Origin of the sequence: Spirosoma sp. (assembly GCF_026391055.1) — a bacterium.
GTDB lineage: Bacteria > Bacteroidota > Bacteroidia > Cytophagales > Spirosomataceae > Spirosoma.
This window is the reverse complement of the sequence record NZ_JAPLET010000025.1, coordinates 115,168-345,853: the sequence shown is the minus strand read 5'-3', so window position 1 is coordinate 345,853 and position 230,686 is coordinate 115,168. Positions and strand designations below refer to the sequence as shown.

At 50.5% G+C, this 230,686-nt stretch carries 179 protein-coding genes (2 of these 179 running past the window's edge); 94 read left to right on the top strand and 85 right to left on the bottom strand.

The annotated features are described in order from the left end of the window. The 15 genes from NT073_RS23250 to NT073_RS23180 form a co-directional block, all read right to left on the bottom strand. Nucleotides 1-2,061 carry the 5' portion of an alpha-galactosidase gene (locus tag NT073_RS23250; protein ID WP_297378364.1) on the bottom strand. Its footprint begins 21 nt before the window's first position, so only the first 2,061 of its 2,082 coding nucleotides appear in the window; its start codon is at nucleotides 2,059-2,061; its stop codon lies off the left edge, out of view. A 118-nt stretch (nucleotides 2,062-2,179) separates the two neighbouring features. After that, entirely contained in the window at nucleotides 2,180-3,631 is a 1,452-nt protein-coding gene (locus NT073_RS23245) for a RagB/SusD family nutrient uptake outer membrane protein (RefSeq protein WP_297378362.1), read from the bottom strand. Between the two features lie 19 nt (nucleotides 3,632-3,650). Beyond that, a complete protein-coding gene (locus NT073_RS23240; protein ID WP_297378359.1) occupies nucleotides 3,651-7,109 on the bottom strand; it encodes a TonB-dependent receptor in 3,459 nt (1,152 codons plus the stop codon). Nucleotides 7,110-7,191: 82 nt separating this feature from the next. Next, complete coding sequence (locus tag NT073_RS23235; RefSeq protein WP_297378356.1) at nucleotides 7,192-8,292, bottom strand: FecR family protein; 1,101 nt, start codon at nucleotides 8,290-8,292, stop codon at nucleotides 7,192-7,194. Nucleotides 8,293-8,410: 118 nt separating this feature from the next. Further along, nucleotides 8,411-9,010, bottom strand: a complete 600-nt coding sequence (locus NT073_RS23230; protein WP_297378353.1) for a sigma-70 family RNA polymerase sigma factor — start codon at nucleotides 9,008-9,010, stop codon at nucleotides 8,411-8,413. A gap of 870 nt (nucleotides 9,011-9,880) precedes the next feature. Beyond that, nucleotides 9,881-11,497 carry an ATP-binding protein gene (locus NT073_RS23225; protein ID WP_297378350.1) on the bottom strand — a complete coding sequence of 539 codons (1,617 nt, stop codon included), beginning with the start codon at nucleotides 11,495-11,497 and terminating at the stop codon, nucleotides 9,881-9,883. Between the two features lie 90 nt (nucleotides 11,498-11,587). Then, nucleotides 11,588-12,001, bottom strand: a complete 414-nt coding sequence (locus tag NT073_RS23220) for a response regulator (protein ID WP_297378348.1) — start codon at nucleotides 11,999-12,001, stop codon at nucleotides 11,588-11,590. A gap of 13 nt (nucleotides 12,002-12,014) precedes the next feature. After that, complete coding sequence (locus NT073_RS23215) at nucleotides 12,015-13,997, bottom strand: ATP-binding protein (RefSeq protein WP_297378345.1); 1,983 nt, start codon at nucleotides 13,995-13,997, stop codon at nucleotides 12,015-12,017. A gap of 939 nt (nucleotides 13,998-14,936) precedes the next feature. Further along, nucleotides 14,937-16,226 (bottom strand): HAMP domain-containing sensor histidine kinase, encoded by a 1,290-nt coding sequence (locus NT073_RS23210; protein ID WP_297378343.1) that lies wholly within the window; start codon nucleotides 16,224-16,226, stop codon nucleotides 14,937-14,939. Nucleotides 16,227-16,795: 569 nt separating this feature from the next. Then, the gene (locus tag NT073_RS23205; RefSeq protein ID WP_297378340.1) at nucleotides 16,796-19,453 is read right to left on the bottom strand and encodes an excinuclease ABC subunit UvrA; all 2,658 of its coding nucleotides are present in this window, start codon (nucleotides 19,451-19,453) and stop codon (nucleotides 16,796-16,798) included. 298 nt (nucleotides 19,454-19,751) lie between these two features. Further along, nucleotides 19,752-20,918: a zinc-dependent alcohol dehydrogenase gene (locus NT073_RS23200; protein WP_297378336.1), complete on the bottom strand. Its 1,167-nt coding sequence runs from the start codon at nucleotides 20,916-20,918 to the stop codon at nucleotides 19,752-19,754. Then, complete coding sequence (locus NT073_RS23195) at nucleotides 20,899-21,753, bottom strand: SRPBCC family protein (protein ID WP_297378334.1); 855 nt, start codon at nucleotides 21,751-21,753, stop codon at nucleotides 20,899-20,901. The genes NT073_RS23200 and NT073_RS23195 overlap by 20 nt, the downstream gene beginning before the upstream one ends. A gap of 93 nt (nucleotides 21,754-21,846) precedes the next feature. After that, nucleotides 21,847-22,878 carry an L-dopachrome tautomerase-related protein gene (locus NT073_RS23190; RefSeq protein ID WP_297378331.1) on the bottom strand — a complete coding sequence of 344 codons (1,032 nt, stop codon included), beginning with the start codon at nucleotides 22,876-22,878 and terminating at the stop codon, nucleotides 21,847-21,849. 138 nt (nucleotides 22,879-23,016) lie between these two features. Beyond that, the gene (locus NT073_RS23185) at nucleotides 23,017-23,562 is read right to left on the bottom strand and encodes a hypothetical protein (protein WP_297378328.1); all 546 of its coding nucleotides are present in this window, start codon (nucleotides 23,560-23,562) and stop codon (nucleotides 23,017-23,019) included. A gap of 11 nt (nucleotides 23,563-23,573) precedes the next feature. Then, a complete protein-coding gene (locus tag NT073_RS23180; protein ID WP_297378325.1) occupies nucleotides 23,574-24,734 on the bottom strand; it encodes a zinc-dependent alcohol dehydrogenase in 1,161 nt (386 codons plus the stop codon). Between the two features lie 1,250 nt (nucleotides 24,735-25,984). Here NT073_RS23180 and NT073_RS23175 point away from each other — a divergent pair. Further along, the gene (locus tag NT073_RS23175; RefSeq protein ID WP_297378322.1) at nucleotides 25,985-26,299 is read left to right on the top strand and encodes a hypothetical protein; all 315 of its coding nucleotides are present in this window, start codon (nucleotides 25,985-25,987) and stop codon (nucleotides 26,297-26,299) included. Between the two features lie 226 nt (nucleotides 26,300-26,525). Next, entirely contained in the window at nucleotides 26,526-27,320 is a 795-nt protein-coding gene (locus NT073_RS23170; protein WP_297378319.1) for an SDR family oxidoreductase, read from the top strand. Nucleotides 27,321-27,718: 398 nt separating this feature from the next. Here NT073_RS23170 and NT073_RS23165 read toward each other — a convergent pair whose 3' ends face one another. Next, nucleotides 27,719-28,831: a mannonate dehydratase gene (locus tag NT073_RS23165; protein ID WP_297378316.1), complete on the bottom strand. Its 1,113-nt coding sequence runs from the start codon at nucleotides 28,829-28,831 to the stop codon at nucleotides 27,719-27,721. A gap of 274 nt (nucleotides 28,832-29,105) precedes the next feature. Between NT073_RS23165 and NT073_RS23160 the strand changes: the two genes are divergently transcribed. The 18 genes from NT073_RS23160 to hypE all read left to right on the top strand — a co-directional run bounded on the left by NT073_RS23160 (nucleotide 29,106) and on the right by hypE (nucleotide 50,294). Beyond that, on the top strand, nucleotides 29,106-31,172 hold the full coding sequence (locus NT073_RS23160; protein WP_297378313.1) for an alpha-L-fucosidase: 2,067 nt from the start codon (nucleotides 29,106-29,108) through the stop codon (nucleotides 31,170-31,172). A 23-nt stretch (nucleotides 31,173-31,195) separates the two neighbouring features. Next, nucleotides 31,196-33,478, top strand: a complete 2,283-nt coding sequence (locus NT073_RS23155; protein WP_297378310.1) for a family 20 glycosylhydrolase — start codon at nucleotides 31,196-31,198, stop codon at nucleotides 33,476-33,478. A gap of 101 nt (nucleotides 33,479-33,579) precedes the next feature. After that, the gene (locus NT073_RS23150; protein ID WP_297378307.1) at nucleotides 33,580-35,859 is read left to right on the top strand and encodes a GH92 family glycosyl hydrolase; all 2,280 of its coding nucleotides are present in this window, start codon (nucleotides 33,580-33,582) and stop codon (nucleotides 35,857-35,859) included. A 125-nt stretch (nucleotides 35,860-35,984) separates the two neighbouring features. Continuing rightward, nucleotides 35,985-36,866 (top strand): zeta toxin family protein, encoded by an 882-nt coding sequence (locus NT073_RS23145; RefSeq protein ID WP_297378304.1) that lies wholly within the window; start codon nucleotides 35,985-35,987, stop codon nucleotides 36,864-36,866. 94 nt (nucleotides 36,867-36,960) lie between these two features. Continuing rightward, a complete protein-coding gene (locus NT073_RS23140) occupies nucleotides 36,961-37,983 on the top strand; it encodes an LLM class flavin-dependent oxidoreductase (RefSeq protein ID WP_297378301.1) in 1,023 nt (340 codons plus the stop codon). 85 nt (nucleotides 37,984-38,068) lie between these two features. Continuing rightward, on the top strand, nucleotides 38,069-38,428 hold the full coding sequence (locus NT073_RS23135) for a hypothetical protein (protein ID WP_297378298.1): 360 nt from the start codon (nucleotides 38,069-38,071) through the stop codon (nucleotides 38,426-38,428). Nucleotides 38,429-38,434: 6 nt separating this feature from the next. Then, nucleotides 38,435-39,055: a TetR/AcrR family transcriptional regulator gene (locus tag NT073_RS23130; protein WP_297378295.1), complete on the top strand. Its 621-nt coding sequence runs from the start codon at nucleotides 38,435-38,437 to the stop codon at nucleotides 39,053-39,055. A 211-nt stretch (nucleotides 39,056-39,266) separates the two neighbouring features. Further along, nucleotides 39,267-40,247: a hydrogenase gene (locus NT073_RS23125; protein WP_297378292.1), complete on the top strand. Its 981-nt coding sequence runs from the start codon at nucleotides 39,267-39,269 to the stop codon at nucleotides 40,245-40,247. Nucleotides 40,248-40,373: 126 nt separating this feature from the next. Beyond that, nucleotides 40,374-41,969, top strand: a complete 1,596-nt coding sequence (locus NT073_RS23120; protein WP_297378289.1) for a nickel-dependent hydrogenase large subunit — start codon at nucleotides 40,374-40,376, stop codon at nucleotides 41,967-41,969. 75 nt (nucleotides 41,970-42,044) lie between these two features. Continuing rightward, nucleotides 42,045-42,521 (top strand): hydrogenase maturation protease, encoded by a 477-nt coding sequence (locus NT073_RS23115; RefSeq protein ID WP_297378287.1) that lies wholly within the window; start codon nucleotides 42,045-42,047, stop codon nucleotides 42,519-42,521. Then, a complete protein-coding gene (locus NT073_RS23110; protein ID WP_297378285.1) occupies nucleotides 42,518-42,829 on the top strand; it encodes a hypothetical protein in 312 nt (103 codons plus the stop codon). The genes NT073_RS23115 and NT073_RS23110 overlap by 4 nt, the downstream gene beginning before the upstream one ends. A 9-nt stretch (nucleotides 42,830-42,838) precedes the next feature. Then, nucleotides 42,839-44,335, top strand: coding sequence for a hypothetical protein (locus NT073_RS23105; RefSeq protein WP_297378281.1), 1,497 nt, complete (start codon nucleotides 42,839-42,841; stop codon nucleotides 44,333-44,335). A gap of 34 nt (nucleotides 44,336-44,369) precedes the next feature. Further along, nucleotides 44,370-44,711 (top strand): hydrogenase maturation nickel metallochaperone HypA, encoded by a 342-nt coding sequence (locus NT073_RS23100; RefSeq protein ID WP_297378279.1) that lies wholly within the window; start codon nucleotides 44,370-44,372, stop codon nucleotides 44,709-44,711. Nucleotides 44,712-44,732: 21 nt separating this feature from the next. Next, on the top strand, nucleotides 44,733-45,443 hold the full coding sequence (gene hypB, locus NT073_RS23095; protein WP_297378277.1) for a hydrogenase nickel incorporation protein HypB: 711 nt from the start codon (nucleotides 44,733-44,735) through the stop codon (nucleotides 45,441-45,443). 8 nt (nucleotides 45,444-45,451) lie between these two features. After that, nucleotides 45,452-47,806: a carbamoyltransferase HypF gene (gene hypF / locus NT073_RS23090; protein ID WP_297378275.1), complete on the top strand. Its 2,355-nt coding sequence runs from the start codon at nucleotides 45,452-45,454 to the stop codon at nucleotides 47,804-47,806. Further along, nucleotides 47,784-48,059, top strand: coding sequence for a HypC/HybG/HupF family hydrogenase formation chaperone (locus NT073_RS23085; protein WP_297378272.1), 276 nt, complete (start codon nucleotides 47,784-47,786; stop codon nucleotides 48,057-48,059). The genes hypF and NT073_RS23085 overlap by 23 nt, the downstream gene beginning before the upstream one ends. Next, nucleotides 48,056-49,156, top strand: a complete 1,101-nt coding sequence (hypD, locus tag NT073_RS23080) for a hydrogenase formation protein HypD (RefSeq protein WP_297378269.1) — start codon at nucleotides 48,056-48,058, stop codon at nucleotides 49,154-49,156. The genes NT073_RS23085 and hypD overlap by 4 nt, the downstream gene beginning before the upstream one ends. A 103-nt stretch (nucleotides 49,157-49,259) precedes the next feature. Continuing rightward, complete coding sequence (gene hypE / locus NT073_RS23075; RefSeq protein WP_297378266.1) at nucleotides 49,260-50,294, top strand: hydrogenase expression/formation protein HypE; 1,035 nt, start codon at nucleotides 49,260-49,262, stop codon at nucleotides 50,292-50,294. Between the two features lie 59 nt (nucleotides 50,295-50,353). Here hypE and NT073_RS23070 read toward each other — a convergent pair whose 3' ends face one another. Continuing rightward, the gene (locus NT073_RS23070; protein ID WP_297378263.1) at nucleotides 50,354-50,857 is read right to left on the bottom strand and encodes a hypothetical protein; all 504 of its coding nucleotides are present in this window, start codon (nucleotides 50,855-50,857) and stop codon (nucleotides 50,354-50,356) included. Nucleotides 50,858-51,025: 168 nt separating this feature from the next. Between NT073_RS23070 and NT073_RS23065 the strand changes: the two genes are divergently transcribed. The 5 genes from NT073_RS23065 (at nucleotide 51,026) to NT073_RS23045 (ending at nucleotide 54,743) form a co-directional block, all read left to right on the top strand. Continuing rightward, nucleotides 51,026-52,114: a hypothetical protein gene (locus NT073_RS23065; protein ID WP_297378261.1), complete on the top strand. Its 1,089-nt coding sequence runs from the start codon at nucleotides 51,026-51,028 to the stop codon at nucleotides 52,112-52,114. Between the two features lie 7 nt (nucleotides 52,115-52,121). After that, nucleotides 52,122-52,748, top strand: a complete 627-nt coding sequence (locus tag NT073_RS23060) for an urease accessory protein (RefSeq protein ID WP_297378259.1) — start codon at nucleotides 52,122-52,124, stop codon at nucleotides 52,746-52,748. A 90-nt stretch (nucleotides 52,749-52,838) separates the two neighbouring features. Further along, nucleotides 52,839-53,072, top strand: coding sequence for a hypothetical protein (locus tag NT073_RS23055; RefSeq protein ID WP_297378257.1), 234 nt, complete (start codon nucleotides 52,839-52,841; stop codon nucleotides 53,070-53,072). Next, nucleotides 53,047-53,616 (top strand): bifunctional nuclease domain-containing protein, encoded by a 570-nt coding sequence (locus NT073_RS23050; protein WP_297378254.1) that lies wholly within the window; start codon nucleotides 53,047-53,049, stop codon nucleotides 53,614-53,616. The genes NT073_RS23055 and NT073_RS23050 overlap by 26 nt, the downstream gene beginning before the upstream one ends. A 221-nt stretch (nucleotides 53,617-53,837) precedes the next feature. Beyond that, the gene (locus tag NT073_RS23045) at nucleotides 53,838-54,743 is read left to right on the top strand and encodes an alpha/beta hydrolase (protein WP_297378251.1); all 906 of its coding nucleotides are present in this window, start codon (nucleotides 53,838-53,840) and stop codon (nucleotides 54,741-54,743) included. A 152-nt stretch (nucleotides 54,744-54,895) separates the two neighbouring features. Here NT073_RS23045 and NT073_RS23040 read toward each other — a convergent pair whose 3' ends face one another. Then, nucleotides 54,896-55,162 (bottom strand): hypothetical protein, encoded by a 267-nt coding sequence (locus NT073_RS23040; protein WP_297378247.1) that lies wholly within the window; start codon nucleotides 55,160-55,162, stop codon nucleotides 54,896-54,898. Between the two features lie 856 nt (nucleotides 55,163-56,018). Between NT073_RS23040 and NT073_RS23035 the strand changes: the two genes are divergently transcribed. From NT073_RS23035 to cas5b, 3 genes are all read left to right on the top strand, one after another. Then, on the top strand, nucleotides 56,019-57,908 hold the full coding sequence (locus NT073_RS23035) for a hypothetical protein (RefSeq protein ID WP_297378245.1): 1,890 nt from the start codon (nucleotides 56,019-56,021) through the stop codon (nucleotides 57,906-57,908). A 63-nt stretch (nucleotides 57,909-57,971) separates the two neighbouring features. Then, entirely contained in the window at nucleotides 57,972-58,895 is a 924-nt protein-coding gene (locus NT073_RS23030; RefSeq protein ID WP_297378242.1) for a type I CRISPR-associated protein Cas7, read from the top strand. A gap of 2 nt (nucleotides 58,896-58,897) precedes the next feature. Further along, nucleotides 58,898-59,731, top strand: coding sequence for a type I-B CRISPR-associated protein Cas5b (gene cas5b, locus NT073_RS23025; protein ID WP_297378239.1), 834 nt, complete (start codon nucleotides 58,898-58,900; stop codon nucleotides 59,729-59,731). Between the two features lie 212 nt (nucleotides 59,732-59,943). Here cas5b and NT073_RS23020 read toward each other — a convergent pair whose 3' ends face one another. The 18 genes from NT073_RS23020 to NT073_RS22935 all read right to left on the bottom strand — a co-directional run bounded on the left by NT073_RS23020 (nucleotide 59,944) and on the right by NT073_RS22935 (nucleotide 83,809). Next, nucleotides 59,944-61,548, bottom strand: a complete 1,605-nt coding sequence (locus tag NT073_RS23020) for a right-handed parallel beta-helix repeat-containing protein (protein WP_297378236.1) — start codon at nucleotides 61,546-61,548, stop codon at nucleotides 59,944-59,946. Nucleotides 61,549-61,957: 409 nt separating this feature from the next. Then, nucleotides 61,958-64,426, bottom strand: a complete 2,469-nt coding sequence (locus NT073_RS23015; protein WP_297378233.1) for a gliding motility-associated C-terminal domain-containing protein — start codon at nucleotides 64,424-64,426, stop codon at nucleotides 61,958-61,960. 108 nt (nucleotides 64,427-64,534) lie between these two features. Next, nucleotides 64,535-65,410: a hypothetical protein gene (locus tag NT073_RS23010; protein ID WP_297378229.1), complete on the bottom strand. Its 876-nt coding sequence runs from the start codon at nucleotides 65,408-65,410 to the stop codon at nucleotides 64,535-64,537. 52 nt (nucleotides 65,411-65,462) lie between these two features. Next, nucleotides 65,463-66,890 (bottom strand): MBOAT family O-acyltransferase, encoded by a 1,428-nt coding sequence (locus NT073_RS23005; RefSeq protein ID WP_297378226.1) that lies wholly within the window; start codon nucleotides 66,888-66,890, stop codon nucleotides 65,463-65,465. Nucleotides 66,891-66,927: 37 nt separating this feature from the next. Then, nucleotides 66,928-68,139, bottom strand: coding sequence for a glycosyltransferase family 2 protein (locus NT073_RS23000; RefSeq protein ID WP_297378223.1), 1,212 nt, complete (start codon nucleotides 68,137-68,139; stop codon nucleotides 66,928-66,930). Nucleotides 68,140-68,461: 322 nt separating this feature from the next. Further along, nucleotides 68,462-69,655 (bottom strand): glycosyltransferase, encoded by a 1,194-nt coding sequence (locus tag NT073_RS22995; protein ID WP_297378221.1) that lies wholly within the window; start codon nucleotides 69,653-69,655, stop codon nucleotides 68,462-68,464. Nucleotides 69,656-69,787: 132 nt separating this feature from the next. Beyond that, entirely contained in the window at nucleotides 69,788-71,272 is a 1,485-nt protein-coding gene (locus tag NT073_RS22990) for an O-antigen ligase family protein (protein WP_297378219.1), read from the bottom strand. Next, nucleotides 71,235-72,620, bottom strand: coding sequence for a lipopolysaccharide biosynthesis protein (locus NT073_RS22985; RefSeq protein WP_297378217.1), 1,386 nt, complete (start codon nucleotides 72,618-72,620; stop codon nucleotides 71,235-71,237). Before NT073_RS22985 ends, NT073_RS22990 begins: the two co-directional genes overlap by 38 nt. 3 nt (nucleotides 72,621-72,623) lie before the next feature. Next, nucleotides 72,624-74,831 (bottom strand): hypothetical protein, encoded by a 2,208-nt coding sequence (locus NT073_RS22980; RefSeq protein WP_297378214.1) that lies wholly within the window; start codon nucleotides 74,829-74,831, stop codon nucleotides 72,624-72,626. A gap of 69 nt (nucleotides 74,832-74,900) precedes the next feature. Next, the gene (locus tag NT073_RS22975; RefSeq protein WP_297378212.1) at nucleotides 74,901-75,680 is read right to left on the bottom strand and encodes a TolC family protein; all 780 of its coding nucleotides are present in this window, start codon (nucleotides 75,678-75,680) and stop codon (nucleotides 74,901-74,903) included. A gap of 48 nt (nucleotides 75,681-75,728) precedes the next feature. After that, nucleotides 75,729-76,283 (bottom strand): PKD domain-containing protein, encoded by a 555-nt coding sequence (locus NT073_RS22970; RefSeq protein ID WP_297378209.1) that lies wholly within the window; start codon nucleotides 76,281-76,283, stop codon nucleotides 75,729-75,731. 35 nt (nucleotides 76,284-76,318) lie between these two features. After that, the gene (locus NT073_RS22965) at nucleotides 76,319-76,957 is read right to left on the bottom strand and encodes an acyltransferase (RefSeq protein ID WP_297378206.1); all 639 of its coding nucleotides are present in this window, start codon (nucleotides 76,955-76,957) and stop codon (nucleotides 76,319-76,321) included. 36 nt (nucleotides 76,958-76,993) lie between these two features. Beyond that, on the bottom strand, nucleotides 76,994-78,217 hold the full coding sequence (locus NT073_RS22960; protein WP_297378204.1) for a glycosyltransferase: 1,224 nt from the start codon (nucleotides 78,215-78,217) through the stop codon (nucleotides 76,994-76,996). Nucleotides 78,218-78,257: 40 nt separating this feature from the next. Further along, nucleotides 78,258-79,448: a glycosyltransferase family 2 protein gene (locus tag NT073_RS22955; RefSeq protein ID WP_297378199.1), complete on the bottom strand. Its 1,191-nt coding sequence runs from the start codon at nucleotides 79,446-79,448 to the stop codon at nucleotides 78,258-78,260. After that, nucleotides 79,445-80,335 (bottom strand): glycosyltransferase family 2 protein, encoded by an 891-nt coding sequence (locus tag NT073_RS22950; protein WP_297378196.1) that lies wholly within the window; start codon nucleotides 80,333-80,335, stop codon nucleotides 79,445-79,447. The genes NT073_RS22955 and NT073_RS22950 overlap by 4 nt, the downstream gene beginning before the upstream one ends. 83 nt (nucleotides 80,336-80,418) lie before the next feature. Further along, nucleotides 80,419-81,606: a sugar transferase gene (locus tag NT073_RS22945; RefSeq protein WP_297378193.1), complete on the bottom strand. Its 1,188-nt coding sequence runs from the start codon at nucleotides 81,604-81,606 to the stop codon at nucleotides 80,419-80,421. A 47-nt stretch (nucleotides 81,607-81,653) separates the two neighbouring features. After that, the gene (locus NT073_RS22940; protein WP_297378190.1) at nucleotides 81,654-82,130 is read right to left on the bottom strand and encodes a response regulator transcription factor; all 477 of its coding nucleotides are present in this window, start codon (nucleotides 82,128-82,130) and stop codon (nucleotides 81,654-81,656) included. Between the two features lie 98 nt (nucleotides 82,131-82,228). Further along, entirely contained in the window at nucleotides 82,229-83,809 is a 1,581-nt protein-coding gene (locus tag NT073_RS22935; RefSeq protein WP_297378186.1) for a T9SS type A sorting domain-containing protein, read from the bottom strand. A 764-nt stretch (nucleotides 83,810-84,573) separates the two neighbouring features. Between NT073_RS22935 and NT073_RS22930 the strand changes: the two genes are divergently transcribed. Next, nucleotides 84,574-84,750, top strand: a complete 177-nt coding sequence (locus NT073_RS22930; RefSeq protein WP_297378183.1) for a hypothetical protein — start codon at nucleotides 84,574-84,576, stop codon at nucleotides 84,748-84,750. On the opposite strand, the gene NT073_RS33420 is transcribed toward NT073_RS22930, so the two are convergent. Further along, nucleotides 84,670-84,909 carry a LytTR family DNA-binding domain-containing protein gene (locus tag NT073_RS33420; protein ID WP_366107719.1) on the bottom strand — a complete coding sequence of 80 codons (240 nt, stop codon included), beginning with the start codon at nucleotides 84,907-84,909 and terminating at the stop codon, nucleotides 84,670-84,672. The two genes, NT073_RS22930 and NT073_RS33420, sit on opposite strands and share 81 nt — an antisense overlap. 1,168 nt (nucleotides 84,910-86,077) lie before the next feature. Here NT073_RS33420 and NT073_RS22925 point away from each other — a divergent pair. Beyond that, nucleotides 86,078-86,926 (top strand): CRISPR-associated endoribonuclease Cas6, encoded by an 849-nt coding sequence (locus tag NT073_RS22925; RefSeq protein ID WP_366107701.1) that lies wholly within the window; start codon nucleotides 86,078-86,080, stop codon nucleotides 86,924-86,926. Nucleotides 86,927-87,023: 97 nt separating this feature from the next. On the opposite strand, the gene NT073_RS22920 is transcribed toward NT073_RS22925, so the two are convergent. Next, nucleotides 87,024-88,646, bottom strand: a complete 1,623-nt coding sequence (locus NT073_RS22920) for an amidase (protein ID WP_297378176.1) — start codon at nucleotides 88,644-88,646, stop codon at nucleotides 87,024-87,026. Between the two features lie 33 nt (nucleotides 88,647-88,679). Continuing rightward, entirely contained in the window at nucleotides 88,680-89,507 is an 828-nt protein-coding gene (locus tag NT073_RS22915) for an SGNH/GDSL hydrolase family protein (RefSeq protein WP_297378174.1), read from the bottom strand. Nucleotides 89,508-90,217: 710 nt separating this feature from the next. On the opposite strand from NT073_RS22915, the gene NT073_RS22910 reads away from it, so the two are divergent. The 6 genes from NT073_RS22910 to NT073_RS22885 all read left to right on the top strand — a co-directional run bounded on the left by NT073_RS22910 (nucleotide 90,218) and on the right by NT073_RS22885 (nucleotide 101,367). Beyond that, nucleotides 90,218-93,346: a TonB-dependent receptor gene (locus NT073_RS22910; RefSeq protein ID WP_297378171.1), complete on the top strand. Its 3,129-nt coding sequence runs from the start codon at nucleotides 90,218-90,220 to the stop codon at nucleotides 93,344-93,346. Nucleotides 93,347-93,378: 32 nt separating this feature from the next. Next, a complete protein-coding gene (locus tag NT073_RS22905) occupies nucleotides 93,379-94,917 on the top strand; it encodes a RagB/SusD family nutrient uptake outer membrane protein (protein ID WP_297378168.1) in 1,539 nt (512 codons plus the stop codon). A gap of 92 nt (nucleotides 94,918-95,009) precedes the next feature. Further along, the gene (locus NT073_RS22900) at nucleotides 95,010-98,396 is read left to right on the top strand and encodes an FG-GAP-like repeat-containing protein (protein ID WP_297378165.1); all 3,387 of its coding nucleotides are present in this window, start codon (nucleotides 95,010-95,012) and stop codon (nucleotides 98,394-98,396) included. A gap of 660 nt (nucleotides 98,397-99,056) precedes the next feature. Continuing rightward, nucleotides 99,057-99,473: a response regulator gene (locus tag NT073_RS22895; RefSeq protein ID WP_297378162.1), complete on the top strand. Its 417-nt coding sequence runs from the start codon at nucleotides 99,057-99,059 to the stop codon at nucleotides 99,471-99,473. 534 nt (nucleotides 99,474-100,007) lie between these two features. After that, nucleotides 100,008-100,376: a hypothetical protein gene (locus NT073_RS22890; RefSeq protein ID WP_297378159.1), complete on the top strand. Its 369-nt coding sequence runs from the start codon at nucleotides 100,008-100,010 to the stop codon at nucleotides 100,374-100,376. Between the two features lie 283 nt (nucleotides 100,377-100,659). Then, the gene (locus NT073_RS22885; RefSeq protein WP_297378156.1) at nucleotides 100,660-101,367 is read left to right on the top strand and encodes a hypothetical protein; all 708 of its coding nucleotides are present in this window, start codon (nucleotides 100,660-100,662) and stop codon (nucleotides 101,365-101,367) included. A 235-nt stretch (nucleotides 101,368-101,602) separates the two neighbouring features. Here NT073_RS22885 and NT073_RS22880 read toward each other — a convergent pair whose 3' ends face one another. The 5 genes from NT073_RS22880 to NT073_RS22860 form a co-directional block, all read right to left on the bottom strand. Further along, a complete protein-coding gene (locus tag NT073_RS22880) occupies nucleotides 101,603-102,838 on the bottom strand; it encodes an MFS transporter (protein WP_297378153.1) in 1,236 nt (411 codons plus the stop codon). A gap of 113 nt (nucleotides 102,839-102,951) precedes the next feature. Next, nucleotides 102,952-104,649, bottom strand: a complete 1,698-nt coding sequence (locus tag NT073_RS22875) for a sodium/solute symporter (RefSeq protein ID WP_297378150.1) — start codon at nucleotides 104,647-104,649, stop codon at nucleotides 102,952-102,954. A gap of 182 nt (nucleotides 104,650-104,831) precedes the next feature. After that, nucleotides 104,832-105,245 (bottom strand): hypothetical protein, encoded by a 414-nt coding sequence (locus NT073_RS22870; protein WP_297378147.1) that lies wholly within the window; start codon nucleotides 105,243-105,245, stop codon nucleotides 104,832-104,834. A 109-nt stretch (nucleotides 105,246-105,354) separates the two neighbouring features. Continuing rightward, entirely contained in the window at nucleotides 105,355-106,602 is a 1,248-nt protein-coding gene (locus NT073_RS22865; protein WP_297378145.1) for an MFS transporter, read from the bottom strand. Nucleotides 106,603-106,710: 108 nt separating this feature from the next. Continuing rightward, nucleotides 106,711-107,979, bottom strand: coding sequence for an MFS transporter (locus tag NT073_RS22860; protein WP_297378142.1), 1,269 nt, complete (start codon nucleotides 107,977-107,979; stop codon nucleotides 106,711-106,713). 263 nt (nucleotides 107,980-108,242) lie between these two features. On the opposite strand from NT073_RS22860, the gene NT073_RS22855 reads away from it, so the two are divergent. Further along, nucleotides 108,243-109,724 (top strand): hypothetical protein, encoded by a 1,482-nt coding sequence (locus tag NT073_RS22855; RefSeq protein ID WP_297378139.1) that lies wholly within the window; start codon nucleotides 108,243-108,245, stop codon nucleotides 109,722-109,724. Here NT073_RS22855 and NT073_RS22850 read toward each other — a convergent pair. The 6 genes from NT073_RS22850 to NT073_RS22825 all read right to left on the bottom strand — a co-directional run bounded on the left by NT073_RS22850 (nucleotide 109,616) and on the right by NT073_RS22825 (nucleotide 114,879). Further along, entirely contained in the window at nucleotides 109,616-110,560 is a 945-nt protein-coding gene (locus tag NT073_RS22850) for a hypothetical protein (RefSeq protein WP_297378136.1), read from the bottom strand. The genes NT073_RS22855 and NT073_RS22850 overlap by 109 nt on opposite strands. 89 nt (nucleotides 110,561-110,649) lie before the next feature. Continuing rightward, nucleotides 110,650-111,144, bottom strand: coding sequence for an NADH-quinone oxidoreductase subunit B (locus tag NT073_RS22845; protein ID WP_041616319.1), 495 nt, complete (start codon nucleotides 111,142-111,144; stop codon nucleotides 110,650-110,652). 78 nt (nucleotides 111,145-111,222) lie between these two features. Next, nucleotides 111,223-111,696, bottom strand: coding sequence for an NADH-quinone oxidoreductase subunit A (locus NT073_RS22840; protein WP_297378130.1), 474 nt, complete (start codon nucleotides 111,694-111,696; stop codon nucleotides 111,223-111,225). 15 nt (nucleotides 111,697-111,711) lie between these two features. After that, nucleotides 111,712-112,320: an outer membrane beta-barrel protein gene (locus NT073_RS22835; protein ID WP_297378128.1), complete on the bottom strand. Its 609-nt coding sequence runs from the start codon at nucleotides 112,318-112,320 to the stop codon at nucleotides 111,712-111,714. A 114-nt stretch (nucleotides 112,321-112,434) separates the two neighbouring features. Continuing rightward, nucleotides 112,435-112,995 (bottom strand): YqgE/AlgH family protein, encoded by a 561-nt coding sequence (locus NT073_RS22830; protein ID WP_012928152.1) that lies wholly within the window; start codon nucleotides 112,993-112,995, stop codon nucleotides 112,435-112,437. 180 nt (nucleotides 112,996-113,175) lie between these two features. Continuing rightward, nucleotides 113,176-114,879: an alpha-glucosidase gene (locus NT073_RS22825; protein WP_297378123.1), complete on the bottom strand. Its 1,704-nt coding sequence runs from the start codon at nucleotides 114,877-114,879 to the stop codon at nucleotides 113,176-113,178. Between the two features lie 101 nt (nucleotides 114,880-114,980). On the opposite strand from NT073_RS22825, the gene NT073_RS22820 reads away from it, so the two are divergent. The 4 genes from NT073_RS22820 (at nucleotide 114,981) to NT073_RS22805 (ending at nucleotide 119,751) form a co-directional block, all read left to right on the top strand. Beyond that, a complete protein-coding gene (locus tag NT073_RS22820; RefSeq protein ID WP_297378119.1) occupies nucleotides 114,981-116,216 on the top strand; it encodes a sulfite oxidase in 1,236 nt (411 codons plus the stop codon). A 68-nt stretch (nucleotides 116,217-116,284) separates the two neighbouring features. Continuing rightward, entirely contained in the window at nucleotides 116,285-116,692 is a 408-nt protein-coding gene (locus NT073_RS22815) for a hypothetical protein (protein ID WP_297378116.1), read from the top strand. A gap of 76 nt (nucleotides 116,693-116,768) precedes the next feature. Next, complete coding sequence (locus tag NT073_RS22810; protein WP_297378113.1) at nucleotides 116,769-117,941, top strand: LLM class flavin-dependent oxidoreductase; 1,173 nt, start codon at nucleotides 116,769-116,771, stop codon at nucleotides 117,939-117,941. A gap of 19 nt (nucleotides 117,942-117,960) precedes the next feature. Beyond that, nucleotides 117,961-119,751, top strand: a complete 1,791-nt coding sequence (locus NT073_RS22805; RefSeq protein WP_297378111.1) for a sodium/solute symporter — start codon at nucleotides 117,961-117,963, stop codon at nucleotides 119,749-119,751. Here the strand turns inward: NT073_RS22805 and NT073_RS22800 are convergent. Together NT073_RS22800 and hemA are read right to left on the bottom strand one after the other, a co-directional pair. Further along, a complete protein-coding gene (locus NT073_RS22800; protein ID WP_297378108.1) occupies nucleotides 119,739-120,341 on the bottom strand; it encodes a DUF4230 domain-containing protein in 603 nt (200 codons plus the stop codon). The genes NT073_RS22805 and NT073_RS22800 overlap by 13 nt on opposite strands. Nucleotides 120,342-120,442: 101 nt before the next feature. After that, the gene (gene hemA, locus NT073_RS22795; RefSeq protein ID WP_297378105.1) at nucleotides 120,443-121,741 is read right to left on the bottom strand and encodes a glutamyl-tRNA reductase; all 1,299 of its coding nucleotides are present in this window, start codon (nucleotides 121,739-121,741) and stop codon (nucleotides 120,443-120,445) included. 345 nt (nucleotides 121,742-122,086) lie between these two features. Between hemA and NT073_RS22790 the strand changes: the two genes are divergently transcribed. Then, nucleotides 122,087-123,280: a HAMP domain-containing sensor histidine kinase gene (locus tag NT073_RS22790; protein WP_297378102.1), complete on the top strand. Its 1,194-nt coding sequence runs from the start codon at nucleotides 122,087-122,089 to the stop codon at nucleotides 123,278-123,280. A 23-nt stretch (nucleotides 123,281-123,303) separates the two neighbouring features. On the opposite strand, the gene NT073_RS22785 is transcribed toward NT073_RS22790, so the two are convergent. Next, on the bottom strand, nucleotides 123,304-123,846 hold the full coding sequence (locus tag NT073_RS22785) for a hypothetical protein (RefSeq protein WP_297378099.1): 543 nt from the start codon (nucleotides 123,844-123,846) through the stop codon (nucleotides 123,304-123,306). 38 nt (nucleotides 123,847-123,884) lie between these two features. Here NT073_RS22785 and NT073_RS22780 point away from each other — a divergent pair, with 38 nt between their 5' ends. Next, nucleotides 123,885-125,012, top strand: a complete 1,128-nt coding sequence (locus NT073_RS22780) for an acyl transferase (RefSeq protein WP_297378096.1) — start codon at nucleotides 123,885-123,887, stop codon at nucleotides 125,010-125,012. 42 nt (nucleotides 125,013-125,054) lie between these two features. On the opposite strand, the gene NT073_RS22775 is transcribed toward NT073_RS22780, so the two are convergent. Continuing rightward, nucleotides 125,055-126,206: a sigma-54 dependent transcriptional regulator gene (locus NT073_RS22775; protein ID WP_297378094.1), complete on the bottom strand. Its 1,152-nt coding sequence runs from the start codon at nucleotides 126,204-126,206 to the stop codon at nucleotides 125,055-125,057. A 245-nt stretch (nucleotides 126,207-126,451) separates the two neighbouring features. On the opposite strand from NT073_RS22775, the gene NT073_RS22770 reads away from it, so the two are divergent. Further along, nucleotides 126,452-127,399 carry an alpha/beta hydrolase-fold protein gene (locus NT073_RS22770; protein ID WP_297378091.1) on the top strand — a complete coding sequence of 316 codons (948 nt, stop codon included), beginning with the start codon at nucleotides 126,452-126,454 and terminating at the stop codon, nucleotides 127,397-127,399. A 27-nt stretch (nucleotides 127,400-127,426) separates the two neighbouring features. Here the strand turns inward: NT073_RS22770 and NT073_RS22765 are convergent, their stop codons facing one another. From NT073_RS22765 to NT073_RS22740, 6 genes are all read right to left on the bottom strand, one after another. Beyond that, nucleotides 127,427-127,954 (bottom strand): DUF2911 domain-containing protein, encoded by a 528-nt coding sequence (locus NT073_RS22765; protein ID WP_297378089.1) that lies wholly within the window; start codon nucleotides 127,952-127,954, stop codon nucleotides 127,427-127,429. Nucleotides 127,955-128,137: 183 nt separating this feature from the next. After that, nucleotides 128,138-130,159 carry an excinuclease ABC subunit UvrB gene (uvrB, locus tag NT073_RS22760; protein WP_012928138.1) on the bottom strand — a complete coding sequence of 674 codons (2,022 nt, stop codon included), beginning with the start codon at nucleotides 130,157-130,159 and terminating at the stop codon, nucleotides 128,138-128,140. 172 nt (nucleotides 130,160-130,331) lie between these two features. After that, nucleotides 130,332-131,156, bottom strand: coding sequence for a peptidoglycan-binding domain-containing protein (locus tag NT073_RS22755; RefSeq protein ID WP_297378087.1), 825 nt, complete (start codon nucleotides 131,154-131,156; stop codon nucleotides 130,332-130,334). A gap of 81 nt (nucleotides 131,157-131,237) precedes the next feature. Next, nucleotides 131,238-131,438 carry a DUF4177 domain-containing protein gene (locus NT073_RS22750; protein ID WP_297378085.1) on the bottom strand — a complete coding sequence of 67 codons (201 nt, stop codon included), beginning with the start codon at nucleotides 131,436-131,438 and terminating at the stop codon, nucleotides 131,238-131,240. A gap of 72 nt (nucleotides 131,439-131,510) precedes the next feature. Next, the gene (sufB, locus tag NT073_RS22745; protein WP_297378082.1) at nucleotides 131,511-133,004 is read right to left on the bottom strand and encodes a Fe-S cluster assembly protein SufB; all 1,494 of its coding nucleotides are present in this window, start codon (nucleotides 133,002-133,004) and stop codon (nucleotides 131,511-131,513) included. Between the two features lie 465 nt (nucleotides 133,005-133,469). Further along, nucleotides 133,470-133,712 carry an ATP-binding protein gene (locus NT073_RS22740; RefSeq protein ID WP_297378079.1) on the bottom strand — a complete coding sequence of 81 codons (243 nt, stop codon included), beginning with the start codon at nucleotides 133,710-133,712 and terminating at the stop codon, nucleotides 133,470-133,472. A gap of 514 nt (nucleotides 133,713-134,226) precedes the next feature. On the opposite strand from NT073_RS22740, the gene NT073_RS22735 reads away from it, so the two are divergent. Together NT073_RS22735 and NT073_RS22730 are read left to right on the top strand one after the other, a co-directional pair. Beyond that, on the top strand, nucleotides 134,227-134,754 hold the full coding sequence (locus NT073_RS22735; protein ID WP_297378076.1) for a tail fiber protein: 528 nt from the start codon (nucleotides 134,227-134,229) through the stop codon (nucleotides 134,752-134,754). A gap of 210 nt (nucleotides 134,755-134,964) precedes the next feature. Then, nucleotides 134,965-136,404, top strand: coding sequence for a T9SS type A sorting domain-containing protein (locus NT073_RS22730; protein ID WP_297378071.1), 1,440 nt, complete (start codon nucleotides 134,965-134,967; stop codon nucleotides 136,402-136,404). Between the two features lie 284 nt (nucleotides 136,405-136,688). On the opposite strand, the gene NT073_RS22725 is transcribed toward NT073_RS22730, so the two are convergent. From NT073_RS22725 to NT073_RS22710, 4 genes are all read right to left on the bottom strand, one after another. Beyond that, nucleotides 136,689-137,381 (bottom strand): hypothetical protein, encoded by a 693-nt coding sequence (locus NT073_RS22725; RefSeq protein ID WP_297378068.1) that lies wholly within the window; start codon nucleotides 137,379-137,381, stop codon nucleotides 136,689-136,691. Between the two features lie 91 nt (nucleotides 137,382-137,472). Further along, nucleotides 137,473-137,862, bottom strand: coding sequence for a DoxX family membrane protein (locus NT073_RS22720; RefSeq protein ID WP_297378065.1), 390 nt, complete (start codon nucleotides 137,860-137,862; stop codon nucleotides 137,473-137,475). Continuing rightward, nucleotides 137,852-138,100, bottom strand: coding sequence for a hypothetical protein (locus NT073_RS22715; RefSeq protein WP_297378062.1), 249 nt, complete (start codon nucleotides 138,098-138,100; stop codon nucleotides 137,852-137,854). Before NT073_RS22715 ends, NT073_RS22720 begins: the two co-directional genes overlap by 11 nt. A gap of 60 nt (nucleotides 138,101-138,160) precedes the next feature. Continuing rightward, complete coding sequence (locus tag NT073_RS22710; protein WP_297378060.1) at nucleotides 138,161-138,406, bottom strand: hypothetical protein; 246 nt, start codon at nucleotides 138,404-138,406, stop codon at nucleotides 138,161-138,163. Between the two features lie 100 nt (nucleotides 138,407-138,506). Here NT073_RS22710 and NT073_RS22705 point away from each other — a divergent pair, with 100 nt between their 5' ends. Further along, nucleotides 138,507-139,301 (top strand): alpha/beta hydrolase, encoded by a 795-nt coding sequence (locus NT073_RS22705; RefSeq protein ID WP_297378057.1) that lies wholly within the window; start codon nucleotides 138,507-138,509, stop codon nucleotides 139,299-139,301. Between the two features lie 8 nt (nucleotides 139,302-139,309). Here NT073_RS22705 and NT073_RS22700 read toward each other — a convergent pair whose 3' ends face one another. The 3 genes from NT073_RS22700 to NT073_RS22690 all read right to left on the bottom strand — a co-directional run bounded on the left by NT073_RS22700 (nucleotide 139,310) and on the right by NT073_RS22690 (nucleotide 141,448). Next, nucleotides 139,310-140,074: a hypothetical protein gene (locus NT073_RS22700; RefSeq protein WP_297378054.1), complete on the bottom strand. Its 765-nt coding sequence runs from the start codon at nucleotides 140,072-140,074 to the stop codon at nucleotides 139,310-139,312. 53 nt (nucleotides 140,075-140,127) lie between these two features. Next, nucleotides 140,128-140,628, bottom strand: a complete 501-nt coding sequence (locus tag NT073_RS22695; RefSeq protein ID WP_297378051.1) for a MarR family transcriptional regulator — start codon at nucleotides 140,626-140,628, stop codon at nucleotides 140,128-140,130. A gap of 154 nt (nucleotides 140,629-140,782) precedes the next feature. Further along, nucleotides 140,783-141,448, bottom strand: coding sequence for a peptidoglycan DD-metalloendopeptidase family protein (locus NT073_RS22690; RefSeq protein WP_297378048.1), 666 nt, complete (start codon nucleotides 141,446-141,448; stop codon nucleotides 140,783-140,785). Nucleotides 141,449-141,714: 266 nt separating this feature from the next. On the opposite strand from NT073_RS22690, the gene NT073_RS22685 reads away from it, so the two are divergent. Further along, nucleotides 141,715-143,220, top strand: coding sequence for a peptide MFS transporter (locus tag NT073_RS22685; RefSeq protein WP_297378046.1), 1,506 nt, complete (start codon nucleotides 141,715-141,717; stop codon nucleotides 143,218-143,220). On the opposite strand, the gene NT073_RS22680 is transcribed toward NT073_RS22685, so the two are convergent. The 5 genes from NT073_RS22680 to NT073_RS22660 all read right to left on the bottom strand — a co-directional run bounded on the left by NT073_RS22680 (nucleotide 143,217) and on the right by NT073_RS22660 (nucleotide 148,907). Next, on the bottom strand, nucleotides 143,217-143,555 hold the full coding sequence (locus NT073_RS22680; RefSeq protein WP_297378043.1) for a translation initiation factor: 339 nt from the start codon (nucleotides 143,553-143,555) through the stop codon (nucleotides 143,217-143,219). The two genes, NT073_RS22685 and NT073_RS22680, sit on opposite strands and share 4 nt — an antisense overlap. A 40-nt stretch (nucleotides 143,556-143,595) precedes the next feature. Further along, nucleotides 143,596-144,378, bottom strand: coding sequence for a LytTR family transcriptional regulator DNA-binding domain-containing protein (locus tag NT073_RS22675; protein WP_297378040.1), 783 nt, complete (start codon nucleotides 144,376-144,378; stop codon nucleotides 143,596-143,598). Between the two features lie 12 nt (nucleotides 144,379-144,390). Then, nucleotides 144,391-145,866 carry a histidine kinase gene (locus NT073_RS22670; RefSeq protein WP_297378035.1) on the bottom strand — a complete coding sequence of 492 codons (1,476 nt, stop codon included), beginning with the start codon at nucleotides 145,864-145,866 and terminating at the stop codon, nucleotides 144,391-144,393. Nucleotides 145,867-145,986: 120 nt separating this feature from the next. Continuing rightward, entirely contained in the window at nucleotides 145,987-146,637 is a 651-nt protein-coding gene (locus NT073_RS22665) for a hypothetical protein (protein WP_297378032.1), read from the bottom strand. Between the two features lie 77 nt (nucleotides 146,638-146,714). Further along, entirely contained in the window at nucleotides 146,715-148,907 is a 2,193-nt protein-coding gene (locus tag NT073_RS22660; protein ID WP_297378029.1) for a TonB-dependent receptor, read from the bottom strand. A gap of 180 nt (nucleotides 148,908-149,087) precedes the next feature. Here NT073_RS22660 and NT073_RS22655 point away from each other — a divergent pair, with 180 nt between their 5' ends. The 12 genes from NT073_RS22655 (at nucleotide 149,088) to NT073_RS22600 (ending at nucleotide 177,337) form a co-directional block, all read left to right on the top strand. Continuing rightward, nucleotides 149,088-149,645, top strand: coding sequence for a GNAT family N-acetyltransferase (locus tag NT073_RS22655; RefSeq protein WP_297378382.1), 558 nt, complete (start codon nucleotides 149,088-149,090; stop codon nucleotides 149,643-149,645). 135 nt (nucleotides 149,646-149,780) lie between these two features. Next, entirely contained in the window at nucleotides 149,781-150,482 is a 702-nt protein-coding gene (gene cmk / locus NT073_RS22650) for a (d)CMP kinase (protein ID WP_297378379.1), read from the top strand. A gap of 134 nt (nucleotides 150,483-150,616) precedes the next feature. Continuing rightward, on the top strand, nucleotides 150,617-151,681 hold the full coding sequence (locus tag NT073_RS22645; RefSeq protein WP_297378027.1) for an FAD-dependent oxidoreductase: 1,065 nt from the start codon (nucleotides 150,617-150,619) through the stop codon (nucleotides 151,679-151,681). 112 nt (nucleotides 151,682-151,793) lie between these two features. Beyond that, entirely contained in the window at nucleotides 151,794-155,057 is a 3,264-nt protein-coding gene (locus NT073_RS22640) for a hypothetical protein (RefSeq protein ID WP_297378024.1), read from the top strand. Nucleotides 155,058-155,663: 606 nt separating this feature from the next. Beyond that, a complete protein-coding gene (locus NT073_RS22635) occupies nucleotides 155,664-165,638 on the top strand; it encodes an SdrD B-like domain-containing protein (protein ID WP_297378022.1) in 9,975 nt (3,324 codons plus the stop codon). Nucleotides 165,639-165,643: 5 nt separating this feature from the next. Next, the gene (locus NT073_RS22630; protein ID WP_297378019.1) at nucleotides 165,644-166,618 is read left to right on the top strand and encodes a type IX secretion system membrane protein PorP/SprF; all 975 of its coding nucleotides are present in this window, start codon (nucleotides 165,644-165,646) and stop codon (nucleotides 166,616-166,618) included. Nucleotides 166,619-166,867: 249 nt separating this feature from the next. Then, a complete protein-coding gene (locus tag NT073_RS22625; RefSeq protein ID WP_297378017.1) occupies nucleotides 166,868-169,240 on the top strand; it encodes an OmpA family protein in 2,373 nt (790 codons plus the stop codon). A gap of 122 nt (nucleotides 169,241-169,362) precedes the next feature. Next, nucleotides 169,363-170,280, top strand: coding sequence for a PorP/SprF family type IX secretion system membrane protein (locus NT073_RS22620; protein WP_297378014.1), 918 nt, complete (start codon nucleotides 169,363-169,365; stop codon nucleotides 170,278-170,280). Nucleotides 170,281-170,360: 80 nt separating this feature from the next. Beyond that, the gene (locus tag NT073_RS22615; RefSeq protein WP_297378011.1) at nucleotides 170,361-171,476 is read left to right on the top strand and encodes an AAA family ATPase; all 1,116 of its coding nucleotides are present in this window, start codon (nucleotides 170,361-170,363) and stop codon (nucleotides 171,474-171,476) included. 40 nt (nucleotides 171,477-171,516) lie between these two features. Further along, nucleotides 171,517-173,736 (top strand): ATP-binding protein, encoded by a 2,220-nt coding sequence (locus tag NT073_RS22610; protein WP_297378008.1) that lies wholly within the window; start codon nucleotides 171,517-171,519, stop codon nucleotides 173,734-173,736. Between the two features lie 71 nt (nucleotides 173,737-173,807). Further along, nucleotides 173,808-176,564, top strand: coding sequence for an alpha-L-rhamnosidase (locus NT073_RS22605; protein WP_297378005.1), 2,757 nt, complete (start codon nucleotides 173,808-173,810; stop codon nucleotides 176,562-176,564). A 182-nt stretch (nucleotides 176,565-176,746) separates the two neighbouring features. Continuing rightward, a complete protein-coding gene (locus NT073_RS22600) occupies nucleotides 176,747-177,337 on the top strand; it encodes a hypothetical protein (protein WP_297378002.1) in 591 nt (196 codons plus the stop codon). Nucleotides 177,338-177,347: 10 nt separating this feature from the next. Here the strand turns inward: NT073_RS22600 and NT073_RS22595 are convergent, their stop codons facing one another. Beyond that, the gene (locus tag NT073_RS22595; RefSeq protein ID WP_297377999.1) at nucleotides 177,348-179,030 is read right to left on the bottom strand and encodes a M1 family aminopeptidase; all 1,683 of its coding nucleotides are present in this window, start codon (nucleotides 179,028-179,030) and stop codon (nucleotides 177,348-177,350) included. A gap of 283 nt (nucleotides 179,031-179,313) precedes the next feature. On the opposite strand from NT073_RS22595, the gene NT073_RS22590 reads away from it, so the two are divergent. Both NT073_RS22590 and NT073_RS22585 read left to right on the top strand, forming a co-directional pair. After that, nucleotides 179,314-180,135: a universal stress protein gene (locus tag NT073_RS22590; protein ID WP_297377996.1), complete on the top strand. Its 822-nt coding sequence runs from the start codon at nucleotides 179,314-179,316 to the stop codon at nucleotides 180,133-180,135. A 65-nt stretch (nucleotides 180,136-180,200) separates the two neighbouring features. Next, nucleotides 180,201-180,665: a hypothetical protein gene (locus tag NT073_RS22585; RefSeq protein WP_297377993.1), complete on the top strand. Its 465-nt coding sequence runs from the start codon at nucleotides 180,201-180,203 to the stop codon at nucleotides 180,663-180,665. A gap of 11 nt (nucleotides 180,666-180,676) precedes the next feature. Here NT073_RS22585 and NT073_RS22580 read toward each other — a convergent pair whose 3' ends face one another. The 3 genes from NT073_RS22580 to NT073_RS22570 form a co-directional block, all read right to left on the bottom strand. Then, nucleotides 180,677-181,204, bottom strand: a complete 528-nt coding sequence (locus tag NT073_RS22580; protein WP_297377990.1) for a CopD family protein — start codon at nucleotides 181,202-181,204, stop codon at nucleotides 180,677-180,679. A gap of 16 nt (nucleotides 181,205-181,220) precedes the next feature. Beyond that, complete coding sequence (hemN, locus tag NT073_RS22575; RefSeq protein WP_297377988.1) at nucleotides 181,221-182,603, bottom strand: oxygen-independent coproporphyrinogen III oxidase; 1,383 nt, start codon at nucleotides 182,601-182,603, stop codon at nucleotides 181,221-181,223. A 151-nt stretch (nucleotides 182,604-182,754) separates the two neighbouring features. Beyond that, the gene (locus NT073_RS22570) at nucleotides 182,755-183,570 is read right to left on the bottom strand and encodes a universal stress protein (RefSeq protein ID WP_297377985.1); all 816 of its coding nucleotides are present in this window, start codon (nucleotides 183,568-183,570) and stop codon (nucleotides 182,755-182,757) included. A 192-nt stretch (nucleotides 183,571-183,762) separates the two neighbouring features. On the opposite strand from NT073_RS22570, the gene NT073_RS22565 reads away from it, so the two are divergent. The 6 genes from NT073_RS22565 to NT073_RS22540 all read left to right on the top strand — a co-directional run bounded on the left by NT073_RS22565 (nucleotide 183,763) and on the right by NT073_RS22540 (nucleotide 194,130). Then, nucleotides 183,763-186,189 carry a heavy metal translocating P-type ATPase metal-binding domain-containing protein gene (locus NT073_RS22565; protein WP_297377982.1) on the top strand — a complete coding sequence of 809 codons (2,427 nt, stop codon included), beginning with the start codon at nucleotides 183,763-183,765 and terminating at the stop codon, nucleotides 186,187-186,189. A 100-nt stretch (nucleotides 186,190-186,289) separates the two neighbouring features. Beyond that, nucleotides 186,290-186,868 carry a DUF4082 domain-containing protein gene (locus NT073_RS22560; protein ID WP_297377979.1) on the top strand — a complete coding sequence of 193 codons (579 nt, stop codon included), beginning with the start codon at nucleotides 186,290-186,292 and terminating at the stop codon, nucleotides 186,866-186,868. Nucleotides 186,869-187,084: 216 nt separating this feature from the next. Continuing rightward, complete coding sequence (locus tag NT073_RS22555; protein WP_297377976.1) at nucleotides 187,085-189,217, top strand: TIM-barrel domain-containing protein; 2,133 nt, start codon at nucleotides 187,085-187,087, stop codon at nucleotides 189,215-189,217. Between the two features lie 132 nt (nucleotides 189,218-189,349). Next, the gene (locus NT073_RS22550) at nucleotides 189,350-190,729 is read left to right on the top strand and encodes a DUF418 domain-containing protein (RefSeq protein WP_297377973.1); all 1,380 of its coding nucleotides are present in this window, start codon (nucleotides 189,350-189,352) and stop codon (nucleotides 190,727-190,729) included. A 23-nt stretch (nucleotides 190,730-190,752) separates the two neighbouring features. Continuing rightward, the gene (locus NT073_RS22545; RefSeq protein ID WP_297377970.1) at nucleotides 190,753-192,162 is read left to right on the top strand and encodes a DUF418 domain-containing protein; all 1,410 of its coding nucleotides are present in this window, start codon (nucleotides 190,753-190,755) and stop codon (nucleotides 192,160-192,162) included. Nucleotides 192,163-192,411: 249 nt separating this feature from the next. After that, complete coding sequence (locus NT073_RS22540) at nucleotides 192,412-194,130, top strand: hypothetical protein (protein ID WP_297377967.1); 1,719 nt, start codon at nucleotides 192,412-192,414, stop codon at nucleotides 194,128-194,130. A 404-nt stretch (nucleotides 194,131-194,534) separates the two neighbouring features. Here the strand turns inward: NT073_RS22540 and NT073_RS22535 are convergent, their stop codons facing one another. Continuing rightward, on the bottom strand, nucleotides 194,535-195,284 hold the full coding sequence (locus tag NT073_RS22535; RefSeq protein WP_297377964.1) for an acyl-CoA desaturase: 750 nt from the start codon (nucleotides 195,282-195,284) through the stop codon (nucleotides 194,535-194,537). 352 nt (nucleotides 195,285-195,636) lie between these two features. Between NT073_RS22535 and ccoS the strand changes: the two genes are divergently transcribed. The 7 genes from ccoS (at nucleotide 195,637) to NT073_RS22500 (ending at nucleotide 201,883) form a co-directional block, all read left to right on the top strand. Then, nucleotides 195,637-195,843 (top strand): cbb3-type cytochrome oxidase assembly protein CcoS, encoded by a 207-nt coding sequence (gene ccoS / locus NT073_RS22530; protein WP_297377961.1) that lies wholly within the window; start codon nucleotides 195,637-195,639, stop codon nucleotides 195,841-195,843. Nucleotides 195,844-195,861: 18 nt separating this feature from the next. Continuing rightward, the gene (gene ccoN, locus NT073_RS22525; RefSeq protein ID WP_297377958.1) at nucleotides 195,862-198,072 is read left to right on the top strand and encodes a cytochrome-c oxidase, cbb3-type subunit I; all 2,211 of its coding nucleotides are present in this window, start codon (nucleotides 195,862-195,864) and stop codon (nucleotides 198,070-198,072) included. Between the two features lie 106 nt (nucleotides 198,073-198,178). After that, a complete protein-coding gene (locus tag NT073_RS22520; RefSeq protein WP_012928089.1) occupies nucleotides 198,179-198,349 on the top strand; it encodes a hypothetical protein in 171 nt (56 codons plus the stop codon). 15 nt (nucleotides 198,350-198,364) lie between these two features. Then, nucleotides 198,365-199,180, top strand: coding sequence for a cbb3-type cytochrome c oxidase N-terminal domain-containing protein (locus tag NT073_RS22515; RefSeq protein ID WP_297377954.1), 816 nt, complete (start codon nucleotides 198,365-198,367; stop codon nucleotides 199,178-199,180). 6 nt (nucleotides 199,181-199,186) lie between these two features. Further along, the gene (gene ccoG / locus NT073_RS22510) at nucleotides 199,187-200,671 is read left to right on the top strand and encodes a cytochrome c oxidase accessory protein CcoG (RefSeq protein ID WP_297377951.1); all 1,485 of its coding nucleotides are present in this window, start codon (nucleotides 199,187-199,189) and stop codon (nucleotides 200,669-200,671) included. 85 nt (nucleotides 200,672-200,756) lie between these two features. Then, nucleotides 200,757-201,188 carry a FixH family protein gene (locus NT073_RS22505; protein WP_297377949.1) on the top strand — a complete coding sequence of 144 codons (432 nt, stop codon included), beginning with the start codon at nucleotides 200,757-200,759 and terminating at the stop codon, nucleotides 201,186-201,188. Further along, on the top strand, nucleotides 201,185-201,883 hold the full coding sequence (locus NT073_RS22500) for a sulfite exporter TauE/SafE family protein (protein ID WP_297377946.1): 699 nt from the start codon (nucleotides 201,185-201,187) through the stop codon (nucleotides 201,881-201,883). Before NT073_RS22505 ends, NT073_RS22500 begins: the two co-directional genes overlap by 4 nt. Here NT073_RS22500 and NT073_RS22495 read toward each other — a convergent pair. Continuing rightward, on the bottom strand, nucleotides 201,875-202,099 hold the full coding sequence (locus NT073_RS22495; protein ID WP_297377944.1) for a DUF2892 domain-containing protein: 225 nt from the start codon (nucleotides 202,097-202,099) through the stop codon (nucleotides 201,875-201,877). The genes NT073_RS22500 and NT073_RS22495 overlap by 9 nt on opposite strands. 179 nt (nucleotides 202,100-202,278) lie before the next feature. Here NT073_RS22495 and NT073_RS22490 point away from each other — a divergent pair, with 179 nt between their 5' ends. After that, nucleotides 202,279-204,777: a cation-translocating P-type ATPase gene (locus NT073_RS22490; protein ID WP_297377941.1), complete on the top strand. Its 2,499-nt coding sequence runs from the start codon at nucleotides 202,279-202,281 to the stop codon at nucleotides 204,775-204,777. Nucleotides 204,778-204,828: 51 nt separating this feature from the next. On the opposite strand, the gene NT073_RS22485 is transcribed toward NT073_RS22490, so the two are convergent. Then, nucleotides 204,829-205,152 carry a thioredoxin family protein gene (locus NT073_RS22485; protein WP_297377938.1) on the bottom strand — a complete coding sequence of 108 codons (324 nt, stop codon included), beginning with the start codon at nucleotides 205,150-205,152 and terminating at the stop codon, nucleotides 204,829-204,831. A 186-nt stretch (nucleotides 205,153-205,338) separates the two neighbouring features. Here NT073_RS22485 and NT073_RS22480 point away from each other — a divergent pair, with 186 nt between their 5' ends. The 3 genes from NT073_RS22480 (at nucleotide 205,339) to NT073_RS22470 (ending at nucleotide 208,581) form a co-directional block, all read left to right on the top strand. Next, nucleotides 205,339-206,964, top strand: coding sequence for a PAS domain-containing sensor histidine kinase (locus NT073_RS22480; RefSeq protein ID WP_297377935.1), 1,626 nt, complete (start codon nucleotides 205,339-205,341; stop codon nucleotides 206,962-206,964). Then, a complete protein-coding gene (locus NT073_RS22475; protein ID WP_297377931.1) occupies nucleotides 206,933-207,979 on the top strand; it encodes a response regulator in 1,047 nt (348 codons plus the stop codon). The genes NT073_RS22480 and NT073_RS22475 overlap by 32 nt, the downstream gene beginning before the upstream one ends. Before the next feature lie 179 nt (nucleotides 207,980-208,158). Beyond that, nucleotides 208,159-208,581 (top strand): hypothetical protein, encoded by a 423-nt coding sequence (locus tag NT073_RS22470; RefSeq protein ID WP_297377929.1) that lies wholly within the window; start codon nucleotides 208,159-208,161, stop codon nucleotides 208,579-208,581. On the opposite strand, the gene glgP is transcribed toward NT073_RS22470, so the two are convergent. After that, nucleotides 208,550-210,253: an alpha-glucan family phosphorylase gene (gene glgP / locus NT073_RS22465; protein WP_297377926.1), complete on the bottom strand. Its 1,704-nt coding sequence runs from the start codon at nucleotides 210,251-210,253 to the stop codon at nucleotides 208,550-208,552. The two genes, NT073_RS22470 and glgP, sit on opposite strands and share 32 nt — an antisense overlap. 270 nt (nucleotides 210,254-210,523) lie before the next feature. Between glgP and NT073_RS22460 the strand changes: the two genes are divergently transcribed. Continuing rightward, on the top strand, nucleotides 210,524-211,513 hold the full coding sequence (locus tag NT073_RS22460; RefSeq protein ID WP_297377923.1) for a 2-hydroxyacid dehydrogenase: 990 nt from the start codon (nucleotides 210,524-210,526) through the stop codon (nucleotides 211,511-211,513). Between the two features lie 32 nt (nucleotides 211,514-211,545). Here NT073_RS22460 and NT073_RS22455 read toward each other — a convergent pair whose 3' ends face one another. Then, complete coding sequence (locus tag NT073_RS22455) at nucleotides 211,546-212,382, bottom strand: universal stress protein (RefSeq protein WP_297377920.1); 837 nt, start codon at nucleotides 212,380-212,382, stop codon at nucleotides 211,546-211,548. 183 nt (nucleotides 212,383-212,565) lie between these two features. Between NT073_RS22455 and NT073_RS22450 the strand changes: the two genes are divergently transcribed. The 3 genes from NT073_RS22450 to NT073_RS22440 all read left to right on the top strand — a co-directional run bounded on the left by NT073_RS22450 (nucleotide 212,566) and on the right by NT073_RS22440 (nucleotide 215,005). Next, nucleotides 212,566-213,000: a pyridoxamine 5'-phosphate oxidase family protein gene (locus NT073_RS22450; protein WP_297377918.1), complete on the top strand. Its 435-nt coding sequence runs from the start codon at nucleotides 212,566-212,568 to the stop codon at nucleotides 212,998-213,000. A gap of 79 nt (nucleotides 213,001-213,079) precedes the next feature. Then, nucleotides 213,080-213,517 (top strand): hypothetical protein, encoded by a 438-nt coding sequence (locus NT073_RS22445; RefSeq protein WP_297377916.1) that lies wholly within the window; start codon nucleotides 213,080-213,082, stop codon nucleotides 213,515-213,517. 369 nt (nucleotides 213,518-213,886) lie between these two features. Beyond that, nucleotides 213,887-215,005, top strand: a complete 1,119-nt coding sequence (locus NT073_RS22440; protein ID WP_297377913.1) for a Gfo/Idh/MocA family oxidoreductase — start codon at nucleotides 213,887-213,889, stop codon at nucleotides 215,003-215,005. A gap of 27 nt (nucleotides 215,006-215,032) precedes the next feature. Here NT073_RS22440 and NT073_RS22435 read toward each other — a convergent pair whose 3' ends face one another. After that, complete coding sequence (locus tag NT073_RS22435) at nucleotides 215,033-216,169, bottom strand: L,D-transpeptidase family protein (protein WP_297377910.1); 1,137 nt, start codon at nucleotides 216,167-216,169, stop codon at nucleotides 215,033-215,035. A gap of 181 nt (nucleotides 216,170-216,350) precedes the next feature. Between NT073_RS22435 and NT073_RS22430 the strand changes: the two genes are divergently transcribed. From NT073_RS22430 to NT073_RS22415, 4 genes are all read left to right on the top strand, one after another. Next, the gene (locus NT073_RS22430; protein WP_297377907.1) at nucleotides 216,351-216,593 is read left to right on the top strand and encodes a hypothetical protein; all 243 of its coding nucleotides are present in this window, start codon (nucleotides 216,351-216,353) and stop codon (nucleotides 216,591-216,593) included. Nucleotides 216,594-216,694: 101 nt separating this feature from the next. Then, a complete protein-coding gene (locus NT073_RS22425) occupies nucleotides 216,695-217,555 on the top strand; it encodes a universal stress protein (RefSeq protein WP_297377904.1) in 861 nt (286 codons plus the stop codon). After that, on the top strand, nucleotides 217,534-218,415 hold the full coding sequence (locus NT073_RS22420; RefSeq protein ID WP_297377901.1) for a universal stress protein: 882 nt from the start codon (nucleotides 217,534-217,536) through the stop codon (nucleotides 218,413-218,415). Before NT073_RS22425 ends, NT073_RS22420 begins: the two co-directional genes overlap by 22 nt. 12 nt (nucleotides 218,416-218,427) lie before the next feature. Beyond that, nucleotides 218,428-218,823 (top strand): hypothetical protein, encoded by a 396-nt coding sequence (locus tag NT073_RS22415; RefSeq protein ID WP_297377898.1) that lies wholly within the window; start codon nucleotides 218,428-218,430, stop codon nucleotides 218,821-218,823. 209 nt (nucleotides 218,824-219,032) lie between these two features. On the opposite strand, the gene NT073_RS22410 is transcribed toward NT073_RS22415, so the two are convergent. Further along, nucleotides 219,033-219,974: a 1-phosphofructokinase family hexose kinase gene (locus tag NT073_RS22410; protein ID WP_297378376.1), complete on the bottom strand. Its 942-nt coding sequence runs from the start codon at nucleotides 219,972-219,974 to the stop codon at nucleotides 219,033-219,035. 192 nt (nucleotides 219,975-220,166) lie between these two features. Here NT073_RS22410 and adhP point away from each other — a divergent pair, with 192 nt between their 5' ends. From adhP to NT073_RS22385, 5 genes are all read left to right on the top strand, one after another. Next, complete coding sequence (gene adhP, locus NT073_RS22405) at nucleotides 220,167-221,195, top strand: alcohol dehydrogenase AdhP (protein WP_297377895.1); 1,029 nt, start codon at nucleotides 220,167-220,169, stop codon at nucleotides 221,193-221,195. Nucleotides 221,196-221,317: 122 nt separating this feature from the next. After that, nucleotides 221,318-221,710, top strand: a complete 393-nt coding sequence (locus NT073_RS22400) for a hypothetical protein (RefSeq protein WP_297377893.1) — start codon at nucleotides 221,318-221,320, stop codon at nucleotides 221,708-221,710. Nucleotides 221,711-221,802: 92 nt separating this feature from the next. Then, a complete protein-coding gene (locus tag NT073_RS22395; RefSeq protein WP_297377890.1) occupies nucleotides 221,803-224,916 on the top strand; it encodes a CusA/CzcA family heavy metal efflux RND transporter in 3,114 nt (1,037 codons plus the stop codon). After that, a complete protein-coding gene (locus NT073_RS22390; RefSeq protein ID WP_297377887.1) occupies nucleotides 224,906-226,081 on the top strand; it encodes an efflux RND transporter periplasmic adaptor subunit in 1,176 nt (391 codons plus the stop codon). Before NT073_RS22395 ends, NT073_RS22390 begins: the two co-directional genes overlap by 11 nt. A 112-nt stretch (nucleotides 226,082-226,193) precedes the next feature. After that, nucleotides 226,194-227,078, top strand: a complete 885-nt coding sequence (locus NT073_RS22385) for a cation diffusion facilitator family transporter (protein ID WP_297377884.1) — start codon at nucleotides 226,194-226,196, stop codon at nucleotides 227,076-227,078. Between the two features lie 39 nt (nucleotides 227,079-227,117). Here the strand turns inward: NT073_RS22385 and accC are convergent, their stop codons facing one another. Continuing rightward, nucleotides 227,118-228,617, bottom strand: coding sequence for an acetyl-CoA carboxylase biotin carboxylase subunit (gene accC / locus NT073_RS22380; protein ID WP_297377881.1), 1,500 nt, complete (start codon nucleotides 228,615-228,617; stop codon nucleotides 227,118-227,120). 243 nt (nucleotides 228,618-228,860) lie between these two features. Here accC and NT073_RS22375 point away from each other — a divergent pair, with 243 nt between their 5' ends. Beyond that, entirely contained in the window at nucleotides 228,861-230,165 is a 1,305-nt protein-coding gene (locus NT073_RS22375; protein WP_297377879.1) for a pyridoxal phosphate-dependent aminotransferase family protein, read from the top strand. 145 nt (nucleotides 230,166-230,310) lie between these two features. Next, the gene (locus NT073_RS22370) at nucleotides 230,311-230,490 is read left to right on the top strand and encodes a histone H1 (RefSeq protein WP_097128479.1); all 180 of its coding nucleotides are present in this window, start codon (nucleotides 230,311-230,313) and stop codon (nucleotides 230,488-230,490) included. 70 nt (nucleotides 230,491-230,560) lie between these two features. On the opposite strand, the gene NT073_RS22365 is transcribed toward NT073_RS22370, so the two are convergent. After that, nucleotides 230,561-230,686: the end of a MaoC family dehydratase gene (locus NT073_RS22365; protein WP_297377874.1), read on the bottom strand. 291 nt of this gene lie beyond the right edge of the window; the window shows 126 of its 417 coding nt (coding positions 292-417); its start codon lies off the right edge, out of view; the stop codon is at nucleotides 230,561-230,563.

Below are 230,686 nucleotides of genomic sequence, written 5' to 3'. Positions count from 1 at the left end.
GTAAAAGCCATACGTTAAGGGTTTCGGTAAAGTAAACAGTACCTCTTGATCGATACTAATCTTCTGCCGAAAACGTTTACCCTGTCCTGTTAGGTGGGTGAACTCATACGTTCCCGGCAACAAATTAGCGAGTTTTATCCGGGCTGTATCATACTCGTTTTTTTCTCGAAATATCAACACATAACCTGCTGTTTGCTGAGCCATACTGGAATGAAATCCGGTCCAGCTTGTTCCTGACGGCTCATTACCAATTGGGAAGATCTGTCCGTCGTGCCAGGCCTGCCAGTGCTTCTTATAGGTTTTTATCAGATTGGCGGTAACGAATGCGTCAGCAGGCAGGTTTCGGGCTTCCATCCAGGCCAGCGGCTGAGCGGGCATGGTAACCGCAAAAAGATAGTCGAAGTCGTAATGGGCCGGACTAAACTCATCGATCTGTACATACCGATCCTGGTTTCGCCATTTATTTAAAAATTCAATCTGCAATCGCTGAGGGGGTAGGTACCGAGCAAGCATCCACAAATTGCGTAGGGTAAAATGCGGATAATAATTCGCCCAATCGGTGTAGCGGTTCTCCAGAAACAGATTTCCGTATTCGTAAAAGTAATGATAGCCAAATCGCCGACCAGCCGTCACATCCAGGTTGAATACGGCTTCGCCCCTCGTACTGGCCATCACGGTGTCAAGCATTTTTCGAAAATTGATTTCAGCCTGTTTGTCGGCAATTTGTACACCATCAATTTTCCACATTCGAATACCGTATTGCCTGTATTGATTGATCATGACCTGGGCATCTTTAGACCAGTATTTGAAACTACTATCGACACTCGGGTTAAACCATGTTGACAACGTAATACCTCGCTTTTTTCCTGCTTCGACGATTCGATTAAACCCCCCCGGGAATTTTTTCGGGTCAGGCAGCCAATAGTCAGGTTGGCGCCAGATGTCTTTGAAACTACCGCCCTGAAAAGCGGAGTTAGCGCTTTTCCCCTGTTGCCAACCATCGTCGAGCTGAAAATGGGTGATGCCTAGTTTTTCGCCTAACTCCAGTTCATGAAGCACAAACGATTCGTTGATATTTTTATCCTGCCCCCTATCGCCCCAGGTATTGAGCAAAATCATTTCATCTCGATTTGCTTTACGTATCCGTACTTGCTGCTGATACGTGCGTAATGCGCTCAATTGGCCCTCTTCTCCGCCCGAGCTAACACCCAGAACGAGGCTATATCCCCGAACCCATTCATTTATTTGTAAATCGCTTGGGGCCAAACCTGTTCCCGTAGCAAGCGCTTCACCGATTTTTAACGAGAAATCGAACCCTGGGTACGCTAGTTGCACGCTCGAAACGGGGGCTTCCTTGAGCCAGAAAAGACCCGCATCAGTTCCCACTTCATCCAGAAATAACAAATTGCCCCGCATCCGTACCGCTTGTCGGTAAGCCAGCCGCTCATACTCCTCAACAAGCGTATTGTTCTGGTCGGTGGCATCGAAAAACTCGACAGACTTCCCTTTCCAATGCGGACCGGGCAACGCCAGCCTGTCCATAACCACCGTGTTTGCTTGGCCTTCCTTTTGAGCGGCCTGCGATTCAATGTTACGCAGATCATAGGCCTGCTGAGCCTGTTGTTGCCAGTTGGGAGCACTGCCTTTCAGGTAATAATCGCAGGCGATAACCGGACAATTTGGATAAATCCGAAAAATGCGCTTCACCCACAATGTTCCTAAGGCAACCACCACTTCGGCTTCCAGGTGGGCAGGAGAAAGGGCCGTTTCTGCGAGGGCCTTTACAGTCAAACCACCACTGACAGGATCGCCAGTTTTAACGGGTAGGGCAAAATCCGGGTCTTTGCTGTTCATCAGCCATTTTTTGCCCGTTCGTCTATCGGTGATGGACAAAGAGGTAAGATTCCCGTTCTGAAACAAATAGGTTCGCTGAATAAGCGAATTACTCAGCATCAAGGTATCTCCTTTCCGGATGGCCTGACAGGACGCAAGCTCAGGCTGGCCCCAGCTTTTTTCAAAAAGGCAGAACAACAGGCAACCGATTATAAGCAGAGGTTTCATAGATAAGTCATTGTGAAACAATCGTATTCTTCGTAAACCCAATTGCAATACAGGGTAAAAGGGAACAGACAGCCGTTGTTCTCTTTTACCCTGTATTGCAATTGGAACACCTGATTAATTAATACCCCGGATTTTGCTGAATTTTTGCTTTGTTTATATCAATCTGGCTTTGTGGAATTGGATCGACCAGATTATTTTCCGTGAGTGTATTCACCAACCGAATCTGATCCTTTTTGCCGTTCAGCACAGGAATTGCACGATCAGTACGAACCAAGTCGTACCAGCGTTGGCCTTCAAACGCAAATTCGACCCGGCGTTCCTGTTCCATAGCTAGGCGAAAGGCTTGCTGCGTAGGGATATCGGTTGCCGTTTTGCTTGCCAGACCAGCGCGGGTACGAACCCTGTTCAGGTAAGTAAACGCATCGCCGGTAGCCTGATACCCGACTTCGTTCAGGCTTTCCGCATACATCAATACAATGTCGGCATAGCGAATGACTGGAATGTTGTTACCATTGTCGCCATTGGTAACAGGTGTATCGTAGTATTTCTTTACAAAGTTGTAGGGAATAGTCTGTCCGCTGGCGTTAACATAGGACGTAGCGAGCGAAACATCTTTGCGCTTATCGCCCGTTTCGTAGGCATTGATTAAGTCAACGGTTGGCTGATTATTTCCTCCGCCCCCGAAGGCAATGACCGCATTTCCCGAATTTTCCGGGGCAAAGGAATTAGGCCATGAATTGCCTTCACCCGCCCCACCTGACTTGTACTGTACATCAAACACCGACTCTTTGTTATTCTTATTGCCGACTCTGAAGACGTCAGCGTAGTTCGGCAGAATGTCATAAACGCCCAAATCAATCACTTCCTTGAGTTTAGTAGCTGCCTGAGCATATTTCTTCTCGGTCAGGTACACTTTACCTAATAGCGCCTTGGCCGCTCCCTTCGTTGCTTTGCCAATCTCGGCGGTTGAGTAAGAAACGGGCAATGCCGCTTCGGCTTCCGCTAAATCTTTTTCAATCTGCGCGTACACATCCGCTTTGGGTGATCGTCCAAAGGTGTAGCCTTCGTCAGGATTCGAGATCGATTTCAGGACGAGCGGCACGTCGCCAAAAGTGCGAACCAGGTTGAAATACACCAGTGCCCGCAGGAATTTTGTCTCCGCGATGGAGCGATTTTTTAGGGCCTCATCCATAGTCACCCCGCCAATTTTATCCAAAATCGCATTAAAGCGAGCAATGGCAGTATAGCTGTCATTCCAGCGTCCGGAGATAAAGGGGTTCGTTGTTCGGATATAAAACCGATCAAACTCATCCTGATCGGTTACGGAGCCGGATGCGGGTGGTACCGTGTTATCGGAAGCTACGTCACCAAAGACGTAACTGTTGCCAAAGACACCGCCCGATTGTAACGACGCATAGGCCCCATTGACGGCATTTTTGATATCGTCAGCGGTTCGGTAAAAATTGTCGGCGGTGGCCGATGAAATCGGTTTCAAGTCTAGAAACTCGTTGCTACACGCGCTGAGAACCAGACTTAATGCCAACGATATGTATAGTTTAGATGCGTTCATTTTTTTTCGTCATTTCGGTTTAAAAACCCAGATTGATACCTATGGTGAACGTTTTTGCCAGTGGATAATACCCGTAATCGACACCACCGGTTAGCGGGCCTTCGTAGTTGCTCACTTCCGGATTGTAGTTAAGGTATTTCGTCCAGGTGTGCAGATTTTGAGCTGATAAGTAGAGCCGTGCCTGCTGGATTTTGGCTTTGTTCAGCAAGGCTTTAGGTAGTTGATAGCCTAGGCTAAGATTCTGGATGCGCAGGTACGAACCATCTTCAACCCAACGGGAGGAGACCGCGTTGTTGTTTCCTGTTGTACGGGCGTTCGCACGGGGTGTAACGCCATCGCCGGAGTTACTCTCCGACCGCCAGCGTGTCAAAACTGTCGTGATCTGGTTCGCATTCCCTTCCAGATTCTCGAAGAAGCGACGGCTCAGGTTAAGTATTTGTCCACCCTGGGTGCCCTGAAGGGCAATGCTCAGATCAAATCCTTTGTAGCTAAAGCTATTGGTCATGCTGTAAATGAATTTGGGCTGGTTGTTACCAATGATGGTTCGGTCATCTGCCGTGATTTTCCCATCGCCATTCACATCTTCGAATTTTACATCACCCGGTCTAGCCGTTGCATCATGCGGATAGCTATCCAGATCGGCCTGATTTCGGAAGATACCAAGCTGTTTGTAGCCGTAAAAGCTTCCGATCGGCGATCCGATCTGGGTAATGTTCGTTTGATCAACCCCGCTGTTGCTTCGTATTGGATCACCCGTGGGTCCGAGTGCTACTACTTTGTTGCGGTTGAATGACAGGTTGGCGCTAGTATTCCACACAAAAGCGCCGGTCATGTTGCGCGTGTTAATAGCGAATTCCCACCCTTTGTTTTCCATCTTGCCGATGTTTTTAACGGCCGACGTAAAGCCCGTCAGCGAAGGCACGTTAACCGATAGCAGCAGGTCTTTCGTAATCCGCTGATAGTAATCGACAATCAGATAGATGCGGTTGTTGAACAAACCGATATCAATACCGGCATCAAGTTGCTGGCTCTTTTCCCAGCCTAGCAGGGGATTTCCTAGCGAGCTCGGCGCTAATCCATTCGCTAATGTATTGTTATAGCTATAATTATCGGATCGGAGCGTAGCTGTATATGGATAAAAATCAGTACCGAAAGCGTTGTTACCAGAGAAGCCATAACTAACCCGGAGTTTAGCTTCCGACAACGCGCTGATGCCCTTCATAAAGCTTTCTTCGCTAATACGCCAGCCTAATGAGCCTGCGGGAAAGGTACCCCAGCGGTTTTCGGGTCCGAAGATAGACGAGCCGTCCCGACGTACGGAGAAATTAGCCAGGTACCGACTTTTATAATTGTAGTTGATCCGGGCGAAATACGATGCCGATGCGTTTTCCCGACGGGTAGAGGTTATGGTAGACGTTGTGCCACTCGCACTCGCATTCAGCGTTTCTACCACGTCGTTGGCATAGGAGCTACCGGTCCCCAAACTGTATTGGTATTGATACCGAGTCGACTCCATGCCGACCAGCACCTCCAGGTTGTGGACATCGTTCAAAGTCTTGGTGAAAGTCAGGGTCTGGTTAAATAACCAGCCGAGTCCCTGCTCTGACTCGGCTCTCCCCGTGGCTACATTGGGCGGCAGCAACTGGTTGAGCGGAATACGGGAGGTTCGGTATCCATTCCGCCGGTATTCCGTAAAATTGATATTGCCCGACGCCCGATACCTGAACGATTTTAGGAAATTATATTCAACGTAGGCGTTGCTCAACAAATTAGCTTGCTGGTATTGGCTATGGTTCTCGGTAATGTTGGCAATTGGATTCGTAATACCCGGATAATTATACGGTGCGGCCAGTTCGGTCTGTGAGGAATAGGTTGTGCCATCGGCTGCGTAAATCGGTGCCATGGGCATAGCTGACAATGCAGCATTTATGATTCCGTTATTGGCCCAGTGCCCTTCGGCCGTAACTTCCTGCTGTTGCTTGAATGACGGGTTCAGGTTCAGACCCACCCGCAACTGGGGTGTAATATTGACATCGACATTGGCCCGCAAGGTATAGCGATCGAGGGTTGAGCCTTTAATAATTCCATCCTGCTTGAGGTAGCCCCCGCTAAGCAGGTAACGCGCTTTGTCGGTACCGCCCGAAACGCCAAGCTGATAGTTACTAATCTTGGCCGTTCTGAAAATCATATCCTGATAGTCGTGATACGGCAGATTGGCTACTCTTGTCGGATCATCGAAGTTAAACCAGTCATACACTTCTCCTCGGGGATAGCGGTAACGCAGGTAGGTGGTTGGTCGAACACTGTTGGGATCATTGATGTTGGCACCCGGCACATTGTCGATGTAGGCGTTGTTCGAGGCTTCCTTGCCAAACTCAGCAAATTGCTGCGAGTTTAGTAGATCAATCTTTTTGGTCACCTGCTGAAAACCCGTATACACGTCCAGATTGACGTTGGTTTTGCCACTTTTACCCCGTTTGGTCGTCACCAGAATAACACCGTTAGAACCTTTGGACCCATAGATAGCCGCTGAGGAGGCATCTTTCAGGACATCGATGCTCTCAATATCGTTACTGTTAAGCAAGCCAAATACGCTGGCATCCACGATGTTTCCATCCACCACGATCAGCGGTGAATTCCCCGCACTGATTGAGCCAAACCCCCGCACCTTGATGGCGGGTGTACTACCCGGTGTTCCGTTATTCTGCTGGATAACCACCCCGGCAATTTTCCCCTGCAAAGCCGTTGCCGCATTGGATACGGGCATGTCGCGTATTTCAGCCATAGGCACCGAAGCAATAGCCGCCGTAACATCTTCCCGCTTTTGGGTACCGTATCCCACGACGACAACTTCATTGAGCGTTTTATCATCGTTCAGCAGCTTGACCGACAGCTGACTACTGTTTTCAAGCGCCACTTCCTGGGTTTGGTAACCAACGAAGCTGAACACCAAAATGGGCGACCCGCCATCTGGTACGCTTAGTCGATAGCTACCCTGCGCGTCGGTAGTCGTACCACGCTGGCTGCCTTTCACGATGACGCTGACACCTGGAAGCCCCTCTCCGGTATCGTCTGTAACCGAGCCGGTGATGATCCGGTCGGCGGTTACAGACGATACCGGATTTTGACTGGCCTTAATTAGTAGCGGCAAATTTGGGCTGATCGAGTTCAGCAGAATGCGTTTGCCCGATACCTGATAGCCCAGTTGCAGCGGACGCAGAAATTTGTCGAGTACAACGGAGAGTCGTTCGTTGGCAACCGTAAGCGACACTTTCCGATTGGACTGAATAATTTTGTCGCTGTACATGAATTCAACATCCGCTTCACGCTCAATCGTCTTCAGAAGATTTTTTACCGTTATGTCTTCTAGTTGCAGGCTAATCTGGCGGTCCAGTGGCGATTGAGCATCAACGGTGGTCGCATACGTCATACCCGCAAACAGCAGGAACAGGCAGCCTTGAACGAGGGACGTTTTCAAAAGACCCTGAGCAAAAGTTCGTAGAGGTCTATTTTTTTTCATACGCTTTAATTGTGTGTAAAAGGATTAGAAAATAGGGTCACTAGCATCCTTGGGCACTAATAACGATTTGAGCATCAACGATTTGGTAAGAAGCGTTTGTTATTTGGCAAATGAGATTAAGTTTCTCCAGAAGCGGTTCGTCATGAAACCTTGCCGTCAGGGTGCAGTGCTTTAACAGCTGTTCGTCGAAGACGATGTCGACCCCATAAGCGTCTTCCAACTGGGTGAAAATTTTGGTAACCGGGGTTTCATCATATACGAAAACATCGTTGGCAAACCGGTGATTAATGATGACTGGATTGGGTATAATCGTTCGGTGAAAGTGGCCTTCCTGACGGTTGAAAACCACTTTTTGGTTCGGCGTCAGGACAACACCGGGCACATCGCTGTTTACTTCTTTTTGGGCTCGCTGCCAGTCATTTCTAGCAAAAACAGACACCTGGCCCGTTCGCACGGCAACCTGCACATTCGCTTGATTATCGTAGGCCTCAACCGTGAAACTGGTTCCTAAAACTTTGGTCACCACCTCATTGGCGTGCACGTAAAAAGGTTTCCGAGGGTTTTTTCGTACATTAAAAAAAGCTTCTCCCATCAAGTAAACTTCCCGTTTGTCACCCTTAAACTGCTTGCTGAAGCTGATGCGGCTGTTGGGTTGAAGCGTAACCTGGCTGCCATCCGGTAAGTGTAAGGATAGAGGGACTCTCGTTGTGTTGGCCTTCTCGATGAGGGCAACTGGAGCGTTCTGGATCAATTGAACATAAACGGATTCATTCGACGCATTTCGATTTACCCATATCGACATTCCGATGACAGAAACGAGTAGTACAATGGCTGCGGTTCTCGCCCACCACCCGAATTGTTTGGGGATTGATACACCGATCGAGCGCCGTTGATTCGTGTGTAAGCGGATCTGGTCTACTTGATTGAATAACTCCTGCTCCGTGATTTCCCGATATGGTTTTACCCGTAAACCGGTTATGAGCAACCTAGCCTGCTCAACAACCTCTCTTTTATCAGGATATTGGCTAAGCCAATTCTGCCAAAAGGCTCCCTCTTCCGGTGAGCTTTCCCGGCGAGCCCATCGATTGAATGACTCATCGAGCAAAAAATCAGTCAACTGATAATCTTGGTAGTTTTTCATGAAGGAATAAGCTAAAACCTAGCTCTCTATTACCAACATGCAGTCGCTCTACCGATCCTACTGGGTATAGTAAAATAAAAATAAAAAAATTTTAGTGTAGGGATTATTAGCACCTGAGCTAGGCGCAGTCAACAAACAGATCAAGTATGACCATGAAGAAAGCCATATCGCCCTGCCAAGTGTTACGCAGGCGTAGAAGTGCTTCATGTAGAATATTGTACACCGACTGCCGGTTTAGAGACATTACTTCGGCAATCTGCTCGTGAGTCAGGTTCTGGTAGAATTTAAGAAAGATGACTTCTTTTTGCCGTTTGGACAGTTGGTTCAGCAACGCTTCTAGTTGCCGGATCTGATCGTGAGTACTTTGCTGATTGATAAGCTGGGACTCAATGGAAAACTCGACTTCAAAACGATAATCTTCCTGTATCGACTCCCAACCCGATCCCCATTTGGCTCTTCCCCGAAATATGCGACGACGCAGGGATTTGAGGAGATAAAATTTAACAAACTCCGTTTCGTTAACGGTATTCCGACGCTGCCATAGTTCAACGAATACATCCTGTATACAATCCTTTACGTATTCATCATCGGTATCCAGGCGGACTCCATAGCGATAAAGTTGTTGAAAATAACGGTGAACCAGCTGATCAAAGGCAACAGCATCGCCCGTTCGGAAACGTTGCCAAAGTGAGGTATCATCCAATAGATCAGCTTTCATGAGTAGGTTAGCTCCTCTATTGGAAGTAAAATACGCTTTAATCTACTCGTAAGAACAAGCTAGGCCTGAATCATTTAACCCATTAACTAACACGTGTATACAGACCTCTGGGTTAGGCGTCTGATTGGCATTAATCGGTATTTTGAGGCATTCTGCCCAACTTGTTTTCACTTAAACGCCCTATTGCAATAAGGATAAGACAAACATGAAATCGTTCATTTAAAGGCCATTGAGTAGTGGTAAATGAACAGTGTAAATGATTGTGAATTAATACATTGTACATGTTTTTATATCTTTTTCAAATCGTTCACGAAAACTCTTCGCCGAATGAACGCTTATCCTGACATATGGGAATAATCTAAACCTTGTCTTGGAAGCCTGAAAGCGTTCACGAAAAGGTTGCCTTTCTTGGACGGTCACTATGAAAAGTAATAAATAATGCAATTAATATACGCAGCAAAGTTCCTAAACAAAGTATTGGTAAAATACAAATTTTGACTCCTGTCAAATAAGTCAATACCTCGCAAATCTGTGCTAACAGCTTCCCTATTTATACACTTCTGCAACGGAGCTTGGATAGGTCCGTTCGGGCGATCTCGACTTTTTCCTTGACCTGGGGAATGTCCAGAATGACCTCAAAAAGCAATGTTTCTTTTTCCTCGGCCACAGTGTTCCTGGGTGGATGCACAAAAGTAGAGGTCATCAAAAGAGCCAACCGGATGGCTGGCTCTTTTCATCTAGTCAAATTAATTCCTGCGACGCATACGTTTGCTCCGACCTCTACCGCAATAGCGACAGCCTGGTTAGGGTATCAAGTCACAGCTGTACTAGGCTGATGCTTGTTTAACTTGGATGGCCAGCGGTATAGTCTTACCCCATTGAGCCATTGAGAAGAACGATTGTAAAGGTACTTCCCAGTCCCTCCTTACTATCAACGGTTAGGGTGCCCCCCTGAAGCTCTATAAACTGCCGAGCGATGACCAGCCCTAAGCCTGTGCCTTGAATAGACTTGGCATTACTCGCCCGGAAAAACGGTTGGAATAAGCTTGACAGGTCTTTGGCTGGAATGCCAATACCCGTATCAATCACCTGGACAGTTATGGTTTCAGCGTTGAAGTGGAGCAGTAGTCGAGGGTTAGTTTGGGCGTATTTGAACGCATTGGTTAACAGGTTAGCCAGTACGTGACTCATCAATTTTTCATCCAAAAACGCGTTATACGGCACCCCTTCCCAAGAAAAATTCACGTTCCTGCCGTCAGGCTGATTACTAAAATGTTTATCAATGACTTGTTGGCAAAGTGCCCTGACATCAGCCCAGCTTGGCTGTAATGCCACTTTCCCGGCTTCAATGGTTCCCATCGTCAGCAGGTCAGTCATCAACTCGTTCATCTGCTTAATCTGTTTGCCAATAACGCCCAGGTGTTTTTGGATGGCCAGCTTCGCCACCTCCTGTGATGTAGTCAGGTACGCGTTGATCAGATCCGTACTCGACTGGATGGTGGCCAGAGGGGTGCGAAACTCGTGGGAGACGATGGAGACAAAGCGGGATTTGAGTTGATTGAGCTCCTGTTCCCGCAATAGCGATTGGTTGAGAATGAGCTCCCTTTCTTTCTGGGCCGTAACCTCGGTAACCATAATCATCACCCCGATGATCCTTTCGGATTCATTACGAAGGGGCATGTAAGCAAAATTAAAATAAGCGTCCTGTAGCCCTCCATTTCGCTCTACCTGAGCCAATTCACCCGTGCCAAAGTAAGGCTCCCCGGTGTCATAAACTGCTTCCAGCAAGTGGATAAAACGCTGTCCCTTCAAAGTGGGCTGTGCTTCGAGCAAAGTCATTCCGATCACGGTGGCGTCATTGCCCCAGATCTGATGCAATGATTTGTTGGCGATTTTAATCCGCAACTCCCGACCACTCAACAACGCAATTCCCATGGGTGCCTGTTCAACTAGGGTCCGGAAGCGCAGCTCACTTTGGTGCAGTTTCTGTTGCGCTAATAGTAGCTGCGTAGTTTCCTGGCAGACCACCATCACGCCGTTAATATGCCCCGAGTCCATTCGAAGGGTGCAGCAACTAAATGTCCAATAGACATCTTCCAACTGGCCATTCCGGTAAAGAGGCAAAAGTTGATTCTCCTCCCAGGTGGCCTCTTCCCCCGCCATCACCTGATCGAGCAGGGGCTTGATCGTCGGCCACATCTCGGGCCAGCAGTCCTGGCCCCGCTGCCCTAATGCACCTGGATGCTTGCCGTGATTGCCTAAACTAGTGCGAAAAGCGTCGTTGTAAAATAGGCGCAGATCTTTGCCCCAATACAGAAGCATGGGAAATTTGGATGACAGCATGGTGGATACTGAAGTCAGTAAACTCAAAGGCCACCCATCGGGGTGGCCCAATGGCGTATCTTCCCACTTAAACGCCCTGATTAAGCCCGCCATTTCGCCCTCACCACTCAGAAAAGGGGTCGATCGTGTTTGATGGTTTGCCATTAAAAGTTGATCAATGACTACAATACATGATAAAATAGATATAAGATCAAATATATAAATACGATAACTAGGCTACCTTTGAAAAAAGGCTTAAGTTGCCCCCGCTTTTTTCTGAGCGATCAGCTCTTTGAGCAAGGTGGTGAGTCGGGTCAAATCGACTGGTTTGATCAAATGCCAATCGAAGCCTGCTTCTTGCGACCGACTACGGTCTTGTTCCCCCCCGTAGCCTGTTAAGGCAATGATCACTACCCCCTGGCCTCCGGGCTGCTCACGCAATTGTCGGCAGGTTTCATACCCATCCATGCCCGGCATGCTGATGTCGAGTAAAATAGCCTGCGGCTGCCAGGATGGGGTTTGCTCTAGGGCCGCTTGACCACTAGCCCTGCGCTCTACAGCGAACCCTTCTAGTTGCAACGACATACTTAGGATCAGGCTGGCATCCACGTTGTCATCGACTAACAAGATACGCGGGGCTGAAGGGGCTGGGGCAGGCGCATTCATCATCTTCAGTCTGGGATTAAGCTAGTAGGATCGGTAAAGAAACGGCAAACTCACTGCCTTGTTTCAGCCCCGGACTGTGGGCCTCGACCCGCCCCCCGTGCAGCTGTACCAGTTGCTGAACCAGCGAAAGACCTACGCCCAGCCCACCATGCGAGCGGGCCAGGGATTTATCTACCTGAACGAACAACTCGAAAATGACTTCCAACTGATCAGCGGCCAGGCCTATGCCGTTATCCCGCACCCGCAGGAGCGCGTGCGCCCCCAGCCGCTCCAGGCTAAGCCAGACTTGCCCTTCCTGCTGGGTATAGCGCAGGCCGTTGGTCAACAGGTTGGTTACTACCTGGTTTAACCGCGTCGCGTCGCCATCCACATAAAGGGAGTGGTCAGGCAACTGCGCATGCAGTTGCCGACCCGAGACCGTAAACAGAGGCTGCATGGCGTCAACGGTTTGAGCGACTAAGTGAACCAGATCCATCCGCTGCTTGCGCAGCTCAATCCGGCCCCGGCTGATGCGGCTCACATCCAGCAAATCATCCACCAGCCGCAGTAAGTGATCCATCTGCCGGTTCATACTGGGCAGTAGGGCTCCCAGCATGGGCTCATCCCCGTGGGTCTGAGTTACTAACTGGAGGCCATTGCGAACCGGCGCCAGGGGGTTTCGCAACTCGTGGGCTAGCATAGCCAGAAACTCATCCTTGCGACGACTGGCTTGCTGAAGGTCTTCCTGGGCTCGTTTAGCGTCGTCCGTGTCAATGCTTAGCCCATACCAGCCCTCAATCTGCCCCGTTGCCGAGCGACGGGGCAGCGCACGGAAGATGTGCCAGCGATATACCCCGTCATGGCGTCGGTACCGAACCTCGCCTTCGTAAGCTTCGCCCGTCATTTGGCAACGTTGCCAGTAGGGCAGAATCCGGAATGCATCGTCGGGATGCATCGTCACCGCCCACCCCACTCCACGGGCCTGCTCAACCGTCTGCCCGGTGTAGTCATACCAACGCTGGTTGAAATAGCTGTTTTCGCCTAAAGCTGAACAGATCCAGACTAAAGCAGGAGCGGCTTCGGCAATGGTCCGAAACTCCGCTTCGCTTTTGAGTAAAGCTTCCTCGGCGCGAGCCCGCTCGACGGCTGCCCATATTCGTTCGGCGGTTTCCTCGATTAACTCTATTTCCAAAGCGGAAAAGGGGTGAGCCAACTGGAAGTGAACAAAGAGAATGGCCACCAAACGTCCCTGTTTGACTAGCGGTACATTCACCGTCGCTCCCAGTTGTAGCTGGACGTGGGCTTGTTTCACGGCATCGGTAAGCAAGGGATCATTGGCCACATCAGCCCGCACGACGGTTTGCCCGAGCAGCATCTGTTCCAGTAAATCAGGGCCATAATCCCGGTATCGGTAGACGCCCTCGATGCCGGCAACGCCCCGGGTAAAATGACGTGTCACGGCCACCAGTTGCTCATCATCCTGCGTTTCAGCATACCCCACCCGGCTTGCCTGCAAGAAGTCCCCCAGTACACGAGCGGCCTGATACTGAATAGGCACAGCATCCGACAAGGGGCGTAGCTCATCACTTAACCGCAGTAAAAACGATTTACGTTGCTCGAGCGCCAATAAGGATTCTTCCTGGCGCTTACGCTGGGTAATATCACTGTAAATAATGGCCACCAGCGACCGGTTGGGCCATTCCACCGAACAGGCATCGACTTCATACCATCGTTGATTGGCTTCAGACCAGTCTTCAAAATGAGCCGCTTCGCCCGTTAGGGCCACCTGAGCATACCGCTCGATCCATTTTGGCTCTAGGTCGGGCAACCACTCACGCACCCCTTGACCAAGTATGGCCTGTACCCCGTCAATCCGGCTCTGGGCCGGATTGACATCCCGGATAATGATATCATAAGCCTGGCCTTGCTCATCAAACTGGACATCTACCAAACTAAAGCCCAAACTCATCGCCAAAAGGGCGTTCCGGTAAATCTGATCAGGTAGCTGGTCATTGTCCATGGCAAGAGCAAGAGGCAGTTAAGAAATTTTCAAGTATACTCGGTTTATTTAAAGAAGTCTAAGCTTGCTGGTGCCTGGAGCCCTTTTCACCTCACGCCCCATTAACGGATAGGTAATCACATCAGGTCCCAGGTGGGAGCGTTCATCGTCTAGCTCTTCTTTTTCGGCCGTCATCGTCTTAGCCAACAGTTCGGGTACATTCGACTCATTGACGGGCTTCAACCCATGCGCCCCAAAACCCGCTGCTCCGCTCCGCAGCTTGTCTGCTTCTGGACCCTAGCCTGTCAGGGCGATGATCGGCTACTGTTTGCCCAGGCCTGAGGGCAGATAGGCTCTCAGATGCCTGGTCGTTTTACGGATTTAGGCTGATCCGGATAGGCCCTCCTTCCTGGGTATACTTAGCCACATTGCCCAACTTCTACCAGTTGATGGTTGCATGTACTCCTGATCGGTAAGTTTAAATGTGTGCCTACCCCTGCTTTCTCTTACTCACGTTTTGCCTTTTTCTCACTGGCCCGTGGCAAGGCAAAATAGAGGTATAACCGGCGATTTCAGGGCCATTGACCAGTTGATTTCGCAGCAAACTGACCGCGCCACGGTGGCCATCAACCCTGTACCAGCGCGGTCAGCTTAAAGCAAGATTACCCGCCATTTAACATAGCAAATTTAAGGTGTTATCACCCGTCAGCTGAATCCAAAATCAGCCGCTGCGGCAGGTACGCCGGAGCGGGGTCGCTGATCAACCCTGCCGAAATTACCAATCAGCCGCCGATTCCCAGCTTGGTCTCAACCTTTGATGAGGCTCATGGACATCAGGCTTAACCGCCGGGAGCTCCTTTTGACATCGGTAAGCCCCAGACCATTACCCGTTAGTTAAGGTGGCCTGAAAGCCTGCGTCAGGGAGGGTGCACTATGGCGGAGCAAAGGACTAAACCGCCCTTAACAGAAAGGCGGAGGTGGCCCTGACATCGGCCTCTGAATGGACAGCCGTATCCGAAACAGGGTGCCTTTGCCTGGCCTGCTGTTGATCTCCAAACTAGCCCGTAATAGTTCACACAAGCCCTTGACGATCGATAAGCCGACACCTTCCCCCTGGTGGGCAAACCCGGAGCGGGACGAAAGGGCGATAGCCCCTGGCTGAACATCGGCGATATCAACGGCCGTGGTAGTTTCGGTAGAGAGGAATTCCTGGTGAGGGCGTGAACCCGCCCGAGTTGCCGTGGGCAAGCCCGGCCCCGTGTCTTGCACGCTGACAGTCCAGTAGCAGTCGTTCTCTCGACTCCAGCTAACCGACACCCAGCCCGTAGGGGTATGCTTAAGTGCGTTGAGCACCAGGTTCTGAATAATGCGCTGAAGCTGAACCGGATCACACTCGACCGGCAAGCTGGCCGGACCGTCCGCTTTGAGTAAAAGCCCCCGCTCAGCGGCCAGGGGCTGGTAGCTATCCACTAGATTGGTCAACAACTGACCCGCATCCAGGGGCTGAATGCGCAGGGCTTCCTGGCCGGCCTCTAAGCGGGCCAAGTCCATCAACTGGGTAACTAGCGAGCGACAAGTAGTCAGGTTCCGCAGCAACATGTCCAGCATCTGTTTACGCTCCTGTTGGGAGTCGATCACCAGTTCCAGTAGAGAAGCAGCTCCCTGAATGGTCCCGAAACTCCCTCTAAGGTCATGGGAGGAATGGCGCAGGATCTCACTGCGTTGCTGGCTGAGCGCCTGGAGTTCCGCCAGGGCTTTTTCCAGTACATTGACCCGGCTGGCAGCCGCCGTGCGTTGTAAGGCGGTAAACTGGCTTACACTGCCGGTGTTGATCTGATTGGCAAACGCAAAGAAGTGCTGATAGGTCCGGGTAATCATGGGGCAATCGGTTGAGGGGTAAAGTTGCCAGAAGGCCTCCAGTTCGGCCAGTATGCTCTGGCCTAAGTAGTGCATCTCGGCCAACAATTCGGACAGGACATAGCCCTTATGCCAGCGAAGCAGGCCATGGTCAGCGGCTAAGCGGTCTACCTGGGCTTCTTCATGCTGCTGCTGCAACTGCTGCTGGAGCACATTGAGCATGAAGGGAACTTTGTTAGCAAACTCGTCAGAGCTTAAGCGGTTGACGCTTCTCAGGCCCGGATCGGTCTCACAAGCGGTTCGCCAGTTGGCCAGCAGGGCCTCGCGTCGGGCGGCCAGAAAGGAAGCGAGTTGGCCTAGCGGAGCCGATTCTGAATGGGTAGGGGCTATCATGGTTGAGCAGGAAAGATATCTACAACCGGCAGGAGCGGTTCGTCCGGAGGATGTGATCCCAACTGGGCAACCAGGCGGAAGGAACGCATACGTAAAGCCGTTATTCGTTCGACGTAACACTTGTTTAAACTAGTTGTTCAAAAAAAATACATTTTATTTTCGTACGGTCCCTGTTGTATCAGGCAATAAACAATCTGCCAGGCCTCCCGACGAATCCCCTTTCCCCACATTCGGCATGGCCTCGTTCCTAAAGAGCCCTTTATCGGCTTTAGCTGGACTAAACCAAATGATTTACATCTCCGCTCACGGTACATTCAGGGTCCGATTGACGTGAGGATTCGATGGTTGCGAGAAGCTTTAACTTCCTAATTTCTCTACCGTTCTTGAAGCTTAATTAATAGAGTCCGATTTGCCGACGGTCATGGGTCTTACCGGCACAACGGCGGGGCCACCCATGGTCAGCCGTTGCGCCGGGCCGCCGTTGCGGCGCAGGCTATCCAGCCGGATCGCGAAGTAGCCGGACCAAGATGAAACTAACTTGGTAGCGCATTGACTTGTAATGACGTTGATTAGGCGGGACTTAGCTCGGGCTTCAGGATGTTCGAAAGAAAAGGAGCCGTGCGGCTTGCCTCACACGCGGCAATTTGGGCGGGAGTGCCTGCCGCGACGATCGTACCGCCGTGATTCCCCGCTCCGGGTCCCACGTCGATAACCCAATCACACTGGGCGACCGTACGCATATCATGCTCAACGACAATAACGGTATTGCCCGCATCAACCAGACGGTTCAGCTGAACCAGAAGACGGTCAACATCTCGCGGATGCAGCCCGGTAGTCGGCTCGTCCAACACGTAGAGGGTGGTGCCCCGTTGCGTGCGTTGCAGTTCGGTGGAGAGCTTGATGCGCTGGGCCTCCCCGCCGGAAAGCTCGGTCGCGCTTTGCCCAAGTTTGAGATAACCCAGGCCAATATCCCTCAGCGTGTCCAGGGACCGTAACACCAACGCTTCCTGGGCAAAAAACAGGCAGGCTTCGTCAACCGTCATGCCCAGCACATCCGCAATGGATTTGCCGTTCCAGTTAATCTCCAGCGTCTTTTCGTTATAGCGTGTGCCATGACAGGTCGGACAGGGGGCATACACGCTCGGCATGAACAGCAGCTCGATGCTGACCTGGCCTTCTCCCTCACAGGTTGGGCACCGCCCTTTGGCGACGTTGAAGGAAAAACGGCCGGCATCGAAGTGTCTGCTACGGGCCTCCGGCGTGGCGGCAAAGAGTTTTCGGACCTGATCAAAAAGCCCGGTATAGGTGGCCAGGTTGGAGCGTGGGGTTCGTCCGATTGGTTTTTGATCCACCTCAATCAGGCGCTGGATGGCCTCGACATCGCCCCCCAATCGACCGATGGTTCTTTCGGCGGGGGCCTGCTCCAGCGCATCTTCATCGACCTCTTCCCGTCTCATGCCCAGGTGCGCTGCTACCAGATCCAGCAGAGACTGGCTCACCAGGCTGGATTTGCCAGACCCCGAGACACCGGTCACGGCGGTAAAGCAACCCAGCGGAAACGAAACAGTCACCCCCTGGAGATTATTTCGTCGGACTCCTTCCAGACGTAGCCAGCCTGTAGGGGAACGGTTGGGGGATGAGAGCCGGGCTGTTTCCTCAAACAGGTAGGGCCGGGTGCGGGACTCGCTAACCTGCCTAAGGCCTTGTGGTTCTCCACTGTAGAGTATGCGTCCGCCCGCGCTGCCTGCCTCAGGGCCAACGTCAACCAGCCAATCGGCACGGCGCATCAGCTCAACGTCGTGTTCGACCACGAAGAGCGAGTTGCCCGACGCTTTGAGCCTGTCCAGTGCGTCGAAGAGCGCGTGGCCATCGGCCGGGTGCAGCCCGGCCGTCGGCTCGTCCAGCACATAGATGACCCCAAAGAGCTGGGAGGAGAGCTGAGTGGCCAGCCGCAGCCGCTGCAACTCACCGGATGAGCAGGTGGGCGTGCTGCGGTCAAGCGACAGGTAACCCAGGCCCAGCTCGATGAGCGTTGTCAGGCGATCCAGCAGATCACCGCACAAACGCTCGGCAGCGATGCGCTTTTCAGGCGAGAGATCATCCGTACGGCGCACATCCGGGGCGCCCTTGTGCGCCGAGCCACCTGCCTGCACGCGCCGATCCAGCGCAGCTTTTGCCGCCTGGCGACTCACAAGCGACGTTGACGGATTCATCTCGGTGGCAAACTCGCCATTCGCGGCCGGCTTGATGACTTCTACCAGTTGCGTCAGGGAGAGATGCGAGAGATCGGCGATATCGTAGTCGGCGAAGGTTACCGAAAGTGCCTCGGGCTTTAAGCGCTTGCCCTGGCATACGGGGCAAGGACTACTGATCATAAACTGCAACACGCGTTTGCGCATGGCTGCACTGTCCGTATGGGCCAGCGTGTGTTCCAGGTTTCGTTTGGCGCTGCTGAAGGTTCCCTGATAGCTCGGTTCCATCTTTAGTCGCTGCGCCTGACGCGTTTCGGTTGGGGTGAGGCCCGCATAGACGGGAACCGTCGGCTGCTCATCCGTAAAGAGAATCCACTGTCGATCGGTTTTGGGCAGGTCTTTCCAGGGGATGTCAATGTCATAGCCCAGAGAGACTAAAATGTCGCGCAGGTTCTGACCGCCCCAGGCCGTGGGCCAGGCGGCAATGGCCCGCTGGCGGATGGTCAGTGACGGATCGGGAACCATCGACTGCTCGGTCATGGTATGCACGCGGCCCATGCCCTGGCAGCGGGGACAAGCCCCCTGAGGGGTATTGAACGAAAAATCTTCGGCATAGAGCATCGTCTGTCGGGCGGGGTAAGTACCCACGCGTGAGTAGAGCATACGCACCAGGCTCGAAAGGGTCGTCAGACTACCTACCGTTGAGCGGGCATTGGGCGTGCCGCGTTGCTGCTGGAGGGCGACGGCGGGCGGCAGGCCGTCAATGGCATCGACATCCGGCACGCCGACCTGATCGATGAGCCGTCTGGCATAAGGGGAAACCGATTCCAGATACCGTCGCTGTGCTTCGGCATAGAGGGTGCCGAAGGCCAGGGACGACTTACCCGAGCCGGAGACACCGCTGAAAACCACCAGCTGATTGCGTGGTATTAAGACGTCGATATTTTTGAGGTTGTGCTCACGAGCGCCCCGCACGCGGACAAATCCGGATGCTGCTTTGTCGTCCTGGTCGTTGGCGTTTGTTCGTCGAGCCATAAAGGGATACCGAATGTGATTGGTTTTTTTTGGCAGACTGCCTTAAAAAGGCCTAACGGACCCCAGTTTGTTTTCAATTGACGTTAGGAATGTGTGCTGAACACAACGTTAACAAACTCGCTTACACAAGATGAAAAGAGGACCATTTAACTGACAAATTCATGGACATTCCTTCGTCTTACTAAAAACGGTAAACAGCTTCATGTGTTTAGATGCGACGGCTGGTCAGGCGGATAGAAACTCGCCATCTTGCCGCACCATCGCGGGCTTCCTCCCGCCTGACCAGCCGTCTAATCCCTTATTGTGGCGCAAAAACAACCCGCATCGTTTCTTTTTTATTGAACAGATCGTAGCCTTTCATGCCCTCATCGAGCGACATTTTGTGGGTGAGCATAAACCGTGAATTAAGCTCTCCTTTTTGCAGATGCTCCAGCAAGCGGGGAATGTAGCGCTGCCCGTGTTGCTGGCCCATTCGGAACGTCAGGGCTTTGTTCATAGCCGCCCCCATCGGGATGCTGTCGACTAAGCCGCCATACACCCCAATAATCGAAACCGTGCCGCCTTTCCGACAAGCCATAATAGCTTCCCGCAGCACAATCGGCCGATCGGATTCCAGCCGGACAAACTGCTTGGTTTTGTCGTAGTAATAATCCAGCCCTTCGCTGACCGCTTCCATACCCACGCAGTCGATGCAGCGGTCGGGGCCACGTCCGCCGGTCATCTCCCGTAACGCTTCCTGAACATCAACTTTCGAGAAATCAAGCACCTCCGCGCCACTGATGTCTTTGGCCATTCGCAGCCGGTCGGCTTCCCGGTCGATGGCAATCACGCGGGACGCGCCCAGCAGAAAAGCACTTTGAATGGCCATTTGCCCTACTCCTCCGCATCCCCAGATCGCTACCACGTTGCCCGGCTGGATGTCGGCCAGATCCGCGGCCATGAATCCCGTTGGCATTGCGTCCGAGGCAAACACGGCCGCTTCGTCAGGTAACCCGTCGGGAATGACAAAGCAGCCCCGGTCGGCATAGGGTACGCGAATGTAATCGGCATGGGAGCCGGCATAGCCGCCAAAGGCGTGCGAGTACCCGAAAATGCCGGCCGGCGAATCTCCGTATGCTTTTTCCGGTATCCAGGCGTGGGGATTGGAGTTGTCGCAGAGCGACCACTGGGTATCCTGGCAATATTGGCACTCGCCACAACCCAGAATCGAACACACCACCACCCGGTCACCTTTCTTGATCTTCTTCACCTCGGAGCCGGTTTCGATCACTTCGCCCATAAACTCATGGCCAATGATGTCGCCTTCCCGCATGGTTGGTACGTAGCCGTTGAGCAGGTGCAGGTCGGAGCCACAAACCGAGGAGAGAATAACCCGCAGAATCGCGTCTTTGGGGTTGAGAATGGTCGGGTCGGGAACCCGCTCCGTACGCAGGTCGCCCACCCCGTTATAACATAGCGCTTTCATGTTTTTTGTCCGCTTCCGCGTAATTAGATGAGGGTTTCTTACCGGATTGTTGCTCACTTTTCCGACCGGACGGCTGCCCTTCGATGGTCGTGATTTCGCCGGTTTCCAGCAATTGCTTGAACCGGCGCAGGTCCTGCTTGATCATTTCCTCAAAAGCCGGGTTGAACAGCTTCAGGATCGCACCGCCCAATTGCCCGGCCGGCGGACGATAGGCAATAACGGCGTGAACTTCCGTACCCTGGCCATTGGGTGCATCGACAAACCGGACTTCACCTGCGTTGTCAATCCGGGCATCGGCAACTGATTTCCAGACTAATCGCTCGTTTTCTACTTCTTCCTGAATTTCAGCATCCCACTCCACTGTTCCCAGCGTCTTAGCGAGGAGCCCATCCGATAGTTTCGCTACCCAGTGCGACCGGTTGTTGTCGAATTGTCGAACCTCGCTCAAGTGAAACATAAACCGGGGTAGGTTCTCCAATTGCCGCCAGTAGGCATATACGGCCTCACGCGGCTTATTGATGGTCAGGCTTTTAGTAATTTCAATCGAATCCACTACCTGATTTGGGGTCGTTGGCTCGGCCGTATTTCGCCCCAGCGCCTGGTTCATGGGGCAATAGCCCGACGCTCCCCGGTAGACCATAAATCCGCCCAGCGAAGCCAGTAAGAGTCCGCCAAAAGAACCCTGTCGCAGGCCATAGGTGGCCAGCAGCGCTCCACCAGCTACCGACCCGATTCGCTCGGTAGTGCCCACATTGATTCGACTGGACCCGCTGACGTCCGGTTCAATGGGTTCCATGCCCAGTACACGCGACACGGGCTGCTTTTTGTTTGCCATAGTTTCTGAAAGATATAAGGTTTGTTTACTCGCTTAACCGCCTAGTCTGCTCTTTAGCCCCATACAATTCAAGGGTTGGGCAGAAGACATCAGTTAGGCATCAGGCAATTTCAGCCGGTAAATGGCATATGGTGTGGTTCGTTTGTTTTCGCCTTCATTGTAATCGGGTTGCTTGTTGATCTGGGAGCAACTGATGTATAGATAATCATCCGTCGAAATGGAATAACTATCGGGCCAGATCAGCCTTTCATCGGATACGACATCTTCCAGCTTATGGGCAGCCGTTAGTCGTACCAGTTTATAGTGCTGGTAATCGCCCAGGAACAGGTTGCCGTTTTTGTCAACTATCATCCCGTCCGTCACTGCAAACCGTCCCAAATCTTCCACCGCAGCCTCCCGTTGAGCTTCCGGCAAGGCTTCGTTTCGCAAAAATTCCGTGCGAATGCAGTAGAGTTTATTGTCAGTGAGCGGTTTATAATACAGCCATTCGCCATCCGGTGTTAAGGCAATGCCATCCGATTGGAGGTGTACCGGCTGCCCTTGCTTTTTGAATTCCTTCCCGTCCACGATCAGGGTAAAAGAAGGGTCGTGTTTCACCGAAGGATGATGGCGCAATACCTCCCGGATGGTTCCCGTTTCCAGATTAATGACCACAATTCCTCCTTCATTGGAGTTGGTTAAATACGCTACCTTTCTTTGGGTATCGACCCGCACATCGTTGATATAACTTTTGTGGCTCAGGACGCCCTCAAACCGGTAGACTTCTTCGATGCTGTCGGTAGCCAGATTGAACTTCACCAGTTTGAAACTAGCGTCATAAACCTGTTCCATGTTCGGGCAGGCCGGGTCCACCACCCACAGGTTGTTCTCGGCGTCAACATAGACGGCCTGCACACAAACCCATTTATCCTTTCCATTATCCCCTTCCTGCCAACTGTTCCACCGTTCGTCCGGATAAGGTTTCACCCCGTTATCGGGTAAAATTTCGACCACACTGTACTGGTGTGGGCCGGGCCATAACGGATAACAGCTAAACAAACGACCGTCTTTCGCGATCGCCACACCGGTTAACTGGTAGGTATCGTCGGAAAACACTTCTTCTAATTGATGACTGCTCGTAGGCATAATTGGGTCGGTTTAAATGATAGGGCACCCGTAAACAGGTACTTGGTAACTAGCGGGGACAAAACGGATCAACCCAAAAGTTTTCAGCTGGTGGCCTCTTCTGGGTTGATACCAATAATCATGTCCGCTTACTAAACCCTACGTACGCTTGTTTTTCCGGTTTAGTAGCATGAAACCAGCCGTGATTAGCAAGGCCGTAGTCGCCGTCTTTTGGATAAAAGCAGGGCGGTTATACTTCCATTCCGCTCGCCAGCCCCTTTCGATCCAGGGGTTGGGAAGAATGCCGTGGGTTAAGTCACTCAGCTTTCCCTCAATGGCGTTGATCCGGTCGGCCAAGATCAGCGTCATCCAGTGCGTAGCGGTCGCTTCACTAAACTGATAAGCATAGCGACGGACAGCCCCACTGAGGCCCGAAGGCGGTGACGATGTGCCAAAGACACGAGTAATGCCCGGCCGCTCCACCGAATGCAGGACCTCGATGTCGAGGGGCTGCTGGGGTGCTTTTTCATAACTGAGCCGCTCGTGGTCCGCCCCGTTCCAATGCTTCATGGGGTAGGTGGGATCATTTTCCGGATCGGCATCCATGCCCCAGCCAGGTATGTCTTTGGTACGGTTTCTCTGGTTTCGATTCGCAATCTTGCGGTCCTGAAATTCACCTATTCTATCTTCTAGTACGGTTTGCATACGTTTAGTGTTTAAGCCGCATGGGCACGTGGCGGAATTAACAAGGGTTTGACGATGTGGTCCAGCTTACTGGAAAACATGCGGTACGCATCCGGCACTTCTTCCAGCGGTAGCCGGTGGGTAATGATTTCCTTGGGATTGATTCGGCCGCTCATGATGTGATCAATCAGCTTGGGCAGCAGCCGTTTCACCGAGGCCTGATTGGCCCGCACGGTAATCCCTTTGTTCATCAGACTGCCAATGGGTGCCAGGTTCCAGGGAGGACCGTATACGCCGATGATGGAAACAATGCCCCCTTTTTTTACCGAGTTAATCGCCCAGTGCAGGGCCGTGGCATCACCGGCTTGCAGGAGTAGTCCTTTACCGGTGATGGATTGCAAAGCATTGCCGGTGCCATCGCAGCCTACCGCATCAATACAGACGTCGGCGCCAAAGTAATCGGTGGCTTTTTTTAAGAACACCACCGGGTCTTTCATCTCCCGGAAGTTGTAAGCCTCAGCAAAGGCAAACTTGCGGGCAAACTCCAGGCGGTAATCGACATGGTCAATCACAATGACCCGGGTAGCCCCGAAAAACCAGGCAAAACGGGCCGCCATCAGACCGACCGGGCCAGCGCCAAACACCACCACGGTATCGCCTTTTTGGATGCCGCCCTGCTCGGCCGCCTGATAGCCCGTGGGCACCACGTCGGTCAGCAGAACGGCGTTTTCCAGGTCCATTCCTTCGGGGATTTTGGTGGGGCTCACATCGGCGTAGGGTACCCGAACGTATTCGGCCTGTCCGCCATCATAGCCCCCGCCGGTGTGGGCATAGCCAAAAAAGCCGCCAACAGCGGTGGCTTCCGGATTGGACTCATTGCAGTTGCCGTAGAGTTCCTGCTTACAGTGCGGGCAGGTGCCACAGGCTACGTTAAACGGCACCAGCACATGGTCGCCTACTTTCAGCTTTTGCACGCCCGAGCCTACCGCTTCGACTACGCCGGTAAACTCATGGCCAAAGGTCATGCCCACCCGGGTATCGGGCACCCGACCGTGATAGAGGTGGAGGTCGGAGCCGCAAATTAGGGATCGGGTGACCCGGACAATAGCATCATAGGGATGCTTGATTTCCGGCTCGGGCTTGTTCCGGTCTAGCCTGATTTGACGGGGACCGCGAAAATTCATTGCTAACATAGCTACCTGTCGTTACATGTGATTAAGCTGGTTTACTTGAGCACAATAAGCTATCAGGCTACATGGAGGAAGTTACCTTTAGCGCTATCGCCAGCGCTTCAACAGGTCTATCAGCCGCCATTCCCTGCTGGCTACCTACCGGAGAGGTCGGTCAAAGAGGAGCAAAATCAACGGAATGGGTTTCTACTACAAGCACCCTCACTCCTGAAGCGATTGGGTCATCAGTAGAGCGTGATGGCGTCTGGGGCCAGCCCCTCAACACGATTCGTATTCGATCTCCCTGCTGATCAAGAAATTACTGCCCATCGTGTACCTGATTCACAGGTACTTCCTGTCTCGTAAAACAAGCTCATTCGCTTGGTGGCCCCGCAGCCGACGAGTGGGTTTCGGTCGACTGCGCATCATGGCTCTGATAGCGGCCGCTATCAGCATCGTCTGGACGTTTATGGCGACTCCTGTTAACCATTTGATTCGCGTGAGATCTACCCACTTCTATCAAGTCGCCGACTTGTCTGGGTACTACTTTTGTTTAATGAGAAAGTTGAAACTGAACTAAAAAAGTGAGGATACGGGCGCATCTAAAAAAAAAGGCCCTGCCCCTGTACGCCCGTCTTATCCGTGGACATTTCAGGAGGGTTGACCAGAGGCCCCCATCGGTGTAAGCCAATTGTTTAGAAAAAGCGGCTTTCTTATCGTAAGGCATTTGTCTAGATCAGGCGATAGGCGGCCAGCCATGCGGCCTGGCGAATCAGCTTTCTCCAGTGCTGATATAGCCACGCCAATTGAAGGCCTTTATAGGCTTCAGCTTAACCAAACCGGACAATTTGCTCGTCTGCTCACGGATAAATTCAGAGTCTGGTTAATCAGGATGTTTCATTCAGTGTTCGCCTACATACAGCCAGTCCAGGAAGTTGTACATACTTAAAATTAGACAGATGTACTTGGCCCATTACTGGCGGAATCGACTGCTCTGGAGTTGACGGAATCGGCGGGGTAGCCCGGGCGGTGGTCAGTTTGATCGTAATATTCAATTGGTGCACTATACTCGACAGCCCAACCCCGGCACGCTATTCCTCGCCCTTCACAGGTGGTTTTCGTCGTCACAAACGCCTACTGCTGTTGCCCGAACAACCCGGCTTATTTTAAAACGTTACTCACCAAAAACCAATCGTCTTTTGGCCTGAATAAGGGGGCAATACAAAGTCTATAAACAGTGAGCGTGTCGCCTGGGTTGTTATAGAAAAAACAACATGCAAACGCCCTACGAGTATCTACAAGCCCAATTGGCATCCCAGCAACCCCTGATGGAAACGGAAGAAGGGGGGTATTTAGTCTCGGAGGTGACGGTCATTGATGAGACGACGAATGCCTTTACATTTAGCCTGGTTGGTTATGGCCTGATGGCTGGCAACACGTTGGCCGGAAGCGTAGAGGATTCCCAGGATGGCAACTATCCAGGCACCTACAATTTTGTGGCTGGCGACGCGGATGCCAACAAGCCCGTGCACCAAAACTACAGCCATGACAACGTCCTGTTGTTCTTTACGCAGGGAATCACCCTATAGCTTTTCGGCTAATCACATCCGTAGCTCGACCGTCACCAGAAACCGGTAGGCGGCTGGTGACGGTCTGGCAATAGAGTACCACCTTAATCTGATGGCCACCTATACTCCTGTGATAGAACGGGTAGCCGTGTGGGTTGAGCCAATGGCATTGTGCATAGTGTACCAATTCTGACCAGTGGGCACCAGGCCTACTTGACTAAAGTATCAAAGCTTAAACACGAATAAAATGGATTTGCAGCTACGCGGAAAAACCGCTTTGGTAACCGGATCAACGGCGGGCATTGGGTTGGCGATTGCTAAAACATTGGCTCAGGAAGGGGTCGAAGTCATACTCAATGGCCGAAATCAGGGCCGAGTCGATGCCCTGGTCCATCAACTGATGGCTGAATTGCCCGGTACCCGGTTTCAAGGCATTGCCGCTGACTTCAGTCAGGTCGAGGAAATAAACGCCTTGTTAGCCCAACTACCTCAGGTGGACATACTGATCAATAACGTGGGCATATTTGAGCCTAGGGAATTTACGCAGATATCTGATGAAGACTGGTTCAGGTTTTTTGAGGTCAATGTGATGAGTGGAGTTCGGCTCTCCCGCCATTATTTCCCCAACATGTTGGCCAACGGATGGGGGCGAATCATTTTTGTCTCCAGTGAATCGGCGCTGCAAATCCCGACGGAGATGATTCACTACGGCACGACGAAGACGGCTCAGCTGGCCATCTCGCGCGGGTTAGCCGAACTGACCACCGGCACCGACGTGACCGTCAATACGGTGCTGCCTGGCCCGACCTTATCCGAAGGGGTTGGTGACTTTATCGGCAGTATGGCCGCCAGCCGTCAGGTGTCGGTCGAGGAAATGGAAAAGGACTTCTTCAAACAGGCCCGCCCGACCTCCATTATCAAACGGTTTGCCACAACCCAGGAAATAGCCAATCTGGTGGCTTATCTGTCAAGTTCCCTAGCCTCTGCCACCAACGGAGCGGCCGTCCGGGTAGATGGGGGTGTTACCAAGACCATTGTCTAATCGAGTCCCATTCATCGAAGCGTAGACAGGCTATCTCTGACTAGATATGACGGTAAACAAACCTGGCGCTGGGTTCAGGGAAAGGTGAAGTTTCTACGTTTTAGTAGACAAAGAAATTCTGTCTACGTTAGTAGTAGCCTGTAAAGGTAGCCAGGCAACCGGCGCTAAACTATATGCACCGGTTGCTATTCCTAATACGTTGATTGACGCAACCTTAAGATTTACTGACCACCAAGAGTTTTATTCTAAATGTACCATTTTTAATTCTTCAAGTCTGGAAAACAAATTATTGGCTATTTCTCGAATTAATACAATTTATAGTTTTAACGCTTTCGTTCACGAAAACGCTCATTTGCCCGACCAGCAGTAATGTCTTAGTCAGGCAAACGAAGGGCTTGCTACCGGTGCTGTCTGGCAATGGCTTCTAGTAAGCCGCGCATGTACCCAATAGCAAAGAGCACACCTATGTTGCTGTAGCCAGGGTGTTCGTTGCTGTCGCCAGCCATGGTCGGTACGTGGTCGGGGCGCATAGGCCCCCGGAAACCAATGTCGTAGTAGGTTTTCATGGCTTCGTACATATTGGTTTTGCCGTCGTCGTGGAAGGTTTCCTCAAAGTGATTGCGGCTACCCCGCACATCACGGAAATGCACGAAATGGATTTTGCCGCGTTTGCCAAAGTAGTTAATGACCGATGGGATATCTTCGCCCATGGTCGCAAACGTACCCTGACAGAGCGTAATGCCATTGCTGGGGCTGGGTACCAGTTCGATCATTCGCTTGAAAGCATCGGCTGAGATCATAATACGTGGAATTCCCCGGATGGCATCCACCGGCGGGTCGTCGGGGTGGAGGGCTAGTTTGATGCCTTTCTTTTCGGCTTCCGGCACTACGGCTTTCAGGAAGTATTCCAGGTTTTTCCACATGACTTCCTTGGTAAAGGTGCCGAAGGTCGTTAGGCTATTGTCTTTTATGTTATCAATATCAAATGCACTCACCAGAGCCCCGCCCCGGCTGGGTAGGTCCAGACTGGTACGCGCCCAACTGATAACGGGCATCCAGTTGTAGCAGATGGTGTCGATGCCCGCTTTGGCCAGGTTTCGGATAAACAGAATGAAGTTGTCGATCTCTTCATCCCGACCGGGTAGCCCCAGCTTGGTTTTTTCATAGAGGGCGGGTGGTCCTTCAACGACCTTAAACGTCAGTCCCTCTTTGGCCCAGGCCTCTTTAACCGCCATGATGGCTTTGTACTCCCACGGCTGAGCGTCGGTAATGCCCAGCGGCCGGGCGTTAATACCCCCTACCGCGTTCAGCACCTGAAGTTGCTTCGACAGTTCGATGCGCCGTTTATCCATGCCATAAAAGTGAGCCAGACAAAGCTGCATACCGCCGTCCTTGACGTAGGCGAGGGGAGAGGAAGTCGGTTGGCTGAGTGCACCGGCGTGCGGGCCCGCCAGCGATAGGGCGGCTGCGGAAGCACTGTTTTTCAGGAAATGACGACGCGAGTTTTTCACGATTTCTTAGAGGGTCTTCTGAATGGGTCAATCCGGTTTGGCCGCTACGCTGCTGTGATGGCGCCTAGCTGTAAAGCCGGATATTGGCAAGGGCTTACTTATGCCGACGGCCAGTCAAAAAAGATTCCTTGCGAAATACTATCAGGAAACGGGGTATTTTTGCGGTAAGCCGCTGAAATCCCATCTACTCTAGCAATAATATAAATTAATGTATTCAAAATTGTCTGTTTTTCGAGTACAGGCAGTAGTAGCCCCAGCTTCCAGTTCTCAATCTATGCGTCGACTCACACTTCTTGCCGCTTTTGTCAGTTTTTCTCTTTTATCGGTAGCTCAGACTCCAGCCCCGTACGGTGCCGTTCCATCGGCCCGCCAGCTTGCCTGGCATAAGCTTAAGTACTATGCCTTTGTCCATTTCAATATGAACACCTTCACTAATGAAGAGTGGGGGCACGGCACCGAAACGCCCGATCAGTTCAATCCAACGCAGCTCGATTGCCGGCAGTGGGCCAAGGTGGCGAAAGAAGCGGGTATGGAAGGGATCGTCATTACGGCCAAACACCATGACGGCTTCTGCCTGTGGCCGTCGAAATACGCCGAGCACTCGGTCAAAAACAGCAAATGGCGAAACGGAAAGGGCGATGTACTGAAGGATTTATCGGAGGCTTGTAAGGAATACGGACTGAAGTTCGGTGTGTACCTGTCGCCCTGGGACCGCAACCACCCGGCCTACGGGACGCCGGAATACAACGAGGTGTTCAAGAAAACCCTTCAGGAAGTGCTAACCCAGTACGGCGATGTGTTTGAGGTCTGGTTCGACGGGGCAAATGGCGAAGGACCGAACGGCAAGAAACAGGTCTACGACTGGCCAGGATTCATAGAAACCGTCCGTAAATACCAGCCCAACGCCGTTATCTTCAGCGATGCCGGTCCCGATATCCGATGGGTGGGCAACGAAGATGGGTATGCGGGCGAAACCAACTGGAGCACACTCAACCGCGATAAAGTTTACCCTGCTTACCCAAACTATTGGGAGCTGACGCTGGGTCACGAAGACGGTACGCATTGGGTACCTACGGAAGTAAACTGCTCCATCCGGCCGGGCTGGTATTACCACGCCAGTGAAGATACCAAAGTGAAGTCGCTGGAACACCTGGTCGATATTTATTACAGCTCCATAGGCCGAAACGGCAACTGGCTCCTGAACCTGCCCGTCGATCGGCGGGGGCTGGTGCATGAAAACGACGTAAAACAGCTGATGGCGCTGAAAGCCTATACCGACAAGGCCACGCATAACCTGGCCGGTGGGAAGAAAATAACCAGCAATAGCGTGTTCAGCAAGGCTTCGACCTTTGCCGCCGGTAATGTGCTCGATGCCAGCCGGGATACGTACTGGGCCGCTGCCGAAGGCGCCAAGCAAGCGACACTGGAGATTGACCTGGGTAAGCCTACAACCCTCAACCGGCTGCTGATTGAAGAGTACATTGCGCTGGGCCAGCGGGTGAAAAAATTCTCGGTAGCAGCCTGGCAGAAAGACGGCTATCAGACCATTGCCAGCGGAACGACCATCGGCAACCGGCGTATTCTGCGATTTCCGACCGTTACGACCAGCAAAATTCGGGTGAGCATCGACGAGTCGAAAGCCAGTCCGCTGATTCGGCACATTGAAATGTATAACGCACCCGAGTTGATCGTGACGCCCGTTATCAGCCGCAATAAAGAGGGTATGGTTACGATTGCCTGTCCCAAAACGACCGACCCGGTCATTACCTATACCACAGATGGTTCGGAACCTACCGCCCGGAGTCAGCGCTTTACGCAGGCCGTTGCCTTACCGCAGGGTGGCGTAGTGAAAGCTCGTGCCTTCGTTGATAACATGAAAAAGGCGAGCAGCCCCGTAACGGCTGAGTTCGACATTAGTCCGGCAAAATGGACCGTCGTATCAGCCGGTGAGACAGCACCGAAAAAAGAAGTTGTCCGATTAATCGACGGCAACGCGGACACTTTCTGGCAGCAACGCAAGCAACCCGAAAACCCAACATCGGTGGTGCTGGATTTGGGCGAGCAACTGCCGCTGAAAGGTTTTACATACGTGCCCCGTCAGGATGGGAAAAAGACGGGCATTGTGTACCGATATGCCGTTTCGGTCAGCCAGGACGGGAAAACATGGTCGGCACCGGTAAGTCAGGGGGCGTTCAACAACATTAACAACAACCCCGTTGAGCAGGTGATTCGCTTCGACAAGCCCCAAACGGCCCGGTTCCTGAAGTTCGACGCCCTCGAAACAACCGAGGCCAGCGATGCTACTGTATCCATTGCTGAACTGGGTGTACTGACCCGCTGATTTTTTGAGTTAAGTAGCGACAAATGCAAATCAAACCAATCATTTTCATCGTCGGGCTCAGTCTGCTGATTGCCGGGATAGGTCAATCGCAAACGCCCGATCCATACCCCATTATCCCGTACCCGACTTCGCTGGTGCCGGGTCGTGGGCAGTTTATTATCACCCAAAACACTGCGCTGGTTGTCCAGGATAGCCGCTTCCAAAACGAGGCTGGTCAGTTACAGCAATTGCTGAAACCGGTTTTGGGTAAGCCATTGCCTGCCCGTGGAGGCAACGCGCAGATCGTGCTTAACTATGACCCATCCATCACGGCATCGGAGGGCTACCAGCTCACCATCACCCCCCAGCGCATAACCCTGGCGGCCAGAGAGCCGGTGGGTATGTTTCGGGCCATTCAGACCATCCGGCAACTGCTGCCCGTGAGCCTTGAACAGAAAAAAGCAGCCGGCTCACTAACCCTCCCGGCGGTGCAAATCCGCGACCAGCCCGCCTATGCCTGGCGGGGCATGCACCTCGACGTATCGCGGCACTTTTTCTCGATGGATTACCTGCATACATTCGTCGACCTGCTGGCCCTCTACAAATTCAATAAATTTCACCTGCACCTGACCGACGACCAGGGCTGGCGGCTGGAGATAAAGGCGTACCCCAAACTGACCAGCGAAGGAGCCTGGCGGACGTTTAACAACCAGGATTCTGTCGTGCTGAAACGGGCCGCTACCAATCCCGACTTCGACCTGCCGAAGCAATACCTGCGGCAGAAAGACGGGAAAACGCAGTACGGCGGGTCTTACACCCAGAACCAGATGCGCGAACTCATCGCATACGCAGCCGCCCGCCATATCGAGATCATTCCGGAAATCGACATGCCCGGTCACCTGACAGCGGCCATTAAGGCATATCCGTTTCTGAGCTGTACGGGGCAGGAAGGCTGGGGCAAAACGTTTTCGGTGCCCATCTGCCCCTGCAACGAACCTACCTACACGTTCACCGAAGCGGTACTGAGCGAAGTAGCCGCGCTGTTTCCGAGTCAGTACATCCACATCGGAGCCGACGAAGTAGAAAAATCGACCTGGGCGCAGTCGACGGCCTGTCAGGCGTTGATGAAGCGGGAGGGAATCAAAAGCGTGGAGGAACTGCAAAGCTATTTCGTCCATCGGACTGAGAAATTTCTGCTGTCGAAAGGGAAAAAACTCATGGTCTGGGACGATGCGCTGGAGGGCGGACTGGCACCCTCGGCAACGGTCATGTACTGGCGAAGTTGGGTAACCGATGCCCCCGTGAAAGCGGTTCGGAACGGTAATCCGGTGGTGATGACGCCCGTGAATACGCTCTATTTTGACGTGTTGCCCGATAAAAATTCGCTCGCTAATGTTTACCGGTTCAACCCCGTTCCGGCCGGGTTGACCCCCGCCGAAGCGACGTCTATTTTAGGGGCGCAGGCCAACACCTGGACGGAGTATATCCCGTCCGAAAATCGGGTCGATTACATGGTCATGCCTCGCATGACGGCGCTGGCCGAACGGCTCTGGACCAACCAGAATCAGTATGAGACCTATCAGCAACGACTGACCCGGCATTACCCGCGGCTGGATGCGCTGGGCGTTCACTACCGCGTGCCCGACTTAAGCGGCTTTGCCGAAGAGAATGTCTTTACGGATCAAACGGCCCTGCGCATCCACAAACCGACGGATAACCTGGTTGTTCGCTACACCACCGATGGGAGCTTGCCGAAGGCGACTTCGGCGATACTCCCCGAGTCGTTACCGATCAGCCAGCCAACGACGGTGAAGCTGGCGGCTTTTACAAATAGCGGCTTGCAGGGGGATGTGTATACGCTTAGGTATCAACAGCAATCGCTTGCTGAACCCCGGCCAGTATCGTCCGTCAGGGCCGGATTGATGAGTAGCTATGTAAAGGGGCAGTATAAAAACGTAGCCGCCATGCTAAAAGCAGCGGCATCCGATTCGGTTGTAGTGAACCAAGTAAAAGTACCGGAAATGACAACTGCGGGTAGTTTTGGCGTTCGGTTTCGGGGCTACATTACCGTTCCCGCCACGGGTATTTACAGCTTCTTCCTGGTTGCCGATGATGGCGGTGTGCTGCGTATTGCCAACCGGACGGTCATTGACAACGACGGTAATCACGGCCCTATCGAAAAAAGCGGGCAGGTGGCCCTAATGCAGGGTACGCATCCTTTCGCCCTCGACTTTATCGAAGCGGGCGGAGGCTACACGCTGAAACTACTCTACAGTCGCGACGGTGGTGATCTCCAACCCGTACCGGCCGACTGGCTCGGGCATTGACCGGGTACGATGATACCCTTATCGTGGTGTCAGGTTTGAGAACCCGACACCACCGGAACGTGACAATATTGACCGGCGACAATACCAATTTTTGCTACTTTATGCGTTTATCCTTCAACTACATCTCTGTGCTCAGTATTGTCGCAGGCTTGTTACTGCCGTTATCCGGTAAAAGTCAGTCGACCGCCGTTTCCAAAGCGCCCACGGGCCTTACCCGTTACGTCGACCCGTTTATTGGGACGGGTTTTCACGGACACGTGTTCATGGGGGCCAATGTGCCGTTCGGGGCCGTTCAGCTTGGGCCTACCCAGATGTCGCAGGGATGGGACTGGTGTTCAGGCTACCATTATTCCGATTCGTTGATTGTCGGGTTTGCGCATACGCACCTCAACGGAACGGGAATCGGTGATCTGGGCGATGTTCAGATCATGCCCACAACCGGTCCGGTGAAACTCAGCCGGGGCACCAGTAAAGACAGCCGGAGCGGCTACGCGTCCCGTTTTTCGCATACGCAGGAAACCGTCAGACCAGGCTACTATGCGGTGAAGTTAGAGCGGTACAACATCAATGTGGCGTTGACCGCTACCGAGCGGGTGGGGCTGCATCAGTACACCTTTCCCAAAACCAGCGACGCGCACATCGTAGTTGATCTGGGAGAAGGCGTGGGCGATAGACCGACAGAAACCTATCTTGAAAAACTCAACGATTCAACCCTTGTGGGCTATCGTTTTTCGAAAGGTTGGGCGCCCGACCAGCGGCTCTATTTCGCGATTGTCTTTGCCAAACCCATTCAGCAACTGGCACTGTACACCGACCAGACACCGGCAGCGGGCTCATCGGTAAAAAGCCGCCGGGTAAAAGGCGTGCTGAGTTTTGCTACGCAGGCTAACGAAAAAGTGCTGATAAAAGTCGGCATCTCGCCAGTTAGCTCGACGAATGCGCTGGACAACATTCGGGCTGAGCTGCCGCACTGGGATTTTGCCCGCGTGGCCCTGGATGCCGACGCTGCCTGGAACAGAGAACTGAGCAAAATTTCGGTGAAAACGAAGGATCAAAATCGGCTGAAAATCTTTTACACCGCCCTGTTTCATACGCAGGTAGCCCCGTCGCTGTTCAACGACCACAACAGCGATTATCGGGGAACGGATAAGCAGGTCTACCCAAAGGCTGCGTTCAACAACATGACAACGTTTTCGCTTTGGGATACCTACCGGAGTGCGCACCCGCTGTTCACCCTGACGCAACCCCGGCGCGTGGCCGACATGATCAACTCCATGCTCGCCATCTTCGATCAGCAGGGAAAGCTGCCCGTCTGGCATCTGGTGGGGAACGAAACGAATACCATGCCTGGCAACAGCGCTATGCCCGTCATTGCCGATGCCTGTCTGAAAGGTATTGCCGGTATCAACGTCAACCATGCCTTCGACGCCATGAAGGCAAGTGCCATGCTGGACGAGCGGGGTCTGAAATTCGTAAAATCGAAAGGCTATATACCTGCCGATACGCTGGTGGAAAGTGTAGCCCGCGGACTCGAATATGCCATCGACGACTGGGCAATTGCTCAGGTAGCCAAAAAGCTTGGGAAAGACGCCGACTATACCTATTTCAGCAAGCGGGCCAAGGCCTACAAGCAATACTTCGACCCGCAGATCAAATTCATGCGCGGCCGGGTGTCGGATAATGAACGCCGGACGCCCTTTAGCCCGCTGGTATCGCGGCACATGAAAGATGATTTTGCTGAAGGTAACAGCTGGCAATACACCTGGCTGGTGCCCCACGATGTGGAAGGGTTGATTTCATTGTTCTCGGGCGAGAAAGCGTTTATCCGGAAGTTGGATTCCCTGTTCGTGGTTCACGGCGATATGGGCAGCGAAGCCTCCAACGACATAACGGGGTTGATCGGGCAATACGCGCACGGCAACGAGCCAAGCCACCACATTACCTACCTGTATGGGTACGTAGGCCAGCCCTGGAAAACGGCGGATAAGGTGCGCTACATCCTTGATAGCCTGTATACGACCCGGCCCGACGGGCTGATTGGAAATGAAGATGTGGGGCAAATGTCGGCCTGGTATGTGCTGTCGGCTATGGGTTTTTACCCGGTCAACCCGGCCAATGGGGCCTACGTATTTGGCAGCCCGGTTTTTGACGAGGTAACGCTCAATCTGGAAAATGGGAAGTCGTTTCAGATCAAAACGGTCAACAACAGCGTCACGAACCGGTACATAAATCGCATCCTGCTCAACGGGAAGCCGTATACTAAAGCTTATTTACTCCACCAGACCATCCTGAACGGCGGAACGCTGACTATCGAGATGAGCAATAAACCGAGCGCTAACTGGGGCATCCGACCCGAAGACCGTGCCCGATCAATTTACTGAAGTTAGTTTAAAAAAGACACGCCATAGAACGAAGCCGATAAACAGGTATTAAATCAATTAGCGGGTCTTTGCTTGTCTTTCAAGGGCTACGTCTAACAACTTATAATTAAACGCTTAACAATCTTATGTTAAAAGTAATGTTTCTGTTTTTCCTGGTCAGCCTTGGGGTTTCGTCGGCGAGCGCGGAGGTCATTAGTGACTCAATACTGATCGAGGGCCACTATCGGTCGTTCCATTATAACAATGTCCCCGCAGCATCGGTCAATCGTCCGGGGCTGATTTTTGTCCTGCATGGGTCGGGAGGAAACGGGAAAGGGATGATGAAATCCGCTGTGAAGATGGAGCAACAAGCTACTGCCGAGAATATGCTGGTCGTTTACCCGGATGGCTACAAACGGTACTGGAATGAATGTCGGAAAGCCTCTCCGGCGGAGGCCAACGTCGAAAATGTGAATGAGCAGGCTTTCTTCGAGGGTATGGTTCAGTATTTCGAGAAACGCTATAAGATTGATCGGAATCATGTATTTGCCGTGGGTACCTCGGGCGGGGGGCACATGACCTACAAGCTGGCCTTAACCATGCCGCGTACGTTCCGGGCCATCACGGCTATTATTGCCAATCTGCCGGATACAACCAACCTGGACTGTACGCCATCTGGCAAAGCGGTGCCGGTCATGATCGTTAATGGTACACTGGATAAGACAAATCCGTACGAGGGTGGCGTTGTCGTGCTGGGCAAAAACATGACCATGGGGGCAGTGCGCTCCACCGACCGCACCCTGGCCTACTGGGCTGACCTGGCTCGGTACAAAGGCAAACCAACCCAGGAGAATCTGCCCGATACAGACCCGGCCGACGGGAAAACCATTGAACGCTATACCTATAAAGAGAAAGGAAAGCCCGAAATTGTGCTCCTCAAGGTCATTGGCGGAAAACACGACTACCCCAACGACATTGACGTTCACGTAGAAGCCCTGCGCTTTTTCATGCGGCAGATCGGGAAGTGATTGACTAGTTTGATGGTGCCGTACCAGTAATCTGGTCGGTATAAAGACGACGGTATGAATCCGGCCAGAATGGTCGATACAACAATTCAGTATAATGCAGATTGGGATAGATAGTTTTGCGGCCAAAGGCCAACAGGAGGGGAGCCAGTCCGGCAATAGTGATGCGGCCTCATTGAATCAACTGCTCGATCGTATTGAGCGGGCCGATCAGGTGGGTCTTGATGTTTTTGGGATTGGCGAGCACCACCGCCCGGAGTTTCTCGACTCGGCTCCCACGCTGATTCTGGCTGCTGCGGCTGCCCGTACCCGGCAAATTCGCCTGACCAGCGCGGTTACGGTGTTGAGCGCTGCCGATCCTGTTCGTGTATTTCAGCAGTTCGCTACCCTCGATCTTATTTCCAACGGGCGGGCCGAACTCGTGGTTGGACGGGGTTCATTTACCGAAGCCTTTCCGCTATTTGGCCTGAAGCTGAAGGACTACGACGCCCTTTTCTCGGAAAAGCTCGACTTGCTGCTTGCTATTCGGGATAACGAGTTCGTTGAATGGTCGGGGCAGTTTCGTCCGGCACTCAACGGCGAAGGAATTTATCCAAGACCGCTGCAAGATCCTTTTCCGATCTGGTTGGGCGTTGGCGGCACTCCGCAGTCATTTGTCCGGGCCGGAATGCTGGGGCTGCCGCTCATGGTAGCCGTAATTGGGGGCGAAACCCACCGTTTTCGGCCGCTGGTTGATCTGTATCGGGAAGCGGGTCGGCGGTCGGGGTACTCGCCGGAGCGGTTGCAGGTGGGGCTTCACTCGCTGGGCTATGTAGCCAATACGACAGCGGAGGCTATTCAGGATTACTATCCGGGCTATGCCGAAACGTTTACCCGAATTGGTCGTGAGCGGGGTTGGCCACCCGTTACCAAAGCCCATTTCGATGCCTTGATTGGAAAACAAGGCGCTCTGCTGGTGGGTAACCCCGACGAGGTAGCCGAAAAGATTTTACGGCATAGCGAGGCATTGGGCGGCATTTCCAGGGTTACGTTTCAGATGGACAGCGCGGGGTTATCGCACGAAAAGTTCATGTCGTCGATCGAATTGCTCGGGACCCGGGTAAAACCCCTGCTACGATAGTTTTTTGCGGAAAAAGTGGCTTTAACGCGCTAATCATTATACATTCGTTCTAACGAATTCAGGATCAACTCTCATCGAAAACGTTATGAATCCGCTCTTTACGATGGATAAGTCGGCTTATGCCAACTTGCTTGCCGGGCTGAACAGTCTTCACTTTACGGAGCGGAAGGGAAATTTAACCGACTTTCGGCTGTATTACGATGATTTGTGGCTGTCGGATACGGCGGTCATTGAGAACCTGCGGCTATATCGGGGCGAATGGGAAGTGGAGTTGATTTTTGCGCATACGGCCAACCCGCTTAAATTCATTAAACGGCGAATTACCTCGCATTCCTGCCCAAAACGGGCCGCGCAGCAGGCTCATTTTATGCGCCGGTTAGCTGCCAAAGACCAGCGGGGTACGCTCACCGTTTCGGCCGATCAGCTGAAGACCTGTTTGAATTAATCTGCTATGCCGCTCTCGACCAAGGAACGCATTCTGAACGCATCGGTCCGACTCTTCAATGAGCACGGAGTCGATGCTGTACGGCTTCAGCAGATAGCCGAGGAAATTGGTATCAGCGTCGGGAATCTAGCGTACCATTTCAAGACGAAGGACGCCATCATCGAATCAGTCTATGAACAGGTTCTCGATGAGTTTGCCCATATTTTCCGTCAGTACCTACAGGCACCCGAACTGGCCGCGTTCGATCAGCAAATAAGCCTGTACTACCAATTCTTCCGGAGTTATCAGTTCTACCTGGCCGAGTTTTTTAAAACGAATACCGAGCAGACAGCGCAACAGATTCAATGGCAGCGGGCGGTCAATAAAATGCTCATGCAACTGCGCAGCTGGCTCGATTTTCATGTGCAGCGGCATATCATCCGCCCCGAAACCAGCCGGGGGCAATATGACCAATTAGCTCAGTCGCTTTGGATGACGTTGGTATTCCTACCTGTATCCGCAGCCATGCGTGGTAATGCCGTGGATGAACGACTCTACAAGCAATCCGTCTGGGAACACCTGAAACCCTATCTTACCGAAGAAGGCGTCGATGAATTCGAAACGCTGGTGCTGCCAACCCTGGCCTGATGCCGTCGGATACCCTCCATTATGGCTATTTTTTTCCTCTATTGTTAAAAATCAGCTGCTAAGCTGATGACGCTCATTCCTTTTTACGGATAGGAAATAAACCTTGCTTACTGCTTAGAAAAGAATTAGAAAAAATTTTCTAATTCAGAATTATAATTATATTTGTACTTCCTATAGTTCAAAATTCCGAACCTTTATACCCCCGTTTCGCATGGCTAATGTATTATGGCTTCAGGGAGGAGCGTGCAGTGGCAACACCATGTCGTTCCTTAATGCTGAGGAGCCCACGGTTGTCGATTTAGTAACCGATTTTGGTGTCAACATCCTCTGGCACCCCTCTATTGGCCTTGAAATCGGCGATCAGGTAACGCACCTGCTCAATGATATTGTCAGTGGCCGTACACAGTGCGACATTCTCGTTTATGAAGGTAGTATCATTCAGGGACCGCATGGGACCGGAACTATGAACTACTTTGCGGATCGCCCCATGCAGGACTGGGTTCGGGATTTATCCAAAGTAGTTGGCTATGTAGTCGCTATTGGCGACTGTGCTACCTGGGGAGGTATCCCGGCCGTGGCACCCAACCCCAGCGAATCAACGGGGATGCAGTTTTTGAAGAAGGCCAAAGGCGGTTTCCTGGGTTCTGATTACGTATCGAAGGGCGGTTTGCCCGTTATCAATATTCCTGGTTGCCCGGCTCACCCCGACTGGATTACGCAAATTCTGGTGGCTATTGCTACCGGGCGTATCGGCGATGTGCTCATCGACGAGTACCACCGTCCCAAAACGTTCTTTACGGACTTCGTACAAACGGGTTGCACCAACGTGATCAGCTTCGCCCAGAAAGTTGACGGCGGATTTGGGAAGCGGGGCGGGTGTTTGTTTTATGAAGTGGGTTGCCGTGGCCCCATGACCCGCGCCAGTTGCAACCGGATTCTCTGGAACCGGCAATCGAGTAAAACCCGCGCCAACCACCCCTGTCTGGGTTGTACGGAGCCGGGCTTCCCTCACCATGATCTCGAGAAGGGAAGTGTCTTCAAAACGATGCATTACCTGGGCTTCCTCCCCAAAGAAACGCCCACCGGTACATCGAAACTAGGCTACTATTTACGGGCCGGTTTCGAGAAAGTCGTCTCGGGCAGTGAGCGTCTGGTTGGTGTCGATCAACCGCAGTTTTCCTCATCCAAATAATATAATGAGCGAAAGAATGAAATCGGACCACCAAAGCGGAGCGAAACGCTGCGACGGAGCCGTGATCTTCACGAAGTATAAGGCTCATTCGGTCATTCACTCTTTCGCTCTTTGATTAATCTAAACATGGCAACGCAGAAAGAACTAAATATTTCGCCGGTTGGGCGGGTCGAGGGCGATCTCGATGTGAAGGTATATATGGAAGACGGTGTCGTAACGCGGGCGCATACACAGGCGGCCATGTTCCGGGGCTTCGAGAAAATTATGGAGGGCAAAGACCCGCAGGCGGGGTTGATCGTAACCCCTCGTATCTGCGGTATCTGCGGTGGTTCTCACCTCTACTGTGCGTCGTCGGCGCTGGATACGGCCTGGAAAACAACCCTGCCGCCCAACGCGCTGCTGCTGCGGGCTATCGGGCAGGCTACCGAAACCATCCAGAGTATTCCCCGCTGGTTCTATGCCATTTTCGCTACGGACATGGCCAACAAGAAATTTGCCAACAAACCCCTCTACGATGAGGTAGTGAAGCGGTTTGCGGCTTATGTCGGGACGTCGTTTCAACGGGGGGTTACCGCCAGCGGGCGTCCCGTAGAAGTGTACGCTCTTTTTGGCGGGCAGTGGCCGCATTCGAGCTACATGGTGCCTGGTGGCGTTATGTGTGCGCCTACGCTCAAAGACATTACCCGTGCCCACGCCATCATGAACCAGTTCCGGAAAGACTGGCTCGAAACGCTCTGGCTGGGCTGCTCCATCGAGCGGTACATGCAAATCAAAACCTGGGACGACCTGATGGCCTGGGTGGAAGAAAACGACTCGCAGCGTAATTCGGATCTTGGTCTGTTCATTCGGGCCAGTCTGGAGTTTGGCCTGCATAAGTTCGGGCAGGGGGTAGGTAAGTTCGTTGCGTATGGAACGTATCTGCACAAAGACCATTACCAGACACCAACTGTTGAGGGCCGCAATGCCGCGCTGATCAGCCGGAGCGGCTTCTTCGATGGCAGCAAGTACCACGTTTTCGATCACCTGAGCATCAAGGAACATGTGGGCCATGCCTGGTATGCGGATGTTCCGGCGGCTCATCCCTGGGACGAGCCCATGCCAACGCCCCTGCAGTCGCACACGCTGCACGACTCGAATTTTAATGAAAAATACAGCTGGTCTAAAGCGCCACGCTACATGGATATGGCGGCCGAAGCGGGACCCCTGGCGCGTGTGATCATGAACGCCAATCCGGATAATCTGCTGCCGCATCAGGTTTATGACCCGCTTTTTGGCGATGTGCTGGATAAAATGGGTGCCAACGTATTTACCCGAACGTTAGCCCGCGTTCACGAAGCCGCCCGGCTTTACACTCAAATTGACGAGTGGCTCCGGCAGATCGACCTCAACAGCGAATTCTACATCAAACCGGAAGAGCGCGACGGGAAAGGGTTCGGCGCGACCGAAGCCGCCCGTGGGGCACTGGCACACTGGATCGAAATCGAGAACGGCGTTATCAAAAACTACCAGGTTATGGCCCCCACGACCTGGAACGTTGGCCCCAATGACGACCGGGGCAATCCCGGCCCAATCGAAGCGGCTCTCGAAGGTACCGAAATCGAGGACCCGCACGACCCCGTCGAAGTGGGTATGGTTGCCCGTTCATTCGACTCCTGCCTGGTCTGTACCGTCCACGCCCACGATGGCAAATCGGGTAAGCAACTGGCGAAGTTTAAATTATGAATGAGTGAATGTAGAATGAGTGAATAGGTATGGAAACCATTCACTCATTCTACATTCACTCATTCACTCATTCTCATGAAAAAAACTGCCATAATGGGTTTCGGCAATCCTGTTCGTTCTGACGACGGTGTGGGTTGTTACGTGATCGATCAACTCCGGGAATCGCTTGGTGAGCAGCCCGATGTTGGCTTGTTTGATATGGGGACATCGGCTTTCGAGGTTCTATTTCAGTTGCGGGGGCATGAGCGGATTCTGATTGTCGATGCGGTGGTCAATACGGGCGAAGAGCCCGGTACGCTTTACAAACTACCCGCCCACGAAGTTGAAGCTGGCATAGAGGACGATCCGATGGTATTTCTGCATAGTCTGAAGTGGAATCAGGCGCTTTCTTACGCCCGCAAGATTCTGCTTAACGACTACCCCGACGATGTACAGGTCTACCTCATTGCGGTCGACAATACGAAGCTGGAAGTCAGCCTGTCCAAGGCCGTCAAAGCCGCCGGTGACCGTGTCGTAGCTTTACTGCGCGACGATCTCCTGCAAGCTGTATGAGTGCCGTTTGCCTGAAAAATAGCTATTTACTCATCGGGGCATCAGTGGCCAAAGAGGCTTTTGGCGATGATCCGCAGGTAAGTGTCGTGTATTATCCCGACCGGCAAACGCTGCTGGTTGCGGGAAAGTCGAAAGCGTTTTTCGAGAAAATGCACAAAACCAGCTGGCTACTTTTGAAAGACCGGAATCTGCTGGGCGATAAGTCGGTGAACATCCGCGAGCTGTTGATCGACAACGACCTCGACGACTCGGATCGCGACTTACCCTACGACTTGAAAACGACCGGAATTTTGAGCGTTACGCTTTAATCCTTCCTTATGCTTTATCTAACTATTCGAACCGACACTATACGTTCTGTTACCCAAGTAATCGAATCCGAATTCAGACTCGATGAACTGGTGCAGGTTACACCGATCACCGATACGGCGGCCGATCCTGGTGCGATAATCGTTGCTGAAGAAACCATTCAACTGCCGCTCGACTGGAGTGAGTCGCTTCCGCCCGTTCTGTTGCCCCGCCCGTTGGTCTTCTCGCCCGAAAACCTACTGGCAGTGCTGTTTATGCACTTAGGTAATTGGGAGAAAGCGTATGAACACGGGCGGTACGATCGTTCACTGGCCGACGCTGTCGATCTGACCAACCGTTTACAAGCGGGTGTATTAGTGAGTGTACCGGCGCGGCCGGTTAATGGAGTTGGCACGTTCGAAACCTATCGACGCTGGCATAACCGGGCGGTCGCGCTCCATTACGGTAACGTCGAAACAGATACCGACGATGATGTATCGGAAGCGTATCAAACAGCCCTGAGACACGTCCCCGATGCGGAATACCGGGCCTATACAACAAAACACTACGCTACCCTACTGCTCGACACCGGGCAACTGACAGCCGCCAATGAGGTGTTGGCGCAGGCTGCTGTTCCTGAGCTAAGCGATGCCGCCAGACATGAACTGCTGGCGATTCAGTACGCCGTTTGGTTGCAGCAACTAGTCGTTCCCTACGATGCCGCCCTGCTCGAACAAACCAAAACAGCCCTCTGGCAGGTATTGCAGTACTATGAAACTCAGCAGCGCACCATTCAGGTGGGGTTGTTGCTGGTCGATGCGGCTCAGGTGGCCAACTTCACGAATAGCTTTGCCGAAGCACTTGGCTATATCAGTCGGGCGGTAACCATCTTCCGGAGTGAAGAGGTGACCGAACTGCTGGCCAATGCCTTGTACCGCAAAGGCGTCTTGCTGTACACCTGGGCGCAGAGCGGTAATCCGCAGTTTTACCGCCCGGCTATGGAAGCCTATCAGGAAGCGCTTAAGGTGTTTACCCAGCAAAATGCCCCTGCCGTTTTCGCCGAGATTCAGCATCACCTTGGGGTGATTTTTGCCGAGATTCCGGACGAGGTCAAGAAGAAAAGTATTTGGGCGGCTGTGTCGTCGAGTTCGTTTCAACAGGCGCTGGCTTATTTTACGCGGGAGGAGTTTCCGTACGAATACGCCACCATCTGCAACCATTACGCCAACGCCCTTACAAAATACCCGCAGGCCGCCAAGTCCGACAATTATGCCAAAGCCATTGGTTATTACCGCGACGCCCTGCGGGTTCGCACCGCCGAGGCCTATCCCTACGAACGGGCATTAACCATCCTCAACTACCTGGAAGCGGGCTGGTATGTGGGTGAGGATGATCCCGAAAACCAGCGCGCGCTCTACAACGACATGGTTAAAAAGGCGAGTGAAGTGCCATTTCTGGTTACCGACGAAGCCCTCATCAACGACGCCGAACAGCACCTGCTGCGACTGGACGAGTTGGTGATTAGTTAGCTCTTGTACCATAACCAATAACTCAATCACCAGCATGCACGAGATTTCACTGGTCCGCAACATTTTCAGGACGCTGGAAGATGAGTTTCCGGCCGATATGAGTCGGATACGGGGAATTTATCTGAAGGCCGGGCTACTCTCGAACGTGCAACCCATATTAATGCAGAATGCGTTTGCGGCCGTTTTGGAAGATGAGCCCCGTTATCAGCAAACGAGTCTGCACGTCGAAGTATTGCCGATTCTGATTCATTGCGATGTGTGTGACAAGACGACCGAAGTACAGCAATATAAGTTTGTGTGCTCCTGCGGTAAACCTAGCCGAAACGTCGTCCAGGGTGAGGAGCTGTTAATCAGCAAAGTAGAGTTCGATGATTGAGCGTGACAATAACTACAACCTATGACAACTGCCAGACCGAAATCCAATCAGGCTTCTGTGGGAGCCGTACAATGCGAAAATACAACGTTGAATCTGCTCAAAGTCAATGACTTTGTTGCAAAAGCCATCCGCGACCGTCTGCCCGATGTACTGGTGATCAACGTTTGCTCATCGCCGGGAAGTGGCAAGACCACGCTCATGCAGGAAACCGGCAAGCGACTCCGGGGGCGATTGAATATGGCCGTTCTGGTGGGTGATCCCGAAACTGAACGCGACGCTATCCGGATGCGCGATGTAGGCATCAACGCCCTGCAAATCGTAACGGGTGGCATGTGCCACATCGAAGCGCAGATGATTTATCAGGCGCTCGACCATATCGACCTCACGGGGGTTGATCTGCTGTTTATCGAAAACGTAGGTAACCTCGTTTGTCCGGCGGCTTTCGATCTGGGCGAAGACCTTCGCGTCACGCTGCTGGCCTCGACCGAAGGCGACGACAAGCCCAAAAAGTACCCGCGTATGTTCCTGACCAGCGAACTAATGGTCGTCTCGAAAGCCGATCTACTGCCTTACGTACCCTTCAAGGTCGAAAACGTAATTCAGGATGCCCGCGATGTGAACCCCGACATCGAGGTACTAACCATTTCGAGCACCACCGGCGAAGGCCTCGACGACTGGTGCAACTGGCTGCTGGCCAAAGTTGAGCAGAAAAAAGGTGTTAGTGTTATGTAAAAAATCTTATGACATTCCATCTTCATCTTACCGGGCAAGTGCAGGGCGTGGGCTTTCGGCCATTCGTCTGGCAATTGGCGCGGTCGATGAATTTGAAAGGCACTGTAAGCAATGGGGCTGATGGAGTGCATATTTATATCAATACGGATTTAGAAACGGCGCCGGTATTTACCCGTCGCGTTCGGGCCGAAGCGCCCGCACTGGCCCGGATTCAATCGGTAGAAATAACCGAAGTTAAGCCAATTGACTTCGATGATTTTGCCATCGTAGAAAGTCAGGCTGCGGGTCCGGCATCGCTGTTGTTAACGCCTGATCTGGCACTTTGCGATGCCTGCCGGGCGGAGATGAACGACCCGGCCAATCGGCGTTTGGGGTATGTATTCACGACCTGTACGCACTGTGGCCCGCGTTACTCGATTCTTCGCCAACTCCCCTACGACCGACCCGCGACGACGATGGCACCGTTCGGTATGTGCGCCGACTGCGAACGGGAATACCACGATCCATCCAACCGCCGTTTCTACGCGCAGACGAACTCCTGCCCCAAATGCCCGGTTGAGATCTGCGTTTATGATGCATCAGGTCGTCAGCTGAAAGCGAGCCAGGCTGCACTGCTCTGCACACTGACTTCCAGTCTGCGGGGAGGTTGTATTGTGGCTGTAAAAGGAATCGGCGGCTTTCTGCTGCTATGCGATGCGACCAATGCCGACGCCATCCATCAACTCCGCGAACGCAAGCACCGGCCAACAAAACCGCTGGCCGTCTTATTTCCAAACGTAAACCAGCTACGGCAGGATTGCGAGTTGGCTGACGACGAGCTGGCTTTACTGATGAGTCCGACAGCGCCCATCGTACTTCTCAATAAACGAGCTACTACACTCTCGGGGCTGGCAGTTGACCAACTAGCCCCCGGCTTAGACCAGCTAGGCGTCATGTTGCCGTATGCACCGTTGCTGGCGTTGCTGGCCAATGCGTTCGGTAAACCGCTTGTTGCCACGAGCGGGAATAGCAGCGGTTCGCCCATTTGCTACACTAACGAACAGGCTTTGGATCAACTGCCAGCTGTGGCCGACCTGATCCTAACGCACAACCGCGACATCGTGGTGCCGCAGGACGATTCGGTGGTGCGCTTATCGTTAGTCTTTCGTCAACCCATTGTGCTGCGCCGGTCGCGCGGGTTGGCACCAACGGTCATGCCTGTTGGCTTCACGCATCCGAATGCCAACGTGCTTGCCCTCGGGGCATCAATCAAAAGTACATTTGCCTGGCAGTTGCGGGGAAACACGTATGTTAGTCAGTATCTGGGCGATCTGGAGAGTTACGATACGCAGACAAATTTTCGGGCCACACTCGATCATTTTCTGTCGCTTTTCGACGCCACACCCGACGCCGTTCTGGCCGACCAGCACGAAGGCTATTTTTCTACCCAGTTAGCCCACGAACTAGCCACAGTCTGGGGCGTTCCGTTCGTAGCCATTCAACACCACGAAGCGCATCTGGCAGCCGTGCTCGCCGAAAACAAACTGATGGAGCAGGCAGAGCCGGTATTGGGCTTCATCTGGGACGGAACCGGCTATGGGACAGATGGGCAGATCTGGGGTGGAGAGTTTATTATATTCGAAAACGGTGAGTTTGACCGGGTAGGGCACTTCGATTATTTCGACGCACTTCTGGGCGACAAAATGCCTCGCGAACCCCGGCTTTCGGCGCTGTCGCTGGCCGTTTACGTACCTGGTGCCGATGAGCTGTTACGGCCAAAATTCACCGAAAAAGAGTGGAATCTGTATTCGAAATTACCTGAATTGGCACAGACCGCAGGTAAGAACCGACTAAAGACCAGTAGCGCTGGGCGGCTCTTCGATGCGGTGGCCGCGCTGCTAGGCCTTGCCGATAAAGTCAGTTACGAAGGTGAAGCCGCCTTACTACTAGAAAACTGTGCTGCTCGATATGTTCGGACAAATGGCTTCACAATCGCGCAAAGTTACCTGCCCGAAACTCTATTGACGACCCGGATTCCAACGCAGATTATTGTAGAGGGCGTAGTAAACGATCTTCAGGCGGGTCTGCCCGTCGATCAGATTGCCGCTACCTTTCATTATACACTGGTGCAGGCCGTAGCGGCCGTAGCCCAACAAACGGGTAGTCGGCAACTGGCCTTCAGTGGGGGCGTTTTTCAAAATGGGTTGCTGGTCGACTGGTTGCGGCACGAACTCGAACCAGCACATCAACTCTATTTTCATCAACAACTTTCGCCCAACGACGAGTGCATCTCGTTCGGGCAGATCGCTCATTATTCATTGACCACAACAAACACAGTACACGTCAAAACCGCAACTGCTCATGTGCTTAGCCATTCCCGGTAAAATAAAATCCATTGAGTACCAGTACGACGGCCTCGTTCGTATGGCCCGCGTGGCCTTTGGTGGTATCGTAAAAGAAGCCAGTCTGGATATGGTTCCGCTGGCCAAAGAAGGCGATTACGTGCTGGTTCACGTGGGGGTCGCCATCAGTATCGTAGATGAAGAAGAGGCCGAAAAAACGTTTGCCTACCTCCGCGAGATCGGTGAACTGGATGAATTAACAGAAAGCAGCCAAATTGATCGTCACGCCCTATGAAACACCTCACCGAATACCGCGACCCCGAACTGGTAGAGCAGTATATTCAGGAACTGCACCGAACGGCCACCCGTCCCTGGACGATCATGGAAGTGTGTGGCGGGCAAACACATGGCCTGGTCAAAAACGGCATCCTGAACCTGCTGCCTGAGTTTGTTACGATGGTACATGGGCCGGGTTGTCCGGTCTGCGTGACACCCGTCAACCTGATCGACAAAGCGGTCTATCTGGCCGAGGATAAAGCCGTTATTCTGTGCTCATTTGGCGATATGATTCGGGTGCCGGGCTCTACGAAGAGCCTGCTCGACGCGAAAGCGGGCGGGGCCGATGTTCGGATTCTGTACTCACCGTTGGAGGCCGTTCGGCTGGCGCGCGAAAATCCCGACCGAGAAGTGGTCTTTTTTGCGGTAGGTTTCGAAACAACGGCTCCGGCCAATGCCCTGGCGGTAGTACAGGCGCAGAAACTGGGGCTGACAAACTTTTCGATTCTGGCGTCGCATGTACTGGTGCCCCCGGCAATGGAAGCTGTCATTCAGGACGATGATACCCATATTCAGGGGTTTCTGGCTGCGGGCCACGTATGTGCCATTATGGGCATTGACGCCTACGGCCCACTCGTGGAGCGGTATAAAATGCCGATGGTTGTAACCGGCTTCGAGCCGGTCGATCTGTTGCAGGGAATTCTGATGGTAGTGCGGCAACTGGAGCGGGGCGAATACCGACTCGAAAACCAGTACGCCCGGGTGGTACGTCCCGAAGGAAACCCCGAAGCCCGGCGCATCATCGAACAGGTGTTCGAGACGGTCGACCGTGAGTGGCGGGGTATCGGAACTATTCCTGGAAGCGGCTGGGCGGTACGTCTCGAACTGGCCGCTTTCGACGCCGATCGTAAGTTTTCGGTCTCCATCGCCAAAGCGCCCGAATGTCCCGATTGCATCGCCGGTCTGGTGCTGAAAGGCATCAAAAAACCGAATGAGTGCAGTCAGTTCGGACGCGCCTGCACCCCCGAGCGTCCGCTAGGCGCGCCGATGGTATCGTCGGAGGGCGCTTGCGCAGCTTATTATCACTTTTCAATGAGTGAATTAGTAAATGACTGAATGACGGGGCTGCTGTTTTAACGAATGGTAGATGCATTAGAAATTCACTCATTCAGTCATTCGCTCATGTAATTATTAAATCTCTATGCAACTTCACTGTCCAATGCCGAAACTGGACTTCGACATCATTACGCTCGGGCACGGTAGCGGGGGCATTCTGACCAATAAATTGCTCGAAGCGGGTGTTTTCGATCTGCTCAGCAACCCATTGCTCGATACACACCACGACGGTGCTTTGCTGAACCTGACAGGGCGCGTGGCTTTCACGACTGACAGCTATGTCATATCGCCCGTATTTTTCCCCGGTGGCAACATTGGCGAACTGGCCGTTAACGGTACCGTCAACGATCTGGCTATGTGCGGGGCTGTTCCCAAATACCTGTCACTCGGATTTATTCTGGAAGAAGGCCTGCCAATGGCCGAGTTCTGGGATATCCTGGTCAGTATAAAAGGAGCGTCTGAACGGGCCGGTGTTCAAATCGTAACGGGCGATACCAAAGTGGTCGAACGCGGGAAAGGCGACAAGATTTTTATTAACACCTCCGGTATTGGCGAACTGCACCCGAAGGCTGATATCAGCATAAAAAATGTCAGGGCGGGGGATAAAGTAGTTGTCAGTGGCCACATCGCTACCCACGGCATGGCCATTATGTCGGTGCGGGAAGGACTTGAGTTCGAAACCACCCTGACCAGCGATACCGCCCCGCTGAATCATGCCGTGCTGGCCCTGCTGGACGAGTTCGGCCCCGCTGTGCATCTCCTGCGCGACCCTACCCGTGGGGGAGTGGCTACCGTTCTGAACGAAATTGCCCGTGACCGGAACGTGGGTACAACCCGCCTGGGAATCGACCTGAAGCAGGCCGCCATTCCGGTGCTTGATGAAGTAGCCGGAGCCTGCGAACTGCTGGGCCTTGACCCACTTTATGTAGCCAACGAAGGCGTTTTTCTGGCGATTGTGGACCCCGAAGTAGCGGATGCCTTTGTCCGGAAATTACGAACATTGGATTACGGGCAGTCGGCTGCCATCATTGGTGAAGTCGTGGCTGATCATCCCGGCCAGGTCGTGTTAACGAGCCGCATCGGCGGTCGCCGGGTGGTGAATATGCTGGTGGGCGAGCAGTTGCCGAGGATTTGTTAATTCTATATTGAGTGGTTGACCCTAATATGGGGATCGACTAACTCAATACAGAATCGGCACTATGGGCAAAATTTAGCCGCTTCGGCCCGTTTAGTACGCACAAGGATTAGTAGATCAGTGATTTCTTTTACGTCGGAGCCTGTTCCAAACTGGATTGTATGACTTTCTGTACCTCGCTTGATTTCGATCCATTCATAGCCAATATCACCCAATGCCGGACAGCCAGTACAATAATTGGTGGGTATTTTTTTGAACGCTTCAAAGTCGACGGAGGCTAAAATCTTAAGCCAATCGGTTGAGCTTTCAGGATTTACGCATCGTTTTACGAGTTGTTTATCTCTATCCAGAACTTGGTAGGTCAATGTGTCCTTTTTGATTGCAAGCTCATGCCGAAATTCAGTGGCATTAATGTTGCCCAATACAGTGCCGCTACCAATCGACATAATCAGCGAATCGACAGCATGGGTAGCCGTCTTGTCTGTAACCAGCAATGAGTCTTTTTTATCGCAGGAGCCGAATAGAAGCAGAGCAACAAGAACGAAATAAGCCGTATAGGTTTTCATGAGATTGATAAGGTTTGACTAATTCGCAACGGTTCTAAATGTGTTGTACTGTATTGATTCCAATTCGGTACAAAGCGTTGTACTAAGTAATTATTGTTAACCATTGTTTTTAATTATTTGTAGTTTATACTAATAAAAATGATGATAAATACTCTTAATGCGTCACGTATGCTAACGAACTACGCTGTTTTTAGAGGCAGTGCGGGCCATCCGTTTTTAGCTCCGCGTGGCGTATGGACAGTGGGCGGGCGGTTGATGGTGTCCGATACGGGGCAGAACCGTGTTTTTATCTGGAACCGGATGCCCACTACGGAATACGCTGAACCGGATGTGATACTGGGGCAGGTAGACGCGGTTGAAACCGGCCGAAATGCGGGGGGCAGCGTTGGTGGCGATACGTTGCAGTACCCATCGGGACTGTGGTCGGATGGAGAGCGACTCATCGTGGCCGATGCTTGGAATCACCGCGTGTTAATCTGGAATCACTTTCCAGCACAGCATGGGCAATGCGCCGATGTCGTGCTGGGTCAGGCCGATTTCAGCAGCAATCAGCCCAACGCTAAAGGCATCGGTGCTGCGCCCACCGAACGTACGTTAAACTGGCCGTATGGCGTAACCTCCGACGGAGAGCGACTCTGGATTGCCGACACCGGAAATCGTCGGGTGCTGTTTTACGATTCTATTCCGTCCGAGTCGTTTGCCCCGGCTACGGCTGTAATCGGTCAATCTGGTTTCACGGAGCGGGATTATGATTCGGCTAATCCGATCTGGCCGTATTCCGTTAAACTTGGGCCAAAAGGGCAGATGGCCGTGGCCGACACGCAATATTACCGTACGCTGCTCTGGCAAGACTGGCGAACAGCCCCTGAGCAACCAGCCGACGTTCTCATCGGGCAGGGTGATTTTGAGAGTAACGGGCAGAATCAATACGGTCTTTTTCCAGCCCGGCAAACACTGAGCTGGACCTACGACGCGCATTTTTATGGCGACAGCTTACTAATTGCCGATACGGGCAACAGCCGGATTCTGTGGTTCGGTACGGTACCGACGCAACACAACCAACCGGCGGATAATCTGATTGGTCATGCCAGTTTTGCAACAGGCAGTGAGAATGCCAACACACGCTTCGGCACGGATAAGCAGTTATACTGGCCATTTTCGATCAGCACCGATAGCAACCAGCTCGTCATTGCCGACACCGGTAACCATCGGATTATTATTGGCAAGCTGCCGGTCTCCTCAATTGACCTTATATAAAACTGACATGCAAACGTTGTTCCCCCTTTTTCTGGCTCTAAGCGTTGGTTTTGCCCACGCGTTTGAAGCCGATCATCTAGTCGCTGTCAGTACCATTGTCACCCGGCGAAACAACATCTGGCTGGCCTTGAAAGACGGCGTCTTCTGGGGGTTGGGCCATACGTCCACCATTCTGCTGATCGGCAGTGTTTTTATGCTGGGAAAATTTGCCCTTCGTGAAGGCGACTTTCGCTATCTCGAAGCAGGGGTTGGCGTGATGCTCGTTACGCTGGGTAGTCTGCGGCTCTACAAATTGAGGGTATTCCAGGGTGTAGCGGATACACATAGCCATGTACATGAAGGACACGCGCACCGGTTAGCTTACGGAGTTGGCCTGATACATGGGCTGGCGGGTAGTGGCGCTTTGATTCTCTCGGTGCTGACACAAATTAAGGGAACAGGTGCAGGCATGATCTACCTCGGGCTGTTTGGCATTGGCTCTATCGCGGGCATGATGGTAGCAGCCGGGGCGTTCAGCATACCGTTTTCTGTTCGAATGGCAACCAACCCATTGGTTCGCACTGCGCTGGTTGTGGTATCGTCGATGATTTGTATTGGCCTGGGCATGACAGTTATTTACGAAAACGCAATGTAATTGGCTGTTGGTTATTGAGTTAGTGGTTAATCGGCTGCTGGCTAGTCATAATTTACCTAATAACCAGCAGCTGAGTAACCACTAATCAACTTGGAGAGCTACGACGAAACGGATTTTGTGATTTATGCACTGGCCGAAATGAAGATTCCGGTGCAGTACCATACGGGTAAGCATATCACCCTGGCCAATGGGTATCAGATCGAGGTTGAAAAGCGGGATTTATACCGACTAAGTGTGAATGATTTTGTGATTTCACCTTTCGATGATATAGGTGAGCTTTGCCAGTTTATTCAACGGAATGGAGTACCTGAACAACATGATTGATTTGTCGATTATTGCCCTCTCGGAAAGTATCTCGAAGCCGGGAAATTATGCATTGATCCTAGAGGATGTCGTTGGAAAACGACGGATTCCGCTGATCATCGGAGCCTCCGAAGCCCAAGCTATTGCCGTCGCCATGGAAAAGATGCAGCCCTTACGACCTTTTACGCATGATCTGTTCTATCAGGCGTTGACGCAAACGGGAGTTATCATGAAAGAGGCCGTTATTACAAAGGTTAAGGATGAAATTTTTTATGCTACCATTAGTCTCCTGACAAATTCGGGAGAACGTCTCGTCCTGGACGCCCGTCCTTCCGACGCCATTGCGCTGGCCGTTCGCTTCAATTGCCCACTGCGTGCTACGACTGAAGTTGTGGACATGTCGGGCTATTTCGTCGATGATAAAACCCGCGATAAAAAAGGATCTTACGCCGAGTATACGCTGGCTGAACTGGAAGAATTGTTGGCGAAAATCATAAAAAAAGAAGATTACGAAAGTGCCGCCCGCGTCCGGGATGCCATTGACCGGCGTAAGGGCTTAAGGTAATACAGGACATAATTCTATTTACCGTTGATACTTATCAGTTAGCTGCTACATGGGTAGTTAATGTGAATTTTTGTGTTTATCGATCATGCTGAGAGAATATACTAAATATGTAGTCAAAGATGTTTAGTAATTAATAGGATATTATTAGACCTTTTTAGTCCATAAATAGTAGTATAAATTGGCATGGATAATTAATCAGCTATCCACTTTGCCACTGATGTATGAGTTCAGCTAATTACTCGCGCTATAAAAATCCTCAGCAAGCCACCGAGTTTAATAACATGTGGGCGCGTCATGTTCAGGAATCAAACGGGCTTTTTTTTGAATCAGTTACAGTACTGACAACTTGGGGAAAAACCGTGGTATGGGTTCATACACCAAGACGGCGGGTGTACGAAACCCTGGTATTCTTCCCTGGGTTTAATTCAAGCGCCCTAACCTGGGTTATCAATCGGAGTCTGGCCGATTTAAGCAAGAACTATCGACTTTGTCTGATCGAGATCAACGGGCAGCCAGGTTTTAGTGACGGTTTAAGTCCGAGTACCAATACAGATGAATACGGAATTTGGGCTCAGCAGGTACTGGAGCAACTCGGTGTTGCCCGTGTTACCTTAATCGCTCATTCGCTGGGAGCACTGATTGGCCTGAAAGTATGCCGGATTGCTCCCCAGCTAATAAAGAAAGCTATCTTGATAAATCCGGCGGGTATCCAGTCACTTACGCTTTCTTTTCATTTGCTGAGGTACTATTGGCTGGCTTATCGCGCGCCATCACATGAATCTGTGCAGTCCTTTTTGCGGGAGGTCGTTTTTAGTCCGACGTATACCGACATACCATCTGATCAGGAAAAGTTGTTGATTAATTTTCAGGTAAATGCTGTCGCTAATTTCCAGCTTACTTCCTGGTGGCATCTGGCCTTGCCTAAAGAAGAGCTACTGGCAATTCAGACTCCGCTGTATATGCTGCTGGGCGCTCAGGACAAGTTGTATCCGTACCAGGCTACACAAGAGCGTTCTATTCAATACTTGCCTTCTTTGGTAAGTATGACTGTTTTACCAACTTTAGGACATGGCGTTCAGACTTGCCCTTCGGTTCCGCCAGCGTTGAAAGCGCTTTTAACCCATTAACATGAGTCATCCCGAATTTTATCTCTTCACGGCTCCGCATGAGTCGCGTGTGTGAGCCACCAGACAGTTGACACCTATGGGGGCACCAAAAAGGTCAACCTTATGGGTAAGAAAATTCGGGATAACACATGTTGTAACTAATTAGCTACCAGTTACAGGGGCTTGAAGTCGGCTAACTTGTCCAGGTTAACTTGTTCCAAATAAGGCTCCAGGCGCTGAGGTCTGGTAAATGTACAGACGCATGTCAGGCTTCCATCATTCTTGTCGTAGCAAAGCTCCGCAAAGAAATCATTGAAACTGTATAACTGGCGATCCCGACAAACGTCAGCCCGATGAGCTAGTGGTACGCCCCAAAGACGTAAAGCTCCTTCCCGAATGAATAAGGGTTGGCGATCGAAACAAGCACGAGAAATAGTCATAAGCGTTGAGGTTATAAAATAAGTGGTTCATAAATGAGATTCAAGCACAAATGCATTGCGAATACCCTGTAAGTCTGTAAGATACCTCTTCAGAGTTAGTTGCAAAAAGATTATCGGTTAACATAATTGAAGGTATATCGGCTAAGAATTAGTAACAGTTTGTTAATTTGTTACCTACTTTAAGAAGGTGTTTTCAGAGAACTACCCTGTTAAAAGTATGGAGAATGATTAACTGTTATATATATATGCACATATTATAGTATACCTTCCGGTAAGTGATGTTAATATCACTTACCATATAATTGGCTCATCTGGTTACAAGTGAAGCACAAATGACAACTTACCTTGATAAACAGATAAAAGTTACAAAATATTATAAGTTTACCTTTGGTTGAAAAAAGAAACTATACGATAAATAAGTCAACGAATAATTGTTGTGAAATGCATCAGGGTTTAATATTGAACCTAAATTAGTTTTTAGGTAATGAACTATATCTTATTTAAGGATAAATAAAGTTTTATTACATCAACTCCTTTTATAAACGTTAAAATCATTGCTATATATAACGGTCTATTAAGCTGTCGTAAGAAGAAGAAAAAGACTATTTTTCGAACGGGTAGCTGTCGTTATTTATGGTTTTGATTGCTGGTAGATCTATAAAGCGAATTGAAAAATTTGGTATTTATTGCCAATTATTATTTAACCGGATATCACCTGTTTATTGGCTACGATACTAGGATGTGCCGGGGTTTATAAAAGAATGTGATCAATAGCTGACCGTCGAATTAATTCTATTAAGGAGGGTGTGTCCTGTTGAATAGTCATTCTTTATCCTGGCTGAATATGTAATTAATTATGCTTAAAGAACTTTCCAGTTTTGCTCAGGTTCTTGATCCAGAGTTTAAACGAATTGGTATACAACCTAAAGAAGGACTGAATATACTAGTAAAGGTTGATTTTGCTGATGGTGCATCCGGTGCGCGTTTATCCGGCATTGATTATGAAATATACACCCGCCGGAAACAAGCCGATAATCTTTCTGATTTTTTGATTCGGTGTGCAGAAATTCAGGAAGTAAGCTGGACGCTCGATTTTGAAAAAAAACCATTCTACCAAAAGTGCTTCGACCTGCCGCAAAAAGGGATATTAACGGTTTCACCGTTTTGCTTTGCCACCAAAAAAAAGTCATTGACCGGCGGGTCGAAATATATTGAAAAGGATAAAGTAAAGATCAATGAGCGAGTGCCGCGTTATTTTAAAAAGGCCAAGACATTGATCGACTATGAGTTTTATAAATATGCCGATTGGCTTCAGAATTATTTATACTCCTGGACTACGTTTGAACGGTTTCTTACTACCATTGATGGATTTGACAAACTTAGTGAAGACGCGCACATAATACTACATCTTGATCTGCCATTGGCAATTTATAAAAAGGCGTATTCTGCCTACCTTAAAGCGTATTTATTTAACCGTAAGCTGCCATCTGTACGTGGAGAATCTCTTGGAGTTAGCAATTTTAAAAACGGATTCAATGAAGAGAAGCCTTTCCTGAAGCACCAGACGGCTACCTTTCTATTTAATGGTTCTGTAACGCACGAATTTGCTGAAACAATATTTGAAACTCAGAAAATACTCGACCGTAATATCTTGCCGAGGCCATTACCCATCTTCACGTTTTCCGATGAAGAGTCGGGCGCAGCGCTACGCAGAACAGTCTTGAGCCTTTTTAAAGAAGAAGCACGCAAGGCACCTGCACAGCGTAAGTCGTACGAGCAGCTTATAACGGAGCTTTATACGAGCTCTACAACTGGGCTTTCTAATTATTACCTTTTATACTACCAACAGGGGCAAATAAAGGATTTTGATTTCGTCAGTAGGTTTGATTATTATATATGGGATGAATATAATAAGCGAAACTGGCTGGAAATTAAAAATGTAACGGGTGTATTGACAACATCTAAGAAACGAAAGAAATATCCTCGCCTGACTAACGTGTTTCAACTGTTAGATATCGTTTTTATGCCCTTGATCAGTCATAAGAATGTACAGTCGGATAATATTCTTGGTGATTTAAAAACAGAAGATTTTATAGTTTCTACTACGTCTAACTCTCACCATCTTACCTATACGTATCTTAGCGCATTGACATACAGGAAATCTATTTATGATTTTGTGTTTAAGTCGAAGCGTGATGCCATTAAGGGGCCTGCTTTCTGGCATATGCTTGTCTCTACACTTCAAGATGATTTGAAATGCAGGAGAGATAAACAACTAAAAGAAAAACTCAATATTCTTTTTAGCATCAATCATTTTTTTGATGTCAATAATGAGAATTTTAACGGATTATATATGCCAGATAAACTTGATTCATTAACGGAAAGGACGCTGCTAATTGCGGATAGTTTTAAACGTATTCCGCTCGAGGATGAATATGAGTTTGCGTTTGTTTCGGGGCAGATAATTGATTATTTGATGAGTTTGAGTAACTCTTCCGACGATTCACACGCTGCTCTGGAAGCCTTTGTTCAGAAAACAGATGTTGAACTTTTCAAGCAGGAGATAGGGCGCTTATTTCTTAAGCATAAGCATGAAGTAGAACGCCCGGCTAATCTGAAAAGGAACAGAGTTGCTAATCTGATGCGTGAGTTGATGGCTTTTGATAAACGGGTCGATTTGAAAAAGCTATATGTGTTTATCCTTGCAGGGTACTTCAGTCCGACGTTCTTTTCGCGCGAGAATTGAAGCAGCTATCAGTTTTTATAGGTCAGCTTCACCAGTTAATAGTCTCTTACTATAAACCCTGTTATGGGAAACTTTTTTTCAAATCGTGTTTTCGGGTGTGTCGTTATAAAGTCTGTTAACTCTAATTACAATGCCGATTTCACTCATCAGCCGCGTACTTTGCCGGACGGGACTATTTATGCTACGGATAAAGCCTTGAAATATACCATACGGAATTACTTTAAAAAGGCATACCCCGGTGAGAAAATTTTTTATCTGAAAACGCTCAATTCGGAATTGCAGCCCAGAACGCTGGACGAAAGTTACGAACATTATTTTGGGACGTATCCTAAGGAAAAAGATGCTCAGTTGCGCCGAACGGTAGCCCGAAATCTATTCGAATGCCTGGATGTTCGCCTGTTTGGTGGGACGTATGCCGGCAAAACTAGTTTGTCAATTCACGGGCCTTTGCAGGTAACCCATGGTGTTAATCGGTTTGTTGAAGGTGTTATCTACTTTGAACAGATCATGACGCCTTTCCGGAATCCTAATGTGAGCAGTGCCGAGTCTACGATGAGTTCACTGGGTACGCAGTCGAAGTTGAAAGAGGGCCACTATGTACATAGTTTTTCGTTAAACCCGCACAACAGCAGCGATCTTGTCGAATTATGTGGCGGCAAAGCGATCAGTGAAGAGGATATTGCCAGAGTCAAAAAAGCCCTGACGCAGGGGGCTACTCTCTACGATTCGGCAGCTAAAGTGGGAACAGAAAACGAATTGATGTTATGGGTGCAACTCAAGGCAGGCTCCATGCTGGTTTTGCCCTCTTTTGTTGACCTGATTCGGATAGGTGAAGATCGAAAAATTGATCTGTCCAGGGTCACAGAAATACTGGAACGGTCTTCGGTGGCTAAACAGATCGAAACCATTGAGCTTTATTACGACCCTACTGTATCGGAGGTGATCGGTGCGCCCAGTAGTTCCGTCCTCCTGGAGTTGAACCCATGAGTATGAAAACCATGATTGAATTGCCGGAAAAACAATTGTCTTCTAGGACGTTACAAAAGAAGCGCAGGGAAGAATTACTGTCTTTTGATTTGCAGGCCGACTTTGGTTTTTTCCGTAAACCGGATGTTAACGAAGGGATTCAGTATTCGTATAACATGCTTCATAAGCCTGCTCTGTTGGGTATTATGGGTGCTATAGCCGGTCTGAAAGGCCATCAGCAGAAAGGCCAATGGCCTCAGTATTATACACTGTTGAAGTCGGTTTTAGTTGGTATTGCGCCACTTAATCATGAGCGCGGAAGCTTCACGAAAGTGGCAATCACCTATACGAATACCGTTGGTTATGCTAATGCCGATGGAACTCTTATCGTGCATGAAAACACTCTGAGATGTCCTGCATACCGGGTTTTTGTACTTCTCGATCCGGCCGACGACCTGCAGTCTCGATTAGCTGCTCGTATAAGACAGCATGAAGCCGAGTTTATGCCTTATCTAGGGAAAAATGAGTTTACGGCCTGGTGGGATAATGTAAATGAATACGAGGTTGACAGAACAAGGCCAACCCAGTCTTTTGAACTGGTAACACTATTTGACAAGCGTCTGAAGACTGACCGAAAGTCAATGGCAAGTGAAAGCGACCAACTTGATTTAATTGATATGTCGCATCAGAAAGGTAGTTATATCTATTTTGAACGATTACCGGCCGGTTTCAATGAAGAGTTGTTTCAGTATGATCTGGTGAACTTCGCGTTCACGGACTATCCAATTAAAGCGCCCACTCAATTGGCAAATTTATACCGGCTCAATCAAACGAATTCGTATGTACAGCTTATGTGATCTATTATATTGAATTTATACGGGTTTTTTCGGTAAGTTTGGAATTACCCATTAATCGTACCAGACAGGAATTGAAATTTTGGAAAGGATGCTCAGTAGCTATCTTTTATTAATCGTACCATACAGGAATAAAAAGTCTCAGGGGTTTAGGAAACGTATACGTTTCTTAAACCCCTGAGACTTTATTTATTGTGTGTCTTGCTGGTGTTGGCTTACTGTTTCACAAACCGGCCCTGTAATACCTTAAGATCTGAAGTGACCACTTGATAAACATAGACACCCGTTGCCAGAGACTCCGTTTCTAACCGGACTTCATCGCTTAGAGTAGCAGGGGCCACGCTCATAACCGGCTTGCCATCTATGGTGTAAATAGTCACTTTAGAAATGGTCAGTTCATAACCAGTCAGCTTAAGAAACACTTCGTTGATACAGGGCGAAGGAAATGATAACACCTCCCGAACGCCCGCTTCTACACCGTCAGCGCCCAGTCGGCCACCATCACCTGATTCAAATTCATAAGCGCCAATATCAATACTCTTTCCTTTTGGGCGGCCTTTGCCATCGAGATCCTGCTTAATACCCCAGTAGCCGTTATTGATACCTTTGTCAATTAGCGGAGATCCAGATACCGGCTTATAATTATCATCGAATAGTCTGTTCGATTTGGCTGAACTTAATGTCGCTTCGTAATAATTGGCCGTCTGCGTTACCTGAACTCCGGATAGCGTATTCAATAATTTACCCGACCCCGTCTGAATTACCGCATTGTTGGCCAGTGTGCTTTTGTCCAGCTTGTTATACAGCGCAAATCCTTCCTGTCTGCAGTTAACCAGTGTATTATTCGCGAATATGATGCTGTTACCAGCCGGAGTTCCGGGCCGATTGTCACAAAAGACACCTATCCCTCCAATATTTGTGACCAGGTTATTATAAACAATATTCGTCCCTGTATGGCCAAGAATTATAATACCGTTGCCACTTACATTCTGTACGACGTTATTGTATAGGCGGCCAGACACGCCCCCCGATGCCTGGATGCCATTGTTCTGGTAGGTTGCAAATGGAGAGATACCGGTGTTTCTAACTACATTGTTATATACCCGATACTCTGGTGCACAGCCATACTGTATGCCTTCGGCACCGGTGCGCTCGACCAGGTTGTTGTAAATGGCCAGGCCATAAATGTTGTGCGGATAAACTACTTTGCTCACGCCATCGCAGGTCTTGGTGATGCCGCTATTCCAGAACGAATTGCCAATGTACATCCCCTCACCGTAGGTATCGTGTACGTAGTTGTCGTGTATCTTGATGTTGTACATCGAAAAATTGCCCCGCCAGGTGGCCGGATCGCAGGTCGGGTCCATCTTGATCATGATGCCGGCAAATCCGGTGCCCGATACCTCAACCTGTTCAATTTCGAAGTCGGAGCTAAAGCTTGTTACGTTAATGCCCGATGCTCCGCTGGGAGTCTTGGTGAGCTTGAAGCCATACTTAAATCGACTGTCGCCCGAGCCGGTAAGCTTGACGTACTTGCTGTCATAAAACTGGATACCGTTGGTGCCGGTCGATGCGCCGACAGTAACGAGCCCACCGCAGTTAATGATCGTAATGGGTTTGTTGCTTTTTCCTACTATGTTTTTAAAGTAGAGATAAGGGTAGTTACCAGCTTTAATACAAATGGTCTGGCCAGGTTTATAGTCCAGTGCATCGCCATCATACATGGCTGCTTTTGAGATGGTAATGTCACAATCGCAATTCTGGGCAACTGTGTAGGTGAGAGAAATTACAAATAAAATCGACGTTAGTACAAACTTCATATTTGTTACGTTTTACACTAATTATGGATTTAAACTGGATTAAGAATGTGGACTAATGGAGTATATTATTAATTACTTTATTCTGTAATTTATAATATAATAAGTTAATAGTTTGGTGATTTTTGTAGCTATAGGATAGATATAAAGCAAATGTATAGGGTTTTTTTGTAATCAAACTAGGGTTATATGTATATAATTTATATAATAAATATAATTATTCTGTGAGTTTTTGTATTAAATAAATTATAATTAAACTAATGTATACTAAATCTGCTAATAATGCCCTTAAGTTGATGCTATCAAAAAAAATTTATTTGAAGGTCATTAACGCTATAAATTACTTATTTCATTTACAAAGAGTAACCAAGTGGTCGCATTATGACATCTCGGATGTCATCTGTAAGTGAGGCTAGCGCAGGATTAATACATTCCCTTTTAAGGGGGGAGAAGAAGACGAAGGGCGCAGAATGTAAGTATAAGTCCCAGTTGGAAGTAACGTACCTGTATACGTTCCGTCGAAAACTTGACTATATCCGTTTTCTGTATGGTAAACGATGTTTCCCCAGCGGTTAAAAACTGTAAGTTGTGCCTTAGGGTAATCGTCGATACCTATCAATTGCCAGGTATCATTCAGGCCATCACCATTCGGGCTGAACGCATCCGGTATCCAGATAGGCTTGATCAGCTTTACCTGCACAGTGCCTGAGCCCTGGCAACCTGTACTGTCGGTTGCTGTCAGGGTATATTGAATTTCTTCCTGTGGCGCAAGCGCCTGCACATAAGGTTGATCAGTAGCGGATAAATATGTGCCCGGTTCCCAGGAGAAGCGTACGGGTTGGCCCGTTAAAATGGGTTCTAAATCAACATTGCCGCCTTTGTAGACGGTTATTTCGGTTGGTAAGCCAACGGTGGGCGGTGAAATTACATCGACCTGCCGCTGAATGAGACCCGTGGCGCAGGAACTGGCCGAATTTTGAACGGTGTACGTTAACTCATGTTTGCCGATGCCAGCCGTTTTGGGGCTAAACTGATTGCCAGTTACCCCTTTGCCCGAAAATAGCCCGCCTGCCGGACTGGCTTTGAGGGCGATAAGTGGACCATCGGTACCACAAACTGGAGGAATGGAGTCGAACGTGATGACCGGTTTGGTCGATTGCCCGATCAGGAGCGGAGGGGAGGTGGCTTCGCAGCCTGCTGTATCTTTTCCGGTAACGGTGATTTCGCCAGGGCCCCTGACATAAAACGATGCCTTATTGGTTGAGGCAATCGCCTGGCCATCCACCTGCCACTGATAACTGCTTGCTCCACTGGCCAGCAGCAACAGGGAGTCGCCCGGACAGATGAGGGTTGTGGACGAGGCCGACGTTAGCGTAATCACAGGGTCGGGTCGCTGGTTTACGGTTATCGTGTCGGTGCCGATAATACATCCCTGGTCAGCGTCGTACAGTTGTGCACTGTATTGTCCGGTTTGGGTTGCTGTCAGGGTTTCTCCTGTCTCGTTGCCTAGTTCGGTCCCATTTCGCAGCCAACGGTATGTATAGCCAGCCGGGGCCGTTAGCGGAACAGTACCTCCGCTTTTGCAAATAGCCGCAGGGCCTGTGCGCGTGAGTGCCGCTACTACCGATGCATCGTTCAGAATCACTTTTTCTGAACTTACCCGTTGGCTGCATCCGGAAGCCAGTGAAATAGTAACAGTATAGTCTCCTGGTTCGGAGGCCATTAGCCGGGCGGTGTTAGCGCCAGTGATGGGTACGCTGTTCCTGCTCCACTGGTACGTCCAGGCGGGATTATCGGTTGTTTCCAGTTGAATTGTTTTGCCCGTGCACAAATTGGCTACTGTCGTGTTGATGGGACGGTTTTGAATGCGTATGGCTGGGGTTGGTAAAGACGCCGTCGGACAGTCCAGAACCAGCAACTGAAGGTCACGGCGAATTTCTCCTATTTTTATCCCCTTCCGAAACTCTTCGACCCGAATGGAAAACACATAAAGACCTGTTTGGCTGGCTTTGACTGACAGAATACCGGTTCGTGCATCGATCGATAGCGGTGGGTTGCCGGGTATGGCCTGCTGCGGCCCGAAGCCGGTGCGCCAGCTCACTTCAGGATAGGGAGCCGGTTTAACAACCGCCGTGCTTGTACTGGTAATAAACGTTCCGGCCAACGGAGAAACCAGCGAATAACGAAGCTCATCGCCATCTGCATCTGTGGCAACAGTAGAGAACGTGAACGGACTACCCACACATATATAATCACCAACGAGTGGCTGGAAAACGGGCGACGAGTTGATAAATGCCTGACCAGACCGCTGGAGGGCCGGAAACTCCAGATAAAAGAGGAAAGGTGTTGTTTGCGGACTGTTAATGTTGGCAATGTTGGCGTTACGGCAACAATTTTGCTGGATCATGTAGTAGCCCAGCGGGTCACTGTACGTATTTACGTCGAGCTGAATGTCGGCCTGGTAGATTACCTGACTGATACGGAGGTTGTTGCTTAACGCACAGCTTGGATTGATGAATGCAACGGCAGGGCGGTTGGTCGTGGTGCTGTTTAAGAGGGTAAACTCCGCCATTTTCTGCCCATCCGATTTCCTGAAAATGGCGACGTCGCTGCTGGCTTGCGGCAGGTTAGCCGTTTGGGCTTCGTTATAGTAGTAGGTCATCTTCAGTCGAAAATGACCTACTGTACTGTTGATCGCTACCATCTCAAGCTGCCCGCCAACAATGTGGGTCGCAAACGTAAACGCGGGTAGCAACAGAATTATAGCCGCAGTCAGGTAATTTTTCCGTGATCGCGAAATGCAAGCACATAGTAAAGCCAGCGATGCCGGCCACCAATGGATGAAAGCCTTATCTTCGGTAGAGAAATTAACAAATTTCATTAATGTCTTGACTTAAGATGACGGTCGATATTCACTGGCTTAGGCGACTCTGGTCACAGCACCCGGTTGATCCGTTCGGATGAACGAGTAAAGACGTTTTGAATTCGCCTACTCAAAAACAGCATCTTTCTTTAAAAGAGAGAGGTATTTGAGGCTGCCGTTTAAGTTAAGGTGCTGGTAGTCGGTAAAGAACTCATTACCCTGAATAGCGCTTGAGTAATCGGCTACTGGCAGACCGGTAGCGGCTGTTATTTTGTCTTTCCAGGGCTGAAGCTGTTTGATCTTATCCTTAGCGAAAGCGGGCAGATAAGGATTAAGAACTAATTTCACTTCAATCCCCTTTTGCTGAGCCAGCTTTACCGTTTTTACCAGATTCAGTAAAATGTCTTCTGAGGCAAAAGCAAACCGATACGGTTTCTGTAACGCTAATCCCTCAATCATACCCGGCGAAATAGTGCGGTTAGCCAGCCAGTTATCATCAGAACGATTTAAGTAATAGAGCGTGCGCTGAAATACTTCGCCGTTATAGCGAATAAGGTTAATCAACTGGCCTGCGATACCAATCTTTGCATCATGCGCCGTAATAAGATCTGATAAACTCTTGGAAAAAGGGGCGTAGCAACCAAATATGAGAATAAGCTCTTTGTTTGGCAGGCCACACATGGATACCTCAATGATCAGTTTTTTTGGAGCGGGGTTCCGTTCCAGATAATCCCGAAAGAGGGTATATCCTAAATCCATGGGCATGGCGTTGTAACTCAGGTTGAAGCTTGTGCGGCCGGTAATCTGTTGAACATAAGGTTCACAGAACGACAACCCACGTGAGTTGCCCAAAAAGGCAATCTGCGCTTTTGCTTCGCCTTTGTACAGACGCGAATAGCGAAACTGACTGTTATTGACAAATCGATTAAGTAAAGATCCGCCTAATCGGTCGCCGAGTAACGTAAAAACGACGAGTGTAATAAGCCAGAGTGCGTGTTTCATGAAAAGAGAAATTTTAAATGATACAATGAGTTTTACGTTTACATAACGCTGGTCAGAACTGGAAGTAAATGAACGAGTTCGCGCCGAAAGTGCCCATCAGGGCAATAATCCAGAAGATACACGCGTAGGCAACGAGCCTCAGTACCGGACGACGGATTAGCAGCTGGGCATAGTGCAGCCGAAAGTTCGTAATCTCCACGGTCAGTAAAATGGCAATCAGCAGTATCCCTTTTATGGCAACAAACTTGTTGATCACACTGGCCCAGTTGAAGTTTTCGAAGGAAAGCACAGTATGGATTACCTGATCGGCAATGGCGAATGTTGGACTGCGGAAGTAGATCCAGGCAAAACAGGTCAGGCTATAAACAAGCAGTATATCCAGGCCCTGTCGAACCACTACGGGCAAGTGCAACACCTGATAAAGCCGACGGCCAAAGGGCTGGATCAGACGTTGGATGACCTGGTAGGAGCCATGCAGGAATCCCCAGAAAAGGAAGGTCCAGTTGGCGCCATGCCAGAGCCCGCCGATCAGCATGGTGAGCATCATGTTTCGGTACGTTTTGAGTTTACCGCCCCGGTTGCCACCCAACGGAATGTACAGATAATCACGCAGCCAGGATGACAGGGAGATGTGCCATCGTGTCCAGAACTCGGTAAAGCTCCGGGAGAAATAAGGCGTTCGGAAGTTTTCGATGAACGTAAACCCAAGAATGCGGGCCAGACCAATGGCAATGTCGGAGTAGCCCGAAAAATCGCAGTAGATCTGGAATGAATAGAAAATGATGCCCAGCAGAACGTGTGAAGACGATAACGTGGCTGGTAATGAGAAACACTGCTCAACAAACGGAGCCAGCGAGTCGGCAATGGCTACCTTTTTAAAAAAACCCCACAACACCCGCGTGAGTCCCGACATAAACCGATCCCAATCCCAGCGCTTATCGGATTTGAACTGGGGCAGAAAGTCCTTTGCCCGCACAATAGGCCCGGCCACCAGTTGCGGAAACAGAGAAACGAAAGCGGCAAAGCGAACCAGGTCGCGTTCGGGTTCAATTTCACGGCGGTAAATGTCGACCGTGTAACTCATGGACTGGAACGTGTAAAATGAAATGCCAATCGGCAAGAGAATTGTCAGTGTCGTATCGCTGGGGTGAAACCCAAACGCCTGTATCAATTGGCGTAATGAGTCGGCGAAAAAGTTGAAATACTTGAAAAACCCAAGAAAGAGGAGATTGGCCGTCACACTGAAATAAATCAGCCGTTTTCGAAAACGCTCGTTGTCTGAGCTTGCCATCAGAATCCCCAGGGTGTAATCCATAAGGGTAGTAAAGCCAATGAGCCCCAGAAAACGCCAGTCCCACCAGCCATAGAACAAATAGCTGCCTAGTAAGCAAACCCACAGCCGGCCCCTGCCTTCCAGTGAGAAATAAACCAGCAGGAAAAACGTAATAAATACCAGAAACGTTAAGCTATTAAAAACCATTGTAGTACGATTGAGTGTGAAGGGTCACGGAGTGCTACTAGGCCGCTCGGCGGACTTTCTCCCAGATGCCGTTGTCGTTGCCGCGTCGGTAGCGAACATAGCCTAACAGGGCACAACCGTTCATGAAGGAGAAGTAATAAGGGACAAATAGCATCTTGACTCGTATCTGCCGGTCTTCCAGATAGTATCCCAGAAGTGCGGCTGAGTAAAACCCAAACTGAGCCACGAATAAGCCCTGATAGACCGTGTCGGTGAACAGCCCATTACCCGGCAGGGCGAGCAGCAAACCATTGAGAACAATAATAAGCGGCAGGCAAAACGGGGCTATCGCCCAGCGCATAACCCGGTGGGATGTGTACTGGAAAGACAGCCAGCCGTAGCGGAATATATTCAGCAGAGGCTGCAGACGGGAGATAGCCTGAAAGCCACCAGCCGCAATACGTACTTTCCTCTTTTTCTCGTCGCCGACTGAAAAAGAAGGCCGTTCCAGCGCATAGGCATCCGGCTCATAAACCACCCGATAACCTCGTTCGGCAATTCGCAGTGAAATCACAAAATCATCGAGCAGGGTATCTTTTTCAACCTGTTCGTACAACTCTGTGCGTATGGCAAACAATTCGCCGGCGGCACCCACTACACTGTAAAGTTCGGTGTCCAGGCGTTTCAAAAACGACTCATACTTCCAGTAGAGCCCTTCGCCAGACCCAACGGCGGCTTCGCTGCTTAAAAGCTGGATTCGTTTTTCGCCCGCTACAGCCCCAACATTGGGGTCGGCAAAGTGCCGGATTATGTGCTTGATAGAGGCTGAATTGAGCGTTGTGTTCGCATCGGTAAAGATGACAAAAGGCGATTTGATCCCATGCATAGCCTGATTAACGGCTTCAATCTTACCCAGTCGTTGACGGCCGCCCATAACATGAACGCGCGGGTTAGTGGCCGCATACTGCTCAACCAGTTCTGTTGTACCGTCTGTTGAGCCCTCCGTTACGAAAAGAATGTGCAGTTTGTCGGACGGGTAGTCGAGCGCCAGCGAATTATTGACTTTTTCGTCGATACAATCCCGTTCGTTATAAGCGGGTACAACGAGCATAACGTCGGGCACAAATGAGCTATCGTTCGGTGTAGGGCGTTTCTTGCCCATAAGATTACGCAGCCTGACAATCAGGTATATTATAAGTCCGTATCCCAGGTAGGTGTAGAATACGGCCAGCAACATCAATAGCAGGGACAATTCAATCAGTAGTTTCATAGTCTGGTTTTGAGGGATTAATAAAGTTGTTCGCCTGGCGGCATGAAAGGGTTGCTACACCTGCCATTTTACCAGGGCGAACAGGCTATAACCTAAGATCGGGGCATACGCTATTCGCCGGGATAGTAGGTTTTGAACTAGGCTTTTTATATCGACTAAGGGTGTCATTGGGGCAATTATAACCTGACTGGCTAATTCACTAAGCGCCAGTCAGGCTATGCTAGACTGACCGCAGGCGTACCAGCCGTAACTCGTGTCGTGTTACCGCCAGTGTCGACGGTAACACGACACGCCTTCGAAAGTAAACGTTTACCATATAGCGTTAAACAATAACCTCAGAGTCAGTCCCATGGGTTGTGTGTAAAAAACGCCCTCTCGCCTGACGGAAATTGATAACCGACCGAACGAAGCGAAAGAACAATACCGGCACCATCAGTAACTCATTGATTCCAATGAGTCTTCGTAAATAAGCGGGCAAGGCAATGGCTAGGGTAATCAGAAAAAGTAGTAGCTGAACACCCATTAGTTCGGCAAACCAGGTCTTATGCAGCAACAGGCTGATTATAAGGCTAAAGGTAATTGTGCCCAGGAGCAGAATCCGCGGTAAAGCGAGTGTCTGGATCGCTTTTTCGACGTAATCGAAGTTTTGGTTTACGCCCTCTCTTAAGCCCTGTGCCAGGTGCAACCGCGCCTGATTAATCTGTGATTCTACCCAACGTGTACGCTGGCGTTCAAACATTCCTGAAGTTTGCACTTTCTCATCGAAGATAAATGCATTCTCCAGATAGCCGATCGGTATTTTACTCTGTAATATTCTCATTTCCAGATCTTTATCGTATCCGCCAATGGTTTGGATCTGACTCAGGTTCTTTTTCAGGATAGGCAGCTCGAACGCCATTCCCGACCCGATCAGGGTAGAGGAGAAGCCAAATGCCCGATGGCCTTTCCGAAAGATGTGGTTGTTCACTTCTTCGCTGATGGCATCAAGAATGGCTACGCTGGTGTTCAGATTCTTCGCAATTCGATGCCCCTGAACCACTCGCCAGCCTTTGTCGAAAGCGGCATTGATGCGCGTCAGGAAATCGGGAGCCATGTGGTTATCCGCATCAGCCACTACGGCAATGTCGTAACTACCAACGGGGAAGTGCATTAGCGCGGCATTCAATGCTTTGCTGACCGACGATACCGCAAACGATACCTCCACTACTTTAATTGGTAACTGCTTCAGCTCACTGATTGTATGCGCTTTAAAGGAGTCGGCAATAACGACCAGGTCGTATAGGTCGCTCGGGTAGGTTTGCTGCAGGTTAGCTTTAACTGAGTCAATGATTACCGTGTCTTCCTTATACGCCGGAATCAATACCAGAATGCGCCGGAATGTTTTAGGGGGCGAGTCAATGGAAACATCGTCGGCATGGCCAAAAAGTCCACCCACCGACCATAGCAGAAGGTTCAGGGTGTTAACCACTGTATATCCGCCAATGAGTATAGCAAACAGGTTAAAAATAGCATTCATATAAAATTCGATACGAGTGTGGTAAATGTCATGCAACCTAATTAAAAGGTAGAACAGGTACTGTAGACGGGTGGCCCGATAGGGGTGAATGAACTGGGTAAATGGTTCGTGAAAACCACAGCAGCCCGTTGATCACACTACCTGGGTTTGAAGCACCTGTTTCTTTCCCTCTTCTATGTAAGCTCTATTCACATGAGTCGAACACAGCAGGACAATAGTGATCGACATAATTGAATTAGTAGGAAACTGACCAAAGATTGGATTACCATAACAGGCAACTAATATGCCTGCGTAGCCACAGATAAGCGAAAGCAGCAGAAGCTTCAGATCAGGGGCATAGGTTGCCAGTTCGGACCTTGTTGTGTTATAAATGCCCAGAGCCAGAAAGAACAGCAGCATGCCCAGGTGTAGGACAATGCCCACGATACCGTTTTCAATCCAGATTTTCACATACCAGCTGTCAGGGGGTGTTGAGGCCAGAAAGCTATTAGGCGTAAATCGGCGGGCCCAGTCTCCGGAGCTGCCAATACCACCGCCAAAAGGGCGTGTTGCCAGATAGTCCACCAGTTTTTTCTGATTATCCAACCGAACCTGGAAGGAGTCGTTATCGGGGTCTAGTGCGGTGCGCATCCGTTCAATCTCATATAAGCTGCTCCCTATGGAGGTGTACTTTAACATGCCGAACAAAGAGCCGCCAATCAGGACACCAATAATGAGAATCGCGAAGTTGCGCCGTAAAATAATATACACGGGCAGACCGGCCAGGATAACGAATAAAGCCCCCCGTGTACCCGATACGGCAAAGCCCCAAAACACGATCAGGCCAATTCCCAGATACAGAAGCTTGATTCGCAATACACGCTCATCCAGTACCCGTATTATGCAGAGCAGCGTAGCGTAGGCCATTTCTGCCCCGAACTGCCCGGCATCCGAGTAGAATGAAAAGCAGCGTAGCTGGCCAAACAAAACGTGTGTTACGCTGGCTCCCGCATCAAGCCACTGTTGTTCGCCAGCTGTCAGACCGATGTAGCGTTGTCTGAATGCCCAGATTGCCGCTACCACCGACCAGATCAGCCAGATGGTGAATATAGTGTCGATGTCTTTTTTTGTTCGAATCAACACCATCCCCAGAATAGTTAGCTGGAACCAGTACAGGGACTCGGCACGTACGGCAAAAAACCAGGCTCCCAGCACGGGTAACTCCGTATTGAATAATTGTAGAAAGGTGTATAGCGTCCAGAGAAGAATCAAATAGAATGCCGGATTATGCAGGTTTTTCCAGTCGAACTGTTTGTAGTTAATTACAACACCAACCAGCAGCAATAACAGCAGTCCATCGGCCAGCAGCCCATACGGCGCTACGACCGGACTGAAGCGCTGTATGCCGTTAACGATAAAAGCGTATTGTAGATAAATGAACAAACCTAATTTAGGTCTATACAAACAAATGAACACCACTGCCAGCGCCATGGGAATCAGCAGGATGATAGCGGCTCCCTTTAATTCTCGCTCGGCAATAATTAATCCGGTGCCCAGCGCCACTAATGCCCCTAAAAAGGCAAATAGGACGGTCTGGCGGTCAACGGAAATTTTTAACTGTTGAACGTATCCATTCATGACGAAATCGGGTAATCAGGCCGACCAGCTCGGTCCACCCAGTTTGTATACAACCAGTTAATGAGATAGGAACATGGCGCTTCAGCAGGCGAAAACCCAGCAGCATACCCATGGCAAAAGTGACAATTGAAACACCGGCCAGCGCCGTGGTTGATCTGAATACGAGCAGGGCTACCAAAGCACCTCCTACCTGTATGCAGAGCATGAACAGTACCTTAACCAGGTTGAACTGCGGTTTGCCGATGGCATCGAGGCCAACGCCGGAATACCGGTCGAGGGGAAGCAGGGCACCATACAGCATAAAACAGCGCATTAATGTGGCCCCATCGCGGTAGTGTCCACCACCCAACAGCGTAACCAGGGGTTCGGCAAGCACAAATCCGACGATCGATAAAGGCAGCATAACCAGCCAGAGCAGACCCGCACTTTGCTGAAAATAAGCGGCCAGCTCACTCGACTTTCCCTGCTGCTGTAGCTTCACCAGCCGTGGCATAGCTGTTACGACGACACTGCGTACCGGCATATCGAGGAGTTGAGTAAGTCGTTGTGGAATAGCGTACAGCGCTACCGCTTCCGGACCCAGTATGGCACCCAGCAGCAGGGTGTCTGCACTGCGTTGTAAATTGGAGCCGACGAGCGTACCAATGGTATACTTGCCAAAGTGAAAAAGTGCGTTCCGTTCGGCAGTTCTGCCCGCCGGAATGGAGCGCCACCGGCTCCACCCAATAAACAGGGACCAAAGGCTGATAGCTCCGTTGGCAACGGCAAACAAACCATACAGGCTATTGCCCGGAAACAGCTGGAATTGATAACACCCAATGATAAGCAACAGAAATACCAGTTGAGTAAGCACCCGTATCCATTGCAACGGTCTAAACTGCGACCGGGCGTGCAGAAACCAGGTGGCAATGTTGGCAGGTAGTGATACCAGGCTGATGATCCAGAACCAAACGGCTGTTTCGGAGTTGCCAACCCAGTCGCTGATCATGGGAAAATAGTAGGTCAAGCCAATCAGGAAGGGCCCCACAACCATCGTCATGAGCAGGCCAAGCTGCCAGACAGCCCCTTCCCATCGTTTCAGACTCGATTCAAATGTGGCGGTCTCCGTGCGCAGGTCGGCCGTGTACTGAATCATTCCGTTGAGCAGCAAGCCGGACCGAAGCGTATCAAACAATGTATAGGTAACCAAAAAAAGTACCCAGGTACCAAATGCTTCACGAGGCATCCAACGCGCCAGCAGACCCGTTGTGGTGAGCGAGATAATGGCAGCCGTGCCGTTGCCTAATAAAGACACGGCTGCGTTTTTTCGCAGTATTGTCTGGACAGCATTTAGTGTTCGGTTAATCATTTGTTAAACAGTTTCTTGGGTGGGTAGATGGGCTGGTAATGCACTGGGTTGATGCACACCCGTGGCAACGACTACGGGTGCATCGGCAATTGGACTGACTCTGATCAAGCTGGGGTGAACATAGTTCAGAACAGACAGGATGGGGGCCTTGGTGGCTTTCCGGTACAACTGATAAAGACTCTGGTCAGTACTGTTCCAGGTGATCCGGGCATTTACGACCATCAGTAGCAGATTGCTCTGGGCTACCAGGTGCGTTGCAATGGGTGTGATGCTCAGGTCAGGTAGTTCCAGCAAAATGATGTCGTACTGCTGCGAATCGAACGGCATCAGGTTGCCAACGACCTGATCGACGGTTTTGGCGTAAGCAAAATCACTTCGTACTTCGTAGGCGATGGTGGTAACCTCCTCGGGCAGTTGGCTTCCCTCGCTCAGTGTATAGGGTGAAAGCAGGGCCACACGTTTTCCGGCAACTGCATACTGTTCGGCCAGTTGGCTGGCCAGCCAGGTTTTACCCTGTTTAGGCCGCGTACTCCAGACGGAGATCAGTACATAAGGCCGGTAATCGGGCATCGAACTCATATCGACTTCGGCTCTACTGCGCAGATTATCCAGCATGTATTGCAGCATGATGCGCGTTTTCTTGTTACGGGTCTGTGCCGGAACGGCGGGAAACGATGCGGCAACCGGCAGTTTGGTTACTTCTTCAAAACGGGTTGCGTCATAAATACGTCCATCTATGAGGTAACGAATCAGGAGCAGCACCAGCGCCAGCACCAGCCCAACGCCAAAGGCAGCGCCGAGAATCATCCAACGCTTGGAGGGTAGTGGATGCAGTGGAAACTGGGGCGCATCGAGCAATTTGAGCGGGCCGGTCATTTCCGCATTTTTCTGACGGGTTTTAGCCTGGCTCAGAGCCGCCATGGTAGCCAGATAATCTTTCTCAGCTACACTAACATCACGCTTAATCTGGGTAAGGGTTGATCCCAGGGGGGTGAACTTAGCGGCCATATCTTTAAAATCGATCAGGCGTTTCTCATAGGTGGCCAGCCGCGCTTTGGATTCTTCGTAGAGAATGACCCGGTTGAGCCATTCGTCCAGCAGGTGCATTTGGGGAATCGACTCGGTGGAGTTGCCGGCTTTATAATATTTTTGAGCCGTTACTCTCAGATCGTCGGTAAGCCGGTTAACTTTCCCCAAAAGCTGGTCAATCGTTTCTTTGGGTCGGCCAGCCATTCGGGCTTGTGATAACTGGCTGGTTGCTGTGGTGAGTTCCTGGCGTTTGGTTAGCAGCTCGTCGTTTACCGATAATGCGTTCATCCGGTCGTCAAGGCGTTTGCCGAGTGCATCCATCGAGGCTTTTGCTGCCTTTAATTTCATCAATTCTTCGTTGTATTGACCCTGCAGTGCATCTTTGTTTAAGGCAATACTGCGGCTTTCTTCGTCGTAGTTGATAATCTGGTTGTTTTCCTCAAATGCCTTCAGCCGTTGCTCAGCCTGTTGCAGTTTTTGAATGGCTTCCTGATTACGGTTATTGTAATAGCTGACAACCGGGCTTGTTTCGGATGTTTTGAAGCCTGCATACCGGTTGCTGAACACGTCGATCAGCTCCGTCAGTGTCGCATACGTCAACGCGGCATCGTCGGCTTGAAAAGACAGTTCGAGCATATCGCTGTCTTTCTTCCGGATGGCTTTCAGTTGTTTGGCAATCCTGGCCGTTGAATAATCTGATGTGGGGTTATTCAGCAGTTTTTTAATCGGGTTGTCGCTTATCGTATGCGCCATGCTGTCGATGCGACGATAAATAATTTGCTCGTTTCGGCTGGCAACCAGGGTGGCACGCAGCGCTTCCGGAACGGCTTTGTGCAGTTCTTTAAAATTGCGGTTGTCCATAACCATCGAATCGGGCGATTCCAGCATCAGGTGACGGCTCAGGAGCCGGATAGATACCTGGGCCATTGTTTCGCGGGAGGAGATGGTCGAGAGCAGGTTCTCGAAGGCATTGTCTACCGCTTCGTGGTCAACGCGTGCGTTCGATTCGTTCGATAGTATCGAATAGCCAGAGGTAAGGCCTGTATAAAGAGTGGCGGTTGATTCGTAAACACGAGGCAGACTACGCGTGAAATAGTAAGCTGTACCGGCAGCAATGACCGGCATTAATATCAGCCAGAAGATATTTTGTCTTAGAAGGCGATTGATAAGTTGAGAGTTCATAAACGGATGACTGACTGGTTTGAACGGTTATAGAAGTGAGTAATCTCTCAAGGCATTGGTGGATCGGTGCTATTTGACCATCAACGTCCGTAGTGGGGTGCCAATAAGTGCTTCAAGATCATAGTAGTTAATCATGAAGTCGCCCCGTGCACGCTCTGCATACGATTTGGCCTGCGTATAAATGGTGCTGATCTGCGACAATTGGGCTGGTTGGGCCTTGCCTTGTTGTAGCTCAACCTCCGTGACCCGATAAGTGGTCAACGCTACCTGCTCGTCGCGCAGGCGGGCGTTCATAACACGCTGGGCAACCAGTAGGTCCTGATAGATATGGATAAGTTCGCGTTTCAGGGAAAGGGCTACTACCGATTTCTGGTGTTGGGTAACCTGGTACTCCGCTTTGGCCTGCTGAACGAGGTTGTGTCGGCCGAACAGTGTGGATAAGGGCACCTGTACATTAAAGCCCCACCGGGTACCATTGCTCAACTGAAAGGCATCGGTTGGATTACTGCCCGTGGCCAGGAGAGTTTGACTTCCCTGTGCGTAGTTCACGTACGGATAGATATTATCCAGCGCAACTACTTTGGAGTAGCGGAAGGCTTCCAGTTTACTGTTGGCCATAGCTCCCTGCACCTTCATCATGGGGGAGTATTGCAACGCAATCTGATAGATTTCTTCGAACGGAATCAGCTGCTCGGTGATGTCTCTGTTTAAGTCGAAATAAGCCGTGTCATTGACGACTATCTCACTTTTAGCCTTGGTTTGTTGAGCAAAGAGGGTGAGGCTGTTGCCTAAACTAAGAAATAGAAGTCCTATCCATACAGGATAGGCGAAGGGTAGTGAAATTTTCATCGGATTGTTTTTTCGACTGCTGGTTTGAGAAATTCGGAAACCTTTCATTTAATACGTCAATGCTTTTTTTATACACTGACCACCCACTACACTAACGACACCGCTCCATTTGATTTCGGTACTTCCCGTTTCACGAGCCGTAAACGGATGGTCTCCTTCGGGAAGGTTATTCGCCAATGCGCACCCCACTGTGCCGCAGTACGTGACGCCATTAGGGAAAAAGTTGAAGACGCTTCCAATCCGTACATCCCGGACAAAGACTTCTACACTATTGGACCCTTTGGGCATCCAGAACATAATGGAACCACGCACACCCGTTACCGGCACCGGCTTGGTAACGGTGGTAGTGCCCCAGGGGCCCGTTGCGTCCAGTTTAACTTGATAAACCCCGTTTGCACTGTAGGCGTGGTTGGCATTCTTCTCTTTACTGGTTACCCCTTTGTCTCCAAAATCCCACGTATAACTTGTTGCGTTCATGGATGTGGTCGTAAACTGAATGAACCCTTTTCCATCATCGACGCTGGTGAAATCCACTTCTGGCGGAGGTAATTTTTGCTGACAACCTGTGACGGCGATTAATAGAATGAATAGAAGTTTTTTCATGTCATTGTGTGCCCATCGGGCGCTTAAGTAGTTGATTAGGCTGGTATTTTTCTGACGCTTTCCACTTTCACCCATTCATTCTGGCTGAAATCGTACTGCTTTATTATTCGTGCCGGATTACCCGCTACAATACAATAAGGAGGCACATCTTTGGTCACCACACTGCCTCCGGCCACCACGGAGTGCTTTCCAATCTTAACCCCTGCTGTAATCACCGAATTGGCGCCAATCCAGCATTCATCTTCCACAATAATGGGTTGGGTCGTGACGGGCTGTAAACGGATGGGCGTCTTAATGTCTTCGTATCCGTGATTCAATCCCGACATTACAACGTGTTGAGCCAGAATGACATGGGCTCCGATGCTGACCGGGCCAATGACAACCGACCCTATGCCGATTCGGCAGAAATCACCAATGCGTATATCACCTACGCCATTATTTATCACGCTGTAATCTTCAACCGTCGACTGGATGCCTAACTCGAATACCCGGAAAGGCAGTACATCGAGCCGCGCTGTACTGCGTATTATGGAGGTACGGTGCCGGTCATGCACAATCGGGTTGACGAACCAGCTTACCCAACGACGGGGCCTGGCCTGCCCCCTCGGGATAAGTAGGTAGTGGACAAAACGTTTGAGAGCGATGTTCTGCTTTATGATGTGGAGTGGTTTCATAATTTGTAGCTTACTATTGCCTTCGCCAAAGAGGGGTTAATCCTGCCCGACAGGCGTAACATGTCCGGATAATTTTGCATTGAACACCTGTTGCATGATGTCTTCAAACTCTTCGGCCCGATGTACCCACGAGTTGGAGGCCGCCGTTTCAATAAACTCCTCAACCCGCTCGTCGCTCACACCCGCCAGTGACTTCTTAAGGGCCTCAACAAATGCCGCCGGTTCATTGACAAAGTCAACCACCTCATCGAAATCATCCAGGATGGAGAATCGTGTAGAGACGACGGGGATGCCCGCAGCCAAGTACTCGTTGATCTTTAAAGGATAGATCGTATACGTGTGCTCACTACAGTTGAAAGGGATGATACCTACATGCAGACGGGCCATCAGGGGCACCAGCTCGGCGGGTGGTACGGGTTTGATGAACTCTAAGTTAGGATACTTACTCAGCCGCTGGGTAACGATCTCGTCGGTGATGCGGCCAATGAACTGGAAGGTCACCTGGGGCAGGGCCTGCAGGCAGTATTCCACCAGATCGAGGTTGATGCGGTTGTCGGCTGTGCCCAGGTAGCCCACGATCGGGCGGCTACGGTCGGTGGTCAGGGCCAGCTCGCGGGCCTGGCTGAAGAGGTCATAGTTGGCGCCGTTTTTCACACAGAAAGCCCTGGGCTGAAGCTGGCTTTTGGCCGAGCGCAGGGTCACGGAGGTGGTCACGACGGCATCAACCTTGGGCAGATATTCCTTCTCACAACGGCCACCATGACGGGCAATCCACGATTCGATCGTGATCTCGTCGAAGCAGTAATAGATGGTGGCCTTTTCGTTGAGCTTTCCCAGCATGGGCAGTCCCCAAACAGGGTTGAAGGCGTTAACGACCAGCGGGGGCTGGTTGTCAATCAGGGGGATCACTTTACGCAGGCTTCTGAGCATCCGGTTGGCGTTCCACTTCATAACCCGGTCGTGCCACCGGTCAGGCATCCAGTTGACGGGCAGACTGACGGGGGGCGTCCACAGATAGAGCTGAGCACCGTTGGCCAGGGTCTTGCGATTGAGGGGGTTTTTCAGCCGGACAGCCTCCAGGAGAGGAACTTGTACACGTCCCAGCAATCCCATGATCCAGTCTTTTAAGGTGTATTGATAGTCAACAAACAGGACCCGATGCCGGGGGGCCAGCTCGGTCATGAGTTGAACGATCGTCTTCTGGAAGACTCCTTCCCAGGATGTTTGACTTATACAAATGATGAAATTCCTGTCTTGCATGAGTAAAAAAATATTGAACGTGAAGCAAATGACTCGTTGCTCACCCTTCGTTTATAGCTGTACTTGTGGTTGAATGGGGGGTATTGATAAACTTCTTGCTTGCTTCGCCCAAGCGGGTTATCGACCGTAAAAAGCGGAAGAATAAACCGGGAATCTGGCTTATTTCTTTCCAGGTGATCAGGGCCAGAAGCTCATTCGGCGTGGCGATGTAAAAGGTAAACAGGAGAACCAGGAGTTGCCCTCCCGCGAGCATCAGCAGGGTGGAATCCCGCAAGACAAGCGCTGCACCCGTACCAATGGTGAGGAAGCCCAGCAGAATTACCCGGGGTAAAAACATGGTTTGGAAAACCTTATCGAAGTAATCCACATTGCCTTTCAGTAACTGAACAATACCCGAGGGCAGGTTACGGCGCAGGTACTTAAGCTGAGCGGCAATCCACCGGGCCCGTTGCCGTTCAAATACAGCCCCGCTTTGTACTTTCTCGTCATAACACAAGGCCTCATCAATGTAGTCGATCCGGTGGTGATCGTGGATGAGCCGCATTTCCAGTTCTTTATCGAAGCCGCCCGTAGTGTTAATCTGACCCATATACTGCTTGAATAAAGTATAGTCAAACGCCATACCGGAGCCCATCAAACTACCCGACAGCCCCAGTGCCCGGTGGCCAAGACGGAGTATGTAGGTGTTGATCTCTTCACTTACGGCATCCAGAATAGCCACGCTGGTGTTGGTGTTTTTGGCTACCCGGTGGCCTTGTACCGCTTTCCAGCCACCGTTGAAAGCGGTATTGATATGGGTCAGGAAGTTGGTGGCCATCACATTGTCGGCGTCCAGAATGACGGCCACATCGTAGGCGGCACTGAGCTTACTCATGGTCGCATTCAGCGCCTTGGCTTTCGTCGAAACATCAAAACTTACCTCAACAACCGTAATAGGCAGGGCGGCCAGTTTATCGAGCGTGTCTTGCTGAAGTGAATCGGCAATGACAATAACATCGTAGGCATCACGTGGATAATCCTGTTTGAGTGCCTGTTCGGCCGTGTCGGTAATAACGGCATCTTCCTTATAGGCTGGAATTAGCACGGCCATCCGCTTGGCGACAGGATTTGGGTTTGCCGGAGGGGCTTGCAGGTGTCCGAACCGGCCGGCCATTGTGAAGACGAACAGGTATATCGTTTCGACAGCCGTCAAAAAGAAAAGCAGAGTTAATAAGCTAAGGGCAATATTCATAACAAAGAGGATTTCCGGGTGATATTCCATAGCAGGCCGCTCCAAAATGCATTCAGGTAATCGAAGCGACGAGTCAATAGAAATGAGAGTGAGTTTTTGGGGACTGAAACCAGCGTGAAGAAGCTGAGAAACATTAATTTTTGAGCGAGAGGAAAGTTTCGGCGCATGAAATACAGCCGGTTACGGGTCAGGTAATACAGCTTTAAAGGGCTGTACTTGCCCGTTGATACAGACTCTTTATGCCAGACTACGGATTCGGCTACGTACCAGGTTGTAAATCCGTCGCGCTGGGCACGGGCACACCAGTCGAATTCTTCATAATAAAGAAAGAATTCATCATCCATCAGTCCGCTGGTTTGCAGTACTTTACGGGAGATCAGCATGGCTGCCCCGTGGATGAAAGGAGTTAGTTGGGTTGTGTCAAACTGTCCCTTGTCGACCTGCCGGTTCCCTACAAAAAAGCTACGTCCTGTATAGGGGTTCATTTTACCCGAACCTGCATACTGGATCATATTTTCTTCGTGAAAGAACTTTATTTTAGGACTGGCCATGCCCGCGTTAGGCTGCGTTTCCAGGCAGTCGACCAGCGGCTGTAAAAAATCGGGTGCGACTTCTGTATCATTGTTCAGAAAGAGCAGATACTTTCCTTTGCAATGTTCTATTGCCAGATTGTTGCCACCGGCAAACCCCAGATTTTTCGCGCTTTTTATGAAGTGTGTATCTGGAAATTCACTGACTAGCGAGTCGATACCCCGATTAGGACTACCATTATCAACCACGAACACTTCTGTATTGGGGTAGTCAATCTTCTGGAGCGACCTGAGCAACTGGCTGGTCACCTCGGGCTGATCGTAGTTAACAGTAATTATGGATACTAAAGGTTGCATAATGTCTGGCAGATTCGTGCTCTGCGTTTTCGACGAAAAGAGCAGGTTGGTGTAGAAAAGCCGCAGGGGCAGCAAAGATTTGGTTATACGTTCTCCTGTTGGAATACGGCCGTTACGGTGCGCAGCATAATGGTCATATCCGTTCTGAATGAAAACTTCTCTGCGTACTGAATATCGAGCTGGATGCGTTCCTGGTCTGACATTACCCCCTTTGATTTTCCTCGTTTGGTAACCTGCCAGAGGCCCGTTAACCCGGCGGGTGCCGCAAAGCGCTGTACGTGGCCGGATGTGGTGAGCCGTTCGGCTTCGTAGATCGGTAATGGACGATTGCCCACCAGCGACATATCACCCCGCAGAATATTAAACAGCTGAGGGAGTTCGTCAATACTACTGTTGCGCAAAAAACTGCCGATCCGTGTAACCCGGGGGTCATTCCGAAACTTGCTGAACATGGCCTTTGCTTTCTTGGCGTTGACGTATTCCCGCTCGCAGATCATCTTTTCTTTCAGAAAAAGTGGCTGCTGACACGGAATGCCCGCCCGAATGCAGTTTTCGCACCGTGTATTATCGGTTGGCGAAGCTTCTACCGTGCCGTAGATATTGTGGGCCGACATGTCGGCCAGCAGCTTGTCGGCGTTGGGGCGCATACTGCGGAACTTGTACATATCAAAAACCTTGTAGTTTTTACCCACTCGTTTTGAGCTGTAAAGAACTGGGCCGGGATGGTCAATGTATACCAGAATTGCTGCTACCAGCAAAATGGGTGATAGCATAATAAGAACGGCCAGCGAGACAGTTACGTCCAGTAGCCGCTTCCAGATCGGTATTTTCAGCTCGGGCAGGTCTACATTTTCCCAGCGGGCGGCAGAATGCAGATACGCTTCTTTCTGAATCAGGTAGTCGACCCGCATGGTGAGCTTGTCAATGTCTGATACGATAGAAAATACATCCAGGGCTGTTAGCCGACGAGCTTTCTCCTGAAGTTGCGACGTTATTGTTTTAGTGATCAGAATAACTGGTGGTGCGGGCACAATTTTCGATGAGCGTAGCTTTTCTAATACTGAAAGTCCGCTCACGTCAACATTGGCGATTACCAAATCTGCACGGTTGCCGACTTGAATCCAGCCCCAGGCCATTTCTGCACTGTTGAAGCAGATAATGGTTGCTTGTGGACTGAATGTTTCAATAAAAGAAGCCGGAATGGCCGTATCTGAATCCAGGTAAACGATCAGGAACTTACTCTTCGTTAGCGAAATTCCGTACGTTTTCATTGCAATGGTGGTAAGGTGTGTGAAGTAAGCGCTGTATTTGGAGGAGACTAGCTGGCAGATGGTAAGACCCACTGAGTAGTCGTCAGTCGTTCGGGGAAGTGTTTCATGGAAGTCTTTTCAATGGTAGAACGACGCAGAATTGCGCGGACTTTTGCTTTCACTTCCAATGGGTTGAAGGGTTTCACCAGATACCCGTCGGCTCCACTCTCAAGGCATTCAATGCGCGTATTACTATCATCACTATCCGACAGAACAATGATGGGCAGGTGGCTTAGTAACGTGCTGTCTCTAATGAGCCGGATCAGTTTACGGCCATCGAGCTGTGCCATTTTCAGCTCGGTAATAATGAGTGCAGGCGAGTTACCCTGTTCGAGCCAGTGCATGGCTTCCATGCCATTCGACACATACTTGATGGTAAATTCGGCCTGTAGGGTTTGACGGAGGATACCTGCGATAAAACGATCTTCATCGACGAGTAAGATGGTTGATGAAGCCGCTGCCAGAGAGGAAAAGTTATAGTTCATTTTTTACAGGTTGATTGAATGTGATAAATCGAGTTTTGAGCAACCGAAACAAAAGCTGCCGGAGGGCTAAGCGGTAAAAAGTGAATGCGTTGAGTAAATCATCGTTTAAGGAATCGTTTTGATATGGAGCCTGAAGTGGTTTCGGCTTGTAAAACATACAGTCCGGCCCCTAATGCCTTTACCGGTACGTTAATCGTTTCTGTTGGCACAGAATCGAGCAGAAAGACCTGCTTGCCGGTGATAGTGAATATTTTTACCTGCCGAATAAGCTCCGTTGACCAGAGTGAAAGCTGATCATCGCAGGGAGAAGGGTAAATGGTTATGAGCCGATCGGTAAGCGGGTGGTATTCGTAGGCACCAACGTCAATCTGACGACCTATTGGCCGACGGTTATTGTCAAGATCCAGATTAACAAAACTACCGGTGCGGCTAAGGCCGGAGTCAATCAGCTTTGAGTCATTTTTCAAGCGAAAATTTCCTTCGGCGGGGTTCATAAATCCAGCCGAGTCAATATCGGAGGTCATGAAGTTGCTGGTCATCTCGGCGGTAGCGCCCTGAGCAAACATGATGTACCGACGCCCTTTGCCAACCTTAGCAATAATATTATTGATGACAAGGTTATTGTTGGTTTCGTTGTACAGCTTGATTGCTTCCTCGCCCGAGTCAATGAGGGTGTTGTTGGCAAAGACAATGGGCGTATTGGCCTGGGTGCCGGGCCGGTTGTCGCAAAAGATCGCATTGACTTTACTGTTTACGATCAGGTTGTTGTATATCTGAGAGTTACCCCCATTGCCAACAATGGTTAGGCCCACCGCTGGGGCGTTGAAAATCTGGTTGTTGTAGAAATTGCCGCCTACACCCCCGCCAAGTTGTACGCCGTTGTTCTGAAAAGCGGCAAATGGCTTCAAGCCGGGGTCACTAACAATATTATGATGGACATCGGCATCTGGCGCAGCAGCGTACTGAAGTCCCTCCGTTCCTGTCCTTTCTATTCGATTATGATGAATTTCGAGGCCATAAATATTGTGTGGGTAAATGAGCTTTGTCTGGCCACCACATACCATCTTATAGCCTTCATTCCAGAAGGAACTGCCAATGTAAATGCCTTCGCTGTCTGTATCATGAATATAATTGTGGTGCACTTTCACGTTCCGTATAACCAGGTTTTGACGCCAGGTTGTTGAATCGCAGGTGGGGTCTGTCTTGACCATGATACCGGCAAATCCGGAACCGGCAATTTCAATATGGTCGATTTCACAGTCGGAGCTTTTGTTTTCTGCCCGGACTGCCTGGCCACCCGTACCGGTTTTTTCAACCAGTATACCGTACTCAAGATCTGAAGAACCGGAACCGGACAGAATGAAGTACTTTGAAAAGTAGAACTGTATACCCGCCGGAGCCTTATCCGCACTGACAATCACTTTACCCCCGTAGTTTATAAACCGAATAGGCTTCTCAGCTGTACCTACGAAGTCACTGAAATGTAAGTTGGTGTAGGTGCCTGCCTTAATACAAACGGTTTGGCCCGGCAAAACGCCCATAGTGCCATTTTTGTAAAGCCCACTTTTGGTTATAGTATAATCACATGTATTGGCCGACGTATTCTGGCCACATACAATACTGTATATGCAACCAGTAAAAATCACCGATAATATGTAAGTAAATGCTAGTGGTTTCATGTCAATTTGTTAATTTAACTAGACTAAACGAATGAATCGGTTAGTTAAAATGTGCGCGCTTTTTTGGGGATTCTACTCAAACCAAATTACCAGTTATAGAAAAGATAAGTAATGAGGTTATGCAGTCTTCATTTCGTTTTTCTTTCGGCGTTTTCCAACCTAAGAGCTGCTTATTGAGCGATAAAAATAGGGGCAGTTGACAACGAAAATTTGTGGACGTACCGGATAAATATACTTGCGTTTCTACCCTTATTCTTGTCTCGGAATTTACGAGTCGGAGAGGTGTAAAAAACCATTAATACCCTCTTTTAGGTGGGCCAGATAGTTGCCAGAAAATCTGGATATATCGGAACAGGGATAGCTTTACAATACGTGTAAAATAACGTTTTAGTGAAGCTTTTTTTGAGCGTTGTCGTCATGGTTATGTGGATGGATTATTATTAATGCTGCCTGCTTGATTAAGGATTTATAAATAGCAAGCCTGATTATAAATCTTGCCTACATTTATAAATTAAACGGTAATTGATCCTGATTGCCAGCCGTTAAGAAAAACACATGCGGATGGAGTTGATGTACATTCTCCTGCGTTACTCATGGATAGCATATGGATCACAAAAAATCGCATGAGTAGTGTCTAGAGGATAATACATCTCAGAGACGTTAGCCTGTTACCTACATCGTTTAGAAGGTCAGTGACCAGTCGAAGCCGCCAGCACACGTTGAATTTCTGAGATGTCCTTACGTAGATCACTTACTCTCTATAGATGCTTAAGCATCAAGGCCTAACAGCCGTTCCAGGCCTGTTTTTAGCGGCTATTCATGTTTTCCGGGCAGGGCGTAGTGACGGGACCAGGGACTGGTCAGGGCTTTGGGAGGTTCAGCTTGGTCGCCGTCTGAACTATTCGCTTACGCGAAACGGAGAGAACCTGACCGCTGCTTAATTTAACCCAGTAATCCTGGTAACCTCTGCTTGTAAGTTCCTGGACATACATTGGATTAATTAAACTCGACTTGTGGATGCGTACAAAGTCAGGTAATTTGTTTGCGATGTATTTAAGCGTGTACGGGATAGATTGGTATTTGCCATCCTGAGTATGCATACGCGTGTAGTTTCCATCGCCTTCTAACCAAATGATTGAATTTGTCGGCATTAAAAAGAGTAGTTTCGGATAAGTTGTCATCATACTATGAGTATTAAAAAGAGGTTGTAAAAGCATTTAAAACAGGCTAACAAATAAATCATCTATTAACCATTAGTAGAAAAAAACTGATCATAACAGTGGAGCCTTATCTACTACTAAGTCTCACCCGATTGTGTGGATGTTGCTTATCATTTGACTGATAGGAACTGCTAAGTTTAACCAGGTCTATCGTCCAATCTTTAGTTTAAATTCGATAAACTGTTTTGTCTCGTTGGACGATTCAATGATAGAGCAATTCGTAACGACACACAATAAATTAACCGAATTTTGATTCTAAGATTTTGTCAATATACCTTACTTAAACAAAATGTATTTTATTGCTTCTGTAGCTGTACAACTTGTTTACAGTACTGGCAAAAATATTAATAGATTTATTTAGGTATTTCCCCACATTTTATGTACTTTAATATTCAACTTAAAATTGTTATTGTACAATATTCAGATGTTGTACACCTTTTCGTTGGATATGTATAGTAATGTGAGGGATTTATATGACTATTATATTATGATTTTGACATGGAAAATATGAATTCGAACTTTTTGTATTTTTATATTGTTCGAGAGAAATTTTTTATTTGGTGCAGATAGTGACAAGTACATTTTTGCTTCATTTGGTTATATGATGTTTAGACTGCGAATTCTTTGCTTGGTGAATGCATCGTTTTAGTTTATTTAGTGAGTGGTACATTAATTACAACTACCCATTGCTCAACCAATTATACTGTGTACAATGCATAGCGGTTTAGTGATAACATTCTAATTAATAATTGTTTTATATGAAGTTTTTATAGCCGAAAAGGCCCTGTGAGTTTATAAATAAAGTATATTATGCTTATATAGTATATATATTAAATGATTGAAAACAAGGAATGGTATTTTATCTATAATTAGCTGTATTATGTCTACATGTCGACGAGATAAGTTAACTGCTGAAGTTTTTATTTAGTGATAGTAATTAAGTGCCTATCGGCCGTAGCGGATACAGGCGGTAATTTCCTCATAATATTATTTTACCGTATAGTAAATTTGGGTGTTTACTATACCGTTCAGGTACTTGAAAATCTTTATGCAGTTTAAACTTACGCTCCGGCCCGTCAGCTCAAAAACACTTGTACCTTTTAATTATGCGTATAAGTTAAGTGGTTTTATATATTCTGTACTGGCTGGGGCAGATACTCAATACGCTCGTTTTCTGCATGAGCAGGGTTACCCGATAACCAGTACGCGACGTTTTAAGCTTTTCACGTTTTCGGATTTGATAATGCCGAAGATCGTTGTAGATGCCGGAGCAGGCGGGATGTGGGTCAACTCACCTTATATAGAATGGATCGTCAGCTTTTATGTCGATACCGCAGCCCAGCACTTTTTGATAGGATTGTTTCAGGATCAGCGGTGTGTGATTACGTCAAACCTACAGCGGGCTGGTACACGTCGGGCAGAATTCGCGATCGATCGTGTAGAGGCTCTTCCTGTGCGTATTACCAGTCCTGTTATTCGGCTGCGCACGTTATCGCCGGTCGTTATTGCTTTGAAGGATGAGCGAGGTATGGATCAGTACTTACACCCCGCTCATGAACAGTTTGGTCCATTGCTTATCGCTAATTTATGGGCAAAGTACCGCAGCATACAGACTGACCGACAGGCCACCACGCTGCCCGGTAACCAGCCCGCTGATGCGAGGCTGCGGTACCGGTTGCTGACGAGTGAGGGGGAAAGCATAGCCAGGCCATCCACACCTAAATCAAGGCTACTCACCATAAAGGAGGGCTCAGGTGAGCAAACTCAATTACGCGGCTATTATGGCTTTAGGTTTGAATTGGAAGGACCCGTCGAATTGCTGGAACTGGCCGTACTGGCGGGGGTAGGACGCTATAACGCCGAGGGCTTTGGATGCGTTGGTATTGTTGGAAAGTGAAAAAGTATACTTTGTCGCCAATCGGTAAGAAGACCGGCGACAAAGTACAGTTGTGCTGAATAGTACCAAGCCCATACTTGTCACTTAGTGACGGCTATCAGTCTGGAATTAACGATCTGGTAAATGGGGGACGAATTCGTTTTTTAGAGGCTTGTTCATAGGCATAACCAATGGTGAGTAGGGGGCCTTCCTGATAGGCGCTGGCTATAAAAGAGAGGCCAACGGGAAGGCCATGTACCGTGCCCATCGGGACCGTAATGTGCGGATACCCGGCCATAGCTGCTGGCGGACAGAAATAGAAGCCGGTGTCGTAGTCGCCATTAACTAGGTCGATACAGCCCGCAAAACCAATGCTGGTGCCACAGATGGCATCCAGTTTAACGGAGGCCATTAGTTTGTCGATCAACTGGCGTGACGTTCGGGTTTTAGCCAGAGCATCCGTATATTCCTTACTAGTTAACCCACCCTTGGCTTCGCTGCTTTCGAGGGTCTCCTGCTTGAAGAAAGGCATGGCTTTCGCTTCATTTTTGCGGTTGTAGGCAATGACCTCGGCCAGCGATTTAACAACGGCATTGGCCGATGCCAGGTATTGGTTTACGCCATCTTTGAATTCGTACTGGAGCACTGTAAACTCCGCCCCGCCAATGGAACTGAATTGGTTGAGCAACTCAACCTCAACGATAACGGCTCCCTGTTTTTTCAATACATCAATGGCTTGCCTGAACAGGCCAACAACACCTTCGTGCCCTTTCAAAAAGGATTTTTCGACACCAATGCGTTTGCCCGATAACCCGTCCGCCCGTAAAAACTGGCTATAATCGGTCAGGGCCTTGCCCTGGCTTTCAGCCGTAACGGCATCTGCCGGATCGATACCGGTCATAGCACCCAGCAAAATAGCCGCATCCGTTACCGTTCGGGTCATTGGACCGGCGGTGTCCTGCGTTTTTGAGATAGGAATGATGCCACTGCGGCTCACCAGCCCCACAGTGGGCTTAATTCCGACAACACCACAAAACGAGGCAGGAGCAATGACCGAGCCATCCGTTTCGGTCCCAACTGCCACGGTACAGAGGTTAGCTGACACCGCCGACCCTGATCCTGAACTGGAACCGCACGGACTTCGGTCGAGCACAAACGGGTTGCGGGTTTGGCCGCCCCGGCTGCTCCAGCCACTGCTCGATCGGGTCGAGCGGAAATTAGCCCATTCGCTGAGGTTTGTCTTACCAAGAATAACCGCCCCGGCGTCGCGTAGTTTTTGGGCAACAAATGCATCGTTAGTGGCTTTATGGCCGTCCAGCGCCAAAGCACCGGCGGTCGTCATCATCTGGTCGCCGGTATCAATATTATCCTTTATCAGTATCGGAATACCATGAAGCGGACCCCGTAATTTACCCGCTTTCCGCTCCTGATCCATAGCGTTGGCAATCGTCAGGGCATCAGGGTTGAGCTCTATCACCGAATTCAGGCTCGGACCTTGCTTGTCAATGACTTTAATACGGTCCAGGTAAAGCTGGGTAATGGCAGCGGCTGTATACTGGCCCGACTGCATCTTCTTTTGAAGATCGCCGATCGTTACTTCGTTCAGTTCAAAATCGTCGGTGAAGTCTGAGGAGTTATTTTCCGTGGATGTCTGTTTGGGCGACGAGCAGGCCGCTACAGTGAGTGTACTGGCAGAAAGGCTAACAACTGAACTGTTCTTGATAAAGCTCCGTCTGTTCATGAAGTTGATCGGATATAAACTTTAGAGATGTACTTAATGGTATTGCCTGATGATCTTTACCAACTTACGGCTGATCAGTGAATAACCGGCATCGGAGGGGTGTAAACCATCGTAAGTCTTATCGATAGCGTCAGCTGGATACGGGTACTCATCTGTTTCAGGATTGAACGGTATGTCAATGAAGGCCGGGTAGCGGTAGTTCTTGTAAACACCCGTTTGGGGATCTTTCAATCGTTTGTATTTCACCAGGTTTTTTATCTGTAACCCTTTTGTATGGTATAGGTCAACAACCGGCACGTGTTCGTAGCGGCCAATCGAATCAATGGCGTTGGCAAATGACTCAAGGAACTGTCCATTCTTAGGTTTGTAGGAGCCAAAAGCGTTATTCTTGAAATTGGTCAGGTAAACAAAATCTACGCGTTGCATGGGCGTAATCAGAATGATAGGAGCCTGTGGATTAAGGTTGCGAAGTTTGTCGATAATGATGCGGAATGAGCCATACACCGTTGCATTGCCAGTGCTGCGCTGATAGTCGGCCAAGTTGCCCAGCGGTCGGCCTGCCCACCAATCGTTTGTTCCTAGAAAGACCGAATAGAGGTCGGCTTTAACGAGACCCAGTGTTTCAATCGAGGACGCTATTTTGCCCGCTGTCCAGCCGTTATGTCCCTGATTAACGTAATGTACATACGGTAACTGTTCCGTTACACGAGTCATGTAGCCCTTGGTAATTCGATTACCCGTCTCATCCAGATGTTCATTCAGATAGGTGATCGAGTCGCCAATAGCTACCCACGCAAGCTCTTTGCGGGTAAACGAACTGGTCAGAAAAACCAGACTCAGGATTAGGTAGTACTTCTTCATTTTATGTAGTCGATAGCTCCAATCATAGAGCTAGGTTGAGAAAGGGTTGGGTGAGACAATGGTTTACAGAAGCCACACAATTCAGTTGCAGATCGTATTTCGAAAATAAACCGATTATTTCAGAAAGCACTTCTCCGATAGATTATTACCGTAATCTGCCCGGCTAAATGCGATTTGTGTTTGCTGTAACTAAATCGCAACTACAATAAAAGTACTAAATCTGTACGCCCTGTTTGATAAGTATATATACTTAGTTAATATGGTTTATATTACTATATGAAAACTAACTTTAGTAACTATCATTTTTTTGATATGCCATAAGTGTATTGGTTGATTTAACCCCTACACACTACTATCTGTATTTTCTGTAAATATTAATAAACGGCTATTCGATAAATAATTAAAAATAAATATAATCGTTATTTATTTGGACTATTCACTTAAAGGTACTTTTTTTGGGATCCAAAATGGTATTTTTAATTTATTATATATAAATATGAATGTACAGCCTTTAAGCCTTCTTAAATCGTTTACAGGTGATACACTTGTATGGCCTAATCTTAAAATATAGAATTATACCAGTAAGATGGGTCAGTTAAATTGTTGATGAAAACTGATGATTATCTGTATTATATAGAAATCAAAGTTCTTTTTAATGTGCTGTTTTTACTTAGTGGATTCCGTTAGGTGTTTAATCAATTACTATCACTATGCGATACAACAAACGTTTACATCCTAAAAGCAGTAAACTGCTAATTACTTTCCGAACGATTTTGGCCGTCTGGCTTATTGCTCTGGCCGGAACATCCTTTGCCCAACAACTATCAGGTACGATCACAAACGAAACCGGGGAGCCGCTTCCTGGCGTGAACGTAGTTGAGAAAGGAACCGTCCGGGGAACGACTACCGACAAAAATGGTACGTATAGCCTTTCTGTTGGGCGGCAGGCAACCGTTGTGTTTAGTTTCATTGGCTATACCAAACAGGAAGTAGCGGTGGGTAACCGGTCGGTGATTGATGTGAAAATGGTCACCGATCCTCTGGCGCTCAATGAAGTGATCGTTGTAGGCTACGGTACGCAGAAAAAGTCCTCGCTTACGGGGGCTGTTTCGTCCGTTTCACCGAAAGATTTGAAGGCGCTTCCTGTTATTAGTCCCGTACAGGCATTGCAGGGACGCGTGCCGGGGGTATCGGTAACCAACAACAGCAGCCCCGGCAGTGAACCCGTAGTGCGGGTGCGGGGCGTTGGCTCCATTAGTCTGAACCCGAATCCGCTCTATGTGATCGACGGAATACCGGCGGGTGGCCTGAACAACATCGACCCCAAGGATATCGAATCGCTGGAGGTATTGAAAGACGCCAGCGCAGCCGCTATTTACGGGTCACGGGCCGCCAACGGGGTTATCCTGATTACAACCAAGAAAGGGGCTACCAATGGCAAACTTACGATTAACGTCGACTCGTACTACGGTTCGCAGTCGGCTTGGCGAAAACTGGACCTGCTCAATAGCCAGGAGTATATTAAATACGGTACTGCGTTGCTGACGGCTGCCGGGCAACCTGTGCCGGGCCGATTCTCGAACCTGAACGTACCTATTTATGACGGCGCTACCCAGACGTTTGCCCAGACCGATACCGATTGGCAGAACGTTATGTTCCGGGCGGCACCCATTATGGACCATCAGGTTTCGCTGTCGGGAGGAAATGCGACTTCCCGTTTTTATACCTCGCTGGGGTATTTTAAACAAGATGGAATTCTGCCCTTTACCAACTACGACCGGCAGAGCTTCCGGATCAACTCGGATCATAAAGTCAGTAAATACCTGACCATTGGGCAAACGATGCTGGCGTCTACGGATTTCCGGCGGCTGGAGCGCGATGGAGGTGGGCGGAGTCTGCTGATGAACATCATGCGGATGACGCCTTATTGGCCCGTACGTGACCCAACAAAGATTGGCGGGTTCAGCACAACAGCACAGGGACTCGATGCCACTGACCCCGAAAACCCCTTGCGGGTAGCCGAGCAGGAGCAGCAATTTCAGACAGACCGGGGCTTCAAACTGCTGGGGTCGATCTTCGCCGAGATTAAGTTTACGGACTTCCTCCGCTATCGCTTCACCTTTGGAGCCGATTACGCCAATGCGCGGTTCAATGGGTTTCTGCCAATCTATAACGACGGCAACCGGAGCCGGGTCATTGCCAACGTAAACGAGAACCGCAGCGAGTTCTTCTCTTCGGTGATGACCAATCAGCTTACCTTCGAAAAAACCTACGGCAAGCACTTCGTTAACCTGACCGGAGTAGCCGAGCAGCAGCGCAGCATGTCGAGGTCTATTAGCGCCAGCGGCCAGCGGCCTGATAATAATATCCAGGTGATTCAGGGCGTCTCGAACCCCAACGGCTCCAGCACGCTGAATGAAAACCTCCTGATTTCGTACGTGGGTCGTCTGAATTATGAATATGCGGGCAGGTACCTCCTGGGGGCATCGATTCGGCGGGATGGTTCGTCGAAGTTTGCGCCAGGCCGCAAGTGGGGTACGTTTCCGGCTGTTTCGGCAGGCTGGCGTATCAGCGAAGAAAAGTTTATGAAAGGCGTTTCAGCTTTTTCGGAGTTGAAATTGCGGGGCAGCTACGGCAAGACTGGCTACAACGCCATTGGTGATTATGACTGGCAACCGCTCATTCAGGCCAATAATACCATTTACCCATTTGGAAACCAGACCCAGCTAGGGTCGTTCTTTAACCAGTTGGGCAACAGCGGCCTAAGCTGGGAGGTAACTACCATGAGCAACATTGGCGTCGATGCTTCGCTGTTAAACAACAAAATAAGCCTGAGCGCCGAGGTGTACAGTCGCCAGACCGACGGCCTCCTGCTGCGGGTACCGCTGCCCGAATCGCAGGGTTATTCGGTAAACCCGCTGGCCAATGTGGGTAGTATGCGTAACCAAGGTTTTGAACTGACGGCGGGCTATAACTACTCCAGTAAGGATTTCAACTGGAACCTGACCGGTACGTTTGACATCACGCGGAATAAAGTACTGAGTCTGGCAACTCCGAACGCAACCATTAATTCCGGGTCAAACGCCGACTTTGGTGGCTTCGACATCACCCGCACGGAAGTTGGACAGCCCATTCAGTCCTTCTACGGCTGGGTTGTCGATGGTATTTTCCAGAGCCAGGGCGAGCTTGACCGGTACAATGCTATTGATGGAAACGCCAGCACGTTTTATCAAAACGACAATACCGCACCGGGCGATATTCGGTTCCGTGATTTAAATGGCGATGGAAAAATCGACGCCAATGACCGCCAGTACCTCGGCAGTTTCATCCCTAAGTTCAGCTATGGCCTGAACTGGACCGGTACGTACAAAAACTTCGATTTCACCGTGTTCTTCCAGGGAGTACAGGGCAACAAAGTCTACAATGGTACGAAAGTGATCGGGCAGGGGCAGCTTCGGTTGTTCAACGCCACCACCGATGTGCTGAATGCCTGGACGCCCCAGAATACTAATACCGACGTGCCCCGCTCGATCAGTGGCGATCCGAATCAGAACTCCCGAACCTCTGACCGATTCCTGGAGGATGGCTCCTACCTGCGTCTAAAAAACATGAGCATCGGCTATACGATTCCGGCAAGTGTTATTGGTAAACTGACGGGTAATGTGCTCAGTAAGACGCGGATATATGTGTCGAGCCAGAACCTGCTGACCTTTACCAAATACACCGGCTACGACCCGGAAGTGTCGTCGAAGAACTACAACCTGCTCAACAACGGTATCGACTATGTGCAGTATCCACAGGCGCGTACGATCATGGTGGGCGTTAACCTTGGCTTTTAACGTATCAGTTTATCTTTTAGCGACGTGTTATCATGAAAAAGACAATCCTATTCAGCATCGCGCTACTGGGCTTAACCATCAGTTGTAGCGAGGATGATCTCAATAAACTGAATCCCAACGGCGTAACCTTTGAAACCTATTTTAATAATGCCGACGAATTAACGGCGGGGGTCAACTCGATTTATGCCCTGGTGCAATCGAACAGCCTGGTTTCCAGAGAATGGTTCTTTACCCACGATCTGCGGAGCGACGAGATGGCCTCCGGGGGCGGGCAGCTCGAAACGCCCCGTAATCAGTTGCTCATTGGTGTACATGATACAGGGAACGCCCTGGTGGGCAGCATCTGGCGAGGCTGGTACCGGACTATTCACCGGGCCAACGTGGTACTTGAAAAAGGGGCATCTGTCAAAGACATCACCCCGGCCGTGCGCGACCGTCTGCTGGGTGAAGCGCGGTTCCTGAGGGCCTGGTCCTATTACGAGCTGGCTACGTTTTTTGGTGGCGTACCCCTGTACAAGGAATTTGCCAAATCGGTAGATGGTTCGTTGCCCCGCTCAACCCAGCGGCAGGTGTACGATTTTGTGATTGCCGATCTGAAAGCGGCCGAAGCCGGCGTACCGGCCAGCTACGATGCCAAGAATCTGGGACGGGCTACCAAAGCGGCTGTGCAAACGTTGCTGGCGCGTACTTACCTGCAGTTGGGCGACTATGCCAGTGCAAAGACTGAACTACAGAAAATTGTAAACTCAGGCCTGTACAAAATCGTCGACGAGTACACCGATCTTACCAACGAAGAGGGTGAGTTTAATCAGGAGTCTATTTTCGAGGTAGTTTACGCCCAGTCGGGCGGTGCCTACAACTGGGGTGGCGACAGCGATGGGTCGGCTGTTCAGGAAGAAACCGTTCGTACGCAGGAGTATTCGGCTATCGGCTGGCGGAACGTGATCCCGTCCAACAAGATTCTGAATTCTTACGAGCGGATTTCGGCAGGAGACACTAAAAACGACCCCCGATACGTGTACTCGTACTATAGTGAAGGGGACAAATTCAACAATGGACTCAGTGTTCTCACCGCCGACCGCGTACAGGGTAACGCATCGATAGTGGATGGGAAAACACTGAAAGTAAGCTGGCGTAAATACTCGGTACTTTACAAACTGGACAATGGCTACGCCCAGAGCGGTATCAACATGCGGGTTATGCGTTATGCCGATGTGCTGCTGATGCTCGCCGAATGTGAAAACGAGACCGGAAATCAGGCCGCTGCCATAGCCCTGATGAACCAGGTACGGGCGCGTAAATCGGTAGATATGCCACCCTATCCTACTAAAAACTACCCCTGTCGTAACCAGAGTGAGGTATTTGATGCAGTGGTACACGAGCGCATGGTCGAACTGGCGGCTGAGCAGATTCGCAACTTTGATATTGTGCGCTGGCGGAAGAATAAAAAGCAAAAGTCCGAGCCGCTATCCTATTTCATCGCGAACAAGCACGAACTGCTGCCCATTCCTCAATCCGAAATCGATAACAGCCCAGCCATTGATCCCAAAGACCAGAACCCTGGGTATTAATTAACTAAGCTCTGTGTAAGTAGTAAACACCTTGAACTCCCTTCCCAAACTAATCCGGGAGGGGAGTTTTGTTAGTAACGAACTATTGATTCATGCGTATTTCGGTAGTCTTTTTGGCGCTTATGATGGGTTTCGGTCTGGTAAGTTGCCAGCCTAAAGCTGACCGTCTATTTGAGAAGATCGACGCCCATCAGTCGGGTATAGAGTTTGCCAATAACCTGACTCCCAACGATTCCCTGAACGCCTTTACATTTACAAATTTTTACAATGGGGGAGGGGTGGGCGTGGGCGACTTTAACCACGACGGTAAACCCGACCTGTTTTTTACGGGCAATCAGGAAAGTAGCCGCTTATACATCAATCAGACAACTCAACAATCCGGTTTGCGGTTTACCGACCTGACCGATTCGGCCGGCGTACACACCGACCGCTGGTGTACGGGTGTTTCGGTCGTGGACATTAATCAGGATGGCTGGGACGATATTTACGTGAGTGTGGCAGCCCACCAAACCATGCGCCAAAGCAGGAATTTGCTATTTATTAATCAGAAAACAGTTTCGCCAACTTTCCGCGAGGAAGCTGCTGCTTATGGACTCGATTATGCCGGCTATACGACCCAGGCCGCTTTTTTTGACTACGATCTGGATGGTGATCTCGATGCCTTTCTGCTCAATACGGCTCCTGATGTGCAGAACCCCAACTACCTGCGCCCCGCCATCAATGATGGTACGTACCCCTCTACCGACCGTTTATTTCGCAATGAAGGTGTTGGCCCAACGGGTCGACCTGTGTTTATTGATGTGTCTAAAGCGGCCGGTATTCGGTTCGAAGGGTTGGGGCTTGGCGTGGCCGTATCGGATTTGAATCAGGATGGCTATCCGGACGTATATTGTTCCAACGATTTTATCAGCAGCGATATTTTCTACCTCAACCGTGGGGCTAAACCCGATAGCCTGGGCATATTCCGGAACTGTACCCGTGCCTCGCTGGCCCATACGAGCATGTATGGGATGGGCATTGATGCCGCCGACATTAACAACGATGGACAAATCGACTTCATGCAACTGGATATGCTGCCGAAGGATAACGCCCGCCAGAAGCAGATGCTTAGTGCGCAGGATTACGATAAAAAGGAGCTGAGCCAGACGTCACAATATGGCTACCAGCTTCAATACATGCGGAACACCCTACAACTCAACGCCGGAAACGACCAGGAGAAGCCACTCTTTAGCGAAGTCGGCTTGCTCGCCGGGATAGCCCAAACCGACTGGAGTTGGTCTACACTCCTGGCCGATCTCGATCTGGACGGTCATAAAGATGTGTTCGTGACCAATGGCTACCGCAAAAACGTCACCGACCGCGATTTTATCAGCTTTACTGAGGAGTTTGGGAGTTTCGGTACCGATGCCGCCCGGCAACAGCAACGGGATAAATTGCTGGAGAAAGTGCCCGAGATTAAGCTCCGTAACTACGCCTTCCGCAACCATAACGACCTGACGTTCGAGGATGTGTCAGCGGCCTGGGGGCTGGATGAACTGTCTTACGCTAACGGGGCCGCCTATGCTGATCTGGACGGCGATGGTGACCTGGATTTGATAGTCAACAACATTGATGAGAAGGCGTCAGTTTTTCGCAACACCAGTCGCGAAAAGCTTAAAAATAGTTATTTGTCGATGGCGTTTGTCGGGCCGGTTACCAACCGGGCCGGGATTGGTGCTATGGTTACCGTTTGGACTAAAGGGGAAAAACAGCTGCTGGAAAAGTATCCGGTACGCGGGTATTTATCGTCGATGGGTACCGGGCTGGTCGTTGGTCTGGGTGTTGCGCCGATGGCTGACTCCGTACGCGTGGTGTGGCCCGGTGGAATGACCGAAGTTCGTTACAACGTTCGAGCTAACCAGCGGCTAACGCTTCGGTATAGTGATGCGAAACCAGCACGAAAACGACTCGATGTTCCGTCAACTTCTCTTTTCTCGAAAGTGCGGACGAACCTCGATTTTGTGCACCAGGAGTCGGACTTTGTTGATTTCAAAACAACGCCCGCGCTGCATAAGATGTTGTCGCGGGCAGGGGTAGCGCTAGCCGTAGGCGACCTCAACGGCGATGCTATCGACGACATTGCCGTGGGTGCTTCGTACCGGGGCAGTCCGGGAGCGTTGTTTTTCGGGCGGGCCAATGGCCAGTACAAACGAGCCGACTGGATGCCCAACACGCCCATGGAGGTGGGGGCAATTCTGCTCTTCGACGCAGATAATGACCAGGATAACGATTTGCTGGTGGTGGGCGGAGGCAACGAACGCCCGCTTACCGCAACCGAAGCGTTTCAGCCCGTGCTTTACCAGAACGACGGTCGGGGGCATTTTACGCCCGTTCCCGGTTTGCCGTCGATAGCTGTTAGCAGCCAGTCGGTTCGCGCGCTCGATTATGACCGTGACGGGGATCTTGACGTGCTGATTGCCGGGCGTCAGCTGCCGGGAAAATACCCGATACCCGCGCAAAGCTATCTGTTACGCAACGACCGGATACCGGGCAAGGCACCACACTTCACGAACGTCACGGCCCAGGTAGCCCCCGATTTGGCAAGTCTTGGACTCGTGTGCGAGGTGTTGCCGCTCGATATTGACGGCGACCAGGATACGGATCTGGTAGCAGTGGGCGAGTGGATGCCACTAACGGTACTGGAGAATCAGAAAGGTGTTTTTCGGCGGATAAAATCGGCGGATTCAACATTGGCGACAAACCCCACTGGCTGGTGGAATTGTGTGGCCAGCGGTGATTTCGACGGCGACGGCGATGCCGATTTATTGCTGGGCAACGAAGGCTTGAATACCCTATACCGGGCGTCGGCCAGCGAGCCGATTCTGATGTATGGAAAAGATTTCAACGACGACGGGCAATTTGACCCGATCATGGGCTATTTTATCAACGGAGCGCGTTATCCGGCCCTGCCCCGCGATGCCCTGAACCAGCAGGTTATCCAGTTCCGGCGTAAGTTTCTGCGCTATGCCGATTATGCCGAAGCTGATTTCGACGCCCTGTTTTCAGAGAAAGATCTGGACGGAGTCTACCGGGCCTATGTAAGTGAACTACGGAGCTGTTATGCGGAGAATCTTGGCAACGGGAAGTTTAGACTGAAACCTCTGCCCACGGTTGCCCAGGAGGCTCCTATTTTCGGGTTCGTTGTCGATGACTTCGATAAAGATGGAAAGCTCGATGCGCTGGCAACGGGCAATTTTTACGGAAACGAAGCTAACATGGGCAGGCAGGATGCCTCGCGTGGTTTGCTGCTCAAAGGCGATGGGCAAGGACGGTTTGTTGGAGTCCCATCTACCCAAACCGGTTTCTCCGTTACCGGAGACGCCCGCCGTTCCTACAAACTACATAAACCGGAACGCATCGTTACGGCCATCAACAATGGTCCGCTGGTCGTTCATGCCCTTCATGCACCGATAAAGAACAGGGACAGGAAGAGACTGTGAAAAGGGGAAGCTTATGCTACCAATTGTGGTGTTTATGTTTACCCAGCTCACTGGCAACAGCCAATAAAAGGTCTTCGGTTGATAAGTGGCCAGATGGAATGAGGCCTTCGATCACCTGACCCCGATGCGTGTGGGAGCTTTATCTTGAGAGGCCTCCTGGCTTTTGATTTTGTGTTTGTCGATGCCATAGATTGATCTATGCTCTCATAATTGACAAAAGTTGCGACTATTACCTCTCACTTGTCTACGTAGTGAAACCAAAAGATAAAGGTTGAACCACCTGGATGCTAGCTTTTGCTTAGGGGTATAACGTACTTTTCAGTAGTGTCGGCCAAATCCAGTCACATAAATACCCTTCCTTGAAACGCACTGCGTCTAAATTTGGAGGTCTATTGAGACGCTGATATTTAATATCTGTTCAACTCAATCTGTAGCATACGATTCCCACTCAAGCTAAATACTTTAGCCTGTGGTTTAGCGGCAGATTATATACGTTATTAACATATATATGTATCATGTTTGCTTTACGATAAATAGCGAGGAACAGCGTCCCTGGGGTAGCTTATATTGCCGTACTTCTCAGGTGCCATCTTTCAGGTTAGGCCATGACATGTAGCCTGAATGGATGTATCGTATTCGACTCTTTTTTAACTGACAACGTTGACTACTTTTCTACTGGTTTTGGATGATGATGAAGATGACTGCGTGATGCTCACGCATCTGATCAAGACACTCTTTGGTGAGCAGCTTGGGCTGGTTTGTACCATTAATCAGACTGACTTTCTGGCGCATCTGGCGCCGGGTGAACCGCTAGTGAGCCTGATCCTGCTGGACTACCATCTACCCCCTACTACGGCTACGGAGTTAATCCCCCTTATCAGGGCCCAAGCCGGTAGAGAACAGGTCCCGGTGGTGGTTTGGTCAGCCCAGGCAAGTGCTCAGGAACAGCAAGCTTGTGTAGCCAAGGGGGCCAGTGAATATCTGTCTAAAGTAGCCGGTATGGATAGTCTAACCCAACAACTCTACCAGTTAGTAGTCCGGTACATACCGGCTCTTCTCCAAGTCGATGAGGCCTAGAAGATCAACAAACAGCATGTGCCGATTCGTTATCATCCTAATGATGACTTAATACTCTCTCTTAGGTTCCATCAATAGCTGATGATCGCCTTTCTGGCTTACGGGCCACGTAGGGCCATAGGCTACGGATAATAATGGTCAGTTAGTAAAATAACCTTTCCTTTTTACTATCTGTTAGCTCAATCCATCGCATACGCACCCAAATTCTTTCAACTGTGTTGTCGAATACCAGCTCACGAATGGTTCATCTTTGTCATCGGCCCCTATGTCTATTTTTGATCTTCTTTGGTTTGAAAAGTTGGTCAATTGGCTAAAACCGCTGCGTAACCATACATTCAGTTACGGGCCTACTTAGATAACTACTTTTACAGTCAGAAAAAGGTCATGTTGCAACAGGTGATTGCAGATTTGCAATTATTAGCTGATAGTATTCGCCAATGGTAGCAGTTTTAGGAACGAGATCTGCTCTGGTCAGTAACCTGACTACCCAATGGAACAAACAGAAAGGGATACTGGAACTGGACTGAAAGGGAGTTGAAGAACGAAGCAAGTTTTTACAATCACAAGTCTGCAGAGCATGGTGGAAGCTTGGAAGCAGAAATACGTGTTAACAGCCCAGTGGTAGGTAACGTGATTTTAGTTGGTACAATTTGGAGAAATCAATCAGTAGCAATTGGTCATGAATTGTTTTACGTATCACCACCCACGACAGATTTTTTGGTGAACTTCAGATGCCTTAACGCGGGTAAAGTTTACGGGCTACCTTTATCAAGAGCTTGGAGTGGTACGGGCAAGATTACTGCCCTAGCTGATATGCCAATGAATGATAGCATCTTTTTAGCGAAAGTTGAATTGCCAGTCAGATTGACCTGGAAAAACTGTTCTGCCAATTCCGTAAAATAGCCAATGGACGGTAACGCATGCCAGTGATTAGATTAGACAGATATTAAAAGAGGCAATCTAATTAAGCCCCTAATTTGGAAAGCACCACATGACCGCTACCTTGATATCTAAGAGATTCGTGATAAAAAGCACATGGGGCCGATAAATGCATTTTTGTCGAGAATAATACATTATTAGTCCCTTTTTATTGCTTACTAAGACAATTTATAGACATGATTCCCCTTATAGAACTGTTGCAACTGACTATTGCCTTAAAGTACTCTACAATTTACTAAGCTCAGATATGAAACTTTTATCGTTCGCTTGTTTCCTACTGATTGGCATACATTCTATCGTTGCTGCTCAAAGAAACCAATATATCCGTGTAAAAGCAGGGGAGAACCTAACTAATTCTGTTGCATTTAACGAACGCTACCAATACCCAGTATTTACACAGGGTAAGCTCGTTTATGCCCCCAACAAGTCGTCATCAGCTAGATTTAACTATAATCTATTTTTGGGTGAGATGCATTTTATCAGCCCTACTGGCGATACACTGGCGCTGCAAAACGATCCCACCGTTCAACTCGTGGTAATCGGCCCGGACTCATTTTACTACGAGTATCCAAAGTCCTATTGGCAGCTGGTATCTACGTACGGTTCTGCTAGATTGCTAATTAAACGAACCATGGTTTTGATTGATCGAGAAAAAGAAGGGGGGTATAAACAATCAACGGGAGCATCAGCGATACGAACTACCACCACTTATTCCGGCACCAATGGGTCAATAGCCCGTCTAGAGGCCCACAGTGATATGCTATTTTCCCAAAAAGCCGAGTTCAAACTACGGGATGGTAACGGTAAGTTTCATCCAGCAAACCAATCCGGCTTCCTGAACTTATTTGCTAAGAATAAACAGGTTGTTAAACAATACTTAAAGGAAAATTCTATTAATTTCAATCAGGAAACAGATCTAAAAAATAGCCTTGCCTTTTGTGCTACTCTTCCTTAGGTAATCAGGAAACGATAGTCAATTCAAATTCTTCATAACTGGTCGTTATCGATTGATGCTATTAAGGTATTGTCCGTTTCACCAAACGCCCGTTTTAAGCCGAGGTCGGCGAGAATTTAGCGTTAGCATCAATTTTGTCATCCGATCGGTTGAGCCAGAAAGGCATCTCTATTGACAGGCCACGGCTAATGCATTTATACGGCTTGTGACTTAGCCAATAGTCATCTAGTACGTTCTACTCCGTATAATCAAGTTCCTTACCGTACGTTTCTTCCATCGTGACCAATGACCAGTAGCCCAGCGCGAAGCAGACAAAAGCGACGATGGCGGCTGCTTCCAGAACCCCCAGCGAAGGTTTCATAGCCTGAAAGGCGGGGATGCTGATCAGCGTTGTGGCCCGAACGTTATTGGCTACTGAAGTCGTTGCCGTAGCCCGAAGGTTAGTGCCAAAACTCTCCGCCGTAATGGTCAGGAACATGGCGATGTAGCCGATGCCAAAACCCATCGCCAGACAAAGCCCATAAAAAGCCCCGGTCGAATTGATGCCGCCAAAGAGGTATATGATGACGAAAACAAACGTCAGGCTCATCATCAGGCCGACAGCTTTGCGCCGGGATTGCAGATACTGGCTGAGAATACCACTCGCCAAATCGCCCAGAACGGTACCCACGTAGGTAAACATCACGCATCGGCCGGGCTGAATGGGTTCCGCAAGGCCAATCGCTTTCCCAAATTCATTCCCGAAAGTGGCCAAAATACCAATGACCAGATAAGTCGGGAGAGCAATGCCCATACACCGGAGATACCTTAATACCTTCGACCTTCCGTTGAACAACGCCAGAAAGTTACCCCGGCTCACACTCGTACCCTGCACGCGTTTGAACATGCCCGATTCGAGTACACTCACGCGCAGCACCAGCAAACCGAGCCCCAGACTCCCGCCAATGAAATATGTCGTTCGCCAGTCAAAAAGCGTGACGGTAAAATACGCCACAACGGCACCCAGTAATCCCACGCTGGCCACCAGTGAAGAGCCATACCCACGCAGATTGGGGGGCAAAATCTCACTCACCAGCGTAATACCCGCCCCCAGCTCACCAGCCAGACCAAGCCCGGCAATGAACCGAAGCCACGCGTACAGTTGTGGGTCATGGACAAACCCGCAGGCCAGATTCGCCAGCGAATAGGTAATGATGCTCCCGAACAACACCGAAAGCCGGCCGCGTTTATCGCCCAAAATCCCCCAAAGAATCCCGCCGAGTAGCAAACCGGCCTGCTGGTAGTTCAGGATTTTGCCACCAATGAGTGAGATGTCTGCCTCGGAAAGACCCAATTCTTTCAGACTAGGTACCCGCACAATGTTGAACAACAGCAGGTCGTATACATCCACAAAATAGCCCAGTGCAGCCACAATGACCGGCAGGGCAAACAAAGGGCGGAGGGAGGGAGAGTTGGGAGAAAGTGTTTGCATATAAGACTAACAAACGGGCTAAAAAGGAGGATGGAACGGATAACGGCAGAGTTTGAAGTAGCTCTATCCGTACAAATCCGTTCCATCCGTACAATCTGTGTTCTAAAAATAACTTACCAAAGCCGAACGTACAGCACGGTGATGAGCAGTACGATAATGGCGGCCAATGCTGTTGCCGTTGGCGTGAGCCGGAACATGCTGGAGTCGATGGCGAATCCTTTGGGGTTGATAGCTGGTCCGGCCAGACTTATAACGACCATCATAAGCACCGTAAACACAAACGCCCAGCCCATACAGATCAGAAAGGGGATTTCGTAGCCGCCGTTTCCGTTCGGGTAAGCTGTGTACAGTATAGTTTCGTTACCAAACAGTGCTGGTGCAAAGTTATTGAACAACACAGCCAGACCGAAGCCGCCCAGAATACCGGCTACGGCTGCCGCACCCGTTGTCCGCTTCCAGAAGAAACCAAGAATGAATACTGCAAAAATAGCCGGACTCAGGTAGCCGGTGTATTTTTGAATGAAGGTAAACCCACCCTCACGACCAATACCCAGTGCATCCTGCCACGTCAGGGCAATAGACAGCAGCATAGCGGCAAAAATAGTGATACGACCTACCCACACCAGTTGCTTCTGGGAAGCGTCTTTCTTGATGTATTTCTGATAGATATCGAGTGTGAAAATAGTCGAGATCGAGTTGGCTTTACCGGCCAGCGAGGCTACAATAGCGGCTGTCAACGCGGCCATCGAGAGACCCTTGAGACCATTTGGAAGGAAAGACAGGATTGCCGAATACGCATTGTCGGCGAGGAGTTTGCCGCCCGGTGCCATTTCGTTTTGCAGACTGCCGTTTTTGTACAGTACGTAAGCTGCAATACCCGGCAGCATCACGATTAGTGGCATGAAAATCTTCAGCAGGGCAGCAAAAAGAATACCGGTGCGGGCCGTTTTAAGATCAGCACCAAGGGCGCGCTGGGTAATGTACTGGTTGCAACCCCAGTAGTTAAGGTTCACGATCCAGATACCGGCAAAGTACATTGCCAGACCTGGTAAGGTCAGGTATTTATTGATATCGACCTGCGAGGTGTTCGGGCCGGGTTTTTCGAAAATCATGTGGAAGTGATCATCAGCGTCGCCCATCATGGCCGAGAAACCCGCCAGAATATCGTTACCCAGACCAAATTTCTGACTTACCAGCGTAAGGGCAATGTAAGATGTTACCAGACCCCCAATAATCAGAACGGCTACCTGAATTACGTCAGTATAACCAATTACTTTCATGCCGCCCAGCGTAATGACGATGGCAAAAATACTAAGACCAATCACAATCGGGTGGAACGAGTCGCCCCCAACGAGGGTGCTGATGGCCAAAGCGCCCAAAAAGAGAATCGACGTCAGGTTGACAAATACATACAGGAACAGCCAGAAAATGGCCATTATCAAACTAACCGTTTCGTTATACCGCGTTTTCAGGAACTGCGGCATGGTATAGATGTGGTTCTTGAGGTAAATAGGCATGAACCAGACCGCCACAATAATCAGGGCGATGGCCGCAAACCACTCGTACACGGCTACGGCAACACCAAAGGTGAAACCGTTGCCCGACATGCCAATGAACTGCTCAGCCGAGATATTCGAGGCAATCATGGAGGCTCCAATTGCCCACCACGTTAACGACCCTTCGGCCAGAAAAAAATCTTTAGTATCGAGGCTGGTTGTTTGTTTTCGTTTGTAAATCCAGTAGCCATACGATGAAACGCCAATGAAATACAGAAAGAAAATAATGTAATCTATTTGGTTAAGCTGGTTCATTGCTTCAATTGTAGAATGAGTTTTGGAATTAGCATGTAAAAAAGCAATTATTTCTCCAAATAGGCTTACAGTTGGGTAAAATGATTTGCAGATTTTTGCAGAATCATGTCATATATACACAAATATACCCGGGGACGTAGCCTAAAGCGATGTCCCCGGGTATACAAGAGTGCACAAGCTGCTTACTTGATCGCAATGATCCTCGATGGCTGGACTTCCTCTACGGCTGGTGTCGTGAGTTTAAATGAACGCTCTTCTTTCTGACTGCCCGCCGATATCCGAAATGTGTACGTACCGTCGCTCAATTCGCTCATGTCAAATTGCTGGCGGTAGGCCGTTTGCTTGCTGTTCTTCCCGCTCACGGTTTCATGAAACAGAATGTCGCCCCGCTCGTTGACCAGTGTCAGATCGATCTTGTTTTCTGACTTGTATTTTTCGAGACATAGCCAGAGCTTGGAGTTCTTGGCCGCCGGGAACATGACGGCTGCAAAAACTTTGTTCTGCGATTTGTGGTCATCAGCCCTAGCAGGCGATGAAACGGAGGTCATAAATGATACGAGAAGAGCACTGGCGAGCAATTTGATGGAAGTTTTCATTGAGTTGATTTAAGTAGGTGGTAACCTTTAGCTGTCAACCCAATGATGCAAGGGAGCTACCCCAACCGCTGTCGTTCTGGAGCAGCGGTTTAGAAAAATGATGAACGGTTCATGGCTCTTCCACGAAGTCAAGGTCTTTCCCGAAGGTTTCGTCCATGCGGCTCAACGACCAGAACGAGAGGCCATAGACCACAACGCCCAGCAACCCGGCCGCAACCAGGGCACCCACTGAAGGCTTCAGGGCCTGAAAGAACAGCGTCATCGGAATTAGGGTACCCCGTACTACGCTGGGAACTGATGTGGTAGCCGTGTTGCGAAGATTTGTACCGTAGAGTTCGGCCACCATAGTCAGGAACATGGCAATGTAGCCGGTACAGAAACCGGCCAGCAAACAGACGGTATACAGCCCACCCGCCGTATGAATCCCGCCAAACAGATAAACGCCACTGAGCAAAGCACTGAATAGCAAAAGCCCCGTAATGGCCTTCAGACGCGACCTTAGCCAATGGCTCAATGGGCCACTCAGCAGGTCGCCACCGGCCAGGCCAACGTAAATCATCATGACACAGCGCCCCGGTTTCACCACTTCGGTAATGCCCAGCGCCTGCCCAAATTCGTTGGCAAATGTGGCCAGAATACCCACAATGAACCAGGTAGGGATACCCACCGATACACAGCGCAGGTACTTGATTGCCTGCGGCCAACTGCTGAAAAAATAAAGGAAATTGCCACGGCTGACTTCCTCGTGTTCGTTTTTCATGCGGTTAAAAACCCCCGACTCGAACACGCTCACCCGTAGCAGCAGCAGTACAAGGCCCATGCCGCCCCCGACCCAGAAGGCCGTTCGCCAGTTGAAGTACTCTACCGTCAGGTAGGCCACGCCCGCGCCGAGGTAACCGATTCCCGCCACAATCGACGAGCCGTAGCTTCGAATTTCTTTGGGTAGAATCTCGGATACGAGAACGATAGCCGCCCCGATTTCACCCGACAGGCCGACGCCCGCAACAAAACGCAGTAGGGCGTACGTATTTACATCCTGCACAAAGCCACACGCAATGTTAGTGAGCGAATACGTAAGGATACTGCCAAACAGCACCGACATGCGTCCGCGTTTATCGCCCAGCGCCCCCCACAAAAAGCCCCCTACAACCAAGCCTGCCTGCTGGCAATTAAGAATGAATGTACCAGCCTGCGAAACCTCCGCTTCCGACAGCCCCAAGGATTGCAGACTCGGTACCCGTACAATACTGAAAATCAGCATGTCATATACATCTACGAAGAAACCCAGGGCCGAAACGATAACCGGTAAGGCCAGTAACGGGCGCAATGATACGCGGGACGGGGAAATGGCTTGCATGGGAAATGGACTTGGTTGGCAGTGGAATGAGTGATGTAGGTGAAATGAGTAAAATTCAATGGGATAGCCATTCAACTAACTCCACTTACTTCACTAACTACGACTTTCTTACTCTTCCAGATAATTCAAGTCCTTGCCGTGGGTTTCGGGGATGGTCAGGATGGAGTAGAAACCGATTATGAAGCAAACAAGCCCGACGATAGCCCCGGCGTTGATGACGGCTAATGATGGCTTGAGGGCTTGATAAGATAGCGTCATGGGAATAACCAGACCGCGTACCATATTGGGAACGGTGGTTGCGGCTGTGGCGCGGAGGTTGGTACCAAACTGCTCGGCGCCGATGGTTACGAACATAGCCCAATACCCGATGCCAAAACCCATTGCCAGGCAAAGGCCGTATAGTGCCGTAGACGATTGGATGCCCGTATAGAGATAGACGAGGCTGAACACCAATGCAATGGCCATGAGGAGTGCGACCCCTTTTTTGCGCGATTCGAGCGCGTGGCTGATAAAACCACTTGCTAGATCGCCGGTGGCCAGCCCTACATAACACCACATGATGGCCAGCCCCGGCTGAATTTCTTCGGAGATGCCGAATGCCTTGCCAAATTCATTACTGAATGTGGCCAGAATGCCAATAACAAACCAGGTGGGCAAGCCGATACCGATGCATTTGAGGTAACGACTAAACCGATCGGCGTTGGTGAAAAACGATAGAAAATCACCCCGGTTGACGTGTTTCTGGTCGCTGACGTCTTTAAACATACCCGATTCGACTACGCCTACCCGCAGCAGCAGCAGGCCGAAGCCTAACCCACCCCCCACAAAGAAAGCCGTTTGCCAATCGAATAGCTTTACGGTAAAATACGCTACTACCGCACCAAAAAGCCCGATACCCGCCACTAGCGACGTGCCAATGGCTCGTTTTTCTTTCGGCAGGACTTCACTCACAAGCGTAATGCCCGCGCCTAATTCACCCGCCAGCCCGATACCCGCCACAAATCGCATGAGGGCGTAATATGTGGATGGGTCCATAAACGTAATGTGTTTGACAAACCCGCAGGCAATGTTGGCAATCGAATAGGTAATGATACTCCCGAATAATACCGAAAGGCGTCCCTTCTTGTCGCCGATGATGCCCCACAATATGCCACCCAGTAACAGACCGCCCATTTGCCAGTTGAGGATACTGGCACCTACGGTCGAGATTTGATCGGGTGTGAGGCCCAAGTCTTTCAAACTGGGTACGCGAACAATGCCGAAGAGGAGTAAATCGTAGATATCAACAAAGTAACCCAGGGCAGCTACAATAACGGGTAAGCCAAATAAACCGGTTTCGGGTGTTTTCTGGGTAGAAGAAACAGGAGGAATAGCCATGCGGCAAATCGGAGAGTTATAAAAACGAAAAAGTTCTGCAAGTATACGAAATGGCCAAAGAAGATTGTGCAGCGAAATCTAATGCGTTTGAATCCTTTCTGTAAATCTGTATGCTATTTCTGTTTGCTGTTGCGCACGCCAATTGCTCCCTAACTACACTATACCTCCGCATTGGGAGCAGATTACGCATAACGGAGATGACCTACCGTGTCGGTTAGCCTCTAATCTATTAATTTTGAGCAATTCATTTTCGCGTTTATTTGATGAAACTATCAACGGTTCAGCCTGCTTTGCCCGATATTCATGCTATAGCTGACAGCAACAAAACATACCGGCGGTACTTTCTGGTCATCTGCCTTTTATACCTGGTAATAGCTGCGGTACTCGCCGTATTGGTTAGGTGGGGTGTAATGGATGAAGATTTTCATCTGGAATCCAGCCTGCCATTTGCCAAATCTGGAGTCAATAGCACAACCCTGTACAACCACGTACCACCCACCGGCGTATCGAGCCACATCTGGTTCGCAGCATGGGTCTGGTTGTTTCCCGGCATTACCTATGTTGGTCTGCGGTTGATTACCTGCGCTTTTCTGGTAGTCCTGGTCGCCTGGACGTATACGCACATGAAGACCCTCTCGACGGACTCTCAGCGGAAGGTGCTGGCAGCTACGTTATTCATGCTGGCGTTTCCCTACTTTTTTTTGAGCGTCTCTACAGTCATGACAGAGGGGCCTTCCATGCTGTACCTGATTGCCGGTTTGTTGCTACTGTCGATATCACGGCTTCAGCGCTTATTGCCCTTTTTCCTGGGGTGCCTGTTTCTGGGGCTGACAACCATCTCGCGGTTCTACTATATTCCGTTGCTGCCTGCTCTGGCGGTAGTGTTATTTGTGGCAGACTGGAAGGATTTTATCAAAACGGGTACCAAAAGCATTTCAACCAACAAAGTGCTGATGTATCTGGCCATCGCAGTTAGTCTGCTTCCACTGGTTGGTTTAATTATACTTTGGGGCGGCATGACACCACCCGCTTTTCACCAGTGGTCGAAGCTGCGTTCGGGAATAAGCTTTAACGCGTTTCGCCCCGTTTCATCCCTGGCGCTGGTCGGTATCTATTCCGCCCCCGCAGTACTGGTCAATGTAAACTGGGGGTCGAAAGGCATCCGCTCCATCATGTTAATTTCGCTGGGCTTGGCACTGGTGCTGGCACTATTCAACGTTAATCTTTTCCACGATTCGTCATCGGTCAATGATGTGTTCAGCGGACCAATTGAGCATACGTTAGCCTGGTTTACGGCGCGGGGTAACCTAGCGCAATCGCTGGGTATGTTTGGTATTTATGGCCTGAGTTTCTTTAGTCTGGCCATTGTGGGCGAGAAAGTTGTACAATACATCCGCCAGCAGGATTTCAGCGATGGAGGCCTGGTGTTTTCGATTGTATTTGTGGTGTTTTTTATCGCGTCGCAGGCGTTCGTTGGGGGAAATCACCCGTTTTTCGACCGCTATCTGGCCCATCCCTGGCCATTTATGGGGTACATACTCGTGTGCCTGTTTCCCCGCTTCTTAAATTCCAGAACGTATCTTGTTCTGGCGGCTTACACCGTGCTTTCCGTTATGATTCTGGTAAAATGGGGAATTCACCAGGAGTCGTTAGGGTTTATCGGGGCGTCATCCTTGGGTGCCGTAATGGACTCAGAAACGGGCACTGGCCGTAAAACGGGGACTGGTCGGCGAAGCGTTGGGTAAACTGTATAAGCCGTTCCCAGCCACCACACTTTAAGCCCTACACGGGCAAACACCAGGGCCTGTTGAATGCCGAACATGATAAAAATCGTAGGCCAGCCGTTCATGAGAATGGCTTCGTCGAGTAGAAAGTAGACGCCGAACAAGGCCGCTCCCAGCAATATCATGAGCCAGTAAAGACCAACAGTTTTGCCCGGATTCCGCAGCACAAGTTGCCCGGCCTGACCAAAAGCCCGAAAGGCACCGTGCTCATCTTCCCGGAACATCAGCACCTTGGCGAAGTCGCCAATGCAAAGCAACAGGGTAGCCGTGAGGGCAAACAAGGCGAAGAATACAGCACCGATCCAGAAAAGGCCCCGTTCGGTATACGAATCGCTGACAGCCACGCTAACCAGTGAGCCGATCACCAGCCAGATACCCGCGCCAACGATCACAAATAATAAGGTAACGCCAAAAAGCCGTAGAAAACGGCCTACGTAATGGGCACAACCTTCCCAGAAGAGACCGCTATTGAATCGGTTGGTCGGTTGCGAAAAACGAAGCAGGATACCACCGGCGAAAAATACACTGAGAAAAAGATACACCAGCCCCAGCCAGCGACCAACGCTGATCAGTGGCGATACAGCGCGGCCACTGCGGTGCATAAAATCAGAAAAAATGGTGTAGTCGAAACCACTCAGCAGGTTCAGGAATGCCAGCGAATCCTGATCTTCTGCTTTGAGGGTGTTGAAAAATGGCAGGGCCGCTACTAGTCCAAGTGCCAGCGTGATACCATATAATAGCCAAAGTAAGCGTGCTGAGCGCAGTGTATGCCGAAAGGAAGTGACTAGTGAATTCACGATTGTCGGGGTTTCTCGTTCAGGTTCTGGATGTCAATTGGGCATCAAGATAGCTGTTATAACAATCGCAAACTGAAGCCTTCTGGTTTTTAATCCCTGGCAAGCGGGTGTTCCGTCCGAATCTTCTCCTGTAGCTTAATAAACCCGTCGATCAAGGCTTCCGGCCGGGGCGGGCAACCGGGCACATAAACATCTACCGGAATAATACGGTCGACTCCCTTTACCACATGGTACCCGTGCTGCCAGTAAGGGCCGCCACAATTTGAGCATGAACCCATAGAAATCACATAGCGGGGCTCGGCCATTTGCTCGTAGAGTCGCCGGATGCGGTCCGCCATCTTAAAGGTCACCGTACCGGACACAATCATGATATCTGACTGGCGAGGGGAGGGGCGGGGGAAAATGCCAAACCGTTCGAGGTCGTAACTGGCCGCGAATGCCTGCATCATTTCAATGGCGCAACAGGCAAGCCCAAAGCTCATGGGCCACATCGACTTTTCCCGCGACCAGTTCAGTAGGTCTTCGGAATGCATCATGATTACACTGGCTTCGCCTGTTTTATCGGTTGTTGAAGGAGAGGTCATGCTGGAAAAGAAATTTAGACGAATTGTCAATTACATCCTGACTCATAAACGCGGGCAAACAGGAGTAGCGGAGCGAAATTAAACGTCACGTTTATATCGTTCATTTACCCTCTGATACAGTTGTGAGGGCACTTTGGTTTCTACTGATGGAATTTTCGGCTGAGGTTTTACCCAGTCGAGATGCCCTTTGGCCCAAACGTAAGCAAGGCCCAGTCCGAGAACAACCACGAATAGAATGGCTTCCGTTAGGGCAAACCAGCCCCATAAGCCACCCGTAGCCTTAATAAGCCTTTCCTGACCAAATACAGTAGCCCACGGAAACAGGAAAGCCAGTTCAACATCGAACAGCACAAAGACCAGCGCCACCACATAAAACCGGATATTGAACTGCACGTTGGCATTCCCGATCGGCTCTTCGCCCGACTCATACGTACTGTTTTTTTCAATATTTGGCCGATGCGGACGCAGTAAACGCGCTACAAAGAGCACGATGGCAATGAACGCAAACGCAGCCAGAATAAACAGCAGTATAATGCCGAAGTGAGAAAGCATAGTGGTTGAGCAGCCTTATTTCTTTTTCTTCTTGGGGTAAAGATTGTATACGATCGACACCTGAACGTTGCGGTTGTAATACGTTGCGCCCGCTTCCGGTGACACATTCACAAAGCCGTGTACATAACGCAGGTGCAAGCTGAGTTTGCTCAGCATGTCCAGAAAATCGTAGTGCACGCCAACAACAGCACCCAGGTCATTTTTCGCACCGGGGCCACTGGCAGAGCCCGAGTTGAGGGCATAACTGAGTTCCGGGCCGGCCTGAATCGTTAAGCCTTCGGTGGGTATGTAGCCAAGCAGAATAGGCAGACAGGCGTAATAATACGAGTTACTGGTCGTGGTTCGACCACCAACGGCTTCCTGCTGGAACGTACCACCTTTGATGGCCAGCAATGCTTCCGGCTGAAGTACCACCCGGTGATACCGGTACCGGTACATGATGCCTAAATTTGGCTGTAGAGCCCGCTTGGGTATGTTTACGCTGGTTCCGGAGATGGCTACCTGCGTAAACGAAGCCCCTACTTTTACGCCAAAATGGCCGCCAACAGGTTTATCACTTTGAGCCCGCGTGAGCAGGGGAGAAGTCACTAAAATAAGGAGAAGTAGAAAACGATTCGTGTACATACGGGACTGTTGAAAGGTTGTTAACCTTGCAATAACGAGTTTTGGTCCCGTAAAATTGGTTAAAAAAAGTTAAGAAATGGCCCTTAACATTCTTTAACTGGATACCACTCCCCCCTAGTTAAGCCGTGGGTCAACCGGGTAGTGAGCAATGGATTTGTACTCGCCCCCCTTGCGTTTAAGCACTTCCCGCCAGAATTCGGTGGTCGGGGTTTCGAACAGAAAGTCGGCTTTGGTCCGGCTGATGATCCACGCTTTCTGAAGCAGCTCACTATCCAGTTGACCCTCGTTCCAGCCCGAGTAGCCAATGAAAAAGCGAATATCCCGCTCCGTAAGCGTACCCAGATTGACACCCCGCTTGATCTGGTCGAAATCACCACTCCAATACAACCCGTCAACAACACAGATTGAATTGTCGATCAAATCGGGCCGACGATGGATAAAGTGCAGGGTATTCTGCTGAACAGGTCCGCCCACAAACAAGGGCAAGTCGGTATGAATGTCTTCAATAACGTCACCCAGTTGAATATCCGTCTGCTGGTTCAAAACCAACCCAAAGGTGCCGACGGCGTTGTGTTCGCAAACCAGGACTACACTACGCTCGAAATTGTTATCGCCCATAAATGGCTCGGCGATTAATAAATCTCCATTCTGGATGTTTGGCGAAGAGGTATTCATAAAAAAGCAGTTGACGGTTTATACAGCTAAACGCCTTTTTTAAGCGTGATATTGGTTAAAAACAGTTAAATGCGCCAGCAGGATCAGCAATATTGACCTTACGGATAGTTTCTTTGCGAAACGGCCGTCGTCAGGGACTGAATGCAACAGCATATTGCCAAAAATCCCCTTATTCATTTCTTATACCAGTCTTTTTCGTTCGTAAATACGGGCTTCAAACGGATGTAATGTATCGGTTTGGTTTGACAGGTTGGCCAAAACCAGCTGGTCATCTGAAAGTGAAACGCCCTGTATGGCTGGTATCATTACAGACTCTCCCGAGAAGTTAGCAACTGTGTAAAAAGCTGCATTGTTTAGCGTACGTTCAAATACCCAAAGAGATGGGTGATCGGGTAGCAAATCGCTATACGTTCCCTCATGAATAGCCGGTGTCTGCTTTCGCCAGCGAAGTAGTTTCTGGTAATAATGCAGTACCGAATGGGGAGCCGCTTCCTGCTGACTTACATTAATTGTTTGACAATTCTGGTTTACTTTAAGCCACGGCTGCCCCGTCGTGAACCCCGCATTCGGGGCATTGCTCCATTGCATGGGCGTTCGGGCGTGATCGCGGGCAAGCTGGTTAGCCGTTGCCAGAAACACCTCGGGCGAATGCTCCCCCTGGGTGATCAACGCCTGCCAGGCATTTTTTACTTGAATGTCATTGTACTCATCAATGGAGTTGAAGGTACAGTTGGTCATACCGATTTCGTCGCCCTGATAAATATTGGGTGTCCCCCGTTGTGTAAGCAAAACCGTTGCCAGCATCGTTGCCGATTCGTATGGGTAGCGTTCCGGATCACCAAAGCGGGAGATGCATCGGGGGTTATCGTGATTCCCCAAGTAAATATTTTGCCATCCGCCCGTGGCCTTGGTTGCGGGGTCGACGCTGTCGAGGGCGACATTCCATTTGGCAAAGATGGTTTTCAACTCAAGTACGGTGAACTCGGGGGCCGGGTCAACGAACCGATATTCTTCGCGGGGTACAGCATGGTCGAAATGATAGATCATGTTCAGTTCATGCCGGTCTTTACCCACATACAGGTTTGCCAGTTCGGCCGTAACGCCGATACCCTCGCCAATGCTGATGCAGCCTTCACCAGTACGACCGTACCGGCTGAGGACCTCCCGGTTCATGTCCTGCAAGAACTCATGAATGCGTGGTCCATTGGCATGAACGCTCGAATCCCCGAAACGGCCCGCCGGGTAATCCGGGAACGTCTGCTCTTTCGACAAAAACGGGATAACGTCCATCCGGAACCCATCAACGCCTTTGTCGAGCCAGAAACGCATCATTTTGTAAATGGCTTCTCGTAGGGGCGGGTGCTCCCAGTTGAGGTCGGGTTGTTTAGTGGCAAACAAATGAAGGTAATACTCGCCGGTGGTTTCATCGAACGCCCAGGCCGGTCCCGAAAAGATCGACTGCCAGTTGTTCGGTTCAGCGGGACCGTCGGCTGTGAGTTTGGGGGTGCGCCAGATGTAATAATCGCGATACGGGTTGTCTTTACTTTTGCGGCTTTCCTGAAACCAGCGGTGCTCGTCGGAGCTGTGGTTGACAACCAGATCCAGGATGAGCCGCATACCACGCTGGTGCACACCCGCCAGCAGGTTATCAAAATCGGCCATTGTACCAAACTCGGGCATGATGGCTTCATAGTCGGAAACATCGTAGCCGTTATCGGCGTTGGGCGAGTCGAAAATTGGGCTCAGCCACAAAATATCGACGCCTAATTCGGCCAGGTAATCCAGCTTACTGGCTATTCCGGGCAAATCCCCGATGCCATCGCCGTTACTATCGGAAAATGAGCGCGGGTAGATTTGATAAATGACTGCATCTTTGTAATTCATAACCAGATTTAGGCTTCTCCGTCGTTCTATAGAGGACGAATATGGGGTGTTGCGTTGTTATTCACCAAATTTGCTTACTCAAGAAAAAATAGACTGACTCTATGCCGAATCAGATTCACGACCGGCGGGGATTTCTCCGGACAAGTGCGCTCGCTACGCTTACAACGCTGGTAGGTACCTCCGTTGTTTTCGCCGACCGTATTCCGCCTTTTTATACACCGATGGCATTTGACTACGATCCGTTGAAAGGAAAGAGTCCCGATATGAAAGTATTGGGCGACAAGCCCTGGAATGTAGAGTCGCCCGTGCATTTGCTTGACGATGCCATTACGCCCGTCGAGAAGATGTTTATCCGAAACAACGGCCTGATTCCTCCCGAACCGATTGACCCGGCCAAATGGACACTGACCATCAAAGGGGAGTCCGTAAAAGCGACCAAAACTTACACGCTCAACGACCTGAAAAAACGGTTTACACCCCATACGTATCAGCTTGTACTCGAATGTGGCGGTAACGGGCGGGCGGGTTATGAGCCGCAAACAACCGGCAACCCATGGGAGCAGGGAGCCGTAAGCTGCGCCGAATGGACGGGTGTTCGGCTGAAGGATATTCTGGCCGATGTGGGTCTGAAAGACGATGCTGTTTATATCGGCTATTACGGAAAAGACCCGCATTTGAGTCAGGACCCCACAAAAGTGGCCATTTCGCGGGGGGTACCCATTAAAAAAGCCCTGGAGAACGAAACACTCATTGCCTGGGCGGTCAACGGAAAAGACATCCCGTTGGAACACGGCTATCCGTTGCGACTGGTGATTGGCGGCTGGCCCGCGTCGGTATCCGGCAAATGGCTGCACACCATTGCCGTTCGGGATAAAGTGCACGATGGGGCCAAGATGGAAGGGCACAGCTATAAAATGCCAATTCGACCGGTGCAGCCCGGCGAAAAAATTGCCGAAACACCTGAGAACTTTCGCATTATTGAGTCGATGCCCGTTAAGTCGTTGATAACGTATCCTAAGACCGGTGCGATGCTCGAAGGCCGGAAAACGCTGGAGCTTCGCGGCCATGCCTGGGCAGGCGATAAGTCTGTTCAGGACGTGCACACCTCCATTGATTACGGCTCAACCTGGCAAAAAAGTAAGCTACAGGCCCCTAAAAACCGGCTCGCTTGGCAGCACTGGGCCACAGAAGTAACTTTCCCGCAATCGGGTTATTACGAGGTGTGGGTTCGGGCTACCGACAATAGTGGTGTAACGCAGCCTATGGTTATTCCGCAATGGAACCCCGGCGGCTACCTGAACAATGCCTGCCATCGGATTGCCGTAAAAGTGGTGTAGCGCACTGTAGTGCCGCCCTCCGGGTCGGCCGAAAACAAGATTATTCAGCCGGAAAGACACAAAACGTGATGAATACAGTAAAGTCAGTTCTCGTCATAACAGCCCTACTCGTCAGTCTGGCGAGTTTTCGGGGCGTTTACAGGCCCGCGCAAACGGCCTCACCGGTGGTAAAAACAGATACCACTAAACTTGATCCTGAATCGGGGATGGTCAACGACCCGAACCTGATGATGGTGAAGGCGCAGTGCACGGCCTGCCATTCGTCAAAGCTTATTTTGCAACACCGATTTACGCGGGCGGGCTGGCAGGAGCGCATTCGCTGGATGCAGAAATACCACAAACTTTGGGACCTGGGCGAATCGGAGAAAGTGGTGCTGGATTACCTCGAAAAAAACTACGGCCCTCAAACGGCTGTTAACCTGAACACCTTCCGGCGCGCTCCGTTGAAAGAAGTAAAGTGGTATAAACTTCACTGATACTCCGTTGATTGATGGCTTCGACGAGTGCTTTCGACTACCCGTCGACCGGAGCCGTTTCAGATTTACTCAATATATGCTTAACGAACCTATTCAGGCGGTACTTGCCCGAACTGAAAAACGAATCTGCGAAGTAGCCTGGTTCGATGATCTGTGCGGGGGCGACACTGCCTTTCTTGGAACTCTCGACCCTGATCGGCGCAGCAACTACGTGCACTGTGCCGATATTATGAAAACGGCCGACCGTATGGGCTTCGAGAATATCCTGCTGCCAACCTCCTACATAGTTGGGCAGGAAGTACTGCCCTTTGCCGGAGCCATGGCCCCTCAGGTGAAAAATATCTCGATGCTGGCGGCTGTTCGTACCGGCGAGATCCATCCGCCTATGCTAGCCCGGCATATCGCTACCCTCGACCATATGCTGAAAGGGCGACTGACCATTAATATCATTAACTCTGATCTCCCTGGCCTTAAAGAAGATCATGAATTTCGATACAAACGCTGCGAAGAAGTTATCGAAATCCTGAAACAGGGCTGGACCCAGGACCGAATTGAGTTTGACGGGGAGGTGTACGGAAAAATCAGCATGAAGGCCGACCCCGTGAAACCGTATCAGCAAAATGGCGGACCGCTGCTTTATTTCGGCGGCATCTCACCGGGCTCTAAAGAAGTCTGCGCCAAACATTGCGACGTTTTTCTGATGTGGCCTGAGCCGGAAGAGAATATCTACGCCACCATGCAGGACATGAGCCAGCGGGCAGCACAGCATGGTCGTACTATCGACTTCGGGCTGCGGATTCACGTGATTGTGCGCGAAACGGAGGAAGAAGCCAGAGCATACACCAAAACCCTGATGTCGAAGTTCGATGCCGCCGTGGGTGAGCAGCTGAAGAGCCGGACGCAGGACTCTCAATCGGCGGGGGTGCTGCGTCAGAACGAGCTACGTGCCACCGCCGATCCCGATGATTTTATTGAACCGATGCTCTGGATGGGCATTGGCCGCGCCCGGTCGGGTTGCGGGGGGGCTTTGGTGGGCACACCGGCACAAATTATCGAGAAACTAAACCGCTATATGGATATGGGCATCCGGGCGTTTGTGCTGTCGGGCTATCCGTTGATCGAAGAGTGTGAGTTATTTGGAACGCATGTGCTGCCGCATCTGCCCAATGTGAAACTATCGGTAGAGCAGGGCCGGATTCCCGCCACAACACCCGTAACGCCACTCACTACCGGCGAGCTGCGGGTCTAACGTAAATAGTAGTAGTTGAATGCTTCAATCTCTGAGTACCGTCGATCTGGTCGTGGTCGTTTTGCTGTTGCTGTTTCTGGTGACGGCCAGTATGTATTCCAGCTTTAAAAAGAAAAGCTCGGAAGAGTACTTCATGGCGGGGCGGTCGCTGAAATGGTACTCCGTAGCGGGGTCAATTTTCGGTACGAATATTCACGCCCAGCAGATTATTGGCATGATGGGCGTGGGCTATTCCATTGGCTTTGTCCAGAGTCATTACGAAGTGTGGGCAGTACCGGCCATTCTGGTGCTGGTGTATATATTCATTCCCATTTACCGGAAACGGCAGTTTTTTACCCTCTCCCAATTCCTGGAAAACCGCTACAGCGCCCAGACGAGACTGGTGTATACCATCCTGATGATTGCCTTCATCATGATTCAGTTGATAGGCGGTTTCTACATCGGCAGCCGTACGCTGGGCATTCTGTTTGAAGGGACAAGCTGGGAACTAACCTATTTGCAGGGGATTTTGATCATTGCCACTGTTACTATTCTGTTTACTGTTTTCGGAGGGATGGAGTCGGTCGTAATTGCCGATAATATCCTGACCGTAGTGATGATCGTGTCGGTGCTGCTGATGGGGACGCTGACTTATCTGCAACCCGAAATAGGTGGGATTAGCGGGCTGTTAAAGCTGGATCATGCCGAGGCCAACAAAATGCATTTGTACCTGCCGGCCAGCCATCCTAAACTGCCTTGGCTGGGCATTTTTACGGGTCTAACCATCCTTAACTTCTTTTATTGGACCACCAACCAGTATCAGGTACAACGGGTACTGGCTGCGCAAACCGAACGCGATGCCAAGCTGGGTTCCATTGCCGCCGGATTTTTGAAGCTGATTATCCCGTTCTTTTCCATCGGAGCCGGAACGGCGGCCTTTTACCTGTTTAGAGCCCGGTTTGGTGAGAATAGTATTAAACCCGACGATACGTTCCTGACGCTCCTGAAGACGGTTGTGCCCATTGGCTACGGCTTTGTCGGTCTAATCCTGGCCGGACTGATGTGCGCCATATTTTCGGCGATCTACTCAATGATGAACTCCGTTTCGACCATGCTGGCCTATGATGTGTATCGCCAATACCTGAAGCCCAATGCGTCGGATAAGCTGACCGTCCGGTTCGGGCAGGGGGGCGTTTTTGTGATGTGTGCGATTGCTACCGGACTGGCTTACACTACCTTCGATCCGACCTCGTCCGAGAATTTTTTCCTGATTCTGGCTAACCAGACATCTTATTTGAAACCTGGTTTGGTAGTGGTGTTCTTCTGGGGTGTACTCTGGCAAAAAACCAACCCAAAGGCAGCCGTTATTGTGCTTATAGGTTCCCCGCTGATCGGTTTTGGCTGCGACTGGCTTTATGATCACGTCCTTGTCAACTCACTCTGGGTGCGAGAAACGTTCGGCGAAACCCTCAATTTTCTGTACCGTGTGTTCCTGATCTTTTTAATCGGGTCGGTGTTGATTGCTGGACTGAGCGTTTATTTCAATCGCCGGAGCGGCCCCGTACAAACACACGACATGACCGTTTCGGTAAATGGTATCGGGAGTGCATTGCTGCGCTTCGTGGTGCTTCAGGGGCCATTGCTGGCGCTGGTTCTCGTCGATCGTTTATCGCCCCAGCAAGTGGCTCTGCCATCTGCCATTCTTACTATGGCCTTGTTCGGATGGTATCTTAAGCGCGAAAAAGAGGCCGTTGCCTTCTATCAGTCTGACATTTTTTACGCCGGGTTACTTACGGGCGTTATGATGTGGATTATGTATTATTTCGCCTGATCCCTAAACATCAATCCTACCTTTTTTCCCGAAATTCGCTCCAGAATAGGCTTTATCATCTGGTTGGCATTCTGCTGGGTTTGCGTGAGAATGCCGCCGGCCAGGGCTGATTGTTTCACCTGACGCTCGGCTTTTTGATACGCATCGCTCACAAGCTGTGCTTCGTTTAGGAAGGAGAACCGGGTATCATACACCCGTGAACGGTCATGGTTGATTTTCCAGGTACACAGTTCCGGCGCTGGTAGTTTGACGGTAATGGAGTCCTCAGCAGTAATAATGTCGTCGGCAGTAATTTGGGTCAGATCGACACAGCCGGTTGCTTCTCCTTCCACAATTAGAATGGCGTTGGCATTGGGCAAAAACGTATTGACCTGCTCATGCTCGACAATATCCTTAAAGGTGTATTTCACCAGTTCCAGCTTACCCAGGGCTTTCACTTCTTTCAGGACAACGCTGTGCGTAGTCGAATCTCCGCGCCTGAACCGGCTCAGAAAACCAGTTCCACGGATTTGTTCCCAAATGGCAATCAGCCCCGCCACAAGGACAGCAATCAGAAATAATCGGAACAGGGTGTTAATGAGTCGGGACATTAGCTGCGTGATAAGTCGTGCGTGATGAATGGAGATACTAAAAACTAAAACTCCCGAACCGATACCGATTCAGGAGTTTTAGTAACGGAAAACCGTGTCAATTAAAATATATGTTTTGGGTCTTCGACAGAATGCTTTTCCAGATCGAATAAATCATTCAGCACGTCGATCAGGGTTTCGGCTTCACCCCGCTTACAGGCGGCTTTCAACTGAAGAACGGGCAGCTTAATGATCTTCTGCATGATACCCTTTGTAATCTTGTCAACCTTCTCCGATTCGTCGGGGGTAAGGTGCTTCAAATGCCGGGCAATCTCATCACGACGAATCTGCTCCAGGGCATTCTTAAGTTTGTTAATCGTTGGCGATACGACCATCTCCTTCGACCAGTCGCCAAACTCGGCTACGGCCTGAGTAACAATCGCTTCAACCTTCGGAATAGCGGCCAGGCGTTGATTAAGGGCTTCGTCGGCACGGTTGCGAATATGGTCGATGTTGTAGACCAGCATACCCGGAATCTGCTCAACGGTGGCATCGACGCTGCGGGGAACGGATAAGTCGATAAAGTATTTAAACGTCAGCACGTTCATATCCTGAAGAAGTGCAGGCGTAATAAGCGGCTCATCGCGTTGTACGGATGAAATGATGACATGAGCGCGACGAATTTCGTCGGTTAAGTCAGCAAAATCAGCCACCCGAAAACCATACTGGCTGGCCAGTGCTTCGGCTTTTGCCTGGGTGCGGTTGCAAAGCGTGATGTTTGTCTGATTCCGTATTCCTCCAGACCGGGCTTCGAGATTCTTACAAACGTCTGTGCCGATCTCCCCCAACCCAATGACCAGTATATTCGGGTTCTGGTTCTCGCCGATCAGCTCATCGATCAATTCCACTGCGGCATAGGATACGGAAGCGGCTCCGTCGCGGAATGGCGTTTCCTGGGCTACGCGTTTGTTGGTGAAGAAGATGGTGTGCATCAGCCGGTGCAAAAACGGACCAGCCATATCCAGATCGGCCGACCACTGGTACGACTGTTTCACCTGATTCGGAATCTGCATATCGCCGACAACCTGCGAGTGCAGGCCAACGCATACTTCAAACAAATGCCGAACTGCTTCATCATGACTGCTGAAGAACTGGAAATAAGGCAGGTAGTTATCCGTATCGGTCAGGCCTTTTTCAATAAGGAGCAACCGGGCAATATCAGCGTTAAGGTCCTGATCAAAGGCATAGTAGACTTCGGTGCGGTTGCAGGTAGAAATGACAAGCAAATCCGTCAACCCGAAAAAGTCCCGCAGCCGAAGCATCAAACGCTTTGCCTCGTCTTCGTTAAGTGCAATTAGCTCCCGCACCTGAAGGGGTGCCGTTTTGTGGGACAGACTAATTGTTTTGAAGGTGTCTAACATTATGGTAAATCACGCAAATTGGCTAGAAGCCTTTACAAAATTACGGTATAATTACCGGACATAGATAACCCAATTCCGCTTAAGCTTTTATTTAGAATTCGTCCAAATAGTTGAGCTAATTCTTTACTCAATCCTATTTGAATTTGTAACGTAACAGCTCGGTTGGTGGTTCGAATTTACACAATTAAACCACTTTTAGCGTTTACTCAATATACGCGAACATGCACGTTCTACCAGCCAGATGGGCATCTGTTTCGTCAGCGGATAACGTTAAATTTGTCACACCACATGGGCTGCTTGAGCGAATGGTCAGTTCGATCGATGAAATCAACGTAGCAAGCCACTATGCTAAAGTCATTTGATATTTACAATCAGAACAACGTTCTGAAGATTATAGTAGCGCTTAATCTGCTCCTGGTTGGAACGGGTTCGCTTCTTTATACAAACCGGCTCATCAATAAGCTGGAAGATCGGGAGAAGCAATATGTTCAGCTGTATTCTAAAAGTATTGCTTATCTGTTTGATACGAACCACGCTGATGCCGGCGATTTAACGTTTGTAACAAGCGAAATTCTTGAGGCAAACAGCTCTATTCCCGCTATATATGTCAACCCCGATAACCAGATAGCAATGAAGCGGAACATTGACGTTCCGGACGATTACACGCCCGAAGAAACGGAGCGTTTTTTACGTCAGAAAATTGCTGATATGCGTAAGAACCATATGCCCTTACCGGTTGAAATAGGGAACGGCGAGCGGGGCCTGGTGTATTACAATAACTCGAATCTGCTCAGACAACTAAACTACTTCCCTTACGCGCTTCTAACGATTCTGGCGGCTTTGAGTGTATTAGCTTATCTGGCTTTCAGTTCATCACGGCGGGCTGAGCAAAACCGGGTTTGGGTTGGGTTAGCCAAAGAGACAGCTCACCAGCTGGGTACGCCAATGTCGTCGCTGATGGCGTGGGTGGAGTATATGCGCTCTGATCCCGACCAGTTCGATGCGTCCATTACGGACGAAATTGAGAAGGATGTGCAGCGGCTGGAAACGATTACGGCCCGTTTTTCCAGCATCGGTTCTGTACCGACCCTGAAAGAGGAAAACGTGAACGATGTGGTGAGGCAATTTACGGATTACCTCTCCAGACGTATTTCGACAAAAGTAAAAATGAGCGTGACCAGTCAGTTACCGCCGGGACAACTGATTAGAATAAACAAATTGTTGTTCGAGTGGGTAATCGAAAACATCTGTAAAAACGCCGTCGACGCCATGAAAGGAGTTGGCGAGTTACGGCTCAATATGGTGCCATTGCCACACGATGAAGTGGCCATTGATATTACCGATACGGGTAAAGGCATCTCGAAAGCCAATATACAAAAAGTATTTTCGCCCGGATTTAGTACCAAAAAGCGGGGGTGGGGGTTGGGACTTACCCTGGCCAAACGCATTGTAGAGGAGTACCATAATGGGCGACTCTACGTAAAAAGTTCGGAAGTGGGTAAAGGAACCACCTTTCGAATCGTATTGAACAGAAAGTAGGCAGTGTAGACCCGGAACCGCTTCTATCTGAAGAAAGGCACCGAAATTGTGTCTGTCTCTACGGTGTTGCTGACATTTAGACTACGGTCCCTTATTTCAATCTGAAATTTGGTTGGGAAAAGCTGGAAACTGGTCCCGTACTGGAAAATCTGATTGAAGTCCAGCGAACCTTCAATTGCTCCTTTAGGCTTCCCTTTTGTCAGGTCAGGAATATAAAGTGTTGTGTTGACCGCCAGCGGCACCTCTTCATACTTCTTGTTGACGAGCCTGAACGTACGAATACGATAGCTGCCCCAGCCGCCGTTGGTGGCATATCGGGCCGAATCGACTTTGGGAAGCGGGATGCTATTACCAATGTCGCCATTGCCATCTTTGAAACCAATCGTGATCACGACCGAATCCCGTTTTCCTTTGCCTACTCCTTTTCCGGCTTCTATGGTATACCGGGATATACCTTTAAAGTCAATGGCCGGGGTATCGGAGTAATTTGGTTCCGTAAAACAGGAGGAAAGCGCAAGGGCCAGACCTATTACGATGAAATACGGTTGAATTAGTTGCCGTCGCATACTGTTGTACTCGTTGTGCAATAAACGCTTTTTTAAACTTGTCTTTTTTATCAACATTATCCGGAAAAACTGCCGATGATCGACGGTTTCTGCGGGAGCAAATTTTGACGCTTACCGCTGGTTTGCCAAATCGGGAGTCATTTGAATCACTGGCTTTATCGGTTTTCCGTTATCAGGCCGTCAATAACGCTATTTACGCAAATTATCTGCGTTACCTGTCTTTTCGACCGGAAACCGTTACCGATGTGCGTCAGATCCCGTTTATGCCGATTGGTTTTTTCAAGAATCATATCGTTCTGACGGGCACCTCCGCGGCACCGGACCCGGAAAGTTCGCCCTTACTCACGTTCGCCAGCAGCGGAACAACGGGCCAGCTTACTACGAGCCGCCATGTTGTACCCGACCCGGCCCTTTACGATACCATCAGCACCCGAATTTTCGAACAAACCTACGGTTCACTCAGCAATTTCCATATTCTGGCTTTGCTGCCCTCGTACCTTGAACGAAATAATTCGTCGCTTGTGTATATGGTTCAGCAATTTATGGCCCGAATCGAACGCGTGCAAACGACGGATAATTTATCCGGCTTCTTTCTGCACAATCACCACGAATTGACGCAGCGACTGAAGCAGCTCGCCCAACACCCTGACCAGAAACAGATTCTTCTGATTGGCGTTACGTTTGGTTTGCTGGATTGGGCTGAGTCGGTAGCAGATTTAACGTTTTTAGGTGAGTTGGATAAGCTTATCGTGATGGAAACCGGTGGTATGAAAGGCCGACGTAAAGAGCTCCTGCGCGAAGAAGTACATGAGATACTGATTACCAGACTGGGTATTCGGGCGGTGCATTCGGAGTATGGCATGACCGAACTGCTGTCGCAGGCTTATTCAAAAGGGGAGGGGATATTCCAGCCAAGCTCGACGCTACGCGTATTCTTGCGCGACATCAACGACCCGTTTTCGCTTTATCCGGGCAACAGCGCGCGCGCGGGCGAACGGCGTACTGGCGGAATAAACGTGATCGACTTGGCCAACCTGGATTCCTGCGCGTTCATTGAAACCCAGGATTTAGGCCAGTACGCGGACACTGAGGGACAACCCGGAGCTTTTCGGGTGATAGGACGCTTCGATAATTCTGATGTGAGGGGTTGCAACTTACTTGTCTGAACCGCACGGGCGGCTCCACGGGGCCGCCCGTGCGGTTCAGACTTACGCGTAGGCCTTCACGTCGTCGAGCATGATCTCATCTCCGCACATAATCACCAGGCGCTCGATAACGTTACGCAATTCACGAACGTTACCCGTCCAGGGTAAGGATTGTAAATAGTCCATGGCATCGGGCGACAATTCTTTGACCGGTGCACCGTATTCGGTGGCGATATCGTGCAGGAATTTATCCGCTAGTAGCGGAATATCGCTCCGCCGTTCTGATAAGGGCGGAACATGGATCATGATGACGCTCAGCCGGTGAAATAAGTCTTCGCGGAAATTGCCGTTTACGATTTCCTGACGCAGGTCTTTGTTGGTAGCCGCAATAACCCGGACGTTGACCTTTATTTCTTTGTCGCCCCCGACGCGCGTAATTTTACTTTCCTGAAGGGCCCGCAGCACTTTGGCTTGGGCAGATAGGCTCATGTCGCCAATTTCGTCAAGGAAAAGCGTACCGCCGTCGGCTTGCTCAAATTTGCCTACACGCTTGGCTGCCGCGCCGGTGAAGGCGCCCTTCTCGTGGCCAAAAAGTTCACTTTCAATTAGTTCGCTAGGAATAGCTGCGCAGTTTACTTCGATGAGCGGCTGGTTGGCACGACTTCCTTTTTCGTGAATCTGTTTGGCAACCATCTCTTTACCCGATCCGTTGGCACCGGTTACCAGCACCCTGGCTTCGGTAGCGGCTACCCGATTGATCGTATCTTTCACTTTACGGATTGAGTCGGATTCACCGACAATCTCGTTTAATTTATAGATGCGTTTTTTGAGCGTTTTAGTTTCCTGAACCAGTTTGGATCGCTCAATGGCGTTACGGACGGTAATGAGCAGACGATTTAAATCGGGTGGTTTGGTGATGAAGTCGAACGCTCCCCGTTTGGTGGCTTCGACTGCATTTTCAACATTGCCGTACGCCGAAATCATAATGATCTGCGTACTTTTTTCAGCTTCGCTGACTTTCATAAGCAATTCAAGTCCATTCAGTTTCGGCATTCGAATGTCGCATAAGGCTACGTCGTAACTTGTGCGCATAATCATATCCAGACCTTCTTCGCCGTCTTTTGCTTCGTCAACATCGTAGCCTTCGTACTCTAAAATATCGCGTAGGGCCGCCCGAATGGGTTTTTCGTCGTCCACGATAATCAGTTTGGCCATACAAGTGGTATAAAATAGAAAAATTGATTACTAAGACCCCTAAAATAGGCGATTTTGTCTCGGCAAGTGTCATTAACCGTGAGATATTCGCCAAACACTCTTTTTTTTATCATAAACGGGGCAAGCGTACACGTTTAGCCTTTCCTTAAGCGTACATTTAAAAAACAGGGAAATTGTGAGTTACCTGCTGAAGACCCCTTGTTTCCTGATAAATTTGACAACCATTTACTTATTTAAACACGATAATGCCTGTACGTAGACTACTGATTTGCTTACTGGTTACCTGTGTGGCCATAACCGCTCCGGCCCAATCGCGCCGACGTGCGCAACTGACGGCTCCCCAAACTAACGGTCCTGTTCCCGTTGTGGCGGCTCCGCAAGCCAGATTGCTGGAAAGTATGGTGATGAACAGCTCACTGATGAACCAAGCGGTAAAGTTCTCTATTTATTTGCCCCCCGATTATTACGTCTCAAACCGACGATACCCGGTTGTGTACCTGCTGCATGGTTATGGAGATAATGAAACCGGCTGGGTGCAGTTTGGCGAAGCCGACCGTATTGCCGATGAGGGTATCAAATCGGGCCAATTGCCCTCTATGATTATTGTGATGCCGAATGGAGGGACAAGCTGGTTTGTGAATGATTACCAGAACAAGGTCCGTTATGAAGACATGTTTGTGCAGGAACTGATCCCGCATATCGACTCCATGTTCCGAACCCGTACCCAGCGCGAATTTCGGGCGATCTCGGGACTGTCTATGGGCGGGTTTGGGTCACTAACGCTGGCCATGCACCACGCAGACTTATTTGGCTCCTGTGCCGCTCTCAGCGCGGGTATTCGTACAGATGAAGGGTTCGTTAACGTTCCCGATGAACGTTATAATATGGTTTTTGCGCCCGTATTCAGTGGGCCTGTCAAGGGAGAAGACCGGCTTACTATCACCTGGAAACGAAATAGCCCCATAACGCTTGCCAGATCGGCACCGGAAAGCGATCTTACTAAAGTACGCTGGTATATCGACTGTGGCGACGATGACGCCCTGACTATTGGCAATTCGATGCTTCATCTGGCGCTGCTCGACCGTAAGATTCCGCACGAGTACCGCGTTCGCGATGGTGCGCACACCTGGACGTACTGGCGCACCGGATTACCCGATGCGCTCAAGTTTATTGCCCAGAGTTTCCATCGGTAAGCCCAGGCCCGTCTGTTTGGGGTGGGCTTACCGCTTTTGAATGGGTACGATGGCTTCGGTTTCATCCCAGGCCAGCACCATGTCCGTACCCGTAGTCGAAGGGCGGAAGGTAATATAAAACTGTTCAGCCTTTGGGGTATGCTTTTGTGAGACAATGGGCACCCGCAATACATCCTTGGTTTGGTCGTAGTTAGTGCCCCACTGCCCCGTTTCGCTGTTGAAAATGGCAATCCAGCCGTTTTGCGAGGGGATGGTCCAGAGCGAGTATTCGCCTTTGTCCAAAGGCTGGCCTGCGACCACTATGTTCTGGTCGAAATCAACCACCGTTGCTTCGTTGGCACCCGTGCGCCATACTTCACCGTAAGGGACCAAGCCGCCAAAGATTTTGCGCCCTTTTTTATATGGCTGGCAATAATCGACCTTTATTTTCAGACCGTTCTGGTCAATTTGTGCAATGGCTTCCGGGCTTCCGGATTTCGTCCAGCTACGGAGTGAAAAAAAACCGACAAGCGCTATTACGGCAATAACGCCAAGGATAATCAGAATGCGTTTCATGGGTGTTTTGTGGTTTTTACCTGACAGGATGCAAGGTATGAAGATTTTGTAATTTGCGATTGATCGTAAAAGACAATGAGGTGACACGGCCGAACCGCATCACCTCAAGGAGGAGCCTGGGATTTCTCCCTGACCAGTACGAAGGTACAAGATAGTTTTACCAATATCAGCACGATCAGAACACTACGCGGTTTCCTTCTTCAGCTTATCACGTAGCTGGAACAACTCATCCCGCAGGCGAGCGGCTTCCATAAAGTCGAGGTCTTTAGCAGCTCGCTCCATCTTGGATTGAGTTTCCTGAATTATTTTTTCCAGATCGCCCTTGCCCATGTACCGGACAACAGGATCGGCAGCAATGCGGATTTCTTCGGGTTCGACGTAGAAATGCTTTGCTTTCGAATCGGCTACTTTGGTTTGGCCCATGATCGACTCACGCGATTTCAACACCGTCGTTGGGGTAATGCCATTGTCGGTGTTATATTCCAACTGAATGGCCCGACGTCGGTTCGTCTCATCGATGGCTTTTTGCATGGAGCCCGTAATCCGGTCGGCATACATAATCACTTTGCCATTGGCATTACGGGCAGCCCGGCCAATGGTCTGGATCAATGATCGAATATCGCGCAAAAAGCCTTCCTTGTCGGCATCCATAATGGCCACCAGCGATACTTCGGGCAAGTCGAGGCCCTCGCGGAGCAGGTTAACACCAACCAGCACATCGAAATTGCCCAATCGTAAATCGCGAAGAATTTCAACCCGGTCCAGCGTTTTTACCTCGGAGTGAATATATCGGGTTTTGATACCTACGCGATCCAGGTATTTGGTTAGCTCTTCGGCCATTCGTTTGGTCAGGGTTGTAACCAGCACACGCTCCCCACGTTTGATGCGGCCGTCGATGGCTTCGAGCAAATCGTCAATCTGATTCAAACTCGGGCGCACCTCAATTTCGGGGTCCAGCAGACCCGTTGGCCGGATTAGCTGTTCAACAACTACCCCCTCGCTTTTGCGGAGTTCATAGTCGGAAGGCGTAGCGGATACGTAAATCGACTGACCCGACAGATCTTCAAATTCCTGAAAGGTGAGCGGACGGTTGTCCATAGCCGACGGAAGCCGGAAACCATAATCCACGAGCGCTGTTTTACGCGAACGGTCGCCACCCCACATGGCTCTAATTTGCGGAATAGTCACGTGGCTTTCGTCAACAACCATCAGGAAATCGTCCGGGAAGTAGTCAAGCAGGCAGAACGGCCGCTGACCGGGCAGGCGTTTGTCGAAATAGCGAGAGTAATTCTCAATACCCGAACAATAGCCGAGTTCGCGCATCATCTCAAGGTCAAATTCTGTCCGTTCCCGAATACGGGTCGCTTCCATTTCGCGGAGTTCTGATTCGAAGTAACGCACCTGCGCAACCATGTCGTCCTGAATCTGATAGATGGCTCCGTTGAGGGTATCGCGCCCGGTTACAAACAGGTTAGCCGGGAAAATAGTGACCATACTCTCTTCCGACAACTTCTTGCCAGTGCCGGGGTCAATGCGCTGAATCGTTTCGATCTCATCGCCGAAGAAGATAACGCGATAGGCAAAGTCGGCATAGGCCACGTACAAATCCACCGTGTCGCCTTTCACACGGAAGTTGCCGCGCTGAAATTCACCTTCGGTCCGGCTGTATAAAATGCTGACCAACTGGTGCAGGAAGTTGTTGCGGCTCATCTGCTCGCCAACACCAATGCGTACGACATTGCGTTTAAATTCTTCGGGGTTGCCCATGCCGTAAATGCAGGACACCGAGGCCACCACAATAACGTCGCGCCGGCCGCTCATCAGGGCTGAGGTAGCTGCCAGTCGCAGCTTATCAATTTCTTCATTGATCGCCAGGTCCTTCTCAATGTATGTATTGGTCGTGGCGATGTACGCTTCGGGCTGGTAGTAGTCGTAGTAAGAGATGAAATACTCGACGGCGTTCTCGGGGAAAAACTGTTTGAATTCCCCGTAAAGCTGGGCGGCCAATGTTTTGTTATGGCTCAGTACAAGCGTTGGACGGTTGGTTCGCGCGATGAGGTTAGCGATTGTAAACGTTTTGCCAGAGCCTGTAACGCCAAGTAATACCTGTGCAGGTTCGCCTTCGTTTACACCCTTCACCAACTTTTCGATTGCCTTCGGCTGATCGCCGGTTGGTTGAAATTCAGACGTTAGTTTAAAGTTCATTATTGCCGTTTAGAATCTGGCTAATTTACGAAAATCCGGGCTGGATAACAAGGGCGGTTCTCAACTTTACCTGGGTTCTCCAATCCTTCCGATTTATACTTACTAACGCTAAACTGTGTCGTATAGTTAACCTTCCCAAAAGCAGAAAAATAGGGTTCAGGCGAAGAAGGGGCTATAAGCCGTCAATCGTGAAAACGTCGAGGGTCGTCTTACGAAAGTTGCGTACTCTGGAAAAAACGGCAGTGCCATTGCTCCCCCCTTTAAGGTCGGTGTTTCCCTCAATTGTCTCAACAACATCGCCCGATATGGCCGTGATAAGGCCCGTGTGATACCAGTCGTCTGCCGGAGCAGGGCCGGTTGAAAGCGTACGGAGCAAAAAAACGTCACCGGGTTTGATATGATCCGGTTTTTTTCGGATTGCTTCGCTGCGTATAAGCCGCCCGTTTGCCTGACCACTCAGTGCCAGCGTATCGCAGCTCAGGGTCCTCGGCATTATATCGGTAAACTGACGACCGGCACTCGACGCGGCCTGGTCCAGAATAGACTGGACAAAACCGGCACACCACTTGAAAAGCGAGCCATCTAACCCGTCACAATAACTGCGGACCCAGGGACCAAGATTTTGCCCGTCGTCGCATTGCAATTCAGCCGAGCGTTGTTTTAAATGGGTTTGTGCCAGTTGCACAACGGCCTTCCGAATATCTTTACTCGTTGGTCTGGTTTGAAAACCCGCTGCCAGCGGGGCGCTCAATTTGGTGAATAAATCAGGTGTGACAATGCCCGATTTAGCGAGTTTGAGAATGACCTGAAAGTTTTCTATTGCCCGTTTTGTGGCCGGGCCAAATTCACCGTCGAGTGAGGTGGTCAGGGCGGCTGTTGGATATCGGAGCGCGTTCAGGCAAAGCCATTCCTGTATTCGACGAACGTCGGGTCCGCTACTGCCTTTTTGCTGCGTGGATGTAAAGTGTAATTCGTCCTGATAAGCTGTTTTAAGCATGATCGTTTGCGATTATGCTGCCAAAAGCTCAGCCTACAAATTTCCTACGCATGAAAGCTGGCCTGTTGATAGGTCAGTCTATCAATTGGTTAGCTCCCGCTTTAGGGTAACCAGTAGTCCTTTAGTTGCTCCTTGATGTTGGTTCACATCGACCATTGATGTCAGTTCCCAACCTTCCCTGCCAAGTTGGTTTAGTTTCTCCGTCAATTCCTGCGTGTCAATTTTATTATTCCAGAAACCAGTGGAGGTTACGTCTAAAACTAGGTATTCGAATTTTTTCATCACATAATCTATAAAAAAAGCCCTCACGTTTTCGCAAGGGCTTCAATATAGTTAAAACAGAAATGTCACTGATTAACCAACACTACCTTCCAAGCTGATGGCCAGCAGCTTTTGCGCTTCTACCGCAAATTCCATCGGGAGTTGGTTCAATACTTCCTTGGCGTAACCATTGATGATCAGCGCCACGGCTTGTTCGGTAGGTATACCGCGCTGGTTACAATAAAACAACTGATCTTCGCCGATTTTCGAAGTCGTTGCTTCGTGTTCGACTGTGGCCGATGGGTTGTTCACTTCCAGATAGGGGAAGGTGTGAGCCCCGCATTTATCACCCAGCAGCAGCGAATCGCATTGTGAATAGTTGCGGGCATTTTCGGCGCGTTTCATTACCTGCACCAAACCCCGGTAGGAGTTCTGGCTCTTACCCGCCGAAATACCTTTCGATACAATTCGACTCTTTGTGTTTTTGCCAATATGGATCATTTTAGTACCCGTATCGGCCTGCTGCATGTTGTTGGTAACGGCCACCGAATAGAACTCACCAATGGAATTATCGCCTTTCAGAATAACCGATGGATATTTCCAGGTAATGGAAGAACCTGTTTCGACCTGTGTCCAGGAGATTTTGGCATTCGGACCGTCGCAGATGCCGCGTTTGGTCACGAAATTGTAGATACCACCTTTACCATCTTTGTCGCCTGGGTACCAGTTCTGTACCGTTGAGTACTTGATTTCGGCATTGCCCATCGCAACTAACTCGACAACGGCCGCGTGAAGCTGGTTTTCATCGCGCATGGGAGCTGTGCAACCTTCAAGGTAGCTCACATACGAGCCTTCGTCAGCAACAATAAGCGTGCGTTCGAATTGGCCTGTACCAGCCGCATTGATGCGGAAATAAGTCGACAGTTCCATTGGGCAACGAACACCTTTAGGAATGTAGCAGAACGAGCCGTCGGTGAAAACAGCAGCATTCAGTGCCGCGAAATAGTTGTCTTTAGCGGGCACTACCGAACCCATGTATTTCTTTACTAATTCGGGGTGCTCATGAACGGCTTCCGAAATAGAACAGAAGATGATGCCTCGTTCGGCCAGGTCTTTTTTAAAGGTCGTTGCTACTGACACCGAATCCATAACGGCATCGACGGCCACCCGCGGACGGTCGCCCGGAGCGGCATCCAGTGGGCTGGCGTCAACGACACCGGCTAACCGTTTCTGTTCGACAAGCGAAATGCCGAGCCGGTTGAAGGTATCCAGCAGTTCAGGATCGATTTCGTCGAGCGAGTTAACGGTTTTCTTCTGTTTCGGGGCTGAATAGTATTTAATAGCCTGATAATCTATTTTAGGATAGAAAACATTGGGCCATTTGGGCTCGGTCATCTCCTGCCACATCCGGAACGCCTTCAGACGATTCTCAAGGAGCCAGTCGGGTTCATTCTTTTTAGCAGAAATGAAACGGATGGTGCTTTCATCAAGGCCTACAGGAGCCTCATCGGCTTCAATCAGTGTCTCGAATCCGTACTTATATTCGGAGTTAGTTATACTTTCTAAAATATCCGCGTCCTTGCTCATAGTCTCGGTTAATTGCGTGGTTTTTGCACCACGTCAACATATTTTTAACAATCTGCCGGGTGGGTACGTTCCGGGCAGGTTGGACAAATATCGGAAACTTTCCGTTATCTCCCTACCTTAAATCTATGTACTACTAAAGGCATGTCAGGATTAAACGTCTGTGCCTCTGCTAGCCCCCATCCGGTATGTAGCCGCTTTGTTTGGCCGAATTCACTGGCTATGTCCGGCCATGCTGGTGATTTTTACAAAAGACCGATTAGAAGACAAGTCGTAAAAGTTGACGCCAGGTTATAGCAAATCGGCCGAGTCGATCAGGTGATTTTTAATGGCAAATAGCACCAGACCTGCTGTGTTTCGAGCATTGGTTTTTTCCAGGAAGGTTAGCCCGATGTCCATCTATTGAGCGGATGCTCAGGTAAAGCCGCTCGGCAATTTCAGAAGCCGCTAATTGCATACAAATCAAATTTAATACTTCCATTCCGCTGCCTGTGATGGTGTAATGCGCAGTTCTTGACTGCGCTGCCGGTAGGCCTTTTCGTAATTGAAGCCATGACCGTCGTCGATATAGTTAAGTACTGACTCATTGGCATTCTGGTGAATTGTCAATGATATGTCGCGGGCACTTGCGTGTTTGACGGCGTTATTGAGAAGTTTCTGGATCAGCCGATATAAAATTAAGTTCGCCCGGGCCTTTACCTTCAGGCTCAAAGCACAGGTCTTGTATAATAAATATAGTACATCGTTTGCCAGAGCAAAGCATGGTTTTACCTGTAAAAATGGCTTTTGAAGAATCCTAATTATAGACTTAATTAAGTACTAAACTATCCTTGATTAGCCATATGGGTAATGCAGTCAACCTCTTCTGCGTTTACTTCTGATGGTCAATAACTGCGTTTGTATAAGTAATGGCTATAATATATATAAATTTATATACAAAATAACTAATAATAGCTACATTAGTATTCGATTTATTAGAGGAGAATAGGTGCATGTATCTCATTCATATGTCGTTGCATCCTATTAATTAACCACTATCTAAATGTTCATCCTTATGCATCTCATCATTCACATGACTGGGTCAGGTTAGCTACCCGTTGGGAGTTAGAGCCGGAAAACAAGTCGATGACTCTTCTGGTCAATACCCATCGGAGAAACTGACCTGTAAAACTGCTTACATTATTTTCCACTTTTTCTATCACTTACACTTTTCTAAAATTTCTTTATGGAACCTTTTATCGGTCAAATTCAATGCTTCGGATTCAACTTTGCCCCCAGAGGCTGGGCTTTATGCAACGGACAAACGATATTAATTGCCCAAAATACAGCCCTATTTTCACTGTTGGGTACTATGTATGGCGGTGATGGAGTAAGTACATTCGGGTTACCCAACTTGCAGGGCCGTGTACCTATTCATTTCGGTCAGGGTGCAGGCTTAAGTGCCTATGACATGGGAGAAGTAACCGGATCGGAGACTGTTACCCTACAGGTGAACAACATGCCTGCTCACAACCATGCGTTAGGCATATCCAATCAGCCGGGTAACAGTAACTCACCTGAGGGGAAAGTATCAGCGGGCAGTACCGACAGTAACGAATTGCCTGTCAATGCGTACGGCTCTACCGTCAACAGTACTGCCAGCGCACAAGCTATAGGAATGACGGGTAGCAATGTGCCCGTTTCTGTTATACAACCTGTGTTGGTCATGAACTATTGTATAGCCCTGGAAGGAATCTACCCCAGCCGTCAATAGTTGAGATTCTTCTGAACTATCCGTATACCATCGGATAGTTCAGAATGAATAACCCCTCGACACTTCTTTTTCTGAACTCATCACTGAAATCAGCTTCTTATGAAACACCATTATCTATCCCAATCACTATCTCGTCTATTGCTTACACCCATTTGTTGTTACTCCGCCAGAATCTGGCATCCCGGCATTTTATTATGGTTCCTGTTAATCATGGCACTGCCCGGGCATGCGCAGGTTTATTATCTACTGAGTGATAACATACCGGTCGCCCGAACGGATCAGCTGAGAAGGGTTGACGCTGATGGAATAGGGGGGGATGTACAAATAGCTACCAACTTCGCAGACTCGCCCCGGTCTATTGTTATCGACAACGCTAGCAATCGGGCATTTGTAGCGGAAGCGAGAGCAAGAACTGCCATATCAGCCTGTATTTATTCGGTTAGCCTGGCAACGGGTGCGAGTAGTACGTTTGTATCTTCTCTCAGCATAGTAAGTGGTATGACAATAGATGCTACGAATAACTACCTATGTTATCTATTGTCAGATTCACAACCAACTACCAGCGTTGATGAGTTGCACCGGGTTAATCTGGACGGTAGCAACGATGTACTGATAGGAACCGGTTATGTGAATTCACCCGGTCCAATCTCGCTGGACGTACAGAGTAATCGCTTGTTTATGTCGGATCTTCGGGCACAAGCCCCTAAAATTGTGGCCTTAAATCTGGCATCTCCAGCATCGGCTACTACGATCGTTACTATTGCTGCCAATTCTGGTGCAAGTGGCATTGGTGTAGATACTAAAGCGGGTAAACTTTATTATGTTATAACGGATAATGTACCTGCCGACGCATCGCAGGATCAGTTACGACGTATTAATCTAAACGGTACCTCGGATGAACAGGTAGCTATTGGTTTTGTGAACGCTCCGGGTGATTTAGCCATTGATTTTCCTAATAATCGTATACTGATTAGCGATGTTCGGAGCGTTCTCCCTAAAATCTATTCGGTCGCCCGATCGACCACGGTACCCGTCGTACCCAGCCTGCTGTTTACCCCTACTACCCAGACGTTATCCGGGATCGCCGTCGCCAATGGTAACCCATTGCCCGTTAGCCTGGTTTCTTTTACGGCAAAAGCGGAGGCCAATCATACTGTAGCCCTTGACTGGGTAACGTCCTTCGAGACCAACAACAAAGGCTTTCTAATTGAACGAAGCAAAGATCTGCTCCGCTTCGAAACGGTGGGGGAGGTGAGTGAATTATCGTCAGAAAGCAAGGCCCTGAAAGCCTATCATTTTGTTGATCAGACGCCTTATCAGGGCACGAGTTACTATCGGCTGACCCAAACCGACCTTAGCGGTAAAACCACAGTGTTCCCGGCTGTGTCGGTGGTGTTGCGAGATGAAGCCTATGGGGTATACCCAAATCCTGTAATAAACGATGGGCGGTTTACCCTTCGATTGGATGAGCCTGAAACCGCTACTATTCGGTTCAACAGTGTTGATGGTCGTTCTGTGCCTTTTCAGAAGCAGGGGATGCAGGCCGGAAACTTACTGCTTCGGGCCACAGAGAAATTATCGACGGGTGTATATCTACTTACTGTTGATGAACGAAGCCAGAGACGGCAATACCGGATTGTTGTCGAATAGGTATAACCTTGTCAACTTGTTGAAATCACCCCCAACCTTACCGAACTCATGGCTTCAAAGACTAACAACAAAGCGGCTTCAGCACCCAAAAGATCGTACAGGACACCCAGGCTTAAATCGCTGGGGACTGTTAAAAAACTAACCTTAAAAACGGGTTCATCTATAGATGGCTTTGGCTCGTTTGGTTAAGTAGCTCCCTTAATTGTGCCAAACAAATTAAGGCTTTACACAAGAAGGCCGCTCTTCATGGAAGAGCGGCCTTCTTGTGTCATATACGTTATAACTTACATCGTCGTTTTGGGCGTAACGGTTATCTTGCTGTAATACAGCGTTGTTAAGCCCTCGAAGCCCGAGTCTGTACCCACAATCAGCCAAAGTTCACCCTGAGCGTTTGTTCGCGTATTGAAGGGAGTTGCCTGGTTGGAACGGGTAATAAGCTTGTAGACTTCATCCGAATCGCCCGTGCCGATATCTCCTATTCGAATAGCGTCTTTCCCATCGTTGTTCTGCGAACCCTTGTCAATGTTGATCGTATAAAAATCATCTTTCAGCACCTTCACCGGCTCAACAGACGAAGCACCTACTTTAAGAAAAACACTGCCTCCGGGCGAGCCGCCAATTCCAATAGAGTTGCTTGGATACTTAGAAGCTAATTCGATGTCGAAGATCAGTGAGTAGTCGGTGTTTGGCGTTAGGCCCGTCACTTTCTTTTTGATGAACATGAAAGCGTCATCGCTGCGGTTCATGCTTTCAATCATAATCGACTTTCGGGTTGTGTCCAGCGGAGCCGGGAGTCCTTTCCAGGCCGATTTAAACTCCATGATACTTTCCTGCGCCGTTCCGTAATCGGTTAGTCCAGCAACCCAGCCGTCTGCATCGCGTTGAAACGAAGACTGATAAGGGAGAGCCCCTGTTGTCGTGACATTTTCCTCGCTACAGGATGTAAATGTGAGCATAGTGCCCGTTAAAAGGGACATTAATAACAACGTTGATTTCATTTACTAACTCGGTTTGTTTGGTGTACAGACTCTCCCGAATTCTCAACCGTTGTAAAGCGGCCGTAAAAAACTACCGGAACCGATTGCGCGTGGCCGGGTCCAGCCCACGCAACGCCAGATAAAAGGCTATGACATAGATCATTTGCGTGCCAGCCGAATTCCAGTCCTCTTTAAGGGTTGTACCTAACAAAAGAGCTGCAATGAGAATACCACCCAAAAAGTATCCCCATCTGGTAAACTCGCTACCTAGTAAAATGAGAATACCCGTGGCCAGTTCAAGAAATGGCAGTGTATACAGGAATGCCTTCGTCAACAGGCTTGGCAGAATGGTGGCCGCAAACCCGGCTTCCGTTTTGTCTACAAAAGCACTGAGTTTGGGCAAACGAACAAGGCCGTGCATGAGCATATTGATGCCCAGTCCAATGCGAAGAATAAGCTGAGCCAGTTTGTTATTCGTCATCGTCCTCGTCTGCAAGACCGTCTTCTACTTCTTCCTCTGCCAGCAAATCGTCGTTTATGTTCATCGATTCATCATCGATGTCGTTGACTTCATCTTTTTCAGGTTCGGGCCCTTGGTTAACTATTGGATTCATATATTCTGCCTGCGAGACTCCGCCCCCGGCGGCTTCACCCTGCATTAGTTTGGTCATAACGCCCTGATTTTCATCGTCGGCGGGCGTATAGCTTGTGTTGTCCATGTTGGTAGTAAATGAAAAGTTAAAGAAGAGTAGACCGAGGTTTGAGAAGCCCGATAAAAGTTAAATGCCTCCTGAGCGTGTTACGTGACCGCCTAAAGCATAGTTATCGTCCTGCTGATGATCGTGCTCGCCGGTGGGGTCCCCATCGGCATCAACGGGTTCATCGTCCAGGTCACGTTCAATGTTATCGTCTTCATTCGTATCATCGTCACGTTGATTCCGGAAATTATCGGGATCAATTCGGGCAATGCGAGAACCAATTACGTTCATGTCTTCGGCCAGATTGGTGTCGAGCAGCGTTGTCATTTTCGTTGAGTGGTTTGTTGTAATAGTTTATAACCCGGTAGAATAAAGAAAGGTTAGACTTATTTTACTAGTAAGACTCTGGTATTAATATACATACTGCATGAATTCCCTTTTCTTAGTTGCCGGCCTATTGCTTTTCGGCTTTGTTCAGGCGCAGCCAGCCCGTGAACCGTTGTTTACTTCGTTCGATGGTACTAAAATTCATTATGACATTGTGGGTGCAGGAAAGCCCGTTGTTCTTCTGCATGGCTTTATTTCCACCAGCGAAAGCTGGAAACGGGCCGATCTGCGACAGGCATTGATCGACGCGGGATTCAAAGTTGTTATGCTCGATTTACGAGGTAATGGCTTGTCAGACAAACCTCATACTGCCGAAGCCTATCGTGACAATGCCGAACTGAAGGACGTAATGGCTTTGATGAAACATCTTGGCCTGAAAAACTACGATGTGGTGGGCTACTCGCGTGGTGCTATCCTGACGGCTAAGTTATTAACGATGGATAAGCAGGTGCATAAAGCGGTGATGGGCGGCATAAGCGTCGACTTCTCAGACCCCGACTGGTACCGTCGCAGGAACTTTCACGAAGCTCTGACGAAACCCGGCAGCCACCCGGAATTGCAAAGTGCCATCGACTATGCCAAAAAATCGGGTGCCGATACTGTTGTGCTGGCTCGTTTGCAGGAGTTTCAGCCTGTAACGAGCCGGACGGAGCTGGCAAAAATCAGGGTGCCCGTACTCGTGGTTAACGGCGATAAAGATACAGATAACGGCGACCCGAAAACGTTGGTCGATGCGATTCCCGGCTCTCGCCTTGTCATTGTTCCCGGCGATCATGGCGGGGCTATGCGCACGCCTGAGTTTGCTAAAGCGGTGGTGGAGTTTCTGACTAAATGATGACTTTATTAAGGTAGAATCAGCAGAAATACCAAAACTGTAAAACAGACACTCAACCAGGGATTCAGGCCTAGCCGATAGGTACGAATGTAATGCTGCCCAATCATGAGCGCGTAACCCAGAGGGACCAGCGTCGGATGGCCAATGATTAGGAGAAGGCTGCTTACCAAGCTGCCCAGTAGCAGGCTCATGCCGAAATGGCCGACGTAATCGAGCATGGTTTGGCCGAAGGTGTCGGGTTGTTGACGCAGTAAATACAGGCCAACAATCGTTAGCTGACCCAGTACTAAAGCGATGGCGGCTGGTAACCAGATGGGAAAATTGATAGCGGAGAAAAGTCCACCGATCAAGCTGGAAATTACGATGATAAAAGCCAGCCGATAACCCGCATGAAAATCGGGCTGAAGGTCCAGGAGATTCCAGCGGCCCGGTGCAGAGGTAATGATGATTCGTCGGTTGTAAGAGATAAAAGCATACAGTTTCTGGAGAACTGCCTTTAGCCAACGCAGGGACAGAAGCTTCGCCACCGATTTACTTCGCTGACCAAAAGCGTATAACCAAGTATCGACGCCATACAGTGTCTGCCCCCCGTCGAGATCAACGAGCGGAATTTCGTGCTTTGCCCGTTGAGGGTCTAGCCGCGCGATAAGCTCCTGCGTCAGTTGACCACTACCCATGCGCGTCAGGCTACCGCTATGATCGCCTGACACCATTCCCTTTGTGTAGACCTTACACATGGGGCAGCTTTCATCGTATATAATTAGCTTTTTCATGGTTGTATATTTTGAATTTTCAGAAATAAATGAAACCTTGAGGTGAAAAAATATTACCGAAATACGTTCAGAAACTGGCCTATCAGCCAATTCTCTTCAGCTTTGATAACGGCGTTCAGGGTATTATCGGCAAAGCCAACAACACTGCTCAGGCCACCTATAACCCGCTGAAATTCCTGTGCTTCGGGCGTATCGGCCGGCATGGCTTTTAACTCGTTCAGTACTTCAACAACGGGTGTAATCTCTCGACGGCGACGTTCTTTTGCTACCTGCCGGGCTACTTTCCAAATGTCTTTTTCGGCAATAAAGAATTCACGGCGCTCACCTGGTTTGAGCTGTTTGTAAACAAGCCCCCAGTCCATCAGGTCACGGAGGTTCATGCTGGCGTTTCCCCGCGAAATCTGAAGTTGCTCCATAACATCCTCCGTCGACAGGGCTTCGGGCGAAATCAGTAAGACTGCATGGAGTTGAGCCATAGAGCGATTAATGCCCCACTGCGTGGCCAGTGTACCCCAGGTATGAATAAATTTATCTCTAGCTTCCCCAAATGTCATAATCAAAGGTAAGTCGATGTTTTTGTACTTTCAAAATAAATTGAAAGTTTCTTTTTGACTACGACTGATTTCTCTGAGAACTACGTAAGTTGGGTGTTCTGTACTAGAAGTATCACTCTACTTTGTAGAACACTCAAAGCCAATGGAGGCCAAATTATGATAAGCCTGCAATGTTTAGTAACCGGTTTGGATTGGGACATAGAGCCAGAAATTTGGCTCGATCTTTTAGGGAGCAAACGCCGGGAAAATCGCCTTTAAGGCCGAGCATGTCAGTCATGAGCTGGAAGTGCAGGTGGGGCGGCCAATCGCCATTTTCGGGGTATGGGCCAATTTCACCCAGTTTGTCGCCCGCTTTAAAAGCCTTTCCTTCAACCAAACCGGCCAGCGATGAACGGGTGAGGTGCCCGTATAGCGAGAATAGTGGCTCGTTAGCTTCCAGACGATGCTCAAGAATAATGGTCGGTCCGTAATCGCCAAAGTTATTATTGTCCTGAAAACTATGAATAGTGCCATCCATAGGAGCAAAAACGGGTGTTTTGGCTTCGGCCCAGAAGTCGATACCCAGATGAATTTCCCGGGGTTCCTCTGTACTGGAAAAATGCTCGCTGCGTCGGTAGATAACGCGGTGTTCATTGTAACCGCCAATACCGACTCGAACGCCCGCTGCGCGCATTTTACCGAATACGTAATCCGAAAAAGCCGCTGTGTTGGTCAGATCCAACCCGTTGGGCTGATCAGGGTCGGGAGTCAGGTCCGGATTAGTCGCTGAAAAATCAAGAATCAGGTAAGGGTCTTTCTGGAAATCGAAGGGAAGCAGCATGCACAAAGGAAAACAGTGGTCGGGTAACGCGTTAAGCAACCTTAAACATAAGAAAATTTGCCTGAAACGCATCGGGGATTTCCCGAAATAGCCAGGTATACAGATTAACGGCTGGCGCGCGTTTAGTGAAAAGCCGTAACCAATATACCTTTGGCAGTCTCGACTATCGAAGATATATTTACGACTATTTTTTTTGCGAAATAAGCGCTATTTCGTGTATTTGAACACTTATATTCTTCGGCAAACTAGCTGTTTAACCTAATTTTATGGATGTGATTGCTCCTAAGCCCGTTCGTACGGCTACTCTTTTTGGCCACCCGATGGGGCTTTTTGTTTTGTTTTTCACGGAGATGTGGGAGCGGTTCAGCTACTACGGTATGCGGGCTATACTGCTCCTGTTTCTGATCGACAATGTTCGGGGTGGATTGGGTCTTAGTGAAGCCGATGGCGCAGCTATTTATGGTATTTATACCGCATCTGTATACCTGCTCTCATTACCGGGGGGCTGGCTTGCCGACAATATACTAGGGCAACGGAAATCAATCTGGTATGGCGGTATAATCATAATGCTGGGACACATCATACTGGCTTTCCCGTCGGGTTCTGGTCTGTTTTACACTGGATTATGTGTAGTAGCCTTAGGTACAGGCCTGCTAAAGCCAAATATCAGCAGCATTGTGGGCGAACTATATCCCGAAGGGGGTGCCCGTAAAGATGCGGCATTTTCTATCTTCTACATGGGAATCAATACGGGTTCACTGCTCGGGATTTCCATTGTAGGTTATTTGGGTCAGAAAGTTGGCTGGCACTATGGTTTTGGCGCAGCTGCTGTAGCAATGGCACTGGGAATCATCACCTATCGCACATTTGGCCAACGTTATCTCGGCGACAAGGGCAATTTTGTTGTTCCAGAACCTAAAACAGCCGGGCAGTCGTCGAGCGGCAACCGTTCATTGCTTGTGTTTGTTGCGTTCATCGTAGGCTTAATGGCCACGCTGCAATTGACGGGTGTGCTTGACTTGACTACTGCACAGGGTCTGGCCAAAGGAATGGGTACAATTATTTCACTCATTGCCCTAAGTTACTTTGCCTATATTCTGATTGCGGGTGGGCTGGATAGTACGGAAAAAAAGCGCGTGGTTGTGTTATTTGTCTTTTTCCTGGCTGCGGCCATGTATTGGGCAGGAAATGAGCAACAGGGCTCATCGCTACAAATCTTTGCGGATCGATACACCGATCTGCTGTTTTTTGGCTGGCAGATACCATCAAGCTGGTTCCAGAATCTAAATCCTGCCTTTATCCTAATTTTCTCGCCTGTGCTTGCTGCGCTATGGGTCTTTCTGGCGAACAACAAAATTGATTTTTCCGTACCAGCCAAGTTTGCCGTTTCGCTACTACTACTTGGTCTGGCTTACGTGGTGATGGTTTTCGCGGCTAATGTTGCCCTGACGGGCGTACGCACATCGCCATTATATCTGACCACCACTTATCTGTTTTTTACCGTAGCTGAATTGTTCTTAAGTCCGGTAGGGCTGAGTGCGTTTTCCAAGCTGTCTCCCAGACGACACACCAGCCAGTTAATGGGCCTGTGGTTCGTAGGCTCATCACTGGGTAACTTGATTGCAGGGTTATTTGCCGGTGGTTTCGATGAAAAAAACGTGCAGCAGATGCCCAATCTTTTCCAGAGTGTAGCCATATTCACACTTGTTGCAGGGTTTGTCCTGCTGCTATTCTCCAAACCACTGAAAAAGTGGATGGGGGGTATCAATTAATTTCCTCCGGCTTTTTTGGCTTTATAGCCCTTGCCGGTGAGCCACGCCAGCACTTTGTCGCGGTGGTCGCCCTGAATTAGAATTTCGCTGTCTTTCGTTGAGCCGCCTGCACCACAGGCGGCTTTCAGCTGTTTGCCCAGGTCGGCCAGATCGGCTTCGGTGCCTATAAACTCGCGTACAGTTGTTACAACTTTATTGCCGCCCATCTTGACGAGCCAGATTTTAAGATTCTGCTGGGCGGGGGGGAGGGTTGCCGCTTCGGGTTGCTCGTCGGACTGGTATTGAAAATCCGGGTCTGTCGAATACAGGATGCCAGTTCTGTTTTTCTTACTCATATAGGGACCATTTGCTGCAAAATAACCGCTAATGAATCATCTACAGTTCCAGCAGTTGTCTGATGGCATCGGAATACGTGCTTCCCGAGGTAAGTCGGGTACATTTTTTATCGCTCACAGCCAGTATGAATTTGCCGTCGAAGTGGCGGTGTACTTCAGAAATTTTATGCCGGTTCACCATCACCGAGCGGCTGATACGAACAAACGTATCGGGTAACTTTTCGTCGAGGGTTGTCAGGGTGTAGGTGGTCAGGAATTTCTGCCCGTCGATAGTGGACAGAAACACGTATTTGTCCTCAGCTTCGAAGTAAGCAATATCAGAAAGGGGAATCAGCTTGATTTTTTCGCCGGTTTTTACCGAAATGGAATAGATTTCCTTTTTCGGTTGCATCTGCGCCAGGAGCCGCATAACGCTTTCCGACATGGGGTTCGTAACAGGATATGATTCCTCTGCCCGTTCGACAAGCGTCCGTATTTTTTGTATTGTTCGGGCCAGACGTTCGGTCTCAATAGGTTTCAATAAGTAATCAATCGAGTTTTCTTCAAAAGCTCTTATGGCGTATTGATCGAAGGCGGTGGCAAACACGACCATTGGCATGGTTGTCAGACGTGACAGCATTTCGAAGCCATTCAGCAACGGCATCTCAATATCCAGAAAAATCAGATCGGGTTGCAGACTTTCAATGAGCGTCAGGCCTTCAGCTCCATTGCCTGCATCGCCAACGATGTCGATGCTATCGTGGTGTTTGCCGAGCAATCGACGAAGACGGCTAACCGCCAGTGATTCATCGTCGATCAGTATTGTTTTTAACGGAAAAGTCATCAGGTACCGGAATTAAGCGTTGGGTGCAGAAACTAGGTTAACAGCCCGAATTTTAGACATTAGAATAGAGATCAATACCTGTTTGAGTGGCCAGTTCTGGAACTCCACCCGGGCATCGTCGCCGTAGAGTAATTTAAGCTTGTCCTGAATACTCCGCAGGCCATAGCCTCCGCCCATATCGTCGGCGAAACCCGGCCCATTATCGTGTACACACAGGTGTAATTCTTCCGCCTTTTCGTAAATGCGGACGTCGATTCGGCCCAGATCGGCGCGTTTGGCAATTCCATGTTTGATGGCATTTTCGACAATGGGCTGCAGCAGAAATTGGGGAAGTTGCAATTCATTGAGTGCCGGATTACTGATTTCTACGCTGAAGGTAAGCCGATTGCCAAACCGTACCTGCTCAACCTGCAAATACGTTCGCACCATCTCCAGTTCGTCGGCCAGGCTCGCGAATAGCTCGCCATTACGACTGGTCGAATACCGGAAAAGCTTAGAGAGAAGCAGCGTCATTTCTTCCGCTTTATCGGGGTTTTCGTGAACAAGGCTGGCAATGCTGTTCAGGGCATTGTATAAAAAATGCGGGTTGATTTTCGCTTGAAGTGCATCCAGTTCAGCGCGGGTTTTCAGCTTCTCCATGTTGAGCAATTGAAACTCCTGCTCCGATAGTTTTCGGGTCAACTGCCGTCCCTGCTGAAGCCCGTAAAGGAATATATTGGCAATCAGGAGGTCGCCCAGGACGTAAACATACCAAGCCGCCGTTTTCTCAATGCCTCCCGGCCGATCGGCCAATTCTCTTAAGTAGGGTTGGCCAATGGTCCAGTACAGGGCTGTATTGATAATGAAAAAACTAACTGTAACGGCAAGGCTAACAAATACATGGCGCTGCCATATGTGCTTAAACTGGCGGCTAAGCCAGCCCGACAACGCCCAAGTCAATAGGAAACAAGTCGCCCCATCGACCATGTTCTGTACAATAAGAAACTGATACAGGCCCACCATGAGAGGGTCTTCGGCCTTCAGAATCAGATTGGAGAAATAGATAATGGCGTTACACCCATATACGAGCAAAGCCCCAAGAAAGGCACCAATCAGTGTACCCCAGCCAGGTTTTTGCAGAATATTCGTGAGTGTGATGGGTTCGCTTCGGGTAGTATCGACGGGCCGATACTTGCTTCGACCGGAAAAGTTAAAGGAAGCACCTTCAACATTGGCTCCGTTTAAATCGACATTCTCAAGCGAACTGAAGTTGAAGTTGGCTTCGTAAAGATCCGCATCGGTAAAATCGGCTCCGCTCAGATTAGCAAAGCTCAGATTGGCCTGCCGTAAAATGGCTCCCCGGAAATTCGCCTTTCCAAGATTTGAAAAACTTAAGTCGGCCCCCGTCAGGTCGAGACCGCTGAAGTCGAAGGCAGCCAAATCAGTACCCCGCAGTTGAATACGTTTACCATTTTTGCCAATTGTACCGATAAGTTGCTCGCGGGTCATAGTCTTTTTAGTCAGGTGGGTCAATAAGCGGCTTCGCTTAAGTCGGTAAGTCAATAAGTGGCTGACGCCAGGGTAACACATGCCTCAGCCACTTATTGACTTACCGACTTACTGACTCTATTACTTACATTTCGCCATCAGGGGTTCGATCTGTTTTTGTCCCCACAGAGGTGACAGGTCGCTGGTTGGTTTAAAAGTAGCAAATTTTTCAACTGCCTGTTTCAATACCGGGCATGCGGTAGTGGGGCCACCGCCAAACTGGTCGGGCGTGTACATCAGCGAAGACCCTTCGAGTGCGTAGGGGCGTGGATTGTTGGGATTTAGACTTTTTGCTTTGTCGATGCCCGCCTGAAACAGGGGACCGTATTGCTGCCAGCGATTCATGGGGTCAACGACCATTCGGGCTTGTGCGATGTAGGCTTTTAACACGGCCAGTTCATCGTTGTCGGGGGCAATCGTCTCGGCGGCTTTCAGGTTCACATCGGCCTGATCGAGGTATTTGTCTTTGGCGGCTTCGTCTTTACCCATAAACCCCAGGTAAACGTAGTTGAGGCCAGCATAGTAGCGGGGTAGCCATTCTTTGGGTTCGGCACTGGCTATGCGCTCAAACTGGTTGGCCGATGTCTGCATATCGGCAATCGGCGATTGCTCATTACGGCTCTGCATGGTGGTAATGGCCTGTTTCATAGCTTGTTTATACTGGTCTGACTGAGCCCAGGCCGAAGGCTGGGCCGCCAGAGCTGTGATGATGAGAATAAGGATGGTTTTCATGATTTGTCTGGGCCAATCTCCGGCTTGGCCATTTTTTTAGGTTTCAACAGGGCCAATTCGGAGATTGACCCGAACAATTACAATTCATTAACATTCACTTTGGCCTTCTTCGATAGCATGACTATGCCGCCAACAAAGAAGCTCCGATACGACTGTGGCCCAACGGCGTAGCGTGTCTTGCCGTCTGCGGTAAATCGGTAGGTAAATACGTTTTTCGTATTCAGGAGGTTGTCTGCTGAGGCATAAATGACTACCAGATTTTTCCTGATGCGGGTGATGTGGCTGGCCGAAAAGCTAAGGTTGTTGACAACTGGTGTCCGGTCGGCCAGAAAACCTTTGTCGCCTTCCTCAAGGCGGTTAGGATTATAATAAGGGCGACCGCTGCTGAGGGTGTACGTCAGGGCCAGGTTCGTGCTGATTTTCTCGAAATAGCGTTTCGTAATTACGCTTATATTATGGTTCGAAATAAACGTTGGCGTGGCAGCAACGGAAAATTGCTGAAAGAGTCGCTTCGTATCTACGTAACTGTAACTAACCCAGTAGTCGAGGCCTTTCACCGTTTTCTGGTCGCGCCAGAACACATCAAAACCCTGGGCGTAGCCATGGCCGCCGTTGTTGGTCCGGCCCCAGGGAAAACGATACGGATTGGCATCATACTGGGTCGGCATTCCCGGTTGCCCGGTAAACTCCCGTACCAACTGTGCGTAGTTTTTGTAGAAAGCTTCGGCCCGGAAAGTGCGTTTATTTTTGATGATCTGGTAGTTCAGGATCAGGTGGTCGGCCCGTTCAAAATCCAGTGATCTATTCAGATACAGGTAGCGGTAATCGGGTGTCTGATAAAACTGACCGTAGGCCAGTGAAACCTGACTATACAGCCCGGTTTTATAAGCCATCGACAGACGGGGAGCTAGATTAGCCCGATTCAGTATTGATGAGTACTCACCCCGTAGACCGAGCTGAATGGCCAGGTTTCGGCCCAGATAGGTTTGCGATTCAATAAATAAAGCCCCGTAGTTGTCATGAAGGACATAGTTGATGCCCTGTACAGTATTCTTCATCGTAATGGCATGGGCTTCGGCACCGAACAGGAGCGAGTTGTTGGCAGGCAGCAATCGGGTCAGAACGGCCCGGCCCTGCCACCGCTCGCTGGAACGGCCAAAGTCAATACCATTGTACGTGGTCGCATCGACATCGAAGCTATACGACAGCCCGGCGTTCAGCAGCCATCGTCCATCAGCCCAGTTGTCGGTATACGTGCTGGTTGTGAAAAAGTTGCGATTGTGCTGTTGCAGAGCTGTTTTGCCAGTCTCGTTGGATGGGTCAATGAAGTTCAGGCCAAGCTTGCTGTCTGAATACATACCGTAGAATTTGAGCAGCCCGGTCTTTGACGGCTGGAGTCGATACGTAAGGGAGGAACCGCCAAATTCGGGTACGTGTGTCCAGTCGATATTCTGGTGGACCAGTGCGAACAACGGTTTCAGATTGCCGTAACTGCCGGTGGCAGAGATCGACGACTTATCGGTGGCGTGGTCGTAGCTGATGCCTGCATTAGCCAGGTTCAGACTGAGGCTGATGCCCTCATTTTGGGTTTTGTCGGTCGTGTTGAGCAGCAGAACGGACGAAAGGGCCTGCCCGTACTGAGCCGAGTAGCCGCCTGTGCTAAACGAAGTACCCTTAAACATAAACGGCTGGAACCGACCGCGCGACTGCACATCGGGCATTGAACTGAAATACGGATTCTGCACGATCATACCGTCGATCACCACTTTTGCTTCTTCACCTGAGCCACCCCGCACAAACAGGCCTGTTTGCTCACCCACCCGCTGCGTGCCCGGCAGCAGGTTCATCGTGGCTGTAATGTCGGCGTTGGCACCGGCTGTCGTGACAATGTCCATCGGCTTCAGCATAGTCATGCGCTTCTCGTCCGATGCTTCAAACGACCCGGCTGTAATAACAACCGTATTTAGCTCATTGGCTGCTTCGGTTAGCTGGATGATAAATGGGGCTGTCGTGTTGGTATGTATCTTTTTTGTGTATGATTCATAGCCGATGTAGGAAACCAGCAGGGTAGCGGTATCTTTTCGGGAGGTTGTAAAGCGAAACGTGCCGGTACTGTCTGTATTGGCACCGTCGTAGGTGCCTTGCAGAAACACATTGGCACCGGGTAAGGGGTGCCCCTTCGTATCGGTAATCCGGCCCGAAAGGTTTATCTGAGCGGCCGCGGTAAGTACTAGAAGCAGGTAAACGGTGAGGAAGTAGATGAGTTTCATAAGGATAACGCCATCCAATTGCTGATGGATGAATCAAAACTACCGTGTACAAGCGCCCACGTCTTGCTTTTTCCGACGAATGCCGCCGATTCGGGTATGAAATAGGAGGGGAGAGGGATAAATTTGGGTTAACATTTGGAATCATACGTTGTTAGTGACGTAATTACCTATCTGCTTCTATTGACCTTGACTACAACGTTGATTACGTTTCCGCTTTCTGTTGGCCAATTGCGCCCCTGGCGCGAGGGCGATGAGGATTCGTTGGTTTACCACGCCAGTAACCGCCGTATCTGGAACAATGTCCGTGACTTTTTCCCCTATCCCTACACACCGAGGGATGCGCATGCTTGGGTACGTTCAAATAAGTCATACCAACAGCCCAATAATTTTGCTATTGAGGTTGACGGTCAGGCCGTTGGAAATATTGGGTTTACCGTGAAGGATGACATTTACCGGTATAACGCCGAGGTTGGCTACTGGCTTAGCGAATCGTACTGGGGCCGGGGCATCATGACCGAAGCCTTGCCGATCATGACCAGTTACATCTTCCAGAACTTTCAGGTGAACCGCATTTTTGCCTGCGTACTGGAAGGTAATGCCGGGTCAATGCGGGTACTTGAATCGGCCGGGTATCAGCACGAGGCTATTCACCGAAAAGCGGCTGTTAAAAACAACAAGTATCTGGACGAGCATATTTTTTCCATGCTTCGGGCAGAGCACAAGGATCTAATGCGTTAATTAACTGGCTGTTAGGTGGCTGGTTTAGCGAAAAACAAAATGACCAACACCGATCTGGTAGAAACTTACAAGACTATAGGTCATCTTTGTGATTATTTTGTCAAAACAAGTGCCGCTTCGGCGGGACACATTTTCATGCCGAAGATAGTCATCGCAATTGACGGTTATTCCAGCTGCGGGAAGAGTACAACCGCAAAGGAAGTAGCTGCCCGAATGGGGTATGGGTATATTGATACGGGGGCTATGTACCGGGCCGTCAGTCTTTTTTTTATTCGGGAGCATGTTTCTCTCTCCAATACAAGAGAAGTTATGGCTGCATTAGACAACATCCATATTACATTCAATCATAATAACCGCACGGGTAAGAATGAAACCTGCCTTAACGGATTGAATGTAGAGGAGGAGATCCGTAAAATGTATATCTCCAACATCGTTAGTGAAGTAAGCGCCATTCCCGAAGTGCGTTGGGCCATGGTGGCCCAACAACAGAAAATGGGCCGTCGGCGCGGGGTCGTAATGGATGGCCGCGATATTGGTACCAAGGTATTCCCCGATGCAGAAGTGAAAGTATTCATGACCGCCGATACCCACACCCGGGCCCAGCGCCGGCAGCAGGAACTGCTGGCAAAGGGTGAACTGGTGAATCTGGAAGATATTATCAAAAACCTCGAAAAACGAGACCTTATCGACACTACCCGTTCCGAAAGCCCGCTGGTACAAGCACCGGATGCCGAGCTACTCGATACGTCGCACATGACCATTGAAGAACAGGTCGATTGGGTAATCGAACGGGCCGACCGGCGGCTGGCCGAACTTCATCGTAAAAAAGTCAAATAAGTCGCTAAGTCTGGTAAGTCGGTAAGCGGCTTCGCCCAAGTCAGTAAGTGGCTGACGCATCTATTTGCTCTGGCGTCAGCCACTTACCGACTTGCCAAACTTACTGACTTATCAGACTTACTGACTTACCAACTATGACTATAGACTACTTGATTGTAGGGCAGGGAGTAGCCGGGTCTGTACTGGCCTGGACACTGGACCAGCGCGGTTGCTCCGTGCTGCTGGCTAACGACCCTGCACTACCATCGGCATCAGCAGTAGCGGCCGGGTTGGTTAACCCATTAACAGGTCGCAAACTGGTTCGTACCTGGAAAGCCGATGAGTTATTCCCCTTTCTACACGAGTTCTACACCAATATTGAGCAGCAACTTGGTGTCCGGTTCTTTCATCCAAAAAACATCTACCGACCATTCCGCTCTCTTGCCGAACAAACCGAATATCTGGCACTAACAGACGCCCCGGAGATTAGTCAATACGTCTCTAATTGTTTTGATAATCAGCTATATAGCTCATTTATTGAGAACCCGTTTGGTGGTTTGGAGGTAACGCAGGCCGGGTGGCTGGATTTAACTGAGTTTGTGCGAATTATTAAAGGATATTTTATTAGTAAAAATCAATACTTTGAATTGACTGTTCATGTCAATGATTTGACTATCAGTGATGAACATGTGGAGTGGCAGGGCGTTAAGATTAAAAAAGTTATATTCTGTGATGGTGTTCAGGCGCGCCAGAATCCTTTATTTGGCTGGCTTCCTTATAATCCTGTGAAAGGACAGATTCTGACGGCCTTAGTCGATGATTATCCTATTAAGAATATAGTTAATCAAGGCGTATTTATACTGCCAGTCCGAAGCGGCCTGATTCGAATCGGGGCAACCTACAGTTGGCACGATCTGGATTGGGAAATATCCGAAGATGGTCGTGCATTTTTAGAGTCGAAGGTAGCTGCGGTGCTAAAAGTGCCTTATCAGGTTGTGGCTCAACATGCGGGCATTCGGCCATCAACTAAAGATCGGCGACCGTTTATCGGGTTGCATCCGGGCAGGCCAGCGGTGGGAATATTTGGAGGAATGGGCACTAAGGGCGTGTCACTGGCCCCCTATTTGTCCGAAGAATTTGCCCGCTACTTATTAGATGGTGAAGATTTGGCCCCGGAAGCGAATATTAACCGGTGCATTTCGTTATATCATGGCAGTTAATTAGTTTTCCGAATAAGGTTTTTAACTTAAAACAATAGGGCAGAAACCAGAGTAATGGTTTTGTCGTAAACGTTGAACAGGAAACCGGTAGTCAGCGTCTTTAATACCCGTTATGCGAAATCAATACATACTGATGTTAGGCTTGTGGCTGGCTGGATTGAGCGTGGCTACGGCACAAAACTATCCGTCGCTGGAGCGATTTGGGAAAAATCGTGTGCAGTACCGGAGCTTCGAATGGAAAATTATCCGAACTGCCAACTTTGAAATCTATTATTATCAGGATGGCAACCAAATCGCCAACCTGACGGCGCAGTATGCCGAGTCGGAGTTTGACCGCATAACGGAGTTGCTTGGCTATACCCCCTACAATCGGGTCAAAATATTTCTGTTTAACTCACCGGAGGAGATGGCGCAGAGTAACATCGGCCTTCAGGGAGGGTTGAGCAGCCGGGAACAGAACCTGTCCAAATCTCGCGTCGAACTGGCCTTTACCGGCGATCAGATCAGTTTTCGGCAGCAGATTATCCGCGACATTTCCATGCTTTTCGTGTACGACATGTTGTATGGCGGTAGCCTAAAAGACGCATTGCAAAGTTCACTTCTGCTAACACTTCCCGACTGGTTCATGCCCGGCATCGCGTCGTACATTGCCCAGGGAAACAGCCTCGAACTGGACGATTATATGCGGGATATATCCCTAAACCGGCCGGTTAAAAAGCCTTCGCTTTTGTCTGGAGCGGATGCCGAACGGGTTGGCCATTCCATCTGGAATTACATCGTTCAGCGGTATGGGCGCGATAATGTCTCTAATATCCTGAACCTCACCCGTATTATCCGCAATGAGCAGAATAGCATTTCGAGTACGCTCGGCGTTCCCTATAACCGCTTTCTGCGCGAATGGCGTGAATATTATGCCGGTATGGCTAATGCCGTAACCCAGTCGTATCGAGCTAGTACAGACGATTTTCAGATAAAGGTAGGTTCGGCAGACGATAAGTCGTTATTGATCAGCCTGAAGCTTAGCCCTGATAAACAATTTATTGCTTACTCGCTCCTGCGCGATGGGAAGTTTAGCGTAGAAGTCGTTAACACGACCAATCGGAAACGGCATACCGTACTGACGGGCGGCTATCGGCTGGATGGGCAAATTAACCGAACCAGCACCCCCTTACTGGCGTGGCAGCGGGATAACAATCTGCTTGTCGTGACCGATGAACTGGGAAAGACAAATCTGTATCAGTACAGCGATTTCGAAAAGCGACCCAAACGTCAATTTAAACGGCAGGTAAATGGATTGTCGCAGGTTGTCTGGATGAATGCCTCCGAAGATGGCGGCAGCCTCATTATGAGTGCCGACCGAAAAGGCCAGAATGACCTCTTCCTATACAGCATCAACCGGGGCTCTTATCAGCAATTGACCAACGATCTGTACGATGACCTGTATCCGGCTTTTGTAGGCCGCACTGCCCGTCAGGTAGTTTTTAGCTCAAACCGCCAACAAGATACGCTGGGCGTGGACAAAGGTTCTTACCGAACTATACGCGACCAGTTGAGCCTGTTTTCTCATGAGGGAAGTGCCCGCGATTTGTCGCTTATACGACTAACGGACTCGCTGGGTCAGGCTACGCAGCCCATTCCTGCTGGTGAAACAACCGTTTATTTTTTGAATGACGCCAGCGGCATCCGAAATTTATACCGGCTCGAAACCGAATCGAAAAATGTAAGCCAGTTAACGGCTTTTCCTGAAAGTATTCGGCTGTATGACCTTAAGCCGGGAAATGGCGGGTTTGTCTATAGCAGTCTTAAAAACGGTGATGAGTATATAGGATTCCGTTCGCAGCTAAATCTGTCGCAAACGGCACAGGCACCTCCTACCCAACGAAGCGTAGCTATCAATCGGCTAGCTGCTTCGAACGCACCCAGAGCCGCTCAGGCTAAAACCGATACGGCCTCCGTGCCAAAACGAACGACGGCCGACTCAAGTTCGGCGGGCCGCACAGCGGCAGGTGCTCTATTGTACACACCTAAACTAGCACTCGAACCCGGCGAAGTAGACACAGACAACTACCAGTTTGATCCCGAAGTAGTTAAAGCCGCTGAGTTTCGACAGCGCCGTTCAACTGTTGGGGTATCACCCGGCTTAACTACGGCCCCTCCCCGAAACCGACGTCGCGAGAACATTACGATCCGTGGACCGTTCGACTATAAAGCAACATTCGGTGTAAATGAAGCCCCTTCTAACTGGCGCGTGGACCCTATAAAGGGATTCGGATACGCACAGGAAGTGACCCTAACCGACTTGCTGGAGAACCACGTACTGCGCGCGGGTGGATTTATCAGTTTGACCAACACCTTACGGAACAGCGATCTGTTTGCGGAATACACAAACCTCACTCATCTTATTGATTTCGGGGCTCGGGTCGACCGCCAGACTTTGTTTGTAGATGGAGCAGGGATTCTGCAGAAGTATAGGTATAACCGGGTTGCCTTGTCAGCTTCCTATCCTATTTCGGTGAACAGCCGGTTCACAGTATCACCATTTTATGCAATTACCCGGTTGATTGACCTGTCTTCTTTTGCCGAGCCAGACCGCGTATCCGATTATGCTGGCTTACGGGGTGAATTTGTCTTCGACAATACAAACGTAAACGGGATGAACATGATCGTGGGCACAAAAGCTAAACTTCGGTTTGAAGAGTATGCCGGGTTGCGGGGTAAATCAGAAGGGTTTCGACGGCTCTCGCTGGATTTACGCCACTACCAGCGCCTGCACCGCGACTTAATCCTGGCTACCCGTTTTGCCTTCAGTCAGTCGGGTGGTGCCGCCCCAAAGAAAAGTACACTCGGTGGCATGGAAAACTGGGTTGGCGGTCAGAAAGAGCCGATTGCGTCAAATCCGCTGCTGATTCCGAATGCTACGCAAAATGAAATTCCATACGACTATCGGGACGTTTTCTTCCTGGATTTTGCGGCTCCTCTACGTGGGTTTAATCAGGGTAAGTTAACGGGCAACAGCTATATGCTGTTTAACGCCGAACTTCGTTTGCCGTTAGTTCGCTATTTATACAGAGGCAATATCACGTCTAACTTCCTCCGGAATTTACAGTTGGTAGCCTTTACGGATATTGGCACGGCCTGGACCGGAAGTGGTCCATTCAGCCAGCAGAACAGCCTTAACACGGAGATAGTTGGTGGCGGGAACATACCATTCAGAGCAACGGTTACGAATTTCAAAAATCCGTTTCTTATTGGCTATGGAGCCGGTGTTCGGACTATGATTTTCGGCTACTTTGTGAAGTTTGACTATGCTTGGGGTCTTGAAGACAAAACGGTGGGCAAGCCTATACCTTACCTGACCCTAGGTTACGATTTTTAAGCAAAATAGATTTATAACATCTTAATATGGCCGCTCCTTAGGGGGCGGCTTTTTTTATGTGGTACATGCCCGTATAGCCGTAGCCGTTCGAACCCGTCTTTCACAACCTCCTTATGCAGAAGTCTGCTTCCGGTTAGTCCAACGGCGAATAGGCTCCTGACGAGCCACTATTAAACCTCCTGTTGGAAGCGTTACAAAACCTGTTGTAGAAAAATTATCTCTTCCTTCGTCGACAGAGTATCCAAATAAGTAAACCAAATATGCCCGGTCTATTTACACTTGGCACAGTTTTCGCTAACCCTTTACCGCTAGGTTTATCACTCATCTCCCAATAACCCCCACTGAGCGAACCTAGGCTAAGCTGTTACAGCGGTTAAAGGTGCTGATTGTAACTAGCTGATAATTAGAATGTTGATTTTTCTGAGCGTCTGACTTCAACAGGAGCAAGTGTGGTTTGGCATAGTTTTAGTTGAATTATAAGGAAGCAAAAGAGCCATTGATGAATGGAATAGGTGAGCCGTGACTAATCATGGGTCCACTGGTCTGAGTTAGCACACTCTTCTGCGTCAATTCGCTACTACTAAACCGTCCCAAAAAGAGTTGCTGATGGAAGAAATATCTACACTACATACCAACCTTTCGAAACTCACGGCTGGCAAACAGGATAAGACGTATAGTCTAACCGGACGGTTCATTGGCTTCTTTCTGGAGTTTTACTACGGGCTTCTCATACCCGTTAAAAAGGCTGCACGTTTGTTAACGGGCCACTCATCGCCGATGCACGAATCGGCTAACTATTCAGAAACCCGACGACTTGTTGAGGGCTTTGCCGGGTCTGTTGGCGAACCACCTGATATAGGCGGTTTGAGTCTCTCTGGTTTCGTAAACCAACAGTTACAAAAAGCTCCTACTAATTTTGCACAACATCCAATGAATGAGCAAATTATACTATTAGAGTCGTTTGGTAAAGATATTCCGAAGGCGGTATCCGACTCGGGTGGAGGGCCGTCACCGGCAAAGTCGGCAGGAGTCAGCCGCTTTACTGAGCTGCTGGCCCTTTTCGTCAACTATACGCACGACATGTCTTTTCTGAAGGGTGCCTATTCTGTGTTAACCCTGTTGTTTCTGTGGCTGGCTATTGCGCCCGCACAGGCACAAACTCCCGCAAAAATAAATCTGCGGTTGCACAAGACGATTAGCAACCAAAGTCCGGCCATTGGCGATATCGTGACGTACACAGTCGTAGTAGCGAACGCACCAGGCTTAGCAACGGCTACTAATGTCTTGGTCAAAGACGAATTGCCGATTGGGGGCGTAACGTATGTCCCCAACTCGGCAACCACGCTTCGTGGTACGGCTACCTTCAATTCCGTTGTGTCGGCTACGGTCGTTACGGGTCTTTGGAACATCGCGTCCATTGCGCCGGGCGATTCTGCGGTGATGATCCTGAAAGCGACAGTCAATGAACGGGGTGTTTGGTTTAACACGGCTGAAGTTGCCGGAGCGGGCCAGACCGATACTAATTCGATTCCTAATAATCAGAGTCTAACGGAAGACGATTTCGACGCTGTCTGCTTTTCAGTCCCTATCCTTTGGTATGCCGGTGATGAATATACGGTAACGATTCCAACTGGTTATGACGAGATTGTATGGTACCGTAATGATAAGGCAATCGTTCCAACGGCTGTATCGACCTTATTGGCTGAAGTTAACAGCGATAAATCCCTAACGATCAAAAGTCCGGGAGTATACCGGTTTGTAACCTACCGTTCCGGATGTCCCGCCACCAATTGCTGTGATATTAAGGTATTACAGGGTCCTTATGGTAGCCTGGGCGATTACGTATTTATTGACGCCAACAAAAATGGGGCTCAGGATACGGGCGAGACTGGAATTAATGGTGTAAAAGTTTATCTATACGACCAGCTTGGAACAACCAAACTGGATTCGACCGTTACCGCTGGTGGCGGTAAATACCTGTTCGATAGTTTAACGGATGGTAGTTATGTTGTCCGTTTTATCGCGCCCACCGGGTATGAGTCGACAACGGCAAATGCGGTTGGTGTATCGGATGCGCTGGACAGCGACGCCGGTGTAAATGGATTTACGGGTGTTTATACGATTGATACAAGCCAGCCAACATCAAGTACCGCTCGTAATAATCCGACCGTCGATGCCGGTTATTTCATACCGACAGCTTCGTTGGGTGATTTTGTCTTTGAGGATACGAACAAAGACGGCATTCAGCAGCCGGGCGAGCCGGGTATACCCGGCGTAGTGGTTACCTTGTATGTTAATGGTGTCTCTTCATTAACAACCCTGACTAACTCCAGCGGCTTATACTCCTTCACGGGTTTAACACCGGGCAGCAGTCTGAGCTACTCCGTTGGCTTCACGGCTCCTTCCGGTTTTACGGCAACACTGGCAAAGCAGGGTTCTGATGGTACCAAAGATTCTGACATCAATCCGGTCACGGGCCGTACTGAGTCGGTAACGCTAGCCGCTGGTGAAAATAATACAACGCTGGATGCTGGGTTCTTCCCGACATGCCCGGTCAACTTTAACCTGGTTGTATCGAACGATGTGTCGATCTGTAACGGTGAGTCAACCACGCTAATAGCGTCGACTTCAGTGCCACGCGCCAAACTCAACTGGTACTTGACACCTTATGACGGAACCGCTTTTGCAACCGTCGAAAGTGGGGTAGGTATTTCAGTCAATCCAACCACAACGACCGTCTATTACGTTGAAGCGGTAACAGCGGATGGCTGTAAGAGCGCCCGCCGACCGGTTGTGGTAACGGTTACGACCATACCAACACCAATTTATCTGGGTAATATTACCAATACATGCCCATCGAAAACGGTCGATCTAACGAAGATTCAGCTGGAGAACTACAACTCCGGATTTGTATACGAGTATTACACGAGCCTGGAACGCTCGGCAACTACCCGCGTAACAAACCTGACGGCTGTTGGCGCTGGCAAATACTACCTATATGCTAAATCTGGAAGCTGCTACAGTAATCCGGCGGTGCTGACCGTTCAAATCAATAACTGCGAATGCCAGAGTGTGGCAGGTGTGAATGTGGGTCCAGGTGTAGCGATATGCTCTGGCGATGTCGTTCCGCTCAAAGCGGTACTCTCCGGCTCGGCAACGAGTGTCGTTTGGTCAACAAATGGCACGGGTACATTTAGTAACCCAACCAGCCTGTCGACAACCTATACCCCATCCGCGGCCGACATCGCCACCGGCAACGTCGTACTTACTGCAACCACCAACGACCCGGATGGGCCGGGGGGGATTTGCCAGGCGTCTTCCAGCTCATTGATTGCGCAAATCAACAAACGGCCGGCGGCACCTGTGAACGTAGCTGCCGAGGATGCTTTGGTTTGCCAGGGAAGCAGTACGAAACTGGTCGCCTTTGCGCCAGGAAGTAGAATCAACTGGTACGACCAGGATGGTAAGCTGATTGGTACGACCCAGAGTGGAGAGAAACTCGTCGTTACGCCTACAAAGGCAGGGGCTCTCGTGTACATGGCCGAAGCCTTATCCAGCGCCGGTTGTGTTAGCCCGCGCACCTCATTGACGGTTACTGTAGGTCCCTGCCTGACCGACCTGGGTGTGCTAAAAGAAGTGGTAACGCCTGGTACATATAGCGTTGGGCAGAAAATTACCTACGCAATCACTGTAACGAACAACGGTCCGGTAACCGCCAACAGTGTGAAGGTAACGGATATGTTGCCTGCTACATTGACGTTCGTGAGCGCGACACCCGTTGGCCAATATAATGCCGCAACGGGCATATGGACCATTGGTACGATGGCCTCTAAAGCCAACCGTAGTTTACTGATAGAAGCCACCATCAACGCTACAGGTTCAATTACGAATACGGCCATTGTGAGCAGCCCGGACAATGATCCGAAGTACACGAAGAACGACACCTCATCGGTAACGATTCCGGTTGTTCCCTGTTCGATTCAACCACCAACGCTGGCTTGTGTAATCACCGAGATCTGCAAAGGTGGAACAACTACCCTGACCGCAAAAGGATGTGAAGGTGGGTCGGTGCTGTGGTCGAATGGTAAAACGGGTGATGTGCTTGTTGTAGCGCCGAGCGTAACAACAATCTACACCGCAAGCTGCGTGGTAGGTGCCTGTACGAGTGCTGCATCGAATGCCATCACGGTAACCGTTCTTGAGCCGAAGGTGCCGGTCATTACCGCCAGTGCTGATAATGTTTGCCCAGGCACGTCCGTTACGCTGACCGCTTCAGGCTGCGTAGGTGGAACGATCGTTTGGTCGGATCAAACACAGACCGGAACATCAATCGTAGTTACGCCTTATAACAAAACGACCTACACCGCCGAGTGTGTGATCGGTAGCTGCCCAAGTAGCCCGGCAACGAAAACGATCAATGTCACAACGGATTTGCCAACACCAACGATTGTAGGCAGTACAACGGTTGTTTGCCCAGGCGAAACTGTAACCTTAACGGTTGGAAATTGCGTTGGCACACCGTACTGGAGCAATACAACGGCTACAACCGGCAGCATCATTGTTACGCCAACCATTGGTAATAACAGCTATTCTGTTTATTGTAAAACAGACGGCGGCTGCGTAAGCAGACCATCGGCTGTGTACACAATTAATGTTATCGCTCCGACTGTGCCAACGGTAACTGCCAGCACCGACACCGTTTGTGTAAAAGGTGCTGTTACCCTGACGGCGACCAACTGTAACGGGACCGTTAAGTGGAGTGTCGCCAATCAGACGGGTCCGAGCATTGTCGTGAACCCAACAGCAAACAGCAGCTACTTCGCCTGGTGTGAATTGAAGACTTGCCAGAGCAAGCCGTCGAATACGGTTAATATTACCGTTATAACGCCAACGGCCCCGATTATCTCGGTAAGCAGCACCACAATCTGTAGCGGGAACAAACTCACCCTAACGGCCAAAGGCTGCACAGGTACGGTGAAGTGGTACGGCCTGGACGGCGTAGCAAAAACCGGTGCCAGCATCGACATCTTCCCAACTGCAACGGCAACGTACTATGCGACCTGTCAAATTGGGTCGTCCTGCGAGAGTGAAGCGTCGAACAAGGTTCGTGTAACCGTAAGCACCTCAACGGTTCCGGCTCCGGTCATTGCAGCCTCTTCTCTGTCAATCTGTAGTGGTGGCATAGTATCGCTAACGGCTACCGGTTGCACGGGTGGCACGGTGAAATGGTCTGACGGCCAGACGGGTGCAGTCGCTCAGGTGACGGTAACGCCAAACTACCGTGAATTCTACGCGATGTGCATTCCGACCGGACCAAATGCCTGCGGATCGGGCAAGTCGAACGTGATTACGATTAACGTAACACCAGCACCAGTACCAATCATAACCTGCTCAACGGATACCATTTGTCCGGGTGAAACGGTAACGCTGACGGTCAACAACTGTCTGGGTACGCCACGCTGGAGCAGCACAACGGCTACAACCGGCAGCATCGTTGTTTCGCCAAAGGTCACTACATCGTACTCCGTCTTCTGTACTAACGGAATCTGCACCAGTGAAACGTCGAAACAGTATACCATTACCGTAATTCCGGTAGCTGTACCAACGGTTACCGCATCGGCAACGACGGTTGCACCGGGTGAAACGGTTACACTAACGGCCACTGGCTGTAATGGCGAAGTGATCTGGTCGGCTAACGACATTAATGGAAATAACAAAGGCACCGTCATTGTGGTGCGGCCGGAAGGCATACAGACCTACTATGCGCAGTGTAAATTCCATAGCTGTCTCAGTGAACCATCGGTGACGGTTGTGATCAATCCAGGCAATTGTGTAGCGAAAGCTGGAACGCTGGTTGCCACAAACAGCATTGTCTGTGGCGGATCAAGCACAACGGTAACGGTATCCGCTTCGCCCGGTGGTGGACTGGTACAACCGGCTGGCTACTCGGTTCTTTATGTATTGACGAAAGGAGCCCAGAAGGTTATTCAGCAGACCAGTGCAACGCCACGGTTCAGCGTATCGTCTGACGCAGGTGAGTATACCATCCATACGCTGGTCTACAAGGCTCAGGCTGGAGATAAGAATTACCTCGATCTATCGGTGGTGAAACCAGGTATCACTACGGCGGCTGAAGTGCTGTTGCTGATCGGTAACAAGTGCGCTGCGCTCGATGTCGCCGGTGCACCTGTCAAGGTGAAGGTGATAGAACCTCCTGTCTTGTCGACAACGGCATCGAAAACTGTTTGCTACGGCAGTACAGTAACACTCACCGCCAGCGGTTGCGAGGGTGGCGTCGTTATCTGGTCTGACGGATCAGTTGGAAAAACCATCCAGAAGACAGCCTATAGCACTATATGGCTGATGGCAACCTGTACGATTGACGGCTGTACCAGCAAATCGTCGGATGACATTGATGTTGAAGTCGCTACGCCCGCCATTCCGATTATTGTCAGCAACGCAGCTGCTGTTTGTGTCAGCGAAACGGTTTCATTGACGGCCACGGGTTGTGCAGGCGGCAGCTACATCTGGTCGGATAATAAAACGGTTGGTAACACACTGACTATCACACCAACAGCCGACGTAAGCTACCGTGTACGTTGTAAAGTGGGCGATTGCCTGGGCGATTGGTCTGCGTACACGACGATCAAGGTAGGCACGCCGGCGGCACCGACTATTACGGTTGCCGGGTCTACCAATAACGTTACGGCCTGCTTCGGCGCACCAGTAACCCTGGTTGCTGAAGGCTGTAGCCCGAATAGCTACGTAGTCTGGTCGAACAACCAGGTTGGTCAATCGATTACGATACTGCCAGCCAGCTCCGCTCTATTTACGGCACAGTGCTGCAACTCGAATCAGTGCAAGAGCGTACCATCGAACACCATTTCGGTAACGGTATTAACGAAAGTGCCGCAGCCGGTTGTTGTCGATAAAACGAACACCTGTCCGTTCAAGACGGTCGATCTGGCTACTGCCGTAACCAGCAGACCTGCCACAACGGGTGGTCTGTTCGAATACTATACCAACACGTCACTGAGCAGCGATGCCAAAGTAGCTAATCCGGCGACTGTTGGTACCGGTACATACTATGTTGTTGAGCGGACAACCAATGGTTGTGTAAGCCTGCCGGTTGCAGTTCATGTGCAGGTCAATATCTGCGAGGAGCCTAAACCCTGCGACACGCAGAACCCGGCAACGGCAAATGCAGGTGTCGACGCGAGTATCTGTGCCACAAAGACGTATCAGCTGAATGGTGTTATGGGCGGTGCGGCTAAAACTGCTCACTGGACCACCAGTGGTAGCGGTTCGTTCAATAATTCGTACGCGCTCAATGCCATCTATACGGCAAGTGCTGAGGATATCCTGTCGGGTAAAGTAACACTGACCCTGACGGTACGAACTGATAATGCCAACTGCCCGGTGGCTACGGACAATATGCTGCTGACAATTGACGGCATAAAATCGATTCCGGTCATAACGGTGGTGGGTGCAACGAACCTGTGCTACGGCGACTCTGTAACCTTAAAAGCGCCTGCTGGTGCCGCAGGGTACAGATGGAGCACCAACGCAACGACGCAGACGATTGTAGTGAAGACCAGCGGATCATACAACGTGCAGTTGTTTGACGCCAAAGGCTGTAGCTCCGTTAAATCGGACAATGTGGTCGTGAAAGTGGCTGAGCCTGTTATGCCGCCCTTGGTGACTGACCTGCGCAATACCTGCCCGTCGAAAATTGTCGATCTGACAAAAGCGTTAACGTCCCAAGGATCAGGTAACTCCTACATATATCGAATCTGCGAGTGCGTCACATCCAACATCGTGGTTCGTCCGGATTCTGTATGCGAAGGCACCTACTGGATTGTGGAGAAAGGTCCAACCGGTTGCCTGAGTCCACCGGCTAAAGTGGTCGTTAAGGTCTTCAATTGTGCTACCGATACCCTGGCTACCGACGTTAGCATTGCGAAGACGGCCAACACCGCTTTTGTGAAGAATGGCGCGCCTGTTGTGTACACCCTCAAAGTGACCAATAATGGTAAGTATACGGCTAAGAACATCCATGTTCGTGACGTATTACCGAAAGGAATGGAGTTACTGCCCGCGCCGACATCAGCCTATACGGTGTCGAATGGCGTGATCACCAAGCGGATCGATAGCCTGAAAGCGGGTCAGTCTACAGACATCGTCTTTAGCGCACGCATCACCTTGAAAGGTAAGGACGTGGTCAACAAAGCTGAGATCACCTATCTCGACAACAGGGACCCTAATCTGGCTAACAACAGTTCAAGTGTTACGGTGAAAGATACATCGTTGCACAGGGCAAGTCTGGTGGGTCTGGCGAAAGCGGTACTCGGACAGCCACTGGCCGTTGGTGATTCACTCATCAAAGTCTCGTACAGCTTCGTCGTGACGAACTTTGGCGACGATACCCTGCGTAACGTAGTCGTAAACGATGATCTGGCTAGTGTCTTCGCTCCCAATCAGGTGACGTCTGCCAAAGTGACCTTGCTAAACACCGGCGCTACGCTCGTTGTAAATCCAGCCTTCACAGGCCAGGGTAGCAACAAGACAATGACCGCTCCGGCCAGTTATCTGCTGGCGGGTGCTTCGCAGTCGTTCAAACTAGATCTTACGGTAAAACGTATGAAGGGCGACACCACGAAGATATTCCGTAACGTTGCCAATGTATCAGCAATGAACAGTGTGACCGCCGTATCGGACGTGTCGACAAATGGTGGCGATGCTGACCCCGACAATGACGGTAACCCGGCAAACAACTCGGTAGTATCCAGCTTCACCCTGAACGCGGGTCAGCTTAAAGGCGCAAGTCTTGGTCTGGCACTGGCTGTCATCAAGGTACAGCAGCAGCCCGATAGCTCGTACAACGTAACTTACAAGGCGACACTCAAGAACTTCGGTGATGTAGCCCTGAAAGGTGTTGTACTCACGGATAGCCTGATTCGCACGTTCTCCGCGCCGGTTTCGTACAGCGTGGTAGGTGCACCCGTTGTGAGCACCGGAAGTACGCTGGTTGTCAACGCGAACTTCAACGGAAACAGTCAGCCCACAATTCTGACGAGTGCCAGTCAACTGGGTGTTGGCGTGCAGGATACCGTGCTGATTACCGTGAACATCAAGACCAACGGTAATTACGGCCCATTCTATTCCAGTGCAACGGTGGTTGGTCATTCGCCCGATTCGAGTCTGGTTGTTAAAGACATCTCGAATAGCGGATTCAACCCGGCACCGGCTGGTTCAACCGCCACAACGGTTCGCTTCGATCTGCCGAAAGGCTTGCTTGGTGTAGCGAAGTCAGTAGGTATACCGATGCTGGTTTCGACCGGTGTATACGACATCCCGTATACCATCACGATCAGTAACCTGGGTAGTGTTCCGCTGAAAAAAGTACAGGTGATCGATAACCTGTCTCAGACCTTCGGCCATGGCGCCCTGATTGTTAGCAACCAGGTTTCCGTGACGAGCACAGGTGCAGGTACGGTGGTTGTCAACCCGGCCTATACCGGGCAGGGATTGGTTACCAGGATGCTGGTCGATTCGGTAAGTACACTGGCTGTAGGTGCCAAGAGCTATCTGAGCTTTACCGTTCGGGTTGATGTACGGAATGCCGATTCGTTGACCTTCTTCAACAAAGCGGATGCCTCCGCCCTGACACCCGCCAACGAAGTGGTACAGGATATGTCGACGGCCGGTACAAATGACGATCCCGACAATGACCTTGATCCACGCAACAACAGCCAGCCAACGCCAATTGCGCTGAACGGGTCATCGACCACATCGTACATCGGTTTGGCAATGGCCGTACGCGATACCGCTCAGCAGACAGATGGCAGCGTGAATGTGACGTACCAGATTGTGGTGAAGAACTATGGCCCGGATGTGTTGAAGAACGTAAGCATTACGGACACACTGGCTAATGTCTTCAATGCGAAGACCGGAGCGACGTACAAGGTTGTTAAACCCGCATTTACAACGTCTACTGGTAGTGCATTAAAACTGAACCCGAACTTTAATGGTGGTTCCGATCCTGTTCTCGTTCTGGGTGACAGCACCAGTGTGCTGGCCGTTGGGAAAACAGATACACTCCTGCTGGTCATCAATGTCCTCAGCAACGGTAGCACGACTACCTTCCTGAATACGGCTTATGCTACGGCTACTGCCAAAACAGGTACAGTGAGCGACGTCTCGACGAGCGGCTTGAATCCTGACCTTAATGGTAATGGTAACCCGACCGATTCCAACGAGCGCGAAGCGACTCCGCTTAATCTGCGGCCAACGTTCCTCTCGCTCTTCATACCGGAAGGCTTCTCGCCAAACGGTGACGGCATCAACGATCTGTTCGTAATTCGGGGTGTGGCCGGTCTAACGGTTAGCTTGGAAGTGTATAACCGCTGGGGCCATCTGGTCTATAAAAATGACGATTATCACAACGATTGGGACGGTAAGCCAAACACGGGTATTGCCCTCAATTCGGATGCGAATGGCGTACCCGATGGAACGTACTACTATGTAATCAATACCAGCGACGGACGCAAGTTTGTACGATACATGACGATTAACCGCTAATACCGATGTCAAACAAGTTTTCAACTAAACAGTGGGCATTTGTGCTGCTACTGATCCTCGGGGTCGGTAGCGGCCAGGTCCGGGCGCAGCAGGACAAGATGTTCTCGCAATACATGTTTAACATGACGGCCATTAACCCGGCCTATGCCGGCAGCCGGGATGTACTAAGCATGTCGGCCCTCTACCGGAACCAGTGGACTGGTTTGCCGGGGGCTCCGCAAACGGCGACGTTTACGGCCGATATGCCTCTTAACAATGAGCGCGTTGGTGTTGGCTTGCAGCTTTACGGCGACAAAGTGGGCGTTATTCAGGAAACCGGCGCGTTTGCTTCCTACGCCTTTCGTATAAAGGTGGGGACCAAAAGCACACTGGCGCTGGGTTTACAGGCGGGTGCGTCGAGCTATCAGGCCAACCTTACAGATGTACGAACATCGCCCGATAACCAGATTGACCCGGCTTTTGCCACCAACATCTCGAAGATGCTGCCGAACTTCGGTACGGGCATTTACCTGAGCAACGACCGGTCGTACCTGAGTATATCGGTACCCCGCCTGATCAAAAACAAGCTGAGCGAATACAATGTAGGCGAATACCGGTCAGTACAGGCCCGCCACGCCTATCTGGCTGCCGGGTTTGTGGTGGGTATCAGCCCTGTTGTAAAGATGAAGCCCTCGTTTCTAGCGAAGTATGCAGAAGGTGCCCCGCTGGGTTTCGATGCCAACATCAACTTCTGGTTCGCTGACCGAATCGCTATAGGTGCGTCTGTTCGCCGGAATCAATTCTCTACCTGGACGAAGTATACGACCGATGCGGTTGTTGGCCTTCTGGAGGTGCAGTTGACCGACCAGTTTCGGTTTGGCTACGCGTACGACCGCACAATGAGCAACCTGCAAAGTGTAGCCCCCAGTTCGCACGAGATTATGATCCGATACGAACTCGGATTTGGTAAGAACCGCATCCTGACACCGCGCTATTTCTAATCGGACACTAGTAGCCCGGTGATGTAAGATTTTGGCACAATGGTGGAACAGGGAGGCAGTCACATGACTGCCTCCCTGTTCCACCATTGTGTTTTTTAATGCTTCATAATCAGCGGGTATAATGGATTATTATCGCTCTGTATATAGCATTTTCGGCGTAGTATTTGCTTGTCAAAAAAGTAGACTCCCGTTCGTTGGTCGGTGACATGTCGTTTCATTTTTTGTGTGGCTCTCAACATTTTATACTGTATGATACGTATTTTTTCTGTGCTTCTACTAACCTGGGTACTCGTGAGTCCATTGAGGGCCCAGTCGCTAACCCAAAGAGCTAACCAGCAATTCGATCGGTTAGCCTATGCCAGTGCCATTGAATTATATGAACAGGCACTGGCCAAACCCGGTGGCCTGTCGGAAGTAGAGTTAAGGGATGCTAAAGCCAAATTAGGCTATAGTTATCAACAGATGCGCGACACACCAAATGCCGAGCGAGTATATCGCGACCTCATCAATAAGAGTACGCTTCCGCCCGATTTCGCAAAATTCTATTTATACTATGCCCAGGCGCTGGCTACCAATGGGAAATACCGCGAAGCTCAGGAAGCCTATGATAAGTACGGCAGCGTACAGGCAAGTGACAAGCGAAGCGCTTCATTTTCCGATCTCTACCGCGATGTTAGCGCCCTCACCCGAAATGCTGGTAGCTATAAAGTTGAATTCCTGACCCTGAACACTCGAAATGCTGAATTTAGCCCGATACTCTATAAAGACGGGCTGGTATTTGTATCAGCGGGCAACGCCGGTAATGGCGTAAAGCGGGTGTTCAAATGGAACAATACCCCTTTCCTGGATTTATATTATCTCCCAGATCTGAAAACGATACAAGCTTCAAAATCATCGAGTCTCGGCGGTAGTTCGTCGGCGGTTAAAGCCGCCCGCAGCCGCCTGATCCGCCGACTTGGCCGCGACGATTACACGGCACCAACCGCCAATGATTCCCGTACAGTTGGTTTTTTTGGTGATAACAACATTAGTATGGGTTATGAAGATCAGCCCATTAGTGAATCGGATCGGTTTAGCCGTACCCTCAATACCAAATACCACGAAGGACCTGCCACGTTTACAAAAGATGGTTCACGGGTAATATTCACGCGCAATAACTACAACGAAGGGCAATACCGGGAAAGCACGGATGGAGTGAACAAACTCAAACTGTACACCGCCACGCAAACGAACGGAATCTGGAGTGAGGCCGAAGAACTGCCCTTTAACAGCGATGAGTTCTCGACAGGACATCCTGCTTTATCAAAAGATGATAAACTGCTCTACTTCTCGTCCGACCGGCCCGGCGGTTTGGGAGGCACTGATATTTATGTGTCCAGATGGGCAGATGGAAAGTGGGGGAAACCGATCAATCTGGGTAAAGACGTTAACTCCAAGGGAAATGAACTATTCCCGTTTGCGGATGAAAAAGGGAATATCTACTTCTCGTCCGACGGACGTGCCGGACTGGGTGGTCTGGATATTTTCTACGCACAGCTAACGGCTGATGGGCAGCAGGGCAAAGTTGTTCGTAATCTGGGAGAGCCGATCAATTCGGCCAAAGATGACTTCGGCATTGTGACCGATGGAGAACGGAACAGCGGTTATTTTAGCAGCAACCGCAAAAACGGCGGGGCTGATGATGATGTGTACCGGTTTACCCGAGAAGGGTCACTCTACCCATGCCGCGAATTGACCGTGAGTGTAGTGGATGCCAGGTCAAAAGAACCCCTTGCCAATACCTTAATTGCCATGGATAGCCCGGATAATAACAAGCAGAAAGAGCTGAAGACAGATGCTGACGGGCTGGTTCGCGTATGCCTGGATGCGGATAGTGACTTTAAATTTATGGCCAGCCGCAAAGGCTATATTAACAATAAAGTTGGGTTCTCGACCAGAGATCTTTCCGACGATCATCCAACCCATCTGGAAATCCTGCTCGACAAGCCGGAAGTTGCCAGACGCACGGCCTCTGAACTGAAGGGACGCGTAACAACCCAGGCAGGTAAATTGCCCATTGCCGGGGTGAATGTAATGTTGGTAAACAGTTGTGACAGCACGATGCAGCGAACAACAACCGGCCCGGACGGAAGCTATACGTTTATGATACAGGCCGGATGCGACTACTCCATCGAAGCCATAAAAAATAATATGGGAACCTTGGGAGGACATATTTCAAAAGATGGCGTTGGTACCACCGATGTAACAATGTTTAAGAAAGGAGACATCATCTCCATCGATAACATTTACTACGACCTCAACAAGGCGGTGATACGTCCCGATGCCGCCGTTGAACTCGATAAAGTAGTGAAACTGCTCATCAAATATCCGGCCATGATCATCGAGATGCGATCACATACCGATAGCCGGGCAACGGCTGTGTATAACAAAACATTGTCGGGCAACCGGGCAAAGTCGGCTGTTGCGTACCTGAAATCCAAAGGGGTCGCCATGAAACGGATGATAGCTAAGGGCTATGGGGAGAGTCAGTTGCTCAATAAATGCAAAGACGGAGTTGGCTGTTCTGAGGAAGACCATCAGAAGAATCGCCGGACAGAAATCAAAATCTTGAAACTGGAATAATATTTCTGAATGGTGGAGCCTTCTGCGTTAAAACGCCAAATGTCCTGTACCTAAACGGGATGTCTGGCGTTTTAGATTTTTAGCGTTACCCTGTTGATATGATGTTTACCTTTACGGTACCTATGCGTTTTATTCCGTATCATTCCTTTATTGTTCTGCTGATTGGTAGTTCACTAGTACTGACAGGGCATCGGGCTCAGGCTCAGAAAGAAGTACTTTTTTCTCAGTATTTGCAGAACCCGCTGAGCATAAATCCGGCCTATGCGGGCAGTCGTGAATCCTTTAATCTAAGCGCTTTTCTCCGGCGTAAATGGATCAGTGTACGGTATGCACCCGTAACACAGAGTGTCTCGGCCGATGGAGCCATCGCTAACGGGCGTGTTGGACTAGGATTTCAGGCCTTAAATGACCGGATGGGGCTGTTTGCCACAACGGGCGTTTATGGGAGCGTTGCCTACCGTTTCAACCTGCCAGCTCTGGCCAAACTATCCATTGGTGTGCAGGGTGGCGTCAATGTAGTGCCGGTATTCGATGTAACAACGGCAGCCAGTATAAATCGCGCTGTTGCCAGTGTGGGCGTTGGTCTGTACTACCAGTCCGACCGGTTTTTTGCCGGTGTTTCTGCCCCCGAACTGGGCGGGCAACTAACCGACGCAACGGGACGTTCTCTATACAAGAGCATTAGGCCGGTTATGATTCAGGCGGGAGTTCCCATTGAGGTGGATGAAGGTACCGTACTGATACCCTCCGTACTCATCTCCAAAATGGCGGATCGCCCGTTGGGGGTAGATATCAACCTGCGGGCCTGGTTTAATGAAGAAATCGGCCTTGGCCTGTCGTATCGGCAAAACAGCCCCGGACTGATCCAAACGAACTATATCCAGGCATTTGCCGAATATCAGCTGACCAAAGCCATTCGGCTGGGCTACACTTTTTATTCACAAACCCCCGAAAGCCCTAACGCCATGCAGTTTGATCAAAAAAGCGTACACGAAATTATGTTGCGCTTCTCACCAAACTCGCTGAAGTTTACCTATTAGTTTAGGACTGGAAACAGTTCTTAACGTAAACTGAAAATAATTAATAACTTAGCCCCAAAGAAACGTAACTCAACGCCCGCTTGAAATCGCACGACGATCTTTCCAGGGCTGACATGTTGCGCTATCTGTCGGCCAACAGTCGTATGCCCAGCCAAGCTATTATTCAAAATCTATACATCCCCAGCGACCTCGACCGTGAGTTCCCGCTGGCTCCTCACTTTGTCCAGACATTTGGGAGCTACCCGAACTACATTCATTTTAATGATGATTTTAAGCCCTCCGCTCAGCCATTGCTGGATAGCCGGGGGTTTGTGCTGATCAACCAGTCGACACGCATTAATGACGAAGGCTGGCATACTATCGAACGGGTCTATCAGCACGACGAAGGGCTGGTGTTGAAAGCCGAATTTGTAGGTGACCGCTTTTTCCGGCTTTACGGCTACTACCGCGATGAAGCTTCGGCCAAAAGGCTGCTGGAGGGGTTTCAGGAACATAAATACGTACATGAAGACAATCAGACGCATATCTATCTGATTCAGAGTGGGCTGGGAGGGCTGCACACCGAACGAGTCGAGATTTTGCCGCCCGACATCGACATTGATCTGCATTACAACGACGATTTTCCTGTTGTTCACGAACGCCTGGTAACGTTGCTGGCACAGCCCAAAAGTAAGGGCCTTATTCTCCTGCATGGTGAGCCTGGAACCGGCAAAACAACTTATATTAAACACCTCAGTTCGCTGGTCAAGAAGGACATGCTCATTCTGCCGCCTTACATGACCAACTACCTGACTTCTCCCGAGATTATTCCGTTCCTGCTGGATAATAAAGAGTCGGTACTCATTATCGAAGATGCTGAACGAATCCTGCAATCGCGCGAAGCCGGGGGCGATACCAACAGCGTTTCCAACATCCTCAACCTAACGGATGGTCTGCTGGCCGATTGCATGCATATTCAGGTGATCGCTACCTTCAACGCCAGTAAGCATCTGTTAGACAAAGCGTTGCTTCGGAAAGGTCGTCTTATGGTCGACTATGCGTTCGGGAAGCTGTCACCCACTAAAGCAAATAATCTGCTCACTCATCTAGGAGTCGATCATCGGACTGATCAACCCATGACCCTGGCTGATATTTTCAACCTCGATGAGCAGACGGTATCCGGTGAGCGCCAGGAAGCGTTAAAGGTTGGTTTTTAAAGGTATTGACACGGTATGTCTTCAACACACCTGATGACCTATGAAAAACGGCTGTTTAGTGCTTTTTTTTTGGCTCGGCATTCTGTTTTCAACTGTTGCCCAGACGGGTTTGCCTCCCGTTTTTCCGATCTACCCCGACTCCGTACAAACGCCCGATACAACCCACATTCAGGTGCTTGAAGATGCCCGTGGGGAGCTGACGTTTGAGCAGGTACGGCAGAGTAATGCGTTTCGTGTAGAACCTTTCTTCGACCCAACCCGGCGCGCGCACGTATACTGGCTTCGGATGCGGCTCAGAAATACAGGTTCCGATACGCTTAATCTGTACCTCAGTGATTTCAGCAGCAACTACCTTGACCTATACTGGCTGAATGCCCGCAACCAGTGGCAGCACCAACGTACCGGCGAACTGGTGCCGCTTAGCCAGGTGCCTTCCCGAAACGGTAACAAAGAGCGTAATCGTGTATTTTTTACCCTGGCACCGGGCCAGACGACCACCCTGTACCAGCGGTCGGAAAACGCGTTCTGGCGACCCCCGCTAACGTATCTGTCAACCCAATTGCAATCGGAAGAAAGTCGGATCAGGGCCGTTTTTAATTACGTTCGGGTAGAGAAGGAATGGAAGACTTATTTCTTCGATGGCATCATGATCGGCATTCTGCTGCTGGCCGTTTGTTATAACCTGCTTATATTTTTTTCGATAAAAGACAGGGTTTATCTCTACTTCGCTATCTGTCTTTTCTTCTTCACGCTGGACAGAAATGCTTTTTGGATTCAACAGGCTTTTTTCGAGGAATATCCGTATGTCTTCAATGTATTGTCTCATTTTTTCTTCCTTGTCTTCTTCATCTTTTTTATTCAGTCGATCCGGAGGTTTATCCAGCCGGTTCCGGCTCTCTCACGGTTAAACAGGGCTATCGGTGGCTTTCTGTTAGTAACTTCTTTATTCATTGTCGTTCAGTTTTTCTCTTTCAACAAGGCGTGGTTTCCGCTGAACGAAGCAGACATACTCATTAATGCGCTGATTCGGGTGGTCTATAGTCTATGCGCTATCCTGATTCTGAAGATGATGAAAACCGGCTCCGTGGATGCCCGGTTAGCTCTACTGGCTAACGCCCCGTTGTTTATCTTCTGGCTATTCACCCTGAGTACGCTGATCGCAGGTCAGTATTTTAATGCCGACATGCTGAAAAGCTTCGGGCGCGCATTCGATTATCTGGAAAGTATCTGCTTTGCCTGGCTGATCATTGTTTTTTCCGGTGCACTTATCAACCGCTATAACCTGACTAAGCAGCGGCTGGCTCAGCAGATTATTGAGAAGGAACAGCTTGAGCGTGAGCGGGAACTGGAACGAAGCCGACTAATTGAAGAACAGAAAATTGTGCTGGAACAACAGGTAGAAGAACGAACCGCCCAGTTAAAAGCGTCCCTCGAAAACCTGCGGATGACTCAGGACCAACTGGTTCAGAAAGAGAAAATGGCTTCGTTGGGTGAACTGACAGCCGGTATTGCCCACGAAATACAGAACCCCCTCAATTTCGTGAACAACTTTTCGGAGGTGAGTATCGAACTGCTCGACGAACTGAAAGAAGGGCCTTTGCAGCAACTACCCGATTCGGAGAAAGAGTATGCCGGGGAGATTATGGGCGACCTGACGCAAAATCTGGAGAAGATTACCCACCACGGTAACCGTGCCAGCAGCATTGTTAAGGGTATGCTGGCACATAGCCGGACAGCAGACGGCGAACGTCGGCCGACCGACCTCAATGCACTGGCTGAAGAATTTATGCGCTTGTCGTATCATGGTCTCCGCGCAAAAGACAAGACCTTTAACTGCGAACTGGTAACCCAATTTACCCCAAACCTACCCCTCGTAACCGTTGTGACACAGGATATAGGCCGGGTGTTGCTGAACCTGTTTAACAATGCTTTTTATGCCGTTTCGGAAAAAAAGAAACAACTCGATGCTGTTGGTGAAATAGGCTATAAACCAACGGTCAGTATCAGTACAAAGCAGGTTGGAAAGGTCGTGGAAATTCGCGTGACCGATAATGGTACCGGGGTTCCGGAGGCAGTTAAAACCAAAATATTCCAGCCCTTTTTTACCACCAAGCCATCGGGAAGCGGCACCGGTCTGGGCCTGTCGCTATCGTACGACATTGTCACAAAGGGTCACGGTGGCCTGCTGACCGTTGAAAGTGACCCCACTACCGGAACCGCATTTACGCTGGCTTTGCCAGTCGACCGGGATAGTGAATAGTGGGTTAGGTAGGTGTGTGAAAGTGATTTAAAAAGGTAAACTTTATCTTTGTTCGATTACATAATCGTCTTATGAGCCGTAACACCTTTGTTCGCTATTGCCTGCCTTGCTTTTTGCTCTTTCAGCTACTAATGACCCGCCTGTTTGCTCAGGTAAGCGTTCAGCAGTTGCTCACCGAGAATCGCACAAATCCCATTGGTTTGGACGTAACCATTCCCCGTTTAAGTTGGCAGCTTGCTACGGTCAAGCGCAATGTGATGCAAACAGCGTACGAGATCAGGGTGAGTACCGATGCAGCATCGGTTGCTAAAGGAACAAGCTGGCAATCGGGGCGGGTGGCGTCCGAACAGTCCGTTCATGTGCCTTACGGCGGAGCTGCTCTGCAACCTAGCCAGCGGTACTACTGGCAGGTGCGGGTTTGGGATAACACCTCACCAAAGCCGTCGGCCTGGAGTACCCCTGCTTTCTGGCAAACTGGTTTAATGAATGCCGCGAACTGGAAAGCTAAGTGGATTCAGCAGGGTTTCCCCGGCGATAGTGTTCATAGCCCCAGCCCTCTGTTCAGAAAAGCCTTTGCCACGTCGAAAAAAGTGCGCTCGGCCGTTCTGTACATGACGGCGCATGGTATTTACGAAGCGCAGATTAACGGGAAGCGCGTGGGTGATGCCTACCTCACGCCCGGCTGGACCAGCTATAACCAGCACTTGCAGTACCAGACCTACGATGTTACAACCCTCTTAAATCAGGGCCAGAACGCCATTGGTGTGACACTGGGCAGCGGCTGGTATCGCGGACGAATGGGCTGGGCCGACCAGAAAAATATATATGGCAACCAACTGGCTTTACTCGGACAACTGGCCATCACCTATGCCGATGGAAGTTCCGAAACCATTAGTACCGACGAAAGCTGGAAATCATCCACCGGACCTATCCGTTTCTCCGAAATCTATGACGGCGAAGTATATGATGCGCGGCTCGAAAAAACGGGCTGGACCCTGTCCGCTTATGCCGATGCCGACTGGTCGGGCATAATGGTAAAGCCATTTGGCTACGCGAATCTGGTAGCGAACTACAACGAACTCATCCGCCGTCACGAAACGGTGAAACCGGTGAAGGTGCTCACCACACCCAAAGGCAAAACGGTCCTCGATTTCGGCCAGAATCTGGTGGGCTGGGTGCAGTTGCGCGTAACGGGTAAAGCCGGTGATAAGGTTGTTCTCTCGCACGTAGAAATGCTCGATAAGTTCGGCAATCCCTACTTGGAAAATCTGCGCACCGCCAAAGCGCAGGCGACCTACCTGCTTAAAGGAGGGACGGAAACACTGGAACCCCATTTCACCTTTTTCGGCTTCCGGTATGTGCAGGTAGATGGCTTGACCGGCCCCATCAATCCTGCCGATTTTACGGCCGTAACCCTGTACTCTGACATACCTAAAACGGGGGAGTTTGCCACTTCTAACCCCCTGATCAATCAGTTACAAAGTAACATTCAGTGGGGGCAGCGGGGTAATTTTCTGGACGTACCAACGGATTGCCCCCAACGCGACGAACGCCTGGGCTGGACCGGTGATGCCGAGGTATTTTCTCGAACTGCAGCGTTCAATTTCGGAGTGAACAGCTTCTTTACCAAATGGCTCAAAGACGTTTCGGCCGATCAGTTTCCGAACGGGGCCGTGCCCTTCGTGATTCCGGACGTACTCCGGGGGCCCAATCCCAGTATGGCCGGAGCCGCTGGCTGGTCGGATGCCGGTATTATTATTCCCTGGAACATGTACGTTGCCTACGGCGACCGACGGCTGATCGAGCAGCAGTATGCCAGTATGAAAGCCTATCAGGGATATATGGAAAGCGTTGCTAAAAATGACCTTTGGAGCGAAGGGTTTCAGTTTGGCGATTGGCTATCATTTGTCACAACAGAAGGAAGCCCGGCCTTTGAAGCTAAATCGGCGTTTACCGATGTGCATCTGGTGGCACAGTGCTTCTATGCCTACAGCACCGACCTCATGCGTAAAACCGCCACGGTACTGGGCAAAACGGATGATGCCGCCCATTACACGGCTCTGCTGGAGCGAATTAGAAAGGCGTTCCAACAGGCATACATGACCCCCACCGGTCGACTGATTTCTGACACGCAGACTGCTTACGTACTGGCCCTGCAATTCGACATGCTTCCCGAAAACCTGCGTCCACAGGCCGTTGATCGCCTGGTCGACAATGTGAAAAAATATGAAAATCACCTGACAACGGGCTTTCTGGGTACGCCGTTCCTGTGTCCGGTGCTAAGCCGGTTCGGCCGTACCGATGTAGCTTATAAATTGCTGTTGCAGGACACGTATCCATCGTGGTTATACCCGGTCAAGATGGGGGCAACGACCATTTGGGAGCGTTGGGATTCGATGAAACCCGACAGCACGTTCCAGAGCCCGTCTATGACTTCCTTCAACCACTATGCCTATGGTGCCGTGGGCGACTGGATGTACCGAACCATCACCGGTATCGACACCGACGAAACCAAAACGGGGTACAAGCACACCATCATCAGGCCGCATCCGGGCGGGGGCTTCACCTCGGCAGAAGCCAGTTTAAAAACCTATTACGGCACCGTTCGCTCGGGCTGGAAACGCGCTTCGGATGCGCTGACCATGACCGTTGAAATCCCCGCCAATACCACCGCCACGATTTACGTACCAGCGAAAAATGCAGAGGCTGTTCAGGAGGGAGGGAAACCACTCGGGGCATCGGGCCTGACGGCGGCCGGAACAGAATCCGGTTATGTGCAGATTAAAGTTGGTTCGGGCGTTTATACGTTTACCAGCTCCGGTTTTTGATTCGTGGCCAACTTGCCGTAGCCTGGACGTCCACGTCTGGGCGAGTGATGTGATGTCGGTTTCTCAAAACCGACATCACGTCTATTTATGAGACTACTTTTAATCAAAAGCTCTGCAAATAAATGATGATTTTATCCTATTTTGACTAAGTTTGTCGTTCAAACAACCCTGGTCAAACGTTTATGAAACTTTTCTCCATTGTATTGGCAACCGGCCTTCTGATTACATCAGCGCTACGTGCACAGGATTCTCCGACTCGGGAAGTGGGTTTACGGCTCACTAGTTTCGACAGCTTCGGAATGGTCTACAAAAAGAAGCTTGACGAAAATACGTATCGACGTTACCGGCTGGCCTTTGGCAATCTCGGTGCTAATTTTGTTCAGAGTAATACAATGGTTGCTTTTTCGGCCGGGGGCGCTATGGGTAAAGAAAAACGCCGGAACCTTACCGACAAGCTTCAGTTCATTTACGGAACCGAATTAATTGCCAGTGTCAGTCTTAATTCGTCGACAAGCGGCTCTGTGACGGTTGACAACGGCAGTGGGGGCGTTGTGACCTACACGGGTTCCAGTTTACTGTTGGTAACCCCCTCGGTAGGTATTGGCTTTGTCTTGGGAGCCCAGTATAATTTCAATCCGAGGTGGTATATCAGTGCGGAGCTGATTCCATCGGTAACGGCGAGTGGCACATTCGGAAATGGTACCTCTTTCTACAGTATCCAGGCCGGATTTAATTCTAATAGTGCCGGTATAACGGGAGCTTACCGGTTTTAATGTAGAGAGGTTAAAAGTCAGCTTTTTTTACCGCGTATTTATCGCTCAGGTTATTCAGCCACCTTGTCTGCGCGCGCTGGGCATCCTCCATACTTTCGTAATAGTTAAAATCGCTGGTACACATTTCATTCGCTGGGTTACAATGGCTCTGTACGTAGGCACTGTATTGCTGACTGGCCTTTTTGATCTCCTCATCGTCCAGTTTCATCTGCTTGATGGCGGTGTAAAAGGCTTGTGGCTTCCGGCTGTTTCCCGCTTTCAGCACTTCTTTGGAGAGCCCCCAATAATAGTAAGTTGTGCTGGTTGGTTTGAAAAGAGCCAGCAGTGCAGCCCGGCTATTGTCGGTGCTTAAATAGGTTTCTTCAAAGTCGCTGACCACCTTCTCACTGACCCCGCTTTTCAGCAAACTACTTTTAAACAGGCCGTAGTCCGTTGCTGCGTTCGGGGTGTTAAGGATGGTCTGAAGCCATTTCCACATCTGTTGTCGGCCAATCTGTTGCTCCAGGGCAGTTAGCAGCAAAGGAATGTACTGGTAACGGTAGACCTCGTCAATGTCACCGGTTGCATTGATCTTCCGTAAGGGCGTGAAGTCGGTCATGCTTTTTGTGGCGCCAATATAACGTTTAAGCTGACGGTCATAAAAAACCTGCCCAATCAGGTCGCGGGTGGCTTGTAGGGAGATATATTCAGTCATACCTTCCAGAAATACCCAACGCAGAGTCGAGTTGGGCGTCACGACCGACCCAAAATAATAATGCCCTAGTTCGTGCGCTATGAACGATAGGAGAGACGAGTCGGCAAGCACCAGTTTCTTTGGATCGACCAGCGTGTTAAGCCAGCCTTTTGGGCTAACGCTGGCAATGGTTGGGTAGCTAACGAACAGCCAGTCATTCCGTTTGGAAACGGGTGTGCTGGCCAGCAGGGTAATATCTGCTCCGTACGGAATCTGTAGTTTCTGGGCGTAATACCCTTTAATCCGGGAGAACCAGCCATCGAGTACAGTGGCCTGTGGTGCGGTGAGAGTCGTGTTGAGCAGGTAAGTGTTCTGCTCCTTTCGAAAGTCGAAATCGCCCACAAACAGGAGTAGTGGAAAGGGGCGGTCCGACCGGAAACGGGCCTGCTGTCCGTACTGGGGCGGACAGCCATTCAGGTAAATGGCTTTTGCGTCGGGCGCATGAATGGTAATGTCGAACGTTACATTCTGGTAGTCTTTGTCTTCGGCGATGTCGTACAGGATCGGGTACCAGGCGGTCTGCTCTGAGGCTCGCAGGGTTTTTCCGTTAAAGGCGATGTTCCCTTTCCAGTCGCCCCATTCGCTGCGTTTCGCAGAGTCGCCCGAAACGGGGAAGGCTCCTACATAGCTAACCTTGAATCGACCGGGCAGATACCGGCCTTTCTGGTCCTTTTCGGGAAACCAGTACTGGAAACTCTCATCTGACTTATCGGGCTTGTACTCGCGCCCTGAAGCATACGAGAACGTGTTGGTACTATCTCTGAAAAACTGGATGTTCAGGCCCGCATTCAACCGAATGGCATAGTTTGTCGTCTTAGGGAGCCGCGACACATCAAGATCTGCTTTAAACGTACCATTTTTGATGGATATGTACACGTCGCCGGTGATGTGCGGAGTCTGGGCATATCCTGAGAAGCCGGTCAGCAGCAGGGCTACCAGTAAAAGTTTGCGAGAAGTCATACATGGTGATGGTTATTACTTCTATAAGGCTGGTCGACAAACCCCTTACTCATTATGCTTTATTTATCAGCGGATATCACCATAGTGCCTGAAACGTAGATAGTTATACGCATGCTGGCCCGCTGGGAATGCCGCCGAACAGTTGGATGGTTTTGCTTGCTAAAATCAACAAGCAGGCTGATTTATATCAGGCTGACAACGAAGTAAGTATGCTTGTTTTGTGCCGTAAACAGACGGCAACAACCGGATGTACTTATCCTTAACTCAGGTAAAACTCCTTCGTATGAAAACCATCGTTTTAGCTACTGATTTCTCGCCGAATGCAAATAAAGTCGCTCACTTTGCTATGCAACTGGCGCTTACCCAACAGGCGACCTTAATTTTAATGCATGCGTTTCATTTCTGGCCCACCAATCCGGCTGAAACGGGGGGCGACTTCACGCTCAGTGCCAAAGCCATGCACGACGATAGTCAGAAAACGCTCAACCACCTGGCCCACACCTTAAACGAACAGTATGGAACTGAGGTAAACATTCGCTGTGTCACCAAAGAAGGTTACCCCATACCGGCCATTCGGGAGGTTGCTGAAGAAGAAAAGGCCGATTTGGTTATTATGTCCACAACCGGTACCGCTCCCCAGAGTGCTCAGCTAATGGGCAGTGTGGCAACGAGTATGGTGGCCGAAACCAATGTTCCACTGCTGCTTGTTCCGCCTTCCGTTGGGTATGCCGACGTTAAAAATGTGGTGCTGGGCGTAGACCTCGATACACCCCCCAATGCTGTCGCTTTGGATACGGCGCTTCGGTTTGCCCGGCAGTTTGGCTGCGTGGTCAACCTACTGTGCATTCACCCGCATCCGGCCGATGCCCATGTCCGCACGAAGGCCGAACACATCCGGGAGCTGATGGTGTCCGTACCGCATACGATGACGGTTCTGTCTGGCGAAGAGATTTATAATACGCTGCTCACCTTTGCGCACGAGAACAAAGCCGACCTGATTATGATGCTGCCTCAGGCACACAGTTGGTTCAGACGGCTATTTGTGGAAGGCGAAACCGAGCGGTTTGCCCGACTGACTGACATCCCGCTGCTGGCTATTGTATAATGCTCTATTAATAACGTAACCACTTTCCACACGCTTTCGATCCGAGGGCGTGTGGTTCGGTTTATGTGCTCACGTATTTGCTGTCCCGGCTGTTCTCGTTGCCCTATTACCTGCCGCTTGGCGTACCCGTTAGCCAACTGCCTTATGTTCACATTCTGGGTTGCCTTAGCCCTTCGCTGGCTGCACTTGGGCTGACGTATTATGGGCAGGGTGGGGTGGGTATGCGCCATATGCTTGGCCGAGGCTGTACACGGCTTGCCGGGACACCGGTCGGCTGGGCGGGGTTATGGGCTGGCTGTTTAGTCTGGCTACGGGTTCCGTGCTGTTCTTCTGGCTATTCAATTTCTCTGGAGGCAATGTGGTGGCCTGCGCATTTTTTACGGCATGATATTGTGTTCATGACCGACCTCAACACCGCCAATGTAAGCGCCTATACCGGCATCCTCGTTACGGTGATCGGCTTTGTTGTGCTGCTAGTCTACAAGAAGGAGAGTCGGTCGCAGCGGACGAAAGTTACCGGAAAGGGATAAGGTTATATGAGCTACCGTTCGCGCAGACGCTTATACACCCAGATGCCCGCCAGCAGCACGCCCATAAACACAACGAGCCCGAGCATACCCCAGGCCAGGCTCAGCACATCTTTGAGAACCACTAGAAAAACAATGCTGAACAGCAACAGCGTTGCCACTTCGTTCCAGATCCGGAGTTGGGTGGAGGTGTAGCGTAACTCACCGTGTTGCTGCTGCCGAAAGAGCACATGACAGGCCATATGATAGGCGTAAAGACTCCCTACAAAAGCCAGTTTAACCACCAGCCAGGGCGGTGTTGCGCCGTAGTTGTACCAGGTACTCAGGCCCAATGCCAGCGTAATCAAAGCCGACGGCCACGTAATGCCGTACCAAAGCCGACGTTGCATAACGGCAAACTGAGTTTGCAGAATCTGTCGGGCTGGCTCGGGCTGATCGGCGGCTTCGGTGAAGTAGATGAATAGCCGGGGAATATAAAAAAGGCCCGCAAACCAGGTTACGACAAAAATGATGTGCAGGGCCTTGAGGTAGAAAAACGTCATGGGCGCAAAGGTACGCTTATACCGTACTGGAGAAGAGGGGCTTCGCCGTTACAGAGGGTTTGGTCAGGTAACGGTCGAACACCATGCAGATGTTGCGCAGAAACGGTCGTCCTTCCGGGCGTACCCACAGCCCGGTTTCGTCGTATACAAGTAGCCCGTCGACCCGGAAATCGTCGAGTTGATGACTTATGGTCTCCCATTCAGCCGGGGTCCATTCCATGATCGACCACCTGGTTTGAAAGCGGCACATGATATTCAGAATATGCCGCCGGATTAGGGCGTCCTCGTCGGTTAACAGGTGACCTTTGAAAATGGGTAGTTGATTTTGATTCACTTCAGCCTGGTAGGTGCCAATGTCTTTCTGGTTTTGCATGAATGCCGTTCCGACATCGCTGATCGCCGACGCGCCCAACCCCAGTAGTATGTCGGTCTGGGTAGTGGTGTACCCCATAAAATTCCGGTGTAGCTGTCCGGTATGCATGGCTTTGTAGAGCGAGTCGTGCGGCAGGGCGAAATGGTCCATGCCAATTTCGGTGTATCCACCGGCTTCGAGCAGGGCACGGCCCGTTTCGTACAGCGCCCGCTTCTTATCGGCACTCGGCAGGTCGTTATCCGCAAACCCCCGCTGCCCCGTTCCTTTTATCCAGGGAACATGTGCGTACGAATAAAACGCAATCCGGTCGGGTCGGAGAGAAAGGGTTTGGATAATAGTATCGATAATGGACGACTGTTGCTGAAAGGGCAGGCCAAATACCAGGTCGTGGCTGATGGAGGTGTAGCCAATGGCTCTGGCCTGTTGGGTTACGCGCTGCACATGGGCAAACGGCTGGTGACGGTGAATGGCTTTCTGCACAACCGGGTCGTAATCCTGTACGCCGAAGCTCACGCGCCGGAATCCATATTCGTAAAGCGTTTGCAGATGTTCGCCCGTTGTGTTGTTGGGGTGGCCTTCCCAGCCAAAATCCGGTCCGCTGTTTTCGGTGGTGGGTACAGGATCGGCCCAACGGAAAATGCCGGTCATCAGCCGACGTAACTCATGGGGCGAAAAAAAGCTGGGCGTTCCTCCGCCGAGGTGTAGTTCGGCAATGCGGGGGCGTTCCGGAAGCCATTCGCAGTACATCTCCCATTCGTTGAGGATGGCGTCGATATACGGTTCTTCTACGTTGTGGTTTCGCGTAATGCGTTTGTTGCAGCCGCAAAACGTACACAGACTTTCGCAGAAGGGCAGGTGAATATACAGGCTGATTCCGGCCGAATAATTGCTGTTGGCGAAGGAAGTTGTCAGCCGCTTTTGCCAGTCTTCACGGGTAAAAGCGGCTGTATTCCAGTAAGGTACGGTGGGGTAACTGGTGTAGCGCGGACCCGCTACGTTATATTTGGCAATCAGTGAATCGCTCATGGGGGAACCCGACTGCCAAAGCCGTCAGGTACTACAAAAGTCGCATTTCCCGAACTGGCCCGTCCGGTGTTTATATCAGTAGAAATCCTGATTTATATCAGCTTACGAGGGTAAATGTCCAGAGACGTTTTGATCGCTGAGTGGGCATTGCTTACTGGTAGGGGATGGCCAGAATCGGGATGGGAGAATGATTCACGACATCTTCCGCCACGCTGCCATTAAAGAAGTGCCAGAAGCCTCTTCGCTGACTTGTAAACAATACAATAAGGTCGAATCCGTTCTGTTCAGCAAACTGGATGATGGCCTCATGCTCAGTCTGGTAAGAGATAATCGTTAGGTGATAATCCGTAAGTTGCCGGGCTTTGGCCAGTTCGCTCATCCACTCCCGGATGCCTTCCGGCGCGCGGGGTTCGTTGGGCGTGTTGATAAACAAAAACTCCTTGTGCGTGGCGGCCCCTGGCAGCGGGTACGAAAACTGAGTTTTCAGCCGGTCGTTGGCATCAATGGCGAAGAGTACTTTTTTGGGCATAAATTCCGTGTACGACTGCTTCACCACCAGTACCGGGCAATCGACGACATCCATCACGTGCTCGGCGTTGGAGCCAATTAGCCATTCAGACAACCCATCGGACCCATGCGAAGCCAGCACGACCAGATCCGCGGCCTCGTCGGCAATCGCTCCGTAAAGGCCTTTCACACTGCGGCTGAGCACCGGCGTTAGCTGAACGTCAGCTGATGCGTACTGGTCACAAATCTCCTGAAGTCGGACATTGGCGGCCCTTGTCTGCTCGTTAATGTATTGGGCCATGGCGACTGGTGCCTGGCTCAGTTCCGGGTCGAGAATGCTGAGGGCTAAATAATGCAGAACCCGAACCTCAGCTCCGAGTTGTTTGGCAAGACTTACTGCTACCGGCAATGCAGCAGTCGCCAGCGGACTTAAATCAATGGGAACCAGAATTGTTTTCATCAGTCAGTATAGTCATGTAGTGATAATAATGGCGCTGGTGGTTGAATTGACGCTATTCTCAGAGCCGATCAGGCAGGGTAAAAGTCGTATAGCTAACCAGATAAAACCTGTGTCATAATCAATTGCCCGGTTGATTTATGTCAGCTGATGTTGATGCAGATCGGGTCAATTTTGGGGAAATTTCAGGTGATTATGACAACAGCTGCGCCCACAAAAACCGTATGCTACCACTGCGGCAACGAATGCCCTTCCGATACCGAAACAATTTATTTCGACCATAAACCTTTTTGCTGCCAGGGTTGCCAAACGGTATACCAGATACTTAACGAACACCAGCTTTGCCAGTACTACGATCTCAATCCGACACCGGGCAAGACGCCCAAGATTGAACGGCTTGCCTTTCTGGATCATCCCGATATTGCCGCTAAACTGATTGATTTTCAGAATGAAAGTGTTGCTCACGTTACGTTCTATGTACCGTCTATTCACTGTTCGTCCTGTCTGTGGCTGTTGGAACACCTGTACCGCATTGAACCGGCGGTGCGGCAGACGCGGGTCGATTTTCTGAAAAAGCAGGTTCACCTCATGTACAGCCCCGCCCAGCTTTCACTCCGGCAGGTGGCCGAACTGCTGACATCGCTGGGATACGAGCCGCTGATTAGCCTGGACGATGTGGTGAAGCAGGGTAAGAAACCAAGCTACCGGCCATTGCTCTATCGACTGGCGCTGGCGGGTTTCTGTGCGGGAAACATTATGCTGTTCAGCTTTCCCGAATACCTGGGCCTCAACGACCCGGATTTCAAGCATCTGTTCGGAATCCTGAATCTGGTACTCGCTACGCCCGTCGTCTTTTATTCCGGGTCGGGCTACTTTGAATCGGTCTGGAAAAGCCTGCGCCGTCACGTTCCTGGTAGGTTCATTAATATCGACTTTCCTATTCTGCTCGGTATTCTGGTTGCCTATTTCCGGGGTACCTACGAGGTGCTTGCCCTGGGTGGGGCAGGCTATTACGATTCGGTAACGGGGCTTATTTTCTTCCTGCTGTGCGGCAAGTGGTTTCAGCAGCGCACCTATGATTTTCTGTCGTTCGAGCGGGATTATAAATCCTATTTCCCGCTGGCGGTAACGCGGCTGGGGCAGCGAGGAGAAGCAAGTAAATCGGACCTGGAAACGCCCGTTCCGGTGGCTGATTTACAGAAAGGCGACCGTATTCGGGTTCGGCATGGCGATCTGATTCCGGCCGATAGTCTTTTGTATCGGGGAACGGGCCTTATCGACTACTCATTCGTAACGGGCGAATCGGAACCGGAATCCAAAGATCCGGGTGCACTGTTGTATGCCGGTGGTCGGCAAATGGGCGGTAGTATCGACCTCGAAATCGTTCGGGATGTATCGCACAGCTACCTTACGCAACTCTGGAATAACGAGGCTTTCCGGAAAGAGCAGCCTAACCGCGCCAAAACATTCGCCGATGCCGTTGGCACATACTTTACCATCACCGTTCTCACGCTGGCTACGCTGGTTGGTGCCTACTGGTACGGTTGGATGGGGCAGCCAACTACTGCCGTCAACGCGTTTACGGCCATCCTGATTGTGGCCTGCCCATGCGTCCTTTCCCTATCGTATCCGGTAGCCCTGGGGCATGGCCTGCGGTGGCTCAGCAAGCAGGGCGTGTACCTCAAAAATGCCGACGTGATCGAGCAGCTTACCCACTGCGACACCATCGTTTTCGATAAAACGGGCACCCTGACCACTCCAGCTTCGGACGTAGTGACCGAGTCGTTTCCAAAGCCGCTGACCAGCCTGGAGCGGGCTATGATCCGGGCGGTTATCAACCAGTCGGCACACCCGCTGAGTCAGCGAGTGCGGCAGTTTCTTGCCGAATGCCCGCCTATGCTGGTCGAGAATTTTACGGAATTGCCCGGTAAAGGCGTTGTTGGGCTGGTCGACGATCAGGTCGTTAAAGTGGGGAGTGCTGCTTTTGTGGGGGGCGTCGACCAGAAAAGCGGACCATCGGTACACGTGAGTATCGGCGGAACGTACCGGGGGCAGTTCAACGTGGCGGCTCCCCTGCGCCAAGGACTGGCGAGTATGCTGACGTCGTTTGTTGGGAATGGTAAAAAACTTTACCTGTTATCCGGCGATACAAGCACCGCCCGTACCGAACTCCAAAGCTGGTTTGCCGACGAGGCCATGCAGTTTGGCTGTAGCCCCGACGATAAGCTCCGGTTCATTCGTGAACTTCAGGGAAAAGGACACTGCGTACTGATGATTGGCGATGGCCTTAACGATGCCGGTGCCCTCAAACAAGCCGATGTAGGCATTGCCGTTACGGACGATACGCTGCGGTTCACACCCGCCAGCGATGCCATTCTGGAAGCCCGCTCGCTGCGAAAGCTGCCAACCTATCTGCGCTACAGCCAGTTTGCCATGCGGCTTATCCGGTTTAGTTTCGGGGTATCGCTGCTGTATAATCTGGTGGGGTTGTCGTTTGCGGCTGCAGGACATCTTTCGCCGGTGGTAGCCGCCGTACTGATGCCGCTGAGTTCGGCTACCATGGTGCTCATTGCCACAGTAGGTATGCGCATGTGGGGTAAGGCCCATCCGGTTAACGCATAACGCATTAACTTACCGTTCCCTCAATCAATAGCTTCCTCTGTTTGCGCCCGGGAGTACTCCTGCGACCAAGGGTTCAGAAACATATTTATCAGTCTGGATCATGAGAACAGGATTATTATTTGGGTTTTTGCTGGGAGCAGCAAGCCTGACCGGTTGCACGCCTAAAGAAGCGGTGAAACCAACGGAAAATGCCATTACTAACTTTATCAGTGCCGAAGGTTCTATTACATCGGGAACCCGTACATCGGGGCCCTGGGAGCTGGGTGTAGTCTTCAGCTCGTCGGTGGCGGGTAAGCTCACGCAGGTGGGTAGTAAAATGCCGGAACCCGGTTCCTACCGGATCATTGTGTGGGACTTCGATACAAAAGCAGTCCTTCGGCAGAAAACCATCGAGCAGACAGCCCCCGACAATCTGACGCTCAATGATATTGAGTCGCTGGCGCTGATGGCCAACAAAAAATACGTTATCAGCATCAACAACCAGTCAGGTGGGGCCAATAAGAAATATGGCTTTGCCTACAAGACCGGCAGCTCCGATTTCATGCCTTTCACAAAAGGGAGCATTCTTGTTTACAATGCCTGCTACCGCAACACAGCTACCGCTTTATTTCCCGACGTGGTCACAAACGTAAAGTATGAGCTCTACGGCTATCCGGAGTTCACGTTCATTCCCGACTGACTGGTTTGGTCGGTTCAGTAGGTTGGCTCACGTCTTATCGAGTGCGGTGGTGCGAATGACGCTTGTCGTTGGCACCACCGCATTTGTGTAACTACGCCACGGCGTACCGTTTGGGGTAGGGTAGCTTCAGTTCTCTAAAAAGCAATCAGGCAAGTAAGCTTAGGCAGGGTTTCTGCTTTTTTGCTTGTTCAGTGCCCACCTTATACTGCCCAGCCAATGATCGTTAGAGTTCTTCTGTTCTTCGTTCTATCGTTTACTTTCGTTCAGGGCCAGCCGATTGTCTGGACACTGGTGCAGCCCGGCGTCTGGAAAGGCACCGTCGGGAAGCCCGAAGGCTATAATTTACTGACGGCTGCCGGTACATCGCCCAACGCAACTGCCCTGGCCCAATTGGGTGTGGCCGACTTCCCACTCCCGAAATCCGCCATTGTGGCGCAGCTTGTCGATGGAAAAACGTACTTGCGTTTCCCCCTCGACCGAACGGAACAACTTTATGGCTTCGGCCTTAATTTCCAGACCGTACACCAGCGCGGGCGGATTCTGAATCTGCACATGGATCATTTTGGCGGTTCCGACAACGGACGCACGCACGCGCCCACGCCTTTTTACGTCTCCTCGAAAGGCTACGGCGTATTCATTAATTCGGCTCGTTACCTGACCGTGTATGCCGGTTCAGCAGCCCGCAAAGACAGTCCCGATGCGCCCGAAGCCAAAGATCGGAATACCGATAAAAGCTGGACGGCCAACCCCTATTCCGATGCTGTCGAGATCGTGGTGCCTGCCGCCGGGGTGGAGTTCTATGTGTTTGGCGGACCGAAACCGCTCAATGTAGTTCGGCGGTACAATCTCTTTTCTGGGGGCGGTTGCCTACCTCCGCGCTGGGGGCTGGGCTTTCAGCAGCGGGTAAAGTCGCTCAACACCTCCGATCAGGTGCTGGCCGAAGCCGATGAGTTCGAACAGAAAGGGTTTCCGCTGGATGTGATCGGGCTGGAGCCGGGTTGGCAAAGCAAGTCATATCCGGGCACGTTCGAGTGGGACAAAACACGCTATCCTGATCCCGGCGGATTTCTCAAGGTGATGAAGGCGAAAAGTATCCGGACAAACCTCTGGATCAACCCCTACGTAGCACCGAGTGCGTCGATCTACAAAGCCATTCGTCCGCTTACGGCGTCGCATACAGTCTGGTCGGGTGTGGTGCCGGATTTTACGTTGCCCGAAGCCCGGCGTATTTTCTTCGGGCAACTAGCTAAAGACGGCATTGAACCGGGCGTGAGCGGGTACAAGATTGATGAAGTAGACGGGTACGATTCGTGGCTCTGGCCCGATGTTGCCATCTTCCCATCGGGTCGCCCGGCGGAGCAGATGCGGCAAACGTACGGGTTGCTGATGCAGCGGTACAGCACAGGCGTTTATCATGCGAAAAATACCCGTACGTATGGCCTGGTGCGGGCGTCCAATTCGGGTGGTGTCTCATTCCCGTATGTGATCTATAACGATTATTATAAGCACGAGGACTTCATTACGGCGCTCATTACCAGTAGCTATTGCGGAGTGTTATGGACACCGGAGGTGCGGGCTTCGTCAACCAGTGAAGAATGGTTGCGCCGGTTTCAGACGGTCGTTTTTTCGCCCCTGGCGATGATTAATGCATGGGCGAGCGGCACCAAACCCTGGTCCTTTGCGGATGTAAGCAAACAGGTGCAGGACATGGCGCTGCTGCGGATGCAGATGATGCCCTACTGGTACAGTGAATTTGCCAAATACCACTTCGACGGTACACCGCCCTTCCGGGCTATGAGTCTGGAGGAGGGCTTCCTTGCCGATGTACAGGCTACGGTGGTCAATGAAAATCTAAATGATAACCCCTACGCGCTGGCCATCCGTCGGGAAATCAAAGATCAGTACATGGCGGGCGAAAATCTGCTGGTAGCCCCTTTGTTTGCTGGGCAGAAAAGTCGGCTGGTGACGCTGCCCAAAGGTAACTGGTACGATTTCTACACCGGTGAACTAGTGGGTAACGGCCAGCAGGTCACTGCAACACCCGGCCTGGATCGTATTCCGGTATACGTGAAAGACGGCGGTATTGTGCCCATGATGCCCGCCCGGCTGCACGCGCCCAAAGCCGGTGAAACGGTGCCTATTGAGGTGCGGTATTACGGCAGCAAGCCGGGTATCTACCGGCTCTACGACGATGACGGCGAAACGTTTAATTACGAGCGCGGTCAATACAGCTTCCGTGAAATCCGGGTAACAAGAAACGACAGGGGAGTTCAGGGAAGTATCTCGGCCGCGGAGCCCGGCAAGCCCAACAGCGTAGGCGCTGTGACGTTCGTGCAGATGACGAAGTGACCGGGCTGTAAGCAGAAGGCTACCGGGTTTGCCGCCGTTTAATAAAGTGTTGCGTAAAAATAAGGGTAAAGTTGTCATATTGGTTTGATAATCAAGTGGCTATAGCATATCCTCTTTACTCTTACACGCTTAATGGAAGTCTTACGTGCACACCAGTTCGTTGAGTCTGATCCGGCCACTCACCCGGTTTTGCAGCCTGAACGCATCCCAACACTCGATATACTGCGGGGTGTTGCCTTGCTCGGTATCCTGTTAATGAATATACAGGTCTTTGGGCTTACCGAAGCCAGCCTGACTCAACTCATCCGAAACCCGCATGGGGGTAATTACTGGCTACTGACGCTGGTACATGGCCTGTTCGAGCACAAGATGCGTGCCCTGTTCTCCATGCTGTTTGGGGCTGGTATTATCCTCTTTCTGAATAAAACCCGTAGTGGGTCGGGGATGGAGGCCCCCGAACTATTCATCCGGCGTCAACTATGGCTCATCGTTTTTGGACTTGTCAATGCCTGGGGTTTACTGTGGCACTACGACATCCTTTTTCACTATGGCATCGTGGGAATTTTCCTGTTTCCTTTCATCCGGTTATCGCCCAGGGCGTTGCTTGTTTGCGCCGTTGTGGCGGGATTGATTTACAGTGGGAAAGCTTACTGGCAGTTTGCCGAACAGAAGCAGAAATACGAAAAATTTCAGCCGGTAGCGGCCCTCGAAAAAAAGAATAAAAAAGTAAAGCTCACCGACGAACAGAAAGAAGCGAAGTCGGCCTGGGAGGGGCTGGTAAAAGAACACCAGTACGACAGCAAAGCCGATAAAGCCGACGTGCTGGCTATGCGCTCCGACTACACCACCGTCTGGAACCATCAATTGCCCAAAATCAAGCGGATGGAGGCCCCGTTTTTCTATCAGGTAGGTATCTGGGACATCCTTTCCATGATGTTGCTGGGTATGGCTCTGTTCAAATGGCGAGTTCTGTCTAATCAGCTTACTACCCGGCAGTACATCGTTCTGGCTCTCGGTGGGCTCCTAATTGGTCAGGCAATGGCCTGGCTTTCGCTGCCTGCCTATGAACTCGAAATTGTCGATTTCGCAACATATATCAGCGATGCCAGCCTGCCGGTTGCCGGTGTGCTGATGCCGTTCGAGCGGGCGTTCTCTGCCATTGGCTGGGCCAGTCTGGTGCTGTTGGCGTACCGGGCCGGGGTTGGTATGTGGTTATGGAAGGCGTTGGGTGCTGTGGGGCAGATGGCTTTTACCAATTACCTGATGCAGACGGTGCTCTGTACCCTGTTTTTCTACGGCTATGGCCTGGGTTATTTTGGCGACCTAAAGCTCTATCAGCTGTACATGGTGGTCGCGGAGGTTTGGTTGCTTCAGCTTGTTTTTAGTCTTATCTGGCTGAGAACCTTTCGGTTCGGTCCGCTCGAATGGCTCTGGCGTTCTTTAATCTACGGCAGGCGGCAACCCATGCGATTGGCCGAAAAAACTCCGCAAATCACCCCAGTTTTCTCCTGACCCACCTCTAGTCAGCTCATTCGATGGAAACCAACCCGATCTTACCCATAAACGCCGACACCGCTATACCGGGATTGACGCTGAATCTGCCTGCCAACGATCAGGCTACTGTTCAGCCGTCGGCCGCGCCCCAACCGGTGGACAAAGCCGCCCGTATCGAAACAATCGACTTAATTCGTGGCCTGGCGTTGCTGGGTATTCTGATGATGAATATTCCGGGGTTCGGTCTCCTGCCGTCGGGTTTTAACCGATTGATGAACAGTCCGGCCGGGCCTGACTTATATGCGTTCATTGTTGTAAGTCTAGGCTTCGAAGGAACAATGCGCGGCCTGTTTTCGATGCTGTTCGGGGCCGGTATGGTGCTCTTTACTCAGAATAAACGCGAACAGATCAACGGTCCAACCGTGGCCGAATATTACTACCGGCGGCTGTTATGGCTGGTTTTGTTCGGAGTCATCAATGCGTATGTGTTTCTCTGGCGTGGCGACATCCTGTTCTTTTATGGCCTTTGCGGGATGATTCTGTACCCTTTCCGCCGGGCAAAAGCGGGCTGGCTGATCGCCCTGGCCGTTCTGTGCATGGGGCTGAATTCAATTCGTACTGAATTGTGGTACAGTGAGTTACGTGAAAATAGGGCGGGGTATCTGGAAGCGGTAAAGCAGGAGAAAGCGCACAAAAAGCTGACAGACAAGCAGAAAGAAGCCAAAGGAGCGTGGGAAAAGTTTGAGAAGGGTTTTAAGCCGGACCCCAAAAAAGATGCGAAAGAACTAACCGAAATGCGCTCCGGCTATGGCACCGTCTTTATGCATTTACTGCCGGAAAACAGCTCGTCTGAAACGTTCTATACCTATTACGGCAGTTGGGACATGCTACTGATGATGTTCATCGGGATGGCCCTGCTGGGCTGGGGCTTTTTTGCCAATAAACTACCAACTTCCACCTACGTTGTCACGCTGCTCATCGGCTATGGGCTGGGCTTGCCGATCAGTTGGTTTTACACGAAGGCACAGGTCGACTGGGCACAACATGCGGGGCAGATCGTCGACAATTACCGAACTATCCCCTTTCAGGTGTACGACATACGGCGGGTCCTGCTGGCGCTCGGTCATGCGAGTCTGCTGCTGTTAGTGTATCGGTCGCAACTGTTGCCCTGGCTCATGCGGGCGCTGACGGCGGTGGGGCAAATGGCCTTCACCAATTACCTGATGCAGTCCATTATCTGTACGCTCGTATTCCATGGCTATGGCCTGGGCTATTACGGAAAGATGGCTTTCCATGAATTGTATTACGTGGTGGCTGGGGTGTGGCTTTTTCAGTTGATCCTGTCGCCCATCTGGTTACAGTATTTTCTGTTTGGCCCGTTCGAGTGGCTTTGGCGTTCGCTTACCTATTGGAAATTACAGCCCATGCGCCGGAGTGTGGCGGTAGGGTAAGTAAAATGATATAAATAGAGTGTAAAAGTTGTCGGGAATACTTGAGATTTCTTTTGCTACATTATTTGGAATATTTCCATAAATAATGGTCGTTGATTTAAATGATAGGCAAGATTTTTGCCCATGTTAAAGGTTTGTGTGGATACAAAATGATTTTTTTGCTTCTACTAAGTGACAATAGATTCATGACCACTATAGAGGTTGAATGAATCTATTAAGTTGTAAATGAAGAAACCCTAATTTAATAATATGGAAAACGGAGATTTCTATCTGTATAACGATCGGCATGACGATAAATACCTTCAATTTGTTGCTGATTTACTATCGTTTGACCAGTTATCTGATAATGCTCTTACAGATAAAAATGATAAAAACCCTGTTGTTACCATCAAGTTTAGTGGATTATCTGCTATGACTCTCTTGGGAGGTGGGAATGCTGAAGATAAAAATCCAGCTTACGAGGCATTTAATCTTTTAATTAGTAATCGAGATAACTTAATTACTAAACTAAATGATAAAAATATTGCGGTGCATATAAAACTGCTGTTTGCTTATCCGTATTCAGATTTTTACTATGATTTAATTCAGGCAGAAGAAGCCAACAGCGAAGGGAATAGCGTCTCCTGTGTTATCAATAAAGAAGATTTTGTTTGCACAACAATAGGGCCAAAAATAGTAAAATATAGTGATGTAAAAAGCTCTAAAACTTATTCAAGTCTGAAGCAATCGTTGTCAAACCTGCTTGCAGCTAAAAATGATTCTATCTTTAATAAAGAGATAGATATAGAAAATAATACTAATAAAAATAAGATTGCCGTTAAATTTACGCCTGTAAATGGATTGTGTTGTTTTCTGCAAATAAATAATACAATTTTTTTAGATTCTTATTTGTTTGCGAAGCAAAAAGCGAACTCAAATAAACTATCTCTTATTTCGCCTATAGTTAGAATAAATGCTATGCGTATAGGCAAAGTAAAACAGTTGCCTGATACAGAGCAGGAGAAAATACATAAAGAACTTAATCAACGACATTATTATAGTGCTTTAAGCCACTTTCGGTATTTTTGGAATCATGATCTAACGTTGTATTTGAATGATGTGTGCGTCACAAAAGAAGAAAAGATAACCATAGTTGAACCACATTTAGTATCTTATTTTAATAAGGCAGAAAGACTTCTTGAGAAATACCATTACTCGCTTACTAATATTGACATATGGAAACAGCGGGTAAAAGACGAGTTTAAACGATATACATCAAAATTTCATGAAGAATCATTTCATAAAGAAAGTTTTATAAAGTTATTCATTGTGGGAGCCTGGAATGATAATGTTGCCAATCAATATATGGAAACGCTAGCTACGATGTTAACAAATAAATTCAGATATAATAAACATGGTTTAAAAATAAAACCCGAAGTTGTTAAAGTTGGTGTTGGTGATAATATTCAAGAGACCGTATATTACAAACTTAAAACATCGCACATAGGTTGTGTTATTCAAACAGCGGATATAAAAATTGGAAAAAATAAATGGATGTCTAAGCCTAATATATATCTTGAGAAGGGCTATTTGATAAGCCAGTTAGGCCAGTATAAAAATCATAGAAATATAGAAAAAGTGCGCGTATTTACTTTTATTGAACAAGGAGTGGTTGTTGAAAGTAATAACATTAATACTGCCCCGGCTGAATTTTTAAATAGAGATGATTTTGAACTTCAGTTTTTCAAAATTATTTACTGGTTGTGGGAGATGACAGAGTTAAATACAGATAGTGCACTGTTATTTATGGAACAGGAAAGAATATTGCTTGAACAAAAAAAAGACTATTTATCAAAGGATTTTTTTGGTGCCCCCGGTACAAGTAAAGAAATAAAAAGAATTGATGATTTTCTTTCAAGGCACAGTGAACAGGTAAAAGATATGTTAGAATACATAAACGAAAAGAAAGGCCTGGATAATGAAGTATAAAATGCTGTTATTTATAAGTAAATTTAAAAAGAAACGGAGGGTGGCTGTAGAAAAAATTTTTTTGTTTATAGTCATGAGAAGATGTTGCCAAGTGGCGTAAAGGCCTTTCCAGTCTGGTTGTACAGAACACAAAAAAGCAGGCCGAAAAAAGCTGGGAATTGACATTGGCGACGACGCGTTTGATCGGCTTTATGACACTACATCGCATCCAATAGATTACAAAAAAGGAAAGAAGGTAGCCGTTCGCGTGGTCAGCCAGTTTGGCGAAGAAAGCATAAAAGCTCTATCGATGTGAATGGTCAGTATTCGTTGAGGCAACCAATAATTATGCTTGCCTGTACTAGTAAAGGCGTCTAAATACCAAGGTCAACTTTGAGTATTTAGACGCATTTATCATAACCGCCCTACATATACGCTTCGTCGCGGCCGAGCCGGAGTTTGAGTACGCCTATTTTGTTGAGCAGCAGAATAAGCGGGTAAGCGGGGTCGAACTCGTGCCAGCGGAAACCACCAAAGTTTGGCCGTCCGCCGTACTTGTGGTGATTGTTGTGGTACGATTCGCCCATCATCAGGAAATCGAACGGCAGCAGGTTTTTAGCCGTATCGTTCAGTTTAAAATTCGTGTAGCCGTACCGGTGTGCGTACCAGTTGATAATGGCCCCGTGTACTGGTCCCATGAGGAAATGCACTGGTAATAGCAGAAAGAACCAGGGGGATGGCGCAAACTGAATATAGAACAGCGTATAGGCCGTACCCCAGGCCAGTCGTACGGGCCAGCGGTCGCCGAGCCATTCCATAAATTGCCAGTTAGGCACTCCCTTTTTGAACTTCGCCGGAATCGTATCGCGGTTATTCAGGATGTCGTTATAAAACGTCCGGGTTTTCCACATCATGTCGAACAGGTTATTGGAATACTCGGGCGAGTGGGGGTCAGATTCCGTATCGGCGTGGGCGTGGTGGAGCCGGTGCATGATACCATAGGCGCGGGGACTTAAAAACGACGACCCCTGTCCGATAAAGGTGAGCACGTAAAAAAACTTTTCCCAGCCGGGGCTCATGGTGAACATCTGGTGAGCGGCATAGCGGTGGAGAAAAAACGTTTGCATCAGTACCGACAGATACCAGTGCGTCAGAAAAAAAGCAATAATGATCATTGTGGGAAGTCATGTGGCCTCAGAAACCGGTGGTGCGCAAGGCGGACGCCAGTCCATAAGAAGCTGTAGTTAATAGAGAGTTTCAAGACTTCGATACGGATACATTCTCGGCCTGGTTTTGAATGGGGCAGGATGATCCTTGCCCAGGAGAGGGAGACTTGGCGTATCGGAAATGCCTTGATTCCGCAAAACTGATTGGTTTTTTTGAGTCAAAAACTGACGTGCATCAGGTAGCGTTCTGATAAGAATCAACCCGCCTGGCTACCTGAATTTTATCAATTCCAAGCCTGACCAAACTCATCGAAAACTGATCGAATGACCCGCACTTTTGGGAAGTCAAACGCGAATGGGTATGTCTATTATCTTCTTCATGATCGGAATTAGTCTGTTAATGGCACTGGGGTTTCTGGGTGCGTTCATCTGGTCGATGCGAACCGGCCAGCAGGACGACCTGTACACGCCTTCGCTCCGAATGCTGCTCGACGATGAGCTGCCGGACGAACCCGCAACACTGTCCCAGACGCCACTGACAACTAAACCGCTAAGTCGGACAGCCTAAAAAATCCGCTACTGCCGTATGAACGTTACAACCAATCAACCACTTCAAGTTATTTCTCCCGATAGGTCCGCCGTCGGGCAGCCACCACCGGGCCAGCGCCCCGTCACTGAACGATTTGCCTACGATAATACCATCGTGCGCAATTTCGCTGTGGCCTCCATCATCTGGGGGATCATCGGTATGCTCGTTGGGGTACTTGTGGCTAGCCAGCTCTTTGCACCAGCCGCTAACCTGGGCAATCAGTACACCACCTTCGGGCGGATACGTCCACTGCACACCAATGCCGTTATTTTCGCATTTGTAGGCAACGCCATTTTTATGGGGGTCTATTATTCGTTGCAGCGGCTCTGTAAAGCCCGGATGTTTTCGGACCTGCTCAGCAAAATTCACTTCTGGGGCTGGCAGCTGATTATTTTGTCGGCGGTGGCTACCCTGCCGCTGGGTTTGACGACCTCTAAAGAATACGCTGAACTCGAATGGCCCATCGACATTGCCATTACGCTGATCTGGGTCGTTTTCGGTATCAACATGTTCGGTACGATTGTGAAACGGCGGGAGCGTCACCTGTACGTGGCCATCTGGTTTTACATAGCTACGTTCGTAACGGTTGCTGTGCTGCACATTGTTAACTCAATGGAAATGCCCGTTAGTTTCCTGAAAAGCTACTCGATGTACGCGGGTGTTCAGGATGCGCTGGTGCAGTGGTGGTACGGCCACAATGCCGTTGCTTTCTTCCTGACCACGCCCTATCTGGGCATGATGTACTATTTCCTGCCTAAAATGGCGAACCGGCCCGTGTATTCGTACCGTCTGTCGATTCTTCACTTCTGGGCGCTGATATTCCTGTACATCTGGGCGGGTCCTCACCACTTGCTGTATAGCTCCCTGCCCGACTGGGCGCAGTCACTGGGCGTTGTTTTCTCCATTATGCTCATTGCGCCATCTTGGGGTGGTATGATCAACGGACTGCTGACCCTGCGGGGTGCCTGGGATAAGGTTCGCGAAGATGCCATCCTGAAATTCATGGTCGTGGGCCTGACCGCCTACGGTATGGCTACCTTTGAAGGGCCGCTACTATCGCTTAAAAATGTGAACGGCATAGCCCACTTTACCGACTGGATCGTAGCGCACGTTCACGTAGGGGCTCTGGGCTGGAACGGCTTCCTGACCTTCGCTATGCTGTACTGGCTCATACCACGCATGTACCATACTCCGCTGCACTCGAAGAAACTGCTGAATGTTCACTTCTGGCTCGGTACGCTGGGTATCCTGTTCTACGCGGTGCCGATGTACATTTCGGGCTTCACGCAGGGTATGATGTGGAAAGAGTTTACACCCGAAAGTACCCTCCGCTACGGCAACTTCCTCGAAACGACGCTGCAACTGCTGCCCATGCACCGCATGCGGGCCATTGGTGGATCGCTTTACCTAGTAGGCGCTATCCTGATGGGTTACAACCTGTTCAAGACAATGGCGGTTGGTACGCTGACGGCTAATGAACCGGCCGAAGCACCGGCCCTGCCCGTAGCGTACAAACCCGAAGGCAGCGATACCTTCTGGCACCGCTGGCTGGAGCGCAAGCCGTTCCCGCTGCTGGTAGCGTCACTGGTGGTTATCCTGATTGGTGGTCTGGTCGAAATGGTACCCACATTCATGGTGAAGAGCAACGTGCCTACTATTGCCGCCGTCCAACCTTACACCGCTCTCGAAGTAGAAGGCCGCGACCTCTACATCCGCGAAGGCTGCGTAGGTTGCCACAGCCAGATGATCCGGCCGTTCCGTTCCGAAACCGAACGCTACGGCGAGTACTCCAAAGCGGGTGAGTTTGTCTATGATCACCCGTTCCTGTGGGGCAGCAAGCGTACCGGTCCCGACCTTCACCGCGAAGGGGGTAAGTACCCGAACTCCTGGCACTACCACCACATGCGCGATCCGGCCTCTATGTCGCCCGGCTCCATTATGCCGCCGTACCCTTGGTTGCTGGAGCAAAAACTGGACGTGTCTCACACCGAAGCCAAGCTGAAAGCCCTCAAACAAGTGGGTGTGCCCTACGAAGACGTGACTATCCGGTACGCGCAGGACGACCTGCAAAAACAGGCGGGCGACATCAGCAGCCAACTGGCAAAGGACGGCATCAAGGTGCAACCCGACCGCGAAATCGTAGCCCTCATCGCCTACCTGCAACGCCTGGGAACGGATATTAAGAAAATGGAAACAGCTGTGAAATAAAGTATGCAGGAGTGAGGAGTGAGAAGTGAGAAGGGCTGCCGCATACTTTTTGCCGACGCGAAAGCAACTCCTCACTCCTCGCTACTAACTCCTTAAAAAAAGCCCCATGTTCAAGCAATTTATCTCCAAAATACCCGGTGCGGACCTGTATATGGTTGGTTCGTTCATGACATTCTTTGTCTTCTTCGTGCTGGTTGGCCTGTATTTATGGCTGTCCGACAAAAACCATATGCGGCAGATGAGTCGTCTGCCATTCGATGAGTCATCCACCGATTAACCGCTATTGTCGCTCATGAATCTGCTTTTTATCGTATTATCAATCGGGCCGTCCGCCATGTGGGATATTAAATCGGGAGAGGACCTGATTCTGCTCTCGCTGTCCATCTTCCTGCTGGTGGGAATGGTGCTGGTAGGGGCTGTGGCCCTCTATCTGCTGTTTATTCTTCGCAAAGCGGTGAATCCGGAGCTGGCTAATAAACCCGCCGATACCCGTACCCTCTGGCAGCGTGTGTCGGGGTTACATGCCCTGAGTCAGGAGCAGGACTTGGTGATGGAACACGCCTACGACGGTATCCACGAACTGGACAATCCAACGCCACCCTGGTTTATGGGCTTGTTTTACAGTACCATTGGCTTCGGTGTTATCTACCTCATCGTCTTTCACCTCACGAGCCTGGGCGATCTGCAACTGGCCGAATACACCCAGGAGGTGGCGGTAGCCGAACAGCAGCGCGATGCCTACATCAAAAAAGTAGCGGGCTCAATCAACGAAAACAACGTGGCCTTTGTGAAGGACGCCAAAGCACTCGATGCGGGTAAAGCCGTGTTTCTGCAAAGCTGTGTCGCCTGCCACGGGCAGCAGGGGCAGGGGGGCGTTGGCCCAAACCTCACCGACGAATTCTGGCTGCACGGCGGCTCTATGAAGCACGTCTTCCACACCATTACCGAAGGCGTTCCCGAGAAAGGGATGATGTCGTGGAAGAAACAGCTCAACCCCTTGCAGGTACAGCAGGTAGCCAGTTATATCCTGACGCTACAGGGCACAAATCCTCCCGGAGCCAAAGCACCCCAGGGTGAAAAGGAAGCTCCCGTACTGGCTAGTAAGTAATAATCTATGACAACTCAACTGCCTCCAGCCCCGACCGATGATTATTTTCGGTCGCACCTCCCGAACCAGAACGAAAACGGGAAGCGGAAATGGCTATACCCTAAAGCCACGTCGGGGCGTTTTACGCGCTGGCGTACGGTGGTGGCCATCGGGCTGCTGGTCGCGTTGTTTGCCGGTCCGTTCGTCTGGGTCGATGGACATCCGCTGTTTCTGTTCAATGTGCTCGAACGGCGGTTTATCTTTTTCGGCGTAACCTTCTGGCCGCAGGATTTTTACCTTGTCGCCATCGGGCTCGTTACGTTTGTGGTATTCGTGTCGCTGTTTACGGTTGTCTTCGGGCGCGTATTCTGCGGCTGGGCCTGCCCGCAGACGATTTTTATGGAAATGGTTTTCCGGAAGATCGAAGGCTGGATCGAAGGGGATTACAAAGCGCGTCAGCGGCTGGATGCCGGTCCCTGGACAACGGAAAAAATCATGAAGAAGACCGCCAAGCACACCGTCTTTTTTCTGATCTCGTTTGCCATCAGTAACACGTTTCTGGCGTATATCATTGGCCGCGACAACTGGCTGAAACTGATTACCGACAACCCGTCTGAGCACGTGGTGGGTCTGTTCGCCATGCTGGTGTTTACGGGCGTTTTCTACGGTGTCTTTGCTTATCTGCGTGAAATCGTTTGCACGACCATCTGCCCGTACGGACGATTGCAGAGCGTGATGCTGGATAAAAATTCACTCATTGTTGCGTACGATTACATCCGGGGTGAGCCACGGGGCAAAAAACAACGGGCAGGGCAGGGGGAGACGAATACAGGTGCAGGGGCTAGCGCCACAAACTCGGCATCTTCTGCCTTCCACCCGTTGCCTATTGCAGCCCAGCCCAAAGGCGATTGTATTGACTGCAAACTCTGTGTCCACGTCTGCCCAACCGGCATCGACATTCGCAACGGCACGCAAATGGAGTGTATCAACTGCACCGCCTGTATGGATGCCTGCGACGACGTGATGCTGAAAATCGACCGGCCGCTGGGCCTGATTCGGATGGATTCGCAGAAGGGGATCGAAACCCGGCAGCCGTTCCGGTTCACTACCCGAATCGGGGCGTATACGGCGGTGCTGACGGCCCTGCTGGCGGTGCTGGGCTTTTTGATGATCAGTCGTCCATCGCTCGATGTTACGGTGCTGCGGGCACCGGGACAGCTGTTTCAGCGGGAGGCAAACGGGATCGTGTCTAACCTGTATTCGGTTGAGATCATCAATAAAACGTACCAGCCCATGCCCGTACAGTTCCGCGTGAATAACCCCGATGCCCAACTGCGCTTCGTGCAGCCGCTGACGGAAACGAAGCCCGGTGAACTGACAAAAACCATGTTTTTTATTACCCTGCCGCAACGGGCAATCCATCAGGATAATACCAACCTGACCATCGATATTCTATCCGGCAACACCGTTATTGATCAGATTGAAACCAACTTTCTGGGACCAAATCAATGAGTGAAAGAATGAAAGAGTGAAAGAGCGGCTACTATACGACCCGCTTTCGCTCTTTCATTCTTTCGCTCTTTCACTCTTTTATAGTATGAACTGGGGAAAAGCTATTGTTCTTGTGTTCGTCCTGTTTGCCGGATTTATCGGTACAATGGTTGTACGAATGAGCCGCCAGACGATTGATCTGGTGCGCGATGATTATTACCAGGACGAAATGGCGTATCAGCAGCAGATCGACCGGGTAGCCAATGCCCGTGAATTCGACCCGGCCACGTATATCCAATACCAGACGGAAACCCAGCAGGTCAAGCTGCGCCTGCCCGATTCGCTTCAGCGCGGCACATTGACGCTCTACTGCCCCGCCGACCGGAAGCAGGATGTTCGTCTGCCCTTAACGGCATCGACTCAGGTGATTACGGTGGTGCCCATGCAGAAACGACAACGTGGGCTGTGGCGCGCACAACTTGCCTGGTTTGATGGCAAACGCGAGTATTATACCGAGCGCGAACTGATTTTGCCATGATCGTCTGGCTCACAACGGCCCTGTTGACCGGTCTGGCCGGGAGTCTGCACTGCATCGGCATGTGCGGGCCGCTGGCTATGGCGCTGCCCGTAGGCCGGTTGCCGGTGGGCCAGCGAGTACTAGCGAGGGGGCTGTATCATCTGGGGCGGCTGAGCGCGTATAGCCTTCTGGGTATAGTAGTGGGTAGTGTTGGGCAGGGATTACTGCTGGCTGGTTTGCAGCGACCCGTTTCGGTTGGAGCGGGTATTCTGCTGCTGGTCTGGGTGGTTTCGGCGCGGGCATTCCCTAACTGGGTACAGACCTCACCGCTCACCCGCCGGTTAACGGCTCCGCTGGCGCAACTCCTTCGCCAGCCTACGTTGCAGCACATTACCGGACTTGGGTTTTTAAATGGATTGCTTCCCTGTGGCTCCGTTTATGTAGCCTTGGCGGGTGCGCTGGCGGCTCCAACCTTACTAAATGGCGGCTTGTATATGCTGGTCTTTGGCCTGGGTACAGTGCCTGCCATGCTGAGCCTGACAGTGGCCCTGACCCGCCTGACGCCCCGCTTGCGACATCGGTTTGGGAAAGCGCTGCCGTTGGCAACCGTTCTACTGGCCGTTCTCCTAATTGTGCGGGGCATCGGTTCACTGGCACATTCGGCCAAAACCGGGGCGGATACCATACCCATTTGCCACGGTAGCCGGTCAATGTAATTGATTCTTCGGCTTCCGGCTGGCACGACTGCTGAGACCGAACAGTCGGTATAAAGGACAGCTGCCGGAAATAGCCGTGAGCAACAGACCCGCACCCGTGAGTAGATAAAGCCAGCTTACCAGCGAATGGAAATCGTTGATGACGAACAGAATCAGCAGACACATACCAATAATAACCCGAAGGGAAGCATCATAATAGCCAAGGTTCTTTTTCATGCGTTTAATTGGATTGGTGGCTTAAAAATAAAAAAGCTTGTTGATAGGCAACTTGATGGTTATCAAGGATTAAAGTGACTTTTTTTTCGACAGTATAATGTTGGCCGGGACTGGTTGAGCGTGAATTAAATTTTCTGCCCGACGGGTTCCGGTCAGCAGTATACTAAAAACCAATCTGTATGACGCCCACGAACGATCCATCCGTAAGTCTGCCATTCACCGTTCTTCAGGACGCTGAAGTAAAGGCTTCCCGGCAGCAATTCGGCAGCAACCGTTTGGCAACTCACGAATCTCAAACGGGCTGGCGGTTGTTTGTTGAAATCGTCTCCGAACCCATGTTCATTTTGCTGGCAGTGGCCAGCTCGCTTTACGTGATTCTGGGCCAATGGCAGGAAGGGACAGTGCTGGGTGTGGCGATGGTGCTTGTTTCAGCCATATCTTTCTTTCAATCCATTCGGAGCGACCGGGCGCTGCAGGCACTTCGACAGCTGGCTCAGCCAACGGTATCTGTTTTTCGCGATGGGCAGCAACAGCACCTTCCGGTAGAGGAACTGGTTGTTGGCGATGTTATCTGGCTAACAGAGGGCCAGACCGTCCCGGCCGATGGGCTGTTGCTCCAGGCTAGTGACTGCGCCGTTGATGAAGCCATCCTGACGGGTGAGTCGGTGCCGGTAGACAAGACCGTACCAGACACAGACCGGTTCTTATCCGGTACGCTACTTACCTCCGGCAGCGCCTATGTACGGATAACCGCCGTTGGGGAGGCAACCGAATTGGGCAAGCTAGGCCATTCACTACAAGCTATAGAGGTCGAAAAAACACCTTTACAGCAGCAAATAACCCAGTTTGTTCAGCGCATGGCCTTCGTTGGATTCGGTGCTTTCGCACTTGTGTGGGGTATTAATTTTGCCCAGTCCGGCGATCGTGTAACCGCACTGCTACTGGGGCTGACCATTGCCATGTCCATCCTGCCCGAAGAGATACCGGTGGCCTTCAGCAGCTTTATGGCGCTGGGAGCCGCCCGCATGGTGCGCTTTGGTGTCCTTACCAAACAACCCCAAACGGTCGAGAGTCTCGGATCAGCTACGGTCATCTGCACAGATAAAACGGGGACCATCACGCAGGATGGCATGGTCCTCGCCCGGCTCTATGACTATAGCGCCGATGCCGTTGTGTCGTTGACTGATGCGCTGACGCCGTCGGCGGGCGAGGTGTTGGCGTACGCCCGCTGGGCAAGCGAGCCCACGCCCTTCGACACTATGGAGCAGGCCATTTTGGTGGCTTACGAAGCCCATTTTATCCCTGTTGTGTATCCCTTACAGCATGAGTATCCATTGGGCGGCACCCCGCCCATGATGACCCACGTGTATGCCGCCGGTACCGGTCCGGTGCGCGTGGCAGGAAAAGGCGCCGTGGAGCGTATCGTTCAGATTTGTCGATTGTCGGCAGCGGAAACGGCCAACGTCCTGGTCCAGGCAACCGAACTGGCCAGACTTGGGTATCGGGTGCTGGGCGTGGCCGGAAGTGACTGGCCCAACGAGGATTACCCTGCCAGTCAGGATGAATTTGCCTGGTCCTTTAAGGGGCTTATCGCGCTGGAAAACCCGCCTAAGGCCAATGCACGGTCGGTAATCCAGCAATTTAATCAAGCCGGTATTGTGGTGAAGATGATCACCGGCGATTCGCCTGAAACGGCCTGTGCCATTGCCCGGCAGGTCGACCTGCCTAATGCCGATCGTATGCTGATCGGCCAGCAGGTAATGGGGCTTCCGGAAGCGGAGTTACAGGCCGAAGTGAAGCAGGTGAATGTATTTGCCCGCATGTTTCCCGAAGCCAAGCTGCGCGTAATTCGGGCGTTGAAAGCGAACGGTGAGGTAGTCGCCATGACTGGCGACGGGGTTAATGATGGTCCGGCACTCAAAGCGGCTCATATTGGCGTGGCAATGGGTCGCCGGGGAACGGAGGTGGCAAAACAGGCGGCTTCTCTGGTGCTGGTGAACGACGATTTGGGCGGTATGATCAATGCCATTGCCCAGGGCCGACGCATTTATCAGAACCTCAAACGGGCCGTGGGGTATATCGTTTCCATTCATATTCCAATTATTCTGACGGTCACGATACCGCTGCTGGTTGGCTGGCGGTACATCAACCTGTTCAGTCCGGTACACGTTATTTTTCTGGAGTTGGTCATGGGCCCAACCTGCTCCATTGCCTTCGAAAATGAACCCGCCGAGCGCAACCTGATGGAGCAGCGCCCCCGCCCTTTTGCCGATACGTTCTTTACGGCCAGCGAGTTAGGGGTCAGCGTTGTGCAGGGGGTAGCCATTGCAGGGGCTGTATTGAGTGTATACTGGCAGGGAATGCACGCGGGCAATTCCATAGAGAATGTGCGAACCATGACATTCGTTACGCTGGTACTGAGCAACATCTGGCTGACCCTGGTAAGTCGGTCAGGACGGGAGCCAGTCTGGCAAACGGTGCGTCGCCCGAATCCATTACTTTGGCTGATGCTGTCAATTACCCTACTGCTACTAATTAGCGCATTGCTGTTCCCGCCGATGCGCGCCCTGGCGAAATTTGCCGAACTGACGCCGGCAGCTTTTGGTCAATGCCTGCTCTGGTCATGCTTGGGCGTAGGCTGGATTGAACTGGTGAAGGGGAGGTTTTTAAGTCGGTAAGTGTTTTTGCGTCAGCCACTTACTAACTTACCGACTTACTTATTAACTTATTCAATCCATCATCAGATGTTTCGCTACGGTTGAGATCATGCCTTTGTCGGAGGCCAGGCCGATTTGCCGCCAGATTTCCAGCCCCTGACGCACCAGCACAAAGGCGGGCGTTTGGGTGATGCCAAAACTCCGGACAACTTCGGGGTGTGACAGTTCATCGATCTTCAGAATACGTACCGTATCCCCAAGCGTATGTTGCAGCGAGTCGGCAAGGGCAACGAAAGAAGCCCGCCTTTGACGGTCGGCTTTTTCCGAAGGCATAAAGAATAATAAAACTGCCGACCGGTCAGGAATACGTATTGGGTTTGGGTCGTCGCGTTTCATAGGTTTGCGGCCTACCATATTCATGAGACAAAAAATTATCTACGTTGACGATGTAAAATTGGCCGTTTATGCCCGCAGATGAGCTGACAATTGTTAGGGCACTCAATGATTATTGACCGATTTTTGAAAGATTGCTGTAATTTGGCCTAGAAATCTCTCAGCATATGTTGTAGGATCAGCGCCTTTATGTTAACTGCATTAAACTCAAATACGTTAACGAACTTACTTTTCGAGAAGAGCGAAGATTTTATCGGTATCTATGACCTCAATGAAGAGCGGTTTGTACGGGTAAATAAAGTTGGGGCGCGTATGCTTGGCTTCGTGTCTGAGGCTGCTATGCTGGCTGATCCAGTTCGATCTCGGTCGCTGCGGTTTCAGCCGTTGAGTGATGAAAACCGCGCTACGTTGATTACGCAAATCCGCCAAACAAATCATTTCGAAGAACTGATTCAGGTTGGACGGCAGGACGGACGGCCTCTTATGGGTCGTCTTGTCATTGATTCGTTCGCCGAAAACGAACAGGCGTACGCCCTTATCCGCCTTATTGATCAGGCCCGGTTGGTCCAGGCCGAACGCGAACTGGAGCACAGTGTTCGCCGGTATGAAGCCATTTTTTCCAGTGCTACCATCGGTATAATCGTTTGCGATAAACAAGGGGCGATCGTATCGGCCAATCAACTGGCTAATCAGCTGTTTGGCTACTCTACCGACGAAATACTGGCGCTGACCATTGAGCAATTGGTGCCCACGCGTATAAGCCATTACCACCAGAAACTCCGGCAGTCCTTTAACGAGAGTCCGCAGGTGCGCGCCATGGGCCACAATCGCGATCTTAACGCACAGCGTAAAGACGGGTCCGTTTTTCCCGTTGAAGTCAGCCTGAGCTACTTCCGGCTCGAAGATGAACTGTATGCGGTTGCCTATATAATTGACAGTACGTTTAAAAAAGAAGCCGAACGGCAGTTGCTCACTCACCGCGACGATATAGAACGGCTCAATGCCGATCTGGAACAAAAAGTGGTCGACCGTACACATGCGCTCATGAATACGCTCGACCAGCTGGAGCAGTCTAAAGATGAACTGGCTAGGGCGCTGGCCGTAGAGCGGGAGCTTGGCGAACTAAAATCCCGTTTTGTGGCGATGGCCTCCCATGAATTTCGTACGCCCCTGACCGCCGTGCTGACGTCGGCTACGTTGATCGAAAAATACACCACGAGCGATCAGCAGGATAAGCGCGAGAAACACCTTATGCGAATCAGAGCATCGGTAAACCACCTCAATGACATTCTGGAGGAGTTCTTGTCGGTCGGTAAACTCGAAGAGGGGAAAGTGGAAACGCATCCTGCCGAGATTAACTTGGCCAAACTGGTGGACGAAACCATTACCGACATGAGGTCGGCTCTGAAACCCGGTCAGACGATTCAGACCCAAATCGACTGTACGGGCACGATCTGGATAGACCCGTCGATGCTCCGCAAAATTCTGGTCAATTTATTGAGTAATGCCATAAAATATTCCGGCCTTGATTCGGTTGTATCTCTATGGGCTGCCTGCTCCGATGCTAACCTGAAGCTAGTTATTAAAGACCAGGGGGTGGGTATTGCCAAAGAAGATCAGGAGCATCTGTTTGAACGCTTTTTCCGGGCCAGAAACGTGACCAACATCGCGGGTACCGGCCTGGGGCTTCACATCGTCGGTCGTTATGTAGACCTGATGGGGGGCACTATTACGTTAACCAGTGAACTCAACAAAGGAACAACCCTCACCTTAAACCTTCCGTATGAAAACTATTTTATTGATCGAAGACAATGAAGCTATCCGCGAAAATACTGCTGAGATCCTTGAGCTGACGGGCTATACCGTCGAGACTGCCGAAAATGGTAAGCTGGGGGTTGAAAAAGCCCTTGCCAAGAAGCCCGATCTGGTCATCTGCGACATCATGATGCCGGTACTGGATGGCTACGGGGTGCTGCATATTTTTAATAAAAACCCACAACTGTCGGGGGTGCCCTTCATCTTCCTGACAGCTAAAACGGAACGGAACGACCTGCGAAAAGGCATGGAGCTGGGTGCCGATGACTACCTGACCAAACCGTTCGATGAATCCGAACTGCTTAGTGCGATTGAAGGGCGGCTGAACCGATTTGCGCACCTTAAGCCAGACTATGACCTGGTGCACGAAGGACTCGATCAGTTCATGGACGATGCCCGACGGGTAGGAAATCTGCAAAGCCTGTCGGCCGATCGTAAAGTTCATCCGGTGCGGAAAAAGCAGTATATCTATTCGGAAGGAGACGAAGCCACCCGCCTGTATTTTCTTAAATCAGGTCGGGTCAAAGCGGTCCGGATCAATACCGACGGCAAAGAGCTTATCATGGAAATCTACACCCCCGGAGATTTTTTTGGCTATCTTCCTCTCCTCGACGGTCGCCGGTATACCGAATCGGCCATAACGATGGAAGATTCCGAACTGCATTATATCCCGATGGAGGATTTTCAGCAGTTGCTACTGGCTAATCAGGAAGTAAGTCAGCATTTTATCCAACTGCTGGCTGGCCGTGTAGCCGAGCGCGAAGAGAAGCTGGTGGGTATGGCTTATAATTCGCTCCGGCGCCGGGTAGCGGATACGGTCCTGCGGCTGCACAATCAGCAAAATGGTGAGATCATTCAGCTCTCGCGGGATGATCTGGCCGCAATTGTTGGTACAGCTACCGAATCCCTGATTCGTACCCTGAGCGAGTTCAGGCAGGATGGCCTCATCGAAGTGATTGCGCCAGCGGGTATCCGGGTGCTACAGGCCGAAAAGCTGCGCCGGGCCAACTGGTAAACCCGACGCTTACCAGTTGGCGGCCCGAACAAACCGGCTGTATGACAACAATCAGGCTCTGGACTAAGCCCGCTCATCCGCATCGGCGGGAGGGCGGGCTAATTTTATGATCTAAATGTGTTGGTCTTCGGTTGCAGCCGACTAAACGTACCACCGTCAAACGAAACTCCGTCTGGTTCATGAAAACAGCCCTTTTTATTGTCGATTGCTCCGTTGATTCCGCACTCTCCGTACGTAACTGGCTTTCCGCTCATTCGCATCAACCTGTTCGTTTAACCGTTGTTCTGCCCTACGACATTGATGAAGGCCAATCGTTAGAGAAATCGACTCTGCAATCCGCTAAATCGGAAGCCAGTACCCGGTTAAAAAACTGGTGTGCACTGCTGGGCGACACAAACCCCGGCAGTGTGGTAACCGAAACGCTGCTGGCTAATCCGGAACTGGCCATCAGCATGCACCTGCTCATTCGCCGTTACGATTACTGGCTCGTTGAAGACTGGTCGCTGGTTGCCAATGCGACCCTGTCGGCTATCCTGAATCAACCCAACTTACAGACTCTGCCTCTTATCATCAATCCGGAGCCTGTGTCAGTAATGGTCTAGCACTATTGTGAGTTTCTGCCGAAGGACTGTCGTTAATTTTATACATGGTTTCGGCGTATTCTGCCGCCATTCGATCTGAGTCGAAATAAGGTGTTACGTCCTCTATGCTGGCCTTCATGATAGCGGTCCAATCATCGGGGTGCTCGTAATAGAGAGGCAACACCACCGTTTCGAGTAAGGCATAGAGGTTTTCGGCGTCAAAAGCGTCCTGTTCATGAACCGGCCCGGTAATACTGGCTTCGGGCAGCACAAAACTATTAATACCATTTCTGGCAAATTCAGGTATCCAGCCATCGTTGGTCGACGCGTTGACTGCCCAGTTCATGGCGGCCGTCATGCCGCTGGTGCCGGAGGCCTCCCGCGTCAGTCGTGGGGTGTTGAGCCACAGGTCTGCTCCGCCTTTAAGCTGTCGGGAAAGCTGCATCCCATAATCGACCAGAACCGCGCAGTTGGCAAAGCCCTTGCTGACATGCACCAGCCGGTCGAATGTGCCGATACTGGCGTAGTCGAACGGGTAGGGTTTACCCGCCCAAATCATCTGCACTGGATAAGCCGGATTGCTGAGCAGTCGTTCAAACCGGGCGGGATCGGCAAGCAGTAAATCGGCACGTTTGTACCCGGCAAACCGACGCGACCAGACAATCGTAAACACGTCGGGTCTGAACAGGTCGCCGGTTTGATCGGCGACGACATCAAACAATCGTTTTTTGAGCGTCTTTTTTCGGGCCACCAGGGCCGCATTGTCATTACGGGCCACTGCATCGGCCATTTTTTCGTCGGCCCAGAAGCGGGCATTCTGGGCGTTGGTAATGGCGCCGATAGGGCAGAGGTTATCGTAGGCGCCCCACATCTGCTGACACACTTCCTGATGACGTTTGGAAACCGCATTGGCCCGCCCGGCCAGTCGAAGGGCAGCCAGTGCCCAGTTGAAAGTATCGGTATAGATGCCTGTAAGCTGTCGGACTGTATCGAGTGGCAGGTAATCGAAAAAGCCCATCCGGTCGAGCAGGCGAATGTCAGTACGGGGGTTTCCGGCCTCTTCGGGCGTATGGGTAGTAAATACCAGTCGTTTTCGAACAACTTCGGCATTGCCAAACCGATTATAGAGCGCGAAGGCGACCGGCAATGGATGGCTTTCGTTCAGGTGGTACACATCGGGCGAAAGCTGTAAAAGATCCAGTAGTTTTGCACCGCCAACGCCGAGTAAAATACTAGTCGTAATGCGTGTTTCGGGGTTGGGGTCGTACAGCCGATGGCAGATCGTTTGGGCGAGGTAGTCGTTCTCGGGCAGATCGGTCGATAAAAAATAGGTCGGTGCCGTTTCAAATGTAGCTGGCGGCAGGTAGTAGGCCGTTACCCAAACCGGTGCGTGATTGACCCGAATCTGAAACCGCAGGTTGGTAGGCTCCAAAAAGCTGTACTGCTTCTCCATGAATAACACATCCATGGTCTGGTCGGGTTTGCGGACCTGGTCGTAGTAACCGTATTTCCATAGAATACCGATGGCCACCAGTGGCTGCTTCAATGCCCTGGCACTCCGCATGTGCGATCCGGCCAGAAAACCAAGACCACCCGAATAGGTTTTAAGGGATTGAACGAAGGCGTATTCCATGGAAAAATAGGCAATCTGGCAGGCGGGAACCGGCGAACTGGTTTGGGCAACAGAATTCATTGAGTCAGGTTGTATGCTTGTACGAAAGCCCCAAAGATCAGTCGGGAACGCGAGCCCGTATCTGAGAAAAATCAAGTAGTAGGCTGATTCGTGGCCTTTAATCAGCCATCAAACAAAAAACCTGACGATTGTAAAAGGATCTGGTGATTGTTTTCAGCCTTATTCTGGGGAAATGTCTGTGCAAAGTCATGCCAACCGATGAGTCATGTCAGGCTTGAGGATTAATTTCAATGACAATTTTGGTGAGTCAAGCTTTAGACCTGTCTCTCAATGAATATCGCCTTTTTTAGTACGCTCTCCTTCGAGCAGGCCTGGTTCGATCAATACCGCGCTCACCACCGCATTACGTATATACCTGAGGTGCTGACGGCTAAAACGGCTCATCTGGCTTTGGGGCATAGCGCAGTTTGTACCTTCGTCAATGACGACCTTAGTCGCCCCGTACTTACGCTTCTGAAAGAGATGCGAATAGGGGTGGTGGGGATGCGGTGCATGGGAACGGACAACGTAGACCTGCAGGCCATCGCCGATCTGGGAATGACGCTGCTGCACACCAGCTATTCGCCCTATTCCATTGCTGAACATACAGTTGCCCTGCTAACGGGTATGGTGCGACATCTGCCCGAAGCGCACAACCGGGTGCAGGCCGGTAATTTTACCATCGACGGACTGATGGGGTACGACCTTCACGGCAAAACGGTAGGGGTAGTGGGTACGGGCCATATCGGTAAAGCGTTTATTCGGATTATGCTGGGTTTTGGCTGTAAAGTACTTGCCTACGATATGTGCCCTGACCGCAGACTAACGGAAATAGGGGTTGCGTATGTGTCGCTGCCGAAACTCCTGCGGCAGTCCGATGTCGTTTCCCTGCACTGCCCCTCAACCTCCATAACGCAGCACATGATCAACAAACAGACGCTTTCGCTGATGAAGCAAAGCGCCATACTGGTCAATACGGGACGAGGGCGCCTGGTGGATGCCCATGCTGTGCTGGATGCCCTGAATGCAGGAAAACTGGCCGGTTACGCAGCTGATGTGTATGAGGGGGAACGTGATTATTTTCACTACGATTATTCGGGCAGGGCTGTACCCGACGACCTTCTGAACCGCCTTCGTAAGCACCCTGGCGTATTGCTAACGGCTCATCAGGGTTTTCTTACGGAAGATGCCCTGCGCCAGATTGCCCTGAGCCTGGTTAATCAATTCAGCTTTTTTGACAACAAGCAGACTGCGTCTATCACAAAAGCGTCAATGTGTTAATTGGATTTACACCGTCCAAAACCCGTTGCCTGTCACGCTACCCGCATGATCAGCACGGGTACTTGCGTATGGTTGAGTACATCTTCGGCCACACTGCCGGAAAGCAGATGAAGCAGACCCTTGTGGCCGTGTGTAAATAATACAATCAGGTCGGCTTCTACCTCATTGGCGTAGTCGATAACCCCCTGCGGTACGGTTTTGGCATGCTGAATGATCGATTCGAACTCGGTAATGCCTTTCGCATCAGCAAACTCATTGATCCACTCCCGTACTCCCTCCGGGTCGCGGTTATCGGAGGGCGTCATCACATACAGGAACTGGTGAAGCCCGTTTTCGCCCATCTGAAACGGGAAGTGGTAAATGGCTTTCAGCCGGTCGTCGATGTCGACGGCGCAAACGATATTTTGCGGTTGAAAATGAGGAGTCGCCTGCTTAACCACCAATACCGGACAATGCGCATGTCGGACAATGACTTCGGCGTTGGAGCCGATCAGCCACTCTTCCAGACCCTCCGCGCCGTTTGAACTCATCACAATCAGGTCGGCGGGGCGGGTGGTCACGTTATCGACCAATGCCTGTCCGTTCGTGATCAGCGTCGGCCTGATGGTAACACCCGCGTAGGCCGGGTTCTGTGCAAATTGTTGTAGTATTTCGCGGGCATCCTGCTCAAGCAACTGGTACGTTGTCAGGGTACGGTCTGTAATAACAGGCAATGCTTCGGCAAAAACAGGGGTAGGGACGGGGACCGGATAAATTACCGAATGCAGCAGGACAATTTCGCCCCCATTGATTCGGGCCAGGTTGACGGCTACCGACAGCGCCACGTCGGTCATGGGCGTAAGGTCTGTCGGAACAAGGATAGTTTCCATAAAGGTGTTGATTGAATGACGGTGCAAAAGAACATACCTACGTTCTGCCGTTACATGAGTGCCGCTGGTTAACAGCCTGATTTACATCAGGTGAGCAAAGTCAGTTTGCCAGCTGACGCATCTTCGGAAGGGGAATTCTATCCGTTTGTAGCTTTGGGGTCTCACATAAACCTGACATTCGCTATGTTACGTGATCTATCGCCCGAAGTAACGGACCATTTGCTGAGTACACAGTTTTTTGGTCGTATCGGCTGTGCTGCCGATGGACAGGTGCTTGTGTTGCCGGTCAGCTATCTGTATGATGGACAGGCTATTTACGGACAGACTTGCGAAGGGACCAAAACTCGTTTGCTCCGCAAAAATCCGGCCGTCTGTTTCGAGGTCGACGACAGTTGCGGACCGGATTGCTGGCGCAGTGTCGTTGTACAGGGTGTGTATGAAGAGTTGCAGGGCGATGAACGGGTATATGCCGAACAACGACTGGGACCGGGCCGGATAGCACCTGTTAGAGAAGCCGCTGTCGGCGAAACAAACACCGAACGCCCCGCTGCCAATGTAGTGTACCGCATTCGGATTCTCAGCAAAACAGGTCGGACTGAGATAAAGTCGGGACTGTAGGGTAGTGGTTACTGGTTACTAGTTATTTGCCCCTATTGACGAATTACCAATAACCAATTACGAACAACCAATCAAACGTATGAAAACAATGAAATTATCCAGATTTTGGACCTGCTTGCAGCTTGTCTTATTGGCTACGATTCCCTGGTCGTGTGCAGATCACCGGCCATTAACGAATACCGAGGCATTGCTGACCGGTTGTACAGCGGGTTGGAAAATAATGAATCGAAAATTCACCAGTTCTACCCTGAATTTTCCGTATCTGGACTGTTACCGACTCATTTTCCGAACGGACCATACGCTGGTTGAAGACCAGAGCCGGTGCGGGAACGGAAACGGCCAACAAGTACTCGGCAACTGGTCGTCTACCGAAACAACGCTGGTCATGCCCGTTCTTCAATATTCTCCCGGCTACGCAGCCGACTACCGCCTGGATGAGTTGTCTGCTACAACGCTGGTATTCAGCTGGCAGCGTGGCGGGCCCGACCGATACGTAGAAACCTGGACTTGCCCCTGATTGCCGGTAGCAACTGATCAGTTTTGTTCTGATACACAGTGACTACAATCATCGAACAGGGTGATTTCGAACAGGCTTAGCTATTAAAGTCTTATCTACTTTTGCTAGTGAAGAAATAAATGAGTGAGTCAACGGATTTAATTGATTGGTACTGTGCACTGAGTAGAGATGGGGAATTGAAAAAAAGCCTGCAACGACTTCGTTGCAGGCTTTTTAGTGTATAAGTTGGTTAGGGGATATCTTGCCCGAAAGCAAGCTCGTTTCGCTTGTCCCTTTATACTCCCGCTTATGGAATACTAGAGCAGACTTCTGGCTACCGGGCTACTTTTGTTAGGCAAGCAGGTACACTGCACTAAAGGGCTTACGAACATGACAACTTATTCAAGGCGTACGTTTATTGAGCAGATCGGATGGGGCATTGGCGGGGTTATGGCTTCGCCCTCTCTGGTGGCCATGGCTCAGGAGCGAGCGAACGTGTTTGACGGAAAAAAATTAACTATTGCCCTCTGTGGATTGGGTCGTTATGCCAATGTTCTTAAAGGTGGGATAGCAGCTTCGCAGTTCTGTCGTCTGGCGGGTATCGTTACAGGCACGCCAGCGAAAGCGGCTCAGTGGAAAAAAGAATACGGACTCCCGGATAAGAATAGCTACACCTACCAGAATTTTGATCAAATCGCCAACAACCCGGATATCGACGTAGTGTACATTACGCTCCCGAACGGTTTGCATAAAGAGTTTACCCTGCGGGCTGCCAAAGCGGGTAAGCATGTTATTGTTGAGAAGCCGATGGCTTTTACCGAGAAAGACTGTCAGGAAATGATTGATGCCTGCCAGAAGGCGGGTGTCCAGTTAGCGGTTGGCTATCGGTTACACTACGATCCTCATCATATTGAGCTGAAACGTTTAGGTCAACAGAAGGTATTCGGACAGGTACGCCTGATTGAGGCTTCGTTAGGCTATCGGCTGGACGGAATAAGTCCCGATGACTGGCACTTGAAAAAAGCGATGGCGGGTGGTGGTCCCCTAATGAACCTGGGGGTTTACTGCGTTCAGAGCAGCCGTTATGTACTGGGAGAGGAACCAACGGCGGTGACGGCTCAATTTGGACCGGTTACCATGCCTCATCTGTTCAAAGAGGTGGAGGAGAATATCACCTGGCAACTTTATTTTCCCGGTGGGGCCGTCTGCACATCGTCATGTACCTCAAATTGTAACATTGATCGGTTTTTTGCTTCGGCCGATGAGGGTTATTTTGAACTTGAACCGGCGTTAAGCTATGGACCGTTTAAAGGCCGAACCAGTCAGGCTGCGTTTACTTTTCCGGTTGTTAACCAGCAGGCGGCTCAGGTAGACGACATTGCCCGGCATATACTGTCGAATAAGCCCTTACCTGCTCATATATCCGGTGAAGAAGGCCGTAAAGATATGCGGGTGCTGGAAGGTATTTACAAAGCGGCCATTAGTGGACAAAAGGTGAATCTGGTGTAAGCGTCAGTTGCTAACCCAGTCACTAAACTACAGCGCCAGTCGCCATTTTCCGTACACGTCGGGGTAAACCTGAATGGCCCCTGCTGCGTCGATGTCCAGCACGTTATAGGTTGTAATAACAGGTACCGATACGGGCAACGGAACCGTTTTAGGGCTGACATTTTTAGGGCAGCTTGTCAGGTAGTCGTCGCTAAAACGAGTATAACCCAGCAGCAGATTGGCCAGTTCGGCTGGTTTCTCAACCCGAATGCAGCCGTGGCTCAACTGGCGGTTTTCGCTGGCAAAGGCGTGCCGGGCGTTGGTATCGTGCAGATATACATCGTAAGGACTGCTTATGTTGAACTTCAGTACACCCAGGGCATTGGCGCAACCGGTCGCCTGCCGCAGTCTGTAGGGGAATGAACCGTTGTAAACGGCCGACGCGGACACCGACCAGTTTACTGTTTTGGGGTCTACCACCCGTCCTTTGGCATCAATAACATCCAGCTTCAGGAAGCTCAGCACCAGAGCTGGGTTCTTCTGAATCCTGGGCAGCATTTCTTTAACCATTATGGAGCGGGGCACATTCCAGTAGGGGTACATGACCAGACTAGGAATGAACGCCGTAAACAGGGGCGTTGGCGTATCAGCTTTGCCAACGACAACCCGGCTGCTGAGCAGCGTTTTCCCCTGCCGGTCGATAACCCGGAGCGTGGCCGATGGTATATTGACAACAATACATTTGCTCTTGCGGAATCGGTTGAGCCACCGGTACGTATTGAGTGTTTCCTGAACCTGTTCGATTGTGAGGGAGTCGGCCATATAGTCATCGATCAGGCAGCGCATACAATACTCTTTCAACTGCCGGTAGCTTTGATCCGGTGATTCGAGCGAATCCAATAATGGAAACCAGTCTGCGCCAGCCATAAACTGCCGGGTAAGCCGGTTTAATCGGAGCGTATCCATCGACTCCGGAACGCCCTGATAGCCCACATGGTGGGGGGGTCGCCCGTAAACGATCTGCGTAAAATACTGTTTCAGGCAGGGGGCGTCGGGCGTATGGCACAAGCTATCAACACCAATGTCCGCGGCATACCGACGAAGCCGAAGCCAGTCGGCATCGGATTGGGCTTTTACAGAATATACTGTGCATACGAACAGCAGGGTAAGTAGCAGGCGGATCATAAGTGACAGATTGTGAGGGAGTAATGAGTCACACAAAGGTGGCGCTATTCCCTTGGTTCACGGATGATCGGATTCAGCTTTTAGTTTGAATTTAATCATTTTCATACCTGATGGCAGTCAGATCGCAGCTCATTTTAATCGGCCACATTTGTCCTGTTCTTTTATACTTTTCAACAAGGCTATGACATTTGAACCGACCTCCCACCTGCTGGCTTTCGTGCTGCCGATGTCCTTCAAAAAAGGGGATGTAACCTTTATCGCTCCAGCAACGGGCGAGGATGTCCGGGTACCCATCATGGCCAGTAACCGACCCCGAAAAGTTGTATCCACTGCCCAACTGGCCAAAGGTGTCTGGCGGGCCATGCTGCACTGGACTGATGGACAGCAGCAATACCAGGACGAACAGCAAATCATTGTCCAATGACCGGGGGTGAGTATTGATTTTGTTTTCGGCGAATCCGCTATTGTTCGTATCGGTATCTGCCAGCAGCTATTTCTGGACCCTCTTTTACTCGTCAGCAACGCATGAAAAAGATACTCCTGCTAACTGATTTTTCGGAAGCGTCGCGCCACGCTCTTTACTTCGCCCGCTCTTTTTTTAGTGAGTCAATTGCCGATTTTCATCTGCTTTGTGCCTATCCCAACAAGCCTGATAAGGGTTACAATACATCGCAATTAACGCAAACCATCCAAACCGCTTTTGCCGATCAGCTACAGGCCGTTATTGCCGATGTTCGCCAACAGTCGGTTAAAGATTGGCACAGCTTTCGGGCATCGGTTTTGCCCGGTACGTTACTCGATGTAGTGCGGAGCGCCCTCCGGTCAGAGTCTTACGATGTGGTCATTCTGGGCGCTAAAAAAGATGGAACGAACGAATTGGTTGGAAACAGCGCCACGCTACTGGTCCGTCATCTGACCGCAAATATGATGATCGTACCCGCCGATTTGCCGATACGGTCCGTTCACCGGATTGTGCTGGCTACAGATTTCTCCAGCCTGACAAATTGGGAGCTGCTTCAGCCCGTCAAAGATATTGTAGCGCTCAAAGGAGCGATTCTGACCCTGTTGACGATTGATGTACCGGGCAAAAAGATGATTCATGTGGACCAACAACAGCGTATCCGGCAGTTTTTCGGCCCGGTTAAACCGGCTATTGCCCGGCTACAGGCACCTTCTGTCAAAGAAGGCATAGATGCCTATCTGAACGGGCATATGGCCGATTTGCTCGTAACGATTCCCAAACATAAAGACCGGACCGACGCGCTGTCGGGTAAAAGCACGACGCGCAAGCTGGTTTATTCGCCCGATGTCCCGGTACTCACGCTCTACAACCCTGCCTCTTCACCATTTACCACATCACTGCTATGTACAAAATCTTATTATTGACCGATTTTTCGGCGGCTTCACGGCACGCCATTGCCTACACCCAAGCCCTGTTTGCCGACACGGCAACGGACTTTTGCCTGTTAAATGCCTTTCCCCTTGAACCGGAAGTAGGATTCAGCGGGGCCTTTCTGGTTGTTGAGCAACGCGAACAGGCCGAAAAAACACTGATAGCACTTCGCCATGAGCTTACTCAACAGCCAACACCCTCGTACCATACCTACCGAAACGTGGTTGTGCCGGGTAGTCCGGAAACGGCAGTAGATGTGATGCTACATCAGGAGTACTTCGATTTGGTCGTGGTGGGTGCAACCGGTGCCGGTCGCAGTGAATTGTTTGGCAGCGTTGCGACCGGTATGGTTCGAACGGCAACGACTAACGTACTCGTTGTTCCGGCGCTGTCCCCCATCCGACACCTCGAACAGATTGTGCTGGCTACCGATTACCGGTCGGTCAATGATGTCGAGTCATTTAAAATACTGGGTGACATTGCCAACCGGAAAAACGCCCAACTCACGCTGCTGACCATTGTAAAACCCGATCAACCCGCCACCTCTGAACTGAGCCGGGAGTATGTACAGGGGGCTTTCCCAACGGTTCGGACCGATGCGTACACGATTCACAATGATGATGTTCTGAAGGGCATTAATGCTTATCTGGATATTCATGCCGTCGATTTGCTGGTGTTGTTACCCCATCATAAAGGGTTCCTGGATGTGCTGCGCAACAAAAGCGTTACCCGCTCAATAGCCTATCACCCGCGTGTGCCTCTGCTTACGCTGTACGATTCCGGTTCAGTAAAATCATCCGGAGAGAGCACCACCGCCGAGCCCGACAGCCTTCCATTTGCTACTTACCTTTAACTGAAATTTAGTATGAAAGCCGAGAAATACCGCCAGCTCACAGATGTGCATCTCTTGCAGCGGATTTGGCGAAACGAACTCGAACTGGCTCTCCAGGAGGTTAACTTCTGGGAAGAGTTGCTTGGAACATTGAGCGAAGGGTTGTCCGATCGGGTGACCGAATCCGATACCTGGAAAGGAGAGATTAGCCAACTGCACCATTTTCGGCGACTGAGCAAACGGCTGCTGGACGAAATCCGGGATGTCGATGAGCAGGTGGCGGCCGGTGTCCGGGCCGATCATGTGCTGGATGCCGATACACGCCTGAATCACCAGTACCTGCGTCAGGAAATGGATAGCTTCCATGCCGACTTTCGCACATTTAAATCCGAAATCCGCCAGTACATGGTTCTCCAGCCAACGTTTTGAGTGATTTGTGTCTGTCGTACCCGACGGCAGAAAGCTGCTGAAAGGTACGTAACCACAGAGCCGCAGTGAACACAGAGGCATCCCACCGTAAAGTCTGTGCACCCTGCGGCTCTGTGGTTCTTTTTATTTTGTGAAACCGAGTGTAAGACCGCCTTTTGCGAGTCGAAGTTCGCTTCGATTGGCAAAAGGGCTGGTTATAACAGGCTTTTCTACACCCGGCATGTCTGCTGCTGGTTAATCCAGCTCAGCAATCGGTCGACGTCGGCTTTGTGAAAGAGTTCGGTGCCGGGGTTCATGGTGGCGGCTGTTCCGCAGGCGACGCCCAGCCGAATCATGTCGCTAAACGATTTCCCCTGCGACAGGGCATAAACCATTCCCCCAACCAGACTGTCACCGGCCCCCACGGTACTGACTTTTTCAATCAGGGGCGCCTGCACAAACTCCTGCTCGTTAGATGTTACCAGCGTAGCCCCCCGCGGACCCTGCGAAACAACAACGACTTCACAGCGGCCCGCCTGAATCAGGCTTTGGGCCGCTTCGACAATCTGCACCGTTTCGAGCCGTTCTACACCCACAAGGTGAGCCAGTTCGCCCAGGTTAGGCTTAATCAGGAAAACACCCTCCTCAAGAGCCGTCTGCAAAGCTTCTCCGGCCGTGTCGAGAATCAGGCGAATACCTCGCTGTTTGGCAATACGGGCAATGTGCGCGTAGAAATCCGTTGGCAGGCCGGGTGGTAAACTGCCGCTGGCAACCAGATAGTCGACCGGGTCGGATATTGTTTTCAGCTGGGCCAGACAGGGACTGGCCTCACCTGGACTGAGGATAGGGCCGGGCGTACCGAATCGGAACTGATTGTTGGGAATGGTTTCTGTAACCACAAAACACTCACGTGTCAGGCCATCAATGCCGATTATCTCGTAGTCGATGCCTTCCTTTTCTACCAGGTCTTGTAGGGTAAGCCCCGCCGAACCGCCCGACGTGAACAGGGCCGTCGAGGCACCGCCCAGCCGATGAATGGCTTTAGATACATTGATGCCGCCCCCACCAGCATCGTAACGGGGCTGAGAGCAATGGAGCTTCTGTTCGGGGATCAGTCGGTCAATGGTCATGCTAATGTCCACAGCCGGGTTGAGCGTGAGCGTAACGAGCATATTATGTACGTTTATATAAACGTGAGGCACGAACCAGTCAGTCGGTGCACCTGTCACGTGGCTTGGTGGGTAAAGATGGTGGGTGCGCAGGCAGCTTTCCATGATGCAGATTTGCTGGCGAACTGATCGGCATCATGCTGCGGCAGGATAGACTCCTGTAGGTTTGTGTCATAGTTTATAACACGCCAAATCATGATTCCAGCAACGATGAAAGCGGCTGTCCTGCACGGATATGGGCAGCCATTACAACTTGAAACGATTCCGGTGCCAAGCGTTGGCCCCGGTCAGATATTGGTTAAAGTAGCCGCCTGTGGCGTTTGTCATACCGATCTGCACGCCATTGATGGCGACTGGCCCGTGAAAGCCACCCTGCCACTCATTCCCGGCCACGAAGGGGTAGGTACCGTTGTGGGGGTGGGCGCGGGCGTAACCCATATCCACGAAGGTGAACGGGTTGGTGTTCCCTGGCTGTACTCGGCCTGCGGGCACTGCGAATACTGCTATTCGGGCTGGGAAACACTCTGTCATAATCAGCAGAATACGGGCTATTCGGTGCAGGGGAGCTATGCCGAATACGTAGTTGCCAATCCCGATTATGTGGGGCATATTCCCGATAGCCTGTCGTTCATCGACGCAGCCCCCATCCTCTGTGCTGGCGTGACAGTATATAAGGGCCTGAAAGAAACGGAAGTGAAACCAGGCGAATGGGTGGTTATTTCGGGTATTGGCGGGCTGGGTCACCTGGCCGTTCAGTATGCCAAAGCTATGGGTATGCACGTGGTGGCCGTCGATATCAGCCCCGAAAAACTGGCGCTGGCGAACGAAGTTGGTGCCGATCTAACCATAAACGCGTCCGCCGAAGACCCTGCCGCTATTGTTCAGGACAAAATAGGCGGAGCGCATGGCGTATTGGTGACCGCCGTTTCCCGAGCGGCCTTCGCACAGGGCGTAGATATGCTGCGCCGGAAAGGAACGCTCTCGCTGGTTGGTTTACCACCGGGCGATTTTGATATCAATATCTTCGACGTAACCCTGAACCGGAAAACCATTCGTGGCTCCATTGTGGGTACGCGGCAGGACTTAACCGAAAGTCTGGCTTTTGCCGCCGATGGCAAAGTACACGTCCATTACCGGACCGAACGACTCGACAACATCAACCAGGTACTTGCCGATATGAAAGCGGGGCAGATTGACGGTCGCGTTATTCTGGATTTTCAATAAAAATTAGCTGGAAGTGAGCGGAGGGCGGCAGCGATGGCCTTTGATCCATTGCTGCCGCCCTCCGCTCACTTCCAGCTAATTTTTAACTCGGAACCAAACAGATTGAGCTGTACCTTTGCGGCATGAAATCGGTAGTGGCGCTTTTTCTGGGGATGCTCATGCTGGCAGGAAGTCTGTTTCCGCAGACCGATGTGGAGGAGGTATACAAACTCCCCGGCCTGGTGTCGCATTACAAGCTGCACAAGCAGGCGGCTGGCGACGGCTTCGATTTCTGGCAATTTCTGGAGCTTCACTATAACATAGCTTCCAAACACGCCAAAACTCCGCACAAGGGCGTTAAACTGCCCATGTACAACCACCTCTCATCGGGCTTTGTCTTTATTCTGACGTACCTGCAATGGCGTCCCGATGTAGCGGCCGGATTACTTATCCTGCTGCCCGTGCGTTTTTCGTACGAAAATCTCTATTCCTTCCAGGCGGATTCTCCGCTGTTTCAGCCGCCCCGCTTAGGCTAACACTCTCTTTTGATTATCAGGCCATTCGAACCTGTGCTGTATGAGCATGGGTATCGGCTTCGTGGCTTTGTCACTCAACGAGTTAGCCAATCATGCTGCAAAAGATCATTCAGTTTAGCATCCGTCAGAAATTGATGGTGGTGCTGGGCGTCGTGGCACTCATTGCCTGGGGAACCTATGCCCTGCGGCAACTGCCCATAGACGCTATTCCCGATATTACCAATAATCAGGTTCAGGTGATTACACAGGCGCCCTCGCTGGCGGCTCAGGAAACCGAACAATTTATTACGTTTCCGCTCGAAACAACACTCCGGAATGTGCCAGGCGTTACCGAAATCCGGTCCATATCCCGATTTGGCCTGTCCGTTATCACGGTGGTCTTTGAGGAGTCGACACCAACATTTCTCGCCCGGCAACTAGTGGCCGAACAACTCAAAACCGTGGAGGCCGAACTAACGGCAGGTACCCCTCAACTCGCCCCGGTAACCACTGGTTTAGGGGAGATTTACCAGTATGTTGTTCGTCCCAAAGAAGGGTTTGAGGGACGGTATTCGTCCACTGATTTACGAACCATTCAGGACTGGCTTATCAAACGGCAGCTGGCGGGCGTGCCAGGTGTGGTAGACATCAGTAGTCTGGGTGGTTATCTAAAAGAATATGAAGTTCGGATCGACCCCGAGCGGCTTCGGGGTATGAACACCACCCTCACCGAAGTTGTCGATGCCCTGGCTGCTAACAACGCCAATACTGGGGGCAGCTACATCGAAAAAGGCCCGGAAGCGTTCTTTATCCGGGGCGAAGGAATGGTGAAAAATCCCGAAGAGATTGGCCAGATCGTTGTCAAAAACGCCGGGCCAACGCCCATTCTCGTGCGCGATGTAGCGCAGGTGGACATCGGACACGCTGTTCGTTATGGGGCCATGACCCGCAACGGGCGGGGCGAAGTGGTGGGGGGCATCGTGCTGATGTTGAAAGGGGCATCGTCCGAAAAAACCATCGAAGGGGTAAAAACGCGTATTGCCGAGATTCAGAAAAGCCTGCCCGCCGGACTCGTTATCGAACCGTTTCTGGATCGGAAGGTGCTCATCGATAAGGCCATTCATACCGTCGCCAAAAACCTGCTCGAAGGTGGGCTTATTGTGATGGCCGTGCTGCTGTTGCTGTTGGGCAACTGGCGGGCGGGCCTGGTGGTGGCATCGGTCATTCCGCTTTGTATGCTCTTCGCGCTGGGTATGATGCACGTCTTCGGGGTGTCGGCCAACCTCATGAGTTTGGGAGCCATCGACTTCGGGCTGCTGGTCGACGGCGCGGTGATTATCGTGGAAAGCATGATTTTTCAGATTGTGCACACCCAGGCTACCCGGTCGCAGTCGATGGACGAGATCGCGCTGGATTCATCCAGCCGGCTGATGCGGTCGGCCCTCTTTGGTCAGCTGATTATCCTGATCGTGTACGTACCGATTCTGTCGCTGACGAATATAGAGGGCAAGATGTTCCGGCCAATGGCGCTAACGGTCGGGTTTGCCATTATCGGCGCAATGGTCCTGTGCGTGACCTACGTACCCATGATGGCGGCCACCCTTCTCCGCAAAGACATCCAGGAAGAGGGCACCCTGGCCGACCGGATCATGAAAGCTCTCTACCGGGTGTACGCGCCCCTGCTGAATGGGGCCTTGCGCTGGCGGAAAGGTATTCTGGCGGCATCGGTCCTGTTGCTGGCTGGGGCCGTCTGGCTGTTCGGGAGGATGGGCGGGGAGTTTATTCCTAATCTCGATGAAGGCGATATTGCTATCAGCCTGTCGCTCAAACCCGGCTCGTCGCTGTCGCAAACGGTCGAGACAACCCGCCGGATGGAGACGATTCTCAAAAACGGCTTTCCCGAAGTAAACGAAGTCATCTCCAAAATTGGCACGGCCGAAATCCCCACCGACCCCATGCCCATTGAAGCCGCCGACGTGATGGTGCTGCTCAAAGAACCCGCCGACTGGACAACGGCATCGACTAAAGAAGAACTGATTCGGAAGATGGAACGGGCGTTGAGTGTGCTGCCCGGCCTTAATCTGGAGTTTACCCAGCCCATTCAATTGCGGTTCAACGAATTGATGACAGGTGTGAAATCAGACATTGCCGTCAAGATTTACGGCGAAGACCTTAATGTACTCTTTGCCAAAGCCAATCAGGCCGCGGCTAAACTGAAAGTAATCCCCGGCGTGGCCGACCTGAAAGTAGAGCAGATCAGCGGGTTGCCGCAGATGGTCGTTTCATACAACCGGCCCCGGCTGGCTCAGTACGGTGTGTCGGTGGCGAGTTTGAACCGGGTACTCAAAGCGGCCTTCGCGGGCGAGACCGCCGGGGTGGTTTTTGACGGTGAAAAGCGCTTCGATCTGGTTGTGCGGCTCGATAGCACCTATCGGCAGGACATCGACAACATCCGGCAACTCTACGTCGATCTGCCGAACGGCCAGCAGGTGCCGTTGGATCAACTCGCGTTGATCAGCTACAAAAATGCACCGATGCAGATTTCCCGCGACAACGCCCGTCGGCGGATTACCATCGGAATCAACGTGCGCGGCCGGGATGTGGAAAGTCTGGTTGGCGAGATGAGAGCGGTACTCGACAAAGACGTACCGCTACCGCCGGGATACAGCTACACCTATGGCGGGCAGTTCGAAAATCTGGTCAAAGCCAAAGAGCGGCTGGCCGTTGCGGTGCCGCTGGCACTGGTCATGATCGGTCTGCTGCTGTTTTTTACCTTCGGCTCCATGGGGCAGGCACTCATGATTTTTACCGCCATTCCGCTCTCGGCCATTGGGGGCGTACTGGCGCTGTGGGTGCGGGGAATGCCGTTCAGCATTTCGGCGGGGGTTGGGTTCATTGCGCTTTTTGGCATTGCGGTCCTCAACGGCATTGTGCTCATCAGCTATTTCAATCAGCTCGAAGCCGAGGGCATAGGCAATGTCATGGAACGGGTGAGACAGGGAACGGCGGTGCGCTTCCGGCCCGTGGTCATGACGGCCGCCGTGGCTTCGATGGGCTTCCTGCCAATGGCCCTGTCGACTTCGGCCGGGGCCGAAGTGCAGAAACCCCTGGCAACCGTCGTCATTGGCGGACTCGTATCGGCTACTTTGCTCACGCTGGTGGTGCTGCCGGTTATTTATAGTCTGGTAGCAGCGGATTCTCATAAACGCATCAATCATGAAGAATAAACCTATAAATCGACTAACGATCTGGTTCATAGCCGGACTGGCTGGTTTGACGGCCTGCTCGTCGCCCGCTGACAAACCGGAGGAGACACCCGGCAAAACATCGGCTCCACCCAAAAATACGGTTACCATCAGTGCGGCTCAATTCCGGGAAACGGGCATCCAGTTGGGTGGTCCGGATACCCTGACGCTGGGCGCAACGATTCAGGCAACGGGCAAACTCGAAGCACCCCCCGACCAGTGGGCGACAGTTAGTGCGCCGATGGGGGGCTTTGTCCGGTCGGCCCGCCTGGTAGAGGGCGATTTTGTCCATAAAGGGCAGGTGCTGGCCGTGCTGGAACACCCTGACTATGTGAAACTGCAACAGGAGTATTTACAGGCCATTGCCCGAAGCCGGTTTGAGCGGCAGGAACTGGATCGGCAAACGGAACTCAATCGGGAGGAAGTGGGTGCCCGCCGGAAGCTCCAGCAGTCGACGGCAGAGTTCGAAACAACTCGTGCCTTGCTAAGTTCGCTGGAAGCCCAACTGGCGCAGCTACATATCCCGCTCGAAGCCCTTCGAAACGGCACTATAAGCCGCACCATTCCGTTGCTGGCCCCTATCAGCGGTTATGTCGATAAGGTAAACCTGCGGCTTGGCCAGTTTGTGGGTACAACGGATGTGCTGGTCGAGATTGTCAGTAAAGAACACCTGTACCTTGAACTTCGGGTGTTCGAAAATGATATCCGGCATGTACGCGAAGGCCAGCTCGTTCGGTTCACCATCCCGCAGCAGCAGTCGGGCGAAATGCAGGCGAAGGTGTACCGGGTAGGGCAGGCTTTCGATGCCCAGACAAAAACAATTCTAGTCCATGCCAATTTGCTGCCAAATCCGCAGGGGCGTCTCTTTGCGGGCTCCTACGTGCGGGCCACCATTCTGGCCGATCCCCGCAAAGTGGTAGCCTTGCCGGAGGATGCGCTGGTTAATCAGGGGAGCCAGACCTTTATGTATGTTCGGGAGGCTGTTAATCGGTCAGAAATTTATCAATTCAGGCTGGTTCCCATTCAGACCGGGCTTACGCAAAACCATCGGACAGAAGTTAGGTTACCATCTACAATAGACCCTTCGTCAATAGTCCGTCAGGGGGCTTACTTTATCAGTGCTGAACGGGCCAAAACAGCCGGTTGACTGTAGCCCGGACGGCCGCGTCCGGGTGCATATACAACCTATTTTTCGCCCGGATGTGGCCGTCCGGGATATATGTTATTAATTGAATTAGCTGTCTGACAATAAGAGATCAATGGAAGAACAACTTAAACCCCATCAGGCTGAGCGTGGACAGAAGTCGACGCTGGTAGGTATTGCCGTCAATATCGGATTGGTATTGGTGAAAGGTACGGCCGGATGGCTGGGCAATTCCTACGCCCTCATTGCCGACGCCATGGAATCGGCCACCGATATAGTAACCTCCATCTTTGTGTGGGTAGGCCTTCGCACGGCCGCCCGCGCTCCCGACCACAATCACCCATACGGGCATGGCAAAGCCGAACCGCTGGCGGCTATCGTGGTGGCCTTCGCTCTGGTAGGGGCCGCTATTCTGATTGCCGTGCAGAGTATCCAGAATATTCGCATACCGCACGAAACCCCGGCTCCATTTACGCTGGCGGTGCTGGCAGGCGTTGTCATTGTGAAAGAAGTTCTGTTCCGGTGTGTTGCGCAGGTGGGGCATGAAACGGAAAGCAGCGCCGTAAAAGCCGATGCCTGGCACCACCGCAGCGATGCCATCACATCGCTAACAGCCTTTGTCGGGATTAGCGTTGCCCTGATTGGCGGGCCGGGGTACGAAAGTGCCGATGACTGGGCGGCTCTGCTGGCATCGGGCTTTATCATTTACAACGCCTACCATATTTTTCGCCCCTCTTTCGGCGAAATTATGGATGAAACCCCCGAAGGTGACTGGCAGCAGGAATTGCAAACGCTGGCCATGACGGTTCCGGAGGTGAAAGGCATCGATAAATTCAGGGTACGTAAAACAGGCTTCGAATACTTCGTAGATCTGCATGTTCGTGTGCCCGGTAATCTGACTGTTAGCCAGGGACATGACATCGCCCATGCTGTAAAAGCGGCTATTCTGGATGCCAGACCCGCCGTATACGACGTGCTGGTGCACATTGAACCGGTGTGATTTTTTGTTGTTCCGGCACAACCGGAACAATAAAAATGCTTATCCCAGCCTATTCGCTTTCCACCTGCTTTTGGTGGCTGTTGTTGGTATCGCAGTTCCAGTGCTTTTGGGGGTATTGTTCTCCATCAGCCACGCAGCCAGAACGGCGGCTAGTTGCTGCTCGGTGGCATCGGGGGCAGGGGTTAGTTTGTCGGGGGTGAAGTACTTGCTCACGAAACCCGTGTCGAACTGGCCGGATCGGAAGGCGTCGTGCTCCATCACAAAGCGGCAGAACGGCAGCGTCGTCTGCACGCCCGAAATCTGGTACTCGTCGATGGCCCGAATCATTTTCTGGATGGCTTCATCCCGCGTGTCGCCGTAAGTGATGAGCTTGGCAATCATAGGGTCGTAATAAATAGGAATTGCCATGCCCTGCTCAAAACCATCGTCGACCCGAACACCGTTGCCCTGAGGCCGGATGTACGTATCGAGCGTACCTACATCGGGCAAGAAGTTGTTGGCAGGGTCTTCGGCATAAACCCGCACTTCAACGGCATGACCTTTAATGGCTAAGTCCTCCTGCCGGATGGCGAGCGGTTTGCCCTCGGCGACGTAAATCATCTGCTTCACCAAATCGACGCCCGTAATCTGTTCCGTTACGGGATGCTCCACCTGAAGTCGGGTGTTCATCTCCAGAAAATAGAAATCGAGGGTATCGTTAACGATAAATTCAACCGTGCCTGCGCCGTAGTAGCCGCAGGCACGGGCTACATCGACGGCGGCCCGGCCCATGGCGTCACGGATTTCGGGCGTTAGGATGGCCGAGGGAGCTTCTTCAACGACTTTCTGGTGCCTGCGCTGCACCGAACACTCGCGCTCGAACAAATGGATGATGTTACCGTGCTGATCGCCCAACACCTGAATTTCGACGTGACGGGGTGAGGTGACGTATTTCTCGATAAACACCGACCCATCGCCGAAGGCCGAAATGGCTTCACTCACGGCTCGGTCCATCTGCTCATCGAAATCGGCTTCGCTTTCCACCACGCGCATTCCTTTGCCACCCCCGCCCGCACTGGCTTTAATCAGAATCGGGTAGCCTATTTTCGCCGAAATGACTTTGGCCTCAGCCCTGTCGGTGATGGCCGATGGTGTGCCGGGAACCATTGGGATGTTATAATTGGCCACGGCTGCTTTTGCCGCCAATTTGCTGCCCATCACCTCGATACTCTCGGGTGAGGGACCAATAAAAATTAATCCAGCCTCACGAACAGAACGGGCGAAACCCGCATTTTCAGACAGAAAACCGTACCCCGGATGAATAGCGTCGACATTTAGTCGCTTACAGACATCAATGATGACATCTGTTTTCAAATACGATTCGGAGGAAGGGGCAGGCCCCACACATACCGCTTCGTCGGCATAGCGGACATGAAGAGCATTTCGGTCGGCTTCGGAATAAATGGCGACGGTCTTTATACGCATTTCGCGGGCGGTGCGCATAATCCGCAATGCGATTTCGCCCCGATTGGCGACAAGAATTTTCTGAATAGTTGGCACGGTACTACTTGGTAATGTTAAGAATAAATAACCGGGCTGTAGCTGGCGTAACATTCCGGCAAAGTATGGGTTTCAGGGCGTTGGCGGCTTTCTTTACAATGAATAACCAATAATACGATTTTGTGACAAAATGATTATCGAATTGAATTTTACGGGCGCGAGTTTGTGTGACCGAAAGTTAACCGTATTTTTGCACTTACTCTGTAAAAAACCGGGGTTTGCCCTGATAAACAATAGCAATAAGTGGATTTATTTGAGAAACTACGTAACAACTTAGGTCCCATCGGTTCGCCCGCACGGGAGTTCAACGGGCACCATTATTTCGCGTTTCCAAAACTTGAAGGCGAGCTGGGCCCACATATGCGGTTTCGCGGCAAAGAGGTACTTAACTGGAGCCTGAACAACTACCTGGGTTTGGGTAACCATCCGGAAATCCGGAAAGCCGATGCCGAAGCGTCAGCACAGTGGGGTCTGGCTTATCCGATGGGTGCCCGGATGATGTCTGGTAATAGCGACCTGCATGAACAGTTTGAAAAAGAATTGGCCGAGTTTGTTGGTAAAGAAGACTCATTCCTGCTGAACTACGGATACCAGGGTGTTATGTCGGCTATCGAAGCTGTCGTTGACCACCGTGATGTGATCGTTTATGACGCCGAGTGCCACGCCTGTCTGATCGACGGCATCCGTCTGCACAAAGCGAAAATGGGCGAATACTATAAGTTCAACCACAACGACATGGAAAGTCTGGAGAAGAACCTCCAGCGGGCTACCAAAAAAGCGGCCGAAAAGAACGGAAGCATCCTGGTTATTACCGAGGGCGTTTTCGGGATGTCGGGAAAAGTAGGCAGTCTCGATAAAATCGTTGCCCTGAAAGAGAAATATGAATTCCGGTTGTTAGTCGACGACGCACACGGTTTTGGCACCATGGGTGCTACCGGTGCTGGTGTTGGTGAAATGCTGGGCTGCCAGGATGGTATCGACCTGTATTTCTCGACCTTCGCTAAGTCGATGGCCGCCATTGGCGCGTTCATTGCCGCCGATCACGACATTATCATGTACCTCAAGTACAACATGCGGTCGCAGACGTACGCCAAGGCACTGCCGATGCCGTATGTGGTCGGTGGTTTGAAGCGACTCGACATGATTCGTAACTCCTCCGAGTTCCGCGACAAGCTCTGGGAAAACGTCCGCGCTTTACAGAATGGTCTGAGAGAACGTGGCTTTGATATTGGCGATACTCAATCGCCGGTTACGCCTGTGTTGCTGCAAAATCTGACGGGTGGCATTCCTGAAGTGACCGCCCTCATCCGCGACCTTCGTGAAAACCGGGGTATCTTCTGTTCAATTGTTGTGTATCCGGTTGTGCCCAAAGAGATCGTTATGTTGCGTATCATTCCAACGGCGGCTCACACCCTCGACGATGTGCAAATAACCCTCGAAGCGTTCTCGGCTGTAGCCGAAAAGCTGGCAAAAGGCGACTACAGGCAAAAAACCACCGAAATTGCTTCAGAAACGATAGAAGTATCGGCTGAAGCAGCCGCTGAGTAGGCTTTTTGTCGAAAAGTTGCATTTTTTGGCTATTTTTTTGTCTTGCCTATTGCGCTGTATGAGAGAATGACTAAATTTCAGTCGAAAACCGCGTTTTTAGCGGAATTTGGGCATTTTTCATACACTTAAACCCATACAAATCGCTATGGCACGCTTCGATGAAGTAAAGAATTTGGTTATGTCGCTTGAAAGTGATTTCGAGAAATTTTACGAAAAAAATAACCAGGCTGCCGGAACTCGCGTTCGTAAAGGAATGCAAGATTTGAAGACGTTAGCACAGGAGATTCGTTCTGAAGTTCAGAATGCAAAGAATGGTGCCGCGTAAGTAACAGGTCTTTTCGGACCGCTAAAAAAAACTCCCTCACTAGTGCATCTGCCAGGCGAGGGAGTTTTTTTTACATAATTTTCTCGCGGTGCATCAGTGTTGCCACGCCCTTGGTGGTCACCTTACCCGTTTGTTTGTCACGAATCTCACCCAGAATTTGCGCCGTGTGTTTCGCCGAATCGATCGACTGTACCGT

What these genes read in the sequence shown, in the direction of transcription:
- NT073_RS22730 (WP_297378071.1), top strand. Translation starts at nt 134,965, where the DNA reads ATGGCACTGCCCGGGCATGCGCAGGTTTATTATCTACTGAGTGATAAC.
- NT073_RS23180 (WP_297378325.1), bottom strand. Translation starts at nt 24,734, where the DNA reads ATGTTAGCAATGAATTTTCGCGGTCCCCGTCAAATCAGGCTAGACCGG.
- NT073_RS23170 (WP_297378319.1), top strand. Translation starts at nt 26,526, where the DNA reads ATGGATTTGCAGCTACGCGGAAAAACCGCTTTGGTAACCGGATCAACG.
- NT073_RS22775 (WP_297378094.1), bottom strand. Translation starts at nt 126,206, where the DNA reads ATGGCCAAACTGATTATCGTGGACGACGAAAAACCCATTCGGGCGGCC.
- NT073_RS23045 (WP_297378251.1), top strand. Translation starts at nt 53,838, where the DNA reads ATGAGTTCAGCTAATTACTCGCGCTATAAAAATCCTCAGCAAGCCACC.
- NT073_RS22480 (WP_297377935.1), top strand. Translation starts at nt 205,339, where the DNA reads ATGTTAACTGCATTAAACTCAAATACGTTAACGAACTTACTTTTCGAG.
- NT073_RS22855 (WP_297378139.1), top strand. Translation starts at nt 108,243, where the DNA reads ATGAAACTATCAACGGTTCAGCCTGCTTTGCCCGATATTCATGCTATA.
- NT073_RS22765 (WP_297378089.1), bottom strand. Translation starts at nt 127,954, where the DNA reads ATGAAACGCATTCTGATTATCCTTGGCGTTATTGCCGTAATAGCGCTT.
- NT073_RS22685 (WP_297378046.1), top strand. Translation starts at nt 141,715, where the DNA reads ATGGATGTGATTGCTCCTAAGCCCGTTCGTACGGCTACTCTTTTTGGC.
- NT073_RS22370 (WP_097128479.1), top strand. Translation starts at nt 230,311, where the DNA reads ATGGCACGCTTCGATGAAGTAAAGAATTTGGTTATGTCGCTTGAAAGT.
- NT073_RS23215 (WP_297378345.1), bottom strand. Translation starts at nt 13,997, where the DNA reads ATGGACAATGACCAGCTACCTGATCAGATTTACCGGAACGCCCTTTTG.
- NT073_RS23140 (WP_297378301.1), top strand. Translation starts at nt 36,961, where the DNA reads ATGCAGATTGGGATAGATAGTTTTGCGGCCAAAGGCCAACAGGAGGGG.
- NT073_RS23245 (WP_297378362.1), bottom strand. Translation starts at nt 3,631, where the DNA reads ATGAACGCATCTAAACTATACATATCGTTGGCATTAAGTCTGGTTCTC.
- NT073_RS23110 (WP_297378285.1), top strand. Translation starts at nt 42,518, where the DNA reads ATGAGTGCCGTTTGCCTGAAAAATAGCTATTTACTCATCGGGGCATCA.
- NT073_RS23000 (WP_297378223.1), bottom strand. Translation starts at nt 68,139, where the DNA reads ATGAAACTACTGATTGAATTGTCCCTGCTATTGATGTTGCTGGCCGTA.
- hypF (WP_297378275.1), top strand. Translation starts at nt 45,452, where the DNA reads ATGACATTCCATCTTCATCTTACCGGGCAAGTGCAGGGCGTGGGCTTT.
- NT073_RS22660 (WP_297378029.1), bottom strand. Translation starts at nt 148,907, where the DNA reads ATGAAACTCATCTACTTCCTCACCGTTTACCTGCTTCTAGTACTTACC.
- hypE (WP_297378266.1), top strand. Translation starts at nt 49,260, where the DNA reads ATGCCGAAACTGGACTTCGACATCATTACGCTCGGGCACGGTAGCGGG.
- NT073_RS22540 (WP_297377967.1), top strand. Translation starts at nt 192,412, where the DNA reads ATGGAAAACGGAGATTTCTATCTGTATAACGATCGGCATGACGATAAA.
- NT073_RS22935 (WP_297378186.1), bottom strand. Translation starts at nt 83,809, where the DNA reads ATGAAACCACTAGCATTTACTTACATATTATCGGTGATTTTTACTGGT.
- NT073_RS23205 (WP_297378340.1), bottom strand. Translation starts at nt 19,453, where the DNA reads ATGGCTCGACGAACAAACGCCAACGACCAGGACGACAAAGCAGCATCC.
- hemN (WP_297377988.1), bottom strand. Translation starts at nt 182,603, where the DNA reads ATGAGCGATTCACTGATTGCCAAATATAACGTAGCGGGTCCGCGCTAC.
- NT073_RS22810 (WP_297378113.1), top strand. Translation starts at nt 116,769, where the DNA reads ATGCTTAACGAACCTATTCAGGCGGTACTTGCCCGAACTGAAAAACGA.
- NT073_RS22590 (WP_297377996.1), top strand. Translation starts at nt 179,314, where the DNA reads ATGAAAACCATCGTTTTAGCTACTGATTTCTCGCCGAATGCAAATAAA.
- NT073_RS22475 (WP_297377931.1), top strand. Translation starts at nt 206,933, where the DNA reads ATGAAAACTATTTTATTGATCGAAGACAATGAAGCTATCCGCGAAAAT.
- NT073_RS23230 (WP_297378353.1), bottom strand. Translation starts at nt 9,010, where the DNA reads ATGAAAGCTGATCTATTGGATGATACCTCACTTTGGCAACGTTTCCGA.
- hemA (WP_297378105.1), bottom strand. Translation starts at nt 121,741, where the DNA reads ATGTTAGACACCTTCAAAACAATTAGTCTGTCCCACAAAACGGCACCC.
- NT073_RS23100 (WP_297378279.1), top strand. Translation starts at nt 44,370, where the DNA reads ATGCACGAGATTTCACTGGTCCGCAACATTTTCAGGACGCTGGAAGAT.
- NT073_RS22515 (WP_297377954.1), top strand. Translation starts at nt 198,365, where the DNA reads ATGAATCTGCTTTTTATCGTATTATCAATCGGGCCGTCCGCCATGTGG.
- NT073_RS23060 (WP_297378259.1), top strand. Translation starts at nt 52,122, where the DNA reads ATGCAAACGTTGTTCCCCCTTTTTCTGGCTCTAAGCGTTGGTTTTGCC.
- NT073_RS23150 (WP_297378307.1), top strand. Translation starts at nt 33,580, where the DNA reads ATGCGTTTATCCTTCAACTACATCTCTGTGCTCAGTATTGTCGCAGGC.
- NT073_RS22940 (WP_297378190.1), bottom strand. Translation starts at nt 82,130, where the DNA reads ATGAACTATAACTTTTCCTCTCTGGCAGCGGCTTCATCAACCATCTTA.
- NT073_RS22505 (WP_297377949.1), top strand. Translation starts at nt 200,757, where the DNA reads ATGAACTGGGGAAAAGCTATTGTTCTTGTGTTCGTCCTGTTTGCCGGA.
- NT073_RS22500 (WP_297377946.1), top strand. Translation starts at nt 201,185, where the DNA reads ATGATCGTCTGGCTCACAACGGCCCTGTTGACCGGTCTGGCCGGGAGT.
- NT073_RS22975 (WP_297378212.1), bottom strand. Translation starts at nt 75,680, where the DNA reads ATGAAAATTTCACTACCCTTCGCCTATCCTGTATGGATAGGACTTCTA.
- NT073_RS23130 (WP_297378295.1), top strand. Translation starts at nt 38,435, where the DNA reads ATGCCGCTCTCGACCAAGGAACGCATTCTGAACGCATCGGTCCGACTC.
- NT073_RS22945 (WP_297378193.1), bottom strand. Translation starts at nt 81,606, where the DNA reads ATGAAAACGTACGGAATTTCGCTAACGAAGAGTAAGTTCCTGATCGTT.
- NT073_RS33420 (WP_366107719.1), bottom strand. Translation starts at nt 84,909, where the DNA reads ATGCATACTCAGGATGGCAAATACCAATCTATCCCGTACACGCTTAAA.
- ccoS (WP_297377961.1), top strand. Translation starts at nt 195,637, where the DNA reads ATGTCTATTATCTTCTTCATGATCGGAATTAGTCTGTTAATGGCACTG.
- NT073_RS22440 (WP_297377913.1), top strand. Translation starts at nt 213,887, where the DNA reads ATGACAACTTATTCAAGGCGTACGTTTATTGAGCAGATCGGATGGGGC.
- NT073_RS22820 (WP_297378119.1), top strand. Translation starts at nt 114,981, where the DNA reads ATGCCGAATCAGATTCACGACCGGCGGGGATTTCTCCGGACAAGTGCG.
- NT073_RS22905 (WP_297378168.1), top strand. Translation starts at nt 93,379, where the DNA reads ATGAAAAAGACAATCCTATTCAGCATCGCGCTACTGGGCTTAACCATC.
- NT073_RS22605 (WP_297378005.1), top strand. Translation starts at nt 173,808, where the DNA reads ATGAGCCGTAACACCTTTGTTCGCTATTGCCTGCCTTGCTTTTTGCTC.
- NT073_RS23210 (WP_297378343.1), bottom strand. Translation starts at nt 16,226, where the DNA reads ATGATAGCCCCTACCCATTCAGAATCGGCTCCGCTAGGCCAACTCGCT.
- NT073_RS22700 (WP_297378054.1), bottom strand. Translation starts at nt 140,074, where the DNA reads ATGAAAAAGCTAATTATATACGATGAAAGCTGCCCCATGTGTAAGGTC.
- NT073_RS22495 (WP_297377944.1), bottom strand. Translation starts at nt 202,099, where the DNA reads ATGAAAAAGAACCTTGGCTATTATGATGCTTCCCTTCGGGTTATTATT.
- NT073_RS22835 (WP_297378128.1), bottom strand. Translation starts at nt 112,320, where the DNA reads ATGTACACGAATCGTTTTCTACTTCTCCTTATTTTAGTGACTTCTCCC.
- NT073_RS22535 (WP_297377964.1), bottom strand. Translation starts at nt 195,284, where the DNA reads ATGATCATTATTGCTTTTTTTCTGACGCACTGGTATCTGTCGGTACTG.
- NT073_RS22870 (WP_297378147.1), bottom strand. Translation starts at nt 105,245, where the DNA reads ATGAAAACTTCCATCAAATTGCTCGCCAGTGCTCTTCTCGTATCATTT.
- NT073_RS22580 (WP_297377990.1), bottom strand. Translation starts at nt 181,204, where the DNA reads ATGACGTTTTTCTACCTCAAGGCCCTGCACATCATTTTTGTCGTAACC.
- NT073_RS22630 (WP_297378019.1), top strand. Translation starts at nt 165,644, where the DNA reads ATGTCAAACAAGTTTTCAACTAAACAGTGGGCATTTGTGCTGCTACTG.
- NT073_RS23035 (WP_297378245.1), top strand. Translation starts at nt 56,019, where the DNA reads ATGCTTAAAGAACTTTCCAGTTTTGCTCAGGTTCTTGATCCAGAGTTT.
- NT073_RS23070 (WP_297378263.1), bottom strand. Translation starts at nt 50,857, where the DNA reads ATGAAAACCTATACGGCTTATTTCGTTCTTGTTGCTCTGCTTCTATTC.
- NT073_RS22485 (WP_297377938.1), bottom strand. Translation starts at nt 205,152, where the DNA reads ATGAAACGCGACGACCCAAACCCAATACGTATTCCTGACCGGTCGGCA.
- NT073_RS22815 (WP_297378116.1), top strand. Translation starts at nt 116,285, where the DNA reads ATGAATACAGTAAAGTCAGTTCTCGTCATAACAGCCCTACTCGTCAGT.
- NT073_RS22990 (WP_297378219.1), bottom strand. Translation starts at nt 71,272, where the DNA reads ATGAATGGATACGTTCAACAGTTAAAAATTTCCGTTGACCGCCAGACC.
- NT073_RS22785 (WP_297378099.1), bottom strand. Translation starts at nt 123,846, where the DNA reads ATGCGACGGCAACTAATTCAACCGTATTTCATCGTAATAGGTCTGGCC.
- NT073_RS22995 (WP_297378221.1), bottom strand. Translation starts at nt 69,655, where the DNA reads ATGAATGCTATTTTTAACCTGTTTGCTATACTCATTGGCGGATATACA.
- NT073_RS22860 (WP_297378142.1), bottom strand. Translation starts at nt 107,979, where the DNA reads ATGGCTATTCCTCCTGTTTCTTCTACCCAGAAAACACCCGAAACCGGT.
- NT073_RS22955 (WP_297378199.1), bottom strand. Translation starts at nt 79,448, where the DNA reads ATGAATATTGCCCTTAGCTTATTAACTCTGCTTTTCTTTTTGACGGCT.
- NT073_RS22460 (WP_297377923.1), top strand. Translation starts at nt 210,524, where the DNA reads ATGAATATCGCCTTTTTTAGTACGCTCTCCTTCGAGCAGGCCTGGTTC.
- NT073_RS22410 (WP_297378376.1), bottom strand. Translation starts at nt 219,974, where the DNA reads ATGCTCGTTACGCTCACGCTCAACCCGGCTGTGGACATTAGCATGACC.
- hypB (WP_297378277.1), top strand. Translation starts at nt 44,733, where the DNA reads ATGACAACTGCCAGACCGAAATCCAATCAGGCTTCTGTGGGAGCCGTA.
- NT073_RS22950 (WP_297378196.1), bottom strand. Translation starts at nt 80,335, where the DNA reads ATGCAACCTTTAGTATCCATAATTACTGTTAACTACGATCAGCCCGAG.
- NT073_RS22645 (WP_297378027.1), top strand. Translation starts at nt 150,617, where the DNA reads ATGACTATAGACTACTTGATTGTAGGGCAGGGAGTAGCCGGGTCTGTA.
- NT073_RS22670 (WP_297378035.1), bottom strand. Translation starts at nt 145,866, where the DNA reads ATGACCCGCGAGCAACTTATCGGTACAATTGGCAAAAATGGTAAACGT.
- NT073_RS22865 (WP_297378145.1), bottom strand. Translation starts at nt 106,602, where the DNA reads ATGCAAGCCATTTCCCCGTCCCGCGTATCATTGCGCCCGTTACTGGCC.
- NT073_RS23030 (WP_297378242.1), top strand. Translation starts at nt 57,972, where the DNA reads ATGGGAAACTTTTTTTCAAATCGTGTTTTCGGGTGTGTCGTTATAAAG.
- NT073_RS22640 (WP_297378024.1), top strand. Translation starts at nt 151,794, where the DNA reads ATGCGAAATCAATACATACTGATGTTAGGCTTGTGGCTGGCTGGATTG.
- NT073_RS22420 (WP_297377901.1), top strand. Translation starts at nt 217,534, where the DNA reads ATGTACAAAATCTTATTATTGACCGATTTTTCGGCGGCTTCACGGCAC.
- NT073_RS23225 (WP_297378350.1), bottom strand. Translation starts at nt 11,497, where the DNA reads ATGGCAAACCATCAAACACGATCGACCCCTTTTCTGAGTGGTGAGGGC.
- NT073_RS22725 (WP_297378068.1), bottom strand. Translation starts at nt 137,381, where the DNA reads ATGTCCCTTTTAACGGGCACTATGCTCACATTTACATCCTGTAGCGAG.
- NT073_RS23145 (WP_297378304.1), top strand. Translation starts at nt 35,985, where the DNA reads ATGTTAAAAGTAATGTTTCTGTTTTTCCTGGTCAGCCTTGGGGTTTCG.
- NT073_RS22805 (WP_297378111.1), top strand. Translation starts at nt 117,961, where the DNA reads ATGCTTCAATCTCTGAGTACCGTCGATCTGGTCGTGGTCGTTTTGCTG.
- NT073_RS22610 (WP_297378008.1), top strand. Translation starts at nt 171,517, where the DNA reads ATGAAAAACGGCTGTTTAGTGCTTTTTTTTTGGCTCGGCATTCTGTTT.
- NT073_RS22385 (WP_297377884.1), top strand. Translation starts at nt 226,194, where the DNA reads ATGGAAGAACAACTTAAACCCCATCAGGCTGAGCGTGGACAGAAGTCG.
- NT073_RS22750 (WP_297378085.1), bottom strand. Translation starts at nt 131,438, where the DNA reads ATGAAAAAATTCGAATACCTAGTTTTAGACGTAACCTCCACTGGTTTC.
- NT073_RS22470 (WP_297377929.1), top strand. Translation starts at nt 208,159, where the DNA reads ATGAAAACAGCCCTTTTTATTGTCGATTGCTCCGTTGATTCCGCACTC.
- NT073_RS22545 (WP_297377970.1), top strand. Translation starts at nt 190,753, where the DNA reads ATGGAAACCAACCCGATCTTACCCATAAACGCCGACACCGCTATACCG.
- NT073_RS22755 (WP_297378087.1), bottom strand. Translation starts at nt 131,156, where the DNA reads ATGCTTAAAACAGCTTATCAGGACGAATTACACTTTACATCCACGCAG.
- ccoG (WP_297377951.1), top strand. Translation starts at nt 199,187, where the DNA reads ATGACAACTCAACTGCCTCCAGCCCCGACCGATGATTATTTTCGGTCG.
- ccoN (WP_297377958.1), top strand. Translation starts at nt 195,862, where the DNA reads ATGAACGTTACAACCAATCAACCACTTCAAGTTATTTCTCCCGATAGG.
- NT073_RS22415 (WP_297377898.1), top strand. Translation starts at nt 218,428, where the DNA reads ATGAAAGCCGAGAAATACCGCCAGCTCACAGATGTGCATCTCTTGCAG.
- NT073_RS22830 (WP_012928152.1), bottom strand. Translation starts at nt 112,995, where the DNA reads ATGAATACCTCTTCGCCAAACATCCAGAATGGAGATTTATTAATCGCC.
- NT073_RS22910 (WP_297378171.1), top strand. Translation starts at nt 90,218, where the DNA reads ATGCGATACAACAAACGTTTACATCCTAAAAGCAGTAAACTGCTAATT.
- NT073_RS22965 (WP_297378206.1), bottom strand. Translation starts at nt 76,957, where the DNA reads ATGAAACCACTCCACATCATAAAGCAGAACATCGCTCTCAAACGTTTT.
- NT073_RS22625 (WP_297378017.1), top strand. Translation starts at nt 166,868, where the DNA reads ATGATACGTATTTTTTCTGTGCTTCTACTAACCTGGGTACTCGTGAGT.
- NT073_RS23040 (WP_297378247.1), bottom strand. Translation starts at nt 55,162, where the DNA reads ATGACTATTTCTCGTGCTTGTTTCGATCGCCAACCCTTATTCATTCGG.
- NT073_RS22770 (WP_297378091.1), top strand. Translation starts at nt 126,452, where the DNA reads ATGCCTGTACGTAGACTACTGATTTGCTTACTGGTTACCTGTGTGGCC.
- NT073_RS22800 (WP_297378108.1), bottom strand. Translation starts at nt 120,341, where the DNA reads ATGTCCCGACTCATTAACACCCTGTTCCGATTATTTCTGATTGCTGTC.
- NT073_RS22665 (WP_297378032.1), bottom strand. Translation starts at nt 146,637, where the DNA reads ATGAAAACCATCCTTATTCTCATCATCACAGCTCTGGCGGCCCAGCCT.
- NT073_RS23105 (WP_297378281.1), top strand. Translation starts at nt 42,839, where the DNA reads ATGCTTTATCTAACTATTCGAACCGACACTATACGTTCTGTTACCCAA.
- NT073_RS23200 (WP_297378336.1), bottom strand. Translation starts at nt 20,918, where the DNA reads ATGAAAGCGCTATGTTATAACGGGGTGGGCGACCTGCGTACGGAGCGG.
- NT073_RS22620 (WP_297378014.1), top strand. Translation starts at nt 169,363, where the DNA reads ATGCGTTTTATTCCGTATCATTCCTTTATTGTTCTGCTGATTGGTAGT.
- NT073_RS22430 (WP_297377907.1), top strand. Translation starts at nt 216,351, where the DNA reads ATGACATTTGAACCGACCTCCCACCTGCTGGCTTTCGTGCTGCCGATG.
- NT073_RS22735 (WP_297378076.1), top strand. Translation starts at nt 134,227, where the DNA reads ATGGAACCTTTTATCGGTCAAATTCAATGCTTCGGATTCAACTTTGCC.
- NT073_RS22920 (WP_297378176.1), bottom strand. Translation starts at nt 88,646, where the DNA reads ATGAACAGACGGAGCTTTATCAAGAACAGTTCAGTTGTTAGCCTTTCT.
- NT073_RS23015 (WP_297378233.1), bottom strand. Translation starts at nt 64,426, where the DNA reads ATGAAATTTGTTAATTTCTCTACCGAAGATAAGGCTTTCATCCATTGG.
- NT073_RS22390 (WP_297377887.1), top strand. Translation starts at nt 224,906, where the DNA reads ATGAAGAATAAACCTATAAATCGACTAACGATCTGGTTCATAGCCGGA.
- NT073_RS22550 (WP_297377973.1), top strand. Translation starts at nt 189,350, where the DNA reads ATGGAAGTCTTACGTGCACACCAGTTCGTTGAGTCTGATCCGGCCACT.
- NT073_RS22690 (WP_297378048.1), bottom strand. Translation starts at nt 141,448, where the DNA reads ATGCTGCTTCCCTTCGATTTCCAGAAAGACCCTTACCTGATTCTTGAT.
- NT073_RS23135 (WP_297378298.1), top strand. Translation starts at nt 38,069, where the DNA reads ATGAATCCGCTCTTTACGATGGATAAGTCGGCTTATGCCAACTTGCTT.
- NT073_RS22980 (WP_297378214.1), bottom strand. Translation starts at nt 74,831, where the DNA reads ATGAACTCTCAACTTATCAATCGCCTTCTAAGACAAAATATCTTCTGG.
- NT073_RS22925 (WP_366107701.1), top strand. Translation starts at nt 86,078, where the DNA reads ATGCAGTTTAAACTTACGCTCCGGCCCGTCAGCTCAAAAACACTTGTA.
- NT073_RS22560 (WP_297377979.1), top strand. Translation starts at nt 186,290, where the DNA reads ATGAGAACAGGATTATTATTTGGGTTTTTGCTGGGAGCAGCAAGCCTG.
- NT073_RS22570 (WP_297377985.1), bottom strand. Translation starts at nt 183,570, where the DNA reads ATGAAAACAATTCTGGTTCCCATTGATTTAAGTCCGCTGGCGACTGCT.
- hypD (WP_297378269.1), top strand. Translation starts at nt 48,056, where the DNA reads ATGAAACACCTCACCGAATACCGCGACCCCGAACTGGTAGAGCAGTAT.
- NT073_RS22695 (WP_297378051.1), bottom strand. Translation starts at nt 140,628, where the DNA reads ATGACATTTGGGGAAGCTAGAGATAAATTTATTCATACCTGGGGTACA.
- NT073_RS23185 (WP_297378328.1), bottom strand. Translation starts at nt 23,562, where the DNA reads ATGCAAACCGTACTAGAAGATAGAATAGGTGAATTTCAGGACCGCAAG.
- NT073_RS22880 (WP_297378153.1), bottom strand. Translation starts at nt 102,838, where the DNA reads ATGCAAACACTTTCTCCCAACTCTCCCTCCCTCCGCCCTTTGTTTGCC.
- NT073_RS22845 (WP_041616319.1), bottom strand. Translation starts at nt 111,144, where the DNA reads ATGACCTCTCCTTCAACAACCGATAAAACAGGCGAAGCCAGTGTAATC.
- sufB (WP_297378082.1), bottom strand. Translation starts at nt 133,004, where the DNA reads ATGAGCAAGGACGCGGATATTTTAGAAAGTATAACTAACTCCGAATAT.
- NT073_RS22425 (WP_297377904.1), top strand. Translation starts at nt 216,695, where the DNA reads ATGAAAAAGATACTCCTGCTAACTGATTTTTCGGAAGCGTCGCGCCAC.
- NT073_RS23085 (WP_297378272.1), top strand. Translation starts at nt 47,784, where the DNA reads ATGTGCTTAGCCATTCCCGGTAAAATAAAATCCATTGAGTACCAGTAC.
- NT073_RS22825 (WP_297378123.1), bottom strand. Translation starts at nt 114,879, where the DNA reads ATGAATTACAAAGATGCAGTCATTTATCAAATCTACCCGCGCTCATTT.
- NT073_RS22435 (WP_297377910.1), bottom strand. Translation starts at nt 216,169, where the DNA reads ATGATCCGCCTGCTACTTACCCTGCTGTTCGTATGCACAGTATATTCT.
- NT073_RS22675 (WP_297378040.1), bottom strand. Translation starts at nt 144,378, where the DNA reads ATGACTTTTCCGTTAAAAACAATACTGATCGACGATGAATCACTGGCG.
- uvrB (WP_012928138.1), bottom strand. Translation starts at nt 130,159, where the DNA reads ATGAACTTTAAACTAACGTCTGAATTTCAACCAACCGGCGATCAGCCG.
- NT073_RS22555 (WP_297377976.1), top strand. Translation starts at nt 187,085, where the DNA reads ATGATCGTTAGAGTTCTTCTGTTCTTCGTTCTATCGTTTACTTTCGTT.
- NT073_RS23155 (WP_297378310.1), top strand. Translation starts at nt 31,196, where the DNA reads ATGCAAATCAAACCAATCATTTTCATCGTCGGGCTCAGTCTGCTGATT.
- NT073_RS22490 (WP_297377941.1), top strand. Translation starts at nt 202,279, where the DNA reads ATGACGCCCACGAACGATCCATCCGTAAGTCTGCCATTCACCGTTCTT.
- cmk (WP_297378379.1), top strand. Translation starts at nt 149,781, where the DNA reads ATGCCGAAGATAGTCATCGCAATTGACGGTTATTCCAGCTGCGGGAAG.
- NT073_RS22960 (WP_297378204.1), bottom strand. Translation starts at nt 78,217, where the DNA reads ATGCAAGACAGGAATTTCATCATTTGTATAAGTCAAACATCCTGGGAA.
- NT073_RS22720 (WP_297378065.1), bottom strand. Translation starts at nt 137,862, where the DNA reads ATGACGAATAACAAACTGGCTCAGCTTATTCTTCGCATTGGACTGGGC.
- NT073_RS23115 (WP_297378287.1), top strand. Translation starts at nt 42,045, where the DNA reads ATGAAAAAAACTGCCATAATGGGTTTCGGCAATCCTGTTCGTTCTGAC.
- NT073_RS22395 (WP_297377890.1), top strand. Translation starts at nt 221,803, where the DNA reads ATGCTGCAAAAGATCATTCAGTTTAGCATCCGTCAGAAATTGATGGTG.
- NT073_RS22985 (WP_297378217.1), bottom strand. Translation starts at nt 72,620, where the DNA reads ATGATTAACCGAACACTAAATGCTGTCCAGACAATACTGCGAAAAAAC.
- NT073_RS23175 (WP_297378322.1), top strand. Translation starts at nt 25,985, where the DNA reads ATGCAAACGCCCTACGAGTATCTACAAGCCCAATTGGCATCCCAGCAA.
- NT073_RS22445 (WP_297377916.1), top strand. Translation starts at nt 213,080, where the DNA reads ATGAAAACAATGAAATTATCCAGATTTTGGACCTGCTTGCAGCTTGTC.
- NT073_RS22710 (WP_297378060.1), bottom strand. Translation starts at nt 138,406, where the DNA reads ATGACAACGCTGCTCGACACCAATCTGGCCGAAGACATGAACGTAATT.
- NT073_RS23065 (WP_297378261.1), top strand. Translation starts at nt 51,026, where the DNA reads ATGCTAACGAACTACGCTGTTTTTAGAGGCAGTGCGGGCCATCCGTTT.
- NT073_RS22400 (WP_297377893.1), top strand. Translation starts at nt 221,318, where the DNA reads ATGAAATCGGTAGTGGCGCTTTTTCTGGGGATGCTCATGCTGGCAGGA.
- NT073_RS23010 (WP_297378229.1), bottom strand. Translation starts at nt 65,410, where the DNA reads ATGAAACACGCACTCTGGCTTATTACACTCGTCGTTTTTACGTTACTC.
- NT073_RS22600 (WP_297378002.1), top strand. Translation starts at nt 176,747, where the DNA reads ATGAAACTTTTCTCCATTGTATTGGCAACCGGCCTTCTGATTACATCA.
- NT073_RS22455 (WP_297377920.1), bottom strand. Translation starts at nt 212,382, where the DNA reads ATGGAAACTATCCTTGTTCCGACAGACCTTACGCCCATGACCGACGTG.
- NT073_RS23160 (WP_297378313.1), top strand. Translation starts at nt 29,106, where the DNA reads ATGCGTCGACTCACACTTCTTGCCGCTTTTGTCAGTTTTTCTCTTTTA.
- NT073_RS22970 (WP_297378209.1), bottom strand. Translation starts at nt 76,283, where the DNA reads ATGAAAAAACTTCTATTCATTCTATTAATCGCCGTCACAGGTTGTCAG.
- NT073_RS23235 (WP_297378356.1), bottom strand. Translation starts at nt 8,292, where the DNA reads ATGAAAAACTACCAAGATTATCAGTTGACTGATTTTTTGCTCGATGAG.
- adhP (WP_297377895.1), top strand. Translation starts at nt 220,167, where the DNA reads ATGATTCCAGCAACGATGAAAGCGGCTGTCCTGCACGGATATGGGCAG.
- NT073_RS23050 (WP_297378254.1), top strand. Translation starts at nt 53,047, where the DNA reads ATGGAGTACCTGAACAACATGATTGATTTGTCGATTATTGCCCTCTCG.
- cas5b (WP_297378239.1), top strand. Translation starts at nt 58,898, where the DNA reads ATGAAAACCATGATTGAATTGCCGGAAAAACAATTGTCTTCTAGGACG.
- NT073_RS22705 (WP_297378057.1), top strand. Translation starts at nt 138,507, where the DNA reads ATGAATTCCCTTTTCTTAGTTGCCGGCCTATTGCTTTTCGGCTTTGTT.
- NT073_RS23190 (WP_297378331.1), bottom strand. Translation starts at nt 22,878, where the DNA reads ATGCCTACGAGCAGTCATCAATTAGAAGAAGTGTTTTCCGACGATACC.
- NT073_RS22875 (WP_297378150.1), bottom strand. Translation starts at nt 104,649, where the DNA reads ATGAACCAGCTTAACCAAATAGATTACATTATTTTCTTTCTGTATTTC.
- NT073_RS22595 (WP_297377999.1), bottom strand. Translation starts at nt 179,030, where the DNA reads ATGACTTCTCGCAAACTTTTACTGGTAGCCCTGCTGCTGACCGGCTTC.
- NT073_RS22715 (WP_297378062.1), bottom strand. Translation starts at nt 138,100, where the DNA reads ATGGACAACACAAGCTATACGCCCGCCGACGATGAAAATCAGGGCGTT.
- NT073_RS23020 (WP_297378236.1), bottom strand. Translation starts at nt 61,548, where the DNA reads ATGAAGTTTGTACTAACGTCGATTTTATTTGTAATTTCTCTCACCTAC.
- NT073_RS22680 (WP_297378043.1), bottom strand. Translation starts at nt 143,555, where the DNA reads ATGAGTAAGAAAAACAGAACTGGCATCCTGTATTCGACAGACCCGGAT.
- NT073_RS22450 (WP_297377918.1), top strand. Translation starts at nt 212,566, where the DNA reads ATGTTACGTGATCTATCGCCCGAAGTAACGGACCATTTGCTGAGTACA.
- NT073_RS22915 (WP_297378174.1), bottom strand. Translation starts at nt 89,507, where the DNA reads ATGAAGAAGTACTACCTAATCCTGAGTCTGGTTTTTCTGACCAGTTCG.
- NT073_RS22885 (WP_297378156.1), top strand. Translation starts at nt 100,660, where the DNA reads ATGAAACTTTTATCGTTCGCTTGTTTCCTACTGATTGGCATACATTCT.
- NT073_RS23120 (WP_297378289.1), top strand. Translation starts at nt 40,374, where the DNA reads ATGGCAACGCAGAAAGAACTAAATATTTCGCCGGTTGGGCGGGTCGAG.
- NT073_RS22900 (WP_297378165.1), top strand. Translation starts at nt 95,010, where the DNA reads ATGCGTATTTCGGTAGTCTTTTTGGCGCTTATGATGGGTTTCGGTCTG.
- NT073_RS23195 (WP_297378334.1), bottom strand. Translation starts at nt 21,753, where the DNA reads ATGGCAAACAAAAAGCAGCCCGTGTCGCGTGTACTGGGCATGGAACCC.
- NT073_RS22790 (WP_297378102.1), top strand. Translation starts at nt 122,087, where the DNA reads ATGCTAAAGTCATTTGATATTTACAATCAGAACAACGTTCTGAAGATT.
- NT073_RS22840 (WP_297378130.1), bottom strand. Translation starts at nt 111,696, where the DNA reads ATGCTTTCTCACTTCGGCATTATACTGCTGTTTATTCTGGCTGCGTTT.
- NT073_RS22930 (WP_297378183.1), top strand. Translation starts at nt 84,574, where the DNA reads ATGCTTAAGCATCAAGGCCTAACAGCCGTTCCAGGCCTGTTTTTAGCG.
- NT073_RS22520 (WP_012928089.1), top strand. Translation starts at nt 198,179, where the DNA reads ATGTTCAAGCAATTTATCTCCAAAATACCCGGTGCGGACCTGTATATG.
- NT073_RS23220 (WP_297378348.1), bottom strand. Translation starts at nt 12,001, where the DNA reads ATGATGAATGCGCCTGCCCCAGCCCCTTCAGCCCCGCGTATCTTGTTA.
- NT073_RS22565 (WP_297377982.1), top strand. Translation starts at nt 183,763, where the DNA reads ATGACAACAGCTGCGCCCACAAAAACCGTATGCTACCACTGCGGCAAC.
- NT073_RS22635 (WP_297378022.1), top strand. Translation starts at nt 155,664, where the DNA reads ATGGAAGAAATATCTACACTACATACCAACCTTTCGAAACTCACGGCT.
- glgP (WP_297377926.1), bottom strand. Translation starts at nt 210,253, where the DNA reads ATGAATTCTGTTGCCCAAACCAGTTCGCCGGTTCCCGCCTGCCAGATT.
- NT073_RS23125 (WP_297378292.1), top strand. Translation starts at nt 39,267, where the DNA reads ATGGCTAATGTATTATGGCTTCAGGGAGGAGCGTGCAGTGGCAACACC.
- NT073_RS23005 (WP_297378226.1), bottom strand. Translation starts at nt 66,890, where the DNA reads ATGGTTTTTAATAGCTTAACGTTTCTGGTATTTATTACGTTTTTCCTG.